Source organism: Serratia sp. DD3 (assembly GCF_000496755.2).
Window position 1 is genome coordinate 1 of sequence record NZ_AYKS02000118.1, and the last position, 183,719, is coordinate 183,719.

Annotated in this window: 163 protein-coding genes, 1 rRNA gene and 11 pseudogenes; 96 read left to right on the top strand and 79 right to left on the bottom strand. The window is 48.4% G+C overall.

From position 1 onward, the window contains the following. Positions 1-29: 29 nt before the first annotated feature. Genes IO95_RS21375 through IO95_RS21385 form a run of 3 tightly spaced genes read right to left on the bottom strand, consistent with a single transcriptional unit; the run spans position 30 to position 2,356 of the window. Entirely contained in the window at positions 30-1,646 is a 1,617-nt protein-coding gene (locus tag IO95_RS21375) for an IS66 family transposase (RefSeq protein WP_037386844.1), read from the bottom strand. Positions 1,647-1,691: 45 nt separating this feature from the next. After that, a complete protein-coding gene (gene tnpB, locus IO95_RS21380) occupies positions 1,692-2,060 on the bottom strand; it encodes an IS66 family insertion sequence element accessory protein TnpB (protein WP_037385264.1) in 369 nt (122 codons plus the stop codon). Beyond that, complete coding sequence (locus IO95_RS21385) at positions 2,060-2,356, bottom strand: hypothetical protein (RefSeq protein ID WP_037387189.1); 297 nt, start codon at positions 2,354-2,356, stop codon at positions 2,060-2,062. Before IO95_RS21385 ends, tnpB (IO95_RS21380) begins: the two co-directional genes overlap by 1 nt. A gap of 100 nt (positions 2,357-2,456) precedes the next feature. On the opposite strand from IO95_RS21385, the gene tnpB (IO95_RS21390) reads away from it, so the two are divergent. The 4 genes and pseudogenes from tnpB (IO95_RS21390) (at position 2,457) to IO95_RS21405 (ending at position 6,268) form a co-directional block, all read left to right on the top strand. Continuing rightward, entirely contained in the window at positions 2,457-2,768 is a 312-nt protein-coding gene (gene tnpB, locus IO95_RS21390; RefSeq protein WP_037383168.1) for an IS66 family insertion sequence element accessory protein TnpB, read from the top strand. A 54-nt stretch (positions 2,769-2,822) separates the two neighbouring features. Further along, a complete protein-coding gene (locus tag IO95_RS21395) occupies positions 2,823-4,316 on the top strand; it encodes an IS66 family transposase (RefSeq protein WP_051791328.1) in 1,494 nt (497 codons plus the stop codon). A 62-nt stretch (positions 4,317-4,378) separates the two neighbouring features. Continuing rightward, positions 4,379-5,005, top strand: a pseudogene (locus IO95_RS21400) (phospholipase D-like domain-containing protein); the annotation flags it as partial. A 282-nt stretch (positions 5,006-5,287) separates the two neighbouring features. Continuing rightward, a complete protein-coding gene (locus tag IO95_RS21405) occupies positions 5,288-6,268 on the top strand; it encodes a toll/interleukin-1 receptor domain-containing protein (RefSeq protein ID WP_023492581.1) in 981 nt (326 codons plus the stop codon). Between the two features lie 254 nt (positions 6,269-6,522). Here IO95_RS21405 and IO95_RS21410 read toward each other — a convergent pair whose 3' ends face one another. Continuing rightward, a complete protein-coding gene (locus IO95_RS21410) occupies positions 6,523-7,020 on the bottom strand; it encodes a hypothetical protein (protein WP_037384781.1) in 498 nt (165 codons plus the stop codon). A gap of 9 nt (positions 7,021-7,029) precedes the next feature. On the opposite strand from IO95_RS21410, the pseudogene IO95_RS24515 reads away from it, so the two are divergent. The 3 genes and pseudogenes from IO95_RS24515 to IO95_RS21420 form a co-directional block, all read left to right on the top strand. After that, a pseudogene (locus IO95_RS24515) lies at positions 7,030-7,176 on the top strand (TA system toxin CbtA family protein); the annotation flags it as partial. Next, on the top strand, positions 7,173-7,538 hold the full coding sequence (locus IO95_RS26360; protein ID WP_037384783.1) for a DUF5983 family protein: 366 nt from the start codon (positions 7,173-7,175) through the stop codon (positions 7,536-7,538). The pseudogene IO95_RS24515 and the gene IO95_RS26360, both read left to right, overlap by 4 nt. A gap of 83 nt (positions 7,539-7,621) precedes the next feature. Then, a pseudogene (locus IO95_RS21420) lies at positions 7,622-8,473 on the top strand (DUF4942 domain-containing protein). A gap of 157 nt (positions 8,474-8,630) precedes the next feature. Here the strand turns inward: IO95_RS21420 and IO95_RS25430 are convergent. The 7 genes and pseudogenes from IO95_RS25430 to IO95_RS21450 all read right to left on the bottom strand — a co-directional run. Beyond that, positions 8,631-8,759, bottom strand: a pseudogene (locus IO95_RS25430) (IS630 family transposase); the annotation flags it as partial. A 62-nt stretch (positions 8,760-8,821) separates the two neighbouring features. Then, a complete protein-coding gene (gene zinT / locus IO95_RS21430; RefSeq protein ID WP_037384785.1) occupies positions 8,822-9,469 on the bottom strand; it encodes a metal-binding protein ZinT in 648 nt (215 codons plus the stop codon). A gap of 204 nt (positions 9,470-9,673) precedes the next feature. After that, positions 9,674-10,897: a zinc metallochaperone GTPase ZigA gene (gene zigA / locus IO95_RS21435; RefSeq protein WP_023492827.1), complete on the bottom strand. Its 1,224-nt coding sequence runs from the start codon at positions 10,895-10,897 to the stop codon at positions 9,674-9,676. 266 nt (positions 10,898-11,163) lie between these two features. Then, positions 11,164-11,384, bottom strand: a pseudogene (locus IO95_RS24525) (transposase); the annotation flags it as partial. A 295-nt stretch (positions 11,385-11,679) separates the two neighbouring features. Continuing rightward, complete coding sequence (locus tag IO95_RS21440) at positions 11,680-12,396, bottom strand: hypothetical protein (RefSeq protein ID WP_037384788.1); 717 nt, start codon at positions 12,394-12,396, stop codon at positions 11,680-11,682. A gap of 240 nt (positions 12,397-12,636) precedes the next feature. Then, positions 12,637-14,631 carry a TonB-dependent receptor domain-containing protein gene (locus tag IO95_RS21445; RefSeq protein ID WP_369794339.1) on the bottom strand — a complete coding sequence of 665 codons (1,995 nt, stop codon included), beginning with the start codon at positions 14,629-14,631 and terminating at the stop codon, positions 12,637-12,639. Positions 14,632-14,921: 290 nt separating this feature from the next. Next, positions 14,922-15,410, bottom strand: a complete 489-nt coding sequence (locus tag IO95_RS21450) for a DUF2946 domain-containing protein (RefSeq protein ID WP_152554915.1) — start codon at positions 15,408-15,410, stop codon at positions 14,922-14,924. A 270-nt stretch (positions 15,411-15,680) separates the two neighbouring features. On the opposite strand from IO95_RS21450, the gene IO95_RS21455 reads away from it, so the two are divergent. Next, a complete protein-coding gene (locus IO95_RS21455; RefSeq protein ID WP_037384791.1) occupies positions 15,681-16,697 on the top strand; it encodes a nickel/cobalt transporter in 1,017 nt (338 codons plus the stop codon). 63 nt (positions 16,698-16,760) lie between these two features. Here the strand turns inward: IO95_RS21455 and IO95_RS26565 are convergent. Beyond that, a pseudogene (locus tag IO95_RS26565) lies at positions 16,761-16,922 on the bottom strand (transposase domain-containing protein); the annotation flags it as partial. A gap of 414 nt (positions 16,923-17,336) precedes the next feature. On the opposite strand from IO95_RS26565, the gene IO95_RS21465 reads away from it, so the two are divergent. The 3 genes from IO95_RS21465 (at position 17,337) to IO95_RS21475 (ending at position 19,368) form a co-directional block, all read left to right on the top strand. Beyond that, positions 17,337-17,585 carry an AbrB/MazE/SpoVT family DNA-binding domain-containing protein gene (locus tag IO95_RS21465; RefSeq protein WP_023492664.1) on the top strand — a complete coding sequence of 83 codons (249 nt, stop codon included), beginning with the start codon at positions 17,337-17,339 and terminating at the stop codon, positions 17,583-17,585. Then, positions 17,586-17,918, top strand: a complete 333-nt coding sequence (gene mazF, locus IO95_RS21470) for an endoribonuclease MazF (RefSeq protein WP_023492663.1) — start codon at positions 17,586-17,588, stop codon at positions 17,916-17,918. It abuts the gene before it with no gap. A 415-nt stretch (positions 17,919-18,333) separates the two neighbouring features. Continuing rightward, complete coding sequence (locus IO95_RS21475) at positions 18,334-19,368, top strand: virulence RhuM family protein (RefSeq protein WP_023492662.1); 1,035 nt, start codon at positions 18,334-18,336, stop codon at positions 19,366-19,368. Positions 19,369-19,810: 442 nt separating this feature from the next. On the opposite strand, the gene IO95_RS21480 is transcribed toward IO95_RS21475, so the two are convergent. Continuing rightward, positions 19,811-20,278, bottom strand: a complete 468-nt coding sequence (locus IO95_RS21480) for a DUF6795 domain-containing protein (protein ID WP_023492661.1) — start codon at positions 20,276-20,278, stop codon at positions 19,811-19,813. 65 nt (positions 20,279-20,343) lie between these two features. On the opposite strand from IO95_RS21480, the gene IO95_RS26570 reads away from it, so the two are divergent. The 6 genes from IO95_RS26570 (at position 20,344) to IO95_RS21510 (ending at position 34,369) form a co-directional block, all read left to right on the top strand. After that, complete coding sequence (locus IO95_RS26570) at positions 20,344-20,523, top strand: hypothetical protein (protein ID WP_037384798.1); 180 nt, start codon at positions 20,344-20,346, stop codon at positions 20,521-20,523. 153 nt (positions 20,524-20,676) lie between these two features. Then, complete coding sequence (locus IO95_RS21490; protein ID WP_037384801.1) at positions 20,677-30,033, top strand: autotransporter outer membrane beta-barrel domain-containing protein; 9,357 nt, start codon at positions 20,677-20,679, stop codon at positions 30,031-30,033. A gap of 491 nt (positions 30,034-30,524) precedes the next feature. After that, the gene (locus IO95_RS21495) at positions 30,525-31,457 is read left to right on the top strand and encodes an ABC transporter substrate-binding protein (protein ID WP_023491190.1); all 933 of its coding nucleotides are present in this window, start codon (positions 30,525-30,527) and stop codon (positions 31,455-31,457) included. 46 nt (positions 31,458-31,503) lie between these two features. After that, entirely contained in the window at positions 31,504-32,664 is a 1,161-nt protein-coding gene (locus tag IO95_RS21500; protein WP_023491191.1) for an ABC transporter permease, read from the top strand. Beyond that, positions 32,661-33,596: an ABC transporter ATP-binding protein gene (locus tag IO95_RS21505; RefSeq protein ID WP_037384803.1), complete on the top strand. Its 936-nt coding sequence runs from the start codon at positions 32,661-32,663 to the stop codon at positions 33,594-33,596. Before IO95_RS21500 ends, IO95_RS21505 begins: the two co-directional genes overlap by 4 nt. After that, positions 33,593-34,369, top strand: a complete 777-nt coding sequence (locus IO95_RS21510) for an ABC transporter permease (RefSeq protein ID WP_023491890.1) — start codon at positions 33,593-33,595, stop codon at positions 34,367-34,369. Before IO95_RS21505 ends, IO95_RS21510 begins: the two co-directional genes overlap by 4 nt. Before the next feature lie 129 nt (positions 34,370-34,498). On the opposite strand, the gene IO95_RS21515 is transcribed toward IO95_RS21510, so the two are convergent. Further along, positions 34,499-35,944 (bottom strand): DASS family sodium-coupled anion symporter, encoded by a 1,446-nt coding sequence (locus IO95_RS21515; protein ID WP_037384806.1) that lies wholly within the window; start codon positions 35,942-35,944, stop codon positions 34,499-34,501. 574 nt (positions 35,945-36,518) lie between these two features. Between IO95_RS21515 and IO95_RS21520 the strand changes: the two genes are divergently transcribed. The 5 genes and pseudogenes from IO95_RS21520 (at position 36,519) to IO95_RS21535 (ending at position 40,387) form a co-directional block, all read left to right on the top strand. Then, positions 36,519-37,058 carry a DUF2058 domain-containing protein gene (locus IO95_RS21520; RefSeq protein WP_023492844.1) on the top strand — a complete coding sequence of 180 codons (540 nt, stop codon included), beginning with the start codon at positions 36,519-36,521 and terminating at the stop codon, positions 37,056-37,058. Between the two features lie 594 nt (positions 37,059-37,652). Further along, positions 37,653-37,829: a hypothetical protein gene (locus tag IO95_RS25730; protein ID WP_023492934.1), complete on the top strand. Its 177-nt coding sequence runs from the start codon at positions 37,653-37,655 to the stop codon at positions 37,827-37,829. Between the two features lie 138 nt (positions 37,830-37,967). Beyond that, the gene (locus tag IO95_RS21525) at positions 37,968-39,473 is read left to right on the top strand and encodes an anti-phage dCTP deaminase (protein WP_023492933.1); all 1,506 of its coding nucleotides are present in this window, start codon (positions 37,968-37,970) and stop codon (positions 39,471-39,473) included. A 362-nt stretch (positions 39,474-39,835) separates the two neighbouring features. Continuing rightward, positions 39,836-40,091, top strand: a pseudogene (locus IO95_RS21530) (type II toxin-antitoxin system RelB/DinJ family antitoxin). 38 nt (positions 40,092-40,129) lie between these two features. Further along, positions 40,130-40,387 carry an antitoxin gene (locus IO95_RS21535; RefSeq protein WP_037384810.1) on the top strand — a complete coding sequence of 86 codons (258 nt, stop codon included), beginning with the start codon at positions 40,130-40,132 and terminating at the stop codon, positions 40,385-40,387. A 124-nt stretch (positions 40,388-40,511) separates the two neighbouring features. Here the strand turns inward: IO95_RS21535 and phnX are convergent, their stop codons facing one another. Genes phnX through phnW form a run of 3 tightly spaced genes read right to left on the bottom strand, consistent with a single transcriptional unit; the run spans position 40,512 to position 43,847 of the window. Beyond that, positions 40,512-41,321, bottom strand: a complete 810-nt coding sequence (gene phnX, locus IO95_RS21540) for a phosphonoacetaldehyde hydrolase (protein WP_023492341.1) — start codon at positions 41,319-41,321, stop codon at positions 40,512-40,514. Next, positions 41,314-42,708: an aspartate aminotransferase family protein gene (locus IO95_RS21545; RefSeq protein WP_023492342.1), complete on the bottom strand. Its 1,395-nt coding sequence runs from the start codon at positions 42,706-42,708 to the stop codon at positions 41,314-41,316. Before IO95_RS21545 ends, phnX begins: the two co-directional genes overlap by 8 nt. After that, positions 42,705-43,847 carry a 2-aminoethylphosphonate--pyruvate transaminase gene (phnW, locus tag IO95_RS21550; protein WP_037384979.1) on the bottom strand — a complete coding sequence of 381 codons (1,143 nt, stop codon included), beginning with the start codon at positions 43,845-43,847 and terminating at the stop codon, positions 42,705-42,707. Before phnW ends, IO95_RS21545 begins: the two co-directional genes overlap by 4 nt. 178 nt (positions 43,848-44,025) lie before the next feature. Here phnW and phnR point away from each other — a divergent pair, with 178 nt between their 5' ends. The 5 genes from phnR to IO95_RS21575 all read left to right on the top strand — a co-directional run bounded on the left by phnR (position 44,026) and on the right by IO95_RS21575 (position 49,906). Next, positions 44,026-44,733 carry a phosphonate utilization transcriptional regulator PhnR gene (gene phnR / locus IO95_RS21555; RefSeq protein ID WP_023492344.1) on the top strand — a complete coding sequence of 236 codons (708 nt, stop codon included), beginning with the start codon at positions 44,026-44,028 and terminating at the stop codon, positions 44,731-44,733. A gap of 99 nt (positions 44,734-44,832) precedes the next feature. Continuing rightward, positions 44,833-45,852, top strand: coding sequence for a putative 2-aminoethylphosphonate ABC transporter substrate-binding protein (locus tag IO95_RS21560; RefSeq protein WP_023492346.1), 1,020 nt, complete (start codon positions 44,833-44,835; stop codon positions 45,850-45,852). Between the two features lie 156 nt (positions 45,853-46,008). Further along, complete coding sequence (locus IO95_RS21565; RefSeq protein WP_023492348.1) at positions 46,009-47,073, top strand: putative 2-aminoethylphosphonate ABC transporter ATP-binding protein; 1,065 nt, start codon at positions 46,009-46,011, stop codon at positions 47,071-47,073. Continuing rightward, positions 47,070-48,788: a putative 2-aminoethylphosphonate ABC transporter permease subunit gene (locus IO95_RS21570; protein ID WP_023492350.1), complete on the top strand. Its 1,719-nt coding sequence runs from the start codon at positions 47,070-47,072 to the stop codon at positions 48,786-48,788. Before IO95_RS21565 ends, IO95_RS21570 begins: the two co-directional genes overlap by 4 nt. A 287-nt stretch (positions 48,789-49,075) precedes the next feature. After that, the gene (locus IO95_RS21575) at positions 49,076-49,906 is read left to right on the top strand and encodes an alpha/beta hydrolase (protein WP_037384812.1); all 831 of its coding nucleotides are present in this window, start codon (positions 49,076-49,078) and stop codon (positions 49,904-49,906) included. Positions 49,907-50,030: 124 nt separating this feature from the next. Here the strand turns inward: IO95_RS21575 and cpxP are convergent, their stop codons facing one another. Continuing rightward, positions 50,031-50,492, bottom strand: coding sequence for a cell-envelope stress modulator CpxP (gene cpxP / locus IO95_RS21580; RefSeq protein WP_023491255.1), 462 nt, complete (start codon positions 50,490-50,492; stop codon positions 50,031-50,033). Positions 50,493-50,640: 148 nt separating this feature from the next. Here cpxP and cpxR point away from each other — a divergent pair, with 148 nt between their 5' ends. The 3 genes from cpxR to trmL are packed head-to-tail and all read left to right on the top strand — an operon-like array spanning position 50,641 to position 53,237. Continuing rightward, positions 50,641-51,339: an envelope stress response regulator transcription factor CpxR gene (gene cpxR / locus IO95_RS21585; protein ID WP_023491254.1), complete on the top strand. Its 699-nt coding sequence runs from the start codon at positions 50,641-50,643 to the stop codon at positions 51,337-51,339. Next, positions 51,336-52,706, top strand: coding sequence for an envelope stress sensor histidine kinase CpxA (gene cpxA, locus IO95_RS21590; protein ID WP_023491253.1), 1,371 nt, complete (start codon positions 51,336-51,338; stop codon positions 52,704-52,706). The genes cpxR and cpxA overlap by 4 nt, the downstream gene beginning before the upstream one ends. Before the next feature lie 57 nt (positions 52,707-52,763). Then, positions 52,764-53,237: a tRNA (uridine(34)/cytosine(34)/5-carboxymethylaminomethyluridine(34)-2'-O)-methyltransferase TrmL gene (gene trmL / locus IO95_RS21595; protein ID WP_023491252.1), complete on the top strand. Its 474-nt coding sequence runs from the start codon at positions 52,764-52,766 to the stop codon at positions 53,235-53,237. A 254-nt stretch (positions 53,238-53,491) separates the two neighbouring features. Here the strand turns inward: trmL and cysE are convergent, their stop codons facing one another. The 4 genes from cysE to IO95_RS21615 all read right to left on the bottom strand — a co-directional run bounded on the left by cysE (position 53,492) and on the right by IO95_RS21615 (position 56,430). Continuing rightward, positions 53,492-54,313, bottom strand: coding sequence for a serine O-acetyltransferase (gene cysE / locus IO95_RS21600; protein ID WP_023491251.1), 822 nt, complete (start codon positions 54,311-54,313; stop codon positions 53,492-53,494). Positions 54,314-54,381: 68 nt separating this feature from the next. Further along, the gene (gene gpsA / locus IO95_RS21605) at positions 54,382-55,401 is read right to left on the bottom strand and encodes an NAD(P)H-dependent glycerol-3-phosphate dehydrogenase (protein WP_023491250.1); all 1,020 of its coding nucleotides are present in this window, start codon (positions 55,399-55,401) and stop codon (positions 54,382-54,384) included. Further along, positions 55,401-55,883 carry a protein-export chaperone SecB gene (secB, locus tag IO95_RS21610; RefSeq protein WP_037384815.1) on the bottom strand — a complete coding sequence of 161 codons (483 nt, stop codon included), beginning with the start codon at positions 55,881-55,883 and terminating at the stop codon, positions 55,401-55,403. The genes gpsA and secB overlap by 1 nt, the downstream gene beginning before the upstream one ends. Before the next feature lie 112 nt (positions 55,884-55,995). Then, the gene (locus IO95_RS21615) at positions 55,996-56,430 is read right to left on the bottom strand and encodes a rhodanese-like domain-containing protein (RefSeq protein WP_023490537.1); all 435 of its coding nucleotides are present in this window, start codon (positions 56,428-56,430) and stop codon (positions 55,996-55,998) included. 356 nt (positions 56,431-56,786) lie between these two features. Here IO95_RS21615 and gpmM point away from each other — a divergent pair, with 356 nt between their 5' ends. The 3 genes from gpmM to IO95_RS21630 all read left to right on the top strand — a co-directional run bounded on the left by gpmM (position 56,787) and on the right by IO95_RS21630 (position 60,763). Continuing rightward, positions 56,787-58,331 carry a 2,3-bisphosphoglycerate-independent phosphoglycerate mutase gene (gene gpmM, locus IO95_RS21620; RefSeq protein ID WP_023490538.1) on the top strand — a complete coding sequence of 515 codons (1,545 nt, stop codon included), beginning with the start codon at positions 56,787-56,789 and terminating at the stop codon, positions 58,329-58,331. Between the two features lie 9 nt (positions 58,332-58,340). Next, entirely contained in the window at positions 58,341-59,672 is a 1,332-nt protein-coding gene (envC, locus tag IO95_RS21625; RefSeq protein ID WP_023490539.1) for a murein hydrolase activator EnvC, read from the top strand. 155 nt (positions 59,673-59,827) lie between these two features. After that, entirely contained in the window at positions 59,828-60,763 is a 936-nt protein-coding gene (locus IO95_RS21630) for a divergent polysaccharide deacetylase family protein (protein WP_023490540.1), read from the top strand. Positions 60,764-60,796: 33 nt separating this feature from the next. On the opposite strand, the gene tdh is transcribed toward IO95_RS21630, so the two are convergent. Together tdh and IO95_RS21640 are read right to left on the bottom strand one after the other, a co-directional pair. Then, positions 60,797-61,822: an L-threonine 3-dehydrogenase gene (tdh, locus tag IO95_RS21635; protein WP_023490541.1), complete on the bottom strand. Its 1,026-nt coding sequence runs from the start codon at positions 61,820-61,822 to the stop codon at positions 60,797-60,799. 9 nt (positions 61,823-61,831) lie between these two features. Further along, positions 61,832-63,028: a glycine C-acetyltransferase gene (locus IO95_RS21640; protein ID WP_023490542.1), complete on the bottom strand. Its 1,197-nt coding sequence runs from the start codon at positions 63,026-63,028 to the stop codon at positions 61,832-61,834. Between the two features lie 239 nt (positions 63,029-63,267). Between IO95_RS21640 and rfaD the strand changes: the two genes are divergently transcribed. Genes rfaD through IO95_RS21670 form a run of 6 tightly spaced genes read left to right on the top strand, consistent with a single transcriptional unit; the run spans position 63,268 to position 69,652 of the window. Then, positions 63,268-64,200: an ADP-glyceromanno-heptose 6-epimerase gene (gene rfaD / locus IO95_RS21645; protein ID WP_037384818.1), complete on the top strand. Its 933-nt coding sequence runs from the start codon at positions 63,268-63,270 to the stop codon at positions 64,198-64,200. Between the two features lie 22 nt (positions 64,201-64,222). After that, the gene (gene rfaF, locus IO95_RS21650; RefSeq protein WP_023488971.1) at positions 64,223-65,269 is read left to right on the top strand and encodes an ADP-heptose--LPS heptosyltransferase RfaF; all 1,047 of its coding nucleotides are present in this window, start codon (positions 64,223-64,225) and stop codon (positions 65,267-65,269) included. A gap of 2 nt (positions 65,270-65,271) precedes the next feature. Beyond that, positions 65,272-66,234, top strand: coding sequence for a lipopolysaccharide heptosyltransferase RfaC (gene rfaC, locus IO95_RS21655; protein WP_023488970.1), 963 nt, complete (start codon positions 65,272-65,274; stop codon positions 66,232-66,234). Further along, complete coding sequence (locus IO95_RS21660; protein WP_037384821.1) at positions 66,234-67,403, top strand: glycosyltransferase; 1,170 nt, start codon at positions 66,234-66,236, stop codon at positions 67,401-67,403. Before rfaC ends, IO95_RS21660 begins: the two co-directional genes overlap by 1 nt. 21 nt (positions 67,404-67,424) lie before the next feature. After that, entirely contained in the window at positions 67,425-68,657 is a 1,233-nt protein-coding gene (locus IO95_RS21665; RefSeq protein WP_037384823.1) for an O-antigen ligase, read from the top strand. Then, a complete protein-coding gene (locus tag IO95_RS21670) occupies positions 68,654-69,652 on the top strand; it encodes a glycosyltransferase family 2 protein (protein ID WP_037384826.1) in 999 nt (332 codons plus the stop codon). Before IO95_RS21665 ends, IO95_RS21670 begins: the two co-directional genes overlap by 4 nt. A gap of 7 nt (positions 69,653-69,659) precedes the next feature. Here the strand turns inward: IO95_RS21670 and IO95_RS21675 are convergent, their stop codons facing one another. Together IO95_RS21675 and IO95_RS21680 are read right to left on the bottom strand one after the other, a co-directional pair. Then, entirely contained in the window at positions 69,660-70,757 is a 1,098-nt protein-coding gene (locus IO95_RS21675) for a glycosyltransferase family 9 protein (RefSeq protein ID WP_037384828.1), read from the bottom strand. Between the two features lies 1 nt (position 70,758). Further along, positions 70,759-71,715, bottom strand: coding sequence for a polysaccharide deacetylase family protein (locus IO95_RS21680; protein ID WP_037384831.1), 957 nt, complete (start codon positions 71,713-71,715; stop codon positions 70,759-70,761). Positions 71,716-71,929: 214 nt separating this feature from the next. On the opposite strand from IO95_RS21680, the gene rfaQ reads away from it, so the two are divergent. From rfaQ to IO95_RS21695, 3 genes are read left to right on the top strand one after another with little or no spacing between them, the layout of a single operon-like run. Next, positions 71,930-73,012, top strand: coding sequence for a putative lipopolysaccharide heptosyltransferase III (gene rfaQ, locus IO95_RS21685; protein ID WP_023492585.1), 1,083 nt, complete (start codon positions 71,930-71,932; stop codon positions 73,010-73,012). After that, a complete protein-coding gene (locus IO95_RS21690) occupies positions 73,009-74,136 on the top strand; it encodes a glycosyltransferase family 4 protein (RefSeq protein WP_023492584.1) in 1,128 nt (375 codons plus the stop codon). Before rfaQ ends, IO95_RS21690 begins: the two co-directional genes overlap by 4 nt. A 2-nt stretch (positions 74,137-74,138) precedes the next feature. Then, positions 74,139-75,236 carry a glycosyltransferase gene (locus tag IO95_RS21695; RefSeq protein ID WP_023492583.1) on the top strand — a complete coding sequence of 366 codons (1,098 nt, stop codon included), beginning with the start codon at positions 74,139-74,141 and terminating at the stop codon, positions 75,234-75,236. A gap of 33 nt (positions 75,237-75,269) precedes the next feature. On the opposite strand, the gene IO95_RS21700 is transcribed toward IO95_RS21695, so the two are convergent. Continuing rightward, on the bottom strand, positions 75,270-76,286 hold the full coding sequence (locus IO95_RS21700) for a glycosyltransferase family 9 protein (protein WP_037384833.1): 1,017 nt from the start codon (positions 76,284-76,286) through the stop codon (positions 75,270-75,272). Positions 76,287-76,409: 123 nt separating this feature from the next. On the opposite strand from IO95_RS21700, the gene waaA reads away from it, so the two are divergent. The 3 genes from waaA to coaD all read left to right on the top strand — a co-directional run bounded on the left by waaA (position 76,410) and on the right by coaD (position 79,006). Beyond that, positions 76,410-77,687 (top strand): lipid IV(A) 3-deoxy-D-manno-octulosonic acid transferase, encoded by a 1,278-nt coding sequence (waaA, locus tag IO95_RS21705; RefSeq protein ID WP_023490035.1) that lies wholly within the window; start codon positions 76,410-76,412, stop codon positions 77,685-77,687. Then, complete coding sequence (locus IO95_RS21710) at positions 77,688-78,458, top strand: glycosyltransferase family 2 protein (RefSeq protein WP_023490034.1); 771 nt, start codon at positions 77,688-77,690, stop codon at positions 78,456-78,458. Positions 78,459-78,520: 62 nt separating this feature from the next. Continuing rightward, entirely contained in the window at positions 78,521-79,006 is a 486-nt protein-coding gene (coaD, locus tag IO95_RS21715; protein WP_023490033.1) for a pantetheine-phosphate adenylyltransferase, read from the top strand. Here coaD and mutM read toward each other — a convergent pair whose 3' ends face one another. From mutM to radC, 4 genes are all read right to left on the bottom strand, one after another. After that, the gene (gene mutM / locus IO95_RS21720) at positions 79,007-79,816 is read right to left on the bottom strand and encodes a bifunctional DNA-formamidopyrimidine glycosylase/DNA-(apurinic or apyrimidinic site) lyase (RefSeq protein ID WP_023490032.1); all 810 of its coding nucleotides are present in this window, start codon (positions 79,814-79,816) and stop codon (positions 79,007-79,009) included. Positions 79,817-79,943: 127 nt separating this feature from the next. Then, positions 79,944-80,111 (bottom strand): 50S ribosomal protein L33, encoded by a 168-nt coding sequence (gene rpmG, locus IO95_RS21725; protein WP_002208990.1) that lies wholly within the window; start codon positions 80,109-80,111, stop codon positions 79,944-79,946. Positions 80,112-80,122: 11 nt separating this feature from the next. Next, positions 80,123-80,359 (bottom strand): 50S ribosomal protein L28, encoded by a 237-nt coding sequence (gene rpmB, locus IO95_RS21730; RefSeq protein ID WP_004931195.1) that lies wholly within the window; start codon positions 80,357-80,359, stop codon positions 80,123-80,125. Positions 80,360-80,621: 262 nt separating this feature from the next. Next, complete coding sequence (radC, locus tag IO95_RS21735; protein ID WP_200874164.1) at positions 80,622-81,290, bottom strand: DNA repair protein RadC; 669 nt, start codon at positions 81,288-81,290, stop codon at positions 80,622-80,624. 196 nt (positions 81,291-81,486) lie between these two features. Between radC and coaBC the strand changes: the two genes are divergently transcribed. The 3 genes from coaBC (at position 81,487) to slmA (ending at position 83,956) form a co-directional block, all read left to right on the top strand. Then, on the top strand, positions 81,487-82,704 hold the full coding sequence (gene coaBC, locus IO95_RS21740; RefSeq protein WP_023490030.1) for a bifunctional phosphopantothenoylcysteine decarboxylase/phosphopantothenate--cysteine ligase CoaBC: 1,218 nt from the start codon (positions 81,487-81,489) through the stop codon (positions 82,702-82,704). Continuing rightward, positions 82,682-83,140: a dUTP diphosphatase gene (gene dut, locus IO95_RS21745; RefSeq protein WP_023490029.1), complete on the top strand. Its 459-nt coding sequence runs from the start codon at positions 82,682-82,684 to the stop codon at positions 83,138-83,140. The genes coaBC and dut overlap by 23 nt, the downstream gene beginning before the upstream one ends. A 219-nt stretch (positions 83,141-83,359) precedes the next feature. Next, on the top strand, positions 83,360-83,956 hold the full coding sequence (gene slmA, locus IO95_RS21750) for a nucleoid occlusion factor SlmA (protein WP_023490028.1): 597 nt from the start codon (positions 83,360-83,362) through the stop codon (positions 83,954-83,956). Positions 83,957-84,021: 65 nt separating this feature from the next. On the opposite strand, the gene pyrE is transcribed toward slmA, so the two are convergent. Together pyrE and rph are read right to left on the bottom strand one after the other, a co-directional pair. Then, positions 84,022-84,663 carry an orotate phosphoribosyltransferase gene (pyrE, locus tag IO95_RS21755; RefSeq protein WP_023490027.1) on the bottom strand — a complete coding sequence of 214 codons (642 nt, stop codon included), beginning with the start codon at positions 84,661-84,663 and terminating at the stop codon, positions 84,022-84,024. Between the two features lie 88 nt (positions 84,664-84,751). Further along, positions 84,752-85,468 (bottom strand): ribonuclease PH, encoded by a 717-nt coding sequence (gene rph, locus IO95_RS21760; protein ID WP_023490026.1) that lies wholly within the window; start codon positions 85,466-85,468, stop codon positions 84,752-84,754. Between the two features lie 130 nt (positions 85,469-85,598). Between rph and IO95_RS21765 the strand changes: the two genes are divergently transcribed. Further along, positions 85,599-86,462: a YicC/YloC family endoribonuclease gene (locus IO95_RS21765; protein WP_023490025.1), complete on the top strand. Its 864-nt coding sequence runs from the start codon at positions 85,599-85,601 to the stop codon at positions 86,460-86,462. A gap of 249 nt (positions 86,463-86,711) precedes the next feature. On the opposite strand, the gene IO95_RS25435 is transcribed toward IO95_RS21765, so the two are convergent. Next, positions 86,712-86,975, bottom strand: a complete 264-nt coding sequence (locus IO95_RS25435) for a hypothetical protein (RefSeq protein ID WP_152554916.1) — start codon at positions 86,973-86,975, stop codon at positions 86,712-86,714. A 304-nt stretch (positions 86,976-87,279) separates the two neighbouring features. On the opposite strand from IO95_RS25435, the gene IO95_RS21775 reads away from it, so the two are divergent. Then, positions 87,280-89,313 carry an RNA-binding domain-containing protein gene (locus IO95_RS21775; protein WP_051791157.1) on the top strand — a complete coding sequence of 678 codons (2,034 nt, stop codon included), beginning with the start codon at positions 87,280-87,282 and terminating at the stop codon, positions 89,311-89,313. 281 nt (positions 89,314-89,594) lie between these two features. Then, a pseudogene (dinD, locus tag IO95_RS26245) lies at positions 89,595-89,690 on the top strand (DNA damage-inducible protein D); the annotation flags it as partial. A 1-nt stretch (position 89,691) separates the two neighbouring features. Here the strand turns inward: dinD and IO95_RS21780 are convergent. From IO95_RS21780 to glyQ, 8 genes are all read right to left on the bottom strand, one after another. Continuing rightward, positions 89,692-90,249 carry an MltR family transcriptional regulator gene (locus tag IO95_RS21780; RefSeq protein WP_023491294.1) on the bottom strand — a complete coding sequence of 186 codons (558 nt, stop codon included), beginning with the start codon at positions 90,247-90,249 and terminating at the stop codon, positions 89,692-89,694. A 143-nt stretch (positions 90,250-90,392) separates the two neighbouring features. Continuing rightward, positions 90,393-91,547 carry a mannitol-1-phosphate 5-dehydrogenase gene (locus IO95_RS21785; protein WP_023491295.1) on the bottom strand — a complete coding sequence of 385 codons (1,155 nt, stop codon included), beginning with the start codon at positions 91,545-91,547 and terminating at the stop codon, positions 90,393-90,395. A gap of 65 nt (positions 91,548-91,612) precedes the next feature. Further along, entirely contained in the window at positions 91,613-93,529 is a 1,917-nt protein-coding gene (locus IO95_RS21790) for a PTS mannitol transporter subunit IICBA (protein WP_037384843.1), read from the bottom strand. 174 nt (positions 93,530-93,703) lie between these two features. Further along, on the bottom strand, positions 93,704-93,970 hold the full coding sequence (locus IO95_RS21795; protein ID WP_037384846.1) for a hypothetical protein: 267 nt from the start codon (positions 93,968-93,970) through the stop codon (positions 93,704-93,706). Beyond that, complete coding sequence (locus IO95_RS21800; protein ID WP_037384984.1) at positions 93,954-94,865, bottom strand: cation transporter; 912 nt, start codon at positions 94,863-94,865, stop codon at positions 93,954-93,956. The genes IO95_RS21795 and IO95_RS21800 overlap by 17 nt, the downstream gene beginning before the upstream one ends. 293 nt (positions 94,866-95,158) lie before the next feature. Next, positions 95,159-95,878, bottom strand: coding sequence for a DUF3053 domain-containing protein (locus tag IO95_RS21805; protein ID WP_037384849.1), 720 nt, complete (start codon positions 95,876-95,878; stop codon positions 95,159-95,161). A 189-nt stretch (positions 95,879-96,067) separates the two neighbouring features. Beyond that, positions 96,068-98,137: a glycine--tRNA ligase subunit beta gene (gene glyS, locus IO95_RS21810; RefSeq protein WP_023491269.1), complete on the bottom strand. Its 2,070-nt coding sequence runs from the start codon at positions 98,135-98,137 to the stop codon at positions 96,068-96,070. A 9-nt stretch (positions 98,138-98,146) separates the two neighbouring features. After that, entirely contained in the window at positions 98,147-99,055 is a 909-nt protein-coding gene (glyQ, locus tag IO95_RS21815) for a glycine--tRNA ligase subunit alpha (RefSeq protein ID WP_023491270.1), read from the bottom strand. Positions 99,056-99,421: 366 nt separating this feature from the next. On the opposite strand from glyQ, the gene IO95_RS21825 reads away from it, so the two are divergent. The 5 genes from IO95_RS21825 to IO95_RS21845 all read left to right on the top strand — a co-directional run bounded on the left by IO95_RS21825 (position 99,422) and on the right by IO95_RS21845 (position 104,609). Next, complete coding sequence (locus IO95_RS21825) at positions 99,422-100,183, top strand: LuxR family transcriptional regulator (RefSeq protein WP_051791159.1); 762 nt, start codon at positions 99,422-99,424, stop codon at positions 100,181-100,183. A 498-nt stretch (positions 100,184-100,681) separates the two neighbouring features. Next, a complete protein-coding gene (locus tag IO95_RS21830; RefSeq protein WP_023492868.1) occupies positions 100,682-101,281 on the top strand; it encodes a DNA-3-methyladenine glycosylase I in 600 nt (199 codons plus the stop codon). Then, positions 101,250-101,681: an N-acetyltransferase gene (locus IO95_RS21835; protein WP_037384854.1), complete on the top strand. Its 432-nt coding sequence runs from the start codon at positions 101,250-101,252 to the stop codon at positions 101,679-101,681. Before IO95_RS21830 ends, IO95_RS21835 begins: the two co-directional genes overlap by 32 nt. A gap of 490 nt (positions 101,682-102,171) precedes the next feature. Continuing rightward, positions 102,172-103,155 carry a glyoxylate/hydroxypyruvate reductase GhrB gene (gene ghrB / locus IO95_RS21840; protein WP_023489186.1) on the top strand — a complete coding sequence of 328 codons (984 nt, stop codon included), beginning with the start codon at positions 102,172-102,174 and terminating at the stop codon, positions 103,153-103,155. A gap of 200 nt (positions 103,156-103,355) precedes the next feature. Beyond that, positions 103,356-104,609 (top strand): valine--pyruvate transaminase, encoded by a 1,254-nt coding sequence (locus tag IO95_RS21845; RefSeq protein ID WP_023489187.1) that lies wholly within the window; start codon positions 103,356-103,358, stop codon positions 104,607-104,609. A 75-nt stretch (positions 104,610-104,684) separates the two neighbouring features. On the opposite strand, the gene IO95_RS21850 is transcribed toward IO95_RS21845, so the two are convergent. From IO95_RS21850 to ibpA, 3 genes are all read right to left on the bottom strand, one after another. Further along, the gene (locus IO95_RS21850) at positions 104,685-106,343 is read right to left on the bottom strand and encodes a putative transporter (RefSeq protein WP_023489188.1); all 1,659 of its coding nucleotides are present in this window, start codon (positions 106,341-106,343) and stop codon (positions 104,685-104,687) included. Between the two features lie 186 nt (positions 106,344-106,529). After that, positions 106,530-106,958, bottom strand: coding sequence for a small heat shock chaperone IbpB (gene ibpB, locus IO95_RS21855; RefSeq protein WP_023489189.1), 429 nt, complete (start codon positions 106,956-106,958; stop codon positions 106,530-106,532). Positions 106,959-107,050: 92 nt separating this feature from the next. Continuing rightward, the gene (ibpA, locus tag IO95_RS21860) at positions 107,051-107,464 is read right to left on the bottom strand and encodes a small heat shock chaperone IbpA (RefSeq protein WP_023489190.1); all 414 of its coding nucleotides are present in this window, start codon (positions 107,462-107,464) and stop codon (positions 107,051-107,053) included. 338 nt (positions 107,465-107,802) lie between these two features. On the opposite strand from ibpA, the gene IO95_RS21865 reads away from it, so the two are divergent. Genes IO95_RS21865 through IO95_RS21875 form a run of 3 tightly spaced genes read left to right on the top strand, consistent with a single transcriptional unit; the run spans position 107,803 to position 110,089 of the window. Beyond that, complete coding sequence (locus tag IO95_RS21865; RefSeq protein WP_023489191.1) at positions 107,803-108,162, top strand: YceK/YidQ family lipoprotein; 360 nt, start codon at positions 107,803-107,805, stop codon at positions 108,160-108,162. 33 nt (positions 108,163-108,195) lie between these two features. After that, the gene (locus IO95_RS21870) at positions 108,196-109,161 is read left to right on the top strand and encodes a threonine/serine dehydratase (protein ID WP_023489192.1); all 966 of its coding nucleotides are present in this window, start codon (positions 108,196-108,198) and stop codon (positions 109,159-109,161) included. Continuing rightward, entirely contained in the window at positions 109,148-110,089 is a 942-nt protein-coding gene (locus IO95_RS21875) for an ornithine cyclodeaminase family protein (protein WP_023489193.1), read from the top strand. The genes IO95_RS21870 and IO95_RS21875 overlap by 14 nt, the downstream gene beginning before the upstream one ends. Here the strand turns inward: IO95_RS21875 and yidA are convergent. The 5 genes from yidA to dnaA all read right to left on the bottom strand — a co-directional run bounded on the left by yidA (position 110,084) and on the right by dnaA (position 117,228). Next, positions 110,084-110,893: a sugar-phosphatase gene (gene yidA / locus IO95_RS21880; protein WP_023489194.1), complete on the bottom strand. Its 810-nt coding sequence runs from the start codon at positions 110,891-110,893 to the stop codon at positions 110,084-110,086. The two genes, IO95_RS21875 and yidA, sit on opposite strands and share 6 nt — an antisense overlap. 159 nt (positions 110,894-111,052) lie before the next feature. Beyond that, positions 111,053-113,467, bottom strand: a complete 2,415-nt coding sequence (gyrB, locus tag IO95_RS21885; RefSeq protein WP_023489195.1) for a DNA topoisomerase (ATP-hydrolyzing) subunit B — start codon at positions 113,465-113,467, stop codon at positions 111,053-111,055. 18 nt (positions 113,468-113,485) lie between these two features. After that, complete coding sequence (gene recF, locus IO95_RS21890; protein ID WP_023489196.1) at positions 113,486-114,571, bottom strand: DNA replication/repair protein RecF; 1,086 nt, start codon at positions 114,569-114,571, stop codon at positions 113,486-113,488. A gap of 156 nt (positions 114,572-114,727) precedes the next feature. Next, the gene (dnaN, locus tag IO95_RS21895; protein ID WP_023489197.1) at positions 114,728-115,828 is read right to left on the bottom strand and encodes a DNA polymerase III subunit beta; all 1,101 of its coding nucleotides are present in this window, start codon (positions 115,826-115,828) and stop codon (positions 114,728-114,730) included. Positions 115,829-115,833: 5 nt separating this feature from the next. Next, positions 115,834-117,228: a chromosomal replication initiator protein DnaA gene (dnaA, locus tag IO95_RS21900; protein ID WP_023489198.1), complete on the bottom strand. Its 1,395-nt coding sequence runs from the start codon at positions 117,226-117,228 to the stop codon at positions 115,834-115,836. 852 nt (positions 117,229-118,080) lie between these two features. Between dnaA and rpmH the strand changes: the two genes are divergently transcribed. The 9 genes from rpmH (at position 118,081) to IO95_RS21945 (ending at position 124,726) form a co-directional block, all read left to right on the top strand. Continuing rightward, on the top strand, positions 118,081-118,221 hold the full coding sequence (gene rpmH, locus IO95_RS21905) for a 50S ribosomal protein L34 (protein WP_004093983.1): 141 nt from the start codon (positions 118,081-118,083) through the stop codon (positions 118,219-118,221). A gap of 18 nt (positions 118,222-118,239) precedes the next feature. Further along, entirely contained in the window at positions 118,240-118,599 is a 360-nt protein-coding gene (gene rnpA / locus IO95_RS21910; RefSeq protein ID WP_072011659.1) for a ribonuclease P protein component, read from the top strand. Beyond that, entirely contained in the window at positions 118,563-118,820 is a 258-nt protein-coding gene (gene yidD, locus IO95_RS24535; RefSeq protein WP_023492504.1) for a membrane protein insertion efficiency factor YidD, read from the top strand. Before rnpA ends, yidD begins: the two co-directional genes overlap by 37 nt. 2 nt (positions 118,821-118,822) lie before the next feature. After that, complete coding sequence (gene yidC, locus IO95_RS21915; RefSeq protein ID WP_023492505.1) at positions 118,823-120,460, top strand: membrane protein insertase YidC; 1,638 nt, start codon at positions 118,823-118,825, stop codon at positions 120,458-120,460. 139 nt (positions 120,461-120,599) lie between these two features. After that, positions 120,600-121,964, top strand: a complete 1,365-nt coding sequence (gene mnmE, locus IO95_RS21920; RefSeq protein WP_023492506.1) for a tRNA uridine-5-carboxymethylaminomethyl(34) synthesis GTPase MnmE — start codon at positions 120,600-120,602, stop codon at positions 121,962-121,964. 406 nt (positions 121,965-122,370) lie between these two features. Beyond that, a complete protein-coding gene (locus IO95_RS21925) occupies positions 122,371-123,369 on the top strand; it encodes a type IV toxin-antitoxin system AbiEi family antitoxin (RefSeq protein ID WP_023492507.1) in 999 nt (332 codons plus the stop codon). Positions 123,370-123,504: 135 nt separating this feature from the next. Then, the gene (locus IO95_RS24540; RefSeq protein ID WP_235186755.1) at positions 123,505-123,945 is read left to right on the top strand and encodes a hypothetical protein; all 441 of its coding nucleotides are present in this window, start codon (positions 123,505-123,507) and stop codon (positions 123,943-123,945) included. A gap of 215 nt (positions 123,946-124,160) precedes the next feature. Then, complete coding sequence (locus IO95_RS21940) at positions 124,161-124,412, top strand: antitoxin ParD (protein WP_023491419.1); 252 nt, start codon at positions 124,161-124,163, stop codon at positions 124,410-124,412. After that, the gene (locus IO95_RS21945) at positions 124,409-124,726 is read left to right on the top strand and encodes a type II toxin-antitoxin system RelE/ParE family toxin (protein ID WP_023491418.1); all 318 of its coding nucleotides are present in this window, start codon (positions 124,409-124,411) and stop codon (positions 124,724-124,726) included. The genes IO95_RS21940 and IO95_RS21945 overlap by 4 nt, the downstream gene beginning before the upstream one ends. Positions 124,727-125,239: 513 nt before the next feature. Here the strand turns inward: IO95_RS21945 and IO95_RS21950 are convergent. Further along, entirely contained in the window at positions 125,240-125,788 is a 549-nt protein-coding gene (locus IO95_RS21950) for a GNAT family N-acetyltransferase (RefSeq protein WP_023491416.1), read from the bottom strand. Positions 125,789-125,862: 74 nt separating this feature from the next. Between IO95_RS21950 and IO95_RS26250 the strand changes: the two genes are divergently transcribed. The 3 genes from IO95_RS26250 (at position 125,863) to IO95_RS21960 (ending at position 128,895) form a co-directional block, all read left to right on the top strand. Then, a complete protein-coding gene (locus tag IO95_RS26250; protein ID WP_235186756.1) occupies positions 125,863-126,075 on the top strand; it encodes a hypothetical protein in 213 nt (70 codons plus the stop codon). Positions 126,076-126,347: 272 nt separating this feature from the next. Beyond that, the gene (locus IO95_RS21955) at positions 126,348-127,382 is read left to right on the top strand and encodes a virulence RhuM family protein (RefSeq protein ID WP_023489080.1); all 1,035 of its coding nucleotides are present in this window, start codon (positions 126,348-126,350) and stop codon (positions 127,380-127,382) included. Between the two features lie 460 nt (positions 127,383-127,842). Then, complete coding sequence (locus IO95_RS21960) at positions 127,843-128,895, top strand: hypothetical protein (protein WP_037384997.1); 1,053 nt, start codon at positions 127,843-127,845, stop codon at positions 128,893-128,895. 79 nt (positions 128,896-128,974) lie between these two features. Here IO95_RS21960 and IO95_RS21965 read toward each other — a convergent pair whose 3' ends face one another. Next, positions 128,975-130,312 carry an NCS2 family permease gene (locus tag IO95_RS21965; RefSeq protein WP_023489082.1) on the bottom strand — a complete coding sequence of 446 codons (1,338 nt, stop codon included), beginning with the start codon at positions 130,310-130,312 and terminating at the stop codon, positions 128,975-128,977. Positions 130,313-130,585: 273 nt separating this feature from the next. On the opposite strand from IO95_RS21965, the gene yieH reads away from it, so the two are divergent. Beyond that, a complete protein-coding gene (gene yieH / locus IO95_RS21970) occupies positions 130,586-131,251 on the top strand; it encodes a 6-phosphogluconate phosphatase (RefSeq protein WP_023489083.1) in 666 nt (221 codons plus the stop codon). Here the strand turns inward: yieH and IO95_RS21975 are convergent. Then, entirely contained in the window at positions 131,241-132,143 is a 903-nt protein-coding gene (locus tag IO95_RS21975; protein WP_023489084.1) for a LysR substrate-binding domain-containing protein, read from the bottom strand. The two genes, yieH and IO95_RS21975, sit on opposite strands and share 11 nt — an antisense overlap. A 347-nt stretch (positions 132,144-132,490) precedes the next feature. Between IO95_RS21975 and IO95_RS21980 the strand changes: the two genes are divergently transcribed. The 4 genes from IO95_RS21980 to IO95_RS21995 are packed head-to-tail and all read left to right on the top strand — an operon-like array spanning position 132,491 to position 136,883. Next, positions 132,491-133,852: an MFS transporter gene (locus IO95_RS21980; RefSeq protein WP_023491296.1), complete on the top strand. Its 1,362-nt coding sequence runs from the start codon at positions 132,491-132,493 to the stop codon at positions 133,850-133,852. A gap of 28 nt (positions 133,853-133,880) precedes the next feature. Then, entirely contained in the window at positions 133,881-134,384 is a 504-nt protein-coding gene (gene fae, locus IO95_RS21985; protein ID WP_023491297.1) for a formaldehyde-activating enzyme, read from the top strand. A gap of 10 nt (positions 134,385-134,394) precedes the next feature. Beyond that, positions 134,395-135,441, top strand: coding sequence for an aldo/keto reductase (locus IO95_RS21990; RefSeq protein WP_023491298.1), 1,047 nt, complete (start codon positions 134,395-134,397; stop codon positions 135,439-135,441). Further along, positions 135,438-136,883 carry an NAD-dependent succinate-semialdehyde dehydrogenase gene (locus IO95_RS21995; RefSeq protein ID WP_023491300.1) on the top strand — a complete coding sequence of 482 codons (1,446 nt, stop codon included), beginning with the start codon at positions 135,438-135,440 and terminating at the stop codon, positions 136,881-136,883. Before IO95_RS21990 ends, IO95_RS21995 begins: the two co-directional genes overlap by 4 nt. Positions 136,884-136,963: 80 nt before the next feature. Here the strand turns inward: IO95_RS21995 and phoU are convergent, their stop codons facing one another. From phoU to pstS, 5 genes are all read right to left on the bottom strand, one after another. After that, the gene (gene phoU, locus IO95_RS22000; protein WP_023491302.1) at positions 136,964-137,695 is read right to left on the bottom strand and encodes a phosphate signaling complex protein PhoU; all 732 of its coding nucleotides are present in this window, start codon (positions 137,693-137,695) and stop codon (positions 136,964-136,966) included. Between the two features lie 12 nt (positions 137,696-137,707). Then, complete coding sequence (gene pstB / locus IO95_RS22005; protein ID WP_369794340.1) at positions 137,708-138,478, bottom strand: phosphate ABC transporter ATP-binding protein PstB; 771 nt, start codon at positions 138,476-138,478, stop codon at positions 137,708-137,710. 53 nt (positions 138,479-138,531) lie between these two features. Further along, positions 138,532-139,407, bottom strand: a complete 876-nt coding sequence (pstA, locus tag IO95_RS22010) for a phosphate ABC transporter permease PstA (protein WP_037385002.1) — start codon at positions 139,405-139,407, stop codon at positions 138,532-138,534. 7 nt (positions 139,408-139,414) lie between these two features. Next, a complete protein-coding gene (gene pstC, locus IO95_RS22015) occupies positions 139,415-140,371 on the bottom strand; it encodes a phosphate ABC transporter permease PstC (RefSeq protein ID WP_023490510.1) in 957 nt (318 codons plus the stop codon). An 88-nt stretch (positions 140,372-140,459) separates the two neighbouring features. Next, positions 140,460-141,500, bottom strand: coding sequence for a phosphate ABC transporter substrate-binding protein PstS (gene pstS / locus IO95_RS22020; protein ID WP_023490509.1), 1,041 nt, complete (start codon positions 141,498-141,500; stop codon positions 140,460-140,462). Positions 141,501-141,803: 303 nt separating this feature from the next. Between pstS and IO95_RS22025 the strand changes: the two are divergent. Then, positions 141,804-142,901: pseudogene (locus tag IO95_RS22025) on the top strand (ISAs1 family transposase). 188 nt (positions 142,902-143,089) lie between these two features. Here IO95_RS22025 and dld read toward each other — a convergent pair. From dld to IO95_RS22035, 3 genes and pseudogenes are all read right to left on the bottom strand, one after another. Further along, positions 143,090-144,784, bottom strand: coding sequence for a D-lactate dehydrogenase (gene dld / locus IO95_RS22030; protein WP_037384866.1), 1,695 nt, complete (start codon positions 144,782-144,784; stop codon positions 143,090-143,092). Positions 144,785-144,984: 200 nt separating this feature from the next. After that, positions 144,985-145,158, bottom strand: a complete 174-nt coding sequence (locus IO95_RS25735) for a hypothetical protein (RefSeq protein ID WP_160165614.1) — start codon at positions 145,156-145,158, stop codon at positions 144,985-144,987. A 332-nt stretch (positions 145,159-145,490) separates the two neighbouring features. Beyond that, positions 145,491-146,321, bottom strand: a pseudogene (locus IO95_RS22035) (IS982 family transposase). Between the two features lie 133 nt (positions 146,322-146,454). On the opposite strand from IO95_RS22035, the gene IO95_RS22040 reads away from it, so the two are divergent. The 8 genes from IO95_RS22040 to IO95_RS22075 all read left to right on the top strand — a co-directional run bounded on the left by IO95_RS22040 (position 146,455) and on the right by IO95_RS22075 (position 154,595). Continuing rightward, positions 146,455-147,216 (top strand): IS5 family transposase, encoded by a 762-nt coding sequence (locus IO95_RS22040; RefSeq protein WP_037384869.1) that lies wholly within the window; start codon positions 146,455-146,457, stop codon positions 147,214-147,216. 240 nt (positions 147,217-147,456) lie between these two features. After that, complete coding sequence (locus IO95_RS22045; protein ID WP_023491148.1) at positions 147,457-148,059, top strand: CDP-alcohol phosphatidyltransferase family protein; 603 nt, start codon at positions 147,457-147,459, stop codon at positions 148,057-148,059. Continuing rightward, complete coding sequence (locus IO95_RS22050; protein WP_023491147.1) at positions 148,059-148,973, top strand: phosphatidate cytidylyltransferase; 915 nt, start codon at positions 148,059-148,061, stop codon at positions 148,971-148,973. The genes IO95_RS22045 and IO95_RS22050 overlap by 1 nt, the downstream gene beginning before the upstream one ends. Before the next feature lie 4 nt (positions 148,974-148,977). Continuing rightward, complete coding sequence (locus tag IO95_RS22055; RefSeq protein WP_023491146.1) at positions 148,978-149,619, top strand: 1-acyl-sn-glycerol-3-phosphate acyltransferase; 642 nt, start codon at positions 148,978-148,980, stop codon at positions 149,617-149,619. After that, entirely contained in the window at positions 149,612-151,366 is a 1,755-nt protein-coding gene (locus IO95_RS22060) for a bifunctional alpha/beta hydrolase/class I SAM-dependent methyltransferase (protein WP_037384872.1), read from the top strand. The genes IO95_RS22055 and IO95_RS22060 overlap by 8 nt, the downstream gene beginning before the upstream one ends. 2 nt (positions 151,367-151,368) lie before the next feature. After that, positions 151,369-152,664 carry a phosphatase PAP2/dual specificity phosphatase family protein gene (locus IO95_RS22065; RefSeq protein WP_023491144.1) on the top strand — a complete coding sequence of 432 codons (1,296 nt, stop codon included), beginning with the start codon at positions 151,369-151,371 and terminating at the stop codon, positions 152,662-152,664. Next, a complete protein-coding gene (locus IO95_RS22070; protein WP_037384875.1) occupies positions 152,640-153,047 on the top strand; it encodes a hypothetical protein in 408 nt (135 codons plus the stop codon). The genes IO95_RS22065 and IO95_RS22070 overlap by 25 nt, the downstream gene beginning before the upstream one ends. Before the next feature lie 210 nt (positions 153,048-153,257). After that, positions 153,258-154,595 (top strand): FKBP-type peptidyl-prolyl cis-trans isomerase N-terminal domain-containing protein, encoded by a 1,338-nt coding sequence (locus IO95_RS22075; RefSeq protein ID WP_037384878.1) that lies wholly within the window; start codon positions 153,258-153,260, stop codon positions 154,593-154,595. Between the two features lie 99 nt (positions 154,596-154,694). Here the strand turns inward: IO95_RS22075 and IO95_RS22080 are convergent, their stop codons facing one another. The 17 genes from IO95_RS22080 to asnC all read right to left on the bottom strand — a co-directional run bounded on the left by IO95_RS22080 (position 154,695) and on the right by asnC (position 171,546). Beyond that, positions 154,695-154,997, bottom strand: coding sequence for a monooxygenase (locus tag IO95_RS22080; protein ID WP_023492580.1), 303 nt, complete (start codon positions 154,995-154,997; stop codon positions 154,695-154,697). Positions 154,998-155,149: 152 nt separating this feature from the next. After that, positions 155,150-156,979 (bottom strand): glutamine--fructose-6-phosphate transaminase (isomerizing), encoded by a 1,830-nt coding sequence (gene glmS / locus IO95_RS22085; protein ID WP_023492579.1) that lies wholly within the window; start codon positions 156,977-156,979, stop codon positions 155,150-155,152. Positions 156,980-157,231: 252 nt separating this feature from the next. Continuing rightward, a complete protein-coding gene (gene glmU, locus IO95_RS22090) occupies positions 157,232-158,602 on the bottom strand; it encodes a bifunctional UDP-N-acetylglucosamine diphosphorylase/glucosamine-1-phosphate N-acetyltransferase GlmU (protein ID WP_037384881.1) in 1,371 nt (456 codons plus the stop codon). Positions 158,603-158,889: 287 nt separating this feature from the next. Beyond that, complete coding sequence (locus tag IO95_RS22095; RefSeq protein ID WP_023488961.1) at positions 158,890-159,309, bottom strand: F0F1 ATP synthase subunit epsilon; 420 nt, start codon at positions 159,307-159,309, stop codon at positions 158,890-158,892. 20 nt (positions 159,310-159,329) lie between these two features. Next, positions 159,330-160,712 carry a F0F1 ATP synthase subunit beta gene (gene atpD / locus IO95_RS22100; protein WP_023488960.1) on the bottom strand — a complete coding sequence of 461 codons (1,383 nt, stop codon included), beginning with the start codon at positions 160,710-160,712 and terminating at the stop codon, positions 159,330-159,332. Positions 160,713-160,743: 31 nt separating this feature from the next. After that, complete coding sequence (gene atpG, locus IO95_RS22105; protein ID WP_023488959.1) at positions 160,744-161,607, bottom strand: F0F1 ATP synthase subunit gamma; 864 nt, start codon at positions 161,605-161,607, stop codon at positions 160,744-160,746. 57 nt (positions 161,608-161,664) lie between these two features. Next, positions 161,665-163,206, bottom strand: coding sequence for a F0F1 ATP synthase subunit alpha (gene atpA, locus IO95_RS22110; RefSeq protein ID WP_023488958.1), 1,542 nt, complete (start codon positions 163,204-163,206; stop codon positions 161,665-161,667). Positions 163,207-163,218: 12 nt separating this feature from the next. Beyond that, positions 163,219-163,752: a F0F1 ATP synthase subunit delta gene (gene atpH / locus IO95_RS22115; RefSeq protein ID WP_023488957.1), complete on the bottom strand. Its 534-nt coding sequence runs from the start codon at positions 163,750-163,752 to the stop codon at positions 163,219-163,221. Between the two features lie 14 nt (positions 163,753-163,766). Continuing rightward, complete coding sequence (gene atpF, locus IO95_RS22120) at positions 163,767-164,237, bottom strand: F0F1 ATP synthase subunit B (RefSeq protein ID WP_023488956.1); 471 nt, start codon at positions 164,235-164,237, stop codon at positions 163,767-163,769. Between the two features lie 58 nt (positions 164,238-164,295). Then, complete coding sequence (gene atpE, locus IO95_RS22125; RefSeq protein ID WP_000429386.1) at positions 164,296-164,535, bottom strand: F0F1 ATP synthase subunit C; 240 nt, start codon at positions 164,533-164,535, stop codon at positions 164,296-164,298. Between the two features lie 51 nt (positions 164,536-164,586). Then, positions 164,587-165,360, bottom strand: a complete 774-nt coding sequence (atpB, locus tag IO95_RS22130; protein WP_037384894.1) for a F0F1 ATP synthase subunit A — start codon at positions 165,358-165,360, stop codon at positions 164,587-164,589. 22 nt (positions 165,361-165,382) lie between these two features. Continuing rightward, positions 165,383-165,766: a F0F1 ATP synthase subunit I gene (gene atpI, locus IO95_RS22135; RefSeq protein WP_037384896.1), complete on the bottom strand. Its 384-nt coding sequence runs from the start codon at positions 165,764-165,766 to the stop codon at positions 165,383-165,385. 634 nt (positions 165,767-166,400) lie between these two features. Continuing rightward, a complete protein-coding gene (locus IO95_RS22140; protein ID WP_235186757.1) occupies positions 166,401-167,348 on the bottom strand; it encodes a glycosyltransferase family 9 protein in 948 nt (315 codons plus the stop codon). Between the two features lie 120 nt (positions 167,349-167,468). Further along, positions 167,469-168,092, bottom strand: a complete 624-nt coding sequence (rsmG, locus tag IO95_RS22145; protein ID WP_037385004.1) for a 16S rRNA (guanine(527)-N(7))-methyltransferase RsmG — start codon at positions 168,090-168,092, stop codon at positions 167,469-167,471. 134 nt (positions 168,093-168,226) lie between these two features. Further along, positions 168,227-170,116 carry a tRNA uridine-5-carboxymethylaminomethyl(34) synthesis enzyme MnmG gene (gene mnmG / locus IO95_RS22150; RefSeq protein ID WP_037384900.1) on the bottom strand — a complete coding sequence of 630 codons (1,890 nt, stop codon included), beginning with the start codon at positions 170,114-170,116 and terminating at the stop codon, positions 168,227-168,229. Between the two features lie 381 nt (positions 170,117-170,497). Next, positions 170,498-170,938 carry an FMN-binding protein MioC gene (gene mioC, locus IO95_RS22155; protein WP_037384903.1) on the bottom strand — a complete coding sequence of 147 codons (441 nt, stop codon included), beginning with the start codon at positions 170,936-170,938 and terminating at the stop codon, positions 170,498-170,500. Positions 170,939-171,084: 146 nt separating this feature from the next. After that, positions 171,085-171,546: a transcriptional regulator AsnC gene (gene asnC, locus IO95_RS22160; RefSeq protein ID WP_037384906.1), complete on the bottom strand. Its 462-nt coding sequence runs from the start codon at positions 171,544-171,546 to the stop codon at positions 171,085-171,087. Between the two features lie 155 nt (positions 171,547-171,701). Here asnC and asnA point away from each other — a divergent pair, with 155 nt between their 5' ends. From asnA to rbsR, 10 genes and pseudogenes are all read left to right on the top strand, one after another. Then, positions 171,702-172,694 (top strand): aspartate--ammonia ligase, encoded by a 993-nt coding sequence (gene asnA / locus IO95_RS22165; RefSeq protein WP_037384909.1) that lies wholly within the window; start codon positions 171,702-171,704, stop codon positions 172,692-172,694. A 4-nt stretch (positions 172,695-172,698) separates the two neighbouring features. After that, positions 172,699-172,989, top strand: a pseudogene (locus tag IO95_RS24550) (zinc ribbon domain-containing protein); the annotation flags it as partial. Positions 172,990-173,048: 59 nt separating this feature from the next. Beyond that, on the top strand, positions 173,049-174,074 hold the full coding sequence (locus IO95_RS22170) for an ATP-binding protein (protein WP_023492807.1): 1,026 nt from the start codon (positions 173,049-173,051) through the stop codon (positions 174,072-174,074). 189 nt (positions 174,075-174,263) lie between these two features. Beyond that, positions 174,264-176,132, top strand: a complete 1,869-nt coding sequence (kup, locus tag IO95_RS22175) for a low affinity potassium transporter Kup (protein ID WP_037384911.1) — start codon at positions 174,264-174,266, stop codon at positions 176,130-176,132. Positions 176,133-176,340: 208 nt separating this feature from the next. Then, positions 176,341-176,760 carry a D-ribose pyranase gene (rbsD, locus tag IO95_RS22180; protein WP_023490699.1) on the top strand — a complete coding sequence of 140 codons (420 nt, stop codon included), beginning with the start codon at positions 176,341-176,343 and terminating at the stop codon, positions 176,758-176,760. 7 nt (positions 176,761-176,767) lie between these two features. Further along, the gene (rbsA, locus tag IO95_RS22185; protein WP_023490700.1) at positions 176,768-178,273 is read left to right on the top strand and encodes a ribose ABC transporter ATP-binding protein RbsA; all 1,506 of its coding nucleotides are present in this window, start codon (positions 176,768-176,770) and stop codon (positions 178,271-178,273) included. Positions 178,274-178,279: 6 nt separating this feature from the next. Then, positions 178,280-179,248 (top strand): ribose ABC transporter permease, encoded by a 969-nt coding sequence (rbsC, locus tag IO95_RS22190; protein WP_023490701.1) that lies wholly within the window; start codon positions 178,280-178,282, stop codon positions 179,246-179,248. A 25-nt stretch (positions 179,249-179,273) separates the two neighbouring features. Next, positions 179,274-180,161, top strand: a complete 888-nt coding sequence (gene rbsB, locus IO95_RS22195) for a ribose ABC transporter substrate-binding protein RbsB (protein ID WP_037384913.1) — start codon at positions 179,274-179,276, stop codon at positions 180,159-180,161. Between the two features lie 61 nt (positions 180,162-180,222). Then, complete coding sequence (gene rbsK / locus IO95_RS22200; RefSeq protein WP_023489579.1) at positions 180,223-181,152, top strand: ribokinase; 930 nt, start codon at positions 180,223-180,225, stop codon at positions 181,150-181,152. 3 nt (positions 181,153-181,155) lie between these two features. Next, entirely contained in the window at positions 181,156-182,157 is a 1,002-nt protein-coding gene (rbsR, locus tag IO95_RS22205; RefSeq protein ID WP_037384916.1) for a ribose operon transcriptional repressor RbsR, read from the top strand. A gap of 83 nt (positions 182,158-182,240) precedes the next feature. On the opposite strand, the gene IO95_RS22210 is transcribed toward rbsR, so the two are convergent. After that, complete coding sequence (locus IO95_RS22210) at positions 182,241-182,930, bottom strand: FadR/GntR family transcriptional regulator (protein ID WP_023489581.1); 690 nt, start codon at positions 182,928-182,930, stop codon at positions 182,241-182,243. A gap of 499 nt (positions 182,931-183,429) precedes the next feature. Here IO95_RS22210 and IO95_RS22215 point away from each other — a divergent pair. Continuing rightward, positions 183,430-183,719 (top strand): 16S ribosomal RNA (locus tag IO95_RS22215); the annotation flags it as partial.

Below are 183,719 nucleotides of genomic sequence, written 5' to 3' on the forward strand. Positions count from 1 at the left end.
GTAACCGCCGTTAAATCGACGTATTTGTCCTATTCATATTGCGGCACATTTTTTGAAAAAGGAGCCAGGTCAACATTCCACGGTAACAGTGCTTCTATCTTTTCCACCGTATCGGCTTCACCAATGCGTTCCAGCACATGTTGGATATAGGCCGCTGGCTCCAGATTGTTGGCTTTCGCTGTTTCAATCAGGGAATAACAGCAGGCACTGGCTCGGGCCCCTTGAGAACTGTCGGCAAACAACCACGCTTTTCTGCCCACCGCAAACGGGCGTATCGCATTCTCCGCCAACACATTGCTGATATTCAGATAACCGTGTTCGCAGTAGCCGATCAGCGATGCCCAATGGTTGAGCGTGTACTCCATCGCCCGGCGTGTCAGTGAGCCTTTCATCACTGAACCAACATTTTTCTCCAGCCACACTTTGAAGGTGGCAAGCAAAGGCACGCTGTGTTGCTGGCGAGCCTGATACTTATCCTGTTCGGCAAGCCCCTGAATGGCGCGTTCTATCCCGTACAGTTTGCCAATGTACCCTAATGCCACATCGGCCTTGGTGGGCGCAGTGTTTGATGTTTTTTTCCCTTTGGGTACCGCCTTGCCCGCTTCAACATATTTGCGCCGAGCATGATCCCAACAACCAATACGCACCAGTTGGTTTTCACGACATACCTCGGCATAGCCGGCATAACCATCGGTTTGCAAAATACCCGTAAAGTCCTGCAACAGACGCACGGGAACGCTCCCCGCACGACTCGGGTCATAATCAAACAAGACCGACGGTTTATCCGGTGGTCCCCCACGTACCACCCACATCCATTTGTCCGATTGGGCCGTTTTACCGTCTTCTTTCAGCACTTGAATGCGTGTTTCATCCATTTGCAGATAGCGACTGCTGTTTTGCACTTCACGCATTAAGTTAAGCAGCGGTTGAAATACCTCGGCTAGTCGGATGATCCAGTGAGCCATATTGGTGCGGGCTACCGAGTGGCCACTGCGGGCCACGATACTTTCCAGGCGGTACAGCGGCAAGCCATCGGCATACTTGGCCACGATGATATAGGCCAACAACGAGACGGTGGCAAAACACTTACCCAGCGGATGAACCGGGCGCTGAGCCGCGACGATAACCTCGTTACCATCGCGCTCAAATACCGCTTTTTCCTGCCAGTATTCGATAACTTTCATTTGGGCGGGAATATAGGCCAACTCTTCTTTGACCTTGCTGAAGAAAGTGCGACTGGCCCCGGCTTTTTCTTCGTCGGACAGGCACAACTCCACCCGCTCACGCAGTAAGTTATCGGAAAAACCTCGCTGCCGGGTGGTCTTTTTCGGCGAGGACGGCGTGGCCTCTTCCTCGGGCAGTTGTGCTGATAAAGCCTCAATCGCCACTTCCAGTTCTGCTTCATCGAACAGAGAAATCTGGTCGGCGTTGCGCTCGCTGCTGGCAGCAAACTGTTGGGCTCTTTTGAGCCGGAGTTGTTCTTCCAGCAACGCGACATAACGTTCCAGATGCTGGATAGCGTCATCTTTTGATTGGATGACTTCATCTTTAGACTGAAGCTGTTGACGTAATTCCACCACCAACTCAACCGCAGATAAACTGCGGTTGTCAGGTTGTTTGCTTGATGGGGGAGCAGGCTTTTTCATGAGGGAAATAATAACAAAAACAGCCGGATAATGCACGTTCACGGCTTAATTTACCCTGTCATAATGCAGTTTTTTATGTCCATTGAGCAGACGGATATCGTAACCATCCAGCAGCCAATTAATCTGTTCACCGGTCAGCGGCAACAGGTCATCAGCCAGGCTGGGCCACTTAAACTTCTCCTCGGCCAGTGCCTTATAATAGAGAACAAAGCCATTATCCTCCCACATCAGACATTTGATTTTATTGCGCTGACGGTTGGTAAAGGCATACAGTGCCCCGGTAAAGGGATTATGGCCCAGTTCCTGTTCAATCAGTGCCGCCAGACCATTCACCTGCTTACGAAAATCGATGGGGGCGCGATAAAGATAAATGTGCGGCATCGCCAGCGCGGGGCGTAAGTGATGGTTACGCATCAGAGTTGCCTGAGAATAGCGCCCAGCAAAGTGACATTGCTGTCATTGAGGCCAGTGATCACCAGCCCATTGGGCAATGAGAGTGTCAGCTCGGCAGAATTGACCGGTACCGTGGCGGTGACTTTGGCAAACCCGGGTGAAAGGGGATCTTCGGGCATGCGATATTTTTGCCGCCAGTAAACAAACTGGTGGTAAGTGAGTTGATGTTGCTGGCAAAAAATCTGACCAGAAAGGCCGGATGCCTGCCAGAGAGTAATTTGTTCACGCCAATAGTCGGCACGCTGTTGAGACTTCATGATGGCACCTCTGTATTAAATAAATGCAGAGGCAGTGTTGCGCAGCCAGTGGTTAAAAAACAGATGCTGATTTAAGGGCGCATACCCTGAACACGTCTGGATTGCTCGCCAGCCCGTAGATATGCGGTGTGGGGTGGATAAGTTAACCCAATATGTTGCCGAACATCTCGGTCAGACCTGGCAAAGTGAAGCCGCGTTTATTTTCTGTAATAAAGCACGCACTCGCATCAAGTTGTTGCGCTGGGATAAGCACGGGGTCTGGTTGGCGGTACGTCGATTACATCGCGGTCATTTTGTCTGGCCTCGAGAAGGTGACACCACCTGGACACTGACCACCGAGCAATTTTCGTGGTTGATAAAAGGCATTGACTGGCAACAGATCGAAGGCCAAATTTTGACGAAGTGGCAATAAAAATAACCACATAATCATTTGATTTAAATGATGATATTTAATCAATGTGGTAATATGATTGCCATGATGACATTGCCGTCCGACCTGACTAATGACCAATTACGCACGCTGGTGATAAAACTCCAGCGTGAGAATACTCGTCTGGCTGAGTTGCTGGCTCAGGCACGTCAAGCCCGGTTTGGACGCAAGGCAGAAAACTTCTCACCCGCTCAGCTCAGCCTGTTGGATGAGGACAGTGAAACTGATATTAGTGCGCTGGAAGCTGAACTGGAAAAAACCTTGCCCGCAGCACCACTGGCTACGGTAAATAAACCCAAGCGCCAGGCATTAGCCGCTCACTTGCCACGTGAAGAAATCAGGCTAGAGCCGGAGAGCGCAAACTGCCCACAGTGCGGTGATCCACTGCGTTTTCTCCGTGATGAAATCAACGAGACACTGGATTATATTCCGGCACAATTTATTGTCAGAAAAACGGTGCGTCCACAATACAGTTGCCCGTGCTGCCAGACGGTACACAGTGCCGAGTTACCGGCGCAGGTGATTGATAAAGGTCAGGCTGCCCCCGGTTTATTGGCACATATCACCATCAATAAATGTGTTGACCATCTTCCGCTGTATCGGCAAAGCCAAATCTTCGCTCGCGATGGAATAACACTACCAATCAGTACATTGTCTGACTGGATGGGTAAAGTGGGTGTTGCACTCAAACCCCTTGTCGAACGGTTGCATGCGTTACTCTGTGAGCAGAAGGTATTGCACGCTGATGAAACGCCACTCACCCTGCTGGCAGGTAAAAAAGGCACCACACAGCGTGGTTATCTCTGGGCGTATGCTTCTCCGGCAGCGGCAGAGCAGCGTATGGTGATGTTTGATTGCCAACCTGGACGCAATGGGGGCTATGCACAGACTTTTTTGACCGGTTTTACCGGTACGTTGGTTGTTGATGACTATGCTGGCTATAAATCACTCTTTGCTTCTGGCGCAATAAAAGAAGCCGGGTGCCTTGCCCACGTCAGACGTAAGTTCTTTGAGCAATACAAAGTTAACCATCACCCACTGGCCAAACGCGTACTGGACGGCATCCGCGAGTTGTACAAGTTAGAGCGGTTGATAAAAACGCGAACAACCCAAAATCGGCAACGATGGCGAAACCGTTATGCCAAACCGCATCTGGCTACGCTGCATGCCCTGTTATTAGCACAACAACATCAAGTTCCTGGTAACTCGGGGATCCACAAAGCTATCCTGCATGCCTTGAAACGCTGGCCAGCCTTGCTCTGTTATCTGGATGATGGCGCGCTCCCCATTGACAACAACCATATTGAAAACTGCATCCGTCCTGTGGCATTGGGTAGAAAAAATTGGCTCTTTGCAGGTTCACTGCTGGCCGGGCAGCGCATGGCCGGTATCATGAGTCTGCTACAAACCGCCAAACTCAATGGTATAGAACCCTTTACCTGGTTGAGCTTCGTTCTTACTCATATACCGACATGGAAAAATAGCCAACTGGACGAGCTGCTACCCTTCGCAAAAAACACCTTCGCCTAATTAGTACGAACAGAATAACCAATAAGGTTATTTACGCAAGGTGAGACCACCGGATGCTTACACTGGTCTTCGGCGATATGGATCTGTTTGAGATCCAACCCGGCTCTTCGCCGCGAGGATTGTTGGCAAAATACCTGTTTGCTTCAGACAACAACGCATTGCACTTTGAGTATCAGGAACGTAAAGATTTAAGCGGGGCACAGACACAAATCTCGACACTGCACGGTGTAGCACAGCATGATGCGTTTCTGAACCAGACCTTCGGCACTATTGGGAAGAACATTACCATCGTCTCTCCTTGGTTGACCTGGCAAAAGCTGGAACAAACAGGCTTTCTGACGTCGATGATCCAAGCGCGCTCGCGCGGCATTGATATCACCGTGGTTACGGACAAGAATTACAATACTGAACACGCCGATTACGAAAAGCGCAAAGAGAAGCAGCAGCGTCTTCACGCTGCGCTGGAAAAACTGAACGAGATAGGCATCGCGACGAAGCTGGTCAATCGTGTTCACAGTAAAATTATTATAGGGGACGAGGGGCTATTGTGTGTCGGGTCGTTTAACTGGTTCAGCGCCGCGCGAGAGGAGAAGTATCAACGGTACGATACGTCGATGGTGTACCGTGGCGAGAGCTTAAAAAGTGAAATCAAAACGATTTATACCAGCTTGGAACAGCGTCAGTTGTAAGATTGAAGCTAGTAATTTTGGACGGTATCGGTGTTCGGCGTACCAAAGTTAAAGCCAATGCGATGAATCACCATATTCATTGGAACCCGGTGCCAAGTAGTAGGGTTAGACTCTTGGTTACAAACGGGGAGATTACGCTTCTGCTTGGCTATGTTGTAACGCTTTGCAGATGAAAGGTTGATTTCAGGGGTAATCACTTACAGTAAACGGGGATTACTCTTTCACGTTTATGGCGTAAAATGACGGTATTTACGTTTTTATCTATCGGGGTTTCTTGCATCTATGACTACTCTCGTTTTCTCCTATTCCCATGCGGATGAAGCATTACGCAATGAGCTTGAAAAACATCTGTCGCCCTTGAAGCGGATGGGAAAGATCACCACGTGGCATGATCGCCGCATCGTTCCAGGGCAGGAGTTTGAACACCAGATTGACCAGTATTTTTCCGAGGCTGATATTATTCTGCTGCTGATCAGTAGCGATTTCATCGCGTCTGATTACTGCTATCAGGTTGAGATGGCTAACGCGCTAGAGCGTCATCAGCGGGGCGAGGCAGTAGTCATCCCGGTGATATTAAGAGATTGCGCCTGGCATCGGTTGCCATTTGGTAGCATTATGGCGGCGACAATCGACGGTAAGCCCATAACTAAATTTGCCAGCCACGATGAAGGTTATGTTCAGGTTGTTGATGCGGTATCTCGTGCCATTGCAGAAATGGAGACGAAAAAGCCTCAGCAGAGTGTAAATGTTCATTCTCCTGCTTCAATCCACCCAGGTCTTCAGGCGACAAATACTATATTTACGCCGCGATCTAGCAACCTTTCTCTTTCAAAGAGTTTTACCGATCTCGATAAAGATCGGGCCTGCCGTGAGGGTTTCGAATATGTTGCCCGTTTTTTCGAAAATTCATTGGCCGAACTCAAAAAGCGCCATGCGGGGTTAGAAGTTGATTTTTACCAACGTGACGCTGATTCCTTCAATTGTGCTGTTTATATAAATGGTAGCAAAGTTGGTCAGTGTGGTATTTGGCGCGGCAGTCGAAATATGGGATTGGGTGATATTTGCTACAGTCAGAATGGCGTGAGCCACAATAGTTGTAATGAAAGTCTGAGAGTTGCTGATAATGGGCAAATTCTTGGTTTCCGTCCAATGATGGGTTTTTTGGGTTCTAGGGGCTCGCAGGATTCACTGCTTACCAATGAAGGAATGGCTGAGCATCTCTGGGATATGTTTTTTAACTCAATTCAGCAGCGTTCCCGCTAAACACTCACTTACCAGACGTTGGTACAGGGTAGGGATTGCAGGAACTTTGAAGTCACGTATTCAGAATGTAGCGTTTGTGATGGGTGACTGTTGTCATAGCCACAAGCAAAAGCACTGCTAACAAAAATTTTTGTACTTTATGCTGCTGAAAATGCTCGTAGACCTGATTAAACAAATCTGCCACATCTATTGTGAACTGCACCACATCTCCACCAGCATCCTTGCCGTAGTGGCGCAGTTCACCCGGTAACGCGTTACGCTTTTTTGCGCATCTTATCGACCCATTCGTTCATCATTTCTGCTTCGTAGAGAGAGGTTTCCGTCCAATCACTCTGTGAGCGTAAATAATAGACATAGGGCTGTGTGTCGAATGCGTGTTGCCCTTCAGGCAACGCCAATGGGAAGAATTGATCCACATAGGTCATGCATATCAACCACCATTCCAACTGCTTAAGCATATCGTTATCGCCTTGTTGCACGAAAAGGCAGCCAGGATACTGATACTCGGTTTGCACACGGGTATTTGCATGGTAACAGCCATCACCTTTTGTCACCGTGTTTTGCCAGTATTCACCGATGTGTTTCGCCAGTATCGGCCCGGTGTCAGGATCTTCGGTAGGGAAGAAAAACGTGCCATGCAGGTAATAGCCTTTTTGATGGCCATATTCAAGATACCAATATGCCCCCACGCAATGCTCAAATTCCGGTATGCTGCGCAATTCGCTTAAAAGTTGTTGGCGATCCTGCAGCATCCGTTCCAGTGGAGTATCCGCGAACAATCACCGTTTATTACGCCTATCGATATTCTCCGGGCCAGACAGGCAACGGGGTTGATGAAACGCCGGGGTTACAAGGCCATCACCCATATCACCAATGGTAAAAATCAACGACAGGTGACACATCCGTGAAAATCGACCTGAATATTGAAGCCGACAGTATCCTCGTACTGGGATTGAACATGGGGAGGATAGCCGTTGATGTTGATAGTATCGAGCTGGCTGAATTGATGAAGGCGGTCAATAACCACGGTTATTCGCTGCAGAAAACCAGTGGATCCGAATACGCCAGTGTGACTTCGCCTTGCTCATTACCCCTTGCAGAAGGGCTACAAATCCTCATTGACTGGTTGCAGGACAATATTGATTGTCACTCAACGCTCATCTTCGATAACGATGAAAAGATGACCGACTCCAGCAAACTGTTGCCTTGTGTGGAACAGGCCTTGAACATGGTTCTCAACCTTCAGTCCATGGCAAATCAGTCAACGTAATAACCGCCATAACGTATTCCCCCTAAACAAGCATCAACGCTACCCACTGGGTGGCGTTTTGCTTAAATAAAGGAAACTAAATCATGTCAGCATTCACCCACACTGAACCAGAAGTGTTAACCGGCCATACCGAAGTTATCTGTTCCACCAGCATTGAACGTATCGTTACTGGTCGTAATGCCGCGCTGGAACAGATCAAAGCCCTTATTCACCAGCTTGAGAGTATCTAGGCCATCACCAGCAGTATTGGCGGTGGAGTGGCAAGAGATTGGGCCATGCGACAAGACTTCCGCTGCGGTTGCTGGCTTATGGAAAAAGCAGAAACGGCCATGAAAGTGATCACCCGCAATCTTGATCGCGTTATATGGCGGGATCTGATGAAGCGCTCCGGCATGCTGAGTTTGATGGACGCTCAAGCCCGTGACCAGTGGTACAGAAACCTAGAGGGGGATACTATTCCTGCCATCAGCGAAGCCAGCATACTCAGTACCTTTGAGCACCTGCATCAGAACAAAGATGAAGTATTCGAGCGAGGGGTGATCAACGTCTTCAAATCGCTCTCCTGGGATTACAAAAGCAACCATCCCTGCAAATTTGGCAAGAAAGTGATCGTCAACGGTTTGGTAAGTTACAACCAATGGGGGTTTACGCTGAACCACAGTTACCGGCGGGACCAATTAGCGGATCTTGAACGAATGTTGTTCCTGTTGGAGGGCAAAGCGATACCGGATAATCGGAGGGATGTCACCGCTCGGCTGTATGATCATATCAGTGCCCACCGACTGAGGGCGGAGGTTTATGAAGATGAGTATTTTACAATCAAATATTTCATGAAGGGGTCAGCGCATCTGACATTTAGAAAGCCTGAGTTGATGGACAAGATGAACGATATTATTGCCAAACATTACCCTGGCGTGCTGCCGGAACGGGTATAAGCCAACGGTACATGTGAGATTGCATTGGCTGTAACTTTATCTAAGGGTGCCCTCTGGTAGGGCACTATTAAATCTGGCTGCCGGTTAAGTTCCAAAAGCAAACGCTTATAAAGGGAAATACGCGATCATTGCAGGGATTATACCCGATTAACTTGAACATCACAGAACTCCAGCCTTCAGAAGCAAGAGGGACAGCTTTTATGCGATCACAAACGAGCTTATCCTTACTGGAATCATGTAGGCGTTCGAGTTCGATTTTCTGTTCTGCGGTGATAAATATCATCATGGCAAAAAGCCATGATCCTCGTAGCGAACAAAATCAAGCATTTTCAATGATCAAGGGGTAAATTAATGGGCCAGCATTTCATGGACAATTTGTTCTTTACTTAAGGAATATGGATAATAAGTAGGCCAGTTATTCATCTCTTTCAGTAAAATATCCTGAGACTTATCACCAGTATAAATATGAAAGTGCTGAGATTTTCGTGGTCCGATAATATGGTCGCTAAATTGAACATATTTAGGTGCTTTGGACTGACTGTCTTGGCATTCAAACAGATAACGCACGCCCTTTTTACCAGAAGGGTAATTCAATATTTTAAATCCTGAGTATGCGTACTTACATGAATTAACGGCATCACCCTTATGAAAATCAATGACATTGTTCTCGATGCCTATCATATCAACATCTGTCGCATAGCCCTCTTTATAATAAGCTTTGTACTCTTCCTGCGTTTTATCGCCTTTTTTCGCTTTTTGAGCTAAAACAGGATCTAAATCCCCATTTAGTAAATAAGAATTTAACGACTGCCAAACGCCATCCCAATCGCTCAGCTTTCTGTCTTTTACTTCTTTATCCTCAAAAATACCTTCACTGGCTTTTTGTTCCACTTCGGTTAGCGGTATTCCATGACTATGGGCGTTGGCAAATGATGGAATGCCAGTCAGTAATATTGCTAAGCCGAGTAGGTGGGTAGGGATAATATTCGGTGTCATCAATTACTCCTGATTAGTTAATTATAATGTATCCTTCATACTTCAAGTTGCTTGGGTGTTGGCTGCATTACTTGGCCCACAAAGTGCGGGGCTGCTGCAAGCAGATTTGTCACTTACCCTGCTGGTCAGCGCTTGCCGCCTACAAACAACGCGAATTATTTCAAGTATATACCTTTGATATCCGGTTGAGTTGGATACGTAATATCACTCTTCATACCAAGGCTCGATAGGGTCTGGATAGGTGCGCCACTTCTCGGGCCCTTCCGCCATTTCCTGGTCCGTGAGTAGCGCGGCATCAAGTCGGATGCGTAATACGTTTTCATTCATTTCCATCCCGATAAAAACCAGCTCCTGACGAGCATCTCCTACGTTATCAACCCAATGGGAGGCGATAAAGTTGCGGGATTCTGTATCCGTTGGCCACTCCTCTTGCGGAACGCTTACCCACCACATTCCCCCAAGCCCCTGATGTGCTACACCCCCTGCCTGTGACCATGTACCGGCATATTCCGGGCGGCTGGCGAGCCAGAAATATCCTTTTGACCTGATGACACCGGCCAACTCATTTTCCATGATCTGCCAGAATCGGGTGGGGTGAAAGGGACGACGAGCCCGGAATACAAAGCTGGATATACCGTATTCCTCAGTTTCAGGCAGATGTTCACCACGTAATTCTTTCAACCAACCGGGGGCCTGTGCCGCCTTATCGAAATCAAACAGACCCGTGTTAAGTACCTGATCCAGTGGAACCACGCTATATTGCGCGTTGATGATTTTTGCCACGGGATTAAGAGAGCGGATAATGGCGACGAGTCGCTCTTTCTGAGCCTGATCTATCAGATCGGTTTTGTTGAGGATAAGCACGTCACAGAACTCAATTTGCTCAATAAGCAGGTCTACAACGCAGCGTTCGTCCTCTTCCCCTAAAGATTCACCGCGTGATTGAATACTGTCTTCAGATTCATAATCGTTTAAAAAATTCCAGGCATCTACAACCGTTACCATGGTGTCCAGTTTGGCAACCTGCGACAGACTTTCTCCATCATCACCGGCAAAGGTAAAGGTTTCAGCAATCGGTAAAGGTTCCGAAATCCCGGTTGATTCGATCACCAACTGGTCGAAACGCCCCTCTTTGGCCATCCGGTTCACTTCCAGTAACAGATCTTCGCGTAGCGTGCAGCAGATGCAGCCGTTGGTCATCTCTACAAGCTTTTCTTCTGTCCGGGAAAGTTCTGCACCACCATTTCTGACCAAGGCCGCATCGATGTTCACTTCAGACATATCGTTAACGATAACTGCAATGCGCCTGCCTTCACGGTTATTTAAGATATGATTGAGCAGCGTGGTCTTTCCTGCTCCCAAGAAGCCAGATAAAACGGTAACGGGTAGTCGGCTATCTTTTTTCATCTCTACTGAAACGTCTGACATCGCTTACGGTTCTCCTACCATATTATTGACAGATTTTAACCAGCCCATCTGTCACGTCTGCTGGTTGAGATAAATCTCCCCAGACGTTTGAGAAGCATCAATTTTTGCTTTATTTGTTATGTTATAACGTTATAAATGTAATTACCAGTTCGACAGTGACAATTTATCCGGGGCCTTGGGTTGTCAACGCCAAGATTTATGACCAGTACTGTGCACACGATTATCGTGCCATCCAGCGCCAGTTAGGCATGAAGACGAAGGGTAGTCGGTGATGATGAAGATTCGACTGTTGCCGGAAGGCGGCGTGATATACGGCCTTCATCCTGCCAAAGCCGTAGCCATTTGAAGATAACGTTATCATTGACGCCGTTTTCACGGGCAATCTGAGCAACGCAAGCTCCGGGACGGGAAGCCAGTTCAACCATACGGAGCTTGAAGTCATTCGAATAATTCTTACGGGGATCTTTCGCCAGGATTGGGATCCCATACTTAGATGTCCGTCTGTACAGATGGACGTCTAAGTTACCAGTACTGGCTTAATGACTACGCACGGCGCTGGGTTTACGCTTACGCATTCTGAGAATGCATATCCAACTGATTTTAAATGGAATATTTAAAAAACCTGAACCATTCACCAAATGACATTGTAAACAAAAAGATACGGTGTGGCGTATAAGAACCGCCGTATTAAGAGGCGCATTTGACGCGTTTCGATGATCATACTGGTCGACTGAGGCTTTCTTTCCAACATGTCTTCCATCAAGAAGACATGTTGGATTGTATTAACGTCGTAATACCCCCTTGATATTGCGTTTTATAGCAAGAAAGGTCAGGAGCATCCCCGAAAGTGTAAAAAATAGCGCTACGATGGCCGATATGCGCAACAAAATGCCATTAAAGCTCTCACCGTCACGGTAATCCATTATATGCAAACGCCAGAAAAAATCGTAAAGAGCCCAGAAGTTATTACGTGCCGATAAATATTCCCCCGTCCTGCCATCGAAATAGAGGCGAGTACCATAGTCATCATCGAACTGGACTTGCCAGACCCCCTTCTTTCCGTACATCTCATCAACAATACCTAAGCGGTATTCTGTGCTATCAAGGCGCTTTATCCGCTGAATTTTCCCCTCCCCCTGGTGCAGTGTTTTTGCAAATTGTGAAACCTGTTCCTCTGTTACTTGCGGGAAAGATTGGCCATCAATGGTCATGGTGAGAACATTTCCTGATGCTTGCTGAAGTCGATAAGCAGGACCAATGGCGCTGACGAAAGTTGTGATGTTAGTTATATCTTCACTGCCTAAGGTTGATAGATGCTTTTGCCAGCCTGTAGGGAGTATCACCGTTGGCTTGACCAAAACGTTCCCACTTTTAGTGATTTCATTAAAAGGAATAACGGAGAAAACAACCCCACCTAGTATCCATAAAAAAAGCTGAATGAACATAAGGTAAGAAAGATAGCGATGAAGTTTTAAAGCGAATTTTTTCCAGTTTTTCATGATGATATAGTTATTAGTGTTAAGGTTGAACTGAACATACTAGTCGCGCTAGAACCATTTTTTAAGTGAGCAGTCGAGACGCTAAAAAATAAAATATGACGTAATAACAAGGCATTATCCCCATGAGAATATGAAGGACTGACTATCAACGATATTCGAAGCAATCCAAAACTAAAAACCCATTGATTATCAAAAAAATTGATCGCCTTGGCGGCGACCGCCAAGGCGAGATCACAAGGGTTAGAACTTCACGTTAACTTTTGCCCACAAGGTGCGCCCCGGTTCATTAACAGACGTATTCGCGGAATAGCCGAAACTGCTGTTTCCAGCAAGGTTCAGGTGTTCGCTGTAATCCTTGTTGAACAGGTTATCGACACCCGTGCTGACTTTGACGTACTGATTGACTTTGTACGCCGCATTCGCAGAAAAGACCGCAAAACCCGGGCTGGCGGCAAAATCCTTGCCAACGACATTTCCTTCATTCTCGGCGATCCGGTTCTGGCTGCTGACCAGACGCAACAAACCGGCACTGCTCCAGTCCCCTTTTTCCCATGACAGCCCTAGGCGGGCTTCCAGCGGTGGGATTTGTGGCAATGGTCTGCTGTCACGGGTATTTTCAGCCCACGAATAAGCAAGGCTGGTCTCGGTTTTCCAACTGTCCGTCAGTTTATAACTGAAGCCAGTCTCTCCCCCCGTAATACGGGCATTAACGTTATCGGCTTCGCTAACGCGCGCATTGTTGGGATCATAACGGAACAGAATAAAGTCGTTAACATGCCCAACGTAGGCGGACACCCACCCGTTCAGTTTCTTGGTGCTGTACTGTGCACCTATATCCAACTGAGTGGTTTTCTCCGCTTTTACACTATTAAAGGAGCTGGTATTGCCACCAGGCCCATAGGTTGGAGAGAACAGTTCCCAATAATCAGGGAAACGCTCGGTATAACCCACACCGGCATACAGCATCAGTGGCATGTCTGCCAGCGAGTGTTCTATGCGGGCAAACCCGGCATGTAACACATCGTTACGTCCTGCAAGGCCGGTGTCGGTAAAGTTATCTACCAACACACGATCCAGACGCGCACCGCTAACGACTTTATCCTGATCGGTGGCTGTCCAGGTCAACTCACTAAAAACGCCATAATTACGGAAGCGAGCATCTTTCACCCAGCTATCGCTTTCTTTATTACGGTGCGTGTTCTGTTGCATGTCTGCGCCGCTTTCAAGTTTGATATCGCTCCACAGCCAAGTTCCCATCATGCGGCCACCGACGGTCCGGCGATCAAGTTGCATAGCCATGGGCATGCTCATATTCATGCTCGAACTGCTCGCCGTGTTCATTGAGGATGACATGTCCATAGCCGATGACGTCCCCATGCTCATTGATGAACTGTCGTGCATGGCGCCCATGGACGAACCCATGCCGCCCATTAACATACTGCCGGGTGATCTCAACGAAAAATTGTCCATGATATGGTCGGCATAATTGTAATAAGTGCTGGCTTCAAATTTGTCGAACATGTCCCCGATGTTGGACTTTTCAAAGCGCATCCCTAGGCTTTCGCGTTTGAATTGCGAACCATCCATACTGCGCCCGGCATAACGCGCTTCGCCATCGCCTTGCCCTGCGGTCAGCTCCAGCCAGGTGTCTTTATCCGGCGTCCACCCCAGTGCCATATCCGCGTTCCACTTATCCCACTGAGAAGGAACTCGCTGGTTGTTACCATCCTTGTAGTCGTCAGAACGTGATTTGTTGCCGATCAGGCGCAGGTAACCTTGCTCATTCCCCAGACTGAGATCCGCATTTTGATCCCAACGATTATTTGATGCCCCGAGCAGGCTGGCATCCCCCTGAATACCGGCTTTCTCAAAAGAAGGTCGCTCACGTTCGAAATGCACGGTTCCTGCAGAGTTACCCGGCCCCCAAAGCACCGTTTGTGGCCCCTTGGTCAGCGTCAGCAGATCAAAACTTTCCGGTGAAATATAGGAGCTCGGTGCATCCATACGCGCGGGACAGGCTCCGAGCATTTCACTGCCGTTGGTCAAAAGGCGCAAACGCGAACCGAACATACCGCGAAAAACCGGATCGCCATTGGTTCCGCCGTTACGGATTTGAGAAAACCCCGGAATGGTTTTCAGATAATCAGACCCGTCACTGGCCGGAACCGGCTGGCGCGGTGTTTTAGGTGAAGTCACGATCGTCAGTGGAGAAATGGCTGGTGCAGTAACCACCATTACCGATGCATCATCTGGGGTAGCCGCGCTATTCTGATGTCCTTCATGGCCGTCTTCAGCCTGAACAAACGCGGGTAAGGTGAACATCAAGGCCATCATCGTTGCCAGCGGTGATAAAGAGAATCGAGTATTTTTCATGGTTAAAGCCTGTTTTTATCGGCCTGCCTTTCCCAAGCAGGCACTCGCTGACCACCATATGGAATGGCCAACATAGAGCGTCGCAAAACGGTGAGCCTGTATCCGGCTCTGTTTCGCGATCGGTAAATTATTGTCTTGCTGAACGGCAAAACTTAATGCAGTGAAAACAGGCTAGGCGGTGCTCGGGGCTGGTATTCGGAGTAACAAGCGGACAGTAACGGAGCAACAATGACAGGCAAAAACGGTGCCTGTGAAACAAGCCGTATCAGCCAGATAAAAGGAATGAAAACAGTCTGAATCAGCGGTAAGTGAATGAGGAGCTGACAATAGCCGCAGGCGATGTCCTCCATCGGTGAACTGCCCGGCTTTGAAGCCAGGTGGTGGGACATGCTCTGGGAGACAGCGCAGGCACTGTCCAAAGAAGCATGGAGCTCATGCTCCATACCTGGCATGGCGTGATGCATGGCCGCCATATCAGGCATATTATTGTGTGTGCTGGCGATCGCTGCCGAACAAGGCTGACTGGCACGCTGGTGATCCAGCGATTTCGAAATCACTGGAGCCACGAACAACATCAGTATTGCCAGCAACGCCAGATAAATGGGGGACTGGCGGCGAGAAAGTGAAAAAAGCGATAGCACCCGAACAACCGCACTTTAAAAAAATGTTGCGCTATAGTACCGAATGAGAAAGGGGATTGTTACAAAAACTCTATTCATCTATCAAAATAAAGAAGTTGATCATGGTTCAATACGAAATCCCATCTCCAATCCTACACAAATCCGAAGGATCACCAGATGCTGTATCTGACACTAAAAGTGGCAGAAAACCAAGGTGCCCTATGCGCAACTTGTAGATCCTGTCGTTCAGGTTATGCTTTACAAGATAACATAACGCAAACTTGACAAGTCATGAGAACACAATCGGTAAACATAACGCTGAAAAGCACTATTGGCATCGGAATGGTAGGAATACTACTCGTTGTATCGTTGTGTTTAGTTATTCATCACTGGGCTGATTTCGTGCAGTTTTGCATCAATATGCAGATTTACATGCACCGTTCTCTGATAACTTACCTTTTGCAACAACGGGAACATCAATACCGCGGTGGAGTGATGCTGGCATTGGGTAGTTTTGCCTATGGATTTCTTCACTCGATTGGGCCAGGACACGGTAAGTTTGTCATCACTACCTATCTGGCCACTCATCGACAACAGTTGCCGCGTAGTCTTTTGATTACTCTACTCGGTAGCCTGTTGCAAGGCTTGATGGCTATCCTATTCGTTCTGATATTAGCGATTACCCTCAATTTTTCAATGGGCGATCTTAGCCTTAGTCGCTATTGGGTAGAGAAAGGGAGCGCTGTGTTCATAGCCTGTTTTGGTCTGATACTTTTATGCCGTGCCAGCGGAATGCAGTCGCATAGATCATCTACGAAAAGACCATCGGCATTCCGTATATTACAGGGATCATCCGTATTACCCTCTGCTATAGCCTCACGAGGATACAGTCACAATGGACAGTGCGATTGCGGACATCGGCATTTACCTAGTGTCAGTGAACTGACGGGTGACTGGCGCCATACTCTTTGGGTAATTGCCGCCATCGGTATACGCCCTTGTAGTGGTGCAATTATGATCCTGGTTTTTGCCAATGCAGTTGGCATATTTACCTGGGGAGTGATTTCCGCCATGAGTATGGCGTTGGGCACCGCGCTCTCGATTATGATCTTGGCAACACTTGTGCACCATCTGCGGGAGCGTTTCATTATTAATACCAGTAGTGCCGTCTTGAATGCTTATCTTCCGCAGGTTGCACGAGTAGTCATGATGACGGGGGGGATCATTCTACTGTTGTTTGCGTTGGTCTTATTCAACTCCGTGATCCCAGTCAGCTTCAATGGTGATTTTATTTCTGCAGGTTGCTAAGAGTGCATGTGTACCATTGCTAACTGGTAGCGATGCCAGTTCACTCTCATCGGCAAGGGTCAGCAGTTGGGTAAACACCTGTATCAGGTAGTCAAAGGGAACAAGCCCATTGGCTTTTGCCGTTTCAACAAGACTATACGACCGCGAACCGCTGCGCGTGTTTGACAGCATCCAATTTTTTCTGCCAATGACAAATGGCTTGATGGCACGCTCCAGCCGTTTATCTTGTGGTGTGCTGTCGAGTGCCAATCGTTTTTTGGCATTGAAAAAAGCACTGCGTGTGATGTTGTGTCGTTTGCAGAACTTAGATTGATTGAGCCCGGAGCGTTGCTGTGCGTTGAATAATTCACACTACACCTCGGGAGTTCAAGGGTTCTTCTTTGCCATATTGCCTCTCATCTTCTGTGAATTTGAAAGACAAGAGCATGATATCTCATCGCATTAAACGGAAGGTGTGGTACTAGCCACGCTTACAGATGAACGATATTTTCGCCAAACATTAACCGCATATCCAAACCCACTGACATCCCCAACCGTACTCTCGGCAGTTCAGAAACTCCTGATGTATTAATTATTACAGTTGTAGATACATTGTGTATCCTATACAGTGTATATACTTGCTTAAGAGAGGTAATGAAAATGGCTACTGTAACGTTAAAGAAATGGGGTAACAGCCCATCAATCAGGATACCGGCCAGCATCATGCAAGCGGCAGCATTGCATGTTGAAGACAAACTTGATTTGAAAATAAACGAGGAGGGGCAGATCGTTTTGATCCCGGTAAAAACGCAAGAATATTCCCTCGAGTCGCTGTTATCCGGCATCACACCAGAGAACCTTCACGAAAAGGTAACTTTCGGTGTACCCGTTGGAAAGGAATTACTCTAAATGGTTTCACGCTTTGTTCCCACTTGCGGGGATCTGATCTGGATTGATTTTGATCCAGTAGAAGGCCACGAACAGGGAGGTTACCGCCCAGCCGTTGTGCTTAGCCCTTTTTCCTATAATAATCCCGTTGGCCTGCTGCTTTGTGTTCCCTGCACCACGAAGGTTAAAGGTTACCCCTTTGAGGTAGAATTATCGGGCAGCCGCGAAAGCGTAGCCCTTGCTGACCAAGTGACCTGTGTTGACTGGAGAGCGAGGAAGATAACTAAAAAAGGCACAGTGACGCCTGCTGAACTGGCAGAGATTAGAGCTAAAGCCAAGGCGCTAATCGGATGATGGATACGCGCCGGAAGATAACTGATGCTTGATATGGGGCCGTGTTTTGGAACCACCCTGAACCACATTTAATACTCTGACAGGAGAAAACAGTATCGAACCTATTCCCTTTTTGATGCCAAACCATCCGGGTGCCCTATTGGTGGCCCCTTGAATTATCGAAAAATAATATCTTTAAATAACATAGGCCTTATTGGTTTATTCCGAGTCCGCATCGATATTCTGTATTTATGTTTCCCATCGCTCCCAAATATAGTGTAAAGCTCCCACCAACGTCCGCTTTGCACTACTGCTGCCATGCGCAACCGATGATAAAAATGTGTACTCTTATCCAGGCACGCAATGAGCTTCAACGTGGATCTCTGGCATACTACGCGGATACAGCATTGTAAGTCGGATCAAAGCGGAGGGCGGCATGACAGATAAACACTTAACCCAATCCCCTGCAGGTGAATTTGTTATGTTCGCCAGCGATGACGGTGAAGTACGCGTTGAATGCCGCTTTGAACAAGAAACACTATGGCTACCTCAAGCGACTATTGCGAACCTTTACCAGGTCACTCCCCAAGCCATCACACAACACATTAAAGCGATCTACGAAGGTGAACTTGAGCAAAACGCAACCTGTAAGTCTTACTTACAAGTTCAACAGGAAGGGAGCCGTCAGGTAAATCGTAATATGCTTCACTACAGCCTGCCCGTCATTCTTGCTGTTGGCTACCGCGTTCGTTCACCTAGAGGTACCCAATTCCGCCAGTGGGCAACCCAAACGCTCCAGGAATACCTGATCAAAGGTTTTGTGATGGACGATGAGCGGCTGAAAAATCCGCCCGTGGGTTCCTCTGCCGTGCCTGACTATTTTGACGAGATGTTGGAACGCATCCGCGATATTCGTGCCAGCGAGCGGCGGGTTTATTTGCGGGTTCGGGAGATTTTTGCGTTAGCCGCCGACTACCAACCTTCACTCAAAGAAACAACGCTGTTTTTTCAAACCATCCAGAACAAACTGCATTTTGCCTGTACCGGTCATACTGCTGCCGAACTGATCCACCAACGTGCTGATGCCAGCCAGCCCCATATGGGCTTGAGTAGCTATAAAGGTGAAGAGGTGCGTAAAAGCGATGTGACGGTGGCGAAAAACTACCTCAATCAAGACGAAGTCAGCGAACTTAACCGCGTGGTCAACATGTGGCTGGATTTTGCCGAAGATCAGGCCAGGCGTCGCCAGCAGGTGTTCCTGCGTGACTGGCAGGAAAAGCTGGATCAGTTCCTGCAATTTAATGACCGCGAGGTTCTACAAGGAACAGGCACGGTAAGTAAGAAAACGGCAGATGAAAAAGCGCAGGCTGAATACGTCCAGTTTGCTGAGCAGCAACGCCGCTTAAAAGAAGTTGAGGGGGAAAAGGATATCGCCGGTTTACTGCGGTGGAAAACCGATACCAAAAAATAGCTTCAATGCCCCCAGTTTCCACAAGCAAAATTTTTTGGGGGCATTATAGGGGGCACCAACCAAAATCCAACACGATAAAATTAAGTAAATTCAATAGCACTAGCGATCAAATGCGACTCCTGTGATCTCCGCCAAATATTCACCGCCCCCGTTAAATCAAAAAATCTCAATAAAAAAATCATTACGATATTTCCACCGAAAGATCGGGATACCATCCCCCTAAATAGATGTTCCTAATACCGCTACACTTGATCTTTTTGGTAGCTGGGAGTGATCAGGAACGCCGGCACGCAGTAAACCTCTCCCTGGGGGCTTGTATCGCGCGTCCATGCGCGCCAAGGTCGACTAACTTGCCTCACTCCCACCTGTCGCACTATTACGCGTAGTTATTTAGATTTCACCCGCATCTCGGCTGTTCCTAAGCAACCGCATCACCTGGTAATTACGGGTCGTTAACGGGAATGGGTTCGCAGAATAGAGTGCTTTCCTGGCTTCGACTCTTCTCGCCTGCTGGTGATAGTTCGCAGTTCAGTTTCACTCGGTCGTTTCTTGAATAGCCCGAGAAAACCCCGCCAAGGCGCTGACTGGTGTAAATGCTAATTTCTTGTCCCTGATGGTCAGTTGTTGTCAGCGACCAGTGACTCAGGCGGTCTTGTGGCCCTACGGGAATAAACACATGCCAATTACCCTTTGGTGCCATTGAAAAATGCCCGTTGCTGTCGGTTTGTGCCGTGGCGATTTGGCGGTCGAATTCAGTTAACGAAACCGCTACCCCGGCCAGTGGCTTTCCAGCGTTAGTCAACGTGCCCTCAATCTGCGGGGTGGGGTAATCATGGTAAACGCAGCCGCTGAGCAACCATGGCAGAGCAAAGATGGCCAGGCTTGTGATGCGGAATGTGGTAACTGACATGGCGCGAATCCTTTTGCGTTCTGATATTTTCCTGTTGCGTGGTAGCAGTATACGCGGGCGACACAATGCACGAAGCAGACTCATGCGGCGATGGAAAAGTGCCCGTTGAGTACCGTTTTGAACAAGAAACGCTGTGGCTTCCCCAAGCGACTATGGCGAACCTTTACGATTTTCTGCAGGATACGCTTAATGAACAAGTCTATCTGACCAGCTCGTTATTCATTAAAAACATAGCGTTAATTTAATATTCAGCATCTCTCCTCTTGGTTGAAATATAAAAAAAAGAGTCTACGCTTTAATAGAGATTTTCTTTTATTTGCGTTATGCCTCGTTTTAATGCCACATGGTGATTTTTTTAAAAACAATGGGTTGCCAGAATATCAGTAGAGGGATTAAACATGAATAAGTCCTACAGAGTCATATGGAGTGCAGCATTACAGGTTTGGGTTGTTGTCAGTGAGCTTACCAAGAGTCAACAGAAAACAGCCAACCACAGTAGTTGCTCTCATCAAAGTAATAAAAAAAGGACTCAATCTAATAACTTATTCAGAAATAGCGCTATCGCGTTATCACTTTTTTCCTCTCTGGCCATCTATCAAAACGCCTATGCCATCACAGCGATTCAATGCTCGGCAGATCCGAATTGCGTTGAGGTAGGTACCGTTTTGGCATTAACGAATGCAATCAATAATAGTGCGACAAATGCGCCAACGACAGTACTTATCACCGCTCCCTTGGTCATTCCTTCATCTATTCCTGTTTTGTTAAATAATACTAATAATCGACATAACCTGGTTATTGATGGTGGGGGAAATAATTTTACCTTTAATGCAGCTGAGGCATTCACTGGTGCGGCAACGGATTCTGGCAATCTGACTTTTCAAAATTTTGGTAATATTAGCTCCAATAATGGCGGTCCTATATTTTACTCGGTCACTAATACCACAACAGCCGTTACAGTGAGTCTTGATAATTTTGGAACTATACCAAATGGCAAAATAGTTTCTCTTGGTGATGATAGTGGGACATCTTTGCCTGCCAATAATAACAGTGTGTTGCGACTGGTTAATTTTAATGGAAGTATCACTTATGCTGCTTTTATCCAGTTGGCTTTAGCGACTACGGTGGAATTCACCGGCACAAGTACTGTTGCTGGGTTGGGTAGTGGTGGATATCCAGCCATATTTTGGGGTATGGGTAATGCGGCTAATAGTTTGATGCATTTTTATGGGACTTCCAACGTAACAGCCACAGGCCGTGTTTTTACTAATGGACCTGCTGACAAAGGAGGAACAGGAAAAACCTACAGTTACCAGATTGATGATGGTGCCATTGTTAATATGGCATTTTCTGCGCAAAACCCATTAGGGGTGGCTAATAACGGTGTGCAGATAGGCTCTTATAATACTGGAGCAGGGACATTTGGTACCGGTGCTACTCTTATTATGAATAATCTGGCGGGGGATGTGATCAGTAATGCATCCAGCACTGTCGGTTCCAAGATTGATAATGGCCCTACCTCTCCGGGTGATGTGATTTATAACCTAGGGGCGGGATCCAGTCTTATTGTCGCCTCAGGCGCTAGCAACAACGGTATTTATGTCAGCAAAACGGGTGCGGGTGGAACGGGTAATATCTATATCCGTTCTAATGGACTGATTTCTTCGGATGGTACTGGTGTTGGTGCCCCTAGCGCAGGTACTGGGATTAATGTCAGTGAAACCGCAACAGGCTCAGCGGGCAATGTTGTGGTTATGAATGACAGTGCGGGCAATATTGTCAAAGCCACGGGCATCAACGTGACGGATAATGCTTCTGCGGGCACCGTGAATATCACCAATGCGGGCACGATCACCAGTAATATTTCGGGCATCACCCTCACGTCAACACTGGCCGCTGGTAAAACCATGAATGTGATTGGCACGGGGGGTATTATTAATGCTATCGCGGGCAACGGTATTACGCTCAGTGATGCCAATACCATCCTCAATCTAACCGGCGGTACTATTGCGACCACCAATGCCGCTAACGGCATTAATTTCTCTTCCACTACAGGTGCTCGAACCCATTCTATTGACGGAACAACCTTTAATATCAATGGCACAGGACAAGCGATTGTTAAAGCGAGTGGTGCCGCGACAGTAAATCTCAGCAATACCACGATTAATAACAACGGTGCTGGCCCTGTGTTCACGTTCGCGGGGGGGGCGGGGGGTTATAATTTTAACGCCGGAACCAACATCATCAATCTTACGGATCCTGCCAGTATTGGTTTTCGCACAACCGCAGCACTGGATTTAACCAATTTTTATCTCACCATTGATTCAATCGCGGGTGGCAGTAAAGGTATCTCCACCACAGGCACGCTTGCTGGTTCGGAAAGCGTAATTGTCGGCCCTAATACCTCTCTTATTGGAATCACTGCCATCAGTTACGATAATGGCGCTCTAGCGCAAACCTTAACCAATAATGGCCTTGTCAGTGGTAGCGTTGCAATGGGGGGAATCGGTAACACCATTACCAATAATGGAACATTAGCAGCCCTCACCAGTGGCGCGGGTAATGATGTGTTAACGCTTAACACGGGTTCAGTAAGCAATGATGTGATTGATTTAGGTAATGGTATTAATACCGTTAATATTTATCAAGGCGCTACCGTTGCGGATATTCAAACCGGGACAGACAATGATCTTTTCAATATTTATAATTCAAGCCTCGTGAGTCCAATAGAACTGGGGTTACTGAATGCAGGCACGGGAATTAACACGCTGAGTTTAATTAATTCTGTTATTGCATTGGCTCCCACCACGTCATTACAAAATTTCTCTGCGATTAACTTGGATACTGCCTCTCAGCTAATCTTGAGTGATACTAATAATGTCACTTCCGGCACCATTAATTTGTCAGGCATTGGTACAAATCAACTGGTATTTGGCGCTGATTATAATGGTGATTTCAGCGCTGTGATTGGCGGGGTTGGTAATACTGAGTTATTAAATGGTGCTAACGTAACCTTAACCGGTGCTAATACTTTTGTGGGTACATGGAATGTTGAACTCGGTAGCACATTAAATGCGAGTGACTACAGTGTTCTTTCGCCGGGCAACCAGTTAGGTAGTGCTGCTATTGAGTTAAATGGTGTTTTGAATTTAACCAACGCTGGCACCTTCAATAATGCACTGACAGGTAACGGTATCCTTAATATTGATAATGCGGGTACAGGTTTTAGTGCGGGTGCTGGCGTAGGTAACGCCTTTGCTGGAACCGCCAATATTTCGAATACCATTTTGGATTTAACACCCATTAATAGTGCCGTATTACAGAATGCAACATTAAGTGATAACTCGGGCAGTGTGATTACCATGTCCGCCGGTAATTACAATATTGGTAATTTAAACTTTGGTGGCGGGGCGCTGCGTTTTACCACCGGCGCTCTTATTACTACGAACACATTAAGTACCACGGGTAATTCTACCATTCAAGCTGACCCACAATTGTTAACCTCAGGCAACCTGTTAGACCTCGATACTGGGGTATTAATGGATCTGGTAAGTAGCCAAAATTCACTGACTCCAGCCCAGTTGGCTAATTTTACCCTGACGGACCTTAGCGGTGCGACTCTTGCTCCAGGCAGAGATGTCGCTTATTTCCAAGGGGGTAATAATGTTGCTTTAAATACCTTCAGTTTTTCTTTGGTCAGTAATCTGGGATTAAGTATTTATGAACAATTATCTGTATCGCAAATTTTGGACGGGCAAACCCTCACATTAACGTCAGCAGGAGCCACTGACACAGGGCTAAGCGCGCAACTCACAGGTACAGGTAACTTAGCTATTGATGCCACTGGTGGCCCCATTACCTTGAATAATGGTGCGAATAATTATCAAGGTACTACTAGCGTAGATTCAGGCACATTGAATGTTGGCGCTGATGGTGCATTGGGCAATACGTCATCATTAATCACATTAGCAGGCACGATCGTTAACCTCGGCGGTTTCACGCAAACAGTAGGCTCTTTGACGAATGCAGGCATCCTTGATCTTGTTGGTGGTACGTTAACTCTTACTAACGGCGGTACTTCATCCAGCGTTAACGGATTAGTAGGCACAGGTAACTTAAATGTTCAAAATGGTCTTTTTACCGTTTCAGCGGCGAATAATGGCTACACGGCACAAACGAACATTAATACAGGCGCTGCTGTTACCTTAAGTGCCGCGGACGCTTTGGGCTCAGGGGGGATTAGTGTTGCTGGCACCTTGAATCTCAATGCCGCTGACGCTAACTTCGATAATGTGTTGTCAGGCGCGGGCGCTGTTAATGCCAACGCTGCCATTACGTTGGCCGCTGATAACACCGGATTTACTGGTTTCTATAATGTGACTTCACCCGGTAGCCTGACCGCCATTCAAGCTAACAATTTAGGTACGAGTACTGTTGATTTGCTCAATAGTGGCGCTCAACTGATCTTGAATGGCTTTAATGATTCATTAACGGCGGCACTTGTGGGCGTAACGGGCTCATCCGTGGAGGTTATCAATAGCGCCAATACGGTATTAAGCACCGATAACTCAGGTTTTGCAGGATTATTTAATATTGACGGCACCAGCACCCTGACTGCCAGCGACAGCATGCATTTAGGTGGAAGTTCAGTAGCCATTGCCAGTGGCGGGCAGCTGATTTTTGATGGTTACAATAGTGGCATTTTATCAACGCTGAATAACACGTTAACTGGCGCAGGGAATTGGATATTAACCAATAGTAGTATCGATTTGTCGGATAATACGACCCGCGTTTCTGGCCTCACTGGCGACATCGTTCTTAATAACGGGGCGGTGTTAACCATGAATCAGGTTACGACCTTGGATGCTGGAACAGCGCTCAATCTTGCTAATAGCAACAGCGTGCTCAATATTAACACCACGGGTGCCTTCACACTTGGCAATGAATTGCTCGGTACAGGTACGGTTAACGTCAATACCGCCAATGGCGCTTTTGATTTTGCTAATACCGTTGGTACGGGTTTTGCTGGCACAGTGACTTTACAAGATACTCAATTCTCTTTGGCTGATACCAACGCAGCTACTTTAGCTGGAGCTTCACTAACCCTTAACTCGGGCAGTGTAACTACAGTGGGCGTGCCTAGTGTATCCAGTAATCCCAGCATACAGAATCTGGAAATCAACAATGACGCTGTTCTGACCTTTACCGCTGGCGCGCCCTTAGCCGAAGCAGAAAGTGTGTTAAATGTAAGTACATTTACGGCTAATGGTGGCGCTATTAATCTCAATACCGGGCTCGGATGGGATAACGTCAATCCTGTACCGACAGGCCTTTCCATTCTCGATCAAAACCGCGGTGTGGTGGGCTCTAAGCTAATCAATGCTACTAGTCCTTCGGTAGGTGCAGGTAACCTCACCTTACAGATCAATGGGGTTGCCATTGATTCGAGTACTGCGGTGACGGCGAACATTACTCAGGGAGCAGATACCGTTGCCATCGCAACCTATAACTACGCCTTGACGGACAGTGACACTTCCGGTGCCGCAGGGCTTTATCTGAATTACGGCTTAACCGAGTTGAATTTAGTATTCAATGGCGCCAATGCCTTGAAAGTTGCCACAGGCACTGACCCTACGTCTAATCGGGAACTCACAGCTTTGATTACCGGCACGGGTGACATCTTTTTTGATGCCACTAACGGCCCTTTAACGGTTTCCAATAACGACAATGATTATTCGGGAGCGACAACCATCAGTGCTGGCAACCTGATCTCTGGCGCTGATAATGTGCTTGGTGGCACGTCAACCTTGACCGTGAATACCGGGGCTACCTGGAATCTTGATAGGCACAGTCAAAATCTTAAAGTATTGGCGAATTCGGGAACCATTGACCTCGCACAAGGTGTGCTGAACATAAGCAATGGCGGTACTTCCGATTCCGTGGGTGGATTAACGGGTGCCGGTACCCTGAATGTCACCGGAGGCACACTGACCTTATCTGCTGATAATAATACGTTATCCGCCGCGACCAATATTGCTTCTGGGGCCACAGTCACACTCAACAGTACGGGTAATCTTGGCGTCAGCAGCCTGGTGGATGTAGGGGGTACCTTAAATTTCAACGGTGCGAATACCTTTGCCAATCAGTTTAGAGGTGCTGGCGTCATCAATACTAACGCCGCGGTGCAATTGTCTGGCGCGAGTACTTTTTCAGGTACTCATAACGTTAATGCTGACGGTGCATTGACGGTAACGGCTGCCAATAATTTGGGTGATGCGGCGGCTACAGTGAACTTGCTGACGAACACTTCACAGCTAATTTTCAGCGGAGTGACAGATACGGTTGCCAACATGTTGACCGGAGTGACTGATTCCACCGTGTTGATTAATAACTCGGCCAATATGGCGCTCTCTGGTAATAACAGCGGGTTAAATGGCCTGATCAATATTGTCGGTACCAGCACCTTGAGTGTCAGTGACAACCAAAATCTGGGGGCGAGTGCGGTTGATATCGAAACGGGTAGCACCTTAATCTTTAATCAATTAACCGGCACATTAAATAATGTTCTCAGTGGTGCAGGGACGTGGGCGTTATCAGGCAGTAACGTGGATTTAATTAATACTAATGCCAATACTTTCCTCGGCACGGTCAGTATCAACAACAGCTCAACACTCAATATCGATAGCGCTAACTTGCTTAATACTGCCACCATCGTCGATATCGTGACGGGCAGCGACACCTTGAATATCAACAATAATGGTAATTTTATTTTTGATAATCAGCTAATTGGTACAGGCGTGATGAATGTTACCACGAACAATAACCAATTTAGTTTTGGTGCGAATATCGGCAATGGCTTTACGGGTACGGTCAACCTGTTCAATACCCAGTTCCTGCTTTCTGGTGATAACACCACAGGCAATACCAGCACTACGCTGAACTTAGATACAGGCAGCACCACCACGGTGGGAACAGGAACGCAATCCATCGGCGCGTTAACCTTTAATGGGGGCACCCTGATTTATGACCAAATCATTGAAAACAATGGGCAATTGACTGCAGCTGGCACCATCAATGCAACCTCAATTAATACCACAGGTGGCGGTACGGTGAGCGTGGCATTACCGGCAAATGTGCAGCCTGATATTACCGGTCTTGGCGTATTAAGCCTGGATACCGGGGCGATCGTAGTGGGTTTAATCCAAGGTACTGCAACTGGAACGGGTCAAGAGTTGACCTTAACTGATGGCACCAATACACCCATTACCTCCACTTATAAGCAAGGAATTCTCAATCCCAATAGCACCACAGTTGCAGCAACAGGCACCTTTGGTTTTGGTTTGACCACGGGAGAAGCGCTGGATGGGTTGTATATGAATTATGGCTTGTCTGTCTTGGATCTTTTGACAACGACTAACGACGCTTTAGTACTGACAGGAGCTTTGGCGGATAACGGCACGGCGGCTAATGAACTCACTGCACAAATTATCGGTACGGGTGATTTGGCGGTGAACTCGCCTAACGATGGTTCCATCGTCGTGTTGTCTAATGACACCAACAGCTACACAGGCGCTACCTTGGTGCGTTCAGGTATTTTACAGCTAGGGTCTAATTCCGCGCTGGGTAATACCGGCAACTTAAGTATTAGCAATGGCGCAACAGTTGATTTAAGTACCTACACACAAAGTGTCGGCACACTGAACACAGAAGCCAACGCGCTGCTGGATATGGGCGAAGGTACTCTAACCGTTGGCAATGGCGGATTAAGTAACGGCATGTTGACTGGCAAGGGTGGCTTAGTACTCACGGGTGGAATATTAACACTGACGAGCAACAGCCCTGATTATCGCGGTATCACCGATATTAACGCAGGTGCTACAGCGTTATTGAAAGAAACCAAAGCGCTGGGTATTGGTGCGATTATTGTCGATGGCACTTTAAATCTCGATGATGCCGTTGGTGGTTTATATAACCCGCTATCCGGTTCTGGCAATACGCTACTGACCAATAACTCTGATGTTCTGTTAATGAATGATAACAGTAATTATAGCGGTACTTTCACGCTGGAATCAGACAATGCGATGACGGCAACCGAAGCTAAAAACTTTGGTGCGGCGTCGGTGAACAATAACGGCAATCTCATACTGAGCAATACGAGCTACTGGAATTTGACTACGCCGATTAGCGGCACGGGCGTGGTGACCAAGCAAGGTAACGGCATGGTATATATCGGTAGCAGCACTGTGACTGCCAATGCCACCGTGGTGCAGGCAGGGTCTTTGATCATTGGCACTGAGCCAGCTCTCATGAGCGCAGTCTTACCTGCGGCAAGTGGCCCGGTGGTATTAAATAGCGATGTCTTTGTACAGACCTATGGCACCTTCGGTGGTGATGGCACCGTAACTGGTAACCTTACCAATGAGGGGAATGTTCTGGTAGGCCGCAGTGCTAATGGCGTTGATTACGGCACCCTCACCGTTAATGGTGATTATATTGGTCAAGGCGGTAACCTGACCTTTGATAGCGTCCTGGCCGGCGATAACTCACCCACCGATAAACTAGTGATAGCGGGCGACACGTCGGGAACGGGGACCGTGGCGGTGAATAATATCGGCGGTCAAGGGGCACAAAACACGAACGGCATTGAAATCATCAGTGTTGGCGGCACCTCTGCCGCTACCTTTACCCTCAATGGCCGTGCGGTAGCTGGAGCTTTGGAATATTTCCTCTATCAAGGCACGACGGCTGACCCGACCAATGGCAACTGGTATCTGCGCTCGAACTATGTCCAACCGACTTATCGTCCAGAAGCGGGAGGCTATATCGCCAATATTGCGGCGGCCAATACTCTGTTTAACAGCCGCCTGGAAGACATGAGCGCCAGCAGTACCGCCAATGGCACGGACGATATGGATACCAGCCTGTGGTTACGTCAATCTATCTCACGCAACAAATTCAAGGATGCCAGCGGGCAGCTCTCCAATACCAGCAGTCGCTTTGTGACCCAGTTGGGTGGCGAAGTGTGGGATGGCCAGTTGACGGGTAAGGATTACGTGGGTGTAGGCGTGATGGCCGGTTATGCACGCTCTACCGGTACCACCGACGCCACGTCACTGACCTATAAGGCGGATAACAGCCTGACGGGTTACAGTATCGGTGTCTACGGCACCTGGTATCAGAATGCCGTCAAACATAACAGCCCTTATGTCCACACTTGGCTGCAGTACGAGTGGTTTGAAGGTTCAGTGAACGGTGATCTGCTCTCCAGTGAAAAATACCACCTGCGTGGTGTGAGCATGTCGGTGGAGGGGGGCTATCCGTTCCAGGTCTATCAGGTGGCTGACAACAGTGGCTATATCACGCCGCAAGCCCAGCTCACTCTCAACGGTGCGAAGATGAGTGATCTCACCGAGGACAACGGCACGTTGGTACAGCAGAGTGGACAGAATAATCTGCAAACGCGTTTGGGTGCCAAGTTCTCTAACGATACGCAATTAGGAGCGGATAAAGCGCATCCACAGATCCTGACCAGCTATCTGGAACTGAACTGGATCCACAACACCCGTCTGGCGGGTGTGACGATGGATGGCATGGAGATGCAACAGACTGGCAGCCGTCATCTGGTTGAAGTGAAACTCGGTGTCGAAGGTAAGGTCAACAACAACCTGAGTGTCTGGGGTAGCCTGACCAACCAGATTGGGCAACAGAGTTATGATGACAAAGCGGCGATGCTGGGGGTGAGGTATAAATTCTAAGGGCTTGATCTGTTTTCTTTAATGTCTTGATGTGATGGCAGGTGTGCGGGGAACCGCACACCTGTTATGACCTGATGAGGTGATACAGCAACCCATCCAGCACATGGGGAGACTCCCTGACCCGGCTGATCATTTTGGTATAAAATGGGCTGTATTAGTCTGATATATCCGTCATACTTGCCAGTTGCATGTGTGTCGGCTTTCCTCGCTCAGAAAGTATTATCTGCCAAATGACGCAGGATGATACGCAAGATAGTACATCTTACACGCCAACCAGGAATATCCTGACACTGAAGGCCAGAGATGTTGATGCTTTGAGGATGTAGGTTCAGAGATAAAACAATAAGGTCGCCCTGCTGTGAGCATACCGGGTATTCTGTCCAAAGGTACTGGTCGACGGAAACATTTATAGTGCGATGGACGCGCGCTTCTCAAGATTTTTCAATCGTTCTGGCCAAATAGCTGGACAATACACAACAAGAGGAAAAAGTATGGTAATCGCCCCTTCACGTGGTCGTGTCTTTGCTCTGGCGCTGGGTTTGCTTGCCGCGAGCGTTGGTATGGCGCAAGCAGCCGATACGGTGCGCGTTGGCTCTAAAATTGATACCGAAGGCTCATTGCTCGGTAACATCATCGTACAGGTGCTGGAATCTAACGGCATTAAAACCACCAATAAGTTACAGCTTGGCACCACCAAAGTGTTGCGCGGCGCGATCACTGCCGGTGAAATTGACATCTATCCGGAATACACCGGCAACGGTGCGTTTTTCTTTTCTGATGAAAAAGACCCTGCATGGAGAAATGCTCAGGCCGGTTTTGAGAAAGTGAAAAAGCTGGATTATGACAAGAACAAAATTGTCTGGTTGGATGCCGCGCCGGCCAATAACACCTGGACCATTGCTATCCGTCAGGACCTGGCGGATGCCAATCATCTGAAAACAATGGCCGATCTGGGCAAGTGGATCAACGCTGGCGGCAAGTTCAAGCTGGCGGCGTCAGCTGAATTCATCGAGCGTTCGGATGCCCTACCCGCGTTCCAGGATGCCTACGGCTTTAAGCTGAACCAGGATCAGTTGCTGTCGTTGGCCGGTGGTGATACTGCGGTGACCATCAAGGCGGCGGCGGAGCAAACCTCCGGTGTGAACGCGGCGATGGCCTACGGGACCGACGGCCCGGTAGCAGCGCTGGGGCTGCAAACGCTGGAAGATCCAAAGGGAGTGCAGCCGATTTACGCGCCAGCACCGATTATTCGTGAAGCAACGCTTAAACAGCATGCCAACATCGCTGAATTACTAAAACCGGTATTCGCTTCACTGGACGGTCCGACGCTGCAAAAACTCAATGCGCAGATCGCGGTGGAAGGTCAGGACGCCAAACAGGTTGCGGCGGCTTACCTTAAAGAGAAAGGTTTGGTGAAGGGATAACATCTCTGGCCCCCAATGGGGGCCGACATGGAGCCGGAGAGTTTCTTTGATTATTGCCGTAAAAAACCGCGTATTACTGACACTGTTTATTCTGTTGCTGCTGGCTGCATTTGGGCTGCCGTTTCTCAGTTATGCCCCCAATCGCCTGTTATCGGGCACGAGTATTTCCCTGATGTCCCTATTGCACGGTCCGCCGCTGTGGCTGTTGGCGCCCCTGTTGCTACTGGCGGCTCTCAGCCTATTGGCACCGCTCAGGCGCAATGCGTTATTAACCGTGCTGGCGGCTTCGACGCTGCTGACGCTCACACTGTGGATAAGCGGCCATGCCGCCCTGCAGTTGGCACAACAAGGTTCCAAACTGGCGCGCACTTCCTTGGGGAGCGGTTGTTGGCTGATGCTAGCGCTGAGCCTGCTGATGGCTGCCGACGCCATCACTCGCATTACCTCCTCGCATTTATGGCGCATGCTCAGCAACCTGTTGGTGATATTGCCTGCACTGGTGCTGTTGTTCAGCCATCAGTTGGATCAACTCTCATTGTTGAAAGAGTATTACAATCGGCAAGATGTGTTTGATGCCGCGCTGTTACAGCACCTGACTATCCTATTGGCGACGCTGGTGCCGACATTATTGATTGGTGTGCCGCTCGGGGTGTTGTGTTTTCGCTCTGCACGCTGGCAGAGGCCTATATTCTCCACACTGAATATTATCCAGACAGTTCCGTCGATTGCCTTGTTTGGCCTGTTGATCGCGCCTTTGGCGGGTTTGGCGAAAGCATTTCCTTGGCTGGCAGAACATGGCGTCAGTGGCATTGGTATGGCACCGGCAATTTTTGCGTTGGTGCTGTACGCCCTGTTGCCGCTGGTACGCAGTGTTGTCGCTGGGTTGCAAACTGTGCCAGCCAGCGTGATCGAATCCGCCTGTGGCATGGGGATGACGCGTGGGCAGGTTTTCTTCTGCGTACAGTTACCGCTGGCGTTGCCGTTGTTCCTGACCGGCGTGCGTATTCTTGCGGTGCAGACCGTCGGCATGGCGGTGGTCGCGGCGCTGATTGGTGCCGGAGGTTTTGGCGCTATTGTGTTCCAGGGCCTGCTCAGTAGCGCACTGGATTTGGTGCTGCTGGGGGTTATTCCGGTGATCGTGATGGCGGTAATCGTCGATTCACTGTTCAAGTTTATGGTTTCAATTTTGGAAGTGTCACGCCGATGATTCAGTTTAATCAGGTCAGCAAGATTTTTCAGGGTAAGCCCGCGGTGGACGATCTTACATTGCAGATTGCCAAGGGTGAATTTGCCGTACTGATCGGCACCTCTGGTTCAGGCAAGTCCACAACGTTAAAAATGATCAACCGACTGATCGAACACGATCAGGGAAAAATTTTCTTTGCCGGTGAAGAGATTCAGAAATTTAAACCGCAGGATCTGCGCCGCCGAATGGGTTATGCGATCCAGTCGGTTGGTCTGTTTCCGCATTGGACAGTGGAGGAAAATATTGCCACGGTGCCACAACTGCTGAAATGGCCACGCGCACGAATTCGCGATCGGGTGACTGAATTACTGGAGCTGTTACATCTGGAAGCGGATTTGTTCCGTCATCGTTATCCGTACCAGCTTTCCGGTGGGCAGCAGCAGCGGGTTGGGGTTGCACGCGCATTGGCTGCTGACCCAGAGGTGTTGTTGATGGATGAACCCTTTGGTGCACTTGATCCGGTGACACGTGCGGCGTTGCAAACTGAGATTTCACGTATTCATCATCTCTCCGGGCGCACCATTGTGTTAGTGACGCATGACATTGACGAAGCATTGGCCCTGGCGGACCGTATCGTGTTGCTCGACCAGGGCCGCATCGTGCAGCAGGGCACACCGCTGGAGCTATTAACCGTACCGGCCAACGATTTTGTGCGTGATTTCTTTGGCCGCAGCGATCGCGGTATCAAACTCTTGTCGTTAAGCACCGTGGCTAAGCGGGTACGCCCTGGCCATGCGGAAGGGGAACCCATCACCGCCGCCATGAGTCTGCGCGAAGCACTGTCGGTGTTTGTGGCCCGGGGCTGTGAATGCTTACCGGTGATTGGCGAACAAGGCGAGGCGCTTGGCGTGTTGTATTTCAGTGATTTGATTAGCCAAAAGGCATTGTCATGAACCTGTCATCGGTCTTGCGCTGGCTACGCGATCCACTGCCCTGGACCTTTGCCCTGCTGCTGGCATTGGTGTTTGGCATGAATCATCTACAGGGTCTGTTTGCCGCCTGGTTCCCGGATCTGGATCGGCCTGTATATCAGCAAGACAGTTTTATCTCACTGGTATGGGCACACCTGTTGTTAGTGGCGGTCTCCAGCATGATTGCTGTGGTGATTGGTGTGGCCGCTGGGGTTGGCGTGACACGCCGTGCAGGTAAAGAGTTCCGTTCGCTGGTGGAGACCGTTGTGGCGGTTGGCCAGACCTTTCCGCCGATTGCGGTGTTAGCGGTCGCGGTACCGGTTATGGGGTTTAGCGAAAAACCGGCAATTATTGCGCTGGTACTGTACGGTTTGTTGCCAATCCTGCAGGGTACGTTGGCGGGCATTGAATCGGTACCCAGTGCCATCCGCGAAATTGCGCAAGGAGTCGGGATGAGTGCTAGGCAGATCCTGTGGCGTGTTGAACTCCCCCTGGCGGCTTCGGTGATTGTTGCCGGTATCCGCACTTCGGTGATCATTAATATCGGCACGGCGGCGATCGCCTCCACCGTTGGCACTAAAACGCTTGGTTCGCCGATTATTATTGGCCTTAGCGGCTTTAATACTGCCTATGTGATCCAGGGTGCCGTGGTGGTAGCCCTGTTGGCGATCATCACCGATATGCTGTTTGAGCGCTGGGTGCGGCATCTCACCGCCTGGAGTCAACAGACTCTAACGGTTTCTGCTGCCGAGTAAGGAAAACATGATGCAGGTATCTTTGCCAATGTACGCAGGGTTCCACCAGGTGCTGGTACGGTCAGTAAGGTCAACAGACAGGCTCCCCCTCATTCAAGGAGGAGAAGCCATAGATTATCAATAATCTCGTTAGTAAAGGCCCAAGAACTTCCACCATGCCAGACCGACAGTTAACAACACCAGCTGATTGACCACGCTACAGACAAACCCGGTACTCCACCAGGTGGCGGTGGGAACATAGCCAGGGGCAAATAAAATGGGCCCGCGTGCATGGGTGTATTGTGTCAAAGAGCATGAGAAGCTACTGGAAAATGCCAACATCAGAGCCATTGGCATACTTGGGATCCCCAGTTGGATACCTAATGTGAGGAAAACTGAGTATAGCGCGACAATTTGCGCATTCCCGCTAGCAAAGAAATAGTGCGCATACAGATACACTGCATTCAATACTACCAATAGCACTATCCAATTACTGTTACCTGCCAGGCCGCTCACTTCCTGGCCGACCGTGTTGCCAAACCATGACATAAAGCCCAAGTCTTTCAATTGATCTGCCATCATTAATAGTGCAGCAAACCAAATCAACGTATCCCAAGCCCCTTTTTCGGAAATCACATCTTTCCAGCTTAATACACCACTCAGTAACAGCAGAGATAAACCAATAAATGCCCCAGTGGTTGGGTCGATGTTTAACACTTTGTAAAAAATCCACAGAACAAGCAGCACAACAACCGTGCCTGCCATCATCCACTCTGGTTTTGACATTCCCCCCATTTCTGCCAGCTGTTGTTTTGCCAACTTTGGAGCATCAGGCGTGTGTTTGATTTCGGGTCTGGCAGTAAAAAAGTAGATAACCAGCGGGATAAGGATAAAAGAAACCAGGCAAGGGACCACCGCAGCCACTAACCAACCGGTCCAGGTCAAAGTAATATTTTCATTCGCGGCTAGTTTTACAATCAATAAGTTACCGGTAAAGGCTGTCATAAACATGGCGGAAGTAACATCGTTGATATTCCCCATGCAAGTCACCAGAAAAGTGCCTATTTTTTTACGTGAAGCATCATCTGGCCGGGATTCAAAGCTACGTGCCAATGAGTCTGCGACGGGATAAAGAACCCCACCACAACGAGCCGTATTACTCGGCATAGCAGGAGCCAGAATCAAGTCAGCTAATGCCAAACCATAAGCTAAGCCTAAGGTTCTTTTCCCTAACAGGGTAATCAGTATCAGGGAAATTCTACGCCCCAGGCCGGTTTTAATGAATCCTCGCGCGATAAGAAACGCCACAACAATCAACCAGATTGTTGAGTTATTCATATTTCTTAAGCCGGTTTTAATCGCATCGGCGGCGGTGGCATCTCCACCGGCATTGAGGACAACATAAACGGTGATCGCAATGATGCCAACAGCACCAATCGGTAGCACATTAATAACAATGCTGATGATCGTAGCAACAAATAATACCAGAGAATGCCAGGCGGCCAACTTCAGCCCTTCAGGTGGCGCGATATTCCAGAATATTAATGCCAGAACGATGATGATAGTTAAAGGCAACCATTTAACATTACTTACCATAATAACACTCCTATTTGTTACAATAGCGCAGCATTTGTTTTTTTACTCAGTTAATAACCTAGCAAGTATGACTTGCGGCAGGAAATAATATAAAAATATATATGGTTCTATTTTTTGATTTTATTATTTTATACCCGTCATATATCAAGGCTCTTAACAAAGAGAATAAACCGGAGGGCGATCTTATGCTTTCTTCTCATCTCTGCTGTCAGATAGCAACTTGTCCAGAATATCACTTTTCGATCACCAGCTGGGCCAGTTCACCATTCTGGTTGTGCATTGCAGTGATGGCATCGGTCAGTTGAGGGAAGCCAGGGTTCGGTAAAGCAAAAGGTAAATGCTTTGCTTGCCCTGGTGCGGAAAGCGTTGCTGCATGTAGGTGACGTGGTCAAGCTGTGGTCAAATCCGTTCCTGACCAGCTTGCGCTTCCCTCGCCACCTAACTCCATTCGTCAGAGCCCCGCTCCTTGGGGTAAACCGTAGGCACTGTTCAAAACGCCATGCGTTTTGTCCTGCAACTTCATTGAGCTTGGGTATATAATCGCACAAATTATTCAACGAATTTGGAAACCAAGATGACAAAGCTCACCTTACAAGAGCAGTTGCTAAAAGCGGGATTAGTGACCAGCAAAAAAGTGGCCAAAGTTCAAAGAACGGCTAAAAAGTCACGAGTTCAAGCTCGTGAGGCAAGAGAAGCGGTAGAAGAAAACAAAAAAGCACAACTTGAGCGTGATAAACAGCTTAGCGAACAACAAAAACAAGCTGCGTTGTCGAAAGAATATAAAGCTCAGGTGAAGCAACTGATTGAAATGAACAGAATCGTTATTTCAAAAGGCGATATTGATTTCAACTTCACAGATAATAATTTGATTAAAAAAGTGGCAGTGGATAAGCCAACCCAAGCTCAGTTGATCAATGGCCGCCTCGCCATTGCTCGTTTGGTGGTTGATAGCAGTGGTGGCAGTGAATACGCCATCATCCCCGCCAGCGTCGCTGATAAAATTGCGCAACGAGATGCCAACAGTATTGTATTAAACAGTGCGCTGAGTCAGGAAGAGCAAGATGAAGACGATCCGTATGCCGATTTTAAAGTACCCGACGATTTAATGTGGTAATTAATTTTTCGGATGTGAATGGTGAAAAGCCCCAAGGGGCTTTTCATTAAGGTTTTATCTTCACTCAGGGCATATGGAAAAACGCACGCTGGTAGTTGCTAGTGCCGTTACTATCAGGCTGATTGGGTTGTGTTTTTTGCTTCGTGATTTTTTCATCTCTACTACACTAATTATTATCCAGTGTGAACTATCTAGTGTAGTAAGTACCAGTCAGCATAAAGTCTAGCGGTTCGACATAAGAAAAGTCGCGGGAAGCGAGTATGCATAGATATAATGCACTTGCTTAGTCTATCTCATCCAGGACTTGTATGGATTCAAGCCATTCATGCAAAAAAATCAACCATAGGGAAGCTTGTAATATATTGTTTTTATTATAAAAAATCTCACATAACATGACGAAATTTTTATATGAAAATCATGTATATAGTAGAGAATACAACAATCTATACTAAATATAGTATTACCCTAGAATTAAGCCTTACAAACTTGATAAAGTTTCATTTTTAGCGTATATGAACAGTATACTCATTGAAAAAAAATGAGATGTAAGTATAATCGCTCGGTTTTTATGTGACGAAATGTTAAGGAAAAATAATGATTTACTTATTAAAGATGACTGAACAACAAAAAAAAATAGTGGACCGAAATGAGTCTACTGATAACACTACATCTTTAAATAATGTTGAAAGTTTAGTTGAACGCAGAAAGGCCATTTCTCAAAGTAAAGCTAGAGAAAAAGTGTTGTTAGCATCGTCAAAAATCACTTGGTAATATATTAAAATTAGTAAATTTTTATTTTTATTTTTATTTTTATTTTTATAAAATGATTTATATCATTCACCTGATTGCAACCTTATCAATAGATGTTATATATAAACTCAATCAATTATTTATATCTGGAGTGAATACATGGCACATTCAGCTGAGAATATTATTCCTGTTCAATTGAAAGAAAGACATAATTCTGATAGCATTAATGATATCAAAGGACGGCGCTCCCAAGAGCTTATTATTGGCCTATGTGGAGCAATTGGCTCTGGAATAAAAACTCTTAAAGAGCAAGTCATTTTTTGCCTCAAACAAAATGGTTATCATGTAGAGCACATCAGGATAAGTGATTTAATATCTGAGTTCACGAAGGTTAGCACATCAAGGCTAAATAACTTCGAGCGATATAATAAATTGCAAGATCTTGGTGACACACTTAGAGAAGAAAATAAAAATTTCATTTGTGCTGAACTTGCAATCCTGCGGATTCAAGAATTGCGTGAAGAAGTATATGGTAAAGATACTCGAGAACTAACAAAAAACACAAAGAAAACAGCTTATATAATCGACCAAATAAAACATCCTTCAGAAGTAGAACTTCTAAATCAAGTATATAAAAATAATTTCTATCTTGTTGGATTATTACGAACTGTAGCCGAGCGTGTACAGAATTTAAAAGACGAAGGAATTAGTGAAGATAACGTCCAGAAAATTATAGAAAGGGATAGGAAATCCTCAGAAAAATTTGGCCAACAAGTAGAGGAAACTTTACAGTTAGCAGATTTTTTTATTAAAAACCTTGACACTGAGGTAATGAAAAAGTCGGTTCAACGTTTTATTGATTTAATACATAGCGCAAATAATCTTACCCCGACCAAAGATGAATCAGGAATGTATGCTGCATATTCGGCATCTTTGGGATCAGCATGTTTATCACGTCAAGTAGGTGCATCTATAATGGATGTGTCTGGAAGTATAATTGCTACAGGTAGAAATGATGTTCCAGAATACGGTGGCGGGCTTTATACATCAGAGAGTAAAAAAGATAGGCGGTGCTTTAATAAAAATGGTTGTCATAATGATAAACATAAAGCCCTTTTAAAAATGGAAATCACAAATATTTTAAAAAGATGTAAACAACAAGACGCTGAGCAACTTGCTGAAGAAATAATGAAAGAAACCAAAGCGAAGTATTTAATAGAGTACTCACGAGCTGTTCATGCAGAAATGGATGCTATTGTTTCTCTGGCTAGAAATACAAGCATGGGAACAACTGGGAATACTTTATATTGTACTACTTATCCTTGCCATGTCTGTGCTCGTCATATTGTCGCAGCAGGCTTGCTGCGTGTTGTATATATCGAACCATATGAAAAAAGCCTAGCCTTGCAGTTGCATGATGATACGATTTGTCAGTCAGATCAGACTCCATCACCTGATAAAGTTTTGTTTGAAAACTTTGAAGGTGTAGCTCCCAAGAGATATGCGAAATTTTTCGGCTACAATAGGAAAAGAAAAGATAGCCAAGGTAAGCCAATTACATATAGTGTTGAGGAATCTTATCATGTTGACACACAATATCTTGATAGCTATTCTGATTACGAGTCTAAAGTAATCAATAATGTCAAAGCTAAATTTGATTTGTAATTATATCTAGCGCTACTATTCTTTCGACATATAAGTTAATGGAAATTAATTCATGACAAGGATCATTAAAAAATTTAATAATGATCCTTGTTTTCAATTTATTAATCAAAGGGAATTATACCTCAATACATATATCATTCCAAATACGAATGAGTTAACTTGATTTTTATTAGTATTTAGGGCTGGATTCACTTTATAATCCTAGTAACATAATAGGTCATCGGGATTACCTGTTTTCCGCCTATAAGAAAATATAATTATTTCGGATGAAGTTATACATTTTTATTTAATTAATCACAATGATTGCACTACAAATGTAATGCATTATGGTGTGTTACATCTGTAATGGCAGAGGAATACAAATGAGCACCATACAAATCCGTGTAGATGAGGAATTATAAAGGAATGCATATTATGCGTCTTGAAAAACTTAATCTTTCCCCATCCGATGTATTACGGTTATTTCTGCGTTATGTCGCTGAGCATGAAAAGCTGCCGTTTGCTGAGGTGTCTGTGATAGTGGGCGAGCAAGATGAAGATGCCGATATTCTGGCGGTGGTTCGTGAACGCTTGAAAACTCCAACCAAACGGATAAGGGTAGATCTTGATGATATTTAATATTGAGTTTTACGCATGTGCATTAAAGGAGGCAAATTATACACACCACTCGTCTGAAAAAGGTTGCCGATTCAGTCATGCTGACGGTGCCACCAGCGCGGCTCAATGCCCTTTCGTTGGGCTCAGGTAGCGAAGTAGGCCTGATCATTGATAATGGCTGGCTGATTGTTGAACCGCTCAGGTCTCCGCAGGATGCTCTCACTGAACGGCTAGCGCAGTGTGACCCACCAGTTGAACTCAGTGCAGAAGAGCGTGAATGGATTGATGCACCTGCCGCTGGCGGTGAGGTAATCTGACATGGAAAGAGGTGAAATCCGACCTTACAGGTTCAATACCGAGGGAGACGCCATATAAGCGGCAATATGCTTATCTCCCTCTAACGCCAAAATCATCACTCCCTGATATTAATAAAAGCCTTGCTTAAGGCCGCTCACCTTTTTGCAAGCGACTATTGATATCGGCAATCACTGGTAAAATATCTGCCAAGGTGTCGATAACATAGTGTGCGCCTGCTTGTTGCAGCTTCGCCTTAGCTGGTTCTCGCCGGGCGGTGATCGCCTGTTCACTCATGGCCTGATATTCCTCCCAGGTGGCACCAAACTCATTGCCGGAAACCGCCAGCCCTACGGTCCACATACCGGCGTTGAGCCCTTCGGTAATACCCGGTACCGAATCATCCACCTTGATGCAACGATGCACGCCATCAATACCCAACTCAATCACGTTGGCAAGTGCCATCCAGGGGCCAGGGCGACCGCCTGCTTTCAGGTCGTCGCTTGCCACCCAATAATCTGGCGTATATCCCTGTTCTGCGGCAGCAGGGACCAGAGCCTCCATCACTTGGCGCGGGTAGCCAGAGCAAGAACCGATGCGCATCCCCTGTTGTTGCAACATCGCCAGCACCGGTAATACCCCAGCAATAGGCGTGGCAAAATTGGTCACTGCCTCAATTTGCAGCGGCATAAAGGTGCGATAGAGGTGCTCCACCTCTTGGTCACTCATCGGGTGACCAAAACGTTCCTGCCAGCGGCTATCTACCGATGGCAAACGCCCTAAAGCGGTAATATGAGCGCGTTTTGCTAGCCCCATCGGCTGACGGGCTTCATCCAGGCTCACCGGGAAATCATAGGCACGGGAGAAGGCTTCAACAAAGATGGAGGTTGGGGCAAAGGAACCGAAATCGACCACGGTGCCCGCCCAATCCAGGATCAGTGCTTGTACATCAGACATGGGAATACTCCTGTTCAACGGTGGTTTCAACCTGGCTCAATGCCAGATCAAGAATAGCAATGGCACGCGCAAGTTCGGCGCGGCTAATGGTGAGCGGTGGTGACAGTTGGATCACATTGCCCTGCGAGACTTTGAAACTGAGCCCAAGTGACAAGCAACGATAGAGCAGTTGTTCTGCCTCTTTGGTTGCTCGTTCACGGCTTTGGTGGTTACGCACCAGATCAAGCGCCCACAGCAGGCCGGTCCCCCGTACTTGACCGATCAGCGGGTGACGGTGAGCCAACTTGGCTAACTCATCCGCCATAAAGTCCCCATCGGCAACCACCTTGGCGAGAAGCTGTTCCTCGCGGATCACCTCAATGGTGGCCAAGGCCGCAGCACAACCGATGGGGCTTTTCTCATGGGTATAGTGACCCAGGGAAATCGCCGCCGCCTGATTGAAACGATCACGGGTGATCAAGGCAGCAAAGGGCACGATGCCCCCGCCTAATCCCTTCCCCAGGCAGATGATATCAGGCTCAATACCAAAGTGTTCGAAGCTGAACCAGTGCCCGGTGCGCCCCAGGGCGTTGGGGATCTCATCAACAATCAACAACACACCATGGCGATCGCAAATCTCGCGGATGCGTTGCCAATACGCCTTGGAGGGCACCTGTACATCGGTATTGCGGATAGGTTCGGCAATAAAGGCACCGATCCCGCCCTCTTTTTCAATCACATATTCAAGGTAATCGGCGTAGTGCAGGTCTTCCCCTTCGCCACGATACCAAACCCCGCGATAGCGAGTCGGCGGTGGAATACGCTCCACTCCCGCCATCAGCGGCCCCATGCCAGCACGGAAGCAGGCCTCTCCGCCGACGGCAATAGCATCAAGGGAGGCACCGTGGAACGCATCCCACAAAGAAACCACTTTGCTGTTGCCGGTAATAAAGCGGGCCAGTTTGAGGGCTATCCCCACCACTTCGCTGCCACCAGGGGCAAACAGCACCCGGTTAAGGTCACCAGGGGCCAATTCAGCGAGGGTGCGGGCGCACTCGATAGCGATAGGGTGAGTATAACGCCGTGGCACAAATGGCAGTGATGCCAGTTGCTGTTGTACCCGTTTCACCACCTTGGGGTGGCCGTGCCCAAGTTGGTGCACGTTGTTACCATGAAAATCAAGATATTGCTTACCTGACTGGCTGGTGAGGAGCGCGCCTTCAGCAGCCGTCAGCACATCAAGGCAGGGCGTTGATAGCGCCTGATGGAGAAAGTAGCGGCTATCTTCAGCCAGGGACTCTTGAGTGGCTGCGCTTTGTTCGGCCCACCACTGCTCCCGGGCCGCACTTTGGTTGATATCCCCTTCCGTGTCCGCCCCACCAGCGGGTAGTATCAACGGGTGTTTCATGCGTTGGCTTCCAGCCAGTAGCTGGCTTGCTGTATCGCCGCCAATAACTGCTGAATTTGCTGTGGGGTGACATTGCCGATATTGCCGATGCGAAAACAATCCGCTTTCGAGACTTTGCCTGGATAGATCACAAACCCCTGTGCTTTGAGGCGCTGGTAAAAATCGACAAAACGGTAATCGGGATGAGTCGGGGAATAGAAGGCGGTGATAATCGGAGATTGCCACTCCTTGGGCAACAACGGTTCAAAACCGAGCGCCTGCATTCCGGCTACCAACGTGTGTTGGTTTTCCTGATAACGTTGATAGCGTGCGCTGACGCCGCCTTCTTCATCCAACTCGCGCAACGCCTGGGCAAAGGCTAATACTGTATGGGTCGGGGAGGTAAAACGCCATTTCCCCCCCTGTTGTTCCATGGTTTGCCACTGGGCATGAAGGTCAAGAGAGACTGAACGGGCTTTACCGGCACAAGCGGCCAAGGCGGCGCGACGGGCAATAACAAAACCAAAACCCGGTACGCCCTGAATGCACTTGTTGGCTGAGCTGATAAGAAACTCGACACCAAGCTGGCCGATATCAAAAGGAATGCCGCCAAAGCTGCTCATTGCATCGAGGATCAGGCGGATCCCATGGCGTTGACAGAGGCTGGCAACCTGTTCCAAGGGGTTCAACATACCGGTGGTGGTTTCGCAGTGAACCATGGCCAGATGGCTGATTTCAGGGTGCCTTATCAACAGTTCTTCCAGATCCTGCACCTCTGGGCGGGCGGTTTCACCACAATCCAGCACCCGATGGTTCAGCCCCAGACATTGAGCCATCTCCACCATCCGGGCACCGTAGGCTCCGTTGTTGACAATCAGCACGCAGTCATCAGCACCCAATGCGGACCCCAGTACGCTCTCTACCACATAGCTGCCACTGCCTTGCAGTAATACCGCGCTGTAATCGTTGGCAAATTCCGGGCTGGTTGCCAGGCGCACCAGTTCACGGCGGATGGGTTCCACCACGCCAAGATTATAATCAGCATCCCAGGTACAGCTGTCTTGTAACATCGCCGCTCGCACGGAAGCCGTGGTGGACAGAGGGCCCGGGGTCAACAATAGATAATCGACAGCCTCTTGTGTAGGGGGAATATGGGTCATCATTACGCTCTCTTTTGGTATAGACCAGAATAAAGCCATTGTGAGCAACTTATTCGACCAGGTCAAAGGGGGTGCCTATCGTGCAACAAAAAATTCATGTTTCACGCCCTTGATGAGATAAGCTCTCTGTTCCGGCTTTATTGGTTATTACTGGTCTTGACCAACACCAAGGTTCATCATGACGAAACCGCAATACCTGCAAATCAAAGATGCTCTTATCACCCAGATTCAGGCCGGGGGATTGGTAGCCAATGACCGCCTCCCCTCCGAGCGGTTGTTGTGCGAACTCTATGGCACCACCCGGGTGACCATCCGCGAAGCATTAGTCCAGTTGGAGGCTAATGGCCTTATTTATCGGGAAGATCGCCGGGGCTGGTTCGTCACGCCGCCGCGCTTTCAACTCAAACCACGGCATACCTCCAATTTTCACCAGATAGTGCGTGAACAGGGCGGTGAACCGCGCACCGAATTGCTGGAAAAGGGCCGTAAAGCTGTTCCACCGTTTCTGCTTAATCGGCTGTTACTCAAGCCATTTGACAGTATCTTCCTGCTCAAGCGGCTGCGTTTTGCCAATGAGCGGGCAATCTGTTATTGCGAGAACTACTGCCTGCCTGAACGCGTACCGGGCCTGTTAGATCTCAATCTCAATGGCAGCTTGACTGAGCTTTACCAGAGCCATTACGGGTTACATTACGCCCGTATGCAGGTGACCTTTTACCCCACGGCGCTACCGGATGAGGTTGCCAGCCATTTAGGGGCCACGGCGGGGCTACCGGCACTTCGCTTGGAGAGACTTAACTTCGATCAGCATGGGCAGGTACTGGATTTTGACCTGGAGTATTGGCGTCACGACAGCCTGGAAATTGAAGTGGATACCCAAGATTAAACGCATCAAGTTGTCATATTGACGTCACGGGGGTGTCATAAAGATCCCCTAATCTTTCTCCCATATCATCTGGTTTATACCAATTTTGCTGGAGAAAACATGAAACCGATAACTTCTTTGCTCATCACCTCGCTGATTGCCGGTATCGCTGCACCGGCAGTGGCTAATACCGATCTGACTGTCTATACCGCCTTCGAGCCCGAGCAACTGGCTGAATTAAAAAGCGCTTTCGAACAGCAACACCCGGATATAAATATTAAGTGGGTGCGCGATTCTACTGGGGTGGTTACGGCGCGCTTGTTGGCAGAAAAAGCGCAACCTAAAGCCGACGCAGTATGGGGGCTGGCCGCCACCAGCCTGATGCAACTCGATCAACAGCAAATGCTGGCAGGGTATGCCCCTAAAGGGTTGGAGAAACTGGATAGCCGTTTCCGTGACGACAAGGCACAACCTCACTGGATTGGGCTGGATGCCTTTTTCAGCGCCATTTGCTTTAACGAGGTAGAGGCTAAAAAACAAGGGATCCCTGCCCCAGAAAGTTGGGCTGACCTCACTAAGCCTATCTACAAGGGTAAAGTGATCATGCCTAATCCCAGCTCTTCGGGTACTGGCTTCCTGAGCGTCGCAGGTTGGTTACAGACCATGGGGGAACAGCAAGGCTGGCAGTTTATGAATGACCTGCACCAGAATATCAGCCGTTATACCCATTCAGGTTCAGCACCTTGTAAACTGGCGGCCAGCGGTGAAACGGTGGTCGGTATCTCGTTTGATTTCCCTGCTGCGAGCCTTAAGGCTAAAGGCGCCCCCATTGAAGTGATCTTCCCCAAAGAAGGCTCCGGTTGGGATATGGAAGCCGCCGCTATCATCAAAGGCACCAGCAAGTTGCAAGCCGCGCAGCAGTTGCTGGATTTCGCGGCAACAGAACAGGCTAACAGGCTGTATAACAAGTCGTTCGCTGTGGTTGCCATCCCACAGGTGGCACAAGCTCGGCCAGGTTACCCGGCTGATATCAACAGCCAGATGATCAAGAATGATTTTGCCTGGGCGGCCCGTGAGCGTGACAATATACTGACCCGCTGGAACTCTAACTTCTCTGGCAAGACTGAAGCTAAAAAATAAGCGGGTTGTTACCGCACAGGCTGACCATCGTCGGTCTGTGCTGGTTGTCTTCCCCTTGGTTAGTCGCGCCTTAATCAGCTTGTCACTGTTTATTCATGGCATCGTCATATTTCAACGCTAAATTGGTATAGACCAAAAATAGCCGCGAGCCTTGTCATGACCCAGCCCTATCTGGATATCAAACACCTTAACAAACACTTCAAGGCCTTTCAGGCACTCAAAGATATCTCCCTGACCGTAAAGAAAGGGGAGTTTGTCTGTTTTCTCGGCCCCTCCGGGTGTGGAAAAACCACCTTATTACGGGCTATCGCCGGGCTTGATCTGCCAGACAGCGGTGAAATCTGGCAAGGGGGGTGCGATATTTCACAGCTCCCTCCGCAGAGACGGGATTTTGGCATTGTATTCCAGTCTTATGCCCTGTTCCCTAATCTAACAGTGGCGGAGAACATTGCGTTTGGGTTGCGAAATCAAGGGCTCGATAGTCAGGTAGTAAAAGAGCGGGTGGAGCATTGGCTCGCCTTGATTGGCCTTGGTGCGCAGTCGAATAAATATCCAAGCCAAATCTCAGGTGGCCAACAACAGCGAGTGGCTTTAGCCAGGGCTTTGGCTTTATCCCCGGGGTTATTGCTACTGGATGAACCCCTAAGTGCCCTCGATGCGCTGGTACGTACTCATCTGCGTAGTGAAATTCGTGCCCTGCAACAACGGTTGGGGATCACCACAATTATGGTGACTCACGATCAGGAAGAAGCGCTCACTATGGCAGACCGCATTGTGGTGATGGAACATGGCACCATTGTGCAAGTCGGGACGCCGCAGGAGATCTACCACCATCCCGCAAGCCGTTTTGTTGCCAGCTTTGTTGGCAGTATGAACTTTCTCGATACGCAGGTACTCAATGCTCAGCAGGTGCGTCTTAACGAGCAGCCGCTGCCGCTGACCAATCATGCCGCTGCAGGCAGTACGTTGCAGGTGGCTATCCGCCCTGAAGCTATCAGCCTGGCCCCACCAGCGCAGCAAGGGCTACAAGCCAGGATTGAGCAAGTGGAGTTTCTCGGTTCTGCCCAGCGGTTGATCTGCCTGGCCGATACGCTAATGGGCCCCCAGCGGCTGCTGGTACAACTCTCTAACGATGAAGGTCAAGACTGGCGCAGTGGCATGGCGTGCTCTCTGCACTGGCCCACCAGTGCTATGCAACCTTTTTATGGGAAAGCCGCATGACACAGCATCTTGTTACCACCGTTCCTCGTTATTCAATCTGGCAACGGTTATGGGGTAGTTGGAGCCGCGATAAGGGCCTACAGTTGATTCTGTTGCTACTGGGGATTGCCTTGTTCGCAGGTGGGCTGCTGTTCCCGGTGCTCGCCATGCTGCAAAAAAGCCTGCAAGACAGTGACGGTAGCTGGGTCGGCTTTGCCAACTTCCGTCATTATCTTTCCACCCCATCGCTGGGGCGTACCATCAGTAATACCCTTTCGCTTGGCTTGAGCATTACGCTATTGGTGGTCACTGTCGCCTTTGGTTATGCCTATGCGCTGACCCGTACTTGCATGCCCGGGAAATCCCTGTTCCGCTTGATTGCTCTTATTCCTCTCCTGATGCCCTCATTGTTACCGGCTATCAGTCTGGTTTACTGGTTTGGTAACCAGGGGATTGCCAAAGGGTTACTGGGTGATGCGAGCATCTATGGCCCCATTGGTATCGTGATGGGCCTCAGTTTTTGGTGCTTTCCTCATGCCTTGATGATTCTTATTACCGCTCTCAGTCATAGTGATGCACGCCTTTACGAGGCGGCCAAGGTGCTCGGTAGCCCTGCCTGGCGAACCTTTTTCACCGTGACGTTGCCCGCTGCTCGCTATGGTTTGCTCAGTGCGGCGATTGCCGTTTTCACGCTCACTATCTGTGACTTCGGGGTGGCGAAAGTTATCGGCGGGCAGTTTAGTGTGTTGGCGACGGATATCTATATCCAGGTTGTCGGGCTGCAAAACTTTTCACTGGGTGCGGTGACCAGCGTCATCCTTTTGCTGCCAGCGCTATTGAGCTTTGCCCTGGAGCACCGGGTGCGCAGTAAGATGCAGGAACAAAGTAATAGCCGGTCAGTTCCCTATCAACCAGCACCACATCGCTTGCGGGACTTACTGGCTCTGCTTTGGTGCAGCCTGTGGGCGCTGCTGTTTTTCGCCCTGGTGGGGATGGCCATCTATGGATCGCTGGTACAGTTCTGGCCTTATAAACTCAATTTGACGTTAGATCACTACGCCTTTAACAGTAATAGTGTTTATGGCTGGCAACCCTTTATCAATACGCTAAAACTGGGGGCGCTCACGGCCATCAGTGGAACGGTTATCATCATGGTCATCGCCTGGGTGCAAGAGAAAGGGCAGTATTTCGCCCCGTTGCGCCACCTCATCCACCTGCTTGCCATGCTTTCGCTGGCAGTACCCGGGCTGGTGCTGGGGTTGGGCTATATCTTCTTTTTTAACCGTGCTGACAGTTTGCTAAGTGCTCTATACGGTACTTTGCCGTTGATGGTGCTCTCTTGTGTGATCCACTACTACACAGTGGGCCATATGACCGCGCTGACCAGCCTGAAGCAGTTACCGAAAGAGCTGGAGCTGGTTGCCATCTCTTTGCGTATTTCGCAGTGGAAAACATTCTGGCGGATCACCCTGCCAGCCTCACTGCCTGCTTTATTGGAGATCTTCATCTACTTGTTTGTTAACGCCATGACCACCACCTCGGCGGTGATCTTCCTCTACTCCAGCGACACGGTGTTGGCTTCGGTTGCGGTGCTGAATATGGAGGATTCCGGGGATACCGCCACCGCGGCCGCCATGGCAACGTTGATCTTGCTGGCAGCGGCTACGGTTAAGCTTATTCAGCTTGGCCTCAGCCGCGCACTGTTGGAAAGAACTCAGCGCTGGCGCCAGAGTTAAGAGATAAAAGATAAGAGTTAAGAGATAAGAGATCCGCGAGAGTGAGGTTCCCCTCTCGCGGCATCGGCGGGAAAGGCATCAACGGTAAGACTAAACTAACCTCCTTTATCGGGTAATACGCGCAATAAAGCACACATTATGCTTAACCAATAAAAAACGGCAGTGGTAGGCTTGGCACGTGTTTTTAGCAAAACCCGAATAACCCGACTTCAGCGGTAGAAACGTTTGAGCATCGCCAAGATTTTCGCAGCTTGATTGGCGACGGGTATAGATAAGGAATATTTAAGATGAAAGAAGTATACAAAGGAATGACTCGCGAGCAATTAGATGCTGCATACAATAATACTAAAGCCGTTAAAAACTTTGCCGAGCTACTAGGTGAGTTTCAGGCCAGAAGCAAAAAATTATATTCAGAAAAGAGCTCACAAAGAAACATACCTTATCACTCATCCCCAAGAACCACCTTCGACTACTTCCCTGCCGACAAAAAAGGGTGCCCTACCTTTATTTTTATCCACGGCGGCTATTGGCAGAACTGTAACAAAGAGGATTTTGCCTTTATTGCCAACGGCATTTTAAATGCAGGGATTAATGTTATTCTCGCCGAATACACTTTAGCGCCCGATGCATCAATGACACAAATAGTTAGCGAGATTGGCCTACTCTTAGATTACCTCCATCAGCATCGTGCTGAATTTAATATTACCCAAGGTAAAGTCTGTCTTGGTGGCCATTCCGCTGGCGGCCATTTAACCGCTATTCACCGCAGCCACCCGCTGATTTCACATTCCATGCCAATCAGCGCGTTGATTGATTTACAACCTATCAGCCTATGCTGGTTGAATGAGAAACTAGCATTAACCGGTGAAGAGATAGAGAAATACAGCCCCATCAATAAACTCACCCAAGGTGGACCAACCGCTGTTCATGTTGGTGGTGGGGAGTTACCTGAGCTGATAAGGCATTCTCAAGAGCTCTATGACGGGCTTAAGGCTATTGGGTGTGATGTCACCTATCAAGAAGTGGGTCACGATGACCATTTTACTCAGTTGTATGAATTTGAACGCGCGGATGGTCTGTTGGTTAACTCATTGCAGGCGTTGTTCGAAAAAGCCTGACCGATGATTTTATTAAATAAATAGGAATATTGACTGACGCCGGATAAAAAAAGCCCCGCCATTACGACGGGGAAAATAGGGATGGTATTATGGCAAGGAAAAACAGGGTTTACTCAGTCGTACTCTACTTCTGGGCAGAAGTTCCTTGTAAACCAGAAATATGCTGCATACGTTGCTGATGTTTCTGGTCTAAAACATTTTTTTGCTCTGGTGTCAGCAGGTTATACATTTGGTTGCGTATCCGGGCCAATTCGACCTGGTGTTTTACCTGCTGATGAACCATTTTTTCCGCCTGGTCGTGCACGGCGGCTTCATCAAATTTATTTGCCGTCACCAGTTTATACATGGTGTCTATTTCTACTACATTAACCCCTGGCGGGTCGTCATGACCCTGGCGCATTAAGTCGCGCATTTGCTGGCGTTGCTGTTCAGTAAGGTCAACGCCATCAAATATGTGATTCTGACCTGAGGTTCCAAGTAAAAAGTCATCAACATAAGGCAGGTCAGTTTTCGGTGCAGCAAAAGCAGGAGTGCTAGAACCTATCACTAGCATTGATGCCATAACCACTGCGCCTACCTTAAACATTTGAGCTCCTCGCGCTTTCTGACTTTGCGAATCAACGAAGAGCAGTGTATCGCCGTACCTGCAAACATGCGTCAGTGCATGTAAAACTACGTAAAGTCATGGAATGCCAGCAGTTGATAGCGTATTTTGCCTTTGGAGGTAAAGCACAATGAATAAAATTCTGTTAGTTGACGACGACCGCGAGTTAACCTCGCTACTGAAAGAACTGCTCGAAATGGAAGGGTTTAACATTGTCGTCGCTTACGACGGTGAACAGGCGTTGTCGCTGCTAGACAGCTCCATCGATCTGCTGTTGCTCGATATCATGATGCCGAAGAAAAACGGTATCGATACCTTGAAAGAGCTGCGCCAGAATCACCAGACGCCCGTGATCATGCTGACAGCACGCGGTAGTGAACTGGATCGGGTTCTTGGCCTGGAACTGGGGGCGGATGACTATCTGCCGAAACCGTTTAATGACCGCGAACTGCTTGCTCGTATCCGGGCTATTCTGCGCCGTTCCAACTGGAACGAACAGCAGCAGACTATGGATAACGGTGCCCCTACGCTGGATGTAGATGGCCTGCAACTCAACCCAGGTCGCCAAGAAGCCAGTTTTGATGGGCATGAGTTGGAGCTGACGGGTACCGAATTTACCTTACTCTATTTGCTGGCAAAGCATCTTGGGCAGGTGGTTTCCCGCGAGTTACTCAGCCAGGAAGTGCTGGGTAAACGTTTGACACCCTTTGATCGCGCGATTGATATGCACATCTCCAACTTACGGCGTAAATTGCCGAACCGTAAAGATGGTCATCCTTGGTTCAAAACCTTGCGTGGTCGCGGTTATTTGATGGTATCTGCTACATGATTAATAGTTTGACGGCACGCATCTTCGCTATTTTCTGGTTCACATTAGCGTTGGTGCTGATGCTGGTGTTGATGGTGCCCAAACTTGATTCACGCCAAATGACCTCATTGCTAGACAGCGAACAGCGGCAAGGGGTGATGCTGGAGCAGCACGTCGAGGCTGAGCTGCAAAACGATCCGCCCAATGACTTGATGTGGTGGCGGCGGCTGTTTCGTGCCATCGAGAAATGGGCTCCACCGGGCCAGCGCCTGCTGCTGGTCACCAGCGAAGGGCGAGTGATTGGCGCACAGCGTAATGAGATGCAGGTGGTGCGCAATTTCATCGGTCAATCAGATAACTCAGACCAACCGAAAAAGAAAAAGTATGGCCGAGTAGAGTTAGTCGGTCCTTTCTCGATTAGTGATGGTGAAGATAATTACCAGTTGTACTTGATCAGGCCCGCCAACAGCCCGCAATCAGATTTTATTAATCTGCTGTTTGATAGGCCATTAATGATGCTGATTTTCACCATGCTGATCAGCGCCCCGCTATTGCTCTGGTTGTCTTGGAGCCTGGCTAAACCTGCGCGCAAGTTGAAAAATGCTGCCGATGATGTGGCTCACGGCAACCTGAAGCAGCACCCGGAACTGGAGTCCGGGCCACAAGAGTTCCTGGCCACCGGCGCCAGTTTTAACCAGATGGTGAGCGCGCTCGAAAGAATGATGACTGCCCAGCAACGGCTGATTTCTGATATTTCCCACGAATTGCGCACCCCATTAACCCGTCTACAGTTGGCAACCGCGTTAATGCGTCGCCGCCACGGTGAAGGGCATGAGCTTGCACGGATTGAAATGGAAGCCCAACGCCTGGATTCAATGATTAACGATTTACTGCAGTTATCTCGTGGGCAGCAAAAGAGCGAACTGGCACGCGAACTAGTGAAAGCCAATCAATTGTGGGCCGAGGTGCTGGATAACGCCGGTTTTGAAGCCGAACAGATGGGGAAACAACTGGCTGTCACCGCGCCCCCAGGCCCCTGGACCCTCTATGGTAACCCTGCGGCGCTGGATAGTGCATTGGAAAATATTATCCGCAATGCCTTACGTTATTCTCATACGCAGATCGCCGTGGCATTTAGTGTTGATAATCAGGGCATTACTATCGTGGTCGATGATGATGGCCCCGGTGTCAGCCCGGAAGAGCGCGAACAGATTTTCCGGCCATTTTACCGCACCGATGAAGCCCGTGACCGTCAATCCGGTGGATCTGGTCTCGGTTTGGCCATTGTGGAAGCCGCCGTCAATCAGCATCGTGGCTGGATCAAAGCAGAAGACAGTCCGTTGGGTGGGTTACGCTTGGTATTATGGCTGCCATTACATCAGCGTTAATCGCCAGCGTTACAAGATTTTGTTATTCTGCTCGCCTCGTCGTGAGAGGCTTTTGACATGCTGAATATCGTTTTATTTGAACCCGAAATTCCACCTAATACCGGCAATATTATCCGTCTGTGTGCTAATACCGGTTTCCAACTGCATCTGATCGAGCCGATGGGGTTCCCTTGGGATGATAAACGCCTACGCCGAGCCGGGCTGGATTACCATGAGTTTGTCAGCATCAAGCGCCATGCCGATTATGCGACTTTCCTCGCCAGCGAAAACCCCCAGCGGCTATTCGCTCTGACCACTAAAGGCACACCAGCACACAGTGCGGTCAGCTACCAGGCTGGGGATTATCTGCTATTTGGCCCAGAAACCCGCGGCCTGCCCGCCAGTATTCTGGATGAGCTACCTGCACAACAGAAAATTCGTATCCCCATGCTGGCCCAGAGCCGTAGTATGAACCTGTCAAACGCTGTCTCGGTGGTGGTTTATGAAGCCTGGCGCCAATTGGACTACGCAGGTGCACTAATCAAAGAGTAGCGCGTACAGTTGATATTACGCGAGAGTGGTGTTCAAAAGTGCACCGTGCTTTTATCCGGCAACTTGATTTCACTGGGGTATATACCCAAGTTCAAAGAAATTGCAGGTAGACGGCAAGCGCTGGTCCGCAGGGTGAACCTCATGGAAGAGGTTTATTAACCCCGATAAGCTTACATGGGTAAGTGATTCGGGTGAGCGAGCGTAGCCAACGCAGCGCCGCGCTGCCAACAACTCGAATTATTTAGTGTATAGCGCTAGATCCCGTCGCCATATTCAAATCCGTTATTGTCGCCGTTGAAGTACTGATCCATATCCATGGAAGGAGTATCACTTTCCGGGCGACCAACAATACGCGCGGGAACGCCAGCAGCGGTGGTATGTGGCGGAACCGACTGTAATACCACCGAACCTGCACCAATTTTTGCCCCTTTGCCCACTTCAATATTGCCGAGGATTTTAGCCCCCGCGCCAATCATCACCCCTTCACGGATTTTCGGATGGCGATCCCCCCCGGTTTTGCCTGTCCCACCCAGCGTCACCGACTGCAGAATAGAGACGTTATTCTCCACCACGGCGGTTTCACCGATCACAATACCGGTGGCATGGTCGAGCATAATGCCGCAACCAATGTTGGCGGCCGGGTGTATATCGACACAAAAAGCGACGGAGATTTGGTTTTGCAGATAAATAGCCAAAGCCTGACGGCCTTGCTTCCATAGCCAATGACCAATACGGTAAGCCTGCAAGGCATGGAAACCTTTCAGATAGAGCAATGGCGTTGAGTATTTATCCACAGCAGGGTCACGCAAGCGTACCGCCAGAATATCGCGGGCGGCGGAAACAATCATCTGTGCATCAGAACGGTAGGCATCTTCCACCACTTCACGCACGGCAATCGCTGGCATGATGGGGTTAGCCAATTTATTGGCCAGAATATAACTCAGTGCACTGCCCAGATTTTCATGCTTGAGCAAGGTCGCATGAAAAAAGCTGGCCAACATCGGTTCACATTCAGCCAATGCCCTCGCTTCTGATTTAATATTGTTCCACACCTGTGCTAACTCTTCTGACGACATCCCTTTTTCTCCGCCTCAAAAAAACAGCCTTTCGCCATCACTCCAGCACCCGAGCAATACCTCGGGGATCAAACACTGCGCTTTTCGTCTTTCTTGGTACGCCCAAGCAGGCTCAATGCTGCCTCACGGGCATTTTTATCACAATACAGCACTTGATAAACCTGCTCAGTAATGGGCATTTCCACCCCAAAACGCTGCGCCAGTGCCAATACTTCCTTGGTATTGCGGTAGCCCTCTACCACTTGACCAATTGCCTCTTGGGCTTCCTTTACTCCCATACCTTGCCCCAGCATAATACCGAAACGCCGGTTGCGAGACTGATTATCAGTACAGGTCAATACCAGATCACCCAGCCCAGCCATCCCCATAAAAGTGGCCGGATCGGCACCCAATGCTGAACCCAGGCGGCTCATTTCCGCCAAGCCACGGGTAATCAATGCGGTACGGGCGTTAGCACCAAAACCAATTCCGTCTGACATCCCGGCACCAATTGCAATCACGTTTTTAACCGCGCCCCCTAACTGCACGCCGATAAAATCCGGATTACTGTACACGCGGAAACTTTTGCCACAATGCAACAATTGCTGCAGGTCATCGGCAAACTGTTGGTCCGTGGCTGCTAGCGCGATAGCCGTAGGCAGCCCTGCCGCCAACTCTTTGGCAAACGTGGGCCCAGACAGCACCGCCAGTGGGATATCCGGCCCAAGCGCATCCCGTGCTACATCTTGCAGCAGGCGGCCGGTTTCGGTTTCTAGCCCTTTGGTGGCCCAGACAATACGAGCATCCTGACGCAGATGGGGCTTCAACTGGCGCAGTACATCGCCAAAAACATGGCTGGGAACGACCACCAGCACATCTCGGCTGGCGGCCAGCGCACGAGCCAAATCGGTTTCAAGCAACAAAGTATCGGGGAAGGGGACATCAGGCAGAAACGCCTGATTGCAGCGATCACGCTGCATAATTTGGATCTGTTCGGGGTTATGCCCCCAGAGCACGACCGGATAACCGTTACGTGCCAGTGTAATAGCCAATGCGGTGCCGTACGAGCCGGCACCGATGACAGTCATTGAAGCATTGACGCTACTCATCAGGCATCCTGACGCGGTTCAGCACCTTCCGTTCCCGCTGTTTCCGCCGCTTGCTGCTGCAAATAGCTCATGAACAGTGCGTCAAAATTGACAGGGGCCAGATTCAACTGTGGGAATGTACCGCGAGAAACCAGGTTGGTGATGCACTCACGCGCATAAGGGAACAAAATGTTCGGGCAGTATGCACCCAGGCAATGTGCCAACTGTGTACCTTCGATACCAGATACAGAGAAAATCCCTGCCTGTTGAACTTCACACAGGAAAGCAGTTTCTTCACCCAGAGAAGCGGTTACGGTAACACGCAGTACCACTTCGTACACCTCATCTGCCAGCAGAGTCGAGGCCGTGTCCAGATCGAGTTTCACTTCTGGTTGCCACTCTTGCTGGAATACCTGCGGAGCCTGTGGTGCTTCGAATGAGATATCTTTGGTATAAATACGTTGGATCTGGAAAGCCATCTCTGCGCTATTTTGTTCTGACATGTGTGTAATATCCTTGTTTAACGATGTTTATTGTTTAACTATGTTTATTGTTTAACTATCTTTATTGACACTCTGTGACTGGGATACCCCGTCAGCCAGAGCGAATAAAAACTTACTTGCCGCGAGCCAATGGCAGGTTTTCACCACTCCAGCCCGTAATGCCGTCTTTCAGAGTATAAACGTTTTCAAACCCGGCTTTGCTCAGGTTTTCTGCTGACGCGCGAGAAGTCGTACCATTGGCGCAAACCACAATCACAGGTTGAGCTTTGTGCTTTTCCAACTCGCCAAAGCTGCCACTTTTTATTTCGCTTGCCGTCAGGTTGATAGCGTTGGCGATATGGCCTTTACGGAAATCATCACGGCTGCGGATATCGACAATAACCGCGTCTTCTTTGTTAATCATTAGGGTAGCCTGACCTCGACCGATCTCTTTCACCTTAGAGAAACGGCTCTTGAAGGTCATGACGATCACAGCAATCAGTAAAGCGACCCAAGCCAGGCTCAGTATGGTGTTCCTACTAACAAATAGCATAATTTCTTGCAGCATGGGGGGTAACAACTCCCGTCAGTTAAGGGAAAATAAGTCAAGGCTTCAGAGTATACCTGCCGAATGCGGCAAATACAGCCAATAAGCAAGACCGGAATGCAGAAACTGCGGAGTAAATTGGAAAAATACCCTGATGAGAGCCAGAAATGCACCATCGTTAAGTGCATATTTGATCTCTCTGGGTTCTTTTTAGCCAGCTACGTTGTAGAATTACCCGGTTTGGGAGAGTGAATAGCCATCACTCCTGTGGGCTGATGGCTATTCACAACTTGTATACCTATCATCCTTCAAGTGACAAGCCGTTAATAGCTACTTGAAAGATGACACGTATAGCGATCATAAAAGAGGTTATTGCAATGTCGAGCACGAAAAAGCCCATGGTACTGGTGATCCTGGACGGTTACGGCTACCGGGAAGAGCAACAGGATAATGCGATCCTGAATGCCAACACACCCGTGATGGATCAACTGTGGCAGCAACAGCCACATACCCTGATTGCCGCTTCAGGCCTGGATGTCGGCTTACCCGATGGCCAGATGGGTAACTCGGAAGTGGGCCACGTTAACTTGGGGGCCGGGCGTATCGTGTATCAGGATCTGACCCGTCTGGACAAAGAGATTAAAGAGGGTGATTTCTTCACCAACTCAATACTGACCAACGCTGTCGATAACGCAGTAAAAGCGGGTAAAGCGGTCCATATTATGGGTTTGATGTCCCCAGGAGGCGTACATAGCCATGAAGACCATATTCTGGCCATGGTCCAACTGGCAGCACAACGGGGAGCCAAAGCGGTTTACCTGCATGCCTTCCTGGATGGTCGTGATACACCACCGCGCAGTGCTGAAAATACACTGAAACGTTTCAATGACCAATTTACCCAACTGGGTTGTGGTCGCATCGCATCGGTGGTGGGCCGTTACTATGCCATGGACCGTGATAACCGTTGGGATCGGGTGCAATTGGCCTATGATCTAATGACTCAGGCAAAGGGCGAATATACTGCAGATAACGCAGTCAGCGCACTGCAAGCGGCTTACGCTCGTGATGAGAACGACGAATTCGTCAAACCCACCGTGATTCAGGCCGCAGGTGAAGCCTCTGCCGCCATGAATGATGGTGATGCACTTATCTTTATGAACTTCCGTGCTGACCGTGCGCGTCAAATCACCCGTGCCTTTGTGAATGCCGATTTCGATGGTTTCCCACGGAGCAAAGTGGTCAAATTCTGTGATTTCGTGATGTTGACCGAGTACGCAGCCGATATTCAGACGGCCAGTGCCTACCCGCCAGAGTCACTGACCAATACCTTCGGTGAGTGGCTGATGAAACACAATAAAACCCAGCTACGCATCTCCGAAACCGAAAAATACGCTCATGTCACCTTCTTCTATAACGGCGGTGTCGAAGAGCCATTTAAAGGTGAAGATCGTCTGCTGATCAACTCGCCCAAAGTCGCCACCTACGATCTGCAACCAGAAATGAGTTCAGCAGAACTCACCAAAGAACTGCTGGCTGCGATCAACAGCGGTAAATATGACACCATTATCTGTAACTACCCGAATGGCGACATGGTAGGTCATACCGGCATTTACGAAGCCGCTGTCAAGGCGGTAGAAACTCTGGATAACTGCATCGCGCAGGTGGTTGATGCCGTGAAAGCCGTTGATGGCCAACTGTTGATCACCGCCGATCATGGCAACGCAGAACAAATGCGCGATCCCGCAACTGGTCAGGCGCACACCGCACACACCAGCTTGCCGGTACCGTTGATTTATGTGGGTAAAGCGGCCAAAGCAGTAGAAGGTGGCAAACTGTCAGATATCGCCCCCACCATGCTGTCATTGATGGGAATGGAAATCCCGCAAGAGATGACTGGTAAGCCGCTGTTCATCGTGGAATAATCCTTCTCCATGAAGGAGAAGGCCACTTTTGTATTATCAAAGGCAACGCCAAACGCATATTCAGGCAAGCTATCACGGCCTGAATATGCTGGGTGGTCGTTTGCTACCCTCTGCGCCAGTGTTTTTTTTGCTGGCGCATTGTTGTGGCCATTAACCAGCCACAGTGCAGAAGATAACAACTCCCAACTCAAAGACATCCAGCAGAGCATCGCAGAAAAAGAGCAGGCAGTTAAACGGCAGCAGCAGAAACGCAGTTCCTTGCAGGATCAGCTCAAGCAGCAAGAAAAAAGCATCGCACAAGCTAGCCGCGCGTTACATGGTACCCAGGGAACACTCACGGTACTGGGCAAAGATATTTCTGGCCTTAATACCTCAATCGCCAAACTGGAAAAACAACAAGCCACCCAGCAAGAAATCCTCGCCAAGCAACTTGATGCAGCGTTTCGACAAGGGCAGCATGGCGCATTGCAGCTTATTCTCAGTGGTGAAGAAAGCCAACGTAGCGAACGTATTCTCGCCTATTTCGGTTACCTCAATGAAGCACGCCAGCAATCCATAGAACAACTCAAGCAGACTCGCCGTCAATTGGCGGAACAGAAACGTTCGCTGGTGGCTAAACAAGGTCAACAAAAATCTCTACTTAACGAACAGCAAAGCCAGCAACAAAAGTTGGAGCAGGCGCGCAGTGCACGTAAAAAAACCTTGGTGTCATTAGAAGCCTCGTTGGAAAAAGATCAACAGCGGCTAGTGGAATTACGCCAGAACGAAACCCGTCTACGTGACCAAATCGCCCGGGCAGAACGTGAAGCTAGAGCCCGCGCCGAACGGGAAGCGCGTGAAGCGACTAAAGTACGTGAACAAGTGAAGGTCAAAGAACAGCAGGCGAAAAAAACCGGCACCAGCTATAAACCCAGTGAAAGCGAACGTTCATTGATGGCACGAACCGGCGGTTTGGGTCAGCCATCTGGGCAAGCGATGTGGCCAGTGCGAGGTCGCGTCCAACATAATTTTGGCGAACAACTGCAGGGTGAGTTACGCTGGAAAGGGATTGTGATCGAAGCTCGAGAAGGCAGCGAAGTAAAAGCCATTGCCGATGGCCGGGTTCTGCTGGCTGACTGGCTGCAAGGTTACGGCCTGGTGATCGTCGTTGACCACGGCCAGGGTGATATGAGTCTGTACGGTTACAATCAGAGTGCGTTGGTTAACGTCGATGCACAAGTGCGTGCTGGCCAACCCATTGCCTTGGTGGGTACCAGTGGTGGGCAGGGTACACCGTCGCTGTACTTTGAAATTCGTCGCCAAGGCCGAGCGGTCAACCCGGTGCCATGGTTAGGAAGGTAGCTTTGTACTATACCCGTTATACTTCAAGTTTCTTGGGTGTTAGCTGCGCTCAATCACCCCAGTCACATAGTTTTCTATGCTCCTGGGGATTCCATCGCTGCCATGCCTACAAGCAACTCGAATTATTTTGTGTATATACCAAAACAGGTATCGCCATGTTGCTGGGGGCGCTACTGCTCGCTAGCACTGTGCAGGCAGGAAAGTTGTCGATTGTAATCGATGATATGGGTTATCTGCCACGTGAAGACCATGCCATACTGCAAATGCCGGTAGCCATTTCTGTGGCCATCCTGCCTAATTCCCCTCATGCCCACCAAATCGCCACCCAAGCGCACAATCAGGGCCGCGAAATACTCATCCATATACCCATGGCTCCGCTCAGCAAACAGTCGCTAGAGCGTGATACGCTGCAACCCTCCATGAGCAGTGAAGAGGTTCAGCGCATTATTCGTGATGCCGTCAATAATGTGCCCTATGCGGTAGGGATAAATAACCATATGGGCAGCGCCATGACCTCCAGCCTACCGGGGATGCAAAAGGTGATGCAGGCGCTGGCCGGCTACCAGCTCTATTTTCTGGACAGCATGACCATTGGAAATAGTCAGGCCACACGCGCTGCCACGGGCACCGGGATAACGGTGATCAAACGCAAGGTGTTCCTTGATGATAGCGCCAACCCGAATGATATCCGCCAGCAGTTTAATCGGGCCGTTGATGTAGCACGCCGTCATGGTTCGGCTATCGCCATCGGCCATCCTCGCCCCGCCACAATAAAAGTGCTGCAACAGATGTTGCCGACCTTGCCCGGTGATATCGTCCTGGTGAAACCCAGCGCACTGCTTAATGAACCACAGCAAAGTCATGGCAGCGATACACCGCAACGGCAACCACACATCCTAACGCCGAAGTCACCATTTAGCGGCACCATCAAGCAGTGCAAGGTTAAGCTGCCGAAACAGGGGGTCAACACAGGTGACGCCTTGAAGGTGATTGGGGAAGGAGTGGCGCAATCACCCATCGTGGTATTAATTAAACGCCATTGGCAGAACTGGGCCGGTTCAACGCAAAACCTACAAAACCAACAAGATTAGCGGAGGAGCACGCCGTGGGCTCCTCCTGGCCGCTTAATCCCAGCTCAAGACGACTTTCCCGGATTGCCCGGAACACATGACATCAAACCCCTGCTGAAACTCGTCGATCGAGAAACGGTGGGTGATAATCGGTGTCAGATCAAGACCTGATTGAATCAATGCCGCCATCTTGTACCAGGTTTCAAACATTTCACGGCCATAAATCCCTTTGATAAACAGCCCTTTGAAAATGACTTGATTCCAATCGATAGACATATCCGAAGGTGGGATCCCCAGTAGCGCAATGCGCCCACCATGATTCATCGCATTGAGTAACGAACGGAATGCCGGTGGTGCGCCGGACATCTCGAGCCCCACATCAAAGCCCTCCGTCATGCCCAACTCGGCCATCACCGCCGTCAGGTCCTCTTTAGCCACGTTCACCGCACGGGTGACACCCATTTTGCGCGCCAGGTCGAGACGATACTCATTGACGTCGGTAATCACCACATGACGAGCGCCGACATGCTTACATACCGCAGCAGCCATAATGCCAATTGGGCCAGCACCGGAGACCAGCACATCCTCACCCACCAGATCGAAAGAGAGAGCGGTGTGTACAGCATTGCCGAAGGGGTCAAAAATAGCGGCCAGCTCATCGGAAATATTATCCGGAATTTTGAAGGCATTAAACGCTGGGATCACCAGATATTCAGCAAAAGCACCAGGGCGATTAACCCCCACTCCGGTGGTGTTACGACACAGATGAGTACGGCCACCCCGGCAGTTACGGCAATGCCCACAGGTAATGTGCCCTTCACCAGAAACACGATCCCCGATATTGAATCCTTTGACCTCTTGGCCAATAGCCACCACTTCCCCCACATACTCATGGCCAACCACCATGGGTACCGGGATGGTTTTCTGCGACCATTCATCCCACTTGTAGATATGAACATCAGTACCGCAGATGGCCGTTTTGCGGATTTTAATCATCACATCATTGTGACCCAGCTCTGGCTGAGGCACATCAGTCATCCAAATACCGGGTTCCGCTTTTAGTTTTGATAATGCTTTCATAGAAGTACCTTATGCAATAACACCCAGTGTCTTACCGATACGGATAAATGCCTCAACCGCATGTTCGATCTGCTCTGGTGTGTGATCAGCAGACATCTGGGTACGGATACGTGCCTGGCCTTGTGGTACCACCGGATAGAAGAAACCGGTGACGTAGATACCTTCTTTCAGCAAAGCGTTGGCAAAATCCTGCGCCAATTTGGCCTCACCTAGCATCACCGGAATAATCGCATGGTCAGCCCCGGCAAGCGTAAAACCGGCAGCGGTCATTTTTTCACGGAACAGCCGGGCATTACTCCACAAGCGTTCACGCAGTGCATCCCCTTGTTCCAATAGCTCCAGCACTTTGATCGACGCAGCCACAATCGCCGGGGCCAGCGAATTGGAGAACAGATAAGGGCGTGAGCGCTGGCGTAACCACTCCACCACCTCTTTTTTCCCTGCGGTATAGCCACCGGAAGCACCACCCAACGCCTTACCCAAGGTGCCGGTAATAATATCAACCCGGCCCATCACTTCGCAGTATTCATGTGTCCCGCGCCCATGGGCACCGACAAAACCCACCGCGTGGGAATCATCCACCATCACCAGTGCGTTGTATTGATCTGCCAGGTCACACACCCCTTTCAGATTGGCAATCACCCCATCCATCGAGAACACACCGTCGGTGGCGATCATGATGTGACGCGCACCATCCGCCTTGGCCTGCTTGAGTTGCTCCGCTAATTGATTCATATCGTTATTGGCATAGCGGTAGCGTTTAGCCTTGCACAAACGCACGCCATCGATGATGGAAGCATGATTCAAGGCATCAGAAATAATGGCATCTTCCGGGCCAAGCAAGGTTTCAAACAAACCGCCATTGGCATCAAAACAGGAGGAGTAGAGGATGGCATCTTCCATCCCCAGGAAACCCGCCAGTTTCTGCTCCAATTGTTTATGGCTATCTTGCGTACCACAGATAAAACGTACTGAAGCCATACCAAAACCATGGCTATCCATGCCCGCCTTGGCAGCAGCGATCAATGCCGGGTGGTTAGCTAGCCCAAGATAGTTATTGGCACAAAAATTGATAACATGGCGGCCATCGGCAACGGCGATATCTGCCTGCTGGGCGGAAGTGATGATACGTTCTTCCTTGAATAGCCCTTCGGCACGAGTGGTAGCAAGTTGTTGTTCTAACTGCTGATAAAAGGATGCGGACATTTAGTCATCTCCAAAATAGGGATATTTTGGGATATTTTACTGATTTATAACTAAGCTGACGACAATACACGACAGAGAAAATTAAAATTGCAGCAGATATCACGGCAAATGGCAGCGTCAATTAAGCGAATAGGATATTAACCATACCGCCGATGCTCCTGATGCAATGAAATGCTATTATAGGCGGCATATCAGAGTGAGCATGGTGCATCACCAAACAGAATATAGGGGTAAACCCAATGATTATCGTCACTGGCGGCGCTGGCATGATTGGCAGCAACATCATTAAGGCACTGAATGATCAAGGATATCGTGACATTCTGGTCGTCGACAACCTAAAAGATGGCACCAAATTCGTCAACCTGGTAGACCTTGATATCGCTGACTATATGGATAAAGAAGAGTTTCTCGTCAGCATTATGGCGGGTGACGATCTGGGTGATATCGAGGCTGTTTTCCACCAAGGTGCCTGCTCTTCCACCACCGAGTGGGATGGCAAATACATGATGGATAACAACTATCAGTATTCCAAGGATCTCCTGCATTTCTGTCTGGACCGCCAAATCCCCTTCCTGTATGCCTCTTCTGCTGCCACTTACGGTGGTCGCACCGATAACTTTATTGAAGAACGGCAGTATGAGCAGCCGCTGAATGTCTACGGTTACTCAAAATTCCTGTTCGACCAATACGTGCGTGAAATCTTGCCAGAGGCGGATTCGCAGGTATGCGCTTTCCGTTATTTTAATGTGTATGGCCCCCGTGAAGGGCACAAAGGCAGTATGGCCAGTGTGGCATTCCACCTGAACAACCAGATCCAGCGCGGTGAAAACCCCAAATTGTTCGCCGGTAGTGAAAACTTCAAGCGTGACTTTATTTATGTCGGCGACGTGGCGGCAGTGAATCTGTGGTTCTGGCAAAACGGCGTATCCGGTATTTTTAACTGCGGTACTGGCCGGGCGGAAACCTTCCAGGCGGTGGCGGATGCCGTGGTGGATTATCATCAATCAGGTGCCGTGGAATATATTGAGTTCCCGGAAAAACTGAAAGGCCGCTATCAGGCCTACACGCAAGCGGATCAAACCAAATTGCGCGCAGCCGGTTATAGCGCACCATTCAAAACCGTCGCCGAAGGCGTTAAAGAGTACATGGCCTGGTTGGATCGTACCGCTTAAGCTGAAGGAACGAATTTACGGTATGAAAATTCTGGTTATCGGCCCTTCGTGGGTTGGCGATATGATGATGTCGCAAAGCCTCTATCGCACCTTGAAGGCCGAGTATCCCTCAGCAGAAATCGACGTGATGGCCCCTGCCTGGTGCCGTCCTCTGCTGGCTCGTATGCCAGAAGTGAATCAGGCATTAGCCATGCCACTGGGCCATGGCGCCCTGGGGCTGGGTGAGCGCCGTCGTCTTGGTCATGCTCTGCGCTCGCAGGGTTATCAGCGTGCCTATGTGCTACCCAACTCGTTCAAATCTGCCCTGGTTCCCTTCTTTGCCAAGGTACCTTTGCGTATCGGTTGGCGCGGTGAGATGCGTTACGGTTTACTCAATGACCTGCGTGTGTTGGATAAAGCGGCGTTCCCCTTGATGGTGCAGCGCTATGTCGCCTTGGCTTACGATAAACAACGTATACACCGGGCGGAAGATCTGCCCCAGCCGCTACTCTGCCCACAATTGCAGGTCAGCGCCGGGGAAATCGCCGAAACCACAGCGGCATTTAACCTCACCGAGCAGCGGCCGATTATCGGTTTTTGCCCAGGTGCCGAGTTTGGCCCAGCCAAGCGTTGGCCGCACTATCATTACGCCACCTTGGCACAAGCGCTGATCAATCAAGGTTATCAAATTGTCCTGTTTGGTTCGGCCAAAGACAGTGAAGCGGGGGAACAGATCCGTGCCGCACTGGAAGAAAACAGCCGTGATTTCTGCCTTAATCTGGCCGGGAAAACACAGCTCGAACAAGCCGTCGTGCTGCTGGCTTCCTGCCAGGCAGTTGTCAGCAATGATTCCGGTTTGATGCATATTGCCGCGGCCCTGAATAAACCACTCATCGCACTGTATGGCCCAAGTAGCCCGGACTTCACTCCTCCGTTATCTCAGCAGGCCAGGGTGATCCGTTTGATTGATGGGTATCACAAAATCCGTAAAGGCGATGCTGATCAGGGTTATCACCAAAGCCTGATCGACATACAGCCCCAGCAGGTGTTAGACACGCTGATGCCACTACTTGCCGCCAGCGAGGAATAACCATGCAGGTACTGATCGTTAAAACCTCCTCAATGGGGGATGTACTTCATACCCTGCCTGCACTGACCGATGCCGTGCAGGCTATCCCTGGTATTGGTTTCGATTGGGTGGTGGAGGAAGGATTCAGCCAAATCCCCAGTTGGCACCCGGCGGTGGACCGCGTGATCCCGGTGGCACTTCGCCGTTGGCGTAAAAATTGGTTTGCTAAAGAGACCCGGCAGCAGCGCAACGATTTCAAACAGCAGGTACAACAACGCCAGTATGATATTGTCATTGATGCGCAGGGGTTAATTAAGAGCGCTGCGTTGGTGACGCGCCTTGCTCGCGGCAGCAAACATGGTCTGGATTGGCACAGCGCACGGGAACCACTAGCCAGTTGCTTTTATCAGCATCGTCATCCTGTGGATAAACAGCAACACGCAGTAGAACGTATACGCGAACTATTTGCCAAAAGCTTGGGTTATGAAAAACCGCATAATACCGGGGATTACGCCATTGCCGCGCGTTTTCTTAGCCATCCCCTTGCAGATGGCGGGAAATATCTGGTTTTCCTGCACGCAACCACGCGTGATGAAAAACATTGGCCAGAGCAGCATTGGCGTCAACTGATTGAATTACTTGCCCCTAGCGGGTTAAAGATCAAGCTCCCCTGGGGGGCCGAGCATGAACACCAGCGAGCTTTACGCTTGGCAGACGGGTTTGGGCATGTTGAAGTGTTACCCAAGCTGACTCTTGAGCAGGTAGCCGCCGTGTTGGCAGGCGCTAAAGCGGTGGTTTCAGTCGATACCGGGCTGAGTCATCTGGCTGCCGCCCTGGACCGCCCGAATATCACCCTGTATGGTCCAACAGACCCGGGGTTGATTGGGGGGTATGGGTTGAATCAGAATTCATTGATTGCGCCGAGAAAAAATATGCTAGAAATCACCGCTAACGCTGTCCGGACAGAACTACAAAAGGCCATCTAATGAAGAAACTGCATATTATTAATTTAGGGAAAATGGGTGGTGTTGAACGCCTGTTTTTGCAGTATATCAACGATACCACTGATAACAGTAACGAAGTAATTTGCATCAGCAGTGAGGTCGCTAAAGAAATTCGCCAACAGATGCCAAACCAGGCCGTGACGTTTGCCAATCGATTAATCAATTCACTCTCGCTGCGCTGCCCGCAATTTTTACGAAAATACCTGCTAACAAGAAAAATAGAAAGGGCCAATGCCGATGTGATCATCGTATGGGATCTGATTCCCGGTCTAGCAGCAAAACCTAAACGCGGCAAATTGATTTATTACGATCATGGCTGCTCCTGGCGTTATCCCAAAAATCATAAGACTCTGGGTTTCTTCGCTATGCTGGATGGTGTTATTTCTGCATCCCATGCGTCGAAACGCGTGATGGAATTACGTTTTAATTTACCCTGCCCAAACCCAGTAGTAATCAACCGTATCAAAACGCCAACAGGGCTTAACGATACCCCCAAGTTACTATCGCAACCAGTCAAGATCGGTACTGCTTCTCGACTAGTAAGTCTTAAAGGAATCAGCGTTTCCCTGCTGATGATGCAAGAGTTATTGCGTCGTGGACATCATGTTTCTTTAGAAATTGCAGGCAAAGGTCTAGACAGAGCAGCCTTTGAAGCTCTGGCTGAACGGCTACAACTCGGTGATCACGTCATATTCAGCGGTTTTCAAGATAATGTCGCAGACTTCTTTAACCGTATCGATATTTATATGAGTACACCGATTACCGAACCGTTCGGTTTGTCCTGTATGGAATCACTCTATTTTGGTGTGCCTGTAATATTCCCACTAATCGATGGTCAACCAGAGGCAGTGAAGGATGGTTATTGTGGTATTGGGCTAACACCGTCTATCACTATTGAACAGCATCAACATCTAACCGGCATAAAAGTTGATTTCCCGCATGATGTTTACGATCCACTCAGTGATTCACTCGTTAAGCCAAAATTATTGTCACATATCGATTGCGCAGATGCTGTGGAGAAACTGTTGGTGACAGATACTTACCAATTTCTCAGCAAAAATGCCCGTAATTACCCAATGACACATTTCAATTATGCAATGTTCAAGACTGATTTTGACCAGACTCTACTATCCTTGGCCACCCAGAATTAACCTAGTTGGAAAAACAGAACCATGCTGACAGAAAAGGCCCCCCATCCAGCATTTAGCTATCTTATTTATTTAGGGTGTGCTGTTGCTTTTTTTACCATTCCTTTCGGTTCCAACATTGGGCGTGATTTTTTTTATATCTCCAGTTACCTCTCATTGATTGTTATTTTCCTGCACGCAAAGTACTTCTTCAGAAACAAGATGAACCTAATTTTACCTATGCTTTTTTTCTGCGTAGGGATAGGATCCATTCTCTGGATGAGCGATTTTAAGCAACCAGGTGACTATATCAATATTTACCGCTCATACTTATCAACCGGAAAGTTACAAATAGCTACCGCATTTCTTTTACTGTTCGCACTGAATGAACGCCTTTGTATGCAGCGTGCATTTATTGTCGTGGCTTTAAGTTGCGGTTTGGCTGTCAATGGCTACGCACTTTATCAGGGATTGATATTAAATATTCCACGTATTGAACTCAACTTTGATCGCGCCACTGTCGTTGCCTATATTATGACCGCCATCAGTCTGGTCATGATGCAAGCCATTCTGATGTTACAAACTCGTTACCGCCTGATTTTATATGTTTTGGCTTTCTTGCTCACGTTCTCCAGTATCATCCTAACCGGAACAAGAGCTGCCATGTTGGTCTATCCTCTTGCGTCCATCTTATCGCTACTAGCAACAACAGAGTTAATATCTAGAAAACGCAAAATCCAGTTGGTAATCTCAATCCCTTTATTACTGCTAGTGAGTGGTGTTGTCTTCAAAACACAGATAGAAAAACGTATTAGTGATTTTAAAACCGACATACAAAGGATTGACCAACCCAAAGTGGAGAATTCAATTATTTCCAGGCTAAGTATGCAGGTCGTGGCTATACATGCTGGATCAGATGCACTATGGGGCCAATCCGCAGAGTTACGTGGCGAAAAAATCCGTACCATTGTCGCGCAAGAGCCCCAGCTATATGGAGCCATGCCCTATATCAATGTCCATCTACATAACGAATTACTGGAAACCTTTTCTCTTAAAGGTCTCTGGGGGGCGCTATGTTTACTGGCACTCTATATTGGTCTGTTTGTCTCGTCGCTGAGACCTCACCGCAATGCATTACTGCTAGGAATAAGTTTCAGTCTATTTGCTTACGGACTCAGCGATGTCGTTTTCTTCAGTAAGGAAGGCACCGTTATATTCTGTCTAGCGATTATTGCCAGTGTACTTTCCGTGAAAAAAAGTCGGGAGCCAACAGCATGAACCTGACATCACCTCTGCTTAGTATTATTGTTCCATTCTACAATAATGAGGATTTTATCATCGATAGTTTGGGGTCATTATTTGATCAAATTCGTGATGATATTGAAGTAGTAATTATTGATGATGGCTCGACAGATTCATCCTTTGTATTGGTCAACGAGTTTCTACTAAAAAAACAACATCCCTTAGTAAAATTTATTTCTCAGACAAACGGTGGTATTGCCAATGCCCGCAACGTCGGGTTACAAAATGCCGGTGGGCGCTATGTCACTTTTCTGGACGGAGATGACATGCTATGTACTGATTATCTGGCAGTTTTATACCCATTACTGCTCGAAGACCACGAGGATTTGATTGATTTCAACTATCAGAAATTCACCGTTTCTCCCTCTGTTTTACCCACAAATCAGCAGGTCAAACACATCGTGTACGACTTTCAACATCAAGGGCTGGATTGTCTAAAACCGCTATTTGCCAACTCGATGTGGCATCTTTGGAGTCGGGTTTATCGGCGTACATTGCTAGCAGGAGATACTTTTGAAAATGGGCGGCGCTATGAAGATGTTATCTTCACACCTTTCCAATATTTCAAAACCCGAAAAATTGCCCATATTGACCATGCGCTCTATCTATATCGCGATAATAACCAAGGGATCACCCGCAATATCAAGGCTAAAGATATTGAAGACATGCTGTTTGCGATGAAAAAAATGCTGCAATTTGTGGCACAACACCAAGGTGATGAACCGCTACGACAATTGGCTGCATTGATGCTCGCCAACTGTTTCTCCGAGGTGAAGTCCATGTCAAAAATAGTTTACGGCTATTATCACTATGAACCAGAGACCCTAAATACTCTTCGTCAGGCGGCCATGATATGCCAAGATAGTGACGTCCCGGGAAAAAAAGTCCGCCAAATGCGTTATGCACGAGTGGATACTTTTCTATCGAAAATGCGTTGGTGGCTACGCACCATCATACCAAGACGTTTCTAGCTTCTTATCAAGAGTTCAAAGACATATGAGCCACAATCTCATCATAAACACGCTGTGGCTGAATAACCCCCACCGGTCCATCAACCTCCAATGGCATGGTATAACCCGTTCGAGAAAGATGAATAATTCGGTGCAACTCTACATCCTGAATTGGTCCGGTAGACCGAGGATCAGCCGTCACAAATAAACTTATCGTCTTGGTTTTCAATGCAATCGCCAAATGCAAAGGCCCCGTGTCCCCAGATACCAGTAGATCGAGGCTATCAATTAATGTCAACGTTCCCTGTAGCCCAGTCTTACCTATCTTATTATCAACACAAGTCCGAGTATCAGGATGAATAAGCTGCAGGAACTCTTGTGCTTTCTTTTCATCTTTTTGCCCTGCACCAATCAACACAAAGCGCACATTTTGATATTGGACAGCCAACATATCCGCCAACTTGGCAAAGTGACCAACCGGCCAACAACGAGACTCTGTAGAAGCCCCAAGTTGAAATCCAATTGAGCAAAATTCGATGTTTCTAATGCCTGGCTTATAGGGGACAGGAATTTCCATAGTCGGATCGTCACAACGACACCCTAAAATGGAAATCAACTCCAGTTTTCGGCGGATAAAGTGCCCATAATAATGAAATACATAGTTGGTCAACCAAGGTTCCAACCCACATATCCCTGAACTATAGTTATCTCTGATGACATATTTTGCACCGGCCATAATGGCACTGATAACGTCATAAGGTAGGTGTGAATGCAGGATCAGAGCCAGGTCCGGCTGATGTTGCCGCAATGATTTCAACAGAGGGCCGATGGTCTTTATTTTACTGTTCCAGTAAATCACCCGATCATAATAGCGACCATTTTCTACTAACTCGCTATTTTTTTCATGTACTACCAGTGTGATATGTGCGGCAGGATAACGTTCACGCATCGCTCTCAACACCGGGGTATTGAACATGAAATCCCCTAAAGCTGTCGTGGAATAAATAACGATATTCTCGAACTGCATTTTGCTGTCAAAGGTCGCTTTATCCTGGAAACGACCATACTTCGCGGTATAACGTCGCAAGAACCAATCAGCAGCCTTGATTTTCCACTTTTTCGACATGTTAATTCACTTTAACCTGATAATATTCAGCCAACGTCATACCCACCGTGCGTTGCTGTAGCCAATCAAATAACTGTTCTAAATCCCGATACAAGGCTTCAATATCCTGCTCGTTTTTAAAGGTCGGGCTACCACCGGGCATAAACTCGGAAGAGTGAAGCATAAACTCAACATAATCATGCCCTTGTGCCAGCGAATTTTCCGCCACTCGCTTCATTTTTGCCAGATTATGACCGGATGGCCGCAGCCAATCTACTGATGGTGAGCGTTTTTTACCGCGAAAACGATCATAACCTTGCTTGAGCAAATTCATCAACGCAGAGTGTTTATACTGAATACTCATAGGAACTTCCAGCAACATCGAGTTACCGGGTTTGGCAATATTGGCTGGGTCAATAAAATAAGCCTGAGAGGGAAAATGGCGATAATCAGTTCCGCCGTTACCTTGGGGATTGCCCGGTGAATACTGCCAGTTAACCCGTGGAGTGACCGAACAATCTACCTGATAGCCATATTCCAGCAAAAGTGACGCATAAAACTCATTAAACGCCCAGCGCCCGGCACGGTGGCTGCGCATCTTGGTTTGAAAGGTATCTTCCAGCAACTTAGTCATATGATCGACTTTGGCACGGATCTGATTAGCGGGATATTCAATCAGATAAGGCTTATGGCGCCAGTCATTGTCAGTCAGTGGCTCAAGTGGGGGGCTGTTCCAGGCATGCAGATGCATACCCACTTCGGCGGTGCCGCGGGCAATCACATCACGGGCAAATTCGATATAGTGCGCATCCACTGCCATCTCATAATTGGTTAGATAAACTGGCTTGAACCCATATTTTTCACACAGCGCTTGAAATCGCGGCAAAAAACGGCTGTTCTCGGTCAAAATACGATCATGATTTTGCCAAAGGTTATCGCCTTCAGTATCAATGGTAATAAGAAACGCTGGTACGCTCATAAAGATACCTGTTGTTGTGCAAGCAGCGGGCTGATACTCATAAGGCATACATGTTACGCAGCTGATTTCTTCAGGGCAAACAACTTTGTCATCAGACTGTCCGAGGCTTTGATCGTCAGGGGAGATTTTCGTTATCGGTAAGAAAACTTGGCAATAGTAGCAACATACGATTAGGTCATTTAGAATCACACTTTGGTTTCACTGAAAGCGACTTATGATGAACGACGCGTTAGCCTCGGCTTCTGCCACGCCAATACAGCATATTCTGATCATTAAACTGCGCCATCACGGCGATATGCTGCTGACTACCCCAGTCATCAATACTTTGCGACAGAACTACCCCCAAGCCCAGATAGACATATTACTATATCAAGAAACGCAAGATATGCTGGCCAGCAACCCGGCACTATCACAGATATTTGTTATCGATCGCCAATGGAAAAAGCAGGGCCTCAAAGCTCATCTCAGCCATGAGTGGCGTTTGATCCGTCAGCTCCGAGCCCAACGATACGATCTGGTGATCAATCTTGCCGATCAGTGGCGCAGCGCGCTACTTTCACGTTTAACGGGGGCGCGCATCCGCCTGGGGTTCGATTTTCCCAAACGCCGAGGTTTTCTGTGGCGCCATTGCCATAGTCGATTGGTCTCGGTGGCTGAACATCAGCATCTGCACACTGTTGAGCAGAACCTTTCATTGCTGCAACCGCTCGGTTTACCGAATCTCAGCCAGCAAGTCACCATGAGTTACAGCGCGCAAGACTGGCAAGCCAGCCAACAACTTTTACGCCAGCATGGCATCAAGGATAGCTATATTGTGGTACAACCCACGTCACGCTGGTTCTTTAAATGTTGGAGTGAAGAAAAAATGGCCGCTACCATCAGCGCACTACAGGCTGATGGACACCAATTAGTGATAACCTCCGGGCCCGATACCAAAGAGCAGCAGATGGTCAAGCAAATACTGGAGCTGTGCCCACAGCCAGGTATCGTTTCCCTGGCAGGGCAACTGACGCTGCGGCAGTTGGCTGCACTGATTGATCACGCCAAACTGTTTATGGGTGTCGACTCTGTCCCTATGCATATGGCAGCAGCATTACAGACGCCTTGCGTGGCGCTTTTCGGGCCATCAAAATTGACATTCTGGCGCCCTTGGCAAGTCATCGGCCAGGTAATTTGGGCGGGGAACTATGGCGAACTGCCAGACCCTGATGCGGTTAATACCCGCACTGATGAGCGTTACCTCAACATTATTCCTACAGACGTGGTGATTGCAGCCGCGCGGAGCACCCTGGCATGAAAGCATTTCGTTTGGCGATTGTTCGCCAAAAATACCGCCCAGATGGCGGGGCAGAACGTTTTGTTTCCCGGGCACTGGAGGCTCTCGAGCAACAGGATCTGGATCTGAACGTTATCACCCGAGAATGGCAAGGTGATGCCAATCCGCAATGGCATATCCATCTGTGCAATCCGATGAAATTTGGCCGTATCAGCCGCGAGCGTGGTTTTGCGCAGGCCGCTAGAGCCTTGTGGCAAAAAGAGCATTTCGATCTGGTACAAAGTCATGAGCGCATCCCTGGCTGCGATATTTATCGTGCGGGTGATGGTGTACACCGCCGCTGGCTGTTGCAGCGAGCACGCCTGCTGCCGGAATGGCGGCGCAAATGGTTATTCTCTAACCGTTACCATCGTTATGTCATGTGCGCTGAACGCGCCATGTATGCCGCACCTGAGTTAAAAGCGGTGATTTGTAATGCCGAAATGATCAAGCAAGAAATTATCGACGACTTTAGCGTCCCTGCGGATAAAATCAGCGTGATCTACAACGCTATTGATAACCAGAAATTTTTACCTGCGGGTGAACAGCAACGGCAACAACTGCGCGCGCAATTTCAACTTCCCCAACAAGCACACTGCCTGGTCTTTGTCGGTTCCGGTTTTGAACGTAAAGGTCTGGCAGCAGCCATCCGTGCGGTAGCCGCAACAGAGAGTTATCTATTGGTCGTGGGTAAAGACAAAGCCGAGCAACGTTACCGAGCACTGGCGCAGTCACTGGGTTGTGGCCACCGAGTGCGCTTTATGGGCGTGCAGCAACAAACCCTGCCGTTCTACCAAGCTGCAGATGCTCTGCTGCTGCCAACCTTATACGACCCCTTCCCCAATGTAATCCTGGAAGCGATGTCATGTGGATTACCGGTGATCACCAGTACCACCTGCGGTGGAGCCGAGTTTATCACCCCAGGTGCAAATGGATTTGTCAGCGATGCACTGGATATTCGCGCGCTGACCGAAGCAATTGATGCATTACCTCGGCAAGCGTTGGGGTCCGCCATGGGAGAAACGGCAAGGCAGCGTATTATGTCGGCAACACCGACACAACTCTCAGAACAACTTATTGCACTCTATAACCGACTGCTGGATTAACTATGCGTATTCTGATGATTATCGACGGTCTGCCTGGTGGCGGGGCAGAAAAGGTAGTACTGACGTTATGCCAAGGCATGCAGCAAGCAGGGCATGACATCAGCCTGATTTCACTGCGTGATATCTGTAACTATCCCATCCCTGCTGGGATTAATTATCAAGTGATTCCCGACACCTGCAGGACACCCTGGCGCAAATTGACTGAGCTGTCACGTCGTGCTGCCATGCTGGACCGAACAATTAGTACCAATGAACAGCAAAAGGGCCGTTATGACCTGGTGTTCTCTAACCTGCATAAGACGGATCGTATTGTCAGCCGTAGTAAAGTGATTGATCAGCAACGTCTCTGGTTCTGCATACACGGTATTCTTTCCACTTCCTATCTGGGCCACCGAGCTGGGCTGGATCGCTGGTTAAAGCGCCGCAAGATAGCAAGTATCTATCAGCACAAAAATATTGTTGCCGTCTCACAGGCGGTAGGCCATGACCTGCATCAAAATTTAAGAATTGAGCCCAATCGATTGGAAATAATCAACAATCCTTTCGATATCAAAGCAATAGAACAAGAAGCCGCCGAGCCCTGCATGTTAGCAGGCAAAGATTATCTGATACATGTAGGCCGTTTCCATCCACACAAGCGCCATGACCGCTTGCTGAAAGCCTATGCGCTCTCCGGTATTAAAGCCCCTTTGGTATTACTGGGTGGCGGAGAAGAAAAAATAGTCGAAGAGACAAAACAGTTAGCGCAAGAGTTGGGGATCCATGAACAAGTACAATTTCTTGGTTTTCAGGCCAACCCCTTCCCATTTATCAAACACGCGCGCATGTTGGTGCTTAGTTCAGACAATGAAGGTTTCGGCAACGTACTGGTTGAGGCATTGCTGTGTGCGACTCCAGTGGTTAGCACGCGTTGTCCCGGTGGGCCGCAGGAAATCCTGGAAAAAGCAGGTATGAGCAATGCACTGGCCGAATTAAATGAAAAATCTCTAGCGGAAAAGATGGCAAACATTTATGCCAACCCTCCCGAAATTAATCATCAACAATTATTAAGTTATGGTCTAAAACCTATTTGTGAACAATATATTGCATTAAAAAAATAAACATAGGCAGGGTTGGCCTGCCTTTGCTTAAAACTATTTTAACTGTTGCATTTTTTGCCAAACCTCTTCAACCGGAATATCAGCACAGTTACCACTCGTAGCCTGTATTATCTGATAATCATCCGACCAAGGATGCCATTCTTCCGGTTTGGTCTCACCAAAAAATACCACCTGCTTTTTATTCAATGCCGCAGCCAAGTGCATTTGACCACCATCACTGCACAACACCAGATCGCACAAATCAAATGCGGCTAGCAACTCACGTACCGAGGCGGTGGGATACAGCGCCACTCGCGGATTTTGACACTGCATCAACAACTGTTCAGCGCGTTTATCATCACCAATATCATCTGGAGCCAACGTACCCGGCGGTGACCAAAAAATCAGTACCGAGGCATGATGATCCGTCGTTAAGTGACGAATAATCTCAGCATAGCGCTCCAGTGGCCAACTACTCTTTACTCTGCGGTTACTGAAATGCACAGCATAGAGATGCCCACTGCTGGCAGGTAACAATGCCTTTAAACGTTGCCTGGCGATATGACGCTCTTCATCGGTTAGATAGACACGCACAGGTGGAATCGGAATAACCTTATCCGTTATTGCCGACAAATAGCTAAAGGTACGTTCTACCTGATGTTTACCATGAAAATTAGCTGATTTAAAAGGATGATGAATGTCGCTGGTGCCTAAATCAGCACCGATAATCTTTTTAGCCCCAATCATTTTTGCCATGCGTAAGCTATACTTGCAAGGCTCTGGATTAGCGAGGATCACTGCATCAAATTTTATTTTTCTTAACTGCCAGAGCATCATTAACCGTTGAAAATAGACACCCAGTGTTGTCTCATTCTTGGCTTTATGTTTCGCCTTTTTATACACGAATACCTTTTCAAGGTGGGGGTTATGCTTCACCACGTCTTGGCTGACTTTATTGATCAACAGATACAGTTTTGCATCAGGGTAGGCAATTTTCACTCCTTCAATCAATGGAGTGGTACAAACCAAATCACCAATATTGTCACGGCGTATAATTAAAATATTCTTCATTCCAAACCTATCAGCCAAATCTTGTGTCAGTCGTCGCCAGCGCTCTTCAAACCACCAAACTAGCACCTTTCCGTGCTGGATATGATACTATTCAGAATAACGCATATAAATGAAATTGATAGCATGCTGCTTCGTGTATATCAGGTACTACTCTACCTTATCCAACCTCTGATCTGGCTCCGTTTGCTATGGCGTAGCCGCAAAGCGCCTGCCTATCGTAAACGCTGGGCTGAACGCTACGGTTTCTGCGCCGGAAAAGTGGTGCCGGGCGGTATTATGTTGCATTCAGTTTCCGTTGGCGAAACCCTGGCCGCAATCCCGTTAGTTCGAGCGCTGCGTCACCGTTATCCCTACCTGCCGATTACCGTCACCACCATGACACCAACCGGCTCTGAGCGTGTGCAATCCGCCTTTGGTAAAGATGTTCACCACGTCTATCTCCCTTATGACTTGCCGGGTTCCATACGCCGTTTTCTCAAGCAGGTTGAGCCTAAGCTGGTGATCATCATGGAGACCGAACTTTGGCCAAACCTAATCAATGGGCTGTATCAACGCCAAATCCCGTTGGTCATCGCCAATGCTCGCCTTTCTGCACGCTCCGCAGCAGGCTATAAAAAAATTGGCGGATTTATTCAAGATATCCTGCAGCATATTACCTTGATTGCCGCTCAAAATCATGAGGATGGTGAGCGCTTTCTTGCCCTTGGCTTAAAACGCTCTCAACTGGCTATCACCGGTAGCCTTAAGTTCGATATCTCGGTGACACCAGAACTTGCCGCGCGGGCCATTACGCTACGCCGCCAATGGGCACCACGCCGTCCGGTGTGGATCGCCACCAGCACGCATGAGGGTGAAGAAACCTTGTTGCTCGAGGCTCACCGCAGGTTATTGATCACCTACCCGAACTTATTACTGATTTTGGTACCACGCCATCCAGAACGCTTCCCTACCGCTAAGGCACTGGCACAAAAAGCGGGTTTTAGCTATATCACTCGTAGCAGTGGTGAGATCCCCTCCGGTAGTACGCAGGTGGTGATTGGCGATACCATGGGGGAGTTGATGCTGCTGTATGGCATTGCCGATTTGGCTTTTGTTGGTGGCAGCCTGGTGGAACGTGGGGGGCATAATCCCTTGGAGGCTGCTGCGCATGCCATTCCGGTCCTGATGGGGCCGCATACCTTCAACTTCAAAGATATCTGTGCCAAGCTCACCGAAGCGGGGGGACTTATCACGGTCAATGATGTCGATGCTCTGGTAAAAGAAGTAGCGACATTACTGACTGATGAAGATTACCGCCATTACTATGGCCGTCATGCCGTTGAGGTGTTGTATCAGAATCAGGGAGCACTGCAGCATCTGCTACAATTGCTGCAACCCTATCTGCCGCCACGGAGTCACTAAATGAGCGACCGTAAACGTCTTTCGGTTGTGATGATCGCTAAAAACGAAGCCGAGCTGTTGCCTGAGTGTCTGCAATCGGTCTCTTGGGCTGATGAAATCATCGTTCTCGATTCCGGCAGTACAGACGGTTCTGTCGCCTTGGCGGAAAGCCTCGGTGCTAAAGTATTTATGCATACCGAGTGGCAAGGTTTTGGCAAGCAACGCCAAAAAGCGCAAAGCTACGCCACCCATGATTACATTCTGATGATCGACGCCGATGAGCGTGTCACGCCAGAACTACGCCAATCGATTGAACAAGCGCTGGTAACTGCAGAAGACAACGTGGTCTACAGCCTTGGGCGCCGCAACCTGTTCCTTGGCCGCTTTATGCGCCATAGTGGTTGGTACCCAGATCGGGTCAATCGGTTGTATGCCAACGCCCATTATCGTTACAACGATGATTTAGTTCACGAGTCACTCAATACGGCGGGCGCCAAAATTGTGCCATTAAAAGGTGATTTGCTACACCTGACCTGCCGCGACTTTTTTGCTTTTCAGCGCAAACAACTGCATTACGCCGAACAGTGGGCTGCCCAGCGCCATCAGGCAGGTAAACGCTGTGGTTACTTGTCGATCCTTACCCACACCTTGGGAGCCTTCTGCAAAACCTGGTTGCTACGGGCTGGTTTTCTTGACGGTAAACAAGGCTTGCTGTTAGCCATGGTCAACGCGCAATATACTTTCAATAAATATGCCGCACTGTGGGCATTGGGACGTAACGTTACCCAATAACCCTCAAGATACAGCCATGCTGCTTCTTGAAGGTCGTTAGGTCTATTCAGAGAATATGAGTGATGAGCAGCAAAGCAATCTATCCTGGCACTTTCGATCCCATGACCAATGGTCATCTGGATTTAGTCACGCGCGCCTCAAAGATGTTTGATCACATCATCTTGGCTATTGCCGCCAGCTCGAGCAAAAAACCTCTGTTTACGCTGGAAGAGCGCGTAGCCTTGGCTACACAGGTAACCGCGCATCTGGATAATGTTGAAGTACAGGGTTTCAGTGAGCTGATGGCACACTTTGCCGCCCATCAGAATGCCAATATTCTGGTACGTGGCCTGCGCGCCGTGTCTGATTTTGAATATGAATTACAGTTGGCAAATATGAATCGCCACCTGATGCCACAGCTTGAAAGCGTCTTTTTGATGCCATCGGAACAGTGGTCATTCATCTCTTCAACACTGGTGAAAGAAGTCGCTCGCCATGGCGGTGATATCACCGCCTTTCTGCCTGATGTCGTTGCCAAGGCATTAATGGAAAAACTCGCCAAACAGTAATCAATGCTGGCAGTTGCGGCAGAAAAAGGTGCTGCGCTGCCCGTGTTTTGTGCTATCAATCAAGGTACCACAGACGCGGCAGGGCTCTCCTGCTCGGCCGTAAACCTGCAGTTGTTGCGCAAAATACCCAGGTTTGCCATCTGATTGCAGAAAATCACGCAATGTCGTGCCGCCTTGTTTAATGGATTGTAGTAAAACCGCCTTGATGGTTGCTGCCAACAACTCTGCCTCTGCTTGGCTTAATGACCCTGCTTGACGACCCGGCAAGATCCCCGCACTGAACAGTGATTCACTGGCATAGATATTACCCACCCCAACCACCAGTTTGTTATCCATCAACCAAGGCTTAATCAATGTGCGTTTGTCGCGGGATTTCTGGTAGAGATAAGTACCATTGAAAGTTTCGCTCAACGGCTCCGGGCCAAGATGAGCTAACACCGAGCTCTGCGCAAGATCTGCACACCACAGCCAGGCACCAAAACGGCGCGGATCGGTATAACGCAGGATCATGCCATTGCTCATCACCAGATCAACATGATCATGCTTACCGGCTTCAGTCTCCTCTGTCAGCATGCGCAAACTGCCAGACATGCCTAAGTGAACAATAATCCAGCCATCATCTAACTCAATCAGCAAGTATTTAGCACGGCGTTGCACACTACGTACCAACCGATCACTCAATGACAGGATCTGTTCTGAAACCGGCCAACGCAGGCGAGAATTACGTACCACCGCATACTGAATGTGGTGACCAACAAGATAAGGCTCAATGCCACGGCGGCTGGTTTCGACTTCAGGTAATTCAGGCATACCAGGCTCCTTCTCTGCTTTTGTTACTCCAAGCTACAAGGGATATCGGCGACAACAACTTGGCTTACTGAGTGATACAACGAAAAAAACCCGGCCTAGACCGGGTTTTTATTATAATCCACTAAAATTATTTAATTTTAGCTTCTTTGTAGAGCACGTGTTGACGGACAACTGGATCGAATTTCTTCAGTTCCAATTTTTCCGGCTTAGTACGCTTGTTCTTCGTAGTGGTATAGAAGTGACCAGTACCAGCAGAAGAAACCAGCTTGATCTTCTCGCGAACACCTTTAGCCATGATTCAGTTCCTTAATACTTCTCACCACGGGCACGTAGATCGGCCAAAACCGTCTCAATACCCTTCTTATCAATAACACGCATACCTTTAGCAGATACACGCAGAGTGACAAAGCGCTTCTCAGCCTCAACCCAAAAACGGTGTGAGTGCAGGTTAGGCAGAAAACGGCGTTTAGTCGCGTTCATTGCGTGGGAACGGTTGTTACCGCTCACCGGGCGCTTGCCAGTAACTTGGCAGACTCGGGACATGTCTATTCTCCAAAAATCAAATCAGCTCGAGCTCAAAGGGGTATGGCCGCCTCGTCAGGCTTTTAGAGCCCATCTCAGCAAACTTCATACTGAGGAGACTCTCGTCATCAGGTCAGAAACCACACATCAGGTCAGAAACCTGCTGAGATAGGCTCTTAACGCCAAACCCAAGATTCTCAAAGGTGGCGTAGTATACGCTCTGAAGCGTAAGTGCTCAAGTCCCGAACAAATAAAGATCCCACAAGGATCGCGAAAAAGTGACTTAAAGCCATCCACGCTCAGCAAAAGAGACGCATTCTCCCCGGCCAATCACCACATGATCGAGCACTCGGATCTCCAATAATCGGCAGGCATTGACCACTTGCTCGGTTATTGAACGGTCAGCGTGGCTAGGTTCCGCCTTACCCGATGGGTGATTATGCGCCAAAATGATGGCCGCTGCATTAGCCTTCAACGCTTCACGCACAATTTCTCTTGGGTGCACGACGACACTATTAATGGTACCAGCAAACATCTCCTGATGGCGAATCACCCGGTGTTGATTATCCAAAAAAAGCACTAAAAAAACCTCCCGTTCGTGATGAGCCAGCAAACTATGCAAATAATGCTGGGTAATTTTCGGATTGAGTAGAGCATTCTCCAACAGATGGGGGCCAGAAAATAACCGGAAAGCCAATTCAGAAATCGCCTGTAGCTGTGTATACGTCGCTATCCCTAACCCTTTCTGGCTGCAAAATTGTTGGTAATCAGCCGAAATAAGGTGATACAGCGAGCCAAAATGTGCCAATAACTGTTCAGCACGTTGTGAAACATGCACGCCTGGTGAACCTGTTCGTAAAAAAATTGCCAACAACTCGATGTCAGACAGCGCCGCCGCACCATCACGCATCAGTTTCTCTCTGGGCGCCAGAGCCCCTGGCCATATAGACATATCTTGACTACTCATCGCCTCCTCCCTGCAAGCCACAGAGTATGCCTCGAGGGATTTTGGACTGCGACAGGTGCTTGATAACATTGCGATGCATAGCGAAAACCACCATGCAACTGGCTGCATACACAGCAGAATCGCGCTCCCTGGCAGTGGTTATGCTAATATGCTGCATCTTTAGATTTTCAATCGGACAATCATGATGACGGGACTTTCCGGTAAACATATTGTGCTGGGTATCAGTGGCGGTATCGCTGCTTACAAATGCCCAGAGTTGGTACGGCGACTGCGCGACAGGGGGGCAGAGGTACGGGTGGTAATGACCACCGCCGCCAAAGCATTTATTACCCCACTGACACTGCAAGCGGTTTCCGGCCACCCGGTTTCCGACGATCTCCTCGACCCTGCGGCGGAAGCTGCCATGGGACATATCGAATTAGGTAAATGGGCTGATTTGGTGATCCTGGCTCCCGCCACCGCTGATCTGCTGGCTCGTATCACCGCCGGTATGGCTAACGATTTGTTAACCACCGTCTGCTTGGCAACCGATGCCCCCATCGCCGCAGCCCCGGCCATGAACCAGCAAATGTATCGCGCAACCGCCACCCAAGCGAATCTGCAAACCTTGCAAGCCCGTGGTTTGCTATTATGGGGGCCAGATTGTGGCAGCCAGGCTTGTGGCGACGTTGGGCCTGGGCGCATGTTGGACCCTCTGCAGATCATTGAACTGGCAGAGAGCTATTTTTCTGCGCCACAAGATCTGAAACAATTAAAAATTATGATTACCGCGGGTCCTACTCGCGAGGCGCTGGACCCAGTGCGCTTTATCAGCAACCACAGCTCCGGCAAAATGGGCTTTGCCATCGCCCATGCTGCTGCTGCTCGTGGTGCACAAGTGACGTTAGTGGCCGGGCCGGTAAACCTGCCAACGCCCCCTGGCGTAACTCGTGTGGATGTCATCAGTGCACTGGAAATGGAACAAGCAGTAAAGCAACAGGTCGAACAACAAGATATTTTTATTGCCTGTGCCGCCGTCGCTGACTATCGGGCAGAGCAGGTTGCCAATGAAAAAATCAAAAAACAGGGTGATACCATCACCCTTAAAATGGTAAAAAATCCCGACATCGTTGCGGGTGTTGCCCTGATGAACAAAAATCGACCTTTTGTCGTCGGGTTTGCGGCAGAAACCCAGAATGTGGAAGAATACGCCCGGCAAAAACTGGCGCGTAAAAAACTGGATTTAATCTGCGCTAACAATGTATCGCTTGCAGAGCATGGTTTTAATAGTGATACCAATGCACTGCATCTTTTTTGGCAAGATGGAGAAAAACGCCTCGCCCATAGTGACAAGGCATCCCTTGGCCAACGTTTAATAGACGAGATAATCAGCCGTTATGATGAAAAAAATCGACGTTAAGATCCTCGACCCACGTATCGGTCAAGATTTCCCATTACCGACCTATGCTACCCCAGGCTCTGCTGGTCTTGATCTGCGCGCCTGTCTGGACAGTGCTGTCGAGTTGGCACCCGGCGAAACCACTTTACTCCCCACCGGTCTGGCGATTCATATTGCCGATACCGGTCTTGCCGCAGTGATCCTGCCGCGCTCGGGTCTGGGCCATAAGCATGGGGTGGTACTCGGCAATCTGGTTGGCTTGATCGATTCCGATTACCAAGGCCAATTAATGGTGTCGGTATGGAACCGTGGCCAGAAATCTTTCACCATTGAACCCGGTGAACGCATCGCACAAATGGTGTTTGTGCCAGTTGTACAAGCGGAGTTCAATCTGGTGACTGAGTTTGATAGTAGCGAGCGTGGAGCCGGTGGTTTCGGCCATTCGGGACGCCAATAGGGTTGCTCTATCTTAAGATGATCACTGAAAACCTTGCTGCCCAAAAGAGGAAGACATCTCTATGGCAAGGTTTACCCGACAATAAAATACCGAATACCAGGTCACACGCAGAATCATTGTCGGAGAAACTTTTGGCTTATATCCAGGTTGATTCAAATTGCCCGACAGCAGTTTGAAAGACGGTGGGTGTCGGCTGTTTTAGCAAGGGTCTTATTACACATGGCAGAAAAAGAAAATACCAAAAGGAATCGGCGCGAGGACATACTGCAGGCGTTAGCCCAGATGCTGGAATCCAGCGATGGCAGCCAGCGTATCACCACAGCCAAGCTTGCCGCGAACGTAGGTGTCTCTGAGGCAGCCCTTTACCGGCACTTCCCTAGCAAGACACGAATGTTTGATAGCCTGATCGAGTTTATTGAAGACACCCTGATAACGCGCATCAATTTGATCCTGCAGGATGAAAAAGAGACACTCAACCGTCTGCGCCTAATTATGCTACTCCTACTTGGGTTTGCTGAGCGCAATCCAGGCCTGACACGTATCATCACCGGGCATGCACTGATGTTTGAGCAAGATCGCCTGCAGGGTAGGATCAACCAGTTGTTTGAACGTATTGAAGCACAGCTGCGTCAGGTGCTGAAGGAACGTAAACTGCGTGAAGGGAAAGGCTTTAACGTTGATGAAACGTTGCTGGCCAGCCAATTATTGGCATTTTGCGAAGGGCTATTTTCACGCTATATCCGGTCTGAATTCCGCTACAGTCCAACACAGGATTTCGATGCCCGCTGGCCACTCCTGGCAGCACAGTTGCAATAATCTTTTGAAGTAGCGCTACTTAAATAGTGATGAATGAGGTGCCGGGGTTAACCCGGCATCACTCTTTATACTCCGTACTGTTCGCGATACGCCCGCACCGCTGCCAAATGTTCAGCCATCTCCGGTTTCTCTTCCAGATAAGCAATCAGCTCCTTGAGCGTAATAATTGAGATCACTTTACAGTGATAATCGCGCTCTACTTCCTGAATTGCCGAAACATCAGCACGGCCGCGCTCTTGGCGATCAAGGGAGATCAGCACCCCAGCCAAAGTGGCATGATGAGCCTGGATAATCTCCATTGACTCACGAATCGCCGTCCCTGCGGTGATCACATCATCCACCAGCATCACCCGCCCTTGCAGTGGACTCCCCACCAAAGTGCCACCTTCGCCATGATCCTTGGCCTCTTTACGGTTAAAGCAATAAGGCATATCTCGGTCATGATGTTCCGCCAGTGCGACCGCGGTGGTCGTAGCAATGGGAATGCCCTTATAGGCTGGGCCAAACAGCAGATCAAAATCAATACCAGAATCCACCAAGGCTTCAGCATAGAAACGCCCTAATAACGCCAGATCGCGCCCGGTATTAAACAGGCCAGCATTAAAAAAATAAGGGCTGGTACGTCCCGATTTCAAGGTGAACTCACCGAATTTCAGTACCTGTTTGCTAAGCGCGAATTCAATAAACTGGCGCTGATAGGCTTTCATGACTCACTTTCCTCGTCTGAACTGTAATGTTTATGCTGTGGTTGCAAATTTAAGTTGTAAAAAAGGCGACTTCGTCGCCTTTGAAAAATTATTCTGCCAACGCCGCTTTCTGCGCTTGAAAGATGGTTTCGATACCCCCACGGGCCAATGCCAGCAAGGCCAGCAACTCATCATGGTTGAACGGCTCACCTTCAGCGGTCCCCTGCACCTCGATCATGCGGCCATCTTCCATCATCACCACATTCATGTCGGTTTCTGCTGCAGAATCTTCAACATATTCCAGGTCGCATAACGCTTCACCATTAACGATGCCCACCGAAACTGCCGCCACCAAGCCTTTCATCGGGTTGGTTTTCAATTTCCCTGCAGCAACCAACGCATTCAGCGCATCGGCCAGGGCCACACAGGCACCTGAAATTGAAGCGGTACGGGTGCCACCATCGGCTTGCAATACGTCGCAGTCCAAAGTAATGGTGAATTCACCGAGTTTTTTCAGATCGACAGCAGCCCGTAGTGAACGTGCAATCAGGCGCTGAATTTCCAACGTGCGCCCACCTTGTTTTCCTTTCGCTGCTTCGCGCGCATTACGGCTATGGGTAGAACGCGGTAACATACCGTATTCAGCGGTCACCCACCCTTGCCCCTGACCTTTCAGGAAGCGTGGAACGCCCTCTTCGACGGTGGCGGTGCACAAAACTTTGGTATCGCCAAACTCGACCAGCACTGAACCTTCAGCGTGTTTGGTGTAGTGACGGGTCATTGTCAGGGGGCGAATTTGTTGTGGTGCTCTGCCTGCAGGACGCATGGGCTGTTTTCTCCGGCTTCTTATCAACAATTTGAGGCGTATTATACGAGCTTCGTGACGTTATGCCTATCCTGCCCTCAGGTGCAACGCTATAATCAACGCATCTTTAGCTATTACAGGGTAAGCAACAATGATCCGCAGTATGACCGCCTATGCCCGGCGTGAAATCAAGGGCGAATGGGGTAGTGCAGCCTGGGAGCTACGCTCTGTTAACCAGCGCTACCTTGAAACCTATATCCGCTTGCCGGAACAATTCCGTAGCCTTGAGCCGGTGATCCGCGATCGTATCCGTGGCCGCCTGACTCGTGGCAAAGTGGAATGTAACCTACGTTTCGAACTCGACCCAAGTGCACAGAGCTCGATGATCCTGAACGAAAAGCTGGCAAAACAACTGGTTGAAGCCGCCAACTGGGTGAAAATGCAAAGCGATGAAGGGGAGATAGACCCCATCGATGTATTGCGTTGGCCTGGTGTCATGTCCGCAGAAGAACAGGATCTGGATGTCATCAGTGAAGAGCTGATGCAGTTACTGGAAAATACGCTCGACGATTTTATTACGGCACGCGAAAGCGAAGGTAGTGCACTGAAAGGCATGATCGAACAGCGGCTGGAGGGCGTAAACACTGAAGTGGCAAAAGTACGCACCCAGATGCCCAATATCCTGCAATGGCAACGTGAACGGCTGGTCAGTAAGCTGGAAGAAGCGCAAGTGCAATTAGAAAACACACGTCTTGAGCAAGAACTGGTGCTAATGGCACAACGCATTGACGTTGCAGAAGAGCTGGACCGTCTGGAAGCGCACGTCAAAGAGACGTTCAATATCCTGAAGAAAAAAGAAGCGGTGGGCCGCCGTCTCGACTTTATGATGCAAGAATTCAATCGTGAAGCGAATACCTTGGCCTCAAAATCAATCAATGCGGAGGTCACAGCCTCAGCCATTGAACTAAAGGTATTGATTGAGCAAATGCGTGAGCAAATCCAGAATATCGAGTAATCATTCAGGAAGCATCAACAAGCCGCATAAATCCAGAATGCCCGCATAACAGCGGGCTTTTTTGTTATCATGAGCTAGCATAAAGAAGCAAGAAAGCACACTATTGCCATGTACCTCGCTTTGCCCCTCAAAAATTGGTCGAGATCGCCTTAAAATGAGTTTGGCCTGATGACTTGAACCAGCCTTGGCAAGATGTATCAATTTACCAGGCAATTCGTGACGGTATGGATCTTGCCCCATATCGGAGTTTTATTCTGTAAAATGACCATGGCCACGGCGAGTCGATAACAAAAAACTCTGAGAGGTGGTATCGATGCGAAAGAATCGGCGTGAAAAGGCTGCGCAGCACACGGCAACGATTACCGGCACAATCGCCAACACACCCAGGCGCATAAAGACACGAATGGGCCGAGTTATGGCCGCCGCCACAGTGCTGGTGGAGTCGGACAAGCCCAACCCGTACCCGATGCAGGTAATCGGCTTTGTCTGTTGGCGCTGGGATTGATGATCCACCGGCGGAGTTAACGGTTATCAGATAACGGTGCATACAGCTTCTCCGTCAAGAGTTTCCTACTCTAATGAACTCCACCAATCTCATAACGGATAAGGAACAATTGATCACGGATAGGCTTAACGTCATAACGGATTGTAGATCACTCGCCTTCTTACCACACAAGGCTACCCACTTAAAAAACTGTTCAAACATACAGTTATATTTTTAATTTGGCGTTTTAATGATCCTTCCTGGACTTTCTTATCACTTAAACTAGGGTAAGATACGACCAATTTATACCCACAATACTCACATGGAGGTACAGTGTTCCGGATATCTGATCTGACAGATCTGCGTGCACTATCTGAATCCTCAGAGCTGGAGTTTAAATTGGCTCAAGGGAAAGATGGTAGAGGCAAGTTGCCGGATGACTTCTGGCCAACTTATAGCGCCATGGCAAATTGTCGCGGTGGATATGTTGTTTTAGGTATTCGTGAAAAGAAAGGTGAGTTCACTGTTGCGGGTATTCCGGATGTTAATACCGTCAAAAAGCAGCTCTTTGACCTTGCAGGCAGCAAGAAAAAGGTAAACGTTAATCTTCTTACTGATCAGCTTGTTCAAACTGTCAAATTAGACGGCAAAGAGATACTTGTCATTGAGGTACCGATTGCAAGACGTGAGCAAAAACCAGTCTATTTAAACAATCAACCAATAACAGAAACATGGTTCAGAATGCATGAAGGTGACCATCGTTGTTCTGAAGAACAAGTTCGCAGGATGATGGCTGAACAAGTTGAAGAAAGCCGTGATAACCGCATTGTCCAGAACTTCGATATGAACGATATAAACCTAGAGAGTCTTCTGGCCTATCGAAACCTTCTTTCAGCCTCTAATCCAGTCCATCCCGCGTTAGAGCTAGACAATTTTGCATTCTTACGCAGCATCGGCGGATATAGAAAAGATCGCCAAACAGGTACTGAAGGTATGACTTTGGCAGGCATCCTCATGTTTGGAACATGGGAGGCCATACAAGACGTAGCTCCAAACTATTTCGTAGATTACCAAGAACGACCAGAAGCGAGAACAGAGAGAAGGTGGGTTGATAGACTCTGCCCTGATGGAACGTGGTCGGGTAACGTATTCGATTTCTACAGGCGTACATACCGAAAACTAATAGCCGACTTGAAAGTGCCTTTTGAACTAAAAGAAGGTATCAGGCAAGACGATACACAAATACATACCGCTCTGCGTGAAGCGCTGGTAAACACCTTGGTACATGCGGACTATACAGGCCGGATTTCAATCATGGTCGTAAAAAGACCTGATTTATTCGGCTTTCGCAATCCTGGGCTCATGCGTGTACCTCTTGAACAAGCGATAAAAGGTTACGAGAGCGATTGCCGTAATCGTCTTATGCACCAGATGTTTTTGATTATCGGTGCTGGGGAGCGCTCAGGCTCAGGGATTCCCAAAATATTTAGTGGTTGGAAGTTGGCCAACTGGCGTCTCCCCCGGTTGTATGAAAAAACAGAACCGGAACAAACACTGCTTGAACTCTCTATTGGTAACCTTGTCTCGGAAGAAACAGCGGCTCTTCTGCATTCCAAATTCGGAGACAAAGTTGATCACCTAAGCGAGCTTGAACGCAGTATCGTAATTACAGCAGCGGTAGAAAAATGGATAGATCATGAACGGGCTTGCCAACTCACCAGCTTGCATTCTCGTGAAGTTACTCTTACGCTTCCTCGCCTCGTAACTGGCGGTTTTTTGATTCCACACGGTGAAAAAAGAAACAAATCATACACATTACCAGGGCAAGAGCTCCCCTCTCCTGAAGATGTTTTTGGTGTTAATCCGTTATCAACAAGCACACCCGATTCCCTACACGGCCAAATCATCACGGATAATACCTCTTTGATCACGGATAGCAGCTACTTGATCACGGATAACGACGAGATAATAACGGATAACGAGCAAGAACGAGACGATCTGGGCCGTTTTGTTACAGACAAACTTCCTTATCCTTATATCGACAACCTCGATCACCTTTCTTTGTCGCTAAGGCAGCAACTAGAAGCAGCATCAGCATTAGCAAGAGAGAAAAAAAGACTCTCAAATGAAGTTATGGATGAAATTATCCTTGCGCTTTGCGCAGGCCATTACATGCCGCTTAGTATTATTTCTAAACTGATGTCCCGCACCCCACAAAACTTGCGAGAGAAACAACTAGTTCCTTTAGTAAGGATGGGAAAAATTCGTTTAGCCTTTCCTCATGCAAGAAGACATAAACGGCAGGGCTACATAGCTTGTGAAGTGGTGAATACCAGCATGTGTACAAAAAACAGCCCGAAAAGGTGAGCATTCCTTTTTACCGTGTACACAAGGGTGTACACAATAGAAAAGCGCATTATAAGAAATCCAGTAATCAAAAGGATTTTAAGCCGACACTCAATGTATAAATCCAATATCGAGTAACCATTCAGGAAGCATCAACAAGCCGCATAAATCCAGAATTCCCGCATAACAGCGGGATTTTTGCTTGTTATGGAGCAGTATAAGGCAGCAATAAAACGCAACGTTTACATGAGATTGTCGGATGAGTGCGCATTTACCTGATGGCAGCCACGAAGCAAAACCGGAATGTATCGGATCATTTCGTTGAAGCCACCTAAAAGGTCACTCTTGGTTCTGGGGCTCAACGCGAATTAGATGATATTCATCTATCTCGGTATGCTACTACGATTTTTGCTCACCCAGTGGCGAGAGCCTGGACGGTTGTTTAGCACCAATGCCAGCCAGTAGTTCGGTAAGCGATAACACCATGGTGGAACGTACCATCTGTTGATAGCGCTGGTGTTGCATGGCAATCAACGACTCATCCGCTTCACTCGGCTGTAAAAAGGTGGGTACTGGGGGGAGTTCACTCACACAGTGCAGTTCACCAAAGGGCCCCAGGATTTCATCATCAATAAAGCGATATTCAGTGCCATCATGATTCAACTCTTCGCGCATTGCCATCAGCAACTCGGCATCTTCATATTCATGCCGTGAAATAACCCCCAGGCCATACATCAGTTTAAGGCGAACTGAGAGTTCACCAAGCGGGCCAGCACCAGACAATAGGGGTTCGACGGCATACTTCACCGCATAATCGTCTTTACGAAATACCTGCACCACTAATACGTTCAGTGCTTCGGCTAACAACTCGACCGCTGCGATCAGAAAGCTACGTACCGTTTTGCCAGCATTCAGTTTTTCCAATACTTTGTTTTCAAATGCCTTTGTGTCAATCATCGTCACTTTTCGAACAGCATTAGGGGTGCCCTTTCTTAGCGGAAATCAATATAGGCCAGGGCAAAAAAATTTGCCCTGCATCCTAACCGTTATCCGTGAAGTAAGGGAGTGTTTATTGACACCGATTTATTGCGCCATGGAATTTACTGCGACTGCATGGTGTTATACGCAGCCACCGCCTCTTCCACCACCTTGCTGTCAGCCGGTAAGCCAGAAATTTGTATCAGTGCCGCTTTTGGCCCCAGTTTTTCCAGCAATTCTACCAACTCTTTGGCCTGCGGGTCTTGTTCACTGCGGTAACTCATGGCGGCCGCAATCCCTTTTATCAGGTTGCCATGTGGCAAATCGTATTCCAATGTTCCCAACAATGGCTTAATCAAGCGGTCGCCTGCACTGAGTTTACGCAGTGGCTGGCGCCCAACACGCTCAACATCATCATGCAGATAGGGGTTTTCAAAGCGAGAGAGGATTTTGTTGATATAAGCGGCATGTTTATCCGCATCAAAGCCATAACGCTTGATCAACACCGCACCACTCTCTTCCATCGCCCCTCGTACCACCTGACGAACTTGTGGGTCGAGAATAGCATCACGAATCGTCAGTAAGTTGGCGCGCTGCCCCAGATAAGCCGTGATTGCATGGCCAGTATTAAGAGTGAACAACTTGCGTTCAACGAACGCCATCAGGTTGTCAGTCAACTCCATACCCGCAATAGCAGGCGGGGGCCCCTTGAACTGAGTCTGATCCACAATCCATTCGCTGAACGTTTCCACGGTAACTTCCAGCGGATCGCTGCTGTTGGCTTCCGCGGGTGGCACGATACGGTCTACGGCAGAATCCACAAACCCGACATGCTGCTCAACCCAAGCCTGCTCATCCTGCGGCAATACGTCGAAAACAGAGTGCTTGAGCTGGCTGGTGCCGCGCACCATATTTTCACAAGCAATGATATTGAGTGGCTGGGTGTTTCCTTGTTGATGGCGTTTAATCAACCCCTTGGCAATAGTCCCGGCGATTTTAGCCAAGACCTGTGGGCCAACTGCTGTTGTCACAATATCCGCCTCAGCAATCAAATCCACCGCCTGCTCACTGCCGCTGTTAACCGCACTGACATTATTCACTTGTTCAATACGTGATTCATCACCTACCACGTGTACCTGGTAGCTTTTACGTTGGTTCAGTTCATCCAACAACGTCTGGTTAACGTCAGCAAAAGTCAGTTCGGCATGAGCATCAGCCAGTAACTTGCCGATGAACCCACGGCCGATATTACCCGCGCCGAAGTGTAATGCTTTCATAGTTCTACCTTTGTTAATATCGAAGGGTGCACACCCGGTGCACCCTTTAAAACAGTGCTGTGATATTAGCTCTTCTTACTACCAAGTAGTTCCAAAACTTCTTGGACGCTTGCCGTATTAGCTAACCGCTCAATAACCGTTTCATCATCCAATGCATTGGTTAGACAAGTAATCACCTGAATATGCTCATTATTACGGGCTGCAATACCAATCACCAGACGGGCAACCTCATCCTCACCGTCACCAAAACGCACGCCTTGCGGATATTGACAGAACACCACGCCAGTACGCAGTACGCGATCTTTCGCTTCGATGGTGCCATGTGGTACGGCAATCGACTCTCCCAAGTAGGTAGAAGTGAGCTTTTCACGCTCCAGCATCGCCTCTACGTATTCAGGTTCCACATAGCCGCCCTTCACCAATTGCTCACCAGCAAAGCGAATTGCCTGCTGTTTGTCGCTAGCCTGTAGACCGAGGAACACATTATTTTCACTCAATTTAAACAGGTTCTTTTCGCTAGCTTCAAAGCTGTCATCCAACGTTGAAATCACTTTCTGTTCTGTTTCGCTGGTTTTGTGAGCGGCTAGCAGGCGTGCGGTCAAATCACTGTATAACTGACTGTCCAGGAAATTGGTTAATGAAATATGCTGTGCTTGTGGTGCATGACGCATGGCACGTTCCGTCAAATCACGGTGGGTAATCACCAGATCGACATCTTCCGGCAAACTGTTGATCGCGCAATTGGTAACAGAGATATTTTTCAGTCCTGCATCTGTCACTTTCTTACGCAGAACACCCGCCCCCATCGCACTGGAACCCATACCCGCATCACAAGCCACAATAATTTTACGCACGGTACTCAGATCACCATCTACCGCTCCATTAGGCGCTTTAGCTCCTTTGGATTGCGCCTTCATCTCCTGCATACGACGGGTGGCTTGTTCCAGACCCTCTTCCTCTTTAACTTTCGACGTTTTCAGCAGGAAAGAAGAAACCAGGAAGGAGACCAGGAAAGCAGCGAAGATGGCAGCCAAATTGGCGAAATAGGCCCCTTTTGGCGTCATTGCCAATACGGCCAGAATCGACCCTGGGGAAGCCGGCGATACCAGACCCCCATTCAACACCGTCAGCGTGAATACGCCTGTCATACCACCCAGAATCACCGCCAGCAGCAGGCGTGGATTCATCAGTACATAAGGGAAGTAAATTTCATGGATACCACCCAGGAAGTGGATGATAGCGGCACCACCAGCAGACTGTTTGGCACTACCACGGCCAAAGAACATATAAGCCATCAAGACTCCCATACCTGGGCCCGGGTTGGCTTCAATCAGGAAGAAGATAGACTTGCCAGCCTCTGAGGCTTGCTGAATACCCAGCGGCGAGAAGATACCGTGGTTGATGGCGTTGTTCAGGAACAGAATTTTTGCTGGTTCAACAAAGATCGAGGTCAATGGCAGCAGGTTATTAACCACCATGACATGTACACCCGCCGCCAGAATTTTGGAGAGCGCTTCGACCAATGGCCCAATCCCCATAAAGGAGATAAGTGCCAGCAGCATACCGATGATACCGGCGGAGAAGTTGTTCACCAACATCTCAAAACCACTTTTGATCTTGCCATCTACCCAGCGGTCAAAATGCTTAATCGCCCAACCACCCAGCGGACCCGCGATCATGGCACCGAGGAACATCGGGATATCAGCACCCACCACGACACCCATGGTGGTAATTGCACCAACCACACCACCACGATCGCCACCCACCAATTTACCGCCGGTATAACCGATCAACAGTGGCAACAGATAGGTGATCATTGGCCCAACCAGCTTGGCCAATGTCTCATTTGGCACCCAACCGGTAGGGATAAATAATGCGGTGATAATACCCCAGGCGATAAATGCGCCGATGTTGGGCATAACCATATTGCTTAGGAAACGGCCAAAGTTTTGCACTTTAACCTTGATATCTGGTGAAAACATAAAACACCCCCCTATTGCTACGCGCTGACAATAAGAGCGCGCATTCATTGTTGTCATATCCAGCCGTGTTGCTGCTGTTTGCGAAATGGACTCTACCACGCTCCTCTGACTACGCGAACCTCACCCAAGAAACGTGATTAAAATCACACAACAGAGGGGGTTAACCCAGTGGATTTAGTGATTGAAATCACAATTACTTTCGATATTAGAAATAATAGACACCAATAAAGCGTCACCGCCAGCCAATAACGTGATTAAAATCACGTTATTGGCCGAAGGGTTTGTTCTTAAATTGATACATTGATCACGATTTATTTTACGCACCACAAGCGAACCGCGCTCTTGAATGGGATCTTCCCTGCGGCACCCACTCTGCCAGAGAGCTGACCAGGCAAACTCAGCGACCCACATCTCTGGCTGACACTCAAAGCCATTTTTCATGCCGGCAAAAAGAAACACTGATCCACAAATCCAATTCTGGATCCTTTATAACCTGGACAATACGCTCACGAATCAAATCCAACTGGCTGATGCCGATATGTTCCATGCTTTCTGGCAGAACGACATAGATCTCCAAGAATAATCCGCGACCTATACGTGTTTCATAGTGGGAATATTTGATGAAGCCGTATTCACGGCTAAGTTGTTGCATTAACTCTTCCACCTTTTTATCCAATGCTGCAGGTGTCATCATCAGAACTTCTTTTATGGCATTAAAGATTATTTTGGCCGGCATTGGCATGACAAACAGGATCAGGACTGCCAGTATCATCGAATCCACATAGGGGACCAGATAGGCAAAGCGCGTGTCTTGTAAAAACCAGGCGAGGATAAAAGCGACAAAGATCGCGGCACTGATCGCTGTGGAGATCATCCAGCCCCGCACGTCCAACTCGACCAGTGGGGAAGATATCCCTTTGTTAGCGTTTTTTTGTTTCAAAAATATCGCAAAACAAATGACGGTGATACTAAAGGCATAGGCTATCGCCCACCCTAACTCAAAATGATTTCCCCCTCCCAAAAGACTTTGAATCGCGTTAATAAAAGCATACAGACAGAGTAACAACAGTAGGCTGCCGTTAAATACCAGAACCAAGGGTTCTACGTGCCAAAAACCGTATTGAAAACGGCGACTGCTCGGGTTTTGCCCGATTAGCCGTAATACGAATAACGCCAAGCCGGATAGGGTCGCATCCAATATGGCGTACATACCATCAAACATGATCGATCTTGAGCCGGTAATAAAACCGAAGGTGATACTCAAACAAGATATCCCAAGAGCACCATAAATTGAGCGCCTTAAAAGCTGTTGTTCACGTTGAGTACTGGGCACGATAATGACCTCCAACTGACCGAATGGCTCTGTTCCCGTATTTTACGGCGCTGTTGAATATACCCATCGTCAAACAAGTCGCCGGGGTATTCAAAAAGCCAGATGTTTTATCCTGCAAGTTAATTGAACTTGGCCATAGTTATGCTTCGACCACGCGTTTTCGGCCCGATAACTGAAGTGTAGTATAGAGATCAGGGTACGGAAGGATGACAAGGCGTTGAAAAAAGGGGAACCCATACTCAGGTACATTCAAACTACAGCCTGAAAGCCGCTCGAATGTACCTGGATAGTTTTGCTTACTGCATCACTGCCTGCACCGTTTTCTGTGCATTGAGCCAATCCTGCTGCTTAGCCACCAGATTGGACATCATGGTGTTGTACTGCGCCACCTGCTGCTGAGTACGGAACTGTACACCGCCATTATTGAAACTCACCTGATTACCCTGAGCCTGCAAGAAATCCCCAACTAGCACCAGTTCCTGAACAAAACTGCTGGTGGTTGGGATCACTGGCATCAAGCTATTGCTTGGTGTGGTAACAATCTTGTCATACACCTGGCTATACACCGCTTTCAAATCATCAGGTTGCTTCAACGCGGCACGGGCGCTATCCGCCTGTAACTTCGCTGACTGTATCTGTTGACCCAACAGGTTCAATGCACCCAACGATTGCTGCAAGGTATCGCGCTTAGCGATATAGTCTTGTGCGGTGCGAATTTGATTAATCTGTTCCAGTGCTGGTGTCAGACTTGCCTCAACCGATTTCGACAATTGCTGAGAAAAACCCACCAGAATGGCGTAATCACTCACATAAGTGCCAAATTTCTGTTTTTGGTCTTCACTCAACGTTGGAATGTGTACACCGCTACGCATCACCGTATTATGTAAATAATCAATAAACGCTTTACGCTGTTCTGGCTCTTTATCGCCGCAGGCGGTCAGTTGCATCACGACCAACAATGCAAATACCGGTGCCAACCAACGCGAAAAGCCTCTGCTTTGGATCCCTACCGCCATGTGACATAACTCCCGTTATTAATGTCTCTTTTATCTGGCTCCATGCCTTATGTTGCACTCCGTTGCAGATAAGAATAGATCAACTCCCTGCTATAGGATACGTGATTCAACGTTCAGCCCAGAATAACCGACGGATTCTCATGATGATGAAAAAGCGCCCTCAGGCGCCTTTTCATTAATACTTTACCCTTACTGCAACACCGAAATATCCGCTACTTGCAGGAACAGCTCACGCAACTTACTCAGCAACGTCAAGCGATTCACCCGCACCGCATCATCTTCAGCCATCACCATCACACTGTCGAAGAACGCATCAACCGTCTCACGCAACGCCGCCAGTTCAACCAATGCTTCCTGATAACGACCTGCAGCAAACAAAGGTTCCAGCTTGTCACGCAACACCACCAGATGAGTGGCTAATTTCAGCTCTGTCGGCTCTTTCAATACCGAGGCTTGAACCTGATCCAGCAATACATCGTTGGATTTGGCTAAGATATTGGAAACACGCTTGTTAGCCGCAGCCAACGCGGTGGCCTCAGCCAAGGTACGGAAATGTGTTACCGCCTTCACCCGTGCATCAAAGTCTGCCGGCCGGGTTGGGCGACGCGCCAATACCGCCTGGATAGTATCCACTGCATGGCCTGCTTCCTGATACCAGGTACGGAAACGCCCCAACATAAAGTCGATGACATCATCCACCACCTTGGCATTGGTCAGCTTGCTGCCATACAGGCGCGCAGCCTCTTCGGTCAGGGTTTGCAAATCCAGTGACAGGTTTTTCTCAACGATGATACGCAGCACGCCCAACGCAGCACGGCGTAAAGCAAACGGGTCTTTATCACCTTTTGGATGCTGGCCAATACCAAAAATACCGACCAGCGTGTCCATTTTGTCAGCGATTGCCAACGAGCAAGCCACCAGCGATTGAGGCAGTTCATCACCCGCAAAGCGTGGCTGATACTGCTCGTTAAGCGCAACAGCTACGTCCTCGGCTTCACCATCATGGCGTGCGTAGTGCATCCCCATCACACCCTGAGTATCGGTGAATTCGAACACCATATTGGTCATCAGGTCGCACTTCGACAGCAGCCCGGCACGCGTTGCGTGATTAACATCAGCACCAATCTGGCCCGCAATCCAGCCGGCCATGGCTTGAATACGGTCAGTCTTATCACGCAGGGTACCCAACTGCTGCTGAAACAGTACCGTTTCCAGGCGCGGTAAATGATCTTCCAGACGCTTCTTGCGGTCAGTATTAAAGAAGAATTCAGCATCCGCCAAACGAGGACGCACCACTTTCTCATTACCAGAGATGATTTGCTGCGGGTCTCGGGACTCAATATTGGCGACGAAGATAAAATTCGGTAACAGTTTGCCAGCGGCATCGTAGACCGGAAAATATTTCTGGTCACCCTTCATGGTATAAACCAACGCTTCAGCAGGCACTGCCAGGAATTTCTCTTCAAATTTTGCCGTCAGCACCACCGGCCACTCAACCAATGAAGTCACTTCCTCCAGCAGGCTCTCACTCAGATCGGCTTTTCCACCAATCTTCTGTGCTGCCAGTTCAGCATCACGTTTAATCAACGCCTTGCGGGTTGCGTAATCGGCGATCACTTTACCGCGCTCCTGCAGGATTTGCGGATACTGATCGGCGTTCTCAATAGTAAACTCTGGCTCACCCATAAAACGGTGACCACGAATGGTGCGAGCCGAATCGATGCCCAGCACGGTGCCTGGGATCAGTTCTGCCCCTAGCAGCATGGTCACCGTATGTACCGGACGCACGAACTGGGTTTCTTTATCACCCCAACGCATCAATTTGGGAATCGGCAGCTTTGACAGTGCCGTGCTCACCATACCGGCCAACAGTTGCTGTGCGGATTGGCCTTTAACATGGGCGCGATACAGTAACCATTCACCTTTATCGGTCACCAGGCGTTCAGCTTGATCAACGGTAATGCCGCAACCACGCGCCCAGCCCTCAGCGGCCTTACTGGGCTGACCGCTGGCATCGAATGCCTGAGCGATGGCCGGGCCACGTTTTTCAATTTCACGGTCAGCCTGTGCCGCGCTGAGTTTAGCCACTTTTAATGCTAGGCGACGCGGAGCAGCAAACCAGCTCACTTCGCCATGTGCCAAGCCGGCATTATCAAGTTCAGCCGTAAAATCTGCAGCAAAAGCTTCTGCCAGTGAGCGAAGAGCCTTCGGCGGCAGCTCTTCGGTGCCGATTTCCACCAGGAAAGTCTGTTGAGTCATAGCTGCCTCTTACTTCTTATTACACATCGGGAAGCCTAACGCTTCGCGGGAAGCGTAGTAGGCCTCGGCAACGGCTTTGGTCAGCGTGCGGATACGCAAAATATAACGTTGACGTTCGGTGACCGAGATCGCCTTACGCGCATCCAGCAAATTGAAGGTATGGGCCGCTTTGAGAATACGTTCATACGCAGGTAATGGCAGGGGGTTTTCCAACGCCAATAGGGTTTGCGCTTCCTTTTCGTATTGCTCAAAACAGGAAAACAGGAAATCTACATCCGCATACTCAAAGTTGTAGGTGGATTGCTCCACTTCGTTTTGATGGAACACATCGCCATAGGTGGTGATACCCAATGGCCCGTTGCTCCAAATCAAATCGTAGACGCTATCCACACCCTGGATATACATCGCCAGGCGTTCCAGACCGTAAGTGATCTCGCCGGTGACCGGTTTACATTCCAAACCACCAACCTGTTGAAAATAGGTGAACTGGGTCACTTCCATCCCGTTCAACCACACTTCCCAACCTAATCCCCAGGCCCCTAGTGTCGGGTTTTCCCAGTTATCTTCAACAAAACGGATATCGTGAATAGCAGGATCCAACCCCAGTTCTTTCAATGAACCCAGGTACAGTTCCTGAATATTTTCCGGTGAGGGTTTAATCACTACCTGGAATTGATAATAGTGTTGCAGGCGGTTGGGGTTTTCCCCATAACGGCCATCGGTCGGGCGACGTGAAGGTTGCACATAGGCCGCAGCCATTGGCTCCGGGCCAAGAGCACGCAAGCAGGTCATCGGGTGAGATGTTCCTGCGCCAACTTCCATGTCCAAAGGTTGAACAATAGTGCAACCCTGGCGCGCCCAATAGTCCTGCAGTGTCAGGATCAGACCCTGAAAGGTCTTGGTATCAAACTTTTGCATGTTGAATTCGCACGCGATACAAGTGGATTTAATAGAGGGGCTCAGTATACCTGTTGACCGTAAGATATACAGCCAGAATCCAGCAACAAGTCACAATCCCCCGATAAAAACCGTGGTGTGATATGCAAAAAGCCGGTTCAGCACGATACCCTAGTTCATTCAGCTTACCCCATGAGGCCCGAATAGCGACAGCAACAGGTTCAAGGTTGACGAGGCATCAAGGGAGTTTGCAAAATGCGGCACTTTAAACTCAGCGTTTTTGGGAGCATAGCCCACGCTATAAGTGAAGTGATATAGCGTAGCCAACACAAGTAACTTCAAGGATAATGTGTCAAACATTTTAAAATTCATTATGGACAGCTAAGTATGATAGAAGGCCTTGATAAAGATTGTCATTTATTATCAGAGAGTAAACCTAACGAACTCATTAATTCATCTATCAAAAGCTATCTAGAAAAAAAACTAAAAGAGTTTAATAATATAAAGTACGCTTATGCCATAATGAATAAAAAGAACCCTGCTGATTTTTCAGTGATTTCAAATAGAACTGAATGGTTTGATTTTTATGTCAATAACAACTTTCAGTATATCGACCCGGTTTTAGTGACTGCATCACATCGAGTTACCCCATTTTTTTGGGATAAAAACATCATGATTAACTCGGGAATTAAACTGCCAAAAATATTTAATATGGCGAAAAGTTATGATGTTACTCATGGTTATACCTTCGTGTTGCATGACCATCTTCATCATCTGGCGGTTTTATCTATTATCATAGATAGCCATTGTGATAATAGTGTTGAACCGCTGATTAGAGATAAGCAAGATAGTTTACAGCTATTGTTGATGAAAACGCATGAAAAACTCATTAACACTTCTCAAGAACTGAATAATGCTAACTACTTTGAGAAAATAAACCAGAGAAATTTCTTTTCCCCTCGCGAGAATGAAATTATTTATTGGGCAAGCATGGGGAAATCCTATCAGGAAATTGCACTTATCTTAGGAATTAAACTCACCACAGTAAAATTTCATATTGGAAATGCAGTTAAAAAGTTAGGCGTTAACAATGCCAAGCATGCCATAAGGCTCAGTGTTGAATTGCAGCTAATCAGGTCGGTTCGCTAATGTAGCCAAACTTTCAGATAAAATTGCTCAAAAACCATTTGACTAAAAAAAATAAAAAGGAAGAGGGTAAAATGCATAAAAATATACTCTCACCCCTTCTTTGATTGGGTGAGAGAAACTGTTGACAGGCACTCTATGATTTACAATAATGTTTAAGAATTTTCCCTGGTGTTGGCCAATTTGGCACCTGATCCTTTAATCGGGATCAGTTTTTTTTGCTTAAAATTCTTGTTATTGTTGTTACGCACTAACGATAAAGTTTTTTGTTACTGAATGATAGTTATACTAAAGTACAGTCACCCACTATACTTTTTCGGTAACAGGCCCGCATCAGGCACCGTACCAGCGTTTGTGGCACCCTATGCCGACTTCAAACTACCAGGTAGTCCTTATCTATGGTGCCTTCCCGCTAAGCCAATCATCAGAAATGGTGCACTAACGCTATATACTCGGGTCACTGCGTCAGTAAAAAACGAAATAAGAATAAGGAGTATCGGCATGGATAATCAACGTTGCGGTTGGGTTACCGCTGACCCATTATATCTTGAGTACCACGATAAAGAATGGGGCACCCCAACCACGGATGCACGCGAACTGTTCGAAATGTTGTGTCTGGAAGGGCAACAGGCTGGCCTCTCTTGGATCACGGTGCTGAAAAAACGTGAAAACTACCGCCGTGCTTTCCACAATTTTGACCCAACACGTATCGCTGCCATGAACGAACAAGATGTGGCGTTATTGCTGCAAGACAGCGGGATTATCCGCCATCGCGGCAAGATTGAAGCCATCATTGCCAATGCCAAAGCTTATCAAGCCATGGAACTAGCGGGGGAAAATTTTTCTACCTTTATCTGGCAATTTGTCGGAGGTAAACCGCAACTGAACCACTGGCAAGCCCTAAACGAAGTGCCCGCTCAAACAGAGATTTCTGTTGCCATGTCCAAGGCATTGAAAAAGCGCGGCTTCAAATTTATCGGTTCAACCATCTGCTATGCCTTTATGCAGGCCTGCGGCTTGGTAAACGACCATGTTACTGGTTGTTTTTGCCACCCGGAGAATACCAAAGATGATACGCACCGCAACGTCCGCCGACCTTGACGTGCTGATGGTGCTCTGGCTAGAAAGCACCACCCGTGCTCATCCCTTTGTGCCATCTGACTATTGGCAGCAAAGTGCTCAACTGGTACGGGATAACTATTTGCCCCGGGCTAAAACTTGGGTGTATCTGCATAACCAGCAAATTGTCGCTTTTATCAGCATATTGGATGAGCGCTTTATTGGCGCTCTGTTTGTTGACCATCACTTTCATGGCAAAGGGGTGGGGGCAGCATTAATGGCCTGCGTACAACATCATTATCGTTGGCTTAGCCTGGAAGTGTATGAGGATAACCAACGAGCTTGCGCCTTCTACTACAAACAAGGGTTCCGCGAAATGCAGCGTCTGTTTAACCAAGAAACTCAAGCCCATACGCTGATCATGAATTGGCCTGCTACTTAATTTCAATAAACTGGCATGGGTCGGTCCGTAGATTGATCGATTAGGATAGGATGAACTTGAATGAACTGAGCTGGCAGAGGTTGATCACTCCCGTAAAACAACCCGCTATTCTTCCCGTTTTGTGATTGATATCATATTTTTCTCTTCTGTCACTTTTTAATGGGATCGGTTCCATTTATGGTGGCGATACTGATAACAGTGGCAATATTTCCAGCTTAATCTCAAAAACTCACAGGCAATCTGTAAGTTACAACAGTGTTTAATCATTTTCCCTGGTGTTGGCCAATTTGGCACCTGATCCTTTAATCGGGATCAGTTTTTTTGCTCCTAAGCAATGATAGTAAAAGCTAAACTGAATGATGTTATCAGTCGCCACTCCGCTCCCCCTATATATTCATCGCCATTCAAGTCGCAACGGTACCCGGGTACCCTGGTTCACACTAATTAATTGATTTATTATAGCTATATCGTTCTCTCGTTGGAGTTTTTAATGAAGCCTTCAGTCATATTGTATCGGAGTATTCCTGCCGACCTGCATCAGCGGCTGGACAAGCACTTCACGGTACATGCTTTCGATGATTTACCCCCAGATAATACCCCTGCGTTTGAGACTGCATTACAACAAGCTGAAGGGATTATCGGTTCTGGCGGCAAAATTGATGAAGCCTTTCTGCAACGGGCACCTAAACTACGTGCTGCTTCAACGATTACAGTAGGTTACGATAACTTTGACCTCGAAGCGCTTAATGCCCACCAAGTATTATTGATGCATACCCCGAGCGTATTAACAGAAACCGTGGCCGATACCATCATGGCCTTGATGTTGGCCACGGCACGTCGCGTGGTTGAAGTCGCCGAGCGAGTGAAAGCGGGTGAGTGGCAAAATAACATTGGGCCCGAGTGGTATGGTGTTGATGTTCATCATAAAACTATTGGCATCCTCGGTATGGGGCGCATCGGGCTGGCATTGGCACAACGGGCACACTTAGGCTTTAACATGCCAGTGTTATATAACGCCCGCCGCACCCATCAACAGGCCGAACAAAATTTCAACGCCCGCCGTTGCGATCTTGATACTCTGCTGGCTGAGTCAGATTTTCTCTGCATCACACTCCCGTTAACTAGCGAAACCTTCCATATGATCGGCCATGAACAGTTGGCGAAAATGAAGAAAAGCAGCATTTTGATCAATGCAGGGCGAGGGCCGGTGGTTGATGAGCAAGCGCTTATCGAGGCCTTGCAGAACGGTACTATTCACGCTGCCGGGTTGGATGTTTTTGAGCAAGAACCGTTATCGGTGAATTCACCACTACTGCAATTGCCCAATGTGGTTGCTGTGCCCCATATCGGTTCTGCCACTCATGAAACCCGCTATGGCATGGCTGAATGTGCTGTGGATAACCTGATTGCCGCACTCACAGGCCAGGTAACAAAAAATTGCGTTAATCCCCATTTACTGATTAACCCCTATTAACGACTTGACCTCTATTCACTACAAAGGTGATAGATACCCGTGTTACTCTTTTAGCTGTAAAAATTAATTAGCGTTTTATGCTATAAAAAGTACATATCATGATACTTCACGTCGCCAGATAAAATATCTGCTTAATTGCACCTGCTTTTATCTGGCGGTATGGTGGAGCCCTACTGACCAATAACAATTCTGCGGCACCTATGACTTTTTCTCTTTTCGGCGATAAATTTACCCGTTATGCCGGTATCACCCGCTTAATGGACGACCTGAATGATGGTCTGCGCACCCCAGGCGCCATCATGCTCGGCGGTGGAAACCCTGCAAAAATTCCAGAAATGGAAAGTTACTTCAAGCAACTGTGCCAAGATATGCTCGAAAATGGCAAATTGACTGAAGCACTATGTAACTACGATGGCCCACAAGGCAAAGACCTCTTACTGTCAGCACTGGCTAATCTGCTACAGAAAGAGTTTGATTGGCCCATCGGGCCACAAAATATTGCGCTAACAAACGGCAGTCAAAGCGCATTTTTCTACTTATTCAATTTGTTCGCAGGCCGCTACGCAGAAGGGAAACGCCGCCGCGTGTTATTCCCACTGGCTCCCGAGTACATCGGTTATGCTGATGCCGGGTTGGATGAAGGGGTATTTGTCTCCGCCAAACCCAATATAGAGTTCCTGCCAGACGGCCAATTTAAATATCACATCGATTTTGAGCATTTAACGATCGGTGACGATATTGGCATGATCTGCGTTTCACGCCCGACCAACCCGACAGGTAATGTGATCACCGACGAGGAACTGAACAAACTCGATCTATTGGCACAGCAGCACGATATACCTTTGGTGATTGATAACGCTTATGGCGTACCTTTCCCGGGCATTATTTTCAGCGACGCAACGCCATTATGGAACCCCAATATCATTCTGTGCATGAGCCTGTCTAAACTCGGCCTGCCAGGTTCACGTTGTGGCATCGTTATAGCCAATGAACGGGTAATTACCGCCCTGACCAATATGAATGGCATTATCAGCCTGTCGCCAGGAAGCATCGGCCCAGCGCTGGCGGCAGAAATGATTGAGCGTGGTGATCTGTTACGTCTGTCTAATGAAGTGATCGGCCCGTTCTACAAACAGCGTGTTGAACAGACCATTGGCATTATTCGCCGTTATCTGTCACCAGAACGTTGCCTGATCCACAAACCGGAAGGGGCTATTTTTCTCTGGTTATGGTTTAAGGATCTGCCCATCACCACAGAATTACTCTACCAACGCCTGAAGAAACGTGGGGTCCTGATGGTGCCAGGCCACTATTTCTTCCCAGGACTGGAACAGGAATGGCCACATACCCACCAATGTATGCGTATGAACTATATCCCTGACCCAGCAAGCATTGAACAGGGTGTGATGATCTTGGCAGAAGAGGTTGAACGAGCACATCAAGAAGCGGGTTAAAGAACCAAGGGGCTCTGAAGAGCCCCTGAATCTACCACCTTGAAAAACATCACTACATGATCTTGAAAAACACCATTACATGGCCCAAAACAGCACGGCCAACAATTGCGGAGACATAATACGCAGGAACATTGCCAACGGATAAACCGTGGCATAAGAGAGTGCCGCTGCACCACTGGTGGGATGCAGGCCATTGGCAAAGGCCAGGGCAGGTGGATCAGTCATCGACCCTGCCAACATGCCAGATAGTGTCAGGTAGTTCATTTTGCCCATCACCCGGGCTAATATACCCACGGTGATTAAGGGAATGGCAGTGATCAACGCACCATAGCCAATCCAGGCTAACCCTTCACCATGGATCAGGGTGTTAATAAAGTTACCGCCCGACTTCAACCCCACCACCGCCAGGAACAATACAATACCCAACTCACGCAACGCCAGGTTAGCACTGGGGGGCATAAACCAGTAAAGTTTGCCGATACTGCCAATACGCCCCAGGATCAAAGCCACCACCAGTGGCCCGCCAGCCAACCCCAACCGCAACGCCGCCGGGAAGCCAGGAATAAACAACGGAATAGAACCCAGCAGCACCCCTAACCCGATGCCAATAAACACTGGCAACATTTGTACCTGTTGCAACTTCTGCTTGGCGTTACCAACAATCGCCGCCACGACCTCGATAGATTCTGGCCGCCCTACCAGGTTGAGAATATCCCCGAACTGCAGCGTGACATTACTGCCTGCCACCAGCTCAACACCAGCACGGTTAAGGCGCGAAATCACCACGTCATATTTCTGCTTAAAATTCAGATCGCGAACTTTTTTACCCAAGACCTTTTCGTTGGTCACCACGGCACGAACCACCTGCAGAGCAGTACCCTTGGTAGAAAGTGACACATCCACTTCCTCACCGATCACCAAGCGCGCGTTCTCCAACTCTTCACGCTTACCCACCAGGTGAAGAAAATCCCCTAACTCCAACATTTCTTGCGGTGATGGCACCATCAACAGGTCGCCCCGCTTCAGGCGCGAGCAGATGATGTCATCGCTGTTAAGTAATGGCACATTTTTGATGGCCAGACCTTGCAGGTTAGGGTTACGTACCGCCACATTCATGGTCTGCAGCAGTTCGCGATTGTTGCCCATGCTGTTTTCAAACTCTTTCGCTTCTTGTTCAATATTGATACGAAAGAACAGCCGGATAAGCCACATCACCAGTAGAATGCCACAGATACCAAATGGATAGGCCATGGCATACCCCATCCCCATACGATCAACCAGTGCTGGATCCGACCCTAAATCGGTCAGTATCTGTTGCCCGGCACCCAGTGCTGGCGTATTGGTCACCGCACCCGAGAACACCCCAAGAATAATCGGTAATGGTACCGCAAACAGTTTGTGGACTGCCGCTGCGACCACCCCGCCCATAAGCACCAGCAAAATGGCAAAGCCATTTAACCGGAGACCAGAGACGCGCAGGGAAGAGAAGAAACCAGGCCCAACCTGGATACCGATGGTGTAAACAAACAGGATCAGCCCAAACTCCTGAATAAAGTGCAACATATCGCCGTTGAGGTCTATCTGATAAGTCTGTGCAAAGTGCCCGACAATGATACCGCCAAACAAGACGCCACCTATCCCTAAACCCACGCCATACACTTTCCAGTTGCCAATCCATAACCCGAGAATAGCCACTAACGCCAGCATACTGACGGTCAGGGCGATATCACTCATACGTCACATCCTTAACAAAAGTTTAATAACCAATATGTGGTAAAAATCACAATTTAAAACGCAACCTAACTAGGTTAGAGGGATTCTGGCATAAACTTTGAGGGGGTAATGTGGGGTATTCCACATTAATGTGACAGGGGAGGCCATTCAGACCTCCCCACCATGATTTTCTTTTTATTCAGCCAGTTACTTGACTTCTAGCTCTGGAGTGCTACTGATGCTGATCCGTTGTGGCTGTAAGGCTTCCGATACATGGCGCACCAGCTCAATATGCAGCAGGCCATTTTCAAATTTGGCCTCGGAAACCTGCATGTGTTCCGCCAAGGTAAAAGTCAAAGTGAATTCTTTGCACTCCCATCCTTGATGCAGATATTCCACCTGTTTTTCTGGTGGCGTGGGTTTACCGCGTATCGATAAACGTGGACCTTCCACTTCAATATCCAACTCACTCTGTTTGAACCCGGCCAACGCCAGAGAAATGCGGTAGTGGTTATCGTCACTCTTCTCTATGTTGTAGGGGGGAAACCCTTGGGGTTCCTGCCCACCCATTGAGCTGGCCAGCTTGTCAAAACCGATCCATTGACGCAAAAGTGGGGATAAATCGTAGTTACGCATGGTATTAACTCCTTCCAAGAAGCGAGATAGGTATTAATTTGCCCCCGAACTATCAGCAGGCAAGGTGGTGTTTCACCCACAGTGAAACGGAATTATTTAATTTCGATCCGACGCGGTTTTAATGTTTCCGGCACGATGCGCTGCAGATCGATATACAGCAAACCGTTTTCCAGCTTAGCCCCTTTAATTTGAATATGTTCGGCCAACTGAAATTTACGTTCAAAATTACGCTCGGCAATACCTTGGTATAAATAGGTTTTTTCAACGGCCTGATTATGGCGAGCACCACGCACAATCAGCAGATTGTCCTGGGTGATAATCTCCAGTTCCGGCTCGGCAAACCCGGCCACCGCGATGGCGATACGATAATTATTCTCATCAACCAGCTCAACGTTATACGGCGGATAGCCACCATTACCTTGATTTTGCCCGGTTTGCAGAGCATTAAACAGGCGATCAAAACCAATAGCAGAACGGTATAGTGGGGAAAGATCAAAATTGCTCATAAAACTGCCTCCTAAAACACTTCAGCGAGGTGGGTAATAACGTCTTCCATTATGGACAGACTCAAATGTGGACAAGCTCAACGCCAGAGTCCCTTTTCAGCGAACTCTTAAATTGGCGTTACCAAGAAAATGGGGCTGGGTTCACTTATTTCAACTCACCGGGTTAAAAAAATCGTCAAACATAAAGACGATAATTTGCCCATCACATACAATAAAGTGAGATAACCGCCACAGAGCTAAATTTTATATCTTTCAATCTATTCGTGAGCTGGTAAAAATTGATTTAACTTAATCATAAATCAGCAAATTTCGGCAGAAATCCACCTCAGGATGAGTCAATGAAATCAGTAAAGAGACTAACCACCAGCGGCCTGTGCTTACTCATCAGTGGCTGCTCCAGCGTGATGAGCCACACCGGTGGCGATCAGGGTTACTATCCTGGCACCCGTGCCAGCATAGATACGATGAAAAAAGAGGACACCAGTTGGGCCATGATGCCCCTGTTAGCCATCGATCTACCCTTCTCGGCAGTGATGGATACCATTTTGCTACCTTATGATTACCTCCGTTCGGATGATGATAAAACCACCCTGTCCCCCAAAGCACGTATCGAACGTGACGAGGCAAAAAATCTGTCTGAGAGCGGTAATCTAGGGCAGGGGATGCCAACGCCACCCCCCCCGAAGACCCAGAAATAGTTCCATGCCATTTAAAATCCTAAAGAGAACAGTATGAGCCTATTTGATGACATTGTTTCCGCCCATCAACAATTGCGCCCACAAGTCCGCGTCACCCCGTTGGAACACAGCGTGCTGCTTTCACAGCAATTAGGCTGCGAGCTCTATCTCAAGTGCGATCATTTACAACATACCGGCTCATTTAAGTTTCGTGGCGCCAGCAACAAACTACGGTTACTGAGTGAACAACAACGTCAACAAGGCGTGATTACCGCATCAACCGGTAACCATGGTCAAGCCGTTGCACTCGCGGGTAAATTAATGGGCGTCAATGTCACCGTCTATGCACCTGAAAGTGCCGCTACCATCAAGCTCGATACCATCCGTGCCTTAGGTGGCAAGGTGGAATTGGTCCCGGGTGACCCATTGAATGCCGAGTTGGCTGCGGAAAAGGCCGCACGCCAACAGCATAAAACCTATATTTCCCCTTATAACGATGCCGACGTAATTGCAGGCCAAGGCACCTGTGGGATGGAAATCATCGAACAGCAGCCAGAACTGGATGCGGTATTTGTTGCGGTGGGTGGCGGCGGCTATATTGCGGGAATGGGTACCGTTCTAAAAAAATTGTCGCCAAAAACACAACTTATTGCCTGCTGGCCAGAAAATGCCACCAGCATGTACAGCGCACTGGAGGCGGGGCATATCTACCCAGTGGAAGAACAAGAGACTCTCTCTGACGGTACTGCGGGGGGAGTGGAACCGGGTGCTATCACCTTCCCCCTGTGCCAACAGGTCATTGACCGTAAAGTATTGGTCAGCGAAGAGGAAATCAAACAGGCAATGCGCCTGGTTGCCAGTAGCGACCGTTGGATTATCGAAGGTGCTGCCGGCGTGGCCTTAGCCGCAGCCTGCAAATTGGCACCCGAGTTGCTAGGCAAAAAAGTGGCCGTGGTGTTATGTGGTAAAAATATTGTGCTGGAAAAATATTTGCAGGCAGTCAGCCATGAAAGTCATTAATAAAACACAAATTCTTGCTGCTTTTGATGCCGACAGCATCACCCAACTGCTAAAAACCGGTTTTATCGCCTACTCTGCGCGCCAGGTACAGATGCCACCAGTGCAACACTTTCGGTTTGAAGCTGCGGCAGGTGACTGTTGTATTAAATCCGCATGGCTGGAAAGGGAAGAATACTTTGTGGTGAAAGTGTCTTCTGGGTTTTACCACAATCCACAACAAGGGCTGCCTAGCAACCAAGGCTTAATGATGGCCTTTTCTGCGCAAACTGGCAAACCACAGGTGCTACTGTTGGATGAAGGCTGGCTGACAGCATTACGTACTGCCCTGGCTGGGCGCATCGCTGCGGAATTATGCGCACCGCAAAACGTGCAGGCCATTGGTATCGTGGGCACAGGAATGCAGGCATGGCTACAATTGCAACACCTTAAAACGGTCACCGACTGTCGCCAAGTGTGGCTTTGGGGTCGCAGCCCACATCACCTTGCTGACTATTGTCAACGGGCTGAAGCGGAAGGTTTTCAGGTAAATACCACCCAAAATGCCGCTGAACTGGCGGCACATTGCAATCTGATTGTGACCACCACGCCAAGCCGTGAACCCCTGCTGCAAGCAGAGGATATCCGCCCAGGAACACATATCACCGCCGTAGGGTCAGACGCTGAGGGAAAACAGGAGTTAGCAACGGCGTTGGTCGCCAAAGCTGACACCATCCTGGTGGATGCACTCAGTCAATGCAGTCAGTATGGTGAAATTGCTCGTGCCTATCAGCAAAATTTACTGGCGTCAGTAGCTGTGGTTGAGTTCGGAGAAATACTGGCTCGTGGCGAGCGGGTTAGAAAGAATGAACAACAGATCACCTTGGCCGACCTCACCGGGTTAGCCATTCAGGATGCTCAGATTGTGAAAGGAATTCTGGCAAAACTATAATACGAACTTCTCAATAGCGCGTGCCACGCCGTCTTCGGTGTTGGTACTCGTTACAAACTGGGCAATCTCTTTCAGTTCCGCGATCGCATTGCCCATCGCTACGCCAACACCAGCATATTCAATCATCGCAATATCGTTACCCTGATCCCCCAGCGCCATCACGTTTTGCTGTTTGATACCCAGATGATCCGCCAGCATTTTCACCCCAGCGCCTTTATCAACCCGCTGGTGCAAGATTTCCAGGTAAAAGGGGGCGCTTTTCATAATGGTGTAACGCTCGCCGGCTTCCGCTGGCAAATGAGCGATGGCATGCTCTAACAATTCAGGCTCATCAATCATCATCACTTTCGGGAAACGTAGGGTACGATCCATCTCCTCTACGCTACGGTATTTCAACGGAATACCGGTAATTCCCGCTTCACGAATGGTATATTTGCCAATGTTTTTATTCGGGGTATACAGGGTATCGAAATCAAATGCGTGATAATGCACCCCAAGCTGCCGCGCTAACTGCTCAAAATAGAGATAATCGTCAAAACTGAGGGTTTCTTGCAGAATGCAGGTTCCATCGGCGGCTTTAAGCACCAATGCACCGTTATAGGTAATACAGAAATCATCAGCGCCTTGCATATCCAACTGACATAGATAATCCTGCACCCCCACATAGGGCCGCCCTGTAGCCAGCACCACCTTCACCCCTTGAGCGCGCGCCGCACTAATCGCTTGCTTCACCGCTGGCGTGATCTGGTGTTGAGGGTTGAGTAACGTGCCATCCATATCAATTGCTATCAGTTCAATCGCCATACGAATTTCTCTTGGTAAGTTTCCTTGGTAGGTATCAGGTTGGTGCAAGGTGTTGGTAGACGATAACCTAGCCTGGCTAGAATTCAGCGAGACTAAAACGCAGCGATAAAAAATCCGCGCGGGAGCACCGGCGCGGATTTTCTGTTGCTGATTAACGCATTAAATATCGATGTTCGCCGCTTTCAGGGCGTTCTCTTCGATAAAGGCACGGCGTGGTTCAACTGCATCGCCCATCAGGGTGGTGAACAGTTGATCTGCGGCAATAGCATCTTTCACCGTCACTCGCAGCATACGGCGTTGTTCTGGGTCCATGGTGGTTTCCCACAATTGGTCTGGGTTCATTTCACCCAAGCCCTTATAACGCTGCACCGACAGACCACGGCGAGATTCTTTCACCAGCCATTCCAACGCTTGCTCGAAACCATTTACCGGCTGACGACGTTCGCCACGTTCAATAAATGCATCCTCTTCCAGCAAACCACGCAGTTTTTCACCCAATGTACAGATCTTGCGATATTCACCACCGTGGATGAAATCGAAGTCCAGAGGATAATCAGTATCGACGCCGTGAGTACGAACGCGCAGCACTGGCTCCAACATCTGACGTTCTGGGTTGTCAACCATGACAAAATCATAGCTGCTGCCATGCTGTTCGTTATCGTTGAGCAATTTCACCAGTGACTCGATCCAGGTTTTCACTTTAGCTTGGTCACTCAGATCATCTTCGCTCAAGGTAGGTTGATAGATTAGGTTGTTGAGTAAGGCACGCGGATAACGACGCTCCATTCGGCCAATCAGCTTTTGTACGCTGTAATGCTCAGCCACCAGTTTCTCCAACGGTTCCCCGGCCAATGGCGGTGCGACCTCATTGGTATGCAAGGTTGCCCCATCAAGCGCAATGGAAATCAGGTACTGGTCCATGGCCTCGTCGTCTTTAATATACTGTTCCTGCTTGCCTTTCTTCACCTTGTATAGCGGCGGTTGTGCAATAAACACATGACCACGCTCGATGATTTCCGGCATCTGGCGATAAAAGAAAGTCAGTAACAATGTACGGATATGCGAACCATCGACGTCAGCATCGGTCATGATGATGATGCTGTGATAACGAAGTTTATCTGGGTTGTATTCGTCGCGGCCAATGCCACAGCCCAGCGCAGTGATCAAGGTAGCCACTTCCTGCGAAGAGAGCATCTTGTCAAAACGCGCTTTCTCAACGTTAAGGATTTTACCTTTCAGTGGCAAAATCGCCTGGTTTTTGCGGTTACGCCCCTGTTTTGCCGAGCCCCCCGCAGAGTCCCCTTCCACCAGGTACAGTTCAGACAACGCCGGATCGCGCTCTTGGCAGTCCGCCAATTTGCCTGGCAAGCCAGCCAAATCCAGTGCACCTTTACGGCGTGTCATTTCACGCGCTTTACGTGCTGCTTCACGCGCTCGGGCCGCATCAATGATTTTACCAACAACGATTTTGGCGTCTGATGGGTTTTCCATCAGGTAATCCACCAGCTTCTCGTTCATCAGTGACTCAACTGCCGTTTTCACTTCCGAAGAGACCAGTTTATCTTTGGTCTGTGAAGAGAACTTCGGATCCGGCACTTTCACCGAAACGACGGCAATCAAACCTTCACGGGCATCATCACCGGTGGCACTGATCTTGGATTTTTTACTGTAGCCTTCTTTATCCATATAGCTGTTAAGGGTACGCGTCATCGCGGCACGAAAACCGACCAGGTGAGTCCCCCCATCACGCTGTGGGATGTTGTTGGTAAAACAGTAGATATTTTCCTGGAAACCATCGTTCCACTGTAGTGCCACTTCCACACCGATTTCATCTTTTACCGTTGAGAAGTAGAACACCGTTGGATGGATTGGCGTTTTGTTCTTGTTCAGATACTCAACGAACGCCTTGATCCCGCCCTCATAGTGGAAGTGGTCTTCTTTGTCGTTACGTTTATCTTTCAGACGAATAGAAACACCCGAGTTAAGGAACGACAGTTCCCGCAGGCGCTTGGCCAGAATATCGTATTCAAATTCGATGTTATTGGTAAAAGTCTGGTAACTCGGCCAAAAACGTACTGTGGTGCCGGTTTGGGTGGTCTCACCCACCACTTTCAGTGGCCCTTGTGGCTCACCGTGTTTATAGGTTTGCTCGTGCACTTTGCCTTCACGGCGGATCACCAGCTCAAGTTTCTCTGACAAGGCGTTAACGACGGAAACCCCCACGCCATGCAAGCCACCGGAAACTTTATAGGAGTTATCGTCAAACTTACCGCCGGCATGAAGAACAGTCATGATGACCTGTGCCGCAGAAACCCCTTCTTCTTCGTGAATACCGGTGGGAATACCGCGGCCATCATCCTGCACCGACACCGAGTTGTCAGCATGGATGGTCACCTGAATGTCATTACAGTGGCCAGCGAGGGCTTCGTCGATAGCGTTATCCACAACCTCAAACACCATGTGGTGCAGACCGGTGCCGTCATCAGTATCGCCGATATACATGCCTGGACGCTTACGCACAGCATCCAGCCCTTTTAATACCTTGATACTTGAAGAGTCATAAGAATTCGACATCAACGTTTCTCGCTTATTTTAATCCTGTGGTTGAACTTCTATTTTACCCTGTTCCACACGGAACATCCTGCCCTTTTCACCGATCATGTCAGTAACTTGTTCAGCACTTACCGCGCTGACAAAAACCTGAGCCTGAGTGGCTTTCAGACGTTCAGCCAGCAACCGGCGACGGCCAGTGTCCAGCTCGGAGGCAAAATCATCAATCAGATACAGGCAACGCCGCCCGCTCTGCCGGGTGAGAAACTCACCCTGCGCCAAGCGCAATGCACACATCAGCAATTTAAGCTGACCGCGTGATAATAAATCTTCTACCGGTGTGCCTTCGGCACGAATACGGAAATCTGCTTTATGTGGCCCAACCGAGGTATAGGTTAATGCCCTGTCGCGCTCAAACTGCCGCTCCAACAGCTCTCCATAGTCACTCTCTTTATCCCAACCGCGCTGAAAAGAGAAATTTAACGCAAATTCAGGCAAAAATTGTGCACAGGTCGCAGTAATATCGGCGGCAATGGCCTCACTGTATGCCGCCCGCCACTCGCTGATGCGTTCAGCCAGTGGAACCAACTGCTGATCCCAGGCGCGCAATTGCGCATAACGACTGACTTGGCGCAAGCCAGCATTACGTTGCTTCAGTAACCGTTTCAGGTTGCTCCAGGCGGTGAAAAAACCGGGTACATCATGGAAGCATCCCCAATCCACAAACGCGCGCCGATATTTTGGCCCGCCATTGAGCAGAGTAAAACCTTCGGGAGTAATCAACTGCATGGGCAATAGTTGGGCGAGTTCCGCCACTTTATGACCATCGCTGCCATCAATACGTACTTTGCTGTCACCTTGCCGGCTTCGGCTTAGTCCTACTGATAACTCACGTTCCGCCCCTTCAATCCGGCCATGCAGTACAAATTCCGGCTGATCATGACGGATCACTCGGCCAGCCTGCAAGCTGCGAAAAGCACGCCCATGACCAAGGGTATAAACCGCCTCTAATACGCTGGTTTTACCACTGCCATTGGCCCCAACCAGGAAGTTAAACCCAGGTGCGGGAGCCAGATCCGCCGCTTCAATATTGCGGAAATCTTTAATCAGTAAACGCGTTAACGCCATGCGGCAGTTATCTTAATCATCGAACAACCCTGGGCGTTATCGTCGCAAGCCATTTGCGTGCCGTAAAACCCCCAGCAACCGATGCGTACACAGAGTACGTCAGGATTGCGAGTACGGCCCAATCACAAAGGAGCAAGTAAGATAGCCCGATAATTTCTACAAACGCATTGGCATAACAACATAGGCCGCCGCCTGACTGGCCGCGTCCTCAATCTGCACGCTGGAGACCGAATCAGTCAGCAGTAGACGCACATCCTCGCACTTGAGCGAGTTTAATACATCCAGCACGTAGCTGACGTTAAACCCAATTTCCATCTCGCTGCCATCATAGCTGACATCAAGGATCTCTTCTGCCTCTTCCTGCTCCGGATTATTGGCAGTGATCTTGAGTTGATTTTGACTGACGTACAGGCGGACACCGCGAAACTTCTCATTCGACAAAATGGCCGCACGGGCAAAGGCCTGCTTAAGCAAGTCACACCCGGCTTCTAAGGTCTTGTCAGGGTTCTTCGGCAATACACGACGATAATCAGGGAAACGGCCATCAACCAACTTGGAGGTAAAGATAAAATCCCCCACATGGGCGCGAATATTATTGCTGCCGATCTGTACACGGAGTGGCGTATCACCAGCATCCAGCAGACGCACCAGCTCCATCACCCCTTTACGTGGCACAATCACCGAATGTGTCGGTAAGGATTGACCAATCGGCATGGCGCATACCGCCAGACGGTGACCATCAGTCGCCACAGTGCGGAGCTCTTCCCCTTCGGTCTCAAACAACATGCCGTTGAGGTAATAGCGCACATCCTGATGCGCCATCGAGAACTGGGTCGCATCGATCAGGCGCTTTAAGGTCGCCTGCGGTAGCGTGAACTCCACTTCACTCTGCCAATCATCCAGATTCGGAAAGTCTACCGCCGGTAGCGTGGATAATGAAAAACGACTACGGCCAGAACGCACCAACATGCGCTCACTTTCAAGCGTGACGGTAATCTCGGCACCTTCCGGTAAACCCCGGCAGATATCAAAAAATTTACGTGCAGGGACGGTGGTCGCCCCCACTTCATAGGGCTGGGAGAGAGAGACGCGTGCCACCATCTCCATTTCCAGATCGGTTCCCGTCAACAATAGAGAACCTTCCGTTACCTGCAATAACAGGTTACCCAGAATTGGCAACGTTGGGCGGCCACCCAGTGGGCTACTCACCTGTTGCAGCGGTTTTAGCAGATGCTCACGTTCAACGATAAATTTCATATGCGCTATGACGACAATGTTCTGATTAAATTGGAAAAATCTTCTTTGATGTCGTGACTTTCTTCACGCAGCTGCTCAATTTTCCGGCAGGCGTGCAACACCGTGGTATGGTCGCGGCCACCAAACGCATCGCCGATTTCTGGCAAGCTGTGGTTGGTGAGTTCCTTTGACAATGCCATCGCCATCTGGCGCGGGCGAGCAACGGAACGGGAACGCCGCTTCGACAGCAGATCCGCTACTTTTATTTTATAATACTCTGCCACCGTCTTTTGAATATTATCGATAGTGACCAGCTTTTCCTGCAACGCCAGTAGATCGCGCAACGCTTCACGCACGAAATCAATGGTAATGGCGCGGCCAGTAAAATTAGCATTGGCAATCACCCGGTTCAACGCCCCTTCCAGTTCACGCACGTTGGAACGTAGACGTTTAGCGATAAAGAACGCCACTTCACCCGGCAAACGAATATTGTTTTCATCTGCCTTTTTCATCAGGATCGCCACGCGGGTTTCCAGCTCTGGTGGTTCAATTGCCACCGTCAGGCCCCAACCAAAGCGAGACTTCAAACGATCTTCCACCCCGTTAATCTCTTTAGGATAACGGTCAGAAGTGAGGATGATCTGTTGGTTGCCTTCCAACAACGCGTTAAAAGTATGGAAAAACTCTTCCTGCGAACGCTCTTTATTGGCAAAAAACTGAATGTCATCGATCAGCAACGCATCCACCGAACGGTAGTAGCGCTTGAATTCTTCAATCGCGTTATTCTGCAACGCCTTAACCATATCCTGCACAAAACGTTCCGAGTGCATATAAACCACTTTGGCATTGGCTTTACGCGCCATGATGCCATTGCCCACCGCATGCAACAGGTGAGTTTTACCCAAGCCGGTTCCACCATACAGGAAGAGTGGGTTATAAGCCCCACCAGGGTTATCTGCCACTTGCCGAGCCGCAGCGCGCGCCAGTTGGTTCGACTTACCTTCAACGAAGTTATCGAAAGTATGTTTGGGGTTAACATTGGAACGGTAAGAAAGCTCGGGTGGCGGTGCGGCATTATCCCAACTGTGACGAGAAGGTGCCGCAGTACGGGCCACTGGGGCTGCCGGTGCATTGTTGACGCTGGCCGTAGCCGCCTGACTTATCGTTCGTGTCAGAGGTTTACTGCCCACCTCAAAACGCAATAGTGGCACATCAGTCCCACAAAAATCATTAAGCAGCCCATTGATATTGTTTAAGTACTTATCGCGCACCCAATCCAGCACAAAACGATTGGGCGCATACAGCGCCAGAGTATTGTCACTCAGTTCCGCCTGTAATGGGCGTATCCACATACTAAATTCTGTGGCTGGTAACTCATCCTGCAATCGGGCAAGGCACTGCTGCCAAAGCGAAAGTGACACGGCGGACTCCACTCGAACAAGATCAAAAATAAAAAGAAAAGGATCAGGTTACTTTTTTATCACTCATGATGATGCCCACAGGCCTTCATCGGCTGAAAACCGCTAGAAGCATGTGGAACACCTTGGTAGCATAACCTGATGATCCCTGTTTAGGATCGGGATCCGAATGACGGATCATAGCGCAATCCGAGCAAGAGATCCTCTCCTTCATCACAGATTAGATCCATTTTATCCACAGCCAAGAGCGTGTGGTGATATTTTAACCAACAGAAAGCAACCGCTGCAATCACGGTAGTCGATCGCCTTCTTTTTCACACCATAAGCCCGTTGTACTGGGTTATCCACCAGGATCCTGGCGAAAAATGCCGAGGATCGCACGGAGATCCTTGTGATTTACCCTTGAGTCCGTATAATCTTCGCCCACGTGTGATACTTGGTTCTGATTGGTCGGGTTATTTACCAGACAGGATCCTGCGGTGATTATGGGCCAAGACCGTGCTTTACTTGGCTAACAACCAAGTAGACTACCCCCATCAATTTCAAATGACAGGCAGCAAAACTGCGGCCTGAAAGATGAAAGGGGCGCGATGTGAATTGACTCAGGGCTGTACAATTATTACAATCCCGCCTCTTTATATTGCGATTGAGGCGTCGGTCATCTTCACGCCGAGTAGTCAAACGCATTTGACTTATACTCTACATAATTCGAGTGGGATGTAGGCAGCAAGGTCGAGAGTCGCCAGAAGCATAGAAAATGATGCGACTGAGGCTAGTGGACACAAGCCAACACCCCGGTCACTTGAAGTATGATGACTATATTAGTAATTCATTTAAGTTTAGGTAGAAATCGCTATGAAACGCACTTTCCAACCGTCCGTACTGAAGCGTAACCGTAGCCACGGTTTCCGTGCTCGTATGGCCACTAAAAATGGTCGTCAAGTTCTGGCCCGCCGTCGTGCAAAAGGCCGTACTCGTCTGACTGTTTCTAAGTAATAAAAGCTAACCCCCTGAGTGGTTAAGCTCGCTTTTCCCAGGGAGTTACGTTTGTTAACTCCCACTCATTTCACTTTCGTCTTCCAGCAGCCACAAAGAGCTGGCACGCCGCAAATCACCATCCTCGGCCGCCAAAACCTGCTGGGGCATCCCCGCATCGGTCTTACTGTCGCCAAAAAACACGTCAAGCGTGCGCATGAACGTAACCGGATCAAACGCCTGACACGCGAAAGTTTCCGTTTACGCCAGCACCAATTACCAGCGATGGATTTTGTCGTGGTTGCCAAAAAGGGGATAGCTGAGTTGGATAACCGTGCACTGACGGAAGTTTTGGAAAAATTATGGCGTCGCCATTGTCGCTTGGCTCCCGCATCTTGATTGGGGTGGTACGGGGTTATCAACTCGTATTGAGCCCACTGCTTGGGCCACGCTGTCGCTTCCAGCCGACATGTTCTCATTACGCAATTGAGGCATTAAGCAGGTTTGGGATGTTAAAAGGCAGTTGGTTGACATTGAAACGCGTATTAAAATGCCATCCTTTGAACCCAGGTGGCGATGATCCCGTACCACCGAAAACCAACGATAACAGAGAACACTAACGATGGATTCGCAACGCAATCTTCTTCTCATCGCTTTTCTGTTCGTGTCTTTTCTGATTTGGGATGCTTGGCAAAAGGATAACAGTCCGCAGCCAGCACCCCAGACCACGCAACAGACAACGAACCCTACAAGCGGTGATACCGCAAGCCAGGCTGTGCCAGCCAGTGGCCAAGGTAAATTGATTACCGTTAATACAGATGTGCTGTCGTTGACCATCAATACTCGTGGTGGTGACATTGAGCAGGCTAAACTGCTGGCCTACCCAGAGTCCCTGGGGTCAGTGACGCCATTCGAATTGCTGGAAACTACGCCAGGATTTGTTTATCAGGCGCAAAGTGGCCTGACCGGCAGAGACGGGCCAGATAATCCTGCCAACGGTGAGCGTCCTCTCTTCACAGCCGCACAAGATACTTTCACCTTAGCTGATGGTCAGGATGAGCTGCGGATCCCACTGACCTTTACCGGTAAAGACGGCTCGTTGTTCACCAAAACCTTTGTGCTCAAGCGTAACCATTATGCCATTGGTGTGGATTACTCCATTGTTAACAAAAGTGCGTCTCCACTTGAATTGACGCTATTTGGTCAACTGAAGCAAACCACACAGTTGCCGCAACACCGCGATACTGGCAGCAGTAATTTTGCACTGCACACCTTCCGTGGCGCGGCTTACTCTTCCAGTGACAACAAATACCAAAAGTATGCGTTTGATAAAGAAGAGAACCTGAATATCACCACCCAGGGTGGTTGGGTTGCCATGTTGCAGCAATATTTTGCTACAGCCTGGATACCTCAGACGGAAGGTCAAAATACCTTCTATACCGCCAAACCAGGCGATAATCTGTCTACCATCGGCTTCAAAGCAACGCCGGTTGTGGTAGCGCCAGGTGCTGAGAAACAACTGAATGCCACCTTATGGGTAGGCCCGGAACTGCAAGATAAAATGGCCACGCTGGCACCCCATCTGGATTTGACGGTGGATTACGGCTGGTTGTGGTTTTTGTCTCAACCACTGTTCAAATTGCTGAAGTTCATCAACGGATTTATCGGCAACTGGGGTTTCTCAATCATCATCATCACCTTTATCGTACGTGGCATCATGTACCCGCTAACCAAAGCGCAGTACACATCGATGGCCAAAATGCGCATGCTGCAGCCAAAACTGCAGGCAATGCGTGAGCGTATTGGTGATGACAAGCAGCGTATGAGCCAAGAGATGATGGCGCTGTACAAAGCGGAAAAAGTAAACCCTCTGGGGGGTTGCTTGCCGCTGCTCATCCAGATGCCAATCTTCCTGGCGCTGTACTACATGCTGATGAGCTCGGTTGAACTGCGCCATGCGCCGTTTATCTTGTGGATTCATGACTTATCAGCACAGGATCCGTACTACATCCTGCCGTTGCTGATGGGTGTGACGATGTTCTTCATCCAGAAGATGTCGCCTACTACTGTGACTGACCCAATGCAGCAGAAAATCATGACCTTTATGCCGGTGATCTTCACAGTGTTCTTCCTGTGGTTCCCGTCTGGTCTGGTGCTGTACTATACCGTCAGTAACTTGGTGACCATCATCCAGCAGCAGTTGATTTATCGCGGGCTGGAAAAACGTGGCCTGCATAGCCGCGATAACAAAAAGGCATAATACAGCTTTATCCCTGAGTTCATCCAAGCTGTAGCCAGTAACACCGCTGCAGCTTTATTGACGAAGGGCATAACAAGCCAATGTAAGGCGGTCATCTAGGCCGCCTTTTTACATGCATATTATTGAGAGATAACCGGCAATGAACAACTCTGATACCATCACGGCCATTGCCACACCACCTGGGCGTGGCGGTGTAGGCATTCTGCGCATCTCAGGCCATGACGCCAAAGAGGTGGCTCTGGCGCTGCTTGGCAAACTGCCCAAACCACGTCATGCCGATTATCTGCCATTCCGCGATGCCGATGGCAGTACCCTGGATCAGGGTATTGCGCTGTGGTTCCCGGCCCCCAATTCCTTTACCGGTGAAGATGTCCTGGAACTTCAGGGGCACGGTGGGCCGGTTATTCTCGATTTGTTGCTAAAACGTGTGCTGGCGTTACCCCGTGTACGCATTGCCCGCCCGGGTGAATTCTCAGAGCGCGCGTTCCTCAATGACAAACTGGATCTGGCCCAGGCCGAGGCCATTGCCGACTTGATCGATGCCAGCTCAGAGCAAGCGGCACGCTCGGCGATGAACTCGTTACAAGGGGCGTTTTCTAGCCGTATCCACCAACTGGTGGAAGCACTCACTCACCTGCGTATCTACGTAGAAGCGGCAATCGACTTTCCTGATGAGGAAATTGACTTTCTTTCAGATGGCAAAATCGAAGCGCAGCTTAATCGTGTTATCGCCGACCTGGATAACGTGCGGGCAGAAGCACGCCAGGGCAGCTTATTGCGTGAAGGGATGAAAGTCGTGATTGCCGGGCGGCCCAATGCCGGGAAATCCAGCCTGTTGAATGCGTTAGCAGGGCGTGAAGCCGCCATTGTGACCGATATTGCCGGTACCACCCGTGATGTACTGCGTGAACATATTCATATCGACGGTATGCCACTACATATTATCGATACTGCAGGCCTGCGGGATGCCATGGACGAAGTGGAGCGTATTGGTATCGAACGTGCGTGGAATGAGATCGAGCAAGCAGACCGCGTGCTGTTTATGGTGGATGGCACCACCACCAGCGCGACCGAGCCTAGCGAGATTTGGCCTGAGTTTATGGCACGCCTGCCAACCCGCTTGCCGATCACCGTGGTGCGCAACAAAGCGGATATTACGGGTGAAGAACTGGGCATGAGTGAAGTGAATGGTCACTCACTTATACGTCTTTCCGCCCGTACCGGTGAAGGGCTCGAGCTGTTACGTAACCACCTCAAGCAGAGCATGGGCTTTACCAACAATACCGAAGGTGGCTTCCTGGCCCGCCGCCGCCATTTGCAGGCATTGGAACAAGCAGACGAACATCTCGCTCAGGGGAAAGAACAGTTAGTGAGTGCTTACGCGGGGGAGTTACTTGCCGAAGAACTGCGCCTGGCACAACGAGCATTAAGCGAAATCACCGGTGAATTTACCTCTGATGACCTGCTCGGGCGTATCTTTTCCAGCTTTTGCATTGGTAAGTGATTACTTATCCATACTGCTCCATAAATGTTCACTAACCCGCATTAACTGCCTGTTAATGCGGGTTTTTACTGCCTACTCACTTCCTAAATGGCCCCAACAACGGGAAAAGCGTTCGCCAAACGCTGGCAAAGTAAGCATGCCGGAATGGGCCTAATTTACGGGCTGATTACAGATTCTCAATGCTTATCAGAAAACATAGGGTTTAGAACATCTGCAACTACACCCCATCAGTGCATACCAGGGGATTCAGCAGTTGAGCGGCAGATGAAGTAGAAAACACCGTACGAATGGTTGATCGAGTAACATCCCTGACTTGTGTTTTTTTTAAACTTGCGTTGCTTCCCTCCCCGATTGTTCATAATATTATCTTGTTCATGATTCATGAACAAGATAAAGGTCTGAACAAATGAAAGAAGAACAGCTTCTGTCTGATGCTGTAGAAAACCTGCCAAAAGGCTTCCTATTGCAGTATGAAATTGGCAACAAACATGACATACATGACGGCTGGGGCAGGCTGATAGGGCTAGGAGGAGAGATGGCGAATTTTTCCCTGGAAGTAAAGCATATCCATCGCAAAGAGTCGCTGATCGCTATCCGTAAAATGTCCCCTCTCTTATCTGAGGGTTTTCCTATATTACTGGTGTGCAACCGGCTGACGTCCGCACTGGTGGAATATTGCGTGGATAACCAGATTAATTTTATCGATACCGCCGGGAATGCCCGTATCCAGGTTCCGGGGTTATATCTGTTTATTGATGGTCGATATGAAAAGAAACCTGTAGCTGTCAGTAGTCATTTTGCTGAAGGAGTAATGAAGCTGCTTTTTGTGCTGTTATCCTGCCCGGAAAGCCTCAACGATACTTACCGCAGCTTGGCGCAGAAAGCGGGTATCTCTTTGGGAATGGTCAGCAAAGCTTTCAATTTCCTTGAGGCGCGTCGCTATTTCCGCAAATCACAGCAGGGGCGCCGCTTAATGAATGAAGGCGAATTACAGGTTTTGTGGCTAAAAGACTATGCCACCGCCCTGCGCCCGAAGCTGGATTTTCTTTCCCTACCTACGCCTGCTTCATGGGATAAGATAACACTTGCGGCCGATGAATACTGGAGCGGCGAGATTGCAGCCGCAGAACTGAGCGGTGGATACCTGCTACCAGAAAACGGCGTGATTTTTACGCCTCACCCATTGTTACAAAGACGAAAGGAACTAGGACTAAAACCTGTTCCTGGTGGGAAACTGCAACTGATTTCCTGTTTCTGGGGGAACTTTACCCTGAACCATCAAGCAGAAGCGATGTTGTGTGTGGCCGAACTACTGGCAAGCGGCGATGATAGAAACCGGGAAGCAGCAAGGATAATCAATGACAAATATCTTCACCTTAGTGAATCCGATCTTTTCAGCTACTGAAGCCCTGTTCACCCAGATAAAGCGAATTTGCGCAGCTCAGGAGATCCCGTTTTTTATTGCGGGAGCGACGGCGCGTGAAATTCTGCTCCATCATGTTCACGGCAGGAGCATTGGCCGCTGAAACGTGAAATCATTATGTCAGTGGATGGATTTAGTGAGGCATTTTCTCATACTGTAACCGTGCAACTGACGAATGGAGAAAAGCTGCCGTTTTGCTCCCTGCCGGGGTTAGCGCTGTTAAAACTTTTTGCCTGGCGCGATCGCGGGCATGGTAGTGCTAAAGACGCAACCGATCTCTATAAAATTATTCGTGAATATAGCGCTATAGAAGATGAGCGTATCTATTCCTCCGCCGTTGAAGGTGAAAACTTGGACTGGAATCCGGTACGTATGGGAGCTGTTCTGCTGGGCAAAGATATCGCGGCGATTAGTGAGCACTCATCTTTGGCAGAGTTGATAAGTCTCGATAGAGAACGTCTGACTGACGCTATCGCGCGACAATCTGATGTGGACGATATGGCTGAGATTGAGCTGATCATGAATGACTTCTGGAACAGTATAATAAGCCATGGCTAAAACTGGCTGTTAGTACGCATTACTGTCCACCCCCTAAAACATCCATACACATCCACCATTTTTATGTCCATTGTTCGTGGGTAAGATCAAACAGACTGATCTAACATACTGAGCTGATTTTATTGATGCGCAGATTGTGGAAGGACGTAAGGTGATTAGCCACAAACCCACATATGTGCTAATGTGGGTTTGTGTATTTTAAAGGAGATGATCCTATGAGCCGCCTGACAATAGACATAACAGACCAACAGCACCAAAGCCTGAAGGCGCTGGCAGCCCTACAAGGTAAAACCATCAAGCAATACGCTCTCGAACGTTTGTTCCCCGGCGATACAGATGCTGATCAGGCATGGAAGGAACTGAAAAACCTGCTAGGAAACCGCATCAACGACGGGCTAGCGGGGAAGGTGTCCACCAAAGACATCGGCGAAATTCTTGATGAAGAACTTGACGGGGATCATACTTGAAAACCTACCTCCTCACGGTAGAGGCGGAAGCAGATCTACGCGGCATCATCCGCTACACACGTAAGCAGTGGGGTACCACGCAGGTACGCAACTATATCGCTAGGCTGGAACATGGCATTGCCAACCTAGCAGCCGGGCGCGGCGCTTTCAAAGATATGAGTGAACTCTTTCCTGAGTTACGGATGGCACATTGTGAACATCACTATGTCTTCTGCCTGCCACGCGGCAGTGCGCCCGCATTGGTCGTAGCGATTTTTCATGAACGCATGGACCTCATGACTCGACAGGCAGAGAGGTTCAGCAAAGAAAGTTAACGATTGCTAGCCCGATGAATAGGTATGATTCACCGGAGTTCTGATCACTATCCCGATAAAAAACAGTTTTTCTCCTAATGCTGCCGAAAAATAAATTGGGGATTAAGGTTGGGTGTCACTCGCCTTTAAACTCAAAGGGATTACATAATAACGGCTGCCGCATTTCCGCTAGAAGCCGAAGGTCAATCTCCATGATTCTGCCTTTCGGAAAGTGTCAGAATGAGCAAAAATATCTGCTAAAGGAATTAACAATGTCTCATTCATCATCAAGAGCAAAAGTTTTGGATACAACAAGCCCCTTGGCACACCGAGCTTCCCACGCACGAAGTTGTGCTAACCATGTGGCGAACAAGTTGGGGATTACCCGCCGTCAGCTTTTGATAAAAGTCGAGAAGGATTCCGGGGCAAGTTTGGTATCACCACTCACTGAACAAGAACTGATGAAAGCGTTCCACTATATGGAGAACCTTTAGTTTTAGGCCACTATGAACGAAAAGCGGCCATCATATCCTGTTAACTTGAGTGATAGGCATTCCACTCATCACGAGTAATCTCCCACAACTGTGAGTCCAGAAGCCCGCTGACAAACTGTCTCTTTTCCGTTTTGATTAGTCGCATGCCGCTACTGGCTGAAATGTGCAGAGAACGTGTATTCTCAGTCGCTTTCGGAGCACGCAATACTGGCCTGTTCAACGTATTAAACCAGTAATCTGTCGCCGCCATACTGGCTTCGCGCATTAATCCCTGCCCCTGATACTCAGGTGCCAACCAGAAACCACGATTATTATTTTCCGCATCGTCTAGGCAGATAACGCCGATTAAATTGTCAGGATTATCCTGATGCCGTATGGTCCAAACCCAGGCGAGTCCTTTTGCCATAGCTGGCAGCGCGACGTTATTAACGTAATGGGCTGCACCATCGTCAGGATAGGGCCAGGGAACCGATGACACCATATAGCGGACAATTTCCCAGCGTGGATAGAGCTCCTGAATCTGAGGTGCATCTTCGGCAACTAATGGCTTTAACAGCAAACGTTCTGTTTTTAACGTGGGTATCTGCATGTGCTCTTTCCCTTACTGATTAACGTGTCCTTTGCTACTTTTTACTCGTTCAATAGTTACTGTAATTCATTGGGATGTACATAAAACATTCAGGTAATCGGGTAGTTAACCAGATAGTTAGCGTCATATCAAAGGCCAAAACCGCTAGTGAAATCAGCGGTCATGCCATTGCAGACCATTTTGCCGACGTCGGGAAAATGGTCGAGCTAGGTTCAGGCAGCCAACGAGAAATCGACGATGTGATGCTTACTCGTTACGCCTGCTATCTGGTCGCACACAACAGATGACCCGCGAGCAGCAAATATCTATCGAGCATGTAACCAATAACGATGCTGTACGCCAAACACTATTAAGCCGAGGTATACGACCAGAACATTTACCACCTTCAGAAGATGTGAAAAAGGTCGAACGACAATTAGCATCCGCGGACAAAAAGTCACTGAAAAACCCGGACACACTCAGTGATGGGGATACAAACAATGAATAACTTGAACTAGCTCATACTCTTCGAGATAGTAGCAATCAGGTGCCGCGAACACCCCAACTAAGAGGTGATTCAATGACAGATAACACCCCACAAGCTCCGCATGGCGAATTTGTCCTGTTTACAATTGCTGACGGCCAAACACGCGTCGAGTGCCGATTTGAATCTGATACATTGTGGCTTTCTCAGGCTGCAATGGCTGAGCTTTATGATAAAGATGTTCGCACAATTAATGAACATCTAATCAATATCTACAACGAGGGTGAGCTTGTACAAAACGCAACTATCCGGAAATTCCGGATAGTTCGATTGGAAGGAACTCGTCAAGTTTCTCGCGAAATCGATCACTACAATCTCGATGCAATTTTGGCTGTTGGCTACAGGGTTCGTTCTCAACGAGGTACGCAGTTCCGCCAATGGGCAACGCAAGTCCTGAAAGAATACCTAATAAAGGGATTCGCTATGGATGACGAGCGCCTGAAAAATCCCCCCGTTGGTCATTCTGCGGTACCAGATTACTTTGATGAAATGCTGGAACGCATTCGCGATATCCGAGCGAGTGAGCGTCGTGTTTATCTGCGAGTCAAAGAAATCTTTACTATGGCTGCCGATTACGAGCCATCCAACCAAGAGACCAACCGCTTCTTCCAGATCATCCAGAACAAGTTGCATTATGCCTGTACGCATATGACGGCCGCTGAGCTTATCGCGAGCCGTGTGGATGCCAATAAGCCGGACATAGGCTTAACCAGCTATAAAGGCGATGAAGTGCGTAAGACCGATGTCACCATCGCGAAAAACTATCTGCGTGAAGACGAAATCAAAGAGCTTAATCGCATCGTCAACATGTGGCTCGACTTTGCCGAGGACCAAGCACTACGCCGCAAACAAGTGTTCTTGCAAGATTGGGCCGATAAGCTGGATCAGTTTTTAAATTTTAATGATCGGGACGTATTAAGCGGAGCGGGAAAAATCTCCAAAAAGGATGCTGATGACAAGGCGAAATTGGAGTTTGACCGCTTTGCAGAACAACGTCGCCGTTTAAAAGAAGCCGAAGGCGCACTTGCCAATATCGCGGCCCTCAAGGCAATCGTTAAAAAAGACAAATAACACTGCCTAGGTTGAACAAGCCATGGAACCGACATCAATATCGGTTCCATCGTTCTCGGTTTTGACATTTATCCTGCCAATACCTTCAATCTTACCAACCAATTATGCCGCTATGGGTGTTCGCACCCGATCACATTTTTACTCATTCGCTTGGTTATTATTACAATGATATGTTTTTATAAAACAATAAATTAACCAAGCTGTCGATATTTTGCACTGTTTTTTGGGCAAATTTTACAAAACAAATTTACTATTGGTATGGCACAATCTTGACGTAGGAGTTATCGATATCCGTCATTATTCAAGCCGCAAGTGAGTGTCGGTTGCATAACTCGACCCTTTAGGGGATCTCGCTCGATGGCTGACAACCTCAGCCTGAATAAAGGGGAGTATCAACCCAATGTGCCGATTTTTAATCACTATTAGAATTAATGTTCTTAATAAACAAAGCAATAATATTATGCATGCTGTTATTTTTACTCTATTGCTATTTTTTATCACCAGTCCATTACTTGCCAGCGAAATGCGCTATCCCCCCGGGGAAGAACCGCTGAACCTGCCAGCCAATAGCTCACTGATGATGCCATTGCCGCGATCTGTCCATAGCCTGGAGGACAAAAAAGCAGAAACGATGCCATTGTATCTGTCACTGATACACGAAGATAAACGCAATGTCTGGGTTCCTTTTCAATTGGCCGCTACCTCTGCACAAAAAGGCCAAACAGAACTGGCGGAACACTATTTGCAACTCAGTGCCAAACGGGGATTGTGGTATTACTATAATCTGCTGGAAAACAACGCATTCAATAGCCTTCAGCAAAGTGAGACTTATCGTTCCATCCTCGCTGAGGCCAAAACACGCTATCAGCTATATGCTTCGCCGTTTGAGGGTAAAGCACAGTATTCTGTCCCGAATGGCTCACCTCCTGCCACCGGTTGGCCAACCGTTATCTACCTGCACCCTTATGGCAGAGCCGCTAATATCACCCCTAAAGATCGATTGCTTTTTGCTGAAGCAGGTGTTGCCTATATTGAGTTAAACGGTACTCAAATGCTTGCCGAGAATAGCTTCCGCTGGTCTATCGATAGCGAAGAGAGCACCCATAGCGCGATTCAACGTACCCTGCAGGAGCTCACCCCTAAACTGAAGCTTAACCCTCATCAGGTCTACCTTACCGCTCGCGGCCAAGGCGCGCTGCACGCGGGTAATCTGATGGCAAAATACCCGCAATTTTACGCCGGCGCTTTACTGATTACACCACAAGGGAAAATCCCGCCAGCATCATATTCATTAGCAGAGAATAAACGCATTATGATCGCCTATTATGGCCATCAAAACTTTAATGGCAAAGCTCTGGCTCTGCATTTTACCAACCTGTTCAGTAATCAGAATCTGACCAAGACGGCAAGTTTTAACCTGAGAGAAGATACACAAGGAAACTGGCCGCTACACTTCCAGCAACCATTGCGTTGGGTGATGGGCAAAAGCGCCGATGCATCACCGGGAGCCTGATAGAAAAACGGGGATACTTACTGCTGCAATGATTGACGACTTGAACCAGCGGTGCTCAAGCACCGCTTATTCTTTTTGATCAATGCCCATCAACAAACACGATTTTGAGCACAAACAACAGCGCCACGACAATCACACAAGGGCTGATTTCACGCCAACGACCAGTACCCAGCTTCATCACACAATAAGAGATAAAGCCCAGCGCAATCCCTTCAGTAATCGAGAAGCTAAAAGGCATCATAGCGGCGGTAACAAAGGCAGGAACCGCTTCAGTCATATCTTCCCATTTTACGCGTGCCAAGCTGGAGGTCATCAGAACCCCAACATAGATCAAAGCACCCGCAGCAGCATAAGCCGGCACCATCGAAGCTAATGGCGACAGGAAAATCACCAACAGGAACAACAGCCCGACTATCACGGCGGTCAGACCGGTGCGACCACCGATAGCGACACCAGAAGAACTTTCAATATAAGCCGTGACTGAAGAAGTACCAATAAATGCCCCTGCTACGGAGCTGATACTATCAACATACAGCGCCTGCTTCATACGTGGGAATTTACCGTTTTCATCGGTTAGCCCCGCCTTGTCGGTCACCCCAATCAGGGTACCGGATGAGTCAAACAGGTTAACCAGCATAAAGGCAAAAATCACCCCAGCCAAGCCAAGATCCAGTGCCCCGGTAATATTCACCTGACCGACAACGGTAGTGATATCTGGCGGCATAGAGAATATGCCAGCATACTGTACATCACCCAATAGCCAACCGATCAAGGTGGTGACCACGATGGAAACCAGCACCGCGGCATGAATATTACGCGAGGCCAGAACGGCGATGATAAAAAACCCCAGCGCACCCAGCAGAACACTGTGAGAAGTCAGGTTCCCTACCGCCACCAGCGTATCAGGATTAGCGACCACGATACCGGCATTTTTCAACCCCATCATGGCAATGAACAAGCCAATACCACTGGTGATCCCCACGCGCAGGCTAAGTGGGATATTGGCTACCATCCAGTAACGGATACGGAATACCGTCAGTAAAAAGAAACCGACAGCCCCCCAAAAAATAGCGCCCATCGCAACCTGCCATGAAATGCCCATCGCACCCACCACCACAAACGCGAAGAAAGCATTCAAGCCCATTGCTGGTGCCAAAGCTACCGGCAAGTTAGCCAATAGACCCATAAAAATGCTGCCAAAAGCAGCGATCAGGCAGGTAGTGACAAATACCGCTCGAGTATCCATACCCGCCGCCCCCAAGATCTGCGGGTTGACGAACACGATATAGACCATGGTTAAAAAAGTGGTGATTCCGGCAATCGTTTCCGTGCGTACCGTGGTTCCATGCTGCTTGAGTTTAAAAACGCGCTCAAGCAAGCCTTGATTAGCATCAAGGCTGATGTCTTGTTTGCTCATTATCAGTATTCCGAACAGGGGGATGAAGTGTCGGTTGCTATCCTATAACAAAAAATAGGGTTTTTGATCTCACCCATCGCTTTTTTTCGCCATCTGTACGGCTAAAAAATTCAACAGATTGTATTTATTCATATTCATCAGCCATAACCGTTAGCGGTAAATGACACTGGGCGGCAACCGCTAAAACATTCCCCTTCAGCTTGCATGATGACGGAGATAAATAATCCAGTTAAAGTGACAGCCATCATCAGTTAGCCGAAGGCAGATATTCCAATGAGTCAGGTTGAATGTGTTTTATTTGATTGTGATGGCACGCTAGTAGACAGTGAAGTGTTGTGCAGTAAGGCTTATGTGCATATGTTTGCCCATTATGATATTGAGGTTTCGCTAGAAGAAATATTTAAAAAATACAAAGGGGTAAAACTCAACGAAATCATCGAAAAAATCAGTGCCGAACAGGGCGTGACTCTGCCGCAAACACAATTAGAACCGATCTATCGCCAAGAGGTTGCACGCCTGTTCGATGCCGAGCTGCAACCCATTGCCGGTGCGCAAGCATTATTGGCACAAATGAAAGCCCCTATATGTACTGTATCCAACGGGCCCGTCAGCAAAATGCAACATTCGCTGGGGCTGACCCAGATGCTTTCCTATTTCGATGACCGATTATTCAGCGGTTACGATATCCAACGCTGGAAACCCGATCCGGCCATCGTTTTCCATGCTGCCCAGCAAATGCAGGTGGCGGTTGAGCGCTGCATTCTGGTGGACGATTCTGCCGCGGGTGCACAGGCGGGTATTGCTGCAGGGATCCCGGTGTTCTACTTCTGTGCCGATCCACACAATAAACCCATCGACCATCCTCTGGTGACCATGTTTGACCATCTGTCACAGTTACCCCTTCTGTGGCAACAACGTGGTTGGCAACTTACCCATTAACGACCAATGCTCTAGCCGGTTCTGCCCGGCTAATTTCCGACCATAGCCAATCGCGAAAATAACCCACCCGTGGTAATTCCCGCTTACCAGGAGGGATCTCCAACCAATAGCCATGGGTACTCTTAACTGCCAATGGTGAAAACAACATCAGCAAGCCACCATGCAGTTCATTATGGATCATCATTTTATCCAATACGGCATAGCCAGCCCCGGTGATACAGGCGTTGATGACCTGATCCTGTGTACTAAACTCCAATCCCCCACGATCTTGTACTTCACTGCGACCCGCTGCATCCAACCAGCGTTGCCAAGTGTCCATCCGGCTATCACCATCAAGAATATGTAATTGCGGCTGACTATTGAGCGGCGGAAACACGCCATTGATCATCAATAATGGGCTTCCCACCAGCACTAACTGTTCATGGCATAACCATTCCCCATTAATGCTGTCGGTCAATCGACCAAAGCGCACTGCACAATCAAAATCACAATATTTTTGTCGAGCCTCACTGATTAACGCAATTTGTAACTGGGTGTTGTGTTGACGCAACTCGACTAGCCGTGGAGCCAACCAACGGGTAGCAAAAGTAGGCGCGACTTGTAACCTTAAGTGCTGCAATGGATTGTGTAATCGCACATGACATATCCCTTCTTCCAGAATATCCAGCGCTTGCCGCACTACGGGCAATAACAACATGGCATCCTGCGTGAGTGACAAACCGTAATGACTACGTACAAACAGTAACTTACCGAGAAACTCTTCAAACTGTTTCATTTGTCGGCTGGCTGCACTCTGAGTAATGAATAGTGCTTCAGCCGCCTTACTGAAACTTAATGTCCGACAAGTTTCCTCAAAAACACGCAACATGCTGAGTGATGGGAGCTTTCTCACAATCCATTTACCTCGCCAACAGACATCGCTTTGTTAATTACATGTTATTAATTTGATGCATGTTTTTATCCCTTGCAGCGTTTATTTCCATAAAACCAGAGGTGAGTCACATGCATTCTCTGCTGAGGGGTATGACTAAAACGCACTCGCCTATCGCTTCCTTTATGCTCACATTAGCAACCAAATAAAAACAAAAAAATAACATCAAGGCATTTCACATTGCCAATTGATGACTCGCTCCTCTCATCTTTGGCACTCATAAAGGTCAATGCATGGGAGTAGGAAAAATCAATTAGCAATACCGACCAACGGTATACCCGTACCGTTCCCAACAGGAGGACAGGTAAATGCAAACTTTAACCCAACAATCCATCCGTATGGATGATGTGCCGTTAAATCGGTTCCATATCAAAATCGCCGGGCTAACCTTTGGTGCACATTTTACGGATGGCTATGTACTCGGTGTTATCGGCTTCGCCTTGGCACAAATCAAACCACAAATGGGCCTCACCCCTTTTTGGGAGGGGTTGCTTGGTAGTTCTGCACTGATTGGGCTATTTATCGGCAGTTTGGTCCTCGGCTGGATCTCTGATTATATTGGCCGCCAGAAAATCTTCAGTTTCAGCTTTGTGGTTATCACGCTGGCCTCTGCCCTGCAGTTCTTCGCCACCACACCGGAACAACTGTTTCTGTTACGAGTGATGGTAGGCATTGGGTTAGGAGGGGATTTTTCAGTAGGACACACCATGCTGGCCGAGTTCGCCCCCCGTAAGCATCGAGGTGTATTACTCGGTTCATTCAGTGTGATCTGGACCTTTGGCTATGTTGCCGCGGGCTTTGCTGGCCATTTTCTAACGGCATTAGGGCCCGATGCCTGGCGCTGGTTGCTCTCCTCTTCTGCCATACCCGCCCTGCTAATTCTGTTAATGCGTATCGGTACACCGGAGTCACCGCGCTGGTTGATGGGGAAAGGACAACGGGAACAAGCCATGGCGATAGTACATAAATACTTCGGCCCCCATGTCCTGTTGATTGATGAAGCCCCCGTGATATCAAAACAACGCTTTTTGTCACTATTTGGGCCTAAATACCGTCGCCGTACCGCGTTCAACAGCCTGTTCTTTGTTTGTCTGGTGATCCCTTACTTTGCCATCTATACCTTCTTGCCCTCTATTTTGCAGGTGATGGGGCTAGACAATAACTTCTCCACTGACCTGCTGCTTAACGGCTTGTTGATCGTCGGAGCCTTGCTGGGAATTGTTCTGACGGTGATTTGCTCACGCCGTGGTTTCCTGATTGGTTCGTTTATCTTCCTCGCAGCCTGCCTGGTGATGCTAAGTATTCTTCCTGGTAGCCAAACAACCTGGCTGATCGCCATTTTTGCCGCCTTTACATTAGTCATGTCAGCAGTCAGTAATCTGGTAGGCGTTTTCCCCGCTGAAAGCTTCCCTACCGAAGTCCGCTCCATGGGCGTGGGGTTTTCAACCTCCATGAGTCGATTAGGCTCCGCCATTGGCACAGGCCTGTTGCCTCTGTCTATCGTGCATTTCGGCATGCCGACGACTACCGCCATTCTGGCCTTTATCTTGATGATTGGCGCCGTTGTTTCCATTGCCTGGGCACCAGAAACCAAGGGACTGACCCTGGTGGATGCCGCCCAGGGCTCGCAACCTCAAACAGAGAACACGTTAGCCACAGTGGCTAAATAACATTATGTTAAAAACAGGAGATCTTTAAGTGGAAATGTATATCGGAGAAGGGTTTGCAGGTAACGGCGTAAATGCCTCGCATATCAATATCATGATCGGACCGCGTAATGGTGTCGTCGGCCAGGCTTTCTCTTCCAGCTTGGCATCCCCCAGCCAGGGTCACTGCCCATTTATGGTGGTAATTAAACCTAACGTACCGGCTAAACCCATGACGCTGTATGTCAATAAAGCGGAAATTAGCGGTGAATTACACGGCAATTCAACTTGGGGAGCCTCACAAGCCGCTATCGCTAAGGCGGTGACTGAAGCACTACTGTCAGGAACCCTACCCGCAGAGGCTGAAGATGAATGGTGTATTGTCACCGCTAACTGGGTCAACCCCAGTTGCAACAATATTGACGAGGTCTATCACAACAACTACCTCGCCTGTACCCAAGCTATTCAGGCGGCAATGGAAAAACTGCCGACCCGCCACCAATTGACTGAAGCCCTGCCACAGTTGGGCAATCCGTTCTACACCCCAAAAGCCTGAGGAGGGAAGCATGCAGTACATTAATCTGGGTCAATGTGGTTTGAAAGTTTCTCGTTTGTGCTTGGGTACCATGAATATGGGCAGTAAACAGTGGAAACCGTGGATTTTCGATGAGGCACAAAGTGAACCGCTGATCCGCCATGCTTTGGAAAACGGGATTAACTTTATTGATCTAGCGGATTTTTACTCCAGTGGTGCGGGTGAAGAAGTGGTGGGCCGGGTGATCAAGCGCATTGCCAATCGTGATGAACTGGTGCTGACCACCAAAGTAGGCTACCCGATTGGCGCGGGGTTCAACAACCAGGGACATTCACGTAAACATATCATGGCCAGTATCGATGCCAGTTTGCAGCGTTTGGGCACCGATTACGTCGATATCTATATGTTGCATTACTTCGATGTGAATACCCCCATTGAAGAAACCTGGGCAGCGATGAATGATATCGTCCATTCTGGCAAGGCTCGCTATGTTGGGGTATCGACCATGTATACCTGGCAGTTAGCCAAAATCCTATGGTATTGCGAGCGTAATGGCTATACCAAACCCATTAATATGCAACTGCAACTCAACTGTGCTTACCGTGAGGAAGAGCGTGAAATGATACCGTTTTGCCGTGATCAGGGGTTGGGTATTTCAGTCTTCAGCCCATTGGCTCGCGGGCTATTAAGTTGCGATTTCAACTCTGTGCGCAACAAGACCGATTTTTTTACCCAAGAAATGTATGCTGATGCGACTTCGCTTAACATAGCGCAGTCGGTTAGCCGGGTGGCTGAGCAACGAGGTATACCACCAGCACAGGTCGCTCAAGCCTGGGTACTTAACCACCCAGGTGTAGATTGTATGTTAGTTGGTGCCGACTCGATACAACAGATCAACAGTGCCATTGCCGCACTAGATACCCAGCTCAATGACGAAGAACAGCATGAGCTGGAGCGTAATTACACCCCTTGCGATGTCATTAATGACTACACCGCGGGCAAGCGTATTCTGCGTGACAGCCGCCCAGCACGCGGTTTTTTTGCAGTGGATAACCTAGAAACAAGGAATATTGCATGACAGCTTATGCCTCCTTACTGCGTACCGGTTGGTATTGCAATGGCCAGTGGCAAACGACCCCACAAACGTATCCCGTCGATAATCCCGCCAGTGGTGAAAAAATTGCTGATGTTGCCCTGGCTGGCCGTGCAGAAACTGAAGCTGCCATTGCCGCAGCAGCGGCGGCGCTACCGGCCTGGCGTGCTCAAACCGCCAAAGCACGGTCAGAAATTTTGCGACGCTGGTTCCAGTTGATCATGCAGCATCAACAAGCACTGGCTGAGTTGATGGTGACCGAACAAGGTAAAGTCCTCAGCGAAGCCATCGGCGAAGTGGCTTACGCCGCCAGCTTTATTGAATGGTTTTCCGAAGAGGCTAAACGTGCCTATGGCAAAACCATCCCGGCAACCAAAAATGGCAATCAGATCCTCACCTTTAAAGAGCCGGTGGGTGTTATTGCGGCCATTACGCCATGGAACTTTCCATTAGCCATGCTGACACGCAAATTGGGCCCGGCACTGGCGGCTGGTTGTACTGCGGTGATTAAGCCAGCCAATGAAACTCCGCTCAGCGCTTTCGCGTTGATTGTATTAGCCCAACAAGCCGGGGTTCCAGCCGGGGTGATTAATGCGGTTTCCGGCGATACCGTCGCCATTGGTGAAACACTGATGGCGAGCCCGCTAGTGCGTAAAATTTCTTTCACTGGTTCAACGCCGGTGGGTAAGTTATTAATGCGCCAAGCAGCAGATACAGTGAAAAAGCTGTCTCTGGAACTGGGCGGTAATGCACCTTTTATCGTGTTTGATGATGCCGATCTTGATGTAGCCATTGCCGGCGCAATGGCCGCCAAATTCCGCAACAGCGGGCAGACTTGCATATGTGTTAACCGTTTCTACATTCAGGACGGTATTTATGACCGCTTTGTCCAGAAACTGACGGATGCCGCAAAAGCGTTAAAGGTTGCTTCAGGTATGACGCCAGGAGCACAACAAGGGCCGCTAATCCATATCAAAGCAGTAGAAAAAGTGGAGGCACACCTACAGGACGCCCTGAAGTTAGGTGCGAAGCTGATGTGCGGCGGTAAGCGCGCCGACTTAGGGGGATCATTCTTCCAACCTACGGTGTTGGCTAACGCCACAGAGCAGATGCGGTTAGCGCAGGAAGAGACCTTTGGCCCGCTGGCTGCCTGTTTCCGCTTTACCGATGAGGATGAAGTCATCACCCGAGCTAACGCAACCCCCTTTGGGTTAGCGGCTTATCTGTATACCCGTGATTTGGCGCGCGCCTTGCGTGTTACCAAAGCATTGGAAAGCGGCATGGTAGGTATTAATGAAGGGATTATTTCTACTGAGGTCGCCCCTTTTGGTGGGGTGAAAGAGTCAGGCCTGGGGCGCGAAGGGGCGGATATCGGCCTGGATGAATATCAGGAAACCAAATACGTCAATATCGGCCAACTGCTGTAAATTCGATAAACTGTTGTGAATTCGATAAACAAAAGAAAGGCGCTGTTTCCAGCGCCATTAACAGTAATTTTTTAATAAAATTACTCTTTTTTCTCGCCTTTACTTTCTGCCAGTAATTTGTCCAGTGCATCCCCACCGATATGGCGGAAATCCTGGCCCTTGACGAAATAGAAGATAAATTCACAAATGTTCTGGCAACGATCACCGATACGTTCGATAGAACGGGCACAGAATAACGCCGTCAATACACTGGGAATGGTACGCGAATCTTCCATCATGTAGGTCATCAACTGGCGCACGATACCCTCATACTCCTGATCGACCTTCTTGTCTTCACGGTAAATACGGATCGCTTCATCCAGATCCATACGCGCAAAGGCATCCAGCACATCATGCAGCATCTGAACGGTATGGCGCCCCAAAGACTCCAGGCTGACCAACAGCGGTTGATGCTGGTGAGAAAATTTCTCCAGTGCCGTACGGCAGATTTTATCTGCAACGTCACCGATACGTTCCAGTTCAGAAATGGTCTTGATAATCGCCATCACCAAGCGTAAATCGCTGGCGGTTGGCTGGCGCTTGGCAATGATACGCACACAGGCTTCATCAATGGCTACTTCCATCATATTGACCTTGGCATCACCCTCGATCACCCGTTTAGCCAGCTCACCATCCTGGTTATGCATCGCCGTGATAGCATCACTCAGTTGCTGTTCAACCAGCCCACCCATCGTCAACACCTGGGTGCGGATATACTCAAGCTCTGCGTTGAACTGGCCAGAAATATGTTTGTTTAAATTCAGATTGTCCATGATGCACCCTTATCAACCATAACGGCCAGTAATGTAATCTTCAGTCTGCTTTTTCTGCGGTGCAGTAAACAAGGTGTCAGTATCACTGAACTCGATCAACTCCCCCAGATACATAAATGCGGTGGAGTCAGAACAACGTGCCGCCTGCTGCATATTATGGGTCACAATAACCACGGTATACTCAGACTTCAGTTCACTGATTAACTCTTCAATTTTACCAGTTGAAATAGGGTCAAGTGCCGAACACGGCTCATCCAGCAATAACACTTCTGGCCGAATGGCAATACCACGCGCAATACACAAACGCTGCTGTTGACCACCAGACAAGCTATAACCGCTCTGGTGCAACTTATCCTTGGTTTCATTCCACAGTGCCGCCTTGGTCAGCGCCCACTGAACACGCTCATCCATATCTGCACGGGACAGCTTTTCAAACAGACGTACACCGAAAGCAATATTGTCATAAATCGACATCGGGAACGGTGTTGGCTTTTGAAACACCATGCCCACCTTGGCACGCAGTAAGGCGATATCCTGGTTATCCGTCAGAATATTTTGCCCATCCAATATAATATCGCCTTCGGCATGTTGCTCTGGATATAGCTGATACATCTTGTTGAAAGTACGTAACAACGTTGATTTACCGCAACCCGATGGGCCGATAAAGGCCGTTACCTTATTCTCGGCAATATCCAGGGTGATGTTTTTCAGCGCATGGAATTTGCCATAGTAAAAGTTCAGATCGCGTACCTGAATTTTGCTGCTGGGAGCGTCAGTAACCATACTCATCAAGACTTCTCTCTTTTCACCGCGCCGAACCAACGGCGCTTAAATTTTTATGAATGCTTTTTCTTGGCAAAAATCACACGCGCCAGGATATTCAGTAACAGTACGCACAGGGTGATCAACAATACGCCTGCCCAAGCCAATTGCTGCCATTCGGCAAACGGGCTCATGGCAAACTTGAAGATGGTCACTGGCAGGTTGGCAATCGGCTGCATCAGGTCGGTATTCCAGAACTGATTTGACAGCGAGGTAAACAGCAATGGCGCTGTTTCACCTGCAATACGTGCTATAGCCAGTAATACACCGGTAATGATACCGGAGATAGAAGCTTTCAAGGTAATGGCAGAAATAATACGCCATTTGGGTGTTCCCAGTGCATGAGCGGCCTCACGCAACGTATCGGGCACCAGTCTGAGCATGTTCTCGGTGGTGCGGATCACAATCGGGATCTGCAGCAAAGCCAAGGCAATAATCCCCGCCCATCCAGAGAAGTGCTCCATTTTAGCCACCACCACGGTGTAAACAAACAACCCCACCACGATTGACGGCGCAGACAGCAAAATATCGTTAATAAAGCGGATCACCTCAGCCAACCAGGATTTACGGCCATATTCCGCCAGATAAACGCCTGCCATGATGCCCAACGGTGTACCGAAGACGGTCGCCCACAGAATCAGCAAACCACTACCGGCAATGGCGTTAGCCAAACCGCCGCCGGCCGTATTGGGTGGTGGCGTCATTTCGGTGAATAACGCCAGCGACATACCATCGATGCCCTTGGTAATGGTAGAAAACAGAATCCACACCAACCAGAACAGACCAAAGGCCATCGTCGCCAGTGACAAGAACAGTGCAATGCGGTTTTTCTGGCGGCGCCAAGCCTGCATTTTACGGCGGCTTTCCGCCAGCTCTACAGAATCCAACATGGTCACTTTAACGCCCCTCATTTTTAGCCAAGCGCATAACCATCAGTTTTGACAGCGCAAGGACGATAAAAGTGATAACAAACAGGATCAGCCCCAGTTGCATTAATGCTGAGGTGTGCAGCCCCGACTCCGCTTCAGCGAATTCATTGGCCAATGCTGAGGTAATACTGTTGCCAGGCATAAACAGTGAGAAACTGTCGAGTTGGTAGGTGTTACCGATAATGAAGGTGACTGCCATGGTTTCCCCCAAAGCTCGCCCCAGACCCAGCATAATACCGCCAATCACCCCATTTTTAGTAAACGGTAAGACAATACGCGAAATCACTTCCCAGGTAGTACAACCAATACCGTAGGCGGACTCTTTCATCATTACCGGGGTTTGTTCGAATACATCACGCATAACTGCGGCAATGTAAGGAATAATCATAATAGCCAGGATCACCCCGGCAGCCAGAATACCGATACCGAAAGCCGGGCCAGAAAATAATTCACCAACAATCGGAATACCAGAAAGGACATTGCCCACCGGAGTCTGGAAATATTGGGCGAACAGTGGAGCAAACACGAACAGACCCCACATACCGTAAACAATACTTGGGATCGCCGCTAACAGTTCAATGGCGATACCTAACGGGCGCTTAAGCCAATTAGGGGCGAGTTCCGTCAGGAACAGCGCAATACCAAAACTGACCGGGACCGCAATGATCAAGGCAATCAGAGAGGTGACTAACGTCCCGTAAATAGGGACTAAGGCACCGAACTGCTCAGCGGGTGCATCCCACTCTTTGGTCCACAGAAAAGCGAAACCAAACGCCTGCATACTTGGCCAGGAGGCAATAATCAGCGAAACAATAATGCCGCCCAGCAGCAATAAGGTAATCAGCGCGGCCAGTCTAACCAGCGCGCTGAAGATAATGTCACCGTTTTTACTCGGTGCTTTAATGGTCGGTTTAGGCCCAGCCATAGATTACTCTTCTGTTATAAAGCTTAAAGGGCTCAGCTTACTGAGCCCCGACACATCAGGCAAGGTGTATACCACACCTCTTGTGTTTTTAGAATAATGCTTTACCAGAACTGTCTTTGATATTGGTCTTCCAAGCTGCACGGACTTGCTCAACTACCTCATCTGGCAGTATAGCGTAGTCCAGTTCAAGAGCCTGTTTAGCACCCTGGTTATAGGCCCAATCAAAGAACTTCAGTACTTCTGTACCTTGCTCTGGTTTCTTCTGCTCTTTGTGCATCAGAATAAAGGTAGTGGAAGTAATTGGCCAAGCATTATTACCTTTTTGGTTGGTCAAGTCCTGAGCGAAGGTTTTACTCCAGTCGGCACCTTTGGCTGCAGCGCTAAAGCTCTCTTTGGTTGGGCTCACTGGCTCACCATCAGCAGAGACTAATTTAGTGTAGGCCAGATTATTCTGTTTGGCATAAGCGTATTCTACATAACCGATAGAACCAGGTAAACGTTGGACAAATGCAGCAATACCGTCATTGCCCTTACCACCTAAACCGGTTGGCCACTTAACCGTTGAACCGGTACCCACTTTCTCTTTCCACTGAGGATTAACCTTAGACAGATAGCTGGTGAAGACGAAAGAAGTACCAGAACCGTCTGCACGGCGTACCACGGCAATATTCTGATCTGGCAACTTAACGCCTGGGTTCAGTTTAGTGATCGCTGGGTCATTCCATTTTGTGATATTACCCAAGTAGATATCACCCAGGGTTTGACCATCGAGAGTCAGTTCACCGGATTTGATGCCTGGGATGTTGACAGCCAGTACCACACCGCCAATCACGGTTGGGAACTGAAACAGGCCATCGGCAGCCAGCTTATCGTCAGACAGAGGAGCATCGGAAGCACCAAAGTCAACGGTGTTAGCAATAATTTGCTTCACACCACCAGAGGAACCAATCCCCTGATAGTTAACTTTATTGCCAGTCTCTTTCTGATAAGAATCTGCCCACTTGGCATAAACCGGAGCGGGAAATGTCGCACCTGCACCGGTCAAGCTCGCAGCAGCGAATGCAGATACAGAGACCAAGGAGATAGTCGCTGCGACAATGCTGGCGACAGTGGTACGCATCAGTTTCATGATCCCTCCTAATGGGATATTTAAAAATCGACTTCGGGCTGTTTGAGTCAAATAAAGTATTGCTGATTGAAGGAAAATAGGACAGTTTCATGACAGTAAAATGTATAAAATATTACAGTTATATGACAATGATTGGATTTTTTGTTTTTTGTTTTATTATCAATATATTAAAAAACATCATGCAAAATATCAGCTGAGTAAAACCCTACCGATCCTCCAGGGCGGGATCGCACTTTGTTAATGAAGCTTGAACGGGCAGATCGTCTGTGATCTAATCACGTCTCCATATAGGAGGCACGCTCGATGACGTTGATTGAACACCTTACCCTTGTTGAAGAAACCCGCTCTGACATCAATCGTAAACATGACCTTGTTGACGTCATGTTTCTTGTCATCAGCGCCATCATGAGTGGTGCCGAAGGCTGGCGGGACATAGAGACCTATGGCAATTCAAAGGCCGATTGGCTCCGTCAGTATCGACCTTTTGCCAACGGCATCCCGCGCCGTCACACCATTGCCCGCATTTTGCGCTGCATTGTCATCGATACCCTGCTTGAAGCGTTGCTTTGCTGGGTCAATGAACAGCGCACCCATCAGGGCAAACCCATCATTGCCTTTGACGGCAAGGTGTTGCGCGGTTCCTACCGCGGAAATGCCGCCGAAGCTCTGCAACTGGTCACAGCCTACGATACCGAAAATGGTTTGGTTTTAAGCCAGAAAACAACCCCAAATAAGAAAGGGGAACTCGAAACGGTCAAAGAAATGCTGGAAATTCTTGAGCTTAAAGGCGCCGTTGTGACGCTTGATGCCTTGCATTGTCAGCGTGAGACGCTGGAGAAAATCAGCGAGAAGAAGGCACATGTGGTGGTTCAGGTAAAGAAGAACCAACCGAAGCTGTATCAAGCCGTTCAATCGCAATTTCAGGCACTCTTTGACGCACAGAAAGAGAAGATAATCGTCGAGCACAAAGAGAATGGTCATGGCCGCCAAGAAGAGCGCTATGTCTTTCAATTAAAATCAAAATTACCGCCCGAGCTGGCGGAGAAATGGCCGACAATCCGCAGCATCATCGCCGTTGAGCGTCACCGCAGCGCCAACGGAAAAGGAACGGTAGAGACCGCCTACTATGTCAGCTCGTTATCCCCCAAACACAAGCTGCTCGGGCACTATATTCGTCAACACTGGCGGATCGAGAACAGCCAGCATTACATTCTTGATGTGGTGTTCAATGAAGATGCCTCCAGAATAGCGATGGAGGATGCGGTCGAGAATATGGCGCTATTCCGGCGGTTTGTTCTGAATATCATAAAGTAGAGCAATTGTGGTGCGCCGAGTCAGAGAAACAAGCTAAAAAAGGCAGGTTGGGATGACAATTATCGGGCTCAGTTATTCTTTGGTTAAATAACAAGCAAAGTATGCTCCCGCCCTGACCGATCCTCACTCAAGTTCTGTACACGTCGATATTCAAGCTGCAGTCATGTCGTCTGGCCACCAGGAATATTCCCAGTAGAGCAGTTCATCCTTGAACTGCTTAAAAATCAATTCATTGCTACTTAACCCTTTTCCTGTAATGGAACAGTATCTTGTTTTTATCCCCAATATTTCTGTTTACTGGTTTTACCAATACCAGGGTTAAAACTGTTGGTCGGATCGGCTTCTTGGTAAAATACTTGCAAATCGGCTTTGGCCTGATACATATGCCCGACATTGTGCTCGGCAGGATACTCCGCACCTCTTTGGTCAATGAGCGCCAACATTTCTTCTTTTAATGCCTTGCTGTCTACTCCTTTTTTCACCAGGTAATCATTATGAAAAACGTGACACATAAAGTGGCCGCAATATAGTTTCTTAAGGAGCTTGTTGTCGATCTCTGGTGGCAAGGTTTCAAACCATTCGGAATCGTTGCGACGTAACGCGATATCCAGCGCCAAAATCTCCTGTACCTGATCGGCATGCACCGCCTGGTAGCGCACGGCAGCCCCCGCTGCAGCAAAGCGATGCAAAAATGCTTTTTTGCCTTCTTCTTCGGTGCAAACAAAGAAGTCACCGTCAGCCTGGGTAAAGTAATGCTGTAGATAATTCTGTGCTTCTGCTACCCCTGGGCCTGACATTTTGAGCATAAGATGATGTTCGAAGCGTTCGCGGTACTCTTTTAGGCTTATTGGCAAATGGTTGGGGGATAAACCACTTATTTTCTGCATCATGCGGTCGACAAGATTACGGGGCAGAAATGGCACTTTATTCAGATAGGTATCCATACGCCCTTTCAGGGTAAAGAAACGAGGCATCTGTTCGGTGCCAAACTTATCTATCATCATAAATGTATCTTTGCCATAACGCTCAGCAACATCAAAAATGTCGCGGTGCATATACTCACCCGCTACTGGCAGGTTTTCAAATTTACTGAGTATATGGCGCCGCAATTCGGTGAACACCGCCGTATTGTTGGTGCCGATATAGAACACCTGTTCAATACCCTCTTTGGCGAAAGTATCTAAGCGCACAGCAAATACCGCCAGTTTGCCAGCACAACCAGAGGCGCCATATAAACGGCGTTTGTCTGCATTAAAACGAGAAGGCGTATCTGCATCAACATCACGTACCCGACTAACATATTCATTGTCTGACGCTCTTAGCGTGCCATACTCTATATCTTCTGGTTGGTAATTCTGTTGTTCTAATCGAGTAAGGATTTCTTCCGGCGTATTGCCTAGTTTAATCCCTAACTCATTGACTAACTGCAGTTGACCATCAGCGCCTAACTTGGCGTACAACGCCATTTCAGTATAGGCTGGGCCACGTTTTACTAACGAACCTCCTGAACTGTTACAGATACCACCCACCACCGAAGCACCGATGCATGAAGATCCGATCACAGAATGAGGTTCGCGATCGTAAGGCTTGAGTTTTTTTTCCAACCCGGCAAGTGTACTTCCAGGGAAGCAGACAACCTGCTTACCATGATCCAATAGATGCAGATGGTCGAGCCGCAGCGTATTAATAACCACCACTTCACGATCATAATCATCGCCAAACGGTGTTGAGCCGCCAGTCAGGCCGGTATTTGCTGCCTGCATAATCACAACTGTATCGGCAGCAACACATAATTGTAAAATCTGCCAGAGTTGCAACAAACCGCTGGGAAATACCACTGCCAGAGCTTTGCCCTCGCCGGTGCGGAATCCTCTGCGATAACGAGCGGTACTGTTTTCACTGGTGAGCAGTTGAGAACTACCGACAATATTTTTTAGCTGATTGATAAACTCCTGATTTGTGTATGACATCATGTCACTCCTCTTCCTGTTCATAGAAATTTAAGTGTTTGTTGCATTAATGTAAGCAAGCCAGTCTAAGTTACGTTGTCTGACAACAAACAACAAATGGTAAAAATTATTAATGAGTCGTAGCGTCATGCAAATTACTCAGTGGTGAGGTGTTCGGCGTTGGAGCATTAATTTTGGTTTGATGATAAATATACCCAAAATCATGCGAATTGATTGTAGGCGGTAAGCGATATCATCCCCAGCATAATGCCATCGAAACCATCAAGGTTGTTACCGACAGTAAACAGGGAAATCTCCATACCGATGGCAACATCCAGCGTGGTTTTATACCCGTCGCCAATGAAGCTGCAGCGGTGTTGACTACACTCGTTCACCCGAATCACTTACCCATGTAAGATCATCGGGATTCTCTCGTTTGCCTCCTACCTGCAACTTCATTGAACTTGGATATAGACACATCAATTCCCACACAGAGTGGATTTGGCAGACTCATTATTACCCCATTGCTTATACGAAATGAGGTCGGACAGGACAACTGTTCAGGGTTCAAATGCGTTGCTCAATTGATCAGCTATCAGTCGGGGAACGGGCTTTAAACCCAAGGAGCAAACAAACACATAAACTGTGCCAAAACTAGGGGCTGTTGATCTTTCGTGGTGGATTATTAGGCGGCATGAAGGACTGGTATAATTAACCTGAGATCTGGTTAAGCCGTCATCAGCACCATCATTTCGGGATGGCTCAACTTGATTGATGGCTTATCTTCTTTGAAACAGTACGCGACCAGTCCGCATACCATATTCAGCATAAAACCATGCAAACTCCTGTGTCGTGTATGCTCTATTTGTGAGATGTTTTTTAGTTGGTCATTGATAGTCTCAATGATAAAGCGCTTTGATAACATTGCCTTATCCCACGCGGATTGCGCTTTCGCTTTCATATTGTTACGTACACCCGTGATAAAATTTACACCTTCAGAAGCTAATTCTGCCGCCAAAGCCTGGCTAATATAGCCCTTGTCTCCATACAATTGGCCCGTTAAGCCTTCCGCCAATTCCTTCACAGGGACCCGGTCGTCAACGTTGGCTGTGGTCAGCTTGGCGGCCACCATTTCACCTAAGTAGTTGACAATAATGTGTAATTTGAAACCGTAAAACCAACCCATCGTCCCTTTTCCCCGTTTGGCTACTCCATCGAAGACCTTATTGCGTGGGATACGAATGTTGTGACAAACCTTGATGCTGGTCGAGTCGATAAATTCAATCCCCGTCGGTTGTCCTTTAATCGATGTAAAATAGCTACATAAGGGCACCATGACCGATGACATGACGCCTAAAAAGCGGGTGTAACTGAGGAGTTCCGGAAAATCCTGACGGTGGTACATTCAAATGATCCCCAGATAAAAACTCTTGAAATTCCTGTGGTTTGACATATGAAAAGCAATAAGGATGGTCATTATCTCGCTGGGACTCATGCGGGAAGAACGCCGCCGTTTGCGACTACCGTTCTCCAGGCACTGCTGTTCCCATAATGGGATGAAGACCCTGCAAAAATCATCGACATCACAGAAGAGTTCTACTAGGGGCTGTTGATCTTTCGTGGTGGATTATTAGGCGGCATGAAGGACTGGTATAATTACTTTCGCCAAAAACTAACCACGACAGCCCAACATGCCAAGAACGATATTAACAGATGAATACTGGTCAAAGCTAATCCGCTTAATGCTGAGAACGGGTCGCGTCTATGACAAGCCAGAACATAGAAATACTTTAGAAGGGATTTTGTATCAAATGCGGGTTGGCTGCCCTTGGCGTGATGTTCCAGCCGCTTTTGGACATTGGAGTGCCATCTACCGGCGGTTTAACTTGTGGTCAAAGAAAGGCATTCTTATGCAACTCTTTGTCGAGCTTAGGCAATTGGCTGATTTAGAATGGGAATTTATAGAAGGTAGCATTGTTAAAGCCCATCAACATGCGACAGGCGCTTGCTCTGAGGGCAAAGAGTCTATAGGAAAAAGCCGTGGTGGCAACACGACGAAAATCCATATGGCTGTTGATAGTTGTGGCTTACCGATAGATTTCATTGTCACGGGCGGTGAAGTTCATGACAGTAAAGCTACTCCGGAATTACTTGATAGGTTGCCAGATGCAGAGCATGTTATTGCAGATCGGGGGTATGACAGTGAGAAAATCCGTGAGCAGGTTCGGCAGAAAAGGGGAATACCGACCATACCCCGCAAACGGAACTCAAAGATTGGGAATGGCGATATTGACTGGTGTTTGTACAAATATCGCCACCTTGTAGAGAATGCCTTTGCCAGGTTAAAGCATTACCGCTCAGTAGCCACAAGATACGATAAGTTAGCCCGAAATTACGCAAGTACAGTAGCTTTGGCTTGTTGCCTCATGTGGCTGCCAATGTGGGTTGGCTGAATGATGAACAGCAAAGATCAACAAGCCCTAATTAACTTCATATTTCCCCTGTTTTAAGATAAAAAGAGTATAGATAACCATGTGATAGATAACTATGTGACTGGTGCGTTCAAGTCCGCCTGAAGCAGACTTGAACGCTGTTTTCAGTTGCCCTGATACGGGCACAAGCCTCCTGAATGAGGCGTGTAACTATAGCCAACACCCAAGTAGTATGAAGGGTATCAATACCAGGGAATGATAATGACACTCTATAGGATTAAGCCTGCCTTTCAGGCCTTGTTACGTCCAATAATGTATTGTCTGGAAAAACATCATGTAACAGCCAACCAGGTCACACTGGCCGCGATGGTGCTCTCATTTCTGGTTGGCGGAATACTGATGCTATTTCCGCAACCTGGTCTGTTTTATCTGCTTCCGATTGTGTTATTTATCCGTATGGCGCTCAATGCACTGGATGGCATGTTAGCCCGGGAGTGCAACCAGAAAAGCCGCCTCGGGGCGATACTGAATGAAATAGGTGATGTCCTTTCTGATGTTGCCTTATATCTGCCTTTTATCTTTCTCGCAAACAGTAACGCACCGCTGGTACTGGTGATGTTATTCATCATGGTGTTAACCGAATTTTGTGGAATTCTGGTACAAACCATTAACGGGACACGTAACTATGCTGGGCCACTGGGTAAAAGTGACCGGGCGTTGATGTTTGGTTCCTGGGGTTTGGTGCTGGCTATCTGGCCGCAACTGGTTAGCTGGAACAATCTGGTGTGGGGCATAGCAACGTTATTACTGGTCTGGACGGTCATCAATCGCTGCCGTAGCGCCTTGGTAGAGGAGCCGCAATAATGTTGCTGGAAAAATCCCTGGCCGTTATTTTTGCCCTGTTACTGATCGCTACCCTCATTAATGGGCTGTTGGTCTGGTTGCGCCCAGAGAAAAACTGGCGTGAATTAACGCTGCGCATCCGTACCTGGTGGGTCATTATCATCTTGTTTTCCCTGGCGATGATCAGCCCCCACTGGCTGGCATTGACTTTTTTCGCGCTGGTCAGTTTTATAGCGTTGAAGGAATATTTGACCCTGATTCCCTCCCGATATTCTGACCGGATGCCCATATTGTGGATGTTTATCGCCATTCCCATCAACTATTGGCTGATTGGCGCTAACTGGTATGGCATGTTCATTGTGTTTATTCCGGTCTATGTCTTTTTATTCCTTCCCGCTCGCATGGTGATTTCTGGCGATACGCATAGCTTTCTAAGCAGTGTGTCGCAGTTACACTGGGGCCTGATGACTACGGTCTTTGCCTTCAGTCATGTGGCCTTTTTGCTGGTTCTCCCTGCCAATGGCCAGCAAACAGGGGCCCTTTTGGTGCTATTTCTGGTCGGTCTGACAGAATTTAACGACATTACACAGTATCTGTGGGGCAAATCTCTGGGGCGGATTAAAGTCACGCCGAAAGTCAGCCCAAATAAAACCCTGGCTGGCTTGCTCGGTGGCATCGCCAGCACCACGTTGGCGGCGGTATTGCTTGGCCCGCTACTCACCCCATTAAGCTGGAATATGGCGCTGCTGGCCGGGTTGATTATTGGTGTGACGGGGTTCTGCGGTGATATTGTGATGTCAGCAATCAAACGCGATATCGGTGTAAAAGATAGCGGAACACTGCTCCCTGGCCATGGCGGTATTCTTGACCGCTTGGACTCCCTGATCTTCACCGCCCCGGTTTTCTTCCACTTTATTCGTTACTTCTATTACTGACATTATGGTGAAAAAACTTCTCAAAACACTATTTTCACTCTGTATCGTCTGGCCGGTAATTTGGTTATGGCTTGGGCTACGAGTAAAACACCCACAACGACTGCCCAAACAAGGGCCGGCGATTATCGTGGCAAATCATAACAGCCATATGGATGCGTTTACGCTGTTATCACTGTTCTCAATTCATCAACAACACAATGTCCACCCGGTGGCCGCTGCAGACTATTTTCTGCGTAACCGCTGGTTGGCGTGGTTTACGCTTAATATTCTCAATATTATCCCGGTCTCGCGCCAAGGAGGGGAAACCAATCCACTGGCACTTTGTGAACAAGCATTACGCGACAATAAGATTCTGATCTTGTTTCCTGAAGGTAGCCGTGGTGAACCAGGAAAATTGGCACCACTAAAATCAGGGCTGTGGCATCTTAGCCAAAGTCTGCCGGAGGTACCGATTATCCCCATCTGGCTGAAAGGGACAGAACAGGTTATGGCAAAAGGCAACCGCATTCCTTTGCCGTTGTTTATTGATGTCAATGTAGGTGAGCCACTGTACTCTCACCCGGATAAGAGCCAGTTTAAGGAAGCGCTATTACAGCGTTTATTACAACTCCGGCAGGAGACTCAAGGAAATGAATCCCATGATTAATACCCGTACGCCAGACGAAAAGTGTTTTCTGACCAGCGACCAGACTGAACTGTTTTATCGCCACTGGCCAGCGCAGGAAAACGGCGAAATAAATAAAATCATCGTTTTGTTCCATCGCGGCCATGAGCACTCTGGGCGTATGCAACACATTGTTGATGAATTAGCTATGCCGGATAGCGCATTCTATGCTTGGGATGCACGGGGACATGGGCGTTCGCCAGGTCAACGCGGTTACAGCCCATCGCTGACCCGCTCAGTACAGGATATGGATGAATTTGTTCGCTTTGTTGCTACCGAAAATAATGTGCCCCTGGAGAATATTACCGTGGTAGCACAAAGCGTTGGGGCGGTACTGGCTGCGACCTGGGTACACGACTATGCGCCAGCCATTCGCGGCTTGGTGCTGGCATCACCCGCGTTTAAGGTTAAGTTGTATGTACCGTTTGCACGTAGCGGGCTGGCACTTTTGCACCGTTTGCGCGGGTTGTTTTTCGTCAACTCTTACGTCAAAGGCAAATACCTGACACACGACCCCGAGCGGGTAGCCAGCTTTGATCATGATCCTTTAGTTACCCGGCCAATCGCCGTCAATATATTGCTTGATCTCTACCGTACTGCGGAACGCGTAGTACGCGACGCCGCTGCAATTACCCTACCAGTACAGTTACTGATTTCCGGCAATGACCATGTTGTCCACCGCAAGCCGCAATTGGATTTCTACCAGGGGTTACGCAGCCAATTAAAAGAATTGCACATCCTCCCTGGTTTTTATCATGACACGCTCGGTGAGCGGGATCGCCACATCGCATTCGACAAAATGCGCAGTTTTATCGACACCCTGTACGCCTTGCCACCGCAACGCTTCGATTACAGTAATGAAGACCGCTGGAGCCCAAGTGCTGATACTTGGCGAATGCTCAGTGGCGGCCCGGTTCCCTATTCTCTCGATGATGTGGCTTATCGCGCAATGCGTTATGGCATGAAAATGCTGGGTACCCAGTCAACTGGCGTGAAGTTAGGGTTTGAGACTGGTTTTGATTCCGGTAGCACCCTGGATTATGTCTATCGTAACCAACCACAAGGAAGTAACTGGCTAGGTCGGCAAATCGATAAGAACTACCTCAATAGCATTGGTTGGCAAGGGATCCGTCAGCGTAAACTTCATCTGCAGCAACTTATCCAACAAGCAGTAGCGCAGTTGGCCACACAAGGGACGCCAGTGCGTGTAGTGGATGTTGCCGCCGGGCATGGTCGCTATGTGTTGGATGCGTTGGCGAGTGAACCCCTCGTCAGTCATATTCTCCTGCGTGATTACAGTGAACTGAATGTCGAGAAAGGACAGGAAATGATCGCTTCACGCGGCATGGAAGATAAGGCCCATTTTGAACGTGGTGACGCTTTTAACCGCGATGAACTGGCTGCATTAACGCCACGCCCAACGCTGGGTATCGTTTCTGGGCTTTACGAGCTATTTCCTGAAAATACACTGGTACGTAATTCGTTAGCTGGGTTGGCAGAGGCCATTGAACCCGGGGGGATATTGATCTACACCGGGCAACCGTGGCATCCGCAGTTAAAAACCATCGCCTGGTCCCTCACCAGCCATAAAGATGGTAAGGCGTGGGTAATGCGTGTACGTACCCAAGGGGAAATGGATGCCTTGGTGCAAGAAGCCGGTTTTGATAAATGTGCCCAGTTAATTGATCAGTGGGGGATTTTTACTGTTTCACTGGCGGTGCGTCGCTAAGCATGAGCAGTTCTGTAACTCGCCGTACTATTATTATTCACGGGATAGGCTGGCTGCTGTTGCTGGCCCCCCTTTTTTTCCTCACCTATGGTCAGGTAAACCAGTTTACCGCTGGCAGGGGTGATGTGGGCAGCCTGGTGTTTGACTGGGAGAAGCATATTCCCTTTATTCCGCTGACCATAATTCCCTATTGGAGCCTTGATATATTCTACGGGTTGTCGCTATTTATCTGTACAACACTCAGTGAACAGCGACGCTTGGTCTACCGGTTAGCATTAGCCCCTCTGGTGGCCTGTATCGGTTTTTTACTCTTTCCGCTGAAATTTTCCTTCACCAGACCGCCAATTTCTGGTGCTGCCGGTTGGTTGTTCGAACAATTGGAGCAATTTGATTTACCCTATAATCAATCACCTTCTCTGCATATTATTTTTTGCTGGTTACTCTGGCGCCACTTCAGCCGCCACCTTGGCGGCCACGGGCACCGGATTTTTACCGCATGGTTTCTGCTTATCGCACTCTCCGTTGTGACGACTTGGCAGCACCATTTCATCGACGTTATCACTGGGTTGATCGCGGGTATGGTGATTGACTGGCTGGTACCAGAACAGGGGCAATGGCGTTGGCAGCGCCCAGATAGCCGCCGCTGGAAATTAACCAGACGCTATTTGTTCGGTTCACTCATAGCCATAGCAGCAAGTTTTTATCTGCCGTGGCTGTGGTGGCCAGCCATAGCGTTGATGATTGTCACGCTGGGATATGCCGGGTTTGGCGTCACCGTGTTGCAAAAAAATGAACAAGGAAAACTCACCCCTGCCGCCTACTGGTTACTGATGCCCTGGCGGTTGGGGATGTTTATTTCTCTACGCTATTACACCCGCCGTTTGCCTGCGGTTAGCCCGCTCACGGATGAGGTGTTCCTGGGCTCTTACCCCCGTAACCAGCCATTACAACGGGCAGTGTTGGATGTTACCAGTGAGTTTCCCCGAGCGCGCAACATAACCGGAGTCGCCTATTATTGTGTACCGATGTTGGATTTGGTCAACCCGCAAGCGAGCCAACTCCGTGAGGCGGTTCTCATGCTGGAACAGTTGCAGCGTACACAAGGTAGCGTGCTTATCCATTGTGCATTAGGCTTGTCACGCAGTGCTTTAGTGGCAGCCGCCTGGCTACTCTATAAACAACCGTCACTCACGGTAATGGAAGCCGTCGCCTATATTCGGCAGAAGCGGCCGCAGGTAGTCTTAAACGCTCAACATCTGGAGCTGTTAGAACAATGGCGAATGAACATCAGGAAATAACAGCAACCGAACAACTAACCACCGTGTTGCTTGAACGAACTCTGCTGAGCTGGCGTTTTTTGCTGTTGATGGTGGTACCACCATTACTATGGGTTATTTTTGCTGCATCACCCGGATTGATGCGGGCAGGGGTGTCGTTGCTGAGTGGTGTATGTATTTATGGCTGCTGGCGCCTATGGTTGGATGTCGGTTATTTAACACAGTTCAACGAGGCGCAGAATCAACAAGCCGGGAAAGCGCTGGCATTGATTTGGCAACGGCAACGGTTAACCCAACTGACATTCCCGCAACGTCAACATGGTGCGTTATGCCAACTCAAGCGCACCATGTTAATCACGGCGTTATTGTGGGTTCTCTGGTTGTTCGCTTTGATTCTCTACTGAACGTTGGCTAAGTAGTGAACCCTGTAAGCATTGCTGGGTGAATCTATTAACCATAGGCAACAACAGACAACTACAGGCCTTAAATAATCGGCTGTTGCCTAACGTTTCTCTGTGATAACAAAGATTAATTTTTACCCGGTGCTTTTATAAAAAATTTTCACCCGCTATTCTGTTAATCATTACTCATTTAGACAAGCCAAAGGTATTCCTATGTCTTTTCGTCTCACGACCCAAAAGGTGCTGTTTGCGAGTTCGCTGATTATGTCAGGTTATGTACTCACCGCCAACGCAGAAGATCCGGCAACCACAGTACAAACACCTCCCTCAGTACCATCAGCAACGCTGCCAGCATCGACAGACGGAGCTCCCTCTGCACAAACAACAAACAACACTAAAGCAGCAGAGGCAGAACCCGCAGCCACCCCCACGTCAACAGGCCCAAGCCTAACTGAACAGCCTAAAATGTCGAATGAAAAAGAGACAGATGAAAAAGAGACAAAACAAGAGGTAAAAGAGAACCTGGCGACTTCAACTAATGTGAATGCGGCGACACCAGAAAGTACGACCACGCCAGAAAATATCACTACGCCGAAAAATATAACTTCACCAGAAAATATAACTACGCCACAACAAAAAGAGACAGTGGCTGTTCCAACCGAAACAACAGCAACCGAAACAACGACAGCAGAAACAACAGAAGACACCAAAACACCCGATGTAGCGCCTGCGGCAAAGCCATCACCCGCCTTTCCATCCATAACTGAGCAACCAAAAGAGTTGGATAAAAAAGAGATACAAGCGGGTGAAGCCGCTGCAACTAGCGCGAGTTCGGCAACAGCAGAAAGTACATCCGTGTCTGAGAATATTGCGACAGCAGAAAAAAAAGAGGCCGTGACGACTACGCCAACAGTAGCAAAAGAATTTAAATTAGATAGCGAAGAGCAAAAACGTGCTTATGCCAGTGGTATCGCATTAGGGCACTATATTGAAGCGCAAATTGCTCAACAAAAAGAACTCCATATAACGCTTGATAAAAATATAATGTTAGCGGGTGTCGCTGATGCCTTCAACAATCAGGAAAAAATGAGTGAGAAAGAAGTACGCGACACGTTACTCATTCTTGACGAGCAGATAAACGTCTTAGCAGAAGATAAAAATAATAAAAGAATTGCTGCAGATAAAACCTGGATGGAGCAATTTGCACAGCGTGAAGGGGTCAAGAAAAACAAACAAGGGTTGCTTTACTTGATAATCAATAAAGGGAGCGGTCCAGCACTGCAAAGTACCGATGTTGTTGAGTTAAGTTTTAAAGGTACCTTGATTGATGGCACTGTGGTTGATGGCCCTAAAGTTGATAACTCGTACCAAGTATTTAAAGTAGATAATATACCGCCACTGCTGCGTGATAGCGTGAAACTTATTCGTAAAGGGGGAGAGATTCAGGTCGCGATCCCACCTTCAGCGATAAAAGTTCCGGATGGATCTAAAAAACCTGAGTTTGTGGTTATCTACACTATTTCTGTTATTGATGTAAATAAACCGCAATAGCGATTTATCCCCCAGCAGTTATTCGAACTGCTGGGGTTAGTGATTACCAGATTCTGCGCGATCCCTACGTTTTAATCTTCAAGTTCACGCAACTGTTATTCAAATTGGAGCACGATCGATCTGCGTCAAAGCTTGGTTAATGGCAAATATCTTTCCATTAACCTGGGGAATACCAAAATTGCGAAGCCGCTCGCTATGCATCGCCAGATAGGCCTCAGCACTGGAAATATTGGCGAACAAGTAGATGCCACCCGCTTCTTGGGTGGCCTGGTTTTCAGTCCAGATCTTCCAAATCAACCCCGGTTCTTCGGCAATAGAGTGGGCTAACCCCTCCATCGCTTGCGCCATTTCCTGCCCCCAAGGGCCATGGTAGGGAAAATCAACTTGCAGTATGTAGCTCATAAAAAACTCCTTTTTCATTGCATTATCAGTGAAGAATAATGCGTTCTGATAAACATCACTTGAGCTTAATCATAAAAAAATCCGGTTTGCCTTTGGGGCATAACCGGATTTATTCAGTTCACAACTTTATGGTCATCCTGCAACTAAAATGATTACTCAACAGTAACCGATTTCGCCAGGTTGCGCGGCTGATCCACATCTGTACCTTTAATCAATGCCACATGATAGGACAACAGTTGTAGCGGAACCGTGTAGAAGATTGGCGCGACAATTTCTTCAACATGAGGCAATGGGATAATGGTCATGCCTTCACTACTGACAAAACCGGCATCCTGATCGGCGAACACATAAAGCTGACCGCCACGCGCACGGACCTCTTCAATGTTGGATTTGAGTTTTTCCAGCAATTCATTGTTTGGCGCCACCACAATCACAGGCATATCCGCATCGATCAACGCTAATGGACCGTGCTTCAGTTCACCGGCAGCATAGGCTTCCGCATGAATATAGGAGATCTCTTTCAGCTTAAGCGCACCCTCCATGGCGATCGGGTATTGATCACCACGGCCTAAAAACAGGGCGTGATTTTTGTCAGAGAAACCTTCTGCCAATGCCTCAATTTTTTTGTCCAGCGACAGCATCTGTTCTATACGCGCAGGCAACGCTTGCAAACCATGCACAATCTCATGCTCTACGCTCTCTGGCATCCCCTTCAGATGGCCAATACGCGCCACCAGCATCAACAACACCGCAAGCTGGGTGGTAAAGGCTTTGGTGGATGCCACACCGATTTCAACGCCTGCTTTCGTCATCAGCGCCAGATCGGATTCACGAACCAGAGAAGAACCTGCCACATTACACACCGCCAAAGAACCCAGATATCCCAGTTCTTTAGACAGGCGTAGAGCCGCCAATGTATCAGCGGTTTCACCGGATTGGGACAGGGTAATCAGTAAGCTACCTGGGCGCACCGCAGATTTGCGGTAGCGGAATTCGGAGGCGATCTCTACATCGCAAGAGACACCGGCCAGCGACTCGAACCAATAACGCGCTACCATACCCGAATGATAAGAAGTGCCACAGGCAATAATCTGTACATGCTGTACTTTTGCCAGCAATTCATCACTCTTTGGCCCTAATTCACTCAGATTGATCTGCCCATGGCTAAAACGCCCTTCCAGGGTGTTTTTCAATGCCATTGGCTGCTCAAAAATCTCTTTCTGCATGTAATGACGATATATGCCTTTGTCACCGGCATCGTATTGCACCTGAGATTCAATCTCCGGGCGCTTAATTTCATCACCTTGTTTATCAAAAATAGTGACAGTACGGCGAGTCACAGCCACTACATCTCCCTCTTCCAGGAAGATAAAACGGCGGGTTACCGGTAGCAATGCCAGTTGGTCGGAAGCAATAAAGTTCTCGCCAACACCAAGGCCAATGACCAATGGGCTACCAGAACGGGCAGCAATCAACTCGCTGGGGTCACGGCTATCCATCACCACCATGCCATAAGCACCACGCAACTGTGGGATCACCCGCTGAACCACTTCACATAGTGTCCCACCCAGTTTCTGCTCCCAATGAACCAAGTGAGTAATCACTTCAGTATCGGTTTCAGAGCTGAAATGGTAACCACGCTCAATCAATAATTCACGCAACGGTTCGTGGTTTTCAATAATGCCGTTATGCACTACGGTGATGTAATCTGATACATGAGGATGCGCATTCGCTTCTGATGGTTCACCGTGGGTAGCCCAACGGGTGTGAGCAATACCGGTTCCCCCATGCAGAGGATGTTGGTTTGCTGCTTCCGCCAGTTTTTGTACTTTGCCGACACGACGCAAACGGCTGACATGACCTTCGCTATCCACTACCGCCAAGCCAGCAGAGTCATATCCACGGTATTCCAAACGACGTAAACCTTCTAACAGAATTTCTGCTATATCGCGCTGCGCTACTGCACCTACAATTCCACACATATTTTGTATTCCTGATTAAGTGCCTTTCAGGGCACTTGCGATGCCTTGACCTGATTTTGCCGGTTTTTTACCGTGCGCCCCGAGCCTGTAGATGGTGGGGTTATTATGTTTTGTACTGACCTCTGTAGAAGAGCCCAATACAAAACACACTGGTTAATCGGTACTGATTTATCCACTCAGTCACACTCGCCTGAATGCTAACAATATAAGGTTGGCATTCAGGCGCGAGGTAGCCAGAAAAATAATGGTAAATTACTTTTTCTTCACCGGGCGTTGCCACCCTTGAATATGCACCTGTTTGACACGGCTGAGGACCAGTTCATCATCGGCGATATCACGAGTAACCGTAGTACCTGCAGCAATAGTGGCTCTTTTACCCACACAAACCGGCGCAACCAGTTGAGTATCCGACCCGACAAAAACACCATCACCAATGATAGTTTTATGCTTGTTAGCCCCGTCGTAATTACAGGTAATCGTTCCGGCGCCAATATTCACATCATCACCGATTTCGGCATCGCCCAAATAGCTCAAATGACCCGCTTTAGAACCTTTACCCAAGCGTGCTTTTTTTATTTCCACAAAGTTGCCAACATGAGCACCTTCAGCCAATTGTGCACCTGGGCGCAGTCGAGCAAATGGGCCAACCGTGCAAGCCGCTTTAAGCTCAGCATCTTCCAACACACTGTAAGGGCTGATTTCACAATCATCATCGATAACACAGTTTTTCAGCACACAACCACTACCAATTTTTACCCGATTACCCAGTTTGACCTTACCTTCAATAATCACATTGGTATCAATGGTAATATCACGGCCATGCTCCAACTCACCACGCAGATCAAAACGCGCGGGATCCAACAGCATTACACCCGCCAGCAACAGTTTTTCCGCTTGCTCAGCTTGATAGACACGTTCCAATTGTGACAATTGCAAACGGTTATTCACCCCTTCTACTTCACTCAGGCGGGCAGGGTGCACCGCTTCAATTTTGTTGCCCTCAGCATGCGCCAAAGCGATGATATCGGTGATATAGAACTCACCCTGAGCATTGTTGTTATTCAACATACCCAACCAGCGCTTAAGATCACCACCGCTAGCCACCAGAATCCCGGTGTTAATTTCATTAATCTGACGTTGTTGTTCGCTGGCATCTTTATGTTCAACAATACCAACGACTTCACCATTTTCACGCATGATACGGCCATATCCGCTAGGATCCTCAAGCTTCACGGTCAGCAATCCAATCCCCCCTTGAGGTTTGGCTGCCAACAGGCGCGTCAAGGTTTCCACTGCAATCAGCGGTACATCGCCATACAACATCAACACATCTTCATCATCAGCAAAATGCGGTGCCGCTTGCTGCATGGCATGGCCAGTTCCTAACTGTTCTGCTTGTAACACCCAATTTAGTGCATCGTTTTTTAAGGTGCTTTTCAGCAATTCACCACCGTGGCCATAAACCAGATGGACGTTTTTTGCGCCCAACTTCATGGCAGCATCAATAACATGCTGCACCATAGGTTTACCCGCCAACGGATGTAATACTTTGGGAAGGTCAGAATACATGCGTGTTCCTTTGCCTGCGGCAAGGATAACCACGCTCATTGCGCTGTTAGACATAAGTAACCTGATAACTCCATTTCGATGGACAAAAGTAAAACCGTTTACTGGCGGAATTACTACATATTTCTCTACAAAAATCTGAACGCTGTCAGAAGGCCTCTGACCTGACGCTAATTAAACCAAACCTATTTTACAACGAAAAAACTGTCGGCGATCAGAGACGTTTTTATTCCTCTGTAAGTAGCGATAGATAGCAATATCAGCCTGATTGAGCCGCTTATTTTAATACAAAAAAAAAGCGACCATAAAGGCCGCTTTCTGATTTCTGGATGTGGTGTACACCATTACATCGCTTTTCTGGTGAGCTCGATAACACGCAATTTTGCAATCGCTTTCGCCAGTTCAGCGGAGGCCTGAGCATAGTCGACATCACCATGAGAAGTACGGATGTGCTCTTCAGCTCTGCGCTTAGCTTCCAGCGCTCTCGCTTCGTCAAGATCCGATCCACGGATGGCTGTGTCTACCAGCACGGTGACCATACTTGGCTGTACCTCAAGGATACCGCCAGATAAGTAGATAAACTCTTCTTCACCGAACTGTTTAACAATACGCACCATACCAGGCTTGATGGCAGTCAGCAGCGGCGCATGACCAGGGTAAATCCCCAGCTCACCTTCGCTACCAGTCACCTGGATTTTCTGTACCAGCCCGGAAAACATCTCTCTTTCCGCACTGACCACATCCAGATGGTAAGTCATAGCCATATCAACCTCCTCTCAAGGCATTACAGTTTCTTGGCTTTTTCCACTGCTTCTTCAATGGTGCCAACCATGTAGAACGCCTGCTCCGGCAGGTGGTCGTAGTCACCAGCCATAATGCCTTTGAAACCACGAATGGTATCTTTCAGCGATACGAACTTGCCCGGTGAACCGGTGAAGACTTCTGCCACGAAGAACGGCTGAGAAAGGAAACGTTGGATTTTACGCGCACGGGATACCACCAGCTTGTCATCTTCTGACAGCTCGTCCATCCCCAGAATGGCGATAATATCTTTCAGTTCCTGATAGCGTTGCAATATAGACTGCACGCCACGCGCAACATCGTAATGCTCTTGGCCTACTACCAAAGGATCAAGCTGACGGCTGGTAGAATCCAGCGGATCAACAGCCGGGTAGATACCCAGAGAAGCAATGTTACGGCTCAGTACCACAGTCGCATCCAAGTGAGCAAACGTGGTGGCTGGTGATGGGTCAGTCAAGTCATCCGCAGGAACGTAAACCGCCTGTACGGAAGTGATAGAACCGGTCTTGGTAGAGGTGATACGTTCTTGCAGAACACCCATCTCTTCCGCCAGTGTTGGCTGATAACCTACCGCCGATGGCATACGGCCCAGAAGTGCAGACACTTCGGTACCGGCCAGGGTATAACGATAAATGTTATCGACGAACAGCAGTACGTCACGGCCTTCATCACGGAACTTCTCCGCCATGGTCAACCCGGTCAGCGCAACGCGCAGACGGTTACCTGGTGGCTCGTTCATCTGGCCGTAAACCAGAGAAACTTTATCCAGTACGTTGGAGTCGGTCATTTCGTGGTAGAAGTCGTTACCCTCACGAGTACGTTCACCCACGCCCGCAAACACCGAATAACCAGAGTGTTCGATGGCGATGTTACGAATCAGCTCCATCATGTTTACGGTTTTACCCACACCCGCACCACCGAACAGACCTACTTTCCCGCCTTTAGCAAATGGGCAGATCAGGTCCATAACCTTGATACCGGTTTCCAGCAGTTCCTGAGAGTTGGACAACTCTTCGTAGCTAGGTGCCGGGCGATGGATAGCCCAACGCTCTTCTTCACCAATGTCACCCTTCATATCGATAGGCTGACCTAACACGTTCATGATACGGCCCAAAGTAGCTTTACCTACCGGGACTTCAATCGGGTGTTGCAGGTCAGTGACCTGAAGGCCACGGCGTAAACCATCAGAGGTTCCCATGGCGATACAACGGACGACACCACCACCCAATTGTTGTTGAACTTCCAGCACCAGTTTCTCGGTACCGTTTTCAACCTCAAGAGCATCGTACACTTTTGGTACGGCATCCTGAGGGAATTCGACGTCCACTACGGCGCCGATTACCTGGATAATCTTTCCAGTAGCCATCTTGAATCCTCTACGTAATTCGTAAACCTGGTTAAACCGCGGAGGCTCCCGAAACGATTTCGGTGAGTTCCTGAGTGATGCTGGCCTGACGCGCCTTGTTGTATACCAACTGCAGCTCTTTGATCAGGCTACCGCCGTTATCCGTTGCGGCTTTCATTGCAACCATTCGGGCGGCCTGCTCACTGGCCAGGTTTTCCACGACACCCTGATAAACCTGTGATTCCACATAGCGGCGCAGCAACGTATCAAGCAGCACCTTAGGATCGGGTTCATACAGGTAATCCCAGGATTTCCGCTTCAACTCATCGTCTTCGCAAGGCGGTAACGGGAGTAGTTGAACAATTTGAGGTTCCTGAGACATCGTATTAACAAATTTGTTGCTGACAATATACAGCTTGTCTAAACGACCTTCGTCGTAGGCTTGCAGCATCACTTTCACTGGACCGATCAAATCTGACAATGTCGGGTTATCCCCCATGCCAGTGACCTGGGCAACCACCTTACCGCCCACAGAACCGAAGAAAGAAGTGGCTTTGGAGCCAACTAACGCCAAATCAGCTTCGACGCCTTTTTCAGACCAGCCTTTCATTTCTGTCAGCAGCTTCTTGAACAGGTTAATATTCAAGCCGCCGCACAAACCACGGTCAGTTGACACCACCAGATACCCTACGCGCTTAACATCACGCTCATCCAGGTACGGGTGTTTATATTCCAGATTCCCTAACGCCAGGTGACCAATCACCGCACGCATGGTCTCTGCATAAGGACGGCTGGCCGCCATGCGATCCTGCGATTTACGCATTTTGGAGGCGGCGACCATCTCCATCGCTTTGGTGATCTTCTGCGTGTTTTGCACGCTGCCGATCTTACTACGTATCTCTTTTGCGCCGGCCATCTCTGATTCTCCTCATTGCCAGCAACCTGCCATCATTCAACGACAGGTTGCTACGCGTTACCAGGACTGGGTTGCTTTAAAGGTATCGAGGATGCCTTTCAGCTTTCCTTCGATTTCGTCGTTATAAGCACCAGTTTGGTTGATGTGGTTCAGTAGTTCGGCATGCTCACGATCAGCATAAGCAACCAGAGCCTCTTCGAAGCTCACAACTTTCGCGACTTCAACATCGTTCAGGTAGCCACGCTCGGCAGCAAACAACACCAGAGACTGCTGGGCAACAGACATTGGCGCATACTGTTTCTGCTTCAGCAACTCAGTAACTTTCTGGCCATGGCTGAGTTGTTTGCGTGTTGCGTCGTCCAGATCGGAAGCAAACTGAGAGAACGCAGCCAGTTCACGATACTGTGCCAGTGCGGTACGAATACCACCGGACAGTTTTTTAATGATCTTGGTCTGTGCTGCACCACCCACACGGGATACTGAGATCCCCGGGTTAACTGCCGGACGAATACCGGAGTTAAACAGGTTGGATTCCAGGAAGATCTGACCATCGGTAATCGAAATTACGTTAGTCGGAACGAATGCAGAAACGTCACCCGCCTGAGTTTCAATAATAGGCAGCGCAGTCAGTGAACCGGTTTTCCCTTTAACTTCACCTTTGGTGAAAGCTTCAACGTATTCCGCATTAACACGAGCTGCACGCTCCAACAAACGGGAGTGGAGGTAGAAAACATCACCAGGGTATGCTTCACGACCAGGTGGACGACGAAGCAACAAGGAAATCTGGCGGTAAGCAACAGCTTGTTTAGACAAATCATCATAAACAATCAGTGCATCTTCACCACGGTCACGGAAATACTCACCCATTGCACAACCGGCATACGGCGCCAAATATTGCAATGCGGCTGATTCAGATGCCGTAGCAACCACCACAATGGTGTTAGCCAGTGCACCGTGCTCTTCCAGTTTGCGTACCACGTTAGAAATGGTAGATGCTTTCTGACCAATCGCCACGTAAACACATTTGATACCAGAATCGCGCTGGTTGATGATGGCATCAATAGCCAGTGCAGTTTTACCGGTTTGACGGTCACCGATCACCAACTCACGCTGACCGCGACCAATTGGAATCATGGCATCGACTGATTTATAACCAGTCTGTACCGGCTGATCAACCGACTGACGTTCGATAACGCCAGGGGCAATGGTTTCAACGGGAGAGAAGCCATCATTATCAACCGGGCCTTTACCATCAATAGGTTCGCCCAGGGTGTTAACTACACGCCCCAGCAAACCACGACCTACTGGCACTTCCAGGATACGACCGGTACATTTTACTTTCATGCCTTCGGCCAGATCCGTGTATGGCCCCATGACCACCGCACCCACAGAGTCGCGCTCCAGGTTCAATGCAATGGCATAACGGTTACCCGGCAGTGCGATCATTTCGCCCTGCATAACTTCGGCCAAACCGTGTACACGGATGATCCCGTCACTGACGGAAACGATAGTACCTTCATTGTGAGCTTCGCTCACTACATTAAACTGAGCAATGCGCTGCTTGATCAGTTCGCTGATTTCGGTGGAATTCAGTTGCATGCTCCAGTCCCCTTAAGACTGCAAGACGTCTGCCAGGCGTTCAAGACGACCGCGAACGCTGCCATCAATCACCATATCACCGGCACGGATAATGACACCGGCCAGTACAGACTTGTCAATTTTGCAATTCAGCTTAACTTTGCGTGATAAACGTTTTTCCATCGCAGCGGCAATCTTGGCCTGCTGTTCATCGTTCAGTGCGCTCGCAGAGAGCACGTCGACTTCGACGGTTGATTCCAGTGTGGCACGTAATGCAATAAACTGTTGCAGTACCGCAGGAAGAACCTGTAAACGCCTATTTTCGGCCATTACACGGATAAAGTTCTGGCCATGCTCATCGAACTCGTCACCACAAACCGCTATAAATGTTTTAGATAGCGTATCGGGTGCGATATCACCGGAAAGCAGTTCTGCCATCTGTTCATTACCAGTAACAGCAGCAGCAAACGTCAGCATTTTCTGCCAGCGTTCTATGCTTTGGTTCTCAACGGCAAAGTCAAAAGCTGCTTTGGCGTAGGGGCGAGCTACAGTAATAAATTCAGACATCAGCCCCTCCCTCCTTACAGTTCAGCGACCAGTTTATCAACGATGTCGCTGTTAGCAGCTTCATCCACGGAACGTTCGATTATTTTCTCGGCGCCTGCAATGGCCAACATCGCCACCTGCTTACGCAACTCTTCACGAGCGCGCTTACGTTCGGCATCGATCTCAGCCTGGGCCTGCGCCACGATTTTGTTGCGTTCCAGCTCGGCTTCCGCTTTGGCGTCGTCCACGATCTGAGCTTTGCGTTTGTTTGCCTGCTCAATGATTTTCTGGGCTTCCGCTTTGGCAGTTTTCAACTGCTCGGTCGCATGGGCTTGCGCTAAGTCCAAATCTTTTTTGCCACGCTCTGCAGAAGCGAGGCCATCAGCAATTTCTTTCTGACGCTTCTCGATGGCAGCCATAATTGGCGGCCATACATACTTCATGCAGAACCAGACAAACAGGATGAACGCGATAGCCTGGCCGAGGATTGTAGCATTAAGATTCACAGCACAATGCCTCTATAAAAGTTTAAAATGTGGTTTCTTCGCAGCGAGTGAACTCTGCTTACGCAACAGCAAACATTACGTATAGACCCAGACCCACAGCAATCATCGGGATGGCGTCAACCAAGCCCATAACGATAAAGAACTGTGTACGCAGTAAAGGGATCAAGTCAGGCTGACGTGCAGCACCTTCCAAGAATTTACCCCCCAGGATGCCGATACCGATCGCAGCACCGATTGCCGCTAAACCCATCATCACAGCGGCAGCCATGTACAGCAGATCCATATTCAGGTTTTCCATGACAGTCTCCAGTTTATTTCAGTTTATAAAAGTGCAAGTGTTTTAAGAAAATCAGTGCTCTTCAGACGCCATCGACAGATAGACAATCGTCAGAACCATGAAAATAAAGGCTTGAAGCGTAATGATCAGAATGTGGAAGATTGCCCAAGGCAAGCTCAGAACCCACTGTGACCACCACGGCAACAGACCAGCAATAAGGATGAAGATCAACTCACCCGCATACATGTTGCCAAACAGTCGCAACCCGAGAGAAACAGGCTTGGACAGCAGGCTGACACCTTCAAGGATCAGGTTGATAGGTATAAACACCGGATGGTTGAATGGCTGCATGGTCAACTCTTTAGCGAATCCACCAATACCTTTCATTTTGATGCTATAGAACAGAATCAGGATAAATACGGCCAGTGCCATCGATAAGGTGATATTGACATCTGCCGTAGGCACAACACGCAGTGCAGGAAGGCCTGCCATTGTCGCAATGTGCGGCAGAAAATCGACCGGAAGCAGATCCATCAGGTTCATCAAAAATACCCAGATAAATACTGTCAACGCTAACGGTGCAATCACCTTGCTCTTACCGTGGTACATATCCTTGACGTTGTTATCGACAAAACCGACGATCATCTCAACCGCAGTTTGCAACTTACCCGGGACACCACTGGTAGCATGTTTAGCCACTTTGCGGAAAATCGCCAAGAAAACAACCCCGAGGACAACAGAGAAAAACATCGAGTCGACATTAATCGACCAAAAACCCGTCCCGACCTGAAGATGCGTCAGGTGGTGACTGATATACTCCTGCGGAGTTAAGACTTCTGCAGACATGATGCCTCTACCCTTTGTATAGTTAATTTCGGTAACTGTTAATCACGGCAGGTGCCACTATCTGCACCACTAACACCGCTAAATAGGTCAGGGCTAACGGCATAAATGCCACTTTGAACACCCCAAGTGCCACAATCAACAAAATGATGGTGATCACGACCTTCAACCCCTCACCAATAGCAAACGACCAAGCAACCCGACCAGGTGCTGGTGTCTGCACCTGATGGCGCAAGGCAAACAGCATAAACATAGCATTGGGTAACCAGGCAGCAAGGCCTCCGGCCAATGCTGAAACACCCCATTCCAGGCTTTTCAACCCGAAACCCATGCTGATCAGAACAAAAGTCATTAACTGCAGAAACAGCAATTTGCGTGCTACTCTTCCATTGTAAAGGAACACAGACATGACGTTTGTTCTCTCCGTACCCCGAAGGGTAAACTGAGTGGCATATTCCTGTAAAACCCGCGTCATTGCCGTCTAGTTGCAACTTGCATGAACATGGGTAATGAAACAGCCTTCAATGCTATGAGTCAAGTAGCAAAAACCGTGCAAATTATACGGGCCACTCCAACGAATTCAATCAATAAGTAGCAAAAAGGTGAACAATTATTTAAATTTTCCCCTTTGAGACACATTTCAATAGAAACCGCCCTTTGCTCTATCACACTTACTGGCCTAGTTACTAGGCTATTGCATCAGTAAATGTGCTGTCTATCACAGTAAATTTTAGCGCTAATTTATAATCCAATTTAACGCCCATTGTCTTTAGCTAATCGAGCTATAAAAAAGATTACAAATCAAAGTATTGTAAGTAAACTTTTAAAAAACAATCGTAATACCATGCAAAAACATTTTACTGACATTTATAACCAGGTTAATTCAAGTTGCTGCCCACTGTTTACCATTTGAGTAACAATTACCATTTGAGTAACAATGGGGTCAGGCAAATAACATAAACACGTCGTTAAAGGTGTGACCAGATAGGTTTATCAAAAACCGCATACTATCTGACAGCAGTTACCTTCAAAAAAATTACAACTTATTGAAATTTAATAATATCAGTTCTCAAATCCACGAATTTATCATAGACACTGTCGACAGATAAGCTCTTCACATCATTATCCATTGACTCCAGAACCCGTGATGGTACTTGCCAAGGGCCCCAAAATGAGGAGTCATGACCTGCAAACAACGCAACGACCGGTTTACCTACCCCCACAGCGATATGTAATGCGCCGCCATCACTGGTGACAATTTGATCACATAAAGCCATACCTGCCATCAATTCACGAAGGTTGTTGGTTCTGTAAGGGATCAAATCTATGTCACGGCAGCCCTCTACCACTAAATCTGCTTTTTCATCATCACCAGGGTGAGTCGGATTATTACTCGAACCAGGGGACCAAAAAAGCATGATTTTACAGGGTTCACGCTCGGCTAATCGGTGAGCAAGTTCAATAAAATGGTTAACTGACCATCTCTGATTGATTTTTCTAGAACTGATCTGCAGACCATATAGCGGTATCTTGTCATTTTTAGATACTTTTTCTTCCGCTTTTTTTATCTCATCTGCTGTTACATACAGTTCTGCTTTCCCCGGGGTTTGATAACAACCGAGCGGTTTTGCCAGGAGCGATAACTCTTCTACGATATGATGACTTGTCCCTTGTACATACGGAATTTTGTCGGTGACAATATCAGGCGCATCGTCACCAATGGTAATAATTCGTTTAGCACCAGAGAGTTTTGCCCACATCACCGCCCGTTTGTTCCACTGCCCAGCAACGATAGCGGCATCATAACCAGCTCGACGGATACGATAGGTGGTCTGCAAACGATGCATAAAGGCACCCATTTTAGCCTTGAGCGATCGTTCATGGTGCGACTTGGTGTAGTAATAAATGTTGGCGACATTAGGATTACCATCGAGTACTGACATGTTATAAGAGTTAACCAACACATCAACTTGGTGATCTTTTGCTAGCATCGAGATAAGCGGGGTGGTCAAAATCAGGTCACCGATATTTTCTCGCCTGATCAGTAATATTTTCATTAATGAATCCCTTTATAAAACAAGCAGCATATCTCTTTTAAACGATGCCAATATTTATTCAATGGTTGATAGTACAACTAAATGGCGTTCCCCCGCCAACTCTGGCACCTGCAGACGGACCACAGACTCCAAAGAAACGCCCGCTGGCAATGGTGCCAGTTCATTTTCGGGATAGACTCCCTTCAATGCATAGAAACGCCCTTGGCCTGGTGTTGGCAAGTGGTGACACCAAACCAGCATATCTTGTAATGACGCAAAAGCACGGCTGATTACACCATCAAATGTCGGATCCGCAATGAACTCCTCCACACGGCTTTGTACTGGCTCGATATTTTTCAGACCCAGTTCATGCTGCACCTGGCGTAAGAAACGGACACGCTTGCCCAAGCTATCAAGCAGAGTGAAATGCGCATCAGGCCGTACAATAGCCAACGGAATACCAGGCAAACCAGGGCCAGTACCTACATCGATAAAGCGTGAACCGGTCAGATGGGAATTAACCACGATGCTATCCATGATATGGCGAACCAGCATTTGTTGTGGATCACGGACTGAAGTGAGATTGTAAGCTTTATTCCACTTGTCGAGCATATCGACATAAGCCAGTAATTGGCTTTTTTGCTGATCGGGAAGCGCAATTCCTGCCGCAGAAAGCAATGAATCCAGTTTTTTTTGCACCACTAATGTCCTCTGACAGATGCAGAACAGCAGACCAATCAGGAACTGCCTCTTAAGACAATCAATAATAATTCAGACATGCAAAGATGTCAGTGGCCGTTTCTCAGTAGAAACGAAACGACCATAGAACAGTATTAGGCACTATGCCGCAATAACCCTTGTTTTTTTAACCAGATCAATAAAATAGAGATCGCCGCCGGGGTAATGCCTGAAATACGAGAAGCCTGACCGATCGAGTTAGGTTTATGATCGTTAAGTTTGGCAATCACTTCATTCGATAAACCTGAAACCTGGCGATAATCAAGATCCAGCGGCAATACGGTATTCTCATGACGCTGGTGTTTTTCGATCTCATCTTGTTGACGGGCAATATATCCTTCGTATTTAACCTGAATTTCTACTTGTTCGGCAGCTTGTAAATCAGTGAGTGCCGGAGCGAAAACAGCCACGGAGGTTAATAGGCGATAATCGACCTCTGGGCGGCGCAAAAGCTCTTCGCCGTTAGTTTCTCGCGATAATGGCGATTTCAACAGAACATTAACCAGTTCCACATGCTCTGAATGCGGATGGACCAGGATATTACGCAAGCGCTGACGTTCTTGCTCAATGCGCTCCAACTTCTCACAGTAACGCTGCCAACGTACATCATCAACCAATCCCAATTCACGGCCTTTTTCTGTCAGGCGCAAATCTGCGTTATCTTCACGTAGCATCAGACGATACTCAGCGCGCGAGGTAAACATACGGTATGGTTCTTTGGTGCCTAATGTACTGAGATCATCCACCAGCACACCAAGATAAGCCTGATCGCGGCGTGGTGACCACCCTTCCTGTTCCGTAGCATGGAGTGCAGCATTCAAGCCAGCCAACAAACCTTGTGCGGCAGCTTCTTCATAACCGGTGGTCCCATTTATCTGGCCAGCAAAGAACAGCCCCTGGATAAATTTGCTTTCCAACGTTGGTTTTAAGTCCCGAGGATCAAAGAAGTCATATTCAATAGCATAACCAGGGCGAACAATACGGGCATTCTGCATTCCTTTCATTGAACGAACAATTTGCATCTGTACGTCAAAAGGCAGACTGGTAGAAATACCGTTGGGATAAATTTCGTTACTGGTTAAACCTTCCGGTTCAAGGAAGATCTGGTGTGCATTACGATCAGCAAAGCGCATGACTTTGTCTTCGATCGATGGGCAATAACGTGGCCCGATCCCTTCGATGATCCCGGCATACATTGGACTACGATCAAGGTTGCTACGGATCACTTCATGCGTTTTTTCATTGGTATAGGTGATATAGCAAGGTAGCTGTTGCGGATGCTGGTTAGCATTCCCTAAAAAAGAGAACACTGGGAGTGGGGTATCCCCAAACTGTGGTTCTAACAGATTAAAATCAATTGTTCGCGCATCAATACGGGGTGGTGTGCCCGTTTTTAGACGATTGACACGCAACGGCAGCTCACGCAGACGTCGTGATAAAGAGATCGATGGCGGATCTCCTGCTCGGCCACCACTGTAGTTTTCCAACCCGATATGGATCTTGCCATCAAGGAAGGTTCCCACCGTCAGGACGACCGCTTTGGCGCGGAATTTTAATCCCATCTGGGTAACCGCACCAACAACACGATCATTTTCGACAATCAAGTCTTCAACCGCTTGTTGAAAGACCATCAAATTAGGTTGGTTTTCTAACGCTGTGCGAATTGCTTGGCGATACAGCACACGATCTGCCTGAGCGCGGGTGGCTCTGACAGCCGGTCCTTTACTGGCGTTTAGTATTCTAAACTGGATCCCAGCCTGATCGATCGCCGTCGCCATTAAGCCGCCAAGTGCATCAATTTCTTTAACCAGATGCCCTTTACCAATACCACCAATCGCCGGGTTACAGGACATTTGTCCAAGCGTATCGATATTGTGAGTCAGTAATAACGTTTGACGCCCCATACGCGCAGCAGCCATGGCTGCTTCAGTGCCAGCATGGCCACCACCGATAATAATGACGTCAAATTGCTCTGGATAAAACATGGAACAGCACCTCAAAAGAACTGGCGAACAATCATTGTTTGTCCTGGGGGAGGGATTCTACTCAAGTTTAGACGATCGACCAAGTGGTCAGGATCGACGGGTAATAAAAAGAAGATCTTTTTATTTAAAGATCTCTTTATTAGATCTCTTATTAGGATCACGATCTTCTGTGCATAACTCAACATTCTCTATTTATATCATTAAATTAAAGAGGATCATTTACTGTGAATGATCGGTGATCCTGGTCAGTATAAGCTGGGATCTAAAAGGCATGTTATACACAGGCCTAGCCGAGTACCTAAGTTATTATAGGGATAACTACGGGTTTTCCCCTGCTTTAAAGCCTAGTTATACACAATCGTTCGCTTATTATTTAATCAATTAGAGCAAAATAATCCAATCACTGAGCCATTTTTCGGCGGGATCTTCGGGGATCTCATGTTGGGTGACGTCGATCTCAAGACGTGAACCGATCCTTTTTGCGCCATTTTCTTGCAGAAGCTCATCAAGCTGTTTGATCGCCCCGCAGAAAGTATCGTACTCAGAACTACCTAACCCCACGGCGCCAAACTTCACCAAGGATAAATCCGGTTGTTGTTGTTTAATCTGTTCCACCAGGGATTGCAGGTTTTCTGGTAAATCGCCGGCTCCATGAGTAGAAGATATCACCAACCATAAGCCAGATAACGTCAGTTCATCCAATTCCGGACCATGCAATATTTCGGTTGAGAAACCCGCTGCTTCGAGCTGTTCGGCTAAGTGTTCTGCAACATATTCTGCACTGCCAAGCGTACTGCCACTGATTAGAGTAATGTCTGCCATGAATGATCCTAACCTTGCTGAAGAGGAGCTATTGTACGCTGTGAATTAGTTGGGATCTAGCAGTGGATAATATGTGTATGTTTTAGCATTTATCCAAGCTGTAGGCGGGTTGGACGCAACTTGGATAAATGTGGATAGAATCAGTACTAAGGTGTGATGGTACGCATAATGGGATTCTGCAGCGAGATCAGGGTTTCTGTTGACTGGATCTCGTCGATAGTCTGGATCTTATTGATAAGGACCTGCTGCAATGCGTCTATCGAACGACACATAACCTTGATGAATACACTATAGTGGCCAGTGGTATAGTAGGCTTCAACCACCTCTTCCAGATTTTCCAGTTTTTTTAGGGCTGAAGGGTAATCCTTGGCACTCTTTAAGATAATGCCGATAAAGCAGCAGACATCATAACCCAGTTGTTTAGGATCGATATCAACTCGGGTACCGGTAATGATCCCCGCCTGTTTCATTTTCTCAACCCGTACATGAATGGTGCCCGGGCTAACACTAAAGTTTTTTGCCAGTTCAGCATAAGGTGTTCTGGCATTTTCCATTAAGGCGTTCAGAATGCCGCGATCGAGATTATCGATCTGATAAATTTCTGCCATTAAAACCCTCTTTAATTGATGATTATTGAATTATTACGGATTAAAAATGAACGATTAAAAAGAAAAAGGCAATATTTATTGATGGATATTGAATTCAAGTATCATTCTGTTGCTTAATCGTTGGCAACTAAACAGGTTATTAAAGAGATACCGTAATGAAAAAGCAGTATATTCAAAAACAGCAACAGATCAGCTTTGTGAAATCCTTCTTTTCCAACCAACTGGAACAACAGCTTGGTTTGATTGAAGTTCAGGCTCCAATCCTCAGTCGACTCGGTGATGGCACTCAAGACAACCTTTCCGGTAGTGAGAAAGCGGTTCAAGTAAAGGTGAAAAGCTTGCCTGCATCTACGTTTGAAGTAGTGCATTCATTGGCTAAATGGAAACGTAAAACACTGGGTAGCTACGATTTCAGTGCTGGTGAGGGTCTGTATACCCATATGAAAGCGCTGCGTCCGGACGAAGATCGTCTGACCCCGATTCATTCAGTGTATGTGGATCAATGGGACTGGGAACGCGTCATGGGTGATGGTGAGCGTGACCTGGCTTATCTGAAAAAGACGGTTAAGCAGATCTATGCTGCAATAAAGGATACGGAACTCGCGGTTAGCCAGAAATATGGTTTAGTACCGTTCCTGCCAGAGCAGATCCACTTTGTTCACAGCGAAACCCTACTGCAACGTTATCCAGAACTGGATGCCAAAGGCCGTGAGCGTGCTATTGCCAAAGAATTGGGCGCGGTATTCCTGATTGGTATTGGTGGTAAGCTTTCTCATGGTAAATCCCATGATGTACGAGCACCGGATTATGATGACTGGACCACGGCAGATAGTGAAAATGGTGCTGGGTTAAATGGCGATATTTTGGTGTGGAACCCAGTATTGCAAGACGCATTTGAGCTTTCGTCGATGGGGATCCGGGTTGATGCTGAAGCCCTGCAACGTCAACTGACCTTGACTGACGATTTGGATCGTCTGAAGTTGGAATGGCACCAATCATTATTGCGTGGCGAAATGCCACAGACCATTGGTGGTGGTATTGGGCAATCTCGTCTGGTGATGCTGTTACTGCAATTGCCACATATTGGTCAGGTGCAGTGCGGTGTATGGGCGCCAGAAGTGCGTGAAACTGTAGAAGGGTTGTTATAAGTATCAGCGCCGCCAGCTTGAGTACAAGCAGTGCTGGTGGGGTGGTCATGTGCTGGCGATTAATCCGGCCTACACCAGCCAGCAATGCGCTTGCTGTGGTCATACAAGGAAAGAAAACCGCCAGTCACAAAGTCAGTTCAGGTGTATGGAATGTGGATATACAGAAAACGCTGATATAAACGGCGCGCGTAATATTTTAGCGGCGGGGCACGCCGCGTTAGTCTGTGGAGAGAGGGCAGCTTTAGGCCGCTCGATGAGGCAGGAACCCGCCGAGTCGAGTCAGACTTCAGTCTGAATGTTGTAGGGGTCTTCGCCCTTTAGGGCGGAGAGGATGTCAACCCTGTCTATTTTGTAATGAGAACGGATGATAATGGTTCGTATTCATTCAGTTCGCTATCGCACAGTGGCTTCCTGATATACGTTATCCACTTTAGCAAACCGCTTAACGCCTTTCCTGTTGGCAAGGTCGAGCAATACAATTTACGCCCACTTACCTTCCAAGAATTTATTTATGCCTCAAAAGAATCGGCGTTGATCAAGGCATTCGATACGCAAGCTAGTACTCCCGCAGCGCATAGCAAATTGATGGATAAGCTGACGGATTACTTTTTTACTGGTGGCATGCCGGAAGCGGTTGTCGCTTGGTACCAATTCAAAGAGTTGGGCATTTTAGAGCGCGTTGCAAAGGTCGCTAAAATTCATGCTGATTTAGTCGCAGGCTACCAACGTGATTTTGCTAAATACGCCGGTAAGGTTGATGCAACATTGATTGAGTCAGTGTTCAATAGCATACCCGCGCAGCTTTCCCTGGTTTTAGATGAATCGGTTAAACGCTTTAAGTTTAAAAACGTCCATAACCGTAAATATCGCTATAGCGATTTTGAAACCGCTATCCATTGGTTAAGATGCTGCCGTTTGGCGCTGGCTAACTACCCCATTGAAGGTACGCCCAAAGCCCCACTTGCTGCCTACAAAAAAGAAAATAAGGTTAAATTATTTCTGTTTGATGTGGGCTTGCTTAACCATATGTTGGGCAGCAGTTATAAAGAAATTAAACAGCAACACTATGAGTACAAAGGTTATATAGCTGAAAATTTTGTACAACAAGAGCTTGCTGCCATTGGCGTTGACCCTAGCTATTCGTGGAATGATGCTCGCGCAGAAATCGAATTCATTATCTCAAATAATGAGGGCAATATTGTCCCAATAGAAGTAAAAAGCGGCAAAAGGACACGCGCTAAATCGCTGGCCTCCTATATAGAAAAGTGCGCACCAAGAAAAACATTTAAATTAACTGGTACGCAAGGTTCTTCACCATTAGAGCAAACCAACATGGTGATGCCTTTGTATTATATCCAGTATTTACCTTCAAAGTGGTAACTGCTCCATCAAGGTAGGAGCCCACAGGGTTATTCATATTTTGTTTATTTTTATCATCAGTGATAAGCATAGGTATGCAGGTTAAATGATGCATACAGTGTGTCCCTAGTGTTTGCGGATTTTTACGTAACGTGAAACAACTGGGGTATTTTTTGGTAGGGATAGTTGGTTGAGCTAGCAAAAAAAATTATGAATACTGAACACAAGCAGCCGTTATCGGCAGTCACTCTGGCAGCAATTGGGGTGGTTTATGGTGATATAGGGACCAGCCCGCTCTATACCTTAAGAGAGTGTTTTTCTGGGCACTATGGTTTTGAGGTCCGTCCTGATGTGGTATTCGGGTTTTTATCTCTTATTTTTTGGATGTTGATTGTTATCGTTTCTTTGAAGTACCTCACTTACGTTATGCGTGCAGATAATGCGGGTGAAGGGGGTATTCTGACCTTGATGTCGTTGGCCGGGCGCAATACATCGGCACGTACCACGTCATTATTGGTTATTCTGGGTTTGGTTGGTGGCAGCTTCTTTTATGGCGAGGTGGTAATTACCCCGGCGATATCGGTTATGTCGGCAATTGAAGGGTTGGGAATCGCCGCACCTTCACTCGAACCCTATATCGTTCCTTTGTCCATTCTGGTTTTGACTCTATTATTTGCTATCCAAAAGCATGGTACCGGCAGCGTCGGCAAACTTTTTGCGCCAGTAATGTTGCTGTGGTTCATCGCGTTGGCGTTACTCGGTGTGCGCAGTATTATTGCTAATCCTGAAGTGTTGCAGGCCCTCAACCCTAAGTGGGCATTCAACTTCTTTGTTGAATATAAGACAGTCTCCTTTTTTGCCATGGGAGCGGTGGTTCTTGCAATTACCGGAGTGGAAGCCTTGTATGCCGATATGGGCCACTTTGGTAAATTTCCAATCCGTTTGGCTTGGTTTGCGGTGGTGTTACCTTCATTGGTACTCAATTATTTCGGTCAAGGGGCGTTGTTGCTGAAATCACCCGAGGCCATCAAAAACCCGTTCTTCTTGCTTGCTCCTGACTGGGCGCTGATTCCTTTGCTGATTCTTGCCACATTGGCTACTGTTATCGCTTCTCAGGCAGTCATTTCCGGCGTGTTTTCATTGACTCGTCAGGCGGTGCGTCTGGGGTATTTGTCGCCGATGCGTATTATTCATACCTCGGAGATGGAGTCTGGCCAGATTTATATCCCGGTGATTAACTGGACACTCTATCTTGCTGTCATCTTGGTGATTGTCGGTTTTGAACACTCCAGTAATCTGGCAGCGGCTTACGGTATCGCTGTTACTGGCACCATGGTGTTGACCAGTATTCTTATTACTTGCGTTGCGATTAAAAATTGGCATTGGAACCGCTATTTTGTACTGAGTATTTTACTGATATTGCTGATTATTGATGTTCCTATGTTCTTAGCCAATGCGATGAAACTCTTTTCCGGCGGTTGGCTGCCACTGGTGATGGCATTGATGATGTTCATTATCATGACAACTTGGAAAAGTGAACGTTTTCGCTTGTTGCGTCAGATGCACGAACACGGTAACTCTCTTGAAGCAATGATAGCTTCATTGGAGAAATCTCCCCCGGTTCGCGTTCCTGGAACGGCGGTGTTTATGTCGCGTGCGATTAATGTCATTCCATTTGCGTTACTACATAACTTAAAGCACAACAAAGTATTACATGAACGTGTTGTCCTGCTTACCTTGCGTACCGAAGATGCCCCCTATGTGCCTAATGTCCAACGGGTGACAATTGAACAGTTATCGCCGACTTTCTGGCGTGTTGTCGCTCGCTATGGTTGGCGTGAAAGACCTAATGTTGAGGATATTTTTCACCGTTGCGGATTGGAAGGGTTACCTTGCCGAATGATGGAAACATCGTTTTTTATGTCCCATGAGTCACTGATACTGAGTAAACGCCCCTGGTATTTGCTACTGAGGGGGAAATTGTTTATTGCATTAAGCCGTAACGCGCTGAGGGCTGCCGATCAGTTTGAGATCCCACCTAATCGAGTTCTAGAACTGGGTACCCAAGTGGAGATATAACAATCTGAATTTATTAATTAAATCAAATTTTCTCATCGAATCATTCAAGTTACAGAGGTAGGTAAACGGTAGCTTGAATGAAATTAACCAGGTAAGCGAAACGTTTCGATGGCGATCACATTTTTTCGATTATTGAGTTGTCTTTCTCAGAAATTTTTCTAAACTCTATGGTGAGCGAAACGTTTCGCTGTTGGAGTTAATCTAAAAAATGAAAAAAGGCGTACTACTGAATTGTGATGTTTCTGCGGTTGTATCTCGCCTCGGACATACTGATCAGATCACGATTTGCGATGCGGGACTGCCGATTCCGGCGACAACGCAGCGTATTGACTTGGCTCTGACTCAAGGTGTGCCGACATTCTTACAGGTTGTCGGCGTGGTCACGCAGGAAATGCAGGTAGAAAGCGCTATTCTGGCGGAAGAGATTGTTAAAAATAATCCGTCGCTCCATGAAATGTTACTGGCTCAACTAAAACAAATTGGCCAACTCCAGGGAAACACCATCAGTGTAAGCTATATCAGCCATAGTGCTTTTAAAGTGCAAACTGAACATAGCCGGGCGGTGATACGCAGTGGAGAATGTTCGCCTTATGCGAATGTGATCCTCTGCGCCGGCGTAACATTCTGAGGCATTTATGCAACCTTTACTGGAACTTAAAGGGATTGATAAAGCCTTTCCCGGCGTGAAAGCACTTTCTGGCGCTGCCCTCAGCGTTTACCCAGGTAGGGTAATGGCGTTGGTGGGGGAAAACGGTGCCGGAAAGTCAACCATGATGAAAGTGCTTACTGGTATTTACAGCAAAGATGCTGGCAGTCAGTACTATCTTGGTAAAGAAGTGACCTTCAATGGGCCGAAGGATTCGCAGGAGGCGGGCATCGGCATCATTCATCAGGAACTGAACCTGATCCCACAGCTAACCATTGCTGAAAATATCTTTTTGGGGCGTGAATTTGTCAATCGGTTTGGCCGCATTGACTGGAAACGTATGTATGCCGAAGCGGACAAACTGCTGGCACGCCTCAACCTGCGTTATAGCAGCCACCGTCTGGTCGGGGAATTGTCGATTGGTGATCAGCAAATGGTGGAAATCGCCAAAGTGTTGAGCTTTGAATCTAAAGTTATCATCATGGATGAACCTACCGATGCGCTGACCGACACTGAAACTGCCTCTCTGTTCAATGTGATCAATGAGCTGAAAGCCGAAGGGTGTGGCATTGTTTATATTTCCCATCGACTGAAAGAGATCTTTGAAATCTGCGACGATGTGACCATTTTCCGTGATGGGCAGTTTATTGCTGAACAGCCGGTTGTTCAATTGCAGGAAGATACGCTGATTGAAATGATGGTTGGGCGCAAATTGGAAGAGCAATATCCACGCCTGAACTTGCCTCGAGGTGAAAAACGTCTGCAAGTTAGCCATGTTTCCGGCCCGGGTGTTAATGATGTCAGCTTTACTCTGTACAGCGGTGAGATTTTGGGTGTTGCTGGCTTGATGGGTGCTGGCCGTACCGAGTTAATGAAAATCCTATATGGCGCTGCACCACGCAAAAGTGGCACAGTGAATCTGGATGGTCATGATGTGATCACCCACTCTCCCCAAGATGGTCTGGCAAACGGCATCGTCTATATTTCTGAAGACCGTAAGCGTGATGGCCTGGTACTGGGGATGTCAGTAAAGGAAAATATGTCGCTTACTGCCCTGCGTTATTTCAGCCGTGCTGGTGGTAGCTTGAAGCATTCAGATGAACAAGTCGCCGTGAGTGATTTTATCCGTTTGTTCAATATAAAAACCCCTTCAATGGAACAGCCTATTGGGTTACTTTCCGGCGGAAATCAGCAAAAGGTGGCGATAGCTCGCGGTTTGATGACTCGGCCAAAAGTGTTGATCCTTGATGAACCTACTCGTGGTGTCGATGTCGGGGCGAAGAAAGAGATTTATCAGTTAATTAATCAGTTTAAGCAGGAAGGGTTGAGCATCATTCTGGTCTCTTCGGAAATGCCTGAAGTACTGGGAATGAGTGATCGCATTTTGGTTATGCATGAAGGTCATCTCACCGGAGAGTTCCCAATTGAACAGGCTACCCAGGAAGTGCTGATGGCTGCCGCTGTCGGCAAGCAATACGGCGTAAAGCAGGAGTAATCAGATATGAGTTCACAGACTGTCGCGGCTAAGCGCTGGTTTAGTAAAGAGTGGCTGTTGGAGCAAAAATCACTGATAGCGCTGCTGGTGCTGATTGCCGTGGTTTCTTCAATGAGCCCGAATTTTTTCACTGTCAATAACCTGTTCAATATCCTACAGCAGACATCAGTGAACGCCATTATGGCGGTCGGGATGACGTTGGTGATCCTCACTTCTGGTATTGATCTCTCAGTAGGCTCATTACTGGCGCTGACTGGTGCGATAGCTGCCTCTATGGTAGGGCTTGAAATCAATGCCGTCGCTGCGGTTGCTGCTGCGCTGGCATTAGGTGCTCTTGTAGGCGCCGGTACCGGGTTTATTGTAGCCAAAGGTAAAGTTCAGGCATTTATTGCAACCTTGGTGATGATGCTGTTACTCCGTGGTGTCACCATGGTGTACACCAATGGCAGCCCGATCAACACCGGTTTTACTGATGTTGCTGATGCCTTTGGCTGGTTTGGTATTGGCCGCCCGTTGGGGGTGCCTACGCCAATTTGGATCATGGCTATCGTGTTTATTGCTGCATGGTATATGCTGCACCATACCCGCCTGGGCCGTTATATCTATGCTTTGGGGGGCAATGAAGCCGCAACTCGTCTTTCCGGCATTAATATCGATAGAGTGAAAATCATCGTTTACTCACTGTGCGGGTTGTTAGCTGCCCTGGCGGGAGTGATAGAAGTAGCACGCTTATCCTCGGCACAACCCACGGCAGGTACCGGTTATGAACTGGATGCCATTGCTGCGGTCGTTTTGGGGGGAACCAGCCTGGCGGGTGGTAAAGGGCGGATCGTTGGTACACTGATCGGGGCGCTGATCCTTGGCTTCTTGAGCAATGGTTTGAATTTGTTGGGTGTTTCTTCTTACTACCAAATGATCGTCAAGGCAGTGGTTATTTTGCTGGCGGTTTTGGTAGATGACAAAAGTAGCAAGTAACCTCTCCATTACAGGAATATCGACCATGAAAATGAAAAAACTGGCAACTTTAGTTTCAGCTTTTGCGTTGACTGCAACCTTGAGTGTTAATGCTTTGGCAAAAGATACTATTGCTCTGGTAGTGTCTACCCTTAATAACCCCTTCTTTGTTGCCATGAAAGAGGGTGCACAAAAAGAAGCTGACAAACTGGGCTACAACCTGGTGGTGTTGGATTCTCAGAACAACCCTGCTAAAGAACTGGGAAACGTACAAGATCTGGTGGTACAGAGCCCAAAACTATTACTGATTAACCCGACAGATTCTGATGCGGTAGGTAATGCCATCAAGATGGCTAATATGAACAAGATCCCGGTTATTACATTGGACCGTATGGCATCTAAAGGTGATGTTGTTAGTCATATCGCCTCTGATAACCGTGCTGGCGGTAAAATGGCAGGTGATTTTATTGCTAAGAAAGTGGGTGCTGATGCCAAAGTTATCCAATTGGAAGGTATCGCAGGGACTTCTGCAGCACGTGAGCGTGGCGAAGGTTTCAAACAAGCACTGGAGCAACACAAATTTAAGTTACTGGCTAGCCAACCTGCAGACTTTGATCGCACTAAAGGCCTGAACGTTATGCAAAACCTGCTAACAGCTCATCCAGATGTGCAGGCTGTATTTGCTCAAAACGATGAGATGGCGCTGGGTGCATTACGTGCATTGCAAACTGCCGGTAAAACGGATGTTGTGGTAGTGGGTTTTGATGGTACTGATGATGGGGTGAAAGCGGTAGAGGGCGGTAAAATGGCTGCAACCGTGGCGCAACGTCCAGAGCAGATTGGTGCTATGGGTGTTGAAACTGCCAACAAAGTACTGAAAGGCGAGAAGGTTCCAGCCACTATTCCGGTTGACTTGAAACTGATCACTAAATAAGTCATCTCTGCGCCATCAATGTGGTTATCACGATGGCGCGTAATTTTCTGGAATCAATGCGATGCAAACTGGCAAGTTGGTGGTGTTAGGCAGTATCAACGCCGACCATATCCTCAATGTAAAACAATTTCCTTTGCCGGGCGAAACGGTGATAGGCAAGCAGTATAAAGTTGCTTTTGGTGGCAAAGGAGCTAATCAGGCGGTCGCTGCTGGGCGTAGTGGGGCTGATATTACCTTTATTGCCTGTGTTGGCGCTGATGATATTGGTGAACGTATTCGCCAACAACTGGTTACTGATCGCATTGATACCCAACCAATAGAAGCTATTCCTGGTAACACCACTGGTGTCGCCCTGATTTTTGTCAATGAAGACGGTGAAAATGTTATTGGGATTGATGCGGGAGCCAATGCTGCCGTGACCCCTGATTATCTCCGTCGCTATCAACAAACAGTGATTGATGCTGATGCGCTATTGATGCAGCTTGAGTCACCACTTGAAACGGTGATAGCCGCAGCCAAACTGGCAAAACAGCACCAGACTCAGGTTATTCTTAACCCCGCGCCTGCCTGTGAATTACCTGATGATTTGCTGGCGATGGTCGATATGATCACCCCAAATGAAACAGAAGCACAGCGACTCACGGGTATTGCCATCAATAATGATGACGATGCCGCCCGAGCTGCCAAGGTATTACATGATAAAGGCATTAGCCGTGTGATTATTACCCTTGGTAGCCGAGGTGTGTGGTTAAGTGAACAGGGTGATGGTGGCAAACTGGTTCCCGGTTTTAAGGTTAAAGCAGTGGACACCATAGCGGCTGGTGATACGTTCAATGGTGCATTGGTTACCGCTTTACTTGAAGGCAAAGCAATCAGTGAGGCGGTGCGATTTGCCCATGCGGCAGCAGCGATAGCGGTTACTCGCCCAGGCGCTCAACCCTCAGTACCATGGCGAGAAGAGATAGACACCTTCCTGCAGCACCAGGGGTAAATTTTGGCTACCATGAAAGATGTCGCCCGCTTGGCGGGTGTTTCAACCTCGACAGTGTCACATGTGATTAATAATAATCGCTTTGTCAGTGATAGTGTGCGCGCCAAAGTCATGGTGGCGATAGAACAACTTAATTATGCTCCCTCCGCTTTGGCCCGCAGCCTGAAACTTAACACCACGCATACTATTGGTATGTTGGTGACATCCAGTAATAACCCTTTCTATGCCGAAGTAGTCCGTGGTGTTGAACGAAGCTGTTACGAACGTGGTTATAGCTTGATCTTGTGTAATACCGAAGAAGACCTGGAGCGAATGAACCACAGTATTGAAACACTGCTGCAAAAGCGTGTTGATGGTTTGTTGGTTATGTGTACTGAGAATCATCGAACTTCACAAGATGCGTTTAGCCGTTACCCCTCTTTACCTATCGTGATGATGGATTGGTCCCCATTCGATGGAGCCAACGATATTATTAAGGATAACTCGTTATTGGGGGGCGAAATGGCAACCGATCATCTGATTGCCAGGGGCTACCGCCAAATAGCGTGTATTGCTGGGCCGCAGGATAAAATGACCGCGGGCCATCGTTTGGAAGGTTATCGCCGTGCCATGCAACGTGCTGGGCTCGAAATTTTGCTAGGCTATGAAGTACATTGCGATTTTGAGTTTGCTGGTGGAGTCAACGCCATGAAACAACTCTTGGCACTGGATAATCCGCCACATGCGGTATTTGCAGGGAATGATGCCATTGCTGTGGGGGTTTATCAGGCACTATATCAGGCGGGGCTTGTGGTACCGAGGGATATGGCAGTCATTGGATATGACGATATTGAGCTTGCACAGTATCTGGTTCCCCCACTAAGCACTATTCATCAACCGAAAGACTCCTTGGGAGAACTGGCGATCGACGCATTAATCAATCGATTGCAGGATCCTGAGCGTGATGCTCAACTTCTGGTGCTGACACCTGAATTGATGCAACGAGCTTCCGTTGGTCAGCGTTAACTCAACAGATGTCAAACTAAGTGACCAGCCAACCCCTTGCAAGGTTCAACATCGCCGCCATCTAGGGTTATCCCCATCTTCATTTAAGTGTTGTCTTGTAACAATATCTGACAGGCAGTCAATGCCGAGATACTGTCACCCGCTATGATGGCATCAACAATGGCTTGATGTTGTTGTAGCTTGATGACTTCATTGTCGGTAATAGCTTGAAAATAGTTTCGATAAACCGAGCTGAAAAGGTTGGCAAATGAAATCAGAAACGGATTATCGCTGGCTTGGTATATAAGCTGATGGTAGCGGGTATCGATATCAATCCAGTGGTCACGGTCAAAATTAATGTGCAGTGCTTTCATTTCTGCCATCAAGAGAGTTAATTGCGTTTTCTGATGTGGTGTCGCTTGAGTTGCGGCCAGTGAGCATGCTTGGGGTTCCAGAGAAGCCCGCAGGATAAGAAAATGCTGCATAATCTGGTCGAAGTTCTCCTTTGTCATCCACCAGGTCAATAAATCTTGATCGAGAAAATTCCATTGGTTTTGTGGCATGACGCGAGTACCAATTCGTGGACGTGGCAACAGCATCCCTTTGGCTGCCAGTATTTTTACCGCTTCACGTACTGCGGTGCGACTAACTCCAAATTTTTCTCCCAACTCCATCTCGCCAGGAAGAATAGAGCCAGCCTGATATTCACCAGCCAGAATTTTTCGGCCAAGCTTTTCCGCAAGCAAATAGGAAAGATTACGCTGTGCGGCCTGTTGTTGAATATTAAATTGCATGACAACTATTTCCTTTGACTGCATCGTTATCCGTCAGTTTACGTCAGAGCGAGCCTGGTTTATGGCTATTTTCCGAATAAAAAGAGATAAAAAGATGAATAAAAGCGCGCTTTGCCGAAAAAAGACGCGGTTGAAATGTTTTTTGAATTTAGGGGTTGCGGTGAACTGAGAACTCCCTATAATGCGCCTCCACTGCTCGGGAACAACGGCTGACAAGTCGCCCAGGCAGGAAGAAGCAACCCGGTGAAAACACCGTCTCTTGTAGAGAAAAAGGTTGACTCTTCAGCGGGAAAGCGTATTATCTGCCTCCCGCGTTACCAGGAAGTTTTGGTAACCATGCTCTTTAACAATTTATCAGACAATCTGTGTGGGCACTCACAAAGACGATATCCAGTTGCTTCGGCAACAAAAAAATATCAAGTCTTAAAGAGTGACTCATGTAAGTAAAATTCATGCAGTAATCTTTGAGCATCGCTATTAACTTAGCAAATCAAGCTTTTAATTGAAGAGTTTGATCATGGCTCAGATTGAACGCTGGCGGCAGGCTTAACACATGCAAGTCGAGCGGTAGCACAGGGGAGCTTGCTCCCTGGGTGACGAGCGGCGGACGGGTGAGTAATGTCTGGGAAACTGCCTGATGGAGGGGGATAACTACTGGAAACGGTAGCTAATACCGCATAATGTCGCAAGACCAAAGTGGGGGACCTTCGGGCCTCACACCATCGGATGTGCCCAGATGGGATTAGCTAGTAGGTGGGGTAATGGCTCACCTAGGCGACGATCCCTAGC

Excerpts from the sequence above, each read along its gene's own strand:
- IO95_RS21375 (WP_037386844.1), bottom strand. The coding sequence starts at position 1,646 with ATGAAAAAGCCTGCTCCCCCATCAAGCAAACAACCTGACAACCGCAGT.
- tnpB (WP_037385264.1), bottom strand. The coding sequence starts at position 2,060 with ATGCGTAACCATCACTTACGCCCCGCGCTGGCGATGCCGCACATTTAT.
- IO95_RS21385 (WP_037387189.1), bottom strand. The coding sequence starts at position 2,356 with ATGAAGTCTCAACAGCGTGCCGACTATTGGCGTGAACAAATTACTCTC.
- IO95_RS21395 (WP_051791328.1), top strand. The coding sequence starts at position 2,823 with ATGATTGCCATGATGACATTGCCGTCCGACCTGACTAATGACCAATTA.
- IO95_RS21405 (WP_023492581.1), top strand. The coding sequence starts at position 5,288 with ATGACTACTCTCGTTTTCTCCTATTCCCATGCGGATGAAGCATTACGC.
- IO95_RS21410 (WP_037384781.1), bottom strand. The coding sequence starts at position 7,020 with ATGCTGCAGGATCGCCAACAACTTTTAAGCGAATTGCGCAGCATACCG.
- zinT (WP_037384785.1), bottom strand. The coding sequence starts at position 9,469 with ATGACACCGAATATTATCCCTACCCACCTACTCGGCTTAGCAATATTA.
- zigA (WP_023492827.1), bottom strand. The coding sequence starts at position 10,897 with ATGTCAGACGTTTCAGTAGAGATGAAAAAAGATAGCCGACTACCCGTT.
- IO95_RS21440 (WP_037384788.1), bottom strand. The coding sequence starts at position 12,396 with ATGAAAAACTGGAAAAAATTCGCTTTAAAACTTCATCGCTATCTTTCT.
- IO95_RS21445 (WP_369794339.1), bottom strand. The coding sequence starts at position 14,631 with ATGGTGGTTACTGCACCAGCCATTTCTCCACTGACGATCGTGACTTCA.
- IO95_RS21455 (WP_037384791.1), top strand. The coding sequence starts at position 15,681 with ATGAGAACACAATCGGTAAACATAACGCTGAAAAGCACTATTGGCATC.
- IO95_RS21465 (WP_023492664.1), top strand. The coding sequence starts at position 17,337 with ATGGCTACTGTAACGTTAAAGAAATGGGGTAACAGCCCATCAATCAGG.
- mazF (WP_023492663.1), top strand. The coding sequence starts at position 17,586 with ATGGTTTCACGCTTTGTTCCCACTTGCGGGGATCTGATCTGGATTGAT.
- IO95_RS21475 (WP_023492662.1), top strand. The coding sequence starts at position 18,334 with ATGACAGATAAACACTTAACCCAATCCCCTGCAGGTGAATTTGTTATG.
- IO95_RS21480 (WP_023492661.1), bottom strand. The coding sequence starts at position 20,278 with ATGTCAGTTACCACATTCCGCATCACAAGCCTGGCCATCTTTGCTCTG.
- IO95_RS26570 (WP_037384798.1), top strand. The coding sequence starts at position 20,344 with ATGCACGAAGCAGACTCATGCGGCGATGGAAAAGTGCCCGTTGAGTAC.
- IO95_RS21490 (WP_037384801.1), top strand. The coding sequence starts at position 20,677 with ATGAATAAGTCCTACAGAGTCATATGGAGTGCAGCATTACAGGTTTGG.
- IO95_RS21495 (WP_023491190.1), top strand. The coding sequence starts at position 30,525 with ATGGTAATCGCCCCTTCACGTGGTCGTGTCTTTGCTCTGGCGCTGGGT.
- IO95_RS21505 (WP_037384803.1), top strand. The coding sequence starts at position 32,661 with ATGATTCAGTTTAATCAGGTCAGCAAGATTTTTCAGGGTAAGCCCGCG.
- IO95_RS21510 (WP_023491890.1), top strand. The coding sequence starts at position 33,593 with ATGAACCTGTCATCGGTCTTGCGCTGGCTACGCGATCCACTGCCCTGG.
- IO95_RS21515 (WP_037384806.1), bottom strand. The coding sequence starts at position 35,944 with ATGGTAAGTAATGTTAAATGGTTGCCTTTAACTATCATCATCGTTCTG.
- IO95_RS21520 (WP_023492844.1), top strand. The coding sequence starts at position 36,519 with ATGACAAAGCTCACCTTACAAGAGCAGTTGCTAAAAGCGGGATTAGTG.
- IO95_RS25730 (WP_023492934.1), top strand. The coding sequence starts at position 37,653 with ATGATTTACTTATTAAAGATGACTGAACAACAAAAAAAAATAGTGGAC.
- IO95_RS21525 (WP_023492933.1), top strand. The coding sequence starts at position 37,968 with ATGGCACATTCAGCTGAGAATATTATTCCTGTTCAATTGAAAGAAAGA.
- phnX (WP_023492341.1), bottom strand. The coding sequence starts at position 41,321 with ATGTCTGATGTACAAGCACTGATCCTGGATTGGGCGGGCACCGTGGTC.
- IO95_RS21545 (WP_023492342.1), bottom strand. The coding sequence starts at position 42,708 with ATGAAACACCCGTTGATACTACCCGCTGGTGGGGCGGACACGGAAGGG.
- phnW (WP_037384979.1), bottom strand. The coding sequence starts at position 43,847 with ATGACCCATATTCCCCCTACACAAGAGGCTGTCGATTATCTATTGTTG.
- phnR (WP_023492344.1), top strand. The coding sequence starts at position 44,026 with ATGACGAAACCGCAATACCTGCAAATCAAAGATGCTCTTATCACCCAG.
- IO95_RS21560 (WP_023492346.1), top strand. The coding sequence starts at position 44,833 with ATGAAACCGATAACTTCTTTGCTCATCACCTCGCTGATTGCCGGTATC.
- IO95_RS21565 (WP_023492348.1), top strand. The coding sequence starts at position 46,009 with ATGACCCAGCCCTATCTGGATATCAAACACCTTAACAAACACTTCAAG.
- IO95_RS21570 (WP_023492350.1), top strand. The coding sequence starts at position 47,070 with ATGACACAGCATCTTGTTACCACCGTTCCTCGTTATTCAATCTGGCAA.
- IO95_RS21575 (WP_037384812.1), top strand. The coding sequence starts at position 49,076 with ATGAAAGAAGTATACAAAGGAATGACTCGCGAGCAATTAGATGCTGCA.
- cpxP (WP_023491255.1), bottom strand. The coding sequence starts at position 50,492 with ATGTTTAAGGTAGGCGCAGTGGTTATGGCATCAATGCTAGTGATAGGT.
- cpxR (WP_023491254.1), top strand. The coding sequence starts at position 50,641 with ATGAATAAAATTCTGTTAGTTGACGACGACCGCGAGTTAACCTCGCTA.
- cpxA (WP_023491253.1), top strand. The coding sequence starts at position 51,336 with ATGATTAATAGTTTGACGGCACGCATCTTCGCTATTTTCTGGTTCACA.
- trmL (WP_023491252.1), top strand. The coding sequence starts at position 52,764 with ATGCTGAATATCGTTTTATTTGAACCCGAAATTCCACCTAATACCGGC.
- cysE (WP_023491251.1), bottom strand. The coding sequence starts at position 54,313 with ATGTCGTCAGAAGAGTTAGCACAGGTGTGGAACAATATTAAATCAGAA.
- gpsA (WP_023491250.1), bottom strand. The coding sequence starts at position 55,401 with ATGAGTAGCGTCAATGCTTCAATGACTGTCATCGGTGCCGGCTCGTAC.
- secB (WP_037384815.1), bottom strand. The coding sequence starts at position 55,883 with ATGTCAGAACAAAATAGCGCAGAGATGGCTTTCCAGATCCAACGTATT.
- IO95_RS21615 (WP_023490537.1), bottom strand. The coding sequence starts at position 56,430 with ATGCTGCAAGAAATTATGCTATTTGTTAGTAGGAACACCATACTGAGC.
- gpmM (WP_023490538.1), top strand. The coding sequence starts at position 56,787 with ATGTCGAGCACGAAAAAGCCCATGGTACTGGTGATCCTGGACGGTTAC.
- envC (WP_023490539.1), top strand. The coding sequence starts at position 58,341 with ATGAAGGAGAAGGCCACTTTTGTATTATCAAAGGCAACGCCAAACGCA.
- IO95_RS21630 (WP_023490540.1), top strand. The coding sequence starts at position 59,828 with ATGTTGCTGGGGGCGCTACTGCTCGCTAGCACTGTGCAGGCAGGAAAG.
- tdh (WP_023490541.1), bottom strand. The coding sequence starts at position 61,822 with ATGAAAGCATTATCAAAACTAAAAGCGGAACCCGGTATTTGGATGACT.
- IO95_RS21640 (WP_023490542.1), bottom strand. The coding sequence starts at position 63,028 with ATGTCCGCATCCTTTTATCAGCAGTTAGAACAACAACTTGCTACCACT.
- rfaD (WP_037384818.1), top strand. The coding sequence starts at position 63,268 with ATGATTATCGTCACTGGCGGCGCTGGCATGATTGGCAGCAACATCATT.
- rfaF (WP_023488971.1), top strand. The coding sequence starts at position 64,223 with ATGAAAATTCTGGTTATCGGCCCTTCGTGGGTTGGCGATATGATGATG.
- rfaC (WP_023488970.1), top strand. The coding sequence starts at position 65,272 with ATGCAGGTACTGATCGTTAAAACCTCCTCAATGGGGGATGTACTTCAT.
- IO95_RS21660 (WP_037384821.1), top strand. The coding sequence starts at position 66,234 with ATGAAGAAACTGCATATTATTAATTTAGGGAAAATGGGTGGTGTTGAA.
- IO95_RS21665 (WP_037384823.1), top strand. The coding sequence starts at position 67,425 with ATGCTGACAGAAAAGGCCCCCCATCCAGCATTTAGCTATCTTATTTAT.
- IO95_RS21670 (WP_037384826.1), top strand. The coding sequence starts at position 68,654 with ATGAACCTGACATCACCTCTGCTTAGTATTATTGTTCCATTCTACAAT.
- IO95_RS21675 (WP_037384828.1), bottom strand. The coding sequence starts at position 70,757 with ATGTCGAAAAAGTGGAAAATCAAGGCTGCTGATTGGTTCTTGCGACGT.
- IO95_RS21680 (WP_037384831.1), bottom strand. The coding sequence starts at position 71,715 with ATGAGCGTACCAGCGTTTCTTATTACCATTGATACTGAAGGCGATAAC.
- rfaQ (WP_023492585.1), top strand. The coding sequence starts at position 71,930 with ATGATGAACGACGCGTTAGCCTCGGCTTCTGCCACGCCAATACAGCAT.
- IO95_RS21690 (WP_023492584.1), top strand. The coding sequence starts at position 73,009 with ATGAAAGCATTTCGTTTGGCGATTGTTCGCCAAAAATACCGCCCAGAT.
- IO95_RS21695 (WP_023492583.1), top strand. The coding sequence starts at position 74,139 with ATGCGTATTCTGATGATTATCGACGGTCTGCCTGGTGGCGGGGCAGAA.
- IO95_RS21700 (WP_037384833.1), bottom strand. The coding sequence starts at position 76,286 with ATGAAGAATATTTTAATTATACGCCGTGACAATATTGGTGATTTGGTT.
- waaA (WP_023490035.1), top strand. The coding sequence starts at position 76,410 with ATGCTGCTTCGTGTATATCAGGTACTACTCTACCTTATCCAACCTCTG.
- IO95_RS21710 (WP_023490034.1), top strand. The coding sequence starts at position 77,688 with ATGAGCGACCGTAAACGTCTTTCGGTTGTGATGATCGCTAAAAACGAA.
- coaD (WP_023490033.1), top strand. The coding sequence starts at position 78,521 with ATGAGCAGCAAAGCAATCTATCCTGGCACTTTCGATCCCATGACCAAT.
- mutM (WP_023490032.1), bottom strand. The coding sequence starts at position 79,816 with ATGCCTGAATTACCTGAAGTCGAAACCAGCCGCCGTGGCATTGAGCCT.
- rpmG (WP_002208990.1), bottom strand. The coding sequence starts at position 80,111 with ATGGCTAAAGGTGTTCGCGAGAAGATCAAGCTGGTTTCTTCTGCTGGT.
- rpmB (WP_004931195.1), bottom strand. The coding sequence starts at position 80,359 with ATGTCCCGAGTCTGCCAAGTTACTGGCAAGCGCCCGGTGAGCGGTAAC.
- radC (WP_200874164.1), bottom strand. The coding sequence starts at position 81,290 with ATGTCTATATGGCCAGGGGCTCTGGCGCCCAGAGAGAAACTGATGCGT.
- coaBC (WP_023490030.1), top strand. The coding sequence starts at position 81,487 with ATGATGACGGGACTTTCCGGTAAACATATTGTGCTGGGTATCAGTGGC.
- dut (WP_023490029.1), top strand. The coding sequence starts at position 82,682 with ATGATGAAAAAAATCGACGTTAAGATCCTCGACCCACGTATCGGTCAA.
- slmA (WP_023490028.1), top strand. The coding sequence starts at position 83,360 with ATGGCAGAAAAAGAAAATACCAAAAGGAATCGGCGCGAGGACATACTG.
- pyrE (WP_023490027.1), bottom strand. The coding sequence starts at position 84,663 with ATGAAAGCCTATCAGCGCCAGTTTATTGAATTCGCGCTTAGCAAACAG.
- rph (WP_023490026.1), bottom strand. The coding sequence starts at position 85,468 with ATGCGTCCTGCAGGCAGAGCACCACAACAAATTCGCCCCCTGACAATG.
- IO95_RS21765 (WP_023490025.1), top strand. The coding sequence starts at position 85,599 with ATGATCCGCAGTATGACCGCCTATGCCCGGCGTGAAATCAAGGGCGAA.
- IO95_RS21780 (WP_023491294.1), bottom strand. The coding sequence starts at position 90,249 with ATGATTGACACAAAGGCATTTGAAAACAAAGTATTGGAAAAACTGAAT.
- IO95_RS21785 (WP_023491295.1), bottom strand. The coding sequence starts at position 91,547 with ATGAAAGCATTACACTTCGGCGCGGGTAATATCGGCCGTGGGTTCATC.
- IO95_RS21790 (WP_037384843.1), bottom strand. The coding sequence starts at position 93,529 with ATGTTTTCACCAGATATCAAGGTTAAAGTGCAAAACTTTGGCCGTTTC.
- IO95_RS21795 (WP_037384846.1), bottom strand. The coding sequence starts at position 93,970 with ATGAAAAATGGCTTTGAGTGTCAGCCAGAGATGTGGGTCGCTGAGTTT.
- IO95_RS21805 (WP_037384849.1), bottom strand. The coding sequence starts at position 95,878 with ATGGCGGTAGGGATCCAAAGCAGAGGCTTTTCGCGTTGGTTGGCACCG.
- glyS (WP_023491269.1), bottom strand. The coding sequence starts at position 98,137 with ATGACTCAACAGACTTTCCTGGTGGAAATCGGCACCGAAGAGCTGCCG.
- glyQ (WP_023491270.1), bottom strand. The coding sequence starts at position 99,055 with ATGCAAAAGTTTGATACCAAGACCTTTCAGGGTCTGATCCTGACACTG.
- IO95_RS21825 (WP_051791159.1), top strand. The coding sequence starts at position 99,422 with ATGATAGAAGGCCTTGATAAAGATTGTCATTTATTATCAGAGAGTAAA.
- IO95_RS21830 (WP_023492868.1), top strand. The coding sequence starts at position 100,682 with ATGGATAATCAACGTTGCGGTTGGGTTACCGCTGACCCATTATATCTT.
- IO95_RS21835 (WP_037384854.1), top strand. The coding sequence starts at position 101,250 with ATGATACGCACCGCAACGTCCGCCGACCTTGACGTGCTGATGGTGCTC.
- ghrB (WP_023489186.1), top strand. The coding sequence starts at position 102,172 with ATGAAGCCTTCAGTCATATTGTATCGGAGTATTCCTGCCGACCTGCAT.
- IO95_RS21845 (WP_023489187.1), top strand. The coding sequence starts at position 103,356 with ATGACTTTTTCTCTTTTCGGCGATAAATTTACCCGTTATGCCGGTATC.
- IO95_RS21850 (WP_023489188.1), bottom strand. The coding sequence starts at position 106,343 with ATGAGTGATATCGCCCTGACCGTCAGTATGCTGGCGTTAGTGGCTATT.
- ibpB (WP_023489189.1), bottom strand. The coding sequence starts at position 106,958 with ATGCGTAACTACGATTTATCCCCACTTTTGCGTCAATGGATCGGTTTT.
- ibpA (WP_023489190.1), bottom strand. The coding sequence starts at position 107,464 with ATGAGCAATTTTGATCTTTCCCCACTATACCGTTCTGCTATTGGTTTT.
- IO95_RS21865 (WP_023489191.1), top strand. The coding sequence starts at position 107,803 with ATGAAATCAGTAAAGAGACTAACCACCAGCGGCCTGTGCTTACTCATC.
- IO95_RS21870 (WP_023489192.1), top strand. The coding sequence starts at position 108,196 with ATGAGCCTATTTGATGACATTGTTTCCGCCCATCAACAATTGCGCCCA.
- IO95_RS21875 (WP_023489193.1), top strand. The coding sequence starts at position 109,148 with ATGAAAGTCATTAATAAAACACAAATTCTTGCTGCTTTTGATGCCGAC.
- yidA (WP_023489194.1), bottom strand. The coding sequence starts at position 110,893 with ATGGCGATTGAACTGATAGCAATTGATATGGATGGCACGTTACTCAAC.
- gyrB (WP_023489195.1), bottom strand. The coding sequence starts at position 113,467 with ATGTCGAATTCTTATGACTCTTCAAGTATCAAGGTATTAAAAGGGCTG.
- recF (WP_023489196.1), bottom strand. The coding sequence starts at position 114,571 with ATGGCGTTAACGCGTTTACTGATTAAAGATTTCCGCAATATTGAAGCG.
- dnaN (WP_023489197.1), bottom strand. The coding sequence starts at position 115,828 with ATGAAATTTATCGTTGAACGTGAGCATCTGCTAAAACCGCTGCAACAG.
- rpmH (WP_004093983.1), top strand. The coding sequence starts at position 118,081 with ATGAAACGCACTTTCCAACCGTCCGTACTGAAGCGTAACCGTAGCCAC.
- yidD (WP_023492504.1), top strand. The coding sequence starts at position 118,563 with ATGGCGTCGCCATTGTCGCTTGGCTCCCGCATCTTGATTGGGGTGGTA.
- yidC (WP_023492505.1), top strand. The coding sequence starts at position 118,823 with ATGGATTCGCAACGCAATCTTCTTCTCATCGCTTTTCTGTTCGTGTCT.
- mnmE (WP_023492506.1), top strand. The coding sequence starts at position 120,600 with ATGAACAACTCTGATACCATCACGGCCATTGCCACACCACCTGGGCGT.
- IO95_RS21925 (WP_023492507.1), top strand. The coding sequence starts at position 122,371 with ATGAAAGAAGAACAGCTTCTGTCTGATGCTGTAGAAAACCTGCCAAAA.
- IO95_RS24540 (WP_235186755.1), top strand. The coding sequence starts at position 123,505 with ATGTCAGTGGATGGATTTAGTGAGGCATTTTCTCATACTGTAACCGTG.
- IO95_RS21940 (WP_023491419.1), top strand. The coding sequence starts at position 124,161 with ATGAGCCGCCTGACAATAGACATAACAGACCAACAGCACCAAAGCCTG.
- IO95_RS21950 (WP_023491416.1), bottom strand. The coding sequence starts at position 125,788 with ATGCAGATACCCACGTTAAAAACAGAACGTTTGCTGTTAAAGCCATTA.
- IO95_RS26250 (WP_235186756.1), top strand. The coding sequence starts at position 125,863 with ATGTACATAAAACATTCAGGTAATCGGGTAGTTAACCAGATAGTTAGC.
- IO95_RS21955 (WP_023489080.1), top strand. The coding sequence starts at position 126,348 with ATGACAGATAACACCCCACAAGCTCCGCATGGCGAATTTGTCCTGTTT.
- IO95_RS21960 (WP_037384997.1), top strand. The coding sequence starts at position 127,843 with ATGCATGCTGTTATTTTTACTCTATTGCTATTTTTTATCACCAGTCCA.
- IO95_RS21965 (WP_023489082.1), bottom strand. The coding sequence starts at position 130,312 with ATGAGCAAACAAGACATCAGCCTTGATGCTAATCAAGGCTTGCTTGAG.
- yieH (WP_023489083.1), top strand. The coding sequence starts at position 130,586 with ATGAGTCAGGTTGAATGTGTTTTATTTGATTGTGATGGCACGCTAGTA.
- IO95_RS21980 (WP_023491296.1), top strand. The coding sequence starts at position 132,491 with ATGCAAACTTTAACCCAACAATCCATCCGTATGGATGATGTGCCGTTA.
- IO95_RS21990 (WP_023491298.1), top strand. The coding sequence starts at position 134,395 with ATGCAGTACATTAATCTGGGTCAATGTGGTTTGAAAGTTTCTCGTTTG.
- IO95_RS21995 (WP_023491300.1), top strand. The coding sequence starts at position 135,438 with ATGACAGCTTATGCCTCCTTACTGCGTACCGGTTGGTATTGCAATGGC.
- phoU (WP_023491302.1), bottom strand. The coding sequence starts at position 137,695 with ATGGACAATCTGAATTTAAACAAACATATTTCTGGCCAGTTCAACGCA.
- pstB (WP_369794340.1), bottom strand. The coding sequence starts at position 138,478 with ATGGTTACTGACGCTCCCAGCAGCAAAATTCAGGTACGCGATCTGAAC.
- pstA (WP_037385002.1), bottom strand. The coding sequence starts at position 139,407 with ATGTTGGATTCTGTAGAGCTGGCGGAAAGCCGCCGTAAAATGCAGGCT.
- pstC (WP_023490510.1), bottom strand. The coding sequence starts at position 140,371 with ATGGCTGGGCCTAAACCGACCATTAAAGCACCGAGTAAAAACGGTGAC.
- pstS (WP_023490509.1), bottom strand. The coding sequence starts at position 141,500 with ATGAAACTGATGCGTACCACTGTCGCCAGCATTGTCGCAGCGACTATC.
- dld (WP_037384866.1), bottom strand. The coding sequence starts at position 144,784 with ATGTCATACACAAATCAGGAGTTTATCAATCAGCTAAAAAATATTGTC.
- IO95_RS22040 (WP_037384869.1), top strand. The coding sequence starts at position 146,455 with ATGCCAAGAACGATATTAACAGATGAATACTGGTCAAAGCTAATCCGC.
- IO95_RS22045 (WP_023491148.1), top strand. The coding sequence starts at position 147,457 with ATGACACTCTATAGGATTAAGCCTGCCTTTCAGGCCTTGTTACGTCCA.
- IO95_RS22050 (WP_023491147.1), top strand. The coding sequence starts at position 148,059 with ATGTTGCTGGAAAAATCCCTGGCCGTTATTTTTGCCCTGTTACTGATC.
- IO95_RS22055 (WP_023491146.1), top strand. The coding sequence starts at position 148,978 with ATGGTGAAAAAACTTCTCAAAACACTATTTTCACTCTGTATCGTCTGG.
- IO95_RS22060 (WP_037384872.1), top strand. The coding sequence starts at position 149,612 with ATGATTAATACCCGTACGCCAGACGAAAAGTGTTTTCTGACCAGCGAC.
- IO95_RS22065 (WP_023491144.1), top strand. The coding sequence starts at position 151,369 with ATGAGCAGTTCTGTAACTCGCCGTACTATTATTATTCACGGGATAGGC.
- IO95_RS22070 (WP_037384875.1), top strand. The coding sequence starts at position 152,640 with ATGGCGAATGAACATCAGGAAATAACAGCAACCGAACAACTAACCACC.
- IO95_RS22075 (WP_037384878.1), top strand. The coding sequence starts at position 153,258 with ATGTCTTTTCGTCTCACGACCCAAAAGGTGCTGTTTGCGAGTTCGCTG.
- IO95_RS22080 (WP_023492580.1), bottom strand. The coding sequence starts at position 154,997 with ATGAGCTACATACTGCAAGTTGATTTTCCCTACCATGGCCCTTGGGGG.
- glmS (WP_023492579.1), bottom strand. The coding sequence starts at position 156,979 with ATGTGTGGAATTGTAGGTGCAGTAGCGCAGCGCGATATAGCAGAAATT.
- glmU (WP_037384881.1), bottom strand. The coding sequence starts at position 158,602 with ATGTCTAACAGCGCAATGAGCGTGGTTATCCTTGCCGCAGGCAAAGGA.
- IO95_RS22095 (WP_023488961.1), bottom strand. The coding sequence starts at position 159,309 with ATGGCTATGACTTACCATCTGGATGTGGTCAGTGCGGAAAGAGAGATG.
- atpD (WP_023488960.1), bottom strand. The coding sequence starts at position 160,712 with ATGGCTACTGGAAAGATTATCCAGGTAATCGGCGCCGTAGTGGACGTC.
- atpG (WP_023488959.1), bottom strand. The coding sequence starts at position 161,607 with ATGGCCGGCGCAAAAGAGATACGTAGTAAGATCGGCAGCGTGCAAAAC.
- atpA (WP_023488958.1), bottom strand. The coding sequence starts at position 163,206 with ATGCAACTGAATTCCACCGAAATCAGCGAACTGATCAAGCAGCGCATT.
- atpH (WP_023488957.1), bottom strand. The coding sequence starts at position 163,752 with ATGTCTGAATTTATTACTGTAGCTCGCCCCTACGCCAAAGCAGCTTTT.
- atpE (WP_000429386.1), bottom strand. The coding sequence starts at position 164,535 with ATGGAAAACCTGAATATGGATCTGCTGTACATGGCTGCCGCTGTGATG.
- atpB (WP_037384894.1), bottom strand. The coding sequence starts at position 165,360 with ATGTCTGCAGAAGTCTTAACTCCGCAGGAGTATATCAGTCACCACCTG.
- atpI (WP_037384896.1), bottom strand. The coding sequence starts at position 165,766 with ATGTCTGTGTTCCTTTACAATGGAAGAGTAGCACGCAAATTGCTGTTT.
- IO95_RS22140 (WP_235186757.1), bottom strand. The coding sequence starts at position 167,348 with ATGCTAGCAAAAGATCACCAAGTTGATGTGTTGGTTAACTCTTATAAC.
- mnmG (WP_037384900.1), bottom strand. The coding sequence starts at position 170,116 with ATGTTTTATCCAGAGCAATTTGACGTCATTATTATCGGTGGTGGCCAT.
- mioC (WP_037384903.1), bottom strand. The coding sequence starts at position 170,938 with ATGGCAGACATTACTCTAATCAGTGGCAGTACGCTTGGCAGTGCAGAA.
- asnC (WP_037384906.1), bottom strand. The coding sequence starts at position 171,546 with ATGGCAGAAATTTATCAGATCGATAATCTCGATCGCGGCATTCTGAAC.
- asnA (WP_037384909.1), top strand. The coding sequence starts at position 171,702 with ATGAAAAAGCAGTATATTCAAAAACAGCAACAGATCAGCTTTGTGAAA.
- IO95_RS22170 (WP_023492807.1), top strand. The coding sequence starts at position 173,049 with ATGAGAACGGATGATAATGGTTCGTATTCATTCAGTTCGCTATCGCAC.
- kup (WP_037384911.1), top strand. The coding sequence starts at position 174,264 with ATGAATACTGAACACAAGCAGCCGTTATCGGCAGTCACTCTGGCAGCA.
- rbsD (WP_023490699.1), top strand. The coding sequence starts at position 176,341 with ATGAAAAAAGGCGTACTACTGAATTGTGATGTTTCTGCGGTTGTATCT.
- rbsA (WP_023490700.1), top strand. The coding sequence starts at position 176,768 with ATGCAACCTTTACTGGAACTTAAAGGGATTGATAAAGCCTTTCCCGGC.
- rbsC (WP_023490701.1), top strand. The coding sequence starts at position 178,280 with ATGAGTTCACAGACTGTCGCGGCTAAGCGCTGGTTTAGTAAAGAGTGG.
- rbsB (WP_037384913.1), top strand. The coding sequence starts at position 179,274 with ATGAAAATGAAAAAACTGGCAACTTTAGTTTCAGCTTTTGCGTTGACT.
- rbsK (WP_023489579.1), top strand. The coding sequence starts at position 180,223 with ATGCAAACTGGCAAGTTGGTGGTGTTAGGCAGTATCAACGCCGACCAT.
- IO95_RS22210 (WP_023489581.1), bottom strand. The coding sequence starts at position 182,930 with ATGCAATTTAATATTCAACAACAGGCCGCACAGCGTAATCTTTCCTAT.